Genomic DNA, 164,949 nt, shown 5'->3' on the forward strand with positions numbered 1-164,949 from the left:
AGAAGGGCGCTCGCGCTCGCTTCCAGTTCTCGAAGCGCTAGTACGAGCTCTTCAGCAAAGGCTTTTGCTTTTGTCTGTTCTCTGCTCGGACGTGCCATGCATCTGGAGGAGATCAGGGGGTTCGCCTGATCTCCTCCATCGCAACACCCACGGGGTCATCTCTCGTGGCAAGGAGTCAAATCTCCCGACGCGTCACCGCAAGGGATCAATCCAGACCAGCCGCTTTTGGCCCGGTCTATAAACAGGAGCCTCACCATGGCAAACATTACGATGAAGGAACTGCTCGAAGCCGGCGTACACTTCGGCCACCAGACCAAGCGTTGGAACCCGAAGATGAAGGAGTACATCTTCGGCGAGCGCAACGGTATCTACATCATCGACCTGCAGAAGACCCTCAAGATGTTCAAAGAGGCTTCAAAGTTCGTGACCGATCTGACCTCGACCGGCAAGCTGATCCTCTTCGTCGGCACCAAGCGCCAGGCGCAGGATGCAGTCGCCGAAGAGGCGAACCGCGCCGGCATGCCCTACATCAACAGCCGCTGGCTGGGCGGTCTGCTCACCAACTGGGTGACGGTGCAGAAGTCGGTCAAGCGCCTGCAGGAGCTCGACGACATGTCGACCGATGGCCGCTACGAGCTGCTGACCAAGAAGGAAGTCATCAAGCTGGAGCGCGAGCGCAAGCACCTCTCGACCAACCTGTCGGGTATCAAGAGCATGAAGCGTCTTCCGGATGCGCTCTTCGTCATCGACTCGAACAACGAGGCCATCGCGGTTGCGGAGGCTCGCAAGCTCGGCATCCCGGTCGTCGCCGTGGTCGACACCAACTGCGACCCGACTGTCGTCGATTACGTGATCCCAGGAAATGACGATGCTCTGCGCGCCATCCGCCTCTTCACCATGAAGATGGCCGATTCCGCCGCCGAGGGCGTCCAGATGGTCTCCGAGCGTGCGTTCGCGACCGAGGCTGCCGACGTGCAGGTCATCCCGACCGAGTCGCACTTCATCGGCGAAGAGGGCGAAGAGCTCTCGGCCGAGCCGGTGCAGGAGTCGACCGGAACCGCCGAGGCCTCCATCGAGGATGTCGACGCGAACATCGACCTCGCAGCCGTGCTGGGTGGCAACATCCGCAAGGCGCCAGTCGCCGAGACGGAGCCCGAGCTCGAAGCCGAGCCGGTGCACGCCGAAGCCACCGCCTAAGCTCCACGAAACTCACCAGAGAGCGTGGATGCCGGCGAAACGGCGCCACGCTCTTTCTGCGTCCGAAGGTTTCTTTCCGGCGACACACGAACTGCAACACTAGCCGCGTAAGCTGCACTTGAGAAAAGGACTATTCCAATGTCTACCGAAACCGCTGTGAAGATCGATGCCAAGCTCGTCAAGGAACTCCGCGAAAAGTCCGGCGCCCCGATGGGCGACTGCCTGAAGGCGCTCCAGGAAGCCAAGGGCGACATGGAAGGCGCATTCGTCGTGCTGCGCAAGCGCGGCATGGCGTCGGCCGCCAAGAAGGCCAGCCGCACCACGAACGAGGGCGCGGTCGGCACGTACATCCACGCCGGCGGCAAGATCGGCGTGCTGCTCGAGCTGAACTGCGAGTCCGACTTCGTGGCCCGCACCGAAGACTTCCAGGAGCTGCTCCGCGACATCGCGATGCACATCGCCGCGACCGACCCGCGCTTCGTCACACGTGACGAGGTTCCGCAGTCCGAGCTCGACCGCGAGAAGGACGTCTTCCTCGCGCAGCCCGCGATGAAGGGCAAGCCGGAGGCCGTCGTGAGCAAGATCCTCGAGGGCAAGATGAGCAAGTTCTACGAGGAGACCTGCCTCGTCGACCAGCCGTTCATCAAGGAAGCGACGCAGACAATCTCGCAGCTCATCGCGAGCAAGGTCGCCAAGCTCGGTGAGAATATCTCCGTCCGCCGCTTCGCCCGCTTCAAGGTAGGCGCGAACGACTGGACCGTTGCACAGACCAAGATTGCAGCAGAGGAGCCCGCGGCATAAGCCGAAGGTCAAATCCGCAGCACATCGAGCCTGGGCGACAGCCCAGGCTCTTTCTTTTGCCCCGAACGCGAATCGCGCCGACGAGGCACACAGCCCGGCCGCACGCATGTGTTTGAACCCATTGCTCTTTAAAGGGTGGAAGCATGGGGCTTAAGCCCCATGAACTCCAACCCGGCACGAAAAGGGCTTCAGCCCTGGGGTTCAACCCCGGCATGCCGCCAGAAAGGAACCACGAACATGCAGTACATCGACGAAATCCCGGTATGGGGAACGCACGAAGAGAACACGCTGGCGCAGGCGAAGGTCTGTGCGCGCACGGCAGACTACTTTGCCCTGATGGCCGACGGGCACCTCGGCTACGGCGTGCCGATCGGCGGGGTCATCGCCAGCGAGAACCGCATCAGCCCGACCGCCGTCGGCTTCGACATCGCCTGCGGCAACAAGGCAGTGCGGCTGGATATTCCCGCTGCTGAGGTCCGCGCGAACATCCACAAGATCATGGACGACATCTGGGCGACGCTCTCCTTCGGCGTTGGACGGAAGAACCGTGAGAACAACAGCGACTCGCCCTTCGTTTCGGACGAGCACGAGGGCTGGGCGACCGAAGCCGCCAAGCCGCTGAAGCATAAGGCGAACGCGCAGCTCGGCACGATCGGCAGCGGCAACCACTACGTCGACCTCTTCGCGGACGAGCAGGATCGCGTCTGGGTGGGGGTGCACTTCGGCTCGCGTGGTCTCGGCCACGGCATCGCGACGTGGTTCCTGAAGGCGGCGGGCGCGGCGGACGGGATGATGGTCGATCCGGTCTTCTTTGACACGGCCAGCGACCTCGGCCAGCAGTACATCCACGCCATGCAGCTGGGCGGAACCTATGCCTACGCGGGCCGGGACTGGGTGTGCAGCCGCGTGGCGAAGCTGCTGGGCGCGAGCATCGTCGAGGAGGTGCACAACCACCACAACTACGCGTGGCAGGAGACGCACAACGGCCGGGAGATGTGGGTATGCCGGAAGGGCGCGACGCCGGCCTTCCCCGGCCAGCGGGGCTTCGTCGGCGGCACGATGGGCGAGATCAGCGTGATTCTGGAGGGCGTCGAGACGCCGGAGTCGAAGCTGAGCCTGTACTCGACGGTCCACGGCGCGGGCCGTGTGCTGGGCCGGAAGATGGCCACCGGCACCTTCGACAAGAAGACCGGGGCCGTCAAGCGCGAGGGTCTGGTGAAGCCGGCGATGATGGAGGGCTGGCTGCAGCGGGCCAACGTCGTCCTGCGTGGAGGCGGTCTGGACGAGAGCCCGGACTGCTACAAGCGGCTGCCCGAGGTGCTGGCGGCGCACGGCGACACCATCCGCGTGCTGCACACGCTCACCCCGCTGGGCGTGGCGATGGCGGGCGCGAACGAGTTCGATCCGTACAAGGATTGAGCTGTTCGCAGGACAAAGCCTGGGCGCAAGCCCGGGCTTTTCTCCGTGTACACTGAGCAGGTTCCAACCCATGGATTCTTCTGCCCTCAGACAAGGACAAGCAACCGCAAAGACGCAATGCGGAGGTCTCTCCGCTCCGCTGCGCTCCGGTCGAGATGACGAGCATTTTGTGCGGATGCGAAAGCGCTGAATCGCAGTCGATGACGCATTTCGATCGTTACCCCGGCAAGGAGAGCGCTGCATGAGCCGAAGCCGCACCGCGCCCATCTGGCTGATGGGCATGTCGAATCTCACCTTCGGCCTGTACACCGGCTTCACGACGCTGCCGCTGCCGCAGTTGCTGGCGGCGCAGCATGTGCCGGGCGCGCAGATCGGGGTGATTACGGCGGCGGTGATTGCGCCTGGCTTCTGGACCTTCCTGCTGGGGCCGGTGCTGGATGTGCGCTTCAGCCGGCGGTGGTATGCGACGGTGCTGGCGGCGGTCTCGGCGGTCTGCCTTGCCCTGACGATTTTGAATCGTGGGAACGTCCGGCTGGTGGAGTGGCTGATGATGCTGGGCTACGCCGCGGGCAGCCTGTCGGCGAACGCGCTGGGCGGGTGGCTGGCGACGATCGTCCGGCGGGAGGATGAGGCGCAGTTGAGCTCATGGTCGGTCGTCGCGGGCTTTGGCGGATACGGCCTGATGACGATCCTCGCCGGAGAGCTCGTCCGCGCGCTGCCGCTGGCGGTCGCGGCTTTCACGCTGGGCGCGATCATCTTTCTGCCGACGGCGATCTTCCTGCTGATGCCCGCGCCCGGACCCGACCGGCGGCTGGCCGGCGAGAGCTTCCGCGCCTTCTTCGGCGAGGTCTGGCTGGTCGTGCGGCGGCGCGAGGCGCTGCTGGCGCTGGCGCTCTTCCTGCTGCCGTCGGCGTCCTTCTGCCTGACGAACCTGCTCGGCGGCTGGGGCGCGGACTTCCACGCGGACGAGCGCACCGTGAACCTGATCGGCGGCTCCGCCATGACGGTGGCCGGCATCGTGGGCAGCCTGCTCTTCATCCCGCTGGCGAAGCTGCTGCCGCTGCGTCCGCTGTACCTTGCCATCGGCTGCGCGGGCGCGATCTTCACGGCGAGCCTGCTGCTGCTCGGGCGCAACCCCACGGCCTTCGGCCTGGCGCTGGCGGGGGAGAACGTCTTTCAGGCGCTCGCCTTCACCGGCACGGTCGCCATCTGCTACGAGACGATCGGGCGCAACAATCCGCTGGCCGCAACGCAGTACGGCCTGCTGACCTCGGCCTCGAACCTGCCCATCATCTATATGCAACTGGTCGACGGACGCGGCTACGCGTGGCGCGGCGTCACGGGCGCCTACCTGACCGACGCGGGCGTCAGCCTAGCGGTCTGCGGCGGGCTGGGCGCGATGCTCTATGCGTTCCATCGCCGCGGGGCCGCGCGCGTATCGTCGTAGGCCCGCTCGTGTCATTCTAGGGGAGCCAGCCATAAAAATCTGAGACCCCAAAGGGAGCCGCTCACGCCCATGCTGATCCGGTCCGAGTTCACTATCGAGTTTCAGATACCGCACCCCGCGGCTATCATCGCCATGCTTCGCCTGCACCCTTCGCTCGACCGCGCACGTCTGGGCCCGGAGTATCTGCGCATCGAACACATCGGCTGGGACTTCTCGCGCAACATCATGGGCGAGGAGTTCAACGACGGCTTCGGCAATCGCTGTACGCGGTTCGTCGCGCCGCAGGGCGGGCTGCGGCTTACGGGGTCCAGCACGGTCCACAACAGCGGGGTCGGCGACCTCATCAAGACCGAGGCGATCCAGCACAATATCGAAGACCTGCCAACGGACGTGCTGCCCTACCTGCTGAGCAGCCGCTACTGCCCCGTCGACACGCTGTCGCAGGTCGCGGGCGAGATGTTCGGCCACACCAGCCCCGGTTGGGCGCGCGCCATCTGGATTCGCGACTGGGTCCACAATGCCGTTCAGTTCGACTACGCCAAGGCGCGTCCGACGAAGACCGCGCTGGACGTCTTCACCGAACGCACCGGCGTCTGCCGCGACTTCCAGCACCTGGCGATCACGATGACCCGCGCGATGAACATCCCGGCACGCTATGTCACGGGATATCTGGGCGACATCCGCCGGCCCGGCAACGGCAGCCCCGGCGACTTCAGCGCGTGGTACCAGGTCTTCCTCGACGACCAGTGGTGGGATATGGACGCACGCCACAACGACGGTCGCCTGGGCCGCACCCTGATGGCCACCGGCCGCGACGCCACGGACGTCGCCATCACGACCAGCTTTGGCGCGGCGAACCTGAATTACTTTTATGTGAAGAGCTTCGAGGTGGATGAAGAGGGCGCTCCCGTGCCTCTGCCGGAGATAGGCTCCTAGACTTCCCAGTCCAAATCCGGAGTGTGGCACATCGACCGGAAGAGGAAGATACTGGGTATGACGATGACCGCACAACACCCCGCAAAAAAACTCGAAGTCCCCAGCCACTTTGCCGGCAAAGCCTGGCAGCAGGTGCTGGCGCGCGACGCACGCGCCGACGGCCAGTTCTTCTACGCCGTCAAGACGACCAAGATCTACTGCAAGCCGAGCTGCCCCAGCCGCCGGCCCGAGCGCAAGAACGTCACCTTCTTCCCCACGCCGGAGCTGGCGCAGGCCGCCGGTTACCGGCCCTGTCTGCGCTGCGAGCCGGACTCCGTCGCGAAGAAGGACGACCCGCAGATCAAGGCCATCGAGGCCGTGACGCAGTTCCTCGCCGACCACTCCGACGAGCGGACGCGCCTGAAGGACGTCGCCAAGGCCACCGGCGTCGCGCCCCTGACGATTCTGCGCGGCTTCAAGCGCGTGCTCGGCGTCAGCCCGCGCGAGTACGCCAAGGCGCAGCGCGTCGCGAAGTTCAAGGAAAAGGTCCGCGAACCGAAGACCCGCGTGACCGACGCGATCTATGAGGCTGGCTTCGGCTCGTCGAGCCGCCTGTACGAGGGCGCGTCGCTCGGCATGACGCCCAGCGCGATGAAGGCCGGCGGCCTGGGCGAGACGATTCGCTACACCCTCGCCGACTCGCCGCTCGGGCAGTTGCTGATCGGCGCGACCGACCGCGGCATCTGCTGGATCGCCTTTGGCGACTCCGCGCTCGACCTGATTGGCGGGCTCGAAGGCGCCTTCCCCAAGGCCGAGCTGAAGCAGATGGACCGCGAGCTTTCGTACGCGGTCGACGCCGTGCTGAGCCAGATCGGCGAAAGCCCCAAGGCGCTGGAGCTGCCGATGGACGTGCGCGCCACGGCCTTTCAGCAGCGCGTCTGGCGCGAGTTGCAAAACATCCCGCGCGGCGAGACCCGCACCTACTCGGAGATCGCCAACGCGCTCGGCACACCGACCGCGGTACGCGCCGTGGCTGGCGCCTGCGCGGCGAATCCTGTCGCCGTGGTCGTGCCCTGCCACCGGGTCATCGGTCGCGACGGCTCGCTGACCGGCTATCGCTGGGGCGTGGAACGCAAGCGCGCACTGCTGGCAACCGAGCAGGCCAGCGCATGAGCGATCCCATCGGCAAAGCCTACAAACCCTGGCTGATCGCCAGCCTGACCGTGCTGGTGCTGTCGCTCGTCCTGCTGGCCGGGGATGTCACGGCTGCCTTCATCAACTTCGATACGAAGGCCATGCCGATCTGGGTGACGGTCGTTGGCGTGCTCGCGGCCCTCGGCATCGCGCTGGGATTCGCGGGGTTCCTGGGGATCATGCTGGTGTCCGGCTGGGCCTCGTGGAAGGAAGGCCGCAGGGTGCAGGTGCTGCCGCCGGAGCGACCTGTGGAAGCGGCGAAGGAATAGCTCTTTCGACAAAGAGTCGTGATCGTTTCGAGACAAGAGCATACCCCAGGGGCTAACGCCCGCGTTGTTGCCGGGGTTGAGCGCCAAGGCTGAAGCCTTGGCCTACCTAGAAGCAAAGACAGGCCAACCGTCGCCTCTCTTATTTGTCATTCCCGCAGGGAATCTGCTTTTGCTTCTGGCTGCTGCGACCCCGTTCAGAGCATAACCCCACGATAGCTTCGCCACGGCTCAGCGATCATGGGGCACCTGCGGGTTTCCGCTTCTCCAGCAACTTCCCGGCTCCGGGAAGAATCTCCTCTTCACGGAGGCACGGTTTGAACTGTGTGATGCAGGCGAGCCGAAAGTTCATCGCTGCCCGTTTCGCCGAAGGATCGAGTGCAGGATCGAACTCTACCAAAAGGCCCATCTTGGTTGAGAGCACTCTTCGATGATCGGGTAAAGGCAAGAGAGTCTGTGCACCCTGCGGCGCGTATCCCGCAATCTCCTGCGATCCCGCAAAGATTTCCCGGCTCTGCCCATGGACGGATGACTCGCCCTCCACCCCTTCCCCGAAATAGACCCTCGCGACGACACCATCTTCGATAGCGAACCCTCCACGCACGAGGGACGATCGCAGGCCGAGGTCGACCGCTGCATGTGGAATCAGATTTCTCAAGCCGGATCGTGTCGCATCGTAGCGAGCCCATGAAGGCAGCGTCGTCTCCAGAACGACCGCATAGAAGCAACTCCTCGGCTTGCATTCGGCATTGCCCGCAACCTTCCAACGACCGAGAAAGTGATTCACCGCATCGGCAGGCGGAGTTCCCACCTCCAGCGTCCGCACATCCGCCAGCAGCCGCTGCGCCCGCCAGCGCAGCACCCACTGCGCGCCCACGGCCCACATCCATGCCATGAAAAAAAGGATCATCGTCAGTGCGAGCAGTTGACGTATCCAATGAAGAAGTTGCGTCATGCCCAGCAGTAGAACGCATCCAATGGACGCAAGCCAAGTAAATTACTCCTATGCCGGAAACTGTCCAGGAAAACAGCGTCGACGCAGCCGCCATCTACCGCCGTATCACGTGGCGGCTGATCCCCTACATCTTCATCCTGTACATCCTCGCCTACCTCGACCGGGTCAACGTCGGCTTTGCGGCGCTGGAGATGAAGCGCGACCTGCACCTCTCGGACACGGTCTACGGCACGGGCGCGGGCATCTTCTTCCTCGGGTCGTCGCTCTTCGACCTGCCCAGCAATCTGCTGCTGGGCAAGGTAGGCCCACGCATCTGGATCGCGCGCATCATGATCACCTGGGGCATCATCGCGACCTGCATGATGGCCGTGAAGGGCGCGCATAGCTTCTACCTGCTGCGGTTCCTGCTGGGTGTGTCCGAGGCGGGGTTCTTTCCTGGCATGATCCTCTACCTCACCTACTGGTTCCCTTCGCGCGAGCGGGCGCGGGCGGTGGCGAAGTTCATGACCGCGACCTCGATCGCGGGCGTCGTCGGCGGGCCGCTTTCGAGCGCGCTGCTGAAGCTGGAAGGCCACTCCGGCCTGCATGGCTGGCAGTGGCTGTTTCTCGTCGAAGGCGTGCCGACGATCCTGATGGGCGTCTCGGTTCTCTTCGTCCTCCGCGACCGGCCGGACGACGCGCCGTGGCTCTCCGAACCCGAGAAGAAGTGGCTCGACAACGAGCTGGAGCAGGACCGCAAGGCAGGCGGCGCGAGCGACAAGCACCACCTGCTCGACGCCTTCAAGACGCCGATGGTCTGGGTGCTGGCGGGCATCTTCTTCCTCGATCAGATCGGCGTCTACACGGTGAATCTGTGGATGCCGCTGGTGCTGAACAGCTTCCTGCACGCCTCGAATCCGTCGGGCGCGAGCACCATCGCGAAATACGCGACCGTGCCGTACATTGCCGCCGCGATCTTCACGGTGCTGATCGGCTGGAACTCCGACCGCACGGGCGAGCGGCGCGGCCACATCGCGCTGTGCCTGCTGCTCTCGGCCGCGGGCTTCGGCTGGGCGGCATATGCCGGATCGCTGGCGGCCGCGCTCTGCGCGATGACGCTCGCCGCGATGGGCTACTGGTCGCTGATGGGCCCGTTCTGGACGCTGCCTACCGGCGTGCTCGGTGGACAGGCCGCGGCCGGCGGCGTGGCGATCATCACGATGGTCGGCGGCATCGGCGGCTTCTCCGGCCCGTACGTTACCGGGCGGTTGAAGGATCTGACCCACAACTACACCGCCGGTCTGCTGCTGATCGGCGGGCTGGCCGTGGTGGGCGCGGGATTGTGTTTTGTGCTCAAGAGACCTGTGACGGAAGAGCGTGGAGCCCAGGGCTGAACCCCCGTGAATCCGCCAAAGTGCTGGCGCTAGACAGCCCGTTCACGCACCCGCTGATCCCCTGAGACGGACGCATCTCCCGAAACGGCGTACGCCACTGCCGCGCCCATCAGCGCCGGAACGAGGAATGCGTGGCCGCCCGTTGCCTCCGCCACGAAGACCACCGCCGCCAGCGGCGTCTTATAAGCAGCGGAGAGGAACGACGACATGCCGACCGCCGCGTAGAGCGAGACCGAGGCCGTCCGGACGACGGTCTGGGCGAAGGCGACTCCCAGGCCGCCGCCAGTGAGAAAGAGCGGTACGAACATCGCGCTGACCCCGCCCGCGCCCAGCGTGAACGCAGTCGCCGCCAGCTTCAACCCACCGAATACAACCAGCTCCGACGAGCTGTGATGCGTGTTGAGAATCATCCCCACTGCCCCGTAGTTCGGACCGATCGGGATCAGGTCGCCCGGATAGAGATGCAGGAACGCCACGCCGCAAAGCCCGGTGAGCAGACCGCCCAGCGTCAGCTTCATCCAGTGCGGCGCCCGGCACGCCACCACCGCGCGGCGCAGGCGCCCGAAGGTGATGACGAAGGCCATCGCCAGCAGCCCGATCAGACCACCCAGCAGCGCGCACCACAGCAGGTCGCGCATCGTGTAGCCGGCGGCGCTGGCGAAGTTGAAGAGCGGATCCGTGCCCAGGAACGCGCCCAGCGTGAGGTAGGAGATGACGGACGCGATCAGCGACGGCATCAGCGCCTCGTGCGCCAGGTCGTCCTTGTACGGCATCTCGAGCGCAAAGACGATGCCCGTCAGCGGAGCCCGAAACACCGCCGACATGCCCGCCGCGGCGCCGCAGATCAGCATGATGCGCCGGTCTCTTGCGGTCAGCTCGAACCGGCGCAGCCGCTCAAGCCGTGTCCAGAGCCACGACCCCAGCGCCGCGCCGCCGTAGATGCTCGGCCCTTCGAGCGCCGCGCTGCCGCCCGCGCCCACGGTCGCCACCGCAGCCAGCAGCTTGGCCGGGAACGGCCGCACGTCGATCCGGCCGCCATGCTCGTGGTACGACCGGATGACCTCCTCGGTCGAGTGCTCGTTCGCATCCGGCGTCAGGTACTGCATGATGAGGCCCGCCACCGCGCATCCAGCCGCCACGCCCGGCACAATCGCCCAGTGATGGCCCAGATAGAAACCCAGCACCGCCGGCCAGGTCAGCCGCAGAATCGCCACCGCGACCAGCGTCACCGCAAGCCCCACCGTCACGCCGATGAGAGGCGCGACGAGCAGCCACTTATGCAGGCTCCGGGCATAGGTCGCGGCGAAGTCCGCATGCACCAGCGGCAGGCGGCGCCTCAAAAATGTGGGCTTCGGATCGTCCATTTCCATCTCACCTCACCAGCCTTCCCAGCGCCTCGATCATCTGCGGACCGAGCTCGTGCAGCTCGCGCGTGTGGTCGTCCGAAAGCTCTTCGAGCATCCGCAGGCCCTCCGGCGTCAACCGCAGCAGCACAGCGCGACGGTCGCGCGGGTCCGGCTCGCGCACCAGCAGCCCGGCCTCGACACAGCGGTCGCTCAGCTCGACCACGCTGTGGTGACGCAGGCTCAGCCGCTCGGCCAGGTAGCCGACCGTCGCCGGCTCGCCCGCCGGCCGCCCCGCGACCTGCAGCAGAAGCTGGTGCTGCTGGGGCGCGACGCCAACGCGCGCGGCCGCCTTTTCGCTGAAGTGCAGGAACCGCCGCAGAACGTAGCGGAACTCGGCCAGCGCCTGCAGGCGGTCGGAGTTGGTGGAGGTTTCTCGACGAGTGTTCACATTTGTATCGTATCACGATATAAATTGCGCCTCCGCATATCGCTCCCACCCTCTTCTGGGTCATACTGACCACCATGCGTGTCCTCCTCGTAGAAGACGAACTCCGCCTTGCCGAAAACGTCGCCACCGCCCTGCGCGATGGCCCAGGCTTCGCCGTCGACCATGCGCCAGACGGCGAAACAGGCGCCGATCTTGCCTCGAACCTCTGTTACGACGCCATCGTGCTGGACCTGATGCTGCCGAAGCTGGACGGCCTCGGAGTGGTCACGCGCATCCGCGCCACGGGCGACCGCACGCCGGTGCTGATTCTGACCGCGCGCTCCGAGCCTGCGTCCATCGTCGAGCTGTTGAACGCGGGCGCGGACGACTATCTCGCCAAGCCCTTCGACCTGGGCGAGCTGCTGGCGCGGGTGAAGGCGCTCATCCGTCGCGGCAAAGGCATCGCGCACCCGGTGCTGCGCTTCGCCGATATCGAAATGAACACGCTCGAACAGAGCATTCATCGCGCGGGCGTGGCGATCGATCTGTCGCCCACCGAGTACCGCATCCTGGCATATCTCATGCACCGCCCTCGTGTCGTGGTCCCGCGGCGCGAGCTGCTCGAACACCTCTACGACTACAACTGGGAGCACCACTCGAACGTCATCGAGGTGCATCTTTCGAACCTGCGGCGCAAGCTGGACGCGGGCTCGTCAAGCTCCTGCATCGAGACGATGCGCGGGCGCGGATATCGGCTGGTCTCGGGCGCGTAAGCGATGAGCATGAAGCGACACTCCATCTCGCGCCGCATGATCGCCATCGTCCTGGTGGTGGAGTTTGCCAGCGCGCTGGCGGTGACGGGGCTGGCGCTGGCGCATGAGCGGCGGATCCGCTTTCGCGCGCTCGAGGCCACCATTCGCGGACATGCGGATTCGCTGGTCGGCGCGGTGCAGGACTCCGACGACGTCAGCACCAAAGTGATGCTCGACGGCACCCAGAAGACGCTGCCCAAGGCCGATCTCTACGAGGTGCGCGACGAGCATGGCGCCTTGCTTGGGCGGTCCGAGCGCTGGAGCGACGAAGTGCCGCCGGAGCTGGCGCCTGACCGCTACGCCGAGTTTCAACTGAACCGCCAGACCTACATGGTGTTGCACCACGACGGCGTGCGCGTGGTCGATCCGGGCACGACGGGCGGCGGCCAGACCCACCTGCTGCATGTCACCTATGCCTCGTCCGAAGCGCACATACGGCATGAGATCGCGGAGGCGGTCAGCTTCTACGCGCTCACCAGCCTGGCGCTGCTGCTGGCGACGGGACTGATCCTGTGGTGGCTGCTGACGCGCGAGCTGGCGCCCGTGCACGAGCTGGCGACGCAGGCCACGCGGGTCTCGGTCACGAGCTGGGAGTTCCACCCCTCGGACCGCGTGATGGCGACCGATGAGCTGGCGCCGCTGGCAAAGGCGCTGGGCGCCGCGCTGACCGGGCTGGAGGCATCCTTCACGCAACAGGAGCGCTTCGTCTCGGACGCGGCCCACGAGCTGAAGACCGCGACCGCCGTGGTCAAGAGTTCGCTGCAGTTGCTGAGCATGCGCGAGCGCACGGCCGAGGAGTATCGCGCGGGCCTGCTGCGCAGCGAGCGCGACTGCGAGCGCATGGAGGAGATCGTCGCGCGCATGCTGGCGCTGGCGCGCGTCGGCGCCTCGGCGCAGCCCCTGCCCGCGCTGCGGACGTGCAGCGTCGTGAAGGTGCTGCGCGAGGTCGCGGAACAGTTGCAGCCGATCGCCGAGGTGCGCGAGATCGCGCTGCGCCTGGAGATCGAAGACAGACTCTCGACCGCGCCGCTGGACGCCGACGAGCTGCGGCTGATCTGCTCGAACCTGCTGCTGAATGCGATCCAGTACAGCCCGAACGAGACGACCATCACCGCGACGGTCACGCACTCCGGCCTGCGCATCGCGGACCAGGGCCACGGCATCGCGCCGGAGGCTCTGCCGCACGTCTTCGAACGCTTCTTTCGCGGCGACGCCAGCCGCAGCCGCGAGACGGGCGGCGCGGGCCTGGGACTCGCCATCTGCAAGGCCATCGTGGACCGCGTGCAGGGCGAGATCGCGATCGCGAGTTCGTCCGCCGGAACGACCTTGACGGTGCGCTTTCCCGGATAGCTCCCCGGCCTGGCCGGGCGCGTGGCTTCTTCATCACCGCTTAAGAACGGTTTGCGAGCATAGGAGCTTGTGATAGAACAGGTTACCGCACGCACCGCACACTCCCTGCTTCTGCTGCTTACGCTCGCCGGAGCGCTGCACGCGCAGTCGCCGGCGACGCCGCCCGTCATCACGCTCGACGAGGCCATCAGCCTCGCGCGCGCCAATGAACCGGCCTTTGCCAATGCAGCGGCTGCGGCGCGGGTTGCGCGGCTGGACAAAAGCATCGCCGCGGCCGCGCTGCTGCCATCCGCAACGTACCACAACCAGATCCTCTACACGCAGCCCAATGGCGGCACGAATCAGGCGGGATCGACCGGCTCGCAGTCGGCGCCGCGCTTCATCGCGAACAACGCCGTGCATGAGTACGCGAGCCAGGCCGTCGTCTCCGAGACCTTTGGACTGCGGCAGTTGACCGCCGTCTCCCGCGCGGATGCGGCGGCGGCTGTCACGGCGGCGGAGCTCGAGATCGCACGGCGTGGCCTGACCGCCACGGTCGTCGGGCTCTTCTACGGCTCGGTCGCGGCGGATCGAAAGCTGGTCGTCGCGGAGCGTGCGGCGGATGAGGCGAACGGCTTCACCAGCCTGACGGATAAGCGCGAGGACGCTCGCGAAGCCGCGCACGCCGATGTGGTGAAGGCTCAGTTGCAACAGCAACAGCGCCAGCGCGACCTGGCCGATGCGAAGCTCGCGGCGGACAAGGCGCGGCTGGAGCTGGCCGTGCTGCTGCTGCCCGATCCGCGTTCGCCCTACACGCTGAGCGCGCCCGACACGCCGCCCGCGCTCGCCACACGCGATGAGGTGGAAGCGGCCGCCGGCAAGTTGAACCCGGAGCTGCGGAGCGCGCTCGCCAGCCTGCGCGGCGCCTCGCTCGATGTGCGCGCCGCGAAGGCGGCCTACCTGCCCGATCTGGGTCTGAACTTCACCTACGGTATCGACGCCGAGCAGTTCGCCACCAAGGGACAGGACGGCGTGCGCAACCTCGGCTACTCGGCCGCCGCGACCATCGACATTCCCGTGTGGGACTGGCTTTCGACCGCGCACAAGGTGAAGCAGAGCGAGATTCTGCGCGACGCCGCGAAGGTCACGGTCACCGCCACGCAGCGGCGGCTGATCGCGGAGCTTGACGAGAGCTACGCCGAGGCCGAGGCCGCGCGCGACCAGCTCGCGTCGCTGGACCTGAGCGTCCAGACAGCCGGCGAAAGCCTGCGCCTGACGCGTCTGCGCTACACCGACGGCGAAGCGACCGTGCTCGAGGTGGTCGACGCACAGAACTCGCTGACCGCCGCCGAGCTGGCCCGCCAGGACGGCCGCACCCGCTACCAGACCGCACGCGCCAACCTCCAGCTCCTGACAGGAACTCTCTGATGCCGAACGCCTCTAGCACCCACCACAAATCTGTCATCCAGAGCGAAGGCCATCGCAGCCTCACCGCGATGGCCGCAGTCGAAGGACCTGCTTCTCGCTTGCATCGGCACACTGCCTTGCTCGCAGCCGCGCTCGCCCTGTGCGTCTTTGCGCAAGGCTGCAAAAAAGCCGCCGAAGAGACGCCCAAGCCCGAGGTCTACGTCTCCGCCGCGCACCCCACGCAGGCCGACATCTCCGAAGAGATCACCGCCGACGCGACCCTCGCGCCGCTGGCGCAGGCGGCCATCTCGCCCAAGGTCACCGCGCCGGTCAAGCGTTTCTACGTGCAGCGCGGCAGCAAGGTGAAGGCAGGCCAGCTACTCGCCACGCTTGAGAACAGCGATCTGAGCGCCGCCGCGCTCGACAACAAGGGCAGCTACACCGCCGCGCAGGCCGGCTACGAGACCGCCACCCGCGCGACCGTTCCCGAGGACGCGACCAAGGCGAAGCTCGATCTCGACCAGGCCAAAGCCACGCTCGATCTGAACCAGAGCATCGTCGCCAGCCGCGCGAAGCTCTTCGAGCAAGGCGCCATTCCGGGCCGCGACCTCGACACCGCCAGGGCCACGCTGGTGCAGGCGCAGGCCGCGTACGAGATCGCGAAGCAGCACCTGCAGTCGTTGCAGAACGTGAGCCAGAAGGCCGCGCTCGCGACCGCACAGGGTCAGCTCGAATCGGCGAAGGGCAAGTACCTTGGCGCACAGGCGCAGCTCAGCTACACCGAGATTCGCAGCCCCCTCTCGGGCGTCGTCACCGACCGGCCGCTCTTCGCAGGCGAGACCGCAGCCGCCGGCACGCCCGTCATCACGGTCATGGACGCGTCCGCGCTGCTCGCCAAGCTGCACGTCTCGCAGATGCAGGCGCAGCAGCTCACGGTCGGCGCATCGGCGGAGATCGCCGTCCCCGGCGTCGACGAGCCCGTGCCCGCGAAGGTCTCGCTCATCAGCCCCGCGCTCGACCCCGGCAGCACGACCGTCGAGGTCTGGCTGCGCGTCGAAAACGCCGGCGGCAAGCTGAAGGCCGGCACGCCCGTCCACGCGACCATCACCGGCCGCCCCGTCGCCCATGCGCTGACGCTGCCGGCCGAGGCCATCCAGACCGGGCAGGACGGCGCGAAGACCGTGCTCGTCATCGCAGCCGACGGCACGGCGCACAAGAAGCCCGTCACGCTCGGCATCGAGACGCCGGAGTCCGTGCAGATCCTCACCGGCGTCACCGCGCAGGACTACGTCGTGACCACCGGCGCCTATGGCCTCGACGACAACACCCGCGTGAAGGTCGGCACGGCGCCCGCCGAGGCCGACGACAAGAAGGCCGCTGGAGACGAGAAATGAGCACGGCCAGACAGGACAGCTTCTGGCTGTCGCACGCGGCCAAGCCCATCTTCTTCTTCCTGATGGTGCTCACCGCGGCGGGCATCTATGCGGCGTTTCAGGTGCCGATCTCGGTCTTTCCGGACACCAACTTTCCCCGCGTCGTCATCGGTGTCGACAACGGCGTCATGCCCGTCGAGCAGATGCAGGTGACCATCACCAAGCCGATCGAGGACGCGGTCAACTCCGTGCCCGGACTGAAGACCGTGCGCTCCACCACCAGCCGCGGCTCGGCCGAGGTCAGCCTCTTCTTCGACTGGAACGTGGACATGTTCCACACGCTGCAGCTCGCCGACGCGGCCCTGAGCAAGGTGCGCCAGACGCTGCCCGCCAGCGCCGTCATCACCACCAATCGCCTCACCTTCGCGACCTTCCCCATCCTCGGCTACGCGCTCACCGCGGACGACAAGGGCAAGGACACCGTCAGCCAGACGCGGCTGTGGGAGATCGCAACCTACGACCTGAAGCCGCCGCTGAACCGCGTCGACGGCGTAAGCACCGTGCTGGTGCAGGGCGGACAGACGCCCGAGTATCACATCGTCCCGAACCTCGCGCGGATGCAGACCGCGGGCGTCACGCTGCTCGACATCGTCAACGCCGTGCAGGCCTCGAACATCGTCGACTCGCCCGGCCTGTATGAGGCCAACCACGAGCTCATCCTCGGACTGATCGGCGCGCAGGCGCACGATGCGGCGCAGCTCGGCAACCTCGTCGTCAAGACCACCGCGAACGGAGCGGCGATCCGCGTCGCCGACCTCGCCGAGGTCAAGCCCGCGACGCTGCCCATCTACACCCGCGTGGTCTCGAACGGCAAGCCCTCGGTGCTGCTGAACATCGCGCGCCAGCCTTCGAGCAACACCGTCGCGGTCGCCGACGCGGTCGCCGCGCAGGTCCAGCAGTTGCAATCGAAGTTGCCGGCAGGCGTCCATCTCGTACCGTTCTACGATCAATCGGAGCTCGTGCGCGAGAGCATCTCGAGCGTGCGCGACGCCATCCTGATCGGCCTCGTCATCGCCTGCGCGATCCTCTTCTTCTTCCTCGGCGACTGGTCCAGCTCGCTGATCGCGGGCCTTGTGATCCCTGTAACCGTGGCGGTTACAATTCTCTTTCTCTGGATCATCGGCCAGAGCTTCAACCTGATGACGCTTGGCGGTCTGGCCGCCGCGATCGGCCTCGTCATCGACGACGCCATCGTGGTGGTCGAGAATATCGTCGTGCACCGCGATGCAGGCGAGAGCCGCACGGAGGCCGTGCGCAAGGCACTGCGCGAGATCGCCGTCCCGCTTGTCGGCTCGACCATCACGCCGGTCGTCGTCTTCCTGCCGCTCGTCGCGGTCACGGGCGTCACGGGCAGCTTCTTCCGCGCGCTCGCCATCACCATGACCGCAGCGCTGCTCACCTCGCTGCTGCTGGCCGTCACATGGACGCCCGCGCTGTCACTCTTCCTGCTGCGCAATCAGAACAACGAAGACGCTGTCATCCCGAACCAAGAAGCTGTCATCCTGAGCGATAGCGAAGGACCTGCGTCTCGTACCGCCCATACCGCGGCGCACGAGCCCGGCAAGCTCATGCGCCGCGTCCTCCACGTCCACGAACGCGCACTGACCTTCGCACTCGCTCGCCCAGCCATCCTGGCGCTGGTCTGCGTCGTGCTCGTCGCCGGGGCCTTCCTCACCTACCAGAGCTTAGGCTCCGACCTGCTGCCCGAGATGGACGAGGGCGCCTTCATCCTCGACTACCTCACGCCCGCCGGCACGTCGCTCGCCGAGACCGACCGCATCCTGCAAGATGTCGAACGCATCCTGCAGGAGACGCCAGAAGTTGCCATCACCAGCCGCCGCACCGGTCTGCAGATGGGTCTGGCGGCGGTGACCGAGGCCAACTACGGCGACTTCACCGTGCGCCTGAAGACCAAGCGCGACCGCCCCATCGACGAGGTCATGGCCGACGTTCGGGCGAAGATCAAGCAGCGCGAACCCGCGCTCGACGTCGAGTTCACGCAGGTGCTGCAGGACATGATCGGCGACCTCTCGAACTCGCCCGAGCCCATCCAGATCAAGCTCTTCTCGAACGACGTGAAGCTGCTGCAACAGCTGGCGCCGCGCGTGCAGGCCGCGATCCAGAAGATTCCCGGCGTCACCGATACGCAGAACGGCATCGACAACACGCTCAGCGGACCGGCCACGAACTTCCAGATCGACCCCGTGCTTGCAGGCCGGCTCGGCTTCACCCCGACCGAGGTCGCCGAGGACGCGACCGCGATCCTCGACGGCCTGCCGACCGCCGATCCGCTCATCGTCAACGGCCGCCCGTACACGATCCGCGTGCGTCTGCCGGAGGCCAACCGCGCCTCGCTCGACGCGATCCAGAACACGGTCTTCAACTCGTCCACGGGCCACACCGCGACGCTCGGGTCGCTCGCGCAGGTCGCGCAACTACCGCCGCAGAACGAGATTCGCCGCGAGAACCTGCAGCAGGTCGTGCTGGTCAGCGGGCGCCTGGAAGGCTCGGACCTGGGCGGCGCCATGACGCAGGTGCGGGCGGCGGTCGCCGCGCTGCAACTGCCCGCGTCGGTGCGCGTGGAGTACGGCGGCACCTACCAGGAGCAACAGAAGTCCTTCGCCGACCTGGCGCGCGTGCTGGTGCTCGCGCTGGCGCTGGTCTTCGGCGTGCTGCTGGTGGAGTTCCGCAACTTCTCGGCGCCCATCGCGATCCTGACCAGCTCCGTGCTTTCGATTGCGGGTGTGATCTTCGCGCTCGGCGTCACGCGCACGAACTTCAACGTGGCGAGCTTCATGGGCCTCATCATGGTCATCGGCATCGTGGCGAAGAACGGCATCCTGCTGCTCGACGCCGACGAGAAGCAGCGCCACGAAGGCGGAGACGCGCGTCAGGCCATGCTGCACGCCGCGCAGCGCCGCCTGCGCCCCATCGTCATGACCGCCATCGCGGCCATCGGAGGCATGCTTCCCCTGGCCTTCGCGCTTGGCGCCGGCTCGCAGATGCTGCAGCCGCTGGCCATCGCGGTCATCGGCGGGCTGCTGCTGTCGATTGCGCTCAGCCTGGTCGTGACGCCGGTGATCTACTATCGGCTGACGCGATAGTCCCGATCGTTCTCGTCACAATGCTCGTCATCCTGAGCGCAGCGAAGGACCTCTGTATTTCGTCCCGTACGGCACAGATCTGGGCGCCCCATGTCTCGACTTTGAGACATGGGTTTCCACCGTGACACCGAAGCTCAAATTTTATGTAACAAAGACAAGAACAAATGCAAAGGCCAATACAGGGGTCCTTCACTCCGTTCAGGATGACGAGCATTTGTTGCGTGCTCGTCGAAAAAACTCCGCTCCTGAATGACAAATGAGCTACGCCACAACACCAGCCCCATCGCCAATCTCACAGACATACACATCCGGCTTGATGCCCGTGGCTGCGTGATACTTCTCCGCAAGCGAAGCCGCAAACGCTTCACTCGCAGCGGCCTCGACCAGATTGACCGTACACCCGCCAAACCCGCCACCGGTAAGCCGAGCGCCAAAGCAGCCCGGAAGCGCCAACGCAATGGTCTGCAACAGGTCGCACTCGTCGCAGCTTGCCTCGAAGTCGTCGCGATAGCTCACATGCGCTTCGTTCATGATCTGGCCGAAGAGCCGGACGTCTCCCGCGCGCAAAGCCTCGACGCCATCGAGCACACGCTGCGAGTCCGAGATGACGTGGCGGGCGCGCCGATACACGTTATCCGGCATCTGTGACTGTTTCCGTTGCAAATCCGTGAGCGTCGCATCGCGCAGCATCGGCACGCCCAGCGCGGCGGCGCCGGCCTCGACCTCCGCGCGCCGCGTGCCGTACTCGCCGCCTCCGATCGAGTGCTTCACCATGGAGTTCGAGACGACCAGCCGCACCGTACCGGGCAGCGGCGCCAGCTCGAAGGACAGCGAACGCGTGTCGAGCGCCAGCGCATGATCCTTCTTCCCGTTGGCCGAGATGAACTGGTCCATGATGCCGCAGGGCGCGCCGACGTAGAGGTTCTCCGCCTTCTGGCAGAGCAGCGCGATCTCCGCGCCGGTCAGGGTCACGCCCGCGACATGCAGCAGCGCCGTCGCCGTCGCCACCTCGACCGAGGCCGACGAGCTCAGGCCCGAGCCCAGCGGCACATTGCCCTGAAGCGTCAGGTCCGCGCCCGCGATGGCGACGCCGCGCTGCAGCAGCGCCCACAGCACGCCCACGGGATAGTCCTTCCACTCGCCCGCGCCCTTCGCCGGCAGCGTGGCAATCTCGACCCCGGCGGTCTGGTCGAAGTCCACCGAACGCACCCGCACCACGCCATCCGTACGTGGGCTGACGGCGATTAGCGTATTGAAGCTCAACGCGGCAGGCATGCAGAAGCCGCCGCTGTAGTCGGTGTGCTCGCCAAGCAGGTTGACGCGACCCGGCGCCTGCACGATGGTCGGCTCCACATCCGTGAGCAGCTTGTGTTGCGCGAGGAGAGCTTCAATGCGTGCGTCCATGTCGGTAGTCCTTTTCACTCTTTGTTTGTCATTCCCGAAGGGAATCTGCTGTTGCTTTTGTTTTGCTCTTTGTCAGCTATCGAAAAAATGCTTGTCATCCTGAGCGAAGCGAAGGACCCGCTTTAGCCTTTGCCGTTGCTCGTTCCCGCTTGCGGCCGTCAGTCGATCCACTCTGGCTCTTCGGCGCTCCGAACAAAAAGCGGGTCCTTCGACTCCGCTGCGCTTCGCTCAGGATGACAGGCACGCGGGCGAGGCGTAGAAAAACCTTAAGCCCGTTCCTCGCTGCACGCCCTGAGCATCTCCGCGGCCTTCTCGGGCGTAATATCCCGCTGCGGCATGCCGAGCATCTCGAAGCCGACCATGAACTTCTTCACCTCGGCCGAGCGCAGCAGCGGCGGATAAAAGTGCGCGTGGAACTCCCACTCCGGGTACGGCTGGCCGTCGGTCGGCCGCTGGTGGAAGCCCATCGTATACGGGAAGCTGACCTGGAAGAGGTTGTCGTAGCGCGTGGTGATGCGCTTCAGGATATCGGCCAGCCCGGCTGCCTGCTCGGTTGAGAGATCCGTGAAGCTGCCGACGTGCGTCTTCGCGAGCACCAACGTCTCAAACGGCCACACCGCCCAGAACGGCACGACGACGACGAAGTAATCGTTTTCACAGACCACCCGCTCACCGTTCATCAACTCCTGACGGCGATAGTCGCTCAGCAGCGTGGAGTGGTGTTTGTCGAGGTAGTCCTTCTGCGCGTGGCCTTCGGCCAGCGGCTCGTCCGGCACATGGCCGGTGGACCAGATCTGGCAGTGCGGGTGCGGGTTGCTCGAACCCATCATCGCGCCGCGATTCTCGAAGATCTGCACGGAGTTGATCTCCGGCCGCGCGCCGAGCGTCGCCGTCTCCTCGCGCCACACCTCGATGACCGCCTCGATATCCTTGCGCTCCATCTGCGAGAGCGTCAGCGAGTGATTGGGATGGAAGCAGACCACGCGGCAGACGCCCACCTCCGGCTCCGCGATCAACAGCCCGTCGGAGCTGACCGTCGCGGCGCCGGGTTCGCCCGGCAGCAGCGCGGCATAGTCGTTGTCGAAGGCGAAGACGCCCGTGTACTCCGGGTTCACATGGCCGCCCAGGCGTGTGTTGCCGGGGCAGAGGTAGCAGGCCGGGTCGTAGGCGATCTCCGCCGCGGCCACGGGCTTCGAGACCTCCCCCTGCCAGGGGCGCTGCGTGCGTTGCGGCGAGACCAGAATCCACTGCCGGCGCAGCGGGTTGTAACGACGATGGGGGACGTTGGTACCTTGCAGCATTCCTGGCTCCGCGAGAGGTTCTAAACCTATACACAACAGCGTAACCGGTTTCTCGAAGAACCGCATCCACCCTTCGGCGGAGCGATGCGCTCGCGAACCGGCACATTTTGCAGAGGTCCGACAACCCCAACGGAAAAGCCGTCCTGCGCGCAATGGCGAGGACGGCTTGTACGTTTGCGTTGCAATTGGTCGAACCTGCCGAGCTATAACAATTACTTCGCCTGCGTCGTGAAGGTGAAGATCGTGGTGCTGTGCATGGTCTCGCCCGGCTTCAGCGTCGTCGTCGGGAAGTCGGGATGATTGGGCGAGTCGGGATAGTGCTGCGTCTCCAGGCAGTAACCCGCGTTCTTCTGATAGACCGCTCCGCCCTTGCCGTTCAGCGGCGCCGGAATCGCATTGCCGGTATAGAACTGCACGCCCGGCTCGGTCGTCGTCACGGTCAGCACGCGACCGCTGACGGGGTCGACCATCTTTGCCGCGGTCTTCAACTCGCCGTTGTGCCCGCGCAGCACCCAGTTATGGTCGTATCCGCCGCCGTACTTCAACTGATGATTGTCGTCGCCGATGCGGGCGCCGATGGCCGTCGGCTTGGTGAAGTCGAACGGCGTGCCCGCGACCTTCGCAATGCCGGTCGGGATCAGGCCCGCGTCGACCGGCGTGTACTCATCCGCCGGCAGCGTCGCGATCTCGTTCAGGATCGATCCGCTCGCCTGCCCCGCGAGGTTGAAGTAGGCGTGGTTGGTCACGTTCACGATCGTCGTCTTGTCGGTCGTCGCGTGGTAGTCGATGCGCAGCACCGTCTCCTTGCCGTGCGCGCTGAGGGTGTAGCGCACATGCACGGTCAGCGTGCCGGGAAAGCCCATTTCGCCGTCCTTGCTCACCAGCGTAAGCTCCACGCCATTGGCGATCTCGTGCGCCTGCCACACCTTGGCGTCGAAGCCGATCGGTCCGCCATGCAGCGCGTTTTCGCCGTTGTTCTTCGGAATCTGGTAGCTCTTGCCATCCAGCGTGAACGCGCCGTGCGCGATGCGGTTGCCATAGCGTCCGACGATCGCGCCCACGTAGGTCGACTTGTCCGCCAGATAGCCGCTCATATCGTCGTGCCCCAGCACGATGTCGTCGATCTTGCCATCGCGATCCGGCGTCTTCAACGCCTGCAGACGCGCGCCGTAGGTGATGATGTCCGCCTCGGCCCCGCCGGCGGTGAGGGTGTACTTGTCGACCGGCGTACCGTCGGCGGACTTGCCAAAAGAGGACTTCGTAACGCTGCCATGGGCGATCGCGGTTGTCATGAGAAGAAGAATAACGCCTGCAAGCTTCATTCGGAGTGGAACCTCGTCTTTAGTTCTCTTGCTTCGAGTCTTTGCTCTCTTGCTTCAACTCGCGCCCGCGGACAGGTCGCTGCCGAAGCCAACGTAAATATACGCGATGGAAGCTACCCGTGAAAACGATTACTTGCACACTTTACCGCCATCGCTCTTGCGCCTCGTGGCGCCTTCAGTCGATGATGGTTGCGTGATGACACGCCTGCGCCCCGCCCGCCTCTCCGTCCTGCTTGCCTTCGCCTTCACGCTCACCGGCTCCAGGATCGCAGCCGCCAAGAACGCGCCGGCGCCGCCGCACTGGGTCGGCACCTGGGCGACGGCCGATGTCGAGCGCTCGAACGCCAAGGGCGAGTTTGGCGCGGCGGACATGACCTTCCGCGAGATCGTCCACGTCTCGCTCGGCGGCGGTCTGGTGCGGATCGAGCTGTCGAACGAGTTCGGCACGGAGCCCCTGACCATCGGCGCCGCGCACGTCGCGCTCACCGAAAACAAGACCGACATCGCCCTGCCCACGGCCAACGCCCTTCTCTTCAGCGGGCGCGAGACGGTTACGATTCCACCCGGCGGCATCGTCGTCTCGGACCCCGTCAAGCTCGCGCTGCCGGCCTTCGCCGACCTGACCGTCAGCCTCTTCGTTCCCGCGCAGAAGATCACGCACCTCACCGTCCACGGCTCCGCCTACCAGACCAACTACACCGTCACCGGCAATGCCGTCGGTTCGAAGACCCTGACCGAACCGAAGAAGCAGGGCTCCTGGTTCTTCCTGAAGGCGGTCGACGTGGAGGCCCCGGCGGAGGCTGCCGCGGTCGTCGCCTTCGGCGACAGCATCACGGACGGCACCTACAGCACCTCGGACACCAACCAGCGCTGGCCCGACCTGCTCGCACAGCGCCTGGCCGCGGATAAGAAGACCGCCAACCTCGGCGTGCTCAATGTCGGCATCGGCGGCAACCGCGTGCTGCACGACGTGACCGGTCCGAACGCGCTCTCGCGCTTCGATACGGATGTGCTCGCGCAGTCCGGCGTGAAGTACATGATCGTGCTCGAAAGCATCAACGACATCGGCCACGCCTACGACCCGGCCAAGCCCTACGACGTGGTGACGGCGGAGGACATCATCGCCGGCCTGACCCAGATGATCGAACGCGCGCACATGCACGGCATCAAGGTCTTCGGCGCGACCTGCACGCCGTACGTCGGCGCGAAGTACTCCTCCCCGGCGGGCGAGGCGGTCCGCACCGCCGTCAACACCTGGATTCGCACCAGCAAGAAGCTCGACGGCGTCGTCGACTTCGACAAGGCCACGCAGGATCCCGCCAACCCCACCGCCTTCGCCCCGGCCTACGACCACGGCGACCACCTGCACCCGAACGACGCCGGCATGAAGGCCATGGCCGGGAGCATCGATCTGAAGCTGTTTACGGAGAAGTAGCCGCCTCTTTTTTGTCATTCCCGAAGGGAATCTGCTTTTGTCTTTGCAGCTTCAATTCGCAACGCGCCAAGGCAGAAGAAGGCATGCCCCAGGGGCTAAAGCCCGCTTCGTTGCTGGTTTTGAGTGCCAAGGCTGAAGCCTTGGCCTACCTCGAAGCAAAGGCTGAGACACAGAAACGAAGACGGGCGGAAGGAGAACCACTCCGACCGCCCCGATTCCCTGAACCCGATTCCCTGAGCCCTGGACCCTAAGCCCCACACCCGATCTCCTGCCTTACCAGACCCTGCAAACATTCGCCTTTGCCATCGGCTGCCCCACCTTGCAGCTAAAGGCCTTCCGGAACTCCGGCATATTCGTCACCACGCCGTTGATGCGGGCAAACCCGGGCGAGTGCGGATCGGTCGCGGCATGCACCCGCTGGCTCTCCGGACGCTCCTCCTCGCAGGCCCATTGCGCCATACCGACCCAGAACCGCTGATCCGGCGTGAAGCCGTCCTTCGGCGACAGCGTCATCCCCTCGGTCTGCTTCTTCCACGCGATGTACGCCAGCAGCGTGCCGCCGATATCCGCCACATCCTCGCCACTGGTCAGCTTGGAGTTGATGTGGATGTCGTCGACCACCACGTACCCCGCATACTGATCGCGGATGCAGTTGATCCGGTCCTCGAAGCCCTTCGCATCGGCGGGCGTCCACCAGTCCTTCAGGTTGCCCTCCGCGTCGAACTGCCGGCCCTGATCGTCGAAGGCATGCGTCAGCTCATGGCCGATCGTCGCGCCGGTGTTGCCGTAGTTCGGCGCGTCGTCGCCGGTCGCGTCGTAAAGCGGCGGCTGCAGCACGCCCGCCGGGAAGTTGATGTCGTTCATCTGCGGGTTGAAGTAGGCGTTCACGGTCGGCGGCGTCATGCCCCACTCCGTGCGATCGACCGGATGGCCGAGCTTGTTCCACTCCCGCGCGTCCTCAAACGCCGCCGCCCGCATCACGTCGCCGGCATAGTCGTCCGGCTTGACGGTCAGCGCGGTGTAGTCGCGCCACTTATCCGGATAGCCGATCTTGTTGCGCACCGCGTGCAGCTTGCGCAGCGCCTCCTTCTTGGTCTCCGGACTCATCCAGGTGAGCGACTCGATCTCCTGCCCCATGGCGGCCTCGATCTGCTCCGTCATCTTCTGCGTCGCAGCCTTGGTTTCGGCCGAGAAGGTGCGCCGCACGAACTCCTGCCCCAGCGCCTCGCCCAGCACGCGATCCACCTGACCCGTGCAGGTCTTCCAGCGCGGAGGCATCGCCGGCGTGCCGCGCAGCGTGGTCGAGAAGAAGTCGAACTGCGCCTGACGGAAGGGCTGCGAGAGCGACGAGGCCATCGCCGTCGCCGCATGGAAGCGCAGATAAGCCTGCAGCGACTCGACCGGCTCGGTCGTCAGCTCCGCATGCACGGCCTGCGCAAACGCGGGCTGCGAGACGTTCAGCTTCGGGACCGCCGGAGCCCCGACGGTCTTGAAGTAGACCGGCCAGTCGATCTCCGGTTCGAGCGTCTTCAACTCCGCCAGCGTCATCGGGTGATAGACCTTGTGCGGGTCGCGCCGCTCGACGCGCGTCAACGAAGCAGTCGCGAGCGCGGTCTCGATCTTCATCACGGCCGCGGCGTCCCTCTGCGCCTGATCGGGCGACTCGCCGGTCAGACCCATCAGCTTGACCACGTAGGCGACATACTGCTCGCGCAGCTTCACGCTCTTCTCATCGGCCTTCAGGTAGTAGTCGCGGTCCGGCAGCCCCAGGCCGCCCGCGCCCAGATGCACGATCTCCATGTTCGAATCGACCGCATCCTGACCGACGCCGGCGCCGAAGAAGAAGCTGCCCATCAGGTCGTGCTGGATGCCGGCAATCGCAGCGATCAGCGCCGCACGCGTCTTCAGCGCGTCGATCCGGGCCAGCGCCGGCTTCAGCGGAGCGTCGCCACGCGCGTCGATCGCCGACGTATCCATACACGCGGCGAAGTAGTCGCCGATCTTCTGCTGCACCGGCGTGCGGACCCGCGCGCTGGCCGCGTCCTGCAGAATGCCCCACAGAAACTGCTGGTTGTCGTTGTACAGCTTGCCGTAGACCGACCACGTAGCCTGATCGGCCGGGATCGGATTCTTCTTCTGCCAGCCCCCACAGGCGAACTTGTAGAAGTCCACGCAGGGGTCGACCGAGCGGTCCAGGCTCGTGACATCGAGCACAGGCGAGTAAGGCATCGCCTGCAGAGGCCTGGCCTCGGGCGTGGCAGCCTGTCCAAACGCAAAGGAACCCGAAACCGCAAACAGACCAGCCGCAGCAAGCAGACGAAGACGCATGATTTCTCCCAGTCTTCGCATGCTAACGCAAAACGGCAGGGCACGAAGCCCCGCCGTCTCTAAAACCTGCGCCGAAACTACTTCACTTCGATGCCGGCAAAAAAGTAGCCGATCTCGAATGCAGCCGTCTCTTCCGCGTCCGAACCATGAACCGCATTCTCGCCGATCGAAGACGCGAAGAGCTTCCTGAGAGTCCCCTCCGCCGCATTGGCAGGGTTGGTCGCGCCCATCAGGGTGCGGAAGTCGGCGATGGCGTTGTCCTTCTCGAGCACCATCGGGAAGATGGGGCCGGAGCTCATGAAGTCGGTCAGCTCGCCGAAGAAGCCGCGCTCGGCGTGAACATAGTAGAAGCCCTCGGCCTGCGCCTTCGAGATCGACATGCGCTTGATCGAGACGATCTTGAAGCCGGCCTTCTCAATCTCGGCGAGAATGGCGGCGGTGTAACCCTTGCGGACGGCGTCCGGCTTGATGATGCTGAATGTGCGCTGTGACAACGGAGTTCTCCTTATGAATTCGTCTTGTACCCAGTGTAAAGCACCGATGTGTCGAAACCGATAATTGAAAATATAGACACAGGTATATACTTTGATGCAGAGGTGCATCATGCCCCAGGCGAAGGTTGCGAAGATATTCAAGAACGGTGCAAGCCAGGCTGTCCGCCTACCCTCCGAATTTCGCTTCGACGCCGATGAGGTCTACATCTCGCGCGATGAGAAGACGCAGGACGTCATTCTGTCGATGCGGCCGGGGGCGCATCTATGGAACGAGTTTTTCGCCTTTGTCCGGGGGGTAGAAACTCCAGACGGATGGATGGATGAGCGTCCGATGAACACTGTCTCGAAAGAACGTAATCCGCTCTTCCGCGAGGACGACTGAACGTGCTGTACATGCTCGATACGGATACCTCCAGCTACATCATCAAAGGCGGATATGGCCCTGTAGAGCGCCGATTGCTGTCCGTCGCTCCGTCGCATCTCTGTATCTCCGCCATGACGCGGGCTGAATTGATCTATGGCCTGAAGGCATTGCCCCCGCGCCACCGTCTCCATGAGGCTGTCAGCCGTTTTCTCCAGGTTGTGACGTTGTTGACCTGGGATGCGCAGGCCGCCGATTTTCATGCCGAAATCAAATATCAACTCAAGACCGCCGGCACACCGATCGGCGACATGGATATGATGATCGCCGCACATGCGCTGAGCGCTCATGCGGTTCTGGTCACCAACAACATTCGCCACTTCAAGAAGATCAAACTGCCCCTGATGCTGGAAAACTGGATGGCCTAAAGATCTTCGTCCCTCAATACTTCCAGCTCATATCCGCCCCAGCAGGCGCCGTCTTCGCAATCCGGTCCATGATCTTCGGCAGATACATCGTGTTGTAGTGCAGGCGCGAGTACGCGTTCGGCAGCGTCGGATCGCCGTTCCAGCAGTGCTCCGCGCGCGGGCCGTACAGCACCTCGCCCTCATACGGAACCCCATGCCCAGGCGTGCCCGTGATCTTCAGGAAGTCCTCCATCAGGTACACCGCGTTGTTCAGCATGTAGGTATCGTCCGAGCCGACATACAGGTGCAGCTTGCCCTGCAGCTTCGGCCCCAGCGTCGCCCAGTCGCGCTGCAGAATGGCGTTCAGATCGTAGTGCTCGCGCCAGTAGGCGGCCGTCTCGTGGTCGATCTCGCCCGTCGTCTTGTCGAAGATCGACTTCGGATACCCGTCCGGCCCGACCGGCGAGTACACCGCCTGCCAGATGTCGAACTGGTCGCCTGAACGGCCGTGATCGCCCAGCGCCGCCTCGTACGCCACGTTGTCGCGCACCGAGATCAGCGTCTGGCCCAGGTAGTTGCGCATCGCCGGCTGCTCCACCCGCTTGTTCGCGCCCTGGAGATAGAACATGTTCTTCTGCTCGTACAGATCGACCGTCGAATAGGCGTGAAAGTCCACCGGATCCGGGCACGCGACGAACGCGCCGTTGTAGTGATCGGGGTAGAACATCTGCGCCGCAATCGACTCCCACCCGCCGGTCGAGCCGCCATACAAAAACCGCGCCCAGCCCTGCCCGATGCCGCGAAACTGCTTCTCCACCGCCGGAATCAGCTCCGTCTCGATCGCGTCGCCGTATGGCCCCAGGTTCGCTGAGTTCACCGCATACGAGTCGTCGTAGAAAGGGTTCGCATGTTGAATCTGCAACACCAGCACACGCGGAAAGCCGGGCGAGATCCACTGCTGATACTCCTTATATCCCTCCTCCTGCTGGATGCGGTTATAGCCAGCGAGGTGGAAGCGGTCGGAGTAGTTCGGCTTCAGATTCGGGTCCGGCGGCGTGGTGCGGAAGTCGTCGAACCCCGTGGGGAAATGCCCGTGAAAGACCGCCAGCGGATAGTGCGCGTTCGGGTGCGTGTCGAAGCCCTCCGGCAGCAGCACGATGGCCGTCAGGTAGACAGGCGTGCCCCAGAACTTCGAGAGCAGCTCGCTCTTCACCTTCAGATACTTCACATACTTCGTATCGACAGGCGGCGCGATGGGCGGGATGATCTTGTCCATCGACACAGAAATCGCCGGCGCGCCCGGCCCGACAGGCACCTTCTTCGGCGCCGAATACAGGTTGCCCGGCTTGAGGTTCCAGTGCTGCCCCTCGCCCTTATCGGGCGCGAGCTTCACGACCGCGCCATCGGCCCGGTGAAAAGTCTCGTAGACGTTCAGCACGGCCTGCACGGTATAGTCGCCCGGCGGCACGTCCTTCAACTTGGCAATCGGATACCCCGCCGCCGCATCGCCGATCATCACTGGCGCGCCCGGCTTCAACCCATCGACGGTCACGCCAAAGACGATCTGCGACTTCGGCGTATCGTCGATCTGGTTGCGCGGCTCGTCGCTCGCATCGTTCGACAGCAGAAAGAGCACGCGCCCATCGAGCGGCTTGCTCGAAGCCGAAGCAGGAAAGCTGACCGAAACCGTCTGGGCCGAGATCGAACCCGCGAAGAAGAGCGCCGCACATGCCAGAAAAAGAGATCGCATGGACGGAGTATAGAGCGGGGAAGGTCCAACACATAACCCGCTTCCGCAAAAATGCCCGTCAGCCTGAACGCAGTGAAGGAGCCCTGTATTTGGCTCTTGCCTTTCAGTCTGAGCATGGGAGTCGGGCTGTGCGAGAACACCTTTCCCATGACCACCACGCTAAAATCGCGAGATGAATTCAACGCAGCGTATCGCACTCATTGCATCCGGGGCAATTCTTGGCTTTCAAGCGATTGAAGCGTTGATGTGCTTGGTCCATCCACTCCCAGCAAGCGTCGGATATGCCGTGCCCATACTGATCTTCATGGCCGTTGGATTCTTTCTCGCACGGACGACGCCTGGTCATTCCGTAAAATCCACTCTCGCGCCGGCTGCATTTGTTGGATTGACCTTTGGCTCCATTGGATACGCCGTCTGCGAACTAATCTCGACTGGAAAACTGACGAACAAAGATGGTCTTGGGTTTTGGCTATTCACATGGACCCTCGACATGATCGTTGCGTACCTCTTTGGAATTCTCGGGCTGTTGATCGGTCGCTTTACCATCCCGAAACTTCCATCGGATACCTCGCAATAGCCGGGTATCCGATGAAAGCGTAGAGTCGCATCACCGCTCCGCAGCCCCCGGATTCGCCACGAACTTAGGCGGCGCAGCCTCGGTCCCGAAGTCCCAGGCCGTCAAATAAGCCAGCCTCAAAATCTTCACCATCTTCGGGAAGTCGATCTTGTCCACCGTATCCGTCGTATGGTGGTAGTCCGGGTGGAAGCCCGTGAACCACCACACCGCCGGCACGTTCTTCAGCACGAACGGGAATTGGTCGGAGCGGAAGAAGACGTTCAGCACCGCATCGTGGTCGAAGCGATCATCCAGCACCAGCCCCACGGCCTTGTTGGCCTCTTTCACGGTCCTGTCGTAGTCCGGCGAGTACGGCGCGCCGATCAGGTTCAGCCGGTTCGTCGTATCCGCCGGAATCTCGATCAACCCATCCGTCTGCGGACTCGCCGCCTCGTCCCGGCCGATCATGTCGAAGTTGATCTGCGCCCGCGTCGTCGCCAGCGGACGCACCGGGTGCGCCGCGAGCCAGAAGGCGCCCAGCAGCCCGCGCTCCTCGCTCGCGAAGACCACGAACAGGATCGACCGCTTCGGCCGCGTGGGGTTCAGCGCGAACGCCCGCGCCAGCGCCACGACGCCGACCGTGCCCGAGCCGTTGTCGTCCGCGCCATGCCAGATCTGCGGGCAGGGGTGCGGATCGGCGGGAACCTCGACCGGCGGATGCGCCGGGTCCGGACACTCGGCCATGCCGTCGTGGTCGTGGTGCGCGGAGATCAGAATCGTCTCCGCCTTCAGCGTCGGGTCCGAACCCTCCAGCAGGCCGACGACGTTGTTCGTCACGCCCGTGCGCTCGGAGACGTTCTTCAGATGCAGCGTGACCGAGGTATCCGGCAGCGGCATCGACTGCGGCTTCAGCCCGGCGTCGATCGCCGTCTGCGCCACGCTCGCCGTCACCGGCGCCGAGCCGAAGAGCGCCGCCACCACGCTATCCATCACCGTCGCTGAAGGAATCGCAACCTCGTCTTCGAGGATCGCCTGCCCCGGAATCGGCACGGCGCGGGCGATGCTGCCGCCGATACGCGCCGACCGCTCCGCGTTGGTCAGGTGCTTGCGGTTCGGCTCCGGCGCGATCAGCACCGCGACCGCGCCATGCGCCTGCGCGTTCAGAATCTTTACCCTCGCCGTGGCGTACCGCGTGTTGCCCTTGCCATTGAAGACCGACCGCTCGTCGTCCTCCTGCGGTTCGTGGTCGAAGATCAACACAATCTTGCCCTTCACGTCGACGCCGGCGTAGTCGTCATACCCCAGCTCCGGCGCCGTGATCCCAAAGCCCGCAAAGACCACCGGCGCGGTCAGGTCCACCGCATGCTTGAAGCTCCCAAACGCCGCCGGCGCCTGCCACACGGTACTCTTACCCGCGCGCATCATGGAGATGGTCGTCGCGGCGCGGTCCGGGCGGTACTCCACCAGCGTGAACGGTTCCAGATACGTCCCCGCGCCCGAGGCGTCCTTGAAGACCGTCTTCAACCCGGCGGCGCGAAACTGCTCCGCGACCCACCGCGTCGCCTCTTCATCGCCCGGCTGCAGGCTCATGCGCCCGCCCAGCGCGTCCGAGCTGAGGTAGGTCAGATCCTTCTTCAACGACTCCTGCCCGATCGCCGCAAACCCCACGCGCTCCGCCGGGGGAACCGCGGTCTGCGCCAGTGCGGAGGCGCTCACCGCCAACAAAGCCAATAAAGCCCGCATCCAAGCCTCCAATCAAAGGGAACGAACTTAGTGTAAGCCCTGTCCGGCCCTCTTGCCTCGCCCACAAAGCCCGTCATCTCGACCGGAGCGAAGCGCAGTGGAGAGACCCCGCATTGGCCTTTGCCTTTGCCGTCGCCGTTGCCCCTCTTGTTTGTCATTCCGAAGCGAATCTGCTTTTCGCTTTCGCTGTTGTCTGTTCTCACCCGGTTCCACACCGCCATCTGCATTAGCCTTGAGACCAGATGACCACCACCACCCGCATCCGCTTCGCACTAGCCTTCGTCCTGAGCGCCATAGCCGCACAGGCCCAGCAACCTGTCACCTACACCCCCACCGTCATCCAGAGCGGCTCGCCGATCCTCTTCCGCGCCACGCTGCCCGAGGCTCGCGCGCTCACCGGCACATGGCAGAAGCACCCCGTCACCTTCACCCAGGCGCCGGACAAGAGCTGGTATTTGCTCGCCGGCGTGGACGTCGAACAGACGCCCGGCGTCTACACCCTCGACCTCGTCGAGACCCTCGCCAGCGGCGCGACCAAACACCTGACGCGCGAGATCGCCGTCGGCGCCGCGCACTACCGGACCGGCGCCCTCACCGTCGCGCCCAGCTTCCTCGCTCCCGATCCCGCCACCGTCGCCCGCGCCGCCGAGGAGAAAGCCATCAAGGACAAGGCCTTCGCCACGAACACCCCGCAGGTGCTCTGGTCCGGAGACTTCGCCCGCCCCGTCGCCTCCGCCGGAACCGACTCCTTCGGCACGCGCCGCACCTTCAACGGCAAGCTCGCCAGCATCCACCGCGGAGCCGACTTTCGCGCCGCCATGGGCACGCCCGTCTACGCGTCGAACGAGGGTATCGTATTGATTGCGCAGCAGATGTTCTACGAGGGCGGCTTCGTCGTGCTCGACCACGGCCAGCAGTTCAGCAGTATGTATATGCACTTCTCGCGGATCGACGTAAAGCCCGGCGAGCACATCCACAAAGGCCAGCGGCTCGGCCTGAGCGGCGCCACCGGCCGCGTCACCGGCCCGCACCTGCACTTCGCTATCCGCTGGCAGGGCGCGTACCTGGACCCCAACCTGCTGCTGAAGCTGCCGCTGCCCGCAAACAAGTAAGCCGAAGCCCCGAGGGACTCCGGCTGGAGCACTTGCTGTTGCCCGTTCCTTTGTTTGTCATTCCCGAAGGGAATCTGCTTCTGTACTCGCTTGAGCCAGCACAAAAGCCCGGGTGCCCATCCATTCGCAGTCTCATCGCGAATGGGTGGGACGTATACCGCCCGGAGCCTAAGCCTTCCCCAGCAGCCGAGCCATCGCCTCGCCGATCTCCGCCGGCGACTTGACCACCGTAATCCCCGCCTCGGCCATCGCCTTCATCTTCTCGGCAGCCGTACCCTCGCCACCGGAGATGATCGCACCCGCATGGCCCATGCGGCGTCCCGGAGGCGCCGTCTGACCCGCGATAAAGCCGACCACCGGCTTCTTCACGAACTCCTTGATGTACTTCGCCGCAGCCTCTTCGGCCGAGCCGCCGATCTCGCCGATCATGATGATCGCCTCGGTGTCGGGGTCCTCGTTCAGCAGCTTCAGGGCGTCGATGTGCGTCGTGCCGATGATGGGGTCGCCGCCGATGCCGATCGCCGTCGACTGCCCGATGCCGCGCGTGGTGAGCTGGTAGACCGCCTCGTACGTCAGCGTGCCCGACTTCGACACGATGCCGACCGAGCCCTCCTTGTGAATCCGCCCCGGCATGATGCCGATCTTCGCCTTGCCCGGCGAGATGACGCCCGGGCAGTTCGGCCCGATCAGCACGGTCTTCGTCCGCTTCACGATCTCCCACGCCTTCACCATGTCGAGCGTCGGAATGCCCTCGGTGATGCAGATGACCAGCGGCAGACCCGCAGCCGTCGCTTCGAGAATGCCGTCCGCCGCGAACGGTGGCGGAACGAAGATCACGCTCGCGTTAGCGCCCGTCTCAGCCACAGCCTCTTCGACCGTATTGAAGACCGGAAAGCCCTCATGCGTCGTGCCGCCCTTGCCCGGCGTGACGCCGCCGACGACGAGGTTGACGCCAAATTGCTTCGCATACTCGGCGCAACCCTTGGCGTGGAACGTGCCCTCACGTCCGGTGATGCCCTGCACGATGAGCCGCGTATTTTTATCAACGAGAACGGACATTAGTTGACTCCCTTCGCAGCCGCGACAGCCAGGTCTGCAGCTTCCTTCATCGTGGTTCCAACAGAGAATTTCAGACCGGAGTCGGCAAGAATCTGACGGCCTTCCTCAACGTTCGTACCCTCAAGCCGCAGGATGATCGGAATCTGCACATTCAATTTCCGAGCCGCCGCGACCACTGCCGTGGCCAGCACATCCACGCGCAGGATACCGCCGAAGATGTTGATGAAGATCGCCTTCACGTTCGGGTCCGAGAGCAGGATGCCGAAGGCGTTCTCGATCTGCTCCTGGTTGGCGCCGCCGCCTACGTCGAGGAAGTTCGCCGCCTTGCCGCCCGCGTACTCGATGATGTCCATCGTCGCCATTGCGAGACCCGCGCCGTTCACCATGCAGGCGATGTCGCCGTCCAGCTTGATGTAGTTCAGCGAGAACTTCGACGCCTCGACCTCGAGCGGGTCCTCCTCGGCGATGTCGCGCAGCTCCTTCAGATCCTTGTGGCGGAACATCGCGTTGTCGTCGAAGTTGATCTTGCAGTCGAGCGCCAGCAGCTTGCCGTCCTTGGTCGTGATGAAGGGGTTGATCTCCATCAGGGTCGAGTCGGTCTCGATGAACGCCTTGTAGAGGCCCATCATGAACTTCACCGCGTCGTTGATCTGCGTCGACGCAAGGCCCAGCTTGAACGCCAGCTTGCGCGCCTGGTAGGGCTGCAGGCCGACCGCCGGCTCGATGTACTCCTTATAGATCAGCTCAGGCGTATCGTGCGCCACCTGCTCGATCTCCATGCCGCCCGACTGCGAGGCCATGAAGACGACCTTCGCGCTGGCGCGGTCGAGCACCAGGCCGAGGTACAGCTCGCGGTCGATCAGCGAACCCTCTTCGATCAGCAGCCGCTGAACCTTTTGCCCCTGCGGACCGGTCTGGTGGGTCACCAGCTGCATGCCGAGGATCGCCTTGGAAGCCTCGTTCGCCGCCTCGAGCGTCTTCACGACCTTGACGCCGCCGCCCTTGCCGCGACCGCCGGCGTGAATCTGCGCCTTGACGACCACCACCGGGTTCCCCGCGCTGAACAACGCCTTGGCCGCCTGGTCCGCCTGCTCGAGCGTCGTGGCCATCTCGCCACCCGGAACCGGAACGTTGTATTTCCGCAGAATCTCTTTTGCCTGATACTCGTGAATCTTCATAAAGTCTTCCCCGTCGAGATCGTGTGAGGTGCGGCGACAAGCAATCGTAACCGCAGCAATTCAAGACACGCAACGATGCCAAGCGGTAATCGGCCAGCTCGTGCGAAATTCACGCCATTGATGCGAGTATCCATGCAATGCATACTCCTGCTGTCCGATGCGGCTTAGAGCGTCTGCCACGGCGTTTTATTAAGGGCACGGCTTCAGCCGTGCCACAGAAGCCCGGAGTTCCGTGCGGCTTTAGCCGCTGAGGTACGCTCTGAACTCCGTGCCGCCACGTCCGAAAACCGTACCTCAGCGGCTGAAGCCGCACGGCTCCGGCGACGTTTGCGGCACGTCTGAAGCCGTGCCCTTGGCAAAAGGGGCACATGCCACTCCTCTTAAGGCAAATACGCCTGCTAACCTTGAAACCAGCATGGCAAGTCTCCTCCAGCAAGCCCTCAAGCGCATCCTCGAAGCCCGCGAGACCCTCGCCCGCGCCGAGGCCGCCGCACTCCTCCAGTCCATCCTGACCGAAGAGCCTTCGCACCAAACCGATCTCCAGGTAGCCGCGCTGCTCGGCGCCATGGCCTCGCGCGGCGAGACTCCGCAGGAGATCGCCGGCTTCGTCGACGCCATGCGTGCCGCCGTCATTCCTTTGCCGCTCTCGGAAGCCGAGCGGCGGACCCTCGTCGACTCATGCGGCACCGGCGGCGATAACTCCAATACCTTCAACATCTCGACCGCCGCCGCGCTGGTCGCCGCCGCCGCCGGAGCGACTGTCGCCAAGCACGGCAACCGCGCCGTCACCTCGCGCTCCGGCTCGGCCGATGTGCTCGAAGCCCTCGGCATCCCCGTCAATCTGAACCCAGATCAAGCCGCCGACGCCCTGCGCAGGCATCGCTTCGCCTTCCTGCTGGCGCCCGCGCACCACCCGGCGATGAAGGCCGTCCTGCCCATCCGCCGGGGCATCGGCGTGCGGACGATCTTCAACATCCTCGGCCCCCTGACCAACCCCGCCGGAGCGCAGGCGCAGGTGATGGGCGTCTACGCGGCGCACCTGGTCCCGCTGGTCGCCGAGGCGATGGCGCTGCTCGGCGTCCGCCACGCCTACGTCGTCCACGGGACGAACATAGGTCCCTTCGGACGCGACGGAGCCGCGCTCGCGATGGACGAACTCTCCATCACCGGCCTCAGCGAGGTCGCCGAAGTGCGCGCCGGCGAGGTAAACGCCGGCATGCTCTCCTACTCCGACTTCGGCATCCGCCACGCGCCCATCGACGCGCTGCGCGGCGGCGACGCAGCCGAAAACGCCCAGATTCTCCGCAGCATCTTCGCCGGCGAACAAGGCCCGCGCCGCGACATCGTGCAACTGAACGCCGCCGCTGTCCTGACCGCCGCCGGAGTCGCGCAGCACCTCGGCCATGGCTTCCAGATCGCCGGGGAAACGATCGACTCCGGTTCCGTAACGGAACTCGTCGCGAATCTCTCGACCTGATCGAAGATCCTACAGGGAACATTCCGGCCGGTTGCGGCGTAAGTTAAGGGGAGCAAAGGAGCCATTCCATGCCGATCCCCCTCACCGCCGCCAACGTCACCACCGCCCTCGAACTCCCCGGCCTGCGCATTACGCGCAATTTCGGCGTGGTCCGAGGCATCGTCGTGCGCTCGCGCTCGGTCTTTGGCACCATCGGCGCATCGCTGCAGACGCTGGTCGGCGGCGACATCACCATGTACACCTCGCTCTGCGAGAAGACCCGGCAGGACGCCTTCGACCGCATGATGCAGCACGCCGCGCAACATGGCGCGAACGCGATCGTCAGCTTCCGGTATGATGCAAACGAGGTCATGCAGGGCGTCACCGAGGTGCTCGCCTACGGCACGGCCGTCGTTGTCGAGGAGATCTAAACCATGGCGCGCGTGACGGGCATTGGCGGTATCTTTCTGAAGGCAAAGGATCCGAAGGCGCTCGGCGCCTGGTACGCCGAACACCTCGGCTTCACCGTGAAGCCCGGCGAGGGCGCATGCTTCTTCTGGAAGGACGAGGTTCCCGAGGGCACCGGCATGACCACCTGGTCTACCTTCGCCGAGACCACGAAGTACTTCGGCCCCGGGCCGCAGCGCGCGATGGTGAACTATCGCGTGGACGACCTCGACGCGCTGCTCGAACAGCTTGCAGCCGCCGGGGTCGAGATCGACCCCAAGCGTGACGACTACGACTTCGGACGCTTCGCCTGGATCGTCGATCCCGAGGGCAACCGTATCGAGTTGTGGCAGCCGCTGGCATAAGCGATGCAGCTTCCGATCAACCCGGCCCTGGTCGTCACGACGGATGCGCTCCCCGGCTACCGCATCGTGCGCAGCCTGGGCACGGCCGAAGGCGTCGCCGTGTCGGTTTTTACCGGTATGTTCGCCGGCGGCCAAAGCGCGATTGTCTTCGACAGCATGCGCCAGGCCTTTCTCGACATGCTCGGCCGGGCCGGCGCCCAGGGCGCGAACGCCATCGTCGGCATGCGCTACACGATGCCATCGGGCGATGAGGAGCGCATCGTCATCGCCTATGGAACCGCCGTGGTCGTCGAGCCCGTGCCCGCGTAAAACGTCCGTGAATTCCACCGGCGCGGCGCGGTTACGATAGTGCAGGCATGAATAAACCCGCTCCAGGCCGTATTGAAGTCATCGTCGGACCCATGTTCTCCGGCAAGTCCGAGGAACTCATCCGCCGCCTGAAGCGCGCGCGCATCGCACGCCAGCGCGTCGCCTGCTTCAAGCCGGCGATCGACCTGCGCTATCACCGGACATCGATCGCCTCGCACTCCTCGCAGACGCACGAGGCCCGCACGGTCACGAACACCGAGGACCTGCGCAACAATCTGCATCTGCAGCTCGACGAGGTGGAGGTGGTCGGGATCGATGAGGCGCAGTTCTTCGACGACGCGCTGGTCGGCTATACGATGGACCTCGTCCACCTGGGCAAACGCGTGCTGCTGGCCGGCCTCGACACCACATTCACCAACGAACCCTTCGGCCCGATTCCCGCGCTGATGGCGATCGCCGACGAGGTGACGAAGCTCTCCGCCGTCTGCATGGTCTGCGGCCAGCCCGCCATCCACACCCAGCGTCTGGGCCAGAGCCAGGAGCTCGTGCTGGTCGGCGCCGCCGGCATGTACGAGGCGCGCTGCCGGGCGCACTTCCATCCCTGGAAGGATGAGCACGGAGCGGAGCAGTTGGAGCTGGAAGCGATTCAGAGCGTATAGCGAAAAATGAGCTGAGAGCTTTAAGCGATACGGCTTAAAGCTCTCAGCTCATCGATGGGGCGGCTCCAACCTCAGTGCTTCGCCATCATCTCCTTCACATCCGCGCGCAGCGCCAGCGAGCTGCTCAACCGGCTATAGAACATATGCCCGCCGGGATACATCTTCACCTGCACCCTGCCCGCATCGCCCATCAGCGGCATCTGGTCGACCGTCAGGACCGAGCCCATGAACGGGCACGACAGGTCGTTCCAACCATGCGCGACCGTCACGCGCAGCTTCGGGTCGGCCGCGACGGCCTCGCGCAGATCCTCCACCGCGCCCGCCCGCAGCACCGGTCCGCCGTGATCCCACGCGCGGCTGACGTCGTAGCTCAGCGCCTCGTACCGCGCATCGGTCTTCCAGCCGACGGTCTGGGTGACGAAGTTGACCATCGCGGTCGTCGTCGGCGCGATAATGCTCTCGAGCAGCGGATCGTTCCCGCGCTGATCCGGATCGTTCGGGAAGGGATCGTAGCTGGTCACGTTCGGATCGTACCGGCTGCCCAGCTTGCCCTCGGCCCGGAAGACCTCGCGCAGATACGCCTGCGTCTCCAGCCGGCCGCCGGAGCGCTTCACGAAGACCGGATCAAGCCCAGTAATTTCAGTCACATGCGCGATCATCGCGTCGGTCGCCGCCTGGTCGGACCGGCCCTTCATCAACGCGCTCGCGTACTCCGTGCGGGTGTACGCAATCACCGGCGCCATGGTCGCGTCCGACAGCTTCTTCTCGCGCTCGTAGTGCGCGGCGGTGATCGACGGTAGCGTCACCATCCAGGGAATCGGCGACAGATCGCCCATATCCCCGATTGCCGGGTTGAGATAGGGCGAGACCAGCACCACGCCGTTCAGCGCCACGCCCAACTGCGTCTGCAGATAGTGCGTCACGCGCGGCCCGCGGTACCCACCATAGCTCTCGCCGACGAAGTACTTCTTCGAGCTCAGGCGGCCATTCTTCACCAGCCAGTCGTACACCACGCGCGACAGGTACTCGATATCGGACTGCGCGTTGTAGAAGGTCTTCTTCGTGTCGGCCTCGTTCAGCAGCGAGCGGCTGAAGCCTGTGCCGATGGGATCGATGAAGACGATATCGGTAAAGTCAAGCCACGTGCCCGGATTATCCAGCAGCACCGCCGGGTCCGACGGGCTATCGCCCTCCGAGCCGAACGCCACCTTCTTCGGCCCGATCGCCCCCAGATTCAGATACACCGACGCCGCTCCCGGCCCGCCGTTCATCGCAAACGTCACCGGGCGGTCCTTCCCTTCAACGACATAGGAGGTGAAGACGACCTCGCCCGTAGCTTTTCCCTCGCCGTTCTTCGTCTGGATCGTCCCGACAGTCGCGGTGTAATGCAGCGGCTTGCCGTCAAGCGTGATCGTCTGCGCGACATGCGCATCGGCCGGCAGAGACGGCGCGGCGGGGGCGGCCTTGGCAGGCTTGTCGTCCTCGGCCCGCAGACCCGCAGGCAGACAGACGAAGACCGAGGCCAGTACGACGCCAGAGACCCAGCGAACGACAGGAGCGAAGCGTGAAAGATTCATGGATTAACGATACATCGCGGCGTTGCATCCAGTTTGGAATCGGATGCGGGGGGGGGCTATGCCCGAAAACGCCGCTTCATCGCCGTCACCCGCCGCAGCACGGAGGTCTCCGCGGCGTGCAGCACGGGAAACTCATGCGACGAATGCGTGCGGCGCGGCTTCATCTCCGTCTGGACGCAGTTGCGTCCCTGCTGCTTCGCGCTGTAGAGCGCACGGTCGGCGCGGGCGAGGATCTCCGCGACCAGGTCGGACCGGCTGGCGATCGTCCACCCCATGCTGACGGTGGGGATGGGCTCCGCCACGCCCTCCGCCGGACGCATCGAGACCTCGCGCAGAATCCGGTCGCACACCGCCTGGGCGTCGAACTCCGACGCGCCCGGCAGCAGGATCAGGAACTCGTCGCCGCCCAGCCGTCCGCAGGCGTCGTACGGGCGGAGCTGCCTCGATATCGAAGCGACGACGTGCCGCAGGACCTCGTCCCCGGCGGCGTGCCCGCCCAGGTCGTTGAAGGCCTTGAAGTTATCGACATCCAGCAACGCGATGGCGAAGCTGGTCGCTCCGCGCCGTGCGCGTTCCAGCTCCACGGCCATCAACTCTTCGATGCCCAGCCGGTTCAGCGCGCCGGTCAGGGTGTCGCGCCGGGCATCCTGCTCGATGCCCGCCGTCACCTGCTGACCCACCAGCGCGAGGCACAGAATGCCGAGTCCCAGCGCGCTGAGCAGCGCACTGAGGGTGTAGCCCGCCTGCACCGGGTCGTATTGAAAGATGCTCGCCGAGGGCGCTACCACCAGCGTACCCAGGCTGCGGAGCAGATTAACCAACATGGACGCCGCGACGAAGCCAAGCGTCCAGCGCTGCAGCCTCGACCACGGCCGATGCCGGGCCACACCGATCGCCAGATATAGCTTCAACAAAAAGCTGGTCGCCGAGATGATGCCGATGCGCGTGATGATCTGTGTATCGACCTGTCCATGAATCGCCAGGCTGGCCAGTCCAACCGCCGCGACGGCAACGGGAAAGCCATAGCTGGGGCGCATGCGCAGCGACTCCGCGACGCCCCGGTAGAAGAGGATAAACCCGGTCCAGAGCAGCCCGTTGGCGACCACGAAGCTGGGCGTATCCAGCACCGGACCGCGCAGCAGAAAGATGCCTGCGGCGAAGCTCGAACAGAAGAAACCCTGCGCCATGGCATGCGCCCCGCGAATATGCGGAAAGCGCCGCGCCAGCAGCAGCAACACCACGCCGAAGACCAGGCACAGCAGGCACGCAGCCGCACATTGGGTTCCAATATCGAAATGGAAACTGGTCGTCATCGCCGCTAACGGACATCTTATGGACTCGCACGTATGACAGGCGATGACACTTTCGTTACGTGGAACACGCAACGCCAGCCCCCACGCATCCAAATCGGGACGCTACGCGATATGGCTCATACGCCGTACTATTTGTACAGAAGCTCTGGGAGAAGACAACCGCCATGCGCATGAAGCTCCAGCACCTCGCCATCCCCGCCGCACTCGCCATCACGCTGCTCGCCACGCCCGCCTTTGCCAAGGCCAAGCCCGGCGCAACCGTCATCGCCCTGAAGACCAGCGACGGCAAAGACGCCGGGACCGCCACCTTCAAGGAGACCAAAAAGGGCAAGCTGAAGATCGACCTGAAGCTGATGAACCTGCCCATGGGCGACCACGCCGTCCACATCCACGCCAAGCCCGTCTGCGACGCGCCGGACTTCAAGGGCGCGGGCGGCCACTTCAATCCCGAGACCAAGCAGCACGGTCTGCAGAACCCCCTGGGCCACCACGCCGGCGACCTGCCGCAGAACGTCACCGTCAACGGCGGCGGCACGGCCGAGGTCAGCTTCACAGTCGACTACCTGTCGATCGGCACCGGCACGGCAAACGACATCCTCGCCAACGGCGGTACGGCCATCATGATCCACGAGAAGGCCGACGACATGAAGACCGACCCGACGGGCAATGCGGGAAATCGCATCGCCTGCGGCGTCATCGTCCCACCAGCGATGTAGTTCCCGTGAACGGAAAAGAGCATTCGGGTGCCCCATCCTTCGCGCCTCTGCGAAGGGTGGGACGTAACCAGCTCGGACAGCGTACGTCCCACCCTTTCGAGAATCCGAAAGGATGGGGCGCCCAGGCATTGATCTCACTGAAAACCTACGGAACTACAGAAGACGCCCCTGCGTATAGATGCGCATGGGCGTCTTTCACATGCCGATCTCCTTTATCACCGGCTTTCGCGGGTTGACTCCGCAAACGCAGCCGCCTGCACGTACGCCGCAGGCGGCTGCGCACGCTACACTGCTGCCAGTCCAGAAAACTCCCGAGGCCCGGTTGCAGCGCACGCCCGAAGAACAAGCCGAGCAGGACGCCCTCGCAGCGCTCGTCCGCCAGTGCATGGCCGGCGACCAGCGCGCGTGGCATCAGATGGTGACCGGCCAGCACCGCCGGGTCTACGCCATCTGCTACCGATTCACCGGCTCGCCGACCGAGGCCGAGGACATGACCCAGGATGTCTTCCTGAAGGTCTACCGGAATCTTTCGAGCTTCGACCAGCAGAAGGGCAACTTCCAGACCTGGATCACCACCCTGACCCGCAACCTGCTGGTCGACAACTTCCGCCGCACCCGGCTCGAACGCGCAAGCGAAAGCCTGGACGCGACGTTGTCCGGAGAGCCGGACGGCCCAACCATGGCCGACCGTTTGACCGATTCCGGCATCTCGCAGGAACAGCATGTCGCCGGTCTTGAACTTAAGGCGCGCATTCAATTAGCGTTGCAACAACTGTCGCCCGAGCTGCGCGAGGCGGTCATCCTCCGCGACCTCGAAGATATGGACTACAAAGAGATTGCGCTCGTTCTCCAGGTTCCTGAAGGCACCGTTAAGAGCCGCATCAGCCGCGGTCGCGGGGAACTTGCGAAGCTACTTTCACGTATAGATGGAGGTAGGGCTTGATGATACTCCTTACCGGTTGGTCGATCGCAACTCCGATTCGCATGATAGATGGACAGGTGGTATAAGATGGCGAACTTCCCACAATTCGGCCCCCCCTACAGCATGGACTGCGACCTCTGCGAAGCCAGCATCATGGACGCACTCGACGGCTCACTCAGCGTCCAGGAGCAGGCCGCCTTCGACCGGCATATCGCCTCGTGCGCAACCTGCAGCCAGATGCTGGCCGACGCCCAACGCGGCGCCGCATGGCTGGAGATGCTGCGCACGCCGCGCCCCGAGCCTTCGGCCGCCTTGCTGGAGCGCATCATCCTCCAGACCAGCGGCGCCGAGAGCCAGACCGCGCACCCCACAGAGATTGAACTTGGCCGGACGATTCCGTTCGTACCCGCCAAGATGACCCCGGTATCCAACCCAACCCGCGGGGTCATCCTCCCTTTCCGCAGCCGCGTCGCCGCGCTCGGCCAGACGTACCTGCAGCCGCGCCTGATGATGACGGCCGCCATGGCCTTCTTCTCGATCGCCCTGACCATGAACCTGACCGGCGTCCGGTTGAGCGAACTTCACGCCTCGGACCTGACCCCGTCGGGCATCTCGCGCAATCTGAACGCAGTTCGCGGACACGCCGTGCGCTACTACGACAATCTGCCGGTGGTCTACGAGCTCGAATCCCGCCTGAACAGCCTGAAGAGCGACGACGACGACCGCAATCCCTATCGCCCGGGACGAGACGCCTTCGACGGCAGCCAGTCCGACGGCGACGCCAAGCCGGCCGCGAAGCCCGAGCAGCAACCCGAAAAGCCGGAGCCGAAGCGCCAGCCCGGCCCCGGCACCAGCCGCCGCGAGACCCCGGACTTCGCTCCGGACCGCCAGAACACTTTCCACACCGTCAGCCTCAACAGCTCCCGGAAGATCACCAAAGAAGGAGGACAGGTATGAGCAGCTTCGACAGCACCCGTCCTGAGCCGAACAATCCGGAAGAGCGCGTAGCCTTCTGCCAACACTGCGGCAAGCCCCTGACCGCGGAGACCATCCGCCGCGTAGGCCCCGCCGTCTACTGCGAACCCTGCCTGGAGGCGCGCCTTGGCGGCACGCCCGGCTCGAACCCCGCCGGCGCACCCGGCTACACACCCGTCGACCCCGGCCCCGCGAGTGGTTGGACGGCCCCGGTCAGCACCGGCGTGCCCAATCCCGGCCTCGCCGCGCTGCTCGGCTTCATCCCCGGCGTGGGCGCCATGTACAACGAGCAGTACGCGAAGGGCCTCGTGCATCTGCTGGTCTTCGCCACGCTCGTCATGCTCTCGAACGCCAACGGCATCTTCGGCCTGTTCGTCGCAGGCTGGGTCTTCTACATGGTGATCGAGGCGCACCACACCGCGCGCGCCCGCCGCGACGGTATGCCCCTGCCCAACCCCTTTGGCCTGAACGACATCGGCGAGCGCATGGGCTTTGGACGCAGTTGGCCCATGTATCCTCCGACGCCAAACCCGTACACGCCGCCCACCGATCCCGCCACGGCAGGCGCCTACACCGCGCCGCCCGTTCCCCCGGTCGAACCCGGCCCGTGGAACACGCAGACCGGCCAGCAGACCTACCGCGAGGCGAGCTGGGGCGCGCCCGCAGACACCTACGCACACGTGCCGCCGATCCCTCCCGTGCCGCCGATGCCGCCTTATGGCGCCGCATACGCGGCGGTCGATCCGGGCATACCGCCCTACGCCCCCCCGTACGTGCCGCCGCGCAATCGCTTTCCCGGCGGAGCGATCTGGCTGATCGGCCTGGGCGTGCTCTTCCTCATCGGCGATACGGGACTCTTCAATTTCATCTCCGGCACCGTGTGCATCGGCATCCTCCTCGTCGGCCTTGGCGGCTGGATCTTCTACAACAAGCTGACCGAGACGGGCCACGGCCTGGCCGACGACGGCACTCCGTTCTACCGGCTGCGACTCTACCGCGCGCTGCGCTCGAGCATCTGGCTGTCCGCCATTGGGCTCATGCTGATGTTGAACGGCTTCCGCATCCTGCGCTGGGAGCATAGCTGGCCCTGGTTTCTGATCCTTGCCGGCGCACTGGCCCTGCTGGAACGCATGACCTACAACAATATCGCGACCGCGCCGACGATGCCGCCCGTACCGGAACCCGCATCCTCCGCGGCGCCCACCACCCAGTCGATCGTACCCTTCACCCGGCGCGATGAGGAAGGACGATAATCATGGCCACCTATCCGCCACCGCAACCCGGGACGCCCTACGGCTTCAATGCCAAGGATCAGGCTCGCGCCGCCCGTCAGCAGTTCAAGGCCCAGCTCCGCGCTCAGAAGCAGGCTGCCCAGGCTCAGCGCGACCTTTACCGTCAACAGATGCGCGCCATGCGCCGCACCTCCATCGTTGGACCGCTGCTCCTGGTCGCCATCGGCGTCGGCTTCCTGCTCATCCAGACAGGACGCGTCAGTATGCAGCGCGCCGGAGAGCTTTACTCCCACTGGTGGCCGCTGCTCTTCATCGGCGCCGGCGTCATCGTCCTGATCGAATGGGGCATCGACGCCGTGACGCAGCACGAGGGCGTTCCGGTTGGCCGGCGCGGCATCGGCGCGGGAGTGGTCTTTCTACTCATCCTGCTCTCGCTCGTGGGCGGCGGTTTCCAGATCGCTCGCAATCCAGAACTGATGGAACATGGTTTCGCCATCACGCCGGATAACTGGGAGCAGTTTCTCGGCGAAAAGCGCGAGTCTGATCAGACGATCGATCAGGACTTCAAGCCCGGCACGGCGCTCGCCATCGACAACCCGCACGGCGATACGCACGTCAGCGGCGGCAGCACCGACAACCAGATCCACGTCACCGTCCATCGGACTGTCTTCAGCAGCACGGACTCCGGCGCCGACTCTCGCATGCAGAAGCTCGACCTCAGCTCGGCCACCATCGGCAATGCGCTGACACTCTCCGTTCCCTATGTCGAGGGCGCCACCACCGACATCACCGTCAGCGTGCCGGACTTCGCCGCAACCACGGTCACCACCAACCACGGCGACGTCCACGTCGACTCCATCAAAGGCAACGTCTCGGTCACGGCCAACCATGGCGATGTCGATCTCATGGCCATCACCGGCGACATCTCGACGCACATCAACAGCAACAGCTCCGACTTTTCCGCGCACTCCGTCACCGGCTCGGTCGACCTCCGCGGCCACGCTCAGAACATTACGTTGAGCGAGATCCGCGGCGGCGCCAGCATGCAGGGCGAGTTCTACGGAACGATCCACGTGGAGCACGTCACGGGAGATACGAGCTTCAAGACCAGCCGCACCGACCTCCGCCTCGGTCGCCTGGACGGCGAGCTGGACATCAGCTCCGACTCCAACCTCAGCGTCGATCAAGCGTCCGGGCCGTTCGTCCTCAACACCCGCAATCGCAACATCACGCTGGAACGCGTGGCCGGCGACATCTCGATCGGCAACCGGAACGGAAAGGTCGAAGTGACCGCCGCGCCGCCGACAGGCAACATCAACATCGAAAATCGCAACGACTCCGTCTCGGTCACCGTCCCGGACAACGCCGGTTACACTGTCCAGGCCGACACCCAGAACGGAAATATCCAGAACGAGTTCGATCTCTCCCGGCAAAGCCAGGGCAAGCGCAACTCGGCAACCGGAAAGATCGGCGCGGGCGGTCCAAGCATCCGCATCGTGACGACCGATGGAGACATCACACTGAACAAGGCCTCCGTTCCGCCGCTTCCGCCATCGCCGCCGGCTCCCCCGAAGCTGACGGCGGTCCCCACCCCTCCCAAGCCCCCGGCAGAGCCCGGATCGCCGCGCTCCGAGGCCGAAAAGGCGCTTGCCGAGGCGAAAAAAGCTCAACAGGAGGCCAACAAGGCCGTTCAGGAGGCGGAACGCCAGGCAGCCGAGACCGCCCGGAAAGCCCAGAAAGCCACAAACAACCAGTAAATCTAGCCGTGCGAAAGAGCGAATGCCTGCAGCCCTTCAAGGGTGCAGGCATTTCGATTTGCGGATTATATCGGTTTGCGGCTCGAATTCAGGTCGTCTCGCTCGAGATCTTGTCACCTGGGCGGAGCGAAGCACCTGCTCTTCGCTTTTGTCATTGCCCGTTCTTCTTTATGCCGCAACCCACCCCGCGCTAATCCTTAATATTCACCACGCAGGCCAACGCGCCGCTTCCCTGGCAAGCCAGAATCATGGTCCCGCCCGTTCCCGTGCTCACCGACTGCCCCGCAGTAACAACCTGATAGCCGCCCGACGTCGTATTGATATAGCAGGCCGGCGTTCCCTTGCCCATTGCGGACACACAGGTGATCGTGCCGTTTGCATTGATATCGGCCTTCACTGGATGACGGTTGCCATACGGTTCCGTGGTCGACTTGAAGTCGCGGCTGCGACCCGACGAACCTGGAGAAGCGCTACAGCCAATGACGAGCACAATGCTCGCCGCAGCCGAAAGAAGACGGAGAACTTTCATGGTCATGGAGCCTCATTTCAAACTGGAATGATGAAAACGAGTCCAAACAAAATGTCCCGATGGGCCTGAGTATAGTGCTCACCCACACGCCAGCAGAACTGGTATTCGTTTTCCAAATACGCCACTCTCCTCCGCCGTTATACCCTCTCGCTAGTCGCGCGATTACAAGCCGGGTCGCCACCCCCCACCCATCCGCCCGTCATCTCGACCGAAGCGAAGTGGAGAGAACCCCGTGTTTCGTCTTTGTCGTTGCCTGTTCCTCTCGCCACGCGATTGGCTGACCCGTCTACGTGGCGCAACCGTGCCTTGAACCTACGGCTTAGGACAATGAGCTTACGGCTCTCGATCCAAGCCACTGAGAGCGCCGGGAGAGCTGGCCCCGATCCCTGGCAAGCCCCTATCGATCCTATCTCCCACACTTTGTAACGAGATAGAGCTGACCTATACCCCCTGCTGGAAGTGCGATCCTGAAAGAGAAGAGCATCAGGCGCTGTCATCCTGAGCGGAGCGAAGGACCCTGCGTTTGCTTGTTTTGCCGGACCAAAGGGAGGGAGTAGGGGCAACCCATCTGGAATCTAAATTTTACCCATAACCCCCTGCGGATCTATATTTTGCAGGGAGACCACAGCGTAAGTCGATCAGACGAGGGAACTTCGCGGAATAGGGGGAGCAGACGCAGCAACGCCCCACCTTTTGGGTGGGGCGTTTGCGTGAATTATGCCGGCGATCACCTAATCTCCCACACACTTACGCGTGCAGTACCATCGGCCCAGCGAGGCTTAACTTCCGTGTTCGGGATGGGAACGGGTGTGACCCTCGCGGTAAACTCACCGGCAAACTTGAGAAATTCGTACTGTGACGAGTTTCCACAACTGAATAGATTGGGTAGACGTATTACCTGTTATTTCTTTTTGATCATTTGCAGTATGCCGTCATGACATATAACTACAAAGCTTGTATTGAGTTTTACTTTAGAACAGTGATGTATAGGAAGTCTATGTAAGTCACTGGACAGAGTAAATTCTATGGACAAGCCGAACGGGCGATTAGTACTGGTAAGCTCCATGTGTTGCCACACTTCAACCTCCAGCCTATCAACCAGGTGGTCTTCCTGGGCCCTTCTTAACCCTTTTGGGTTGGGAGATCTCATCTTAGAGCGTGCTTCCCGCTTATATGCATTCAGCGGTTATCACAACCGAACTTCGCTACCCAGCCGTGCCCTTGGCAGGACAACTGGAACACAAGAGGTTCGTCCATCCCGGTCCTCTCGTACTAAGGACAGCCCTCTTCAAATCTCCTACGCCCACAGCAGATAGAGACCGAACTGTCTCGCGACGTTCTGAACCCAGCTCACGTACCACTTTAATAGGCGAACAGCCTAACCCTTGGAACCTTCTACAGCTCCAGGATGTGATGAGCCGACATCGAGGTGCCAAACCGAAGCGTCGATATGAACTCTTGGCTTCGATCAGCCTGTTATCCCCGGCGTACCTTTTATCCGTTGAGCGATGGCCCTTCCATACAGAACCACCGGATCACTAAGGCCTGCTTTCGCATCTGCTCGACTTGTAGGTCTCGCAGTTAACCACACTTATGCCTTTGCACTCGACGGCCGATTTCCAAACGGCCTGAGTGTAGCTTCGCGCGCCTCCGTTACAATTTAGGAGGCGACCGCCCCAGTCAAACTACCCGTCTTACTATGTCCCTCTTCCCGATCAGGGAAGCAGGTTAGAATCACAACAATCGCAGGGTGGTATCTCACCGTTGGCTCCACCGAACCCAAGAGTCCGGCATCAAAGCCTCCCACCTATCCTGCGCAGCAATTGCCGTAACTCATAGTAAAAGTATAGTAAAGGTGCACGGGGTCTTTTCGTCTAGCTGCGGGTAACCGGCATCTTCACCGGTACTACAAGTTCGCCGAGCAACTCGTTAAGACAGTCGAACGATCGTTACTCCATTCGTGCAGGTCGGAACTTACCCGACAAGGAATTTCGCTACCTTAGGACCGTTATAGTTACGGCCGCCGTTCACCGGGGCTTCAATTCAAAGCTTCGCCTTGCGGCTAACCTCTCCTTTTAACCTTCCGGCACCGGGCAGGAGTCAGCCCCTATACGTCGTTTTTGACTTTGCAGAGACCTGTGTTTTTGTTAAACAGTCGCCGTTCGCGTTTCACTGCGGCCCACCTTGCGGTGGGCGACCCTTCTCCCGAAGTTACGGGTCTAATTTGCCGAGTTCCTTAACAAGCTTTCACTCGAGCGCCTTTGGATATTCTCCTCGTCTACCTGTGTCGGTTTGTGGTACGGTTCCCAATCTCTCTCCTTAGAGGTTTTTCTTGGCACCATGAAATCAGCTGCTTTCAGCCATACGGCTTACTGCTTTGCGCCTCACTGTTGGAGACCGACGGATTTGCCTATCGATCACAGCTTCACGCGCATCGAACCCCATAGCCATAGGAGGTCCAGCTTATCCTTATGCGTCACCCCATCGTGATAACGAAAAATCGGGAGTTCCGGAATATTAACCGGACTTCCATCGTCTACGCCTTTCGGCCTCGACTTAGGGACCGACTAACCCTGAGCGGATTAACCTTCCTCAGGAAACCTTAGACTTTCGGCGTGAATGGTTCTCACATTCATTATCGCTACTTATGCCGGCAGGGTCTCTTCTGTAATGTCCACGTATCTTCCCAGTTACGCTTCATCCACGACAGAATGCTCTCCTACCACGTCCTTACGGACATCCGCAGCTTCGGTATACAGTTTTAGCCCCGTTGTATTGTCGGCACCGGACCCCTTGACCAGTGAGCTATTACGCTTTCTTTAAAGGATGGCTGCTTCTAAGCCAACCTCCTGGCTGTCTGAGGGTTCCGACTTCCTTTCCCACTTAACTGTAATTTTGGGACCTTAGCTGGCGGTCTGGACTGTTTTCCTCTCGACTGTGAAGCTTAGCCCCCACAGTCTGACTGCCGTGTATGTTGTGATCGGCATTCGAAGTTTGGTTGGATTCAGTAAGCCGGAAAGCCCCCTAGTCCATCCATGTCTCTACCACCGATCCAATTCGCACGACGCTAGCCCTAAAGCTATTTCGGAGAGAACGAGCTATCACGGAATTTGATTAGCCTTTCACCCCTACCCTCAGCTCATCCGAGCTTTTTTCAACAAACACCGGTTCGGTCCTCCAGTGAGTGTTACCTCACCTTCAACCTGGCCAAGGGTAGATCATCCCGCTTCGCGTCTATTCCTGCCAACTTAACGCCCTATTCAGACTCGCTTTCGCTGCGGCTCGCTCACGCTTAACCTTGCTGACAAGAATAACTAGCCGGCTCATTATGCAATAGGCACGCGGTCAGACATTGCCCGAAGGCCATAGTCCTCCCACTGCTTGTAGGCACACGGTTTCAGGTACTTTTCACTCCCCTCAATGGGGTGCTTTTCGCCTTTCCCTCACGGTACTGGTTCACTATCGGTCAGAAACGAGTATTTAGCCTTACGGGATGGTCCCCGTGGATTCAAGCAGGGTTTCTCGTGCCCCGCCTTACTCAGGTACCTGCTTCGAGTCTGGATCACTTTCGCCTACGCGACTGTCACGCTCTTTGGTTCCCCTTTCCAGAGGACTCAGCTAGCGACCAGATTGGTAACTCTACTGTTGCAGGCCCTACAACCCCCGAATTACCGAAATAATACGGGTTTGGGCTGTTCCGATTTCGCTCGCCACTACTCTCGGAATCGAGGTTTCTTTCTTCTCCTGGGGGTACTGAGATGGTTCACTTCCCCCCGTTCGCTCATGCCAACCTATGTATTCAGTTGGATGTACCTGGGTTTTGCCCAGGTGGGTTTCCCCATTCGGAAATCTCCGGATCAACGCCTGTGTGCGGCTCCCCGAAGCTTATCGCAGCTTGCCACGTCCTTCATCGCCTGTTTCTGCCAAGGCATCCACCGTGCGCCCTTAGTAGCTTGACCATAGAATTTACTCGCATCCAGCGCAGATACTACCCGCACTAGAGTACTGAATAATCTAATCAGTCTCTGTTTGTGTGCATTGCATTTGTTCCATACATCGCCGTGAACTTCCGATATGTCGCGCCTGCCTTGCGGCCTGCCGGTTCATACCGTAGTTCGAATATTCTAAAGACACTCAATAACTGACAACTCATTCAGATACAACCTGAAATGAATTGCTCAGCCTTGTAGTTATATTTACCCAATCTATTCAGTTGTCAAAAATCGTCACGCCAACTACCTGCACGTGCTTCGCGCCCTGAGGCGGCTTGAGCTATGCTCAAGAGTCGATCGCCGCGCGTGCGGAGATCCAATCTCAAGCAGAGTCGATGCTCTACTTACCCTATCGAGAAACTTGGTGGAGCTGACCGGGATCGAACCGATGACATCCTGCTTGCAAAGCAGGCGCTCTCCCAACTGAGCTACAGCCCCATATGGCTCGACAATCACGTCGAAACAAACGGCAAACAAAGGTGGTGGGCCTGGGTAGATTCGAACTACCGACCTCACCCTTATCAGGGGTGCGCTCTAACCAACTGAGCTACAGGCCCGGTACGGCAGCTTTTCGTGCTGGACTCAAGCCGTTAGCTAAAGTGCTAACGGCTTGAAACCAAAGCACTGATATTTCTCGAAAGGTTTCGAGGACACAGTTGAACATGCAACGCGGCTACGCCGCGCTTGACCGTCGACTATCGACAGAGATTGAAAAAGAGAAGGTTTAGTTCAGGCTCATCCTGAGTCAGCCGAAGCCACTCAGAATGGTGTCCGGCCTGATGAAGGTTTCGCCCTTGGAACTTTCATCCCAAGACCTATCTGCATTCGCAGAGGCTTCATGTACCGGAACGTTCTCTCTTAGAAAGGAGGTGATCCAGCCGCAGGTTCTCCTACGGCTACCTTGTTACGACTTCACCCCAATCATGAATTACACCTTGGGCAGCTGCTCCTCTTGCGAGTTAGCGCACCGACTTCTAGTGCAACCCACTTTCGTGATGTGACGGGCGGTGTGTACAAGGCCCGGGAACGTATTCACCGTGGCATGCTGATCCACGATTACTAGCGATTCCAGCTTCATGGAGTCGAGTTGCAGACTCCAATCCGAACTGAGGCCGGCTTTTTCCGATTAGCTCACCCTCGCGGGGTTGCAGCGGTTTGTACCGGCCATTGTAGCACGTGTGTAGCCCTGGACATAAAGGCCATGAGGACTTGACGTCATCCCCACCTTCCTCCCCGTTATCCGAGGCGGTTTCGTCAGAGTGCTCAACTAAATGGTAGCAACTGAAGATAAGGGTTGCGCTCGTTGCGGGACTTAACCCAACATCTCACGACACGAGCTGACGACAGCCATGCAGCACCTATATACTTGTCTCTTGCGAGACGCCGACGTTTCTGCCGGATTCAAGTACATTTCGAGCCCAGGTAAGGTTCTTCGCGTTGCGTCGAATTAAACCACATGCTCCACCGCTTGTGCGGGCCCCCGTCAATTCCTTTGAGTTTCAGCCTTGCGACCGTACTCCCCAGGCGGATCGCTTATCGCGTTAGCTTCGACACGGCAGGATTGGGTACCTGCCACATCAAGCGATCATCGTTTAGGGCTAGGACTACCAGGGTATCTAATCCTGTTTGCTCCCCTAGCTTTCGTGCCTCAGCGTCAGTTAGTGTCCAGTGAGCCGCTTTCGCCACAGGTGTTCCTTCCGATATCTACGCATTTCACCGCTACACCGGAAATTCCACTCACCTCTCCACTACTCAAGCCCGGTAGTTTCTCGTGCAGACGATGGGTTGAGCCCATCGATTTCACACAAGACTTGCCAAACCGCCTACGCACCCTTTACGCCCAATAAATCCGAACAACGCTTGCCCCCCTCGTATTACCGCGGCTGCTGGCACGAAGTTAGCCGGGGCTTCTTCTATGGGTACCGTCATTATCTTCCCCATCGAAAGGAGTTTACGTACCAAGATACTTCATCCTCCACGCGGCGTTGCTGCGTCAGGGTTTCCCCCATTGCGCAAAATTCCCCACTGCTGCCTCCCGTAGGAGTCTGGACCGTGTTTCAGTTCCAGTGTGTCCGTGCGCCCTCTCAGGCCGGATACCGATCATCGTCTTGGTGGGCCATTACCCCGCCAACTAACTAATCGGCCGCGAACTCCTCCTCAAGCGCATTGCTGCTTTGACCCGTGGGTATTATGCGGTATTAGCTAAGATTTCTCTCAGTTATTCCCCACTCGAGGGTAGATCATTCACGTGTTACTCACCCGTGCGCCACTTTACTCAAGACCGAAGTCCCTTTCTCGTGCGACTTGCATGTGTTAGGCACGCCGCCAGCGTTGATTCTGAGCCAGGATCAAACTCTCGTTTAATCTTGGTTTGCATGTCTTCCAGCGACAGGGGTCGGGAAGATTTATACATGCGCCCCCGAGTCTCGAAAAACTCCGGAGGTTTATTACTTGTGAGAATGACTAAACCAGATTTCAATTCATCTCACGACTGGCATGTTCAACTATGTTGTCAAAGATCAAAACTCATCTCGCCTAAGCGGTGAGCTTCAATCAAGGACCAGCGTGACGGGATAATCCCAGACTCACAGCACGTGTCCTCGAAACTTGGAAACTTGGAAAAACTATATTCCTGCTTTGTCTACTTATATGGAGACAGAAACCGTCTTGCTTCAGCATGCTTACCCAGGCATCCGACCCGATCGTTGACTCAGACCAGCCAGACCCGCTCAGCAGCGTTCGACGTTTCAAGCGAACTTTCTAAGAGTATCGAACTTCTTCACTCTCGTCAACTTTTATCTTTCAAACTCGAAAGCGTCGACCTATTCGCACAGCAAACTCAAAACATCCAGACGACCCAAGGGCCGCAGAGCACTCAGCTCTTCCATCCGCAAAACATCTGCGACTACAACTCAATTCATAACAGTGGCTTGGGTTAGTCTCGGATGGCCATCAGGCTCAATGCCGAAGATCAAACACTTGGACTGCGCTCCGTCTTCCCTCTACCCACAACAAACAGGCCAAGGTGCGAAGCTCTTACCGCTCATTCAGAATAACCCGTTCTTACGAACCATGCAACTCTGAACGTTACTCCCTCGCCACCCCAAACCACGCCCGCTCTCGCGAACACAAATCAGTGCGACTCCCTGAATGTAACAGCCGCGTAGCCGGCGCGCAAGCGCCCGTGCAGCTTTTCCTCTTCCAGCTGACGCGGCAAACAATCAAAAGCCCTTTATTTTTACGGATATCCGCACCTATTCCCTTCCACCGAAGATGCGCTTAAACTGAACTCGCCGCACTACGCGGAGGATTGGAGTACCGATGCCGAGGCCCATCTCCTGGCTCCCACGTCTGCACGAAATTCGCAAATCCGTCAGTACGTCGGTTCGCTCGCACTACGAGAGGAAGGATCTGGAGGGCTTGTTCCAACTCCAGCCGCGCGCCGCGCAACTCCTGCTCGAGATCCTTCCGTCTACCTCGATCGGCCGTTCGCGACTGGTCGAACGGCAGGCGCTGGCGCAGTTTCTCGACCGCATGCACGGCGCGGAAGATCCATCCTTCGAACTCGAGCAGGTGCGGCAGAAGCGGCCTGAGTCCTCGCGCCGTCGTATTCGCACCCTCGTACAGCGGGATGTTGAGGTCGCCACGCTCGACACCCTGCCGGCCAATCTCAAACTGAGCCAGGGGCGCATCGAGGCTACCTTCCATACCGTCGAAGAGCTTGCCGCCACCATGCTGGCGCTCGCTCAGGTGATGGAGGGCGAACCCGTCGAACTCGCGCGGCTGATCGAGGTTCGAGCCTTTGCCCCCGAGGATGTGGAGGCTGATGCTGGAGTGCAGCGTATGTTCCAGTCGCTCCGGCAGGAAGAAGCGGCCCGGCGATAGGAAGGGGCGTTTTAGACATACATACGGAAATACGTCTATACATACATCCGACCCAAATCGGACCCCAGGAGCATTCACCGGACGCCAGATCCACGTCGTCGCGCGGCCTGATAGAACGACGGCTATTATCCCGTTACGGATGGATTGCTCTGCGGAATCAAGGTATATACGTATTCCTAGATGTATTGCTGTGTGTAATGCCAACCATACTGCTATACATACTTCATGCCAGTCACGATTGCAGTTGCGAATCAAAAGGGTGGATGCGGCAAGACCACCACCTGCATGAACCTCGCCGGCGGACTCGCCGCGGCAGGCTTCAAGGTGCTGGTCGTCGACGCCGACCCGCAGGGAAGCGCCACCGAGTGGCGAAATCGCTCCGAGGAATCGCTGCTGCACTTCGACGTCATCGCCATGGCGACCTCGTCGATCCATAAAGAACTGCCGCGCATCATCGCCAACTCTACCTACGAGGTCGCGATCATCGACTGTCCGCCAGGGACCGAGACCAAGGGCTTCGGCACAGTGACACGATCGGCGCTCCTCGCCGCCGACTTCGTTCTCATCCCAAGCCGGCCCACCCCGATCGACTTCCTCGCCACCGCGATCATGATTCCCGTGCTGAACGATGTCGCGCTCATCAAGCCGGAGCAGCGCGTCTACCTGCTGCTGAACGCTAAACACTCCAACAATCGCCTGGGCAAGGCCGCCAAAGACGGCGCCATCGCGATGTTCTCGAACCAGGGCGTAGAGATCGGCATCCTTGAAAGCGAGCTGCACGACCGCACGCCCTTCGCCGAGTCGCCCGCCGCTGGCCAGACCGTGGTCGAGTTCGCACCGAGTTCAAAGGCAGCCGAAGAGATCTTGAACCTGACCAGGGAGGTCATCGAAAAATGTCTAACCGCACAGTAGCCCGGCCTGCGAGTACGGCCTTTGCCAACCTTAAGCCCACGATCATCCGTCAGCCGGCGCGCTCGCCGGTCTCGGCTGAGTCCGAGGCTCGTCTGCTCGATTCGCCTCCCCTCGAAACGACGCCGGCAATCCAGGCCGTTGCCGAACAGGGGCCATCGACCGCACTTCCCGGTCAAATGCCGGCTTTGCTCCAGCGCAGGCGCAAACCGGTGTTGATTCCAGTGACCTTTCGCATGCCGCAACCGCTGAAGGACCGGCTGGAGAAGATTGCGGCGATGTACGAGATCAACCAGACGGACCTGATCAACGAAGCGATTGAGCTGAATCTGAAGCGATATCTGGCAGAGTAATGTCATCATCAAGACATATGGCTGGCTGTATGTCTCGCCATATGTCTTCAAGAAATCTCCGTCTCTGCCCCTTGCGCCCTGCGCTGCGGCACAATGGAGATTGCATCTTTTCGTGGTCTTTTTTTCTTTATGAGCAAAGCCGAAGACGCCATCCAGGCGACCAAAAAACGCGACCGTCAAAGCGAGGATGCCGTCTCCAAGGACCGCTTCATCGAGGATCTGGTGCGCATCCGCGAGAAGCGCGACGCCGGCGAACTGGGCTTTCAGATGACGCAGATCGCGCAGGCCATGGTGCTCTGCGGTCTGCCCTACAGCCCCACCAACGAGACGAAGATCGTGCGCCGGGCGCGGCTCGGCGACGGATCGACCGTATCGGTCACGTTTTCGGCCGGACTGGACGGCATCCCCATGCCCTACGGCTCGGACCGCACGCTGCTGCACTGGATGATCGACAAGGCCATCAAAACACAATCGCCGGTGGTGAACTGGGATACAGCGACGGAGTTCCTGCGCGATGTGGGCATGGCCGACTCAGGCAAGAATCGCAAGGACCTGAAGCAGCGCTATCTCCGCCTGACCGGCCTGACCATCGGCGTAGTGCGCAAGGGAAGCACCGAATCGACCGTGCTGGTCCCGTTTATCGAAGAATCGCATCTGCCGACCTCGGTTGACCTGGCGGCGGATCGGAATGGGCACCAGTTACTCAAACTCGACTCCCAGGTCTTCGGATTTCGGCTCGGGGACCGCATCTTCAAAGAGATCCTGCAATACCACGTGCCCGTTCCGTTTGAGTTGCTGCAGGCGACAAAGAAGAAATCGCAACTGCAGGATCTGCTCATTTTTCTATACTGGCGCAGCTTCGCGGCACAGTCCGAGGTCGTGATTCCGTGGGAGAGCCTGCGCGAGCAGTTGTGGCAGGAAGACTCCGTTACCAGCCGCATCCGGACGCGATTCAAAGAGGCGATCCTGATCTTTCGCACCTTCTGGCCAGAACTCAATGCAGAGGCCGAGAAGACCGGTCTGCGGATCGGTCCGCCCCTCAACAATCGGCATCTGGTCGTCCAGGCGGATGAGGCGCGGCGGCTTGAGACGCCGGATCCACTTGAAAAAGGAACCGATTCGCTCGAAAAAAAATGACCGGGAAGTGCGGTTTTACACGACCGCGCCCGGTCCAGTGAGTATTTAAAGCGGTTTTCGAAAGCGGATCTGCAGGCAGAAACCGCACTTCCCGGTCATTTTTGCCAACATAAATTTTGTCCAAACCGCACTTCCCGGTCATTCTTTTCGGTTGCGTCGCGCCCTGTGGAAATCCACCATATCCACAGCTTCTGAAAGTTTTCCCAGCACTTCCCGGTCATGCCCACCGCACTTCCCGGTCAAAAATTAAGCACTTCCCGGTCAAAAATTAAGCACTTCCCGGTCAAAATCTCCGCACTTCCCGGTCATCTATATAGAACAGGAAGTACAAGAAGTAACAAGAGGTTTACAAGATGTTTTTCCAAGATGGATGAACGACTCGAAGCGGGAAATAAATTTTTCTCCAGGACGACCGAACGAACCCGTTTTTACCCTGGCATGATCAGGCCCCCTGTTTTCCCCAAACGTTCGCTTTTCGCTCGACAGCACTTCCCGGTCATTTGCCGCCAGCCGGATAGATTCGGCGTCGAGTTCCTGCCTCTGCCGGAGTCTGCGAAGGTCGTGCAAGTGCATCGGCCGAGCTTCGCGGCTAAGATAAAAAACAGCGACATGACCCCTGAAACCATGATCCTCCCATCGGAAAAGACCCCAGAGCTAGCCCATCGCATCGTCGTGAAGGTCGGCAGCAACGTCGTCGTGCGTCCGGATGGCAAGGTTGCGCTGGGATTGCTTTACAGCGTGGTCGAGGCGATCGCCCAACTGCGGCGTCAGGGGCGTGAGGTGCTTCTCGTCACCTCCGGCGCGGTTGCGCTTGGCGTCGAGCGGATCGGGCTCGCCTCGCGGCCGGTCGAACTCGCCCGCGTCCAGGCCTGCGCGGCCATCGGCCAGAGTCGGCTGATGTCGATCTACGACGACGCGTTTGCAAATCTCGACGTGAAGATCGCGCAGATTCTGCTCACCGAGGACGACTTCCGCGATGAGACGCGGTACGCGAACCTGCGGGCGACGCTTTCGGCGCTCATCGAGATGGGCGTCGTCCCGATCATCAACGAAAACGACACGATCTCGACGATGGAGCTCGAGCGCCCCTCCGGAATGGAGCGCATCTTCAGCGACAACGACAAGCTCTCGGCGTTGGTGATGGCGCACGTGGGAGCCGATCTGCTGATCCTGCTGTCGGACGTGGACGGGCTGTACAACGGCAATCCTGGAGCCGAAGGCTCCGAGCTGATCTCGTCGGTTCAGAAGGTGACCGACCAAATCCGCGGCTTCGCGCAGGGCGGCAACGGTCGCGGCCGCGGCGGCATGGCGAGCAAGATCGAAGCCGCGCATGTTGCGATGGAGGCCGGCGGCTGCGCGGTCATCGCAAACGGCCGCACGCCGGGAATCATCGAGCGCATCTGCGCCGGCGAGGCGATCGGGACGCTCTTTGCCGCCAGCGCCAATGCTCGGAGGTCCGCATGAGCACGCTGGAGCTGGCGCAGGCCGCAAAGGCCGCCTCGCATACCTTGGCCGTGATCCCCGCCGACCGGCGCAACGAGGCGCTCGAGCGCATGGCGCAGATGCTCGAAGAGAACGCCGAGCAGATACTGGCGGCGAACGCGGCCGACGTGGAGGTCGCGCTGGGTCTGCTGGAGCGCGGCGAGCTATCGAGCGCGACCGTGAACCGGCTGCGGCTGTCGCCCCAGAAGCTGGCCGAGATGGCCGCCTCGGTGCGCGCTACGGCGGCGCTGCCCGAGGTCACGGGCAAGGTGCTGGAGCGGGTAGAGCTGGACGAGGGGTTGGAACTCGAAAAGGTGTCGGTGCCGCTGGGCGTCCTGGCGGTCATATTTGAGGCTCGGCCGGACGCGGTGACCCAGATCAGTGCCTTGGCCCTCAAGAGTGGCAACACGGTCATCCTGAAGCCGGGAAAAGAGGTCGAGCAGACGGCGACGGTGCTCGTTGGACTCATCCGGCAGGCTCTCATCGAAAAAACGCTCCCCGAAGGCGCCGTCAGCCTGGTCCTGGGACGCGCCGCGGTCGCCGAACTGCTGGGCATGACCGAGCTCATCGACCTGGTCATTCCACGCGGCTCGAAGCAGCTCGTCCAGTACGTGCAGGCGAATACGCGGATTCCGGTTCTGGGCCATGCCGAGGGCATCTGCCACATCTTCGTCGACGAGGCGGTCGATGCGGAGCTGGCGCTGGCCGTGATCGCCGACGCGAAGACGGATTATCCCTCCGCGTGCAATGCGGTCGAGACGGTGCTGGTGCATCGTGCGGTTGCGGCGGAGTTTCTGCCGAAGCTCGCCGAGCGGATGGCCGCCGCGAAGGTGCTGCTGCTGGGCTCGGACGAGGCTGCAACGCTGGCCGGCCAGGTGGGGCCGGTAGGGGATTGGAATACCGAGTACGGCGACCTCACGCTCGCGGTCCAGGTGGTGGCCGACATGGACGAGGCGATCGTGCACATCCACCGCTACGGCTCCGGCCATACGGAGTCGATCATGACGACCGACGCAAGCCATGCGGAGCGCTTTCTACGGGAGGTGGACGCAGCTGGCGTATATCACAACGTCTCGACGCGGTTTGCCGATGGCTTCCGGTATGGCTTCGGCGCGGAGGTGGGTGTGAGCACAAGCAAGATCCACGCCCGGGGACCGGTGGGCCTCGATGGTCTGACCACTTACAAATATCTGCTGCGTGGAAGCGGGCAGTTGGTGGGAAGCTATCACGGTCGAGATGCGCGGCCGTTTACGCATGTGAAGAAGCCCGTCTAGGGAACCTTTGAACAACTGCTTGTCATCCTGAGCACAGCGAAGATCTGCTTCTGCCTTTGTTGTTGCTTGTTCTTTTGTTTGGACCACGGCGTAATTCGCATGCGCGATCCCACATGAGTGGATCGGTAAGGGAAGGCAGAGGGAGATGCAGAGTCAGTCGCGGCGCTTTACCTTCTTCCTGGCCTCCATCACCTCGTTGACGTCGATCTCGATCGATATGAGCCTGCCTGCCGTGCCGGCGATCGAGCGGGATTTTTCCCTGGTGGCGGGACATGGGTCGCTGACGTTGAGCCTGTTTCTGGCGGGATATGCGCTGACTCCGCTGGCGGGCGGCCCGCTGGCTGACCGGTTTGGCCGGCGGCCGGTGCTGATCGTCTCCCTGGCGCTCTTTGCGGCTGCGGCGCTGGCCTGTACGCTCGCGCAGAGCTTTACGATGCTGCTGGTCTGCCGGCTGCTCCAGGGGTGCGCGTCGGGGGTTTCGGTGGCGCTGCCGCTGGCGATCGTACGCGATCTGGTCGAAGGGCAGGCGGCGCGGCAGCGTATCTCCGAGGTGACGATGGTGAACGCGCTGATGCCGATCCTGGCACCCATCTTCGGCTCATGGGTCATGTTGCTGGGAAGTTGGCGCTGGCTGTTCGGAACACAGGCGGCGTTCGCGGGAATCGTGATTCTTCTGGTCGTCTTCGACTTCAAGGAATCGCTTGCGCCGGAGAGGCGGCAGGGTCTGCATCCGGCAAGGCTGGCGCGAAACTACTGGCTGCTTATAACTCACCGGCAATTTCTCGGATATTCACTGATCTATGCGCTGAATTTCGCGTGTATTTTTTCTTTTATTGCCGTGTCGCCACTCATCCTCATGCAGACGGAGGGCGTCTCTCGCCACCTGTATACGCTGCTGTTCGCGGCCATTGCGATGGGGACGATTCTGGGCTCGTTCGCAAGTGGCGTGCTGAACCGGCGGCGCCTCCCGGTAAAACGCATCATCACCGCCGGCATGCTGCTGATGACGGTCGCGTCGTTTACGGGTGCGGGGCTGCAGTTGGCGGGGCTGCATCGGCCGTGGTTCGTGTTGCCGCCGGTGTTTCTGGCGTTGTTCTGCTTCGGGCTGACGGCGCCTGCGGTCACGCTCGAGGCGCTGGAGCCGGTGCCGCACCTGGCGGGCTCGGGCTCGGGCGCAATCCGGAGTCTGCAGATGATCTTCGGATCGGCGGCAAGCGGCTTGCTGGCGGCCTTCTGCGCGCGGTCGGCGATGCGCCCGGAGATCGCGGCCACGCTGACGATGTCGGTCGCGGTGGCCGCGTCCGCGTCGCTTTATTTTGTGGCGCTACGCGGGCAGGAGACGATGCCGCCCGAGGCCGGATAGCCCTTCGTATACCCGGCGTGGTATCGTCTTCGTCGAAAGTGGTACGACCTCTACCCCCGGTTCCTAAGGCATCTGAAGCTGATGCAAACCGGTAAGAGCCACCGCCCGGAGCGAATCGATGAGATATGCAACCTGCCTTTTTTCGGTGCTTCTGCTCGCGCCTGTACTGGCTGCGCAGGATAGCCGCAATGTGACGGAGCCGGTGATTCCGCCCGCTTGCGCGACGCTCGACGCGTCGCTGACCAGGGCAGGGAAGACCCTCGCGCCGGAGGACGAGCAGCGGCTCGACACGAAGCGCATTCAGGATGCGATGGATCACTGCGGCAAGGGCAAGGGTGTCGTGCTGCGAGCGCACGGAGCGGCAGACGCGTTTCTGAGCGGGCCGCTCGAGCTGCGGGCCGGGGTCGCGCTGGTGGTCGACAAGGGCGTAACGCTGTTCGAGTCGCGCGACGCCGCGCTGTTTGCCGTGTCGCCCGGCAGTTGCGGACTGGCGAACGCGCCGGGCCGCGGCTGCAAGCCGCTGATCTCCGCCCAGCATGTGTCAGGCGCGTCGATCATGGGCGATGGCGTCATCGACGGCCGCGGGGGAGAGAAGCTGCTGGGGCGCGATGTCTCGCCGTGGGATCTGGCCGAGCAGGCGCGGCCGGATGGCCGGCAGCAGGTCTCGCGCATCCTGGTCGCCGACTACGCCGATAACTTCACGCTGTATCGAATTACCCTGCGTAACTCGCCGAATTTCCATGTGACTTACAACCATGGCGATGGATTTACCGTGTGGGGCCTGAAGATCGATACGCCGAAGCGGCTGGCGCGCAATACCGACGGGGTCGATCCGGGCGGCGGATCGAAGAATATTACGATCACCCATAGCTACATCCGCACCGGCGACGATAACGTCGCGATCAAGGGCGGGACCGGTGGACTTACCCAGATGACAGTAAGTCACAACCATTTTTACTGGGGCCACGGCATGTCGATCGGCAGCGAAACCAATGGCGGCGTAAGTAAAATCCGGGTATTCGACTTATCGCTGGACGGCCCGGATAACGGAATTCGGATTAAATCCAACGGCTCGCGCGGCGGACTTACTCACGATGTACTCTACGACGATGTCTGCGTGCGTAACTCGCCAAATCCAATCACGTTCGACACCGGTTATAGCGCTGCTGGAACCTTGAAGGGCGACCTGCCTCCCACGATGAAAGACGTTACCCTGCACGATATAAGAGTGTCGGGCGGAGGCAAATTTTCATTCAACGGATACGCAAAACAGTACCGGATCGAAGCGTATCTCGATGGAGTCTGGGTTACGGACGACGCCGAGTATAAGTACTCGGTGAATCATGCGGATCTGCGGCTCGGTCCTGGAGCGGTAAACCTGAAGCTTCCCGCCGGAGACGACTCCACCAGCTCGCGCTTCGGCGGCGGAACCGGCGCGGCTAAGTCGTGCGCGGATAAGTTTGTGGAGTTTCCGGCAGTGGAGTAAGAACTTTCACCCATCGACCCTTTTCGTTGCAAAGGCCTCGGTGCGGCGGGTACTATGCGTAGGGACTGGATCGCTGGATAAATTGTTTCTCCTGTGAATCTCGACGAGGGTGCCTGGCGATGCGTTTGCGAATGAGGTTGTGCGGTCTTTTGGGGTTGCTCCTGACAGTAGCGAGTGCGGCCGCCGCCGAGGCGCTGCCGCGGCTCGAACGGTCAGGCGACCGGTATACCCTGATGGTCGATGGCCGGCCGTATTTCGTACTCGGCGCGCAGGTGGGCAACTCCAGCGGCTGGCCGGGCAAGCTCGATCAGCTCTGGACGAAGGCTGCCGAGATGCACCTGAACACCCTCGAGGTTCCGGTCTACTGGGAGCAGATGGAGCCGAAGGAAGGCGTCTTCGACGATACGGTCATCGACGCCGTCATTGACCAGGCGCGAGCGCACCACGTGCGTGTCGTGCTGCTCTGGTTCGGCACCTGGAAGAACGGCAAAATGCACTATGTGCCAAGCTGGTTGAAGGGCGACGAGCGCCGCTTTCCGCGGATGATGACCGCAGGCGGTGCGGCCATCGATGTACTCAGCCCCAACAGCCCCGCCAACCTCGAGGCCGATCGCAAGGCGTTTACCCACATGATGCGCCACGTCAAGCAGATCGACGGAGACCGGCATACGGTCATCCTCGTGCAGGTCGAAAACGAGAGCGGCGCGCTCGGCAGTGTGCGCGATTTTTCCCCGTTGGCCCAGAAGCAGTTCGACGCGGCTGTGCCGCCCGCGCTCTTGAAGGCGCTGGGTAAGCCGGCCGGCACATGGTCGCAGGTCTTCGGCGACGACGCCAATGAGACCTTCCAGGCATGGAGCGTGGCCAGCTATATTAACTCCGTCGCGGAGGCCGGCAAGCGCGAGCTCGCGTTGCCCATGTACGTGAACAACTGGCTGAAGAGTCCGCGCGGCTTTCCGATCCTGACAGTTCCCGGCGAGGACTATCCCAGCGGCGGCCCGACGTGGAACATGCACGCGGTCTGGAAGGCGGCCGCGCCGTCGATCGACATCCTTGCGCCCGATATCTACGTGGTAAATACAGAACTTTATCGGTACGTGATGAACCAGTTCCACGCGGCAAACAATCCGCTGCTGGTGCCCGAGACGCAGGGTTTCGGCAGCTTTCCCGGAGCGCAGGGTTCTGCGCGAAATCTGTTCCTTGCGATCGGCGCCGGCGCGATCGGCTGGGCTCCGTTCGGTCTCGACAGCTTCGAGCTGAAGCCTGGAGGAAAGGTCGAACTGGAGGCGGTAGGCCTCGCGGAGAACTTCGCTCTGCTGGCGCCGATGGCGGATGAGCTGGCGCGGCTGCAGTTTGCGGGCAAGGTTCAGACGGTAGTCGAGGAGCCTGGACTCTCGCAGGCCGAGCTGGTCTTCGGCCCGTGGAGCGCGCAGATCTCGTTTCCGCCCTCCTATGCCGATTCGGCCGATGTTTCAGGTCTGTCGTCCACGGCAGCGTTGAAGATGGGGCGTGTCCTGGTGGCGCAGATCGGTCCGAACGAGTTTCTGGTCGCGGGACTCGACGCCAGGGTGAGCTTCCGGCAGACTCCGCCGGCGGGAAAAAAGCCTACGGAGTTTCTACGAGTCGAAGAAGGAACCTATACCGGCACGGATTGGCATGCGGGCCGCATCTGGAACGGGGATGAAACGGATGCGGGAATCAACTTCAAAACCCCGGGGAACGTGGTGCATGTAGTCGTAGGCACGTACTAGGAAATCCCCGAATAAAGCGCCGCTTACGACAGGACTTCAGCTCCGCCATAAGCGCGGTCGGCCACGCAAAATGACTGTCATCCTGGGCGAAGCGAAGGATCTGCTTTGCCTTGGTTGTAGTGTGTTCTTGTCCGGCAAATCACGTCCGATAAGGATCACTCTGTCCCATCGACCCCGGATGAGATGATGGAGTGGCCCGCGTGGGACGAGGCATCGCATGACGGAAAAAATGATTCATCGCTGCAATTGGGTTGGCGACGACCCGCTGATGATCGCCTATCACGATACCGAATGGGGCAAGCCCGAGCGCGACAGCCGCGCGCTCTGGGAGGCTCTGATGCTCGATGGATTCCAGGCCGGCCTCTCCTGGTTGATCATCCTGCGCAAGCGCGAAGGCTTTCGCAAGGCCTTCAAAAACTTCGATCCCCGGAAGGTCGCGCTCTTTACCGAGAAGGACATCGACCGTCTCATGCTCGATCCTGGCATCGTCCGCGCACGCGCCAAGATCGCGGCGACGATCGCTGGCGCGCGGATCTACCTCGCAATGCAGCAGACCGGCGAAGACTTCTCGGATTACGTCTGGAATCTCGCCGGAGGCAAGCCGATCCAGGGCACAGGCACAGTCCCCGCCAGCACTCCTCTGTCGGAGAAGATATCCAAAGATCTCAAGAAACGCGGCTTCAAGTTCGTCGGGCCCACAATCACGTATGCCTGGATGCAAGCCGTCGGAATCGTCAACGATCATGCCGCGATCTGCTTTCGTCACTCCATCCGCTAACGGCTCGGAAGCGGTTGTGTGGAAACGCAGCAACGCCCCACCTTTTGGGTGGGGCGTTTGCGTGAATTATGCCGGCGATCACCTAATCTCCCACACACTTACGCGTGCAGTACCATCGGCCCAGCGAGGCTTAACTTCCGTGTTCGGGATGGGAACGGGTGTGACCCTCGCGGTAAACTCACCGGCAAACTTGAGAAATTCGTACTGTGACGAGTTTCCACAACTGAATAGATTGGGTAGACGTATTACCTGTTATTTCTTTTTGATCATTTGCAGTATGCCGTCATGACATATAACTACAAAGCTTGTATTGAGTTTTACTTTAGAACAGTGATGTATAGGAAGTCTATGTAAGTCACTGGACAGAGTAAATTCTATGGACAAGCCGAACGGGCGATTAGTACTGGTAAGCTCCATGTGTTGCCACACTTCAACCTCCAGCCTATCAACCAGGTGGTCTTCCTGGGCCCTTCTTGACCCTTTTGGGTTGGGAGATCTCATCTTAGAGCGTGCTTCCCGCTTATATGCATTCAGCGGTTATCACAACCGAACTTCGCTACCCAGCCGTGCCCTTGGCAGGACAACTGGAACACAAGAGGTTCGTCCATCCCGGTCCTCTCGTACTAAGGACAGCCCTCTTCAAATCTCCTACGCCCACAGCAGATAGAGACCGAACTGTCTCGCGACGTTCTGAACCCAGCTCACGTACCACTTTAATAGGCGAACAGCCTAACCCTTGGAACCTTCTACAGCTCCAGGATGTGATGAGCCGACATCGAGGTGCCAAACCGAAGCGTCGATATGAACTCTTGGCTTCGATCAGCCTGTTATCCCCGGCGTACCTTTTATCCGTTGAGCGATGGCCCTTCCATACAGAACCACCGGATCACTAAGGCCTGCTTTCGCATCTGCTCGACTTGTAGGTCTCGCAGTTAACCACACTTATGCCTTTGCACTCGACGGCCGATTTCCAAACGGCCTGAGTGTAGCTTCGCGCGCCTCCGTTACAATTTAGGAGGCGACCGCCCCAGTCAAACTACCCGTCTTACTATGTCCCTCTTCCCGATCAGGGAAGCAGGTTAGAATCACAACAATCGCAGGGTGGTATCTCACCGTTGGCTCCACCGAACCCAAGAGTCCGGCATCAAAGCCTCCCACCTATCCTGCGCAGCAATTGCCGTAACTCATAGTAAAAGTATAGTAAAGGTGCACGGGGTCTTTTCGTCTAGCTGCGGGTAACCGGCATCTTCACCGGTACTACAAGTTCGCCGAGCAACTCGTTAAGACAGTCGAACGATCGTTACTCCATTCGTGCAGGTCGGAACTTACCCGACAAGGAATTTCGCTACCTTAGGACCGTTATAGTTACGGCCGCCGTTCACCGGGGCTTCAATTCAAAGCTTCGCCTTGCGGCTAACCTCTCCTTTTAACCTTCCGGCACCGGGCAGGAGTCAGCCCCTATACGTCGTTTTTGACTTTGCAGAGACCTGTGTTTTTGTTAAACAGTCGCCGTTCGCGTTTCACTGCGGCCCACCTTGCGGTGGGCGACCCTTCTCCCGAAGTTACGGGTCTAATTTGCCGAGTTCCTTAACAAGCTTTCACTCGAGCGCCTTTGGATATTCTCCTCGTCTACCTGTGTCGGTTTGTGGTACGGTTCCCAATCTCTCTCCTTAGAGGTTTTTCTTGGCACCATGAAATCAGCTGCTTTCAGCCATACGGCTTACTGCTTTGCGCCTCACTGTTGGAGACCGACGGATTTGCCTATCGATCACAGCTTCACGCGCATCGAACCCCATAGCCATAGGAGGTCCAGCTTATCCTTATGCGTCACCCCATCGTGATAACGAAAAATCGGGAGTTCCGGAATATTAACCGGACTTCCATCGTCTACGCCTTTCGGCCTCGACTTAGGGACCGACTAACCCTGAGCGGATTAACCTTCCTCAGGAAACCTTAGACTTTCGGCGTGAATGGTTCTCACATTCATTATCGCTACTTATGCCGGCAGGGTCTCTTCTGTAATGTCCACGTATCTTCCCAGTTACGCTTCATCCACGACAGAATGCTCTCCTACCACGTCCTTACGGACATCCGCAGCTTCGGTATACAGTTTTAGCCCCGTTGTATTGTCGGCACCGGACCCCTTGACCAGTGAGCTATTACGCTTTCTTTAAAGGATGGCTGCTTCTAAGCCAACCTCCTGGCTGTCTGAGGGTTCCGACTTCCTTTCCCACTTAACTGTAATTTTGGGACCTTAGCTGGCGGTCTGGACTGTTTTCCTCTCGACTGTGAAGCTTAGCCCCCACAGTCTGACTGCCGTGTATGTTGTGATCGGCATTCGAAGTTTGGTTGGATTCAGTAAGCCGGAAAGCCCCCTAGTCCATCCATGTCTCTACCACCGATCCAATTCGCACGACGCTAGCCCTAAAGCTATTTCGGAGAGAACGAGCTATCACGGAATTTGATTAGCCTTTCACCCCTACCCTCAGCTCATCCGAGCTTTTTTCAACAAACACCGGTTCGGTCCTCCAGTGAGTGTTACCTCACCTTCAACCTGGCCAAGGGTAGATCATCCCGCTTCGCGTCTATTCCTGCCAACTTAACGCCCTATTCAGACTCGCTTTCGCTGCGGCTCGCTCACGCTTAACCTTGCTGACAAGAATAACTAGCCGGCTCATTATGCAATAGGCACGCGGTCAGACATTGCCCGAAGGCCATAGTCCTCCCACTGCTTGTAGGCACACGGTTTCAGGTACTTTTCACTCCCCTCAATGGGGTGCTTTTCGCCTTTCCCTCACGGTACTGGTTCACTATCGGTCAGAAACGAGTATTTAGCCTTACGGGATGGTCCCCGTGGATTCAAGCAGGGTTTCTCGTGCCCCGCCTTACTCAGGTACCTGCTTCGAGTCTGGATCACTTTCGCCTACGCGACTGTCACGCTCTTTGGTTCCCCTTTCCAGAGGACTCAGCTAGCGACCAGATTGGTAACTCTACTGTTGCAGGCCCTACAACCCCCGAATTACCGAAATAATACGGGTTTGGGCTGTTCCGATTTCGCTCGCCACTACTCTCGGAATCGAGGTTTCTTTCTTCTCCTGGGGGTACTGAGATGGTTCACTTCCCCCCGTTCGCTCATGCCAACCTATGTATTCAGTTGGATGTACCTGGGTTTTGCCCAGGTGGGTTTCCCCATTCGGAAATCTCCGGATCAACGCCTGTGTGCGGCTCCCCGAAGCTTATCGCAGCTTGCCACGTCCTTCATCGCCTGTTTCTGCCAAGGCATCCACCGTGCGCCCTTAGTAGCTTGACCATAGAATTTACTCGCATCCAGCGCAGATACTACCCGCACTAGAGTACTGAATAATCTAATCAGTCTCTGTTTGTGTGCATTGCATTTGTTCCATACATCGCCGTGAACTTCCGATATGTCGCGCCTGCCTTGCGGCCTGCCGGTTCATACCGTAGTTCGAATATTCTAAAGACACTCAATAACTGACAACTCATTCAGATACAACCTGAAATGAATTGCTCAGCCTTGTAGTTATATTTACCCAATCTATTCAGTTGTCAAAAATCGTCACGCCAACTACCTGCACGTGCTTCGCGCCCTGAGGCGGCTTGAGCTATGCTCAAGAGTCGATCGCCGCGCGTGCGGAGATCCAATCTCAAGCAGAGTCGATGCTCTACTTACCCTATCGAGAAACTTGGTGGAGCTGACCGGGATCGAACCGATGACATCCTGCTTGCAAAGCAGGCGCTCTCCCAACTGAGCTACAGCCCCATATGGCTCGACAATCACGTCGAAACAAACGGCAAACAAAGGTGGTGGGCCTGGGTAGATTCGAACTACCGACCTCACCCTTATCAGGGGTGCGCTCTAACCAACTGAGCTACAGGCCCGGTACGGCAGCTTTTCGTGCTGGACTCAAGCCGTTAGCTAAAGTGCTAACGGCTTGAAACCAAAGCACTGATATTTCTCGAAAGGTTTCGAGGACACAGTTGAACATGCAACGCGGCTACGCCGCGCTTGACCGTCGACTATCGACAGAGATTGAAAAAGAGAAGGTTTAGTTCAGGCTCATCCTGAGTCAGCCGAAGCCACTCAGAATGGTGTCCGGCCTGATGAAGGTTTCGCCCTTGGAACTTTCATCCCAAGACCTATCTGCATTCGCAGAGGCTTCATGTACCGGAACGTTCTCTCTTAGAAAGGAGGTGATCCAGCCGCAGGTTCTCCTACGGCTACCTTGTTACGACTTCACCCCAATCATGAATTACACCTTGGGCAGCTGCTCCTCTTGCGAGTTAGCGCACCGACTTCTAGTGCAACCCACTTTCGTGATGTGACGGGCGGTGTGTACAAGGCCCGGGAACGTATTCACCGTGGCATGCTGATCCACGATTACTAGCGATTCCAGCTTCATGGAGTCGAGTTGCAGACTCCAATCCGAACTGAGGCCGGCTTTTTCCGATTAGCTCACCCTCGCGGGGTTGCAGCGGTTTGTACCGGCCATTGTAGCACGTGTGTAGCCCTGGACATAAAGGCCATGAGGACTTGACGTCATCCCCACCTTCCTCCCCGTTATCCGAGGCGGTTTCGTCAGAGTGCTCAACTAAATGGTAGCAACTGAAGATAAGGGTTGCGCTCGTTGCGGGACTTAACCCAACATCTCACGACACGAGCTGACGACAGCCATGCAGCACCTATATACTTGTCTCTTGCGAGACGCCGACGTTTCTGCCGGATTCAAGTACATTTCGAGCCCAGGTAAGGTTCTTCGCGTTGCGTCGAATTAAACCACATGCTCCACCGCTTGTGCGGGCCCCCGTCAATTCCTTTGAGTTTCAGCCTTGCGACCGTACTCCCCAGGCGGATCGCTTATCGCGTTAGCTTCGACACGGCAGGATTGGGTACCTGCCACATCAAGCGATCATCGTTTAGGGCTAGGACTACCAGGGTATCTAATCCTGTTTGCTCCCCTAGCTTTCGTGCCTCAGCGTCAGTTAGTGTCCAGTGAGCCGCTTTCGCCACAGGTGTTCCTTCCGATATCTACGCATTTCACCGCTACACCGGAAATTCCACTCACCTCTCCACTACTCAAGCCCGGTAGTTTCTCGTGCAGACGATGGGTTGAGCCCATCGATTTCACACAAGACTTGCCAAACCGCCTACGCACCCTTTACGCCCAATAAATCCGAACAACGCTTGCCCCCCTCGTATTACCGCGGCTGCTGGCACGAAGTTAGCCGGGGCTTCTTCTATGGGTACCGTCATTATCTTCCCCATCGAAAGGAGTTTACGTACCAAGATACTTCATCCTCCACGCGGCGTTGCTGCGTCAGGGTTTCCCCCATTGCGCAAAATTCCCCACTGCTGCCTCCCGTAGGAGTCTGGACCGTGTTTCAGTTCCAGTGTGTCCGTGCGCCCTCTCAGGCCGGATACCGATCATCGTCTTGGTGGGCCATTACCCCGCCAACTAACTAATCGGCCGCGAACTCCTCCTCAAGCGCATTGCTGCTTTGACCCGTGGGTATTATGCGGTATTAGCTAAGATTTCTCTCAGTTATTCCCCACTCGAGGGTAGATCATTCACGTGTTACTCACCCGTGCGCCACTTTACTCAAGACCGAAGTCCCTTTCTCGTGCGACTTGCATGTGTTAGGCACGCCGCCAGCGTTGATTCTGAGCCAGGATCAAACTCTCGTTTAATCTTGGTTTGCATGTCTTCCAGCGACAGGGGTCGGGAAGATTTATACATGCGCCCCCGAGTCTCGAAAAACTCCGGAGGTTTATTACTTGTGAGAATGACTAAACCAGATTTCAATTCATCTCACGACTGGCATGTTCAACTATGTTGTCAAAGATCAAAACTCATCTCGCCTAAGCGGTGAGCTTCAATCAAGGACCAGCGTGACGGGATAATCCCAGACTCACAGCACGTGTCCTCGAAACTTGGAAACTTGGAAAAACTATATTCCTGCTTTGTCTACTTATATGGAGACAGAAACCGTCTTGCTTCAGCATGCTTACCCAGGCATCCGACCCGATCGTTGACTCAGACCAGCCAGACCCGCTCAGCAGCGTTCGACGTTTCAAGCGAAATTTCTAAGAGTATCGAACTTCTTCACTCTCGTCAACTTTTATCTTTCAAACTCGAAAGCGTCGACCTATTCGCACAGCAAACTCAAAACATCCAGACGACCCAAGGGCCGCAGAGCACTCAGCTCTTCCATCCGCAAAACATCTGCGACTACAACTCAATTCATAACAGTGGCTTGGGTTAGTCTCGGATGGCCATCAGGCTCAATGCCGAAGATCAAACACTTGGACTGCGCTCCGTCTTCCCTCTACCCACAACAAACAGGCCAAGGTGCGAAGCTCTTACCGCTCATTCAGAATAACCCGTTCTTACGAACCATGCAACCCTGAACGTTACTCCCTCGCCACCCCAAACCACGCCCGCTCTCGCGAACACAAATCAGTGCGACTCCCTGAATGTAACAGCCCCGCTAACTCGACGCAAGTTTTCAATGCTGTGCATAAAGGAAGGTCGCGGTTGAAAACTTCGAAAGCCCGCGCCGGCTCTGCGCCGCAGAGATCGAGCCTGCGGAAAACTCCCGCGAAAGCCTGGCTTCAGGTTGTAATTTAGCGTCTGTTCGTCAGTCGTGAAGTGGACTAGAATCGCCCCCATGGAACCCACCGAGTTTCAGGAATTCTCGAACCAACTCAAAGAGGCGAATGAAGAGGGTGGCGAGTCGCTCACCAGTATCTCGCTCGCCATCTCGATTCTCGCCGTCCTTGTCGCCATGGTCACGGTGCTTGGTCATCGCACTCACACCGAAGCTGTTCTGAATGAAGCTAAGGCGACTGACCAATGGAATCTTTATCAGGCAAAGAAGATTCGCTCCGATAACACATCCGTCGCCGCCGACCTGCTCCGCCTGCAGCCCTCCGCCAACCAGGCCGCAGTCGAGAAGACGCTCGAGGACTATAAGTCGCACATTGAGAAGTGGAAGGATGAGCTAAAGGAAGAGCAGAAGAAAGCTCAGGAGTTCGAAGCTGAGGTCGCCCTTGCAGAGCGCAAGGCCGACCGTTACGACCTGGGTGAAGCGCTGCTCCAGATCGCCGTCGTCATGTCGTCGATCACGCTCTTTACCCGGCGAAGGGCATACTTCTTTTTTGGGCTGAGCCTTGGCGCGGTCGGCGTCCTGGTCGCTTCGATGGCGCTATTCATCCATTGAACAGGGAGAGGGCGAGGCCTGCGAACGAGGCCTTGCCCTGACCAGGGAGGATAAACTCTCTATTCCGCCTGTCCAGTTGCGCGCTTGTACTCTTCCGGATCGCTCAGCCAGCGGTCGTTCAACGCGGTGCGATCCTCGGCCGGAACCAGCACCTTGCCGTTTGCCAGTGAGATGACGGGCACTGGTCCTTGCTCGACCGGTCCTTTCACCCACATCTTCTCTGGATCGACCGTTGCAATCTGTAGTTCACTGGATGGCACAACGCGATTTGAATCGACCGGGAGAAAATTGCCCTGGAAGACGACCGTGCCCTTCTGGTCGGTGACGCGGCACCAGTCTCCGTTCTCGGACAACTCCGGGCGGCAGGCGATCCAGTTTCCTGTCGCTTCATTGCGGTTCAGGTTGAAGCCGGACTGCTCGAACTTGGCGTTCGCCGGCATATCCTGCGGAATGCTGGCGTGCATGGCGCTGTCGGCATGATTGATGACGATAACTGCGGAGAGAACGCCAAAGGTGACAATGGCAAGCTTTTCAATGCGATTCATGTGGCCCCCGTGAATCTTTGTGGTAGCCAGTGAGATGCCACAAAAGTTGCAGGGATGCCCGTCGACAAAACATAAATTACACGTCGCGACAGCTATTTTTCCCAGCCGGAATCCTCACCTCAACCCGGTCCAACTTAGTCCAGCGGCTTCGCGATGACACCCAGATCCACCATGCCGTTGACGAAATACTGCACCGCCAGCGCCACCAGCAGCAGACCCATGATCCGGACGAGGATGCGGATGCCCGTATCTCCCAGCGCGCGGCCCACCCGGTCGGAGTTGCCGAGCACCAGATAGCAGATCGACGCCGTTACGAAGATGGCAGCCAGAATCGCCACCATCTGCCAGTGCGTCTGCGCCTGCCCGACCAAAACCATCACACTGGTGATCGAGCCGGGTCCGGCCAGCATGGGAATTCCGAGCGGCACGATGCCCGCATCTTCTTTAGTTGCAGCGTCTTGCGCGTCGCCACCGGTCTCCTGCGTGGGCGAGCGCTTGGCCTCGAGCATATCCAGGCCGATCAGCAGCAGGATGATTCCACCCGCGATCTCAAACGCCGGCAGCGTGATCCCGAACATGCGAAAGATGTACTGCCCGGCGACGGCGAAGGCAGAAAGTACGACCCACGCTGTGATGCTGGCCTTCCTCGCCATCGCCCGGCGACGGGCTGGATTCGCGCCAGCGGTCACGGCAAGGAAGGTCGGCATCGCGGCGAAGGGGTCCACCAGAAAGAAGATGGAGCTGAGCGCCAGCAGCGAAAAACGCACGTACGCCGAGCTTTGCAGACCGGCCAGCGTCATCCGCTGGGGATCGAACCCAAGCCTTCCCGCCGCAACGACCAATTCGGAACCATGCAACAACATCCCCTATTCTCCCATGTTTTCAGGCATTGCCTGCCCTTGCGCTGCTAGAATCGAGGGCAAGATCAGGAGCGCTTTATGCCTTTACAGACGACCGAAAAGATCTGGCACAACGGCCAGCTCATTCCCTGGGAGCAGGCCAACATCCACGTCATGAGCCACGTAGTCCACTACGGCTCCTCCGTATTCGAGGGCATCCGCGCCTACACGCAGCCCGGCCGTGCCGGCATCTTCCGCCTGCACGAGCACATGCAACGCTTCCGCGACTCCGGCCACATCTACCGGATGCCGCTCGGCTACACGGTCGAACAGTTGACGCAGGCCGTCATCGACGTGGTCGAAGCCAACGGCGTCGCCCCCTGCTACATCCGTCCGGTCGCCTTCCGCGGCTACGGCGAGATCGGCGTCAACCCGCTGAAGTCGCCGGTTGAGGTCTACATCGCGAACTTCCCCTGGGGCAAGTACGTTCCCGGCAATGAGGGCGCGAACGTCTGCATCTCGAGCTGGAATCGTCTGGCGCCGAACACTATGCCCACGCTCGCAAAGGCCGGCTCCAACTACATGAACTCGCAGCTCATCCGCATGGAAGCCGAGGTCAACGGCTACGATGAGGGCATCGGCCTGGATGTGAACGGTCTGGTCTCCGAGGGCTCGGGCGAGAATCTCTTCGTCGTCCGCGGCGGCGTGCTGTACACCCCCGGTCTCGCCAGCTCGGTGCTGAACGGCATCACGCGCAGCTCGATCCTGACGCTCGCCAAGGACCTCGGCATCGAGGTCGTCGAGGCGCCGATTCCGCGCGAGTTCCTCTACATCGCCGACGAGGCGTTCTTTACGGGTACGGCCGCCGAGGTCACCCACCTGCGCTCGATCGACCGCATCCTGGTCGCGGACGGCAAGATGGGCCCGATCACCACGGCCATCCACGACGAGTTCTTCGCGCTCGTCAACGGCACCAAGCCCGACCGCCACAACTGGCTTACGCCGGTGAAGGTGAAGGTAGAAGAGCCGGTTGGAGCGTAACTAAGTCTCATAACTCATGGTAGATAGGCCAGCCCACGCGGGCTGGCCTATCTATTGCGGCAGTCTGGCGGCCTTACACCAGGTGATTCAGCATGGTCAGCTTCAGTTCGCCATGCAGCAGTGTCTCGGCCTTCACCAGCATGCCCTTCGCGCCTTCGAGATGCTTCGCAAGATGCTGCTCGCTCACCCATTCCTCGTAGGTGTAGAAGCTGCCCGGCGCGTGCTTCTCTTCCAACAGGTGATAGGCCTTGCAGCCATCCTCGGCGCGCGAGGTCTCGACCAGCGCGGTCAGCATCTCGCGCACTGCGTTCTCATGTCCGGTCTTTGCCTTGATCTCCGCAATCACGTTGATATGTCCGGAATCGGCCGACGTCTTATCGCTTGTGAACAAACTCATGTGCTCTTCTCCTGAAACCTCTCCGTTAGATGCCGATTCCGTGCGAACATCCTTGGCATGCCTGTGCATGAGCCCGACCACTCCCTGAAGCGTCAACTTACGTTGCGCGACCTCGTTCTCACGCAGATCCTCACCGTCGTCGGCAGCTCGTGGGTCGGCATCGCGGGCGGTCTGGGCGAGGCGCAGGCCGTCGTCTGGATCGTCTCCATGCTGGTCTTCTACTTCCCCATGGCGATCTCGGTCTTCTATCTGAACCGCGAGATGCCTCTTGAAGGAGGACTCTACGTCTGGGCGCGCAACGCCTTCGGCGACATGGGCGGCTTTCTCACCGCGTGGAACATCTGGGCCTACGGACTCACCGTCACCGCGACGATCCTCTTCCAGATTCCGTCGGAGCTGTCCTACATGCTTGGACCGCGCGGCGCATGGCTGCCGGAGAATCACCTCGCCACCTTCGCCGTGCTCGCGCTGCTCGTCGGGGCGCTGACGCTTGCTTCGGTGCGCGGCCTGGCGCTCGGCAAGTGGATCCACAACTTCAGCGGCGCGGCCATGCTCTCCGTCTTCGTCCTGCTCATCCTGCTGCCGCTCTGGGCCATCGCTCATGGCGCGAAGCTGCACTGGGCGCCGCTGGCGATGCACCTGCCCGCGATGAACCTCGTCAACTTCGCGCTCATCGGCCAGATGGTCGGCGCACTCTCGGGGCTCGAATACATCGCCATCCTGGCCGGCGAAAGTCACTCGCCGGAGCGAGACATCGGCCGCTCGGTCGTCATCGCCTCGCCCGTCATCTGCGCGATGTTCATCCTGGGCACCGGCTCGGTGGTGGCTTTCTCGCAGGCGCATCCCGGCACAAGCATCGACTACATCGCGCCCATTCCGCAGACGCTGCGCTGGGCGCTCGGCAACCACGGCGCGGGCAGCTTCCTCGCGCAGTTCGCCATCCTGCTGCTGCAGCTTCGCATCCTCGGCGCAGCCAGTTTTCTGCTCACCGGCGTCACTCGTCTGCCGATGGTCGCCGGCTGGGACCACCTCATCCCCGCATGGTTCACGCGACTTCACCCGCGCTATCGCACGCCGACCAACTCCATCTACATCAGCTCCGCCATCATCGCTTTACTGCTGGTCTGCGGCAGCCTCGGCGTCCACGCGGCGGAGGCCTTCCAGGTGCTGAACAACGCCAGCTCGGAGCTCTACTCGATCGCCTACCTCGCCATGTTCGCCATCCCCATCGTCGGCGCGAAGCTGCTGCGCAAACGCCTGCCGCTCTGGGTTGCGATCAGCTCCGCCATCGGCTTTCTGGCGACGCTCTTCACCTTCCTGCTGACGGCCTATCCATTCGTGGACGTGGTTAATCCGGGCGTCTACGCGGTGAAGATTCTGGGCACGACTGTCTTCGCGAACATCGTTGGCTACCTTTTTTACAGGGTCAGGAACAACAAAGACCAGGCAGATCCTCCGCTACGCGAAGGATGACAAGCTCTTCGGGCGAGTCCGAATGCGGTTGAAAACGAAAAACCCCATGTCTCGGAGGCGAGACATGGGGGGCGCGTCCGTGGCGGGTTATTGTCCTTCGGAGGGTTTGTGCGACCGCACCAGCTTCGGCTCCGTCACCGGCGATAGCGTCTCCACCTGGCTGCTCATCGGGCGGCGCTTGCGGTAGTAAGGCGCCAGCTTCTGAACCGTTCCCGTCAGCAGAGCCTGCTCGATCGCCGCGATCACCCGCACATCGAGCAGCCCCTCTTCGCCATCCGGCTCCGGATGTATGTCGTTCAGAATGCAGTTGGAGAAGTACTTCAGCTCGCCGCCGAAGTGGTCCGTCTTGCGAAAGCTCTCCGAGCTTTTCTTCTTCCTGATCGTCAGCTCATGCTCGATCGCCGAACCCACCTGGTACGCCGGATTGGAGTAGAGATCGCCGGTCGAACCGACCACCCGGAAGTCGTCCACGTCGCCGCCGTTATAGCTCAGCACGAACGACGCCACGCGCTCCGCCTCGAACTTCAACGTCACCGCGACGGTGTCGTCGAAGGGTTTGCCCTCGCTGTCGCGAAAGCGCTCCGGATCGGTGCAGACGCCGGTCGCGAAGACCTCGATCGGCTCGGCGCCGAAGAGGTTGCGCACCGCGTTGACCGGATACGGCCCCATATCCGGCGCCGGGCCCGCCCAGAAACCGTTCTTCGCCCGGTGATTCTGCGCCGACACCGGCTGCGAGAAGGTCGAGTTGAACATCCGCACCGTGCCGATCTCGCCCGCGCGCACCCGCTCGATCGCCCGCAGCGTTCCCGGCTCGAAGTGCAGCCGGTAGGCGACCATCAGCTTTGCGCCGGTCTTCCGGCTCGCCGCGATGATCCGCTCGCACTCGGCGACGCTTACGGCCATGGGCTTTTCGATCAGCAGATGCACCCCGGCCTCGAGCGTCTTCACGGCAAACTCCACGTGGTCGAAGTTCGGCGTCGCCAGATACACCGCGTCGATCTCGCCCGAAGCCAGCAGCGCGTCCAGCTCCTCATATCCGCAACTGCGCGCGATGCCATAGAGTTCGCCGAGCTTTTCGGCCTTCTCCTCGTGCCCCGTGACCAGCGCGACCATCTCGCTGTTGCCCGTATGCGCCACGCCGGGCATGAACTCCGCCTGCGAGATCCAACCCAGCCCCACCACCGCGTACCGGACTTTGCGCCCGCTCACCACCTTCGCCGTCGCCATTGTCTTACCTCCACATTCACCCCCTAAGAAGCAAGGCGCGCGCAAGGGGATGCCAACGAAGTTGGTTGCCTGCGCTAGCTTTCGATCGAGCCCTCAATCTCCGCCGGAAAGAAGAGCGAAAACACCGTCCCCGAGGCGCCCGCACGCTGGGAGCTGCGCACCTGCACCCGCCCCCGATGGTTGCGAATGATCTCCTGGCTGACCCACAGCCCGAGCCCCGTGCCGGTCGACGTCTTCGTCGTATAAAAGGCCTCGAAGATCCGCCGCCGCGTCGCGTCGCTCATCCCGGCGCCGTTATCCGCGACCGTGACCCGCAGGCCGCGCGCGCCCGTGCGCCAGTCGCGTGAGAGCCGCGTCCGCAGCGAGATCGTTCCCGCACCACCCAGCGCGTCCATCGCGTTGCCGATCAGGTTGGCGAAGACCTGCCGCATATCGCCTGCCAGGCAGACCATCGTATCCGCCGGCGCAAACCGCCGGTCCACGCGCACCTGCAAGGTAGCCAGCCGCCCCTGGAAGAGGCTTACCACCGAGTCCAGAATCTCCGACGCCCTCGCCGCCTCCGCCCGCACCGATTGCCGGTGGAACTTCAACGTCTGCGTCACAATGTGGCTCACCCGCGCCAGCTCGCTCGTCGCCAGCTTGGCGTACGTGCGCATCTCGTCGCCCGCGCTCGCGGAGTGCTCGATCAGGTACAGCAGATTGACCACCGACTCCAGCGGGTTGTTGATCTCGTGCGAGATCGAACTCGCCAGGCGGCCCACCACCGCCAGCTTCTCGGACCTCGCCAGCAGCGCCTGCTGCTTATGGCGGTCGGTCACATCGCGGAAGTAGATCGCGATCCCTTCGCCCACCGGCGAGACGTTCACCTCGAACCAGTGCTCGTGCGCCTCGTCCGCCGCCTCGAACGCGAAGGATACCCGGCCGCGCATGGCGGTTTCGAAGCGTTCGCGGAAGGCCGGCGCGGCAAGCCTCGGGTAGAGCCGCTCCAGATCCCCCGCGCCGCCGTCGACGAATGCATCCTGCACCGCAGCGGCCCTGGCTCGCGCGTTGCGGTAGCGGATGATGGAGTGCTCGTCCAGCACCAGCACCGCGTCGCTCGAGGCCTCCATGATCTCGCCGACCATGCGCACCTGCTCCTCGCGCTGCTGCGCCGAGGCCCGCATCGCAGCCAGCGCGCGGTCGGCCCGCTCCACCTGCTCCACCGCCGTGGCCTCGTTCACCCCCAGCAACTGGCGCAGGGTCGCGATTTCGGACAGCAGCCGGCTGCGTTCCAGTCGATCCATCTGCTGGTCTTCGCTCTTCTCAGTTTCCATGAAACACCTGCCGGCCAGCGAACGGCAGGAGCACCAGCTTCACACCCAGAGCCAGCGTGCGGAACAGCGACGCCGTCTCCTGCGTGATGCGGACCTTTGAAAACATGACGACGGCAAATAGCTCGCCCGAGGGCAGAACGCCGCCAAAGCCGATCACCGACCGCACGCCGAACGGCTTCACGAAGCTCTCCTGCGCCGGGACGAAGCTGCTGCCAACCGCGTCCTCCACGTGAAAGACATCGAAGCTGCGCCGTTCGACGCCTCCGGGCAGGCCCTTTGGCTCAACCAGTTCGCCGGCCTCCAGGCCCATCTGGTGCAGCAGCCTGGCGATCATCGGCGCGCGCTCCACCATCTCCACCGTCGCCAGCGGGATGGCGCGATGTCCTTCGGACCCGTCGCATCCGTTCCACTCCGGCCGGTCGCCGCGACTGGCCAGCAGGCAGAGGCAGCGCATCGTCTCAGCGGGCTCTGCCTGATCCGGGTGGCGCAACGAAGCGCGCGCCGCCTCGCGCAGCGGCTGCGGCAGCCGGCCAAAAGGGTGCGTCTTGAAGCAGCGCACCAGCGCGCAGTTCGGCTGTTCGGTCAGAGGATCGACGAATTTGCTATAGAGAAAGCTCGTCACCTCCAGAGCCGCCTGATCCATCGAGGTTGCATCTTCACCCAGTGCGCGGAGATGCCGACCGGATTCGATCATCTGTTTGAGACCGAATTGGTTCAGATCGAACATTTTGCGGAAGACTCGGAGAGGGAGACGGGTACGCTGCGCGCACAATACGACGGGAAACTTTTCTATCGTTCTCTTCTCCGATGCAGACGGTTGGAAAGGTGTTATCTACCTGACCAAAGTAATCCGGCAACCTCGAATCCCGCATGACACGGCTAGCCGCCTGGACAAAAATAGGGGTAGGTTCACAACCCTGTAGAACCAAATGACGTGAATTCACCAGACCATAATCTCTCCCAGAAGGGAGATTCGCATCATATGGTGGCTTGCGTAATATTTCTTATGTTCGAACATCAGTTTCAAGAATGGCGGCAACCGATTCATGTCCGATCCCAAATGTCCCAAATGCGGCTCCCGTGCAAGGCGAGTTGAACGAAAATCCGAACTCCTGAAGGACAAGATCCTCCCTCTCTTCGGCTTTTATCCCTGGATTTGCAGGGAGTGCAAGACCTCCTTCATGGCCAGGAACCGCGGTCCTCGCAAGAAAAAAGACGCGACACAACCGCCGCCACGCGGCGCAGGCTCACCGCCTGAGCCGACGCGTGCGGAGAAGGCAGCTCTTTACGGAAGCTAGTTGGTCTTCGGCGACCCCAGGTCGATGCCGGCCGCAGGGGTCGGCGTCGCAGGCGTCGACCCGCCCCAGCCCGGCAGAGCCTGCGATCCTGTAATCAGCCGCGCGCCGTCGTTCAGCGTCAGGTACGTCCAAGCCCACTGGCGGAAGACGCTGAACCGGTTGCGGAAGCCGATCAGGAAAAAGATGTGTACTGCCAGCCACATCATCCATGCCGGAAAGCCGCTCCAGTGCGCCTTGAACGGCCACTCGATCTTCGCGACCGCCGCCGACCGCCCGATCGTCGCCATGTCGCCCTTGTCCCAGTAGCGGAAGCCCTTGGCCGCCGGCTTACCCGTCAGAATCTCGCCGATGCGCTTCGCTGCATAGTCGCCCATCTGCATCGCCGGCTGCGCCACGCCCGGAACCTGCTTGCCGTCCTGTTCGAAGTGCGCCAGATCGCCGCAGATGAAGACGTTCGGCACGGACTTCGCCGCCTCGCCGCCCGCGGCCAGTATGCGCGGGTTCAGATGTTCGTCCACGAAGACGCAACCCTTCTTGTCCGTCTCAACCCCCAGCAGCTTGCCCAGCGGAGAGGCCTGCACACCCGCCGCCCACAGCGTCACCACCGTCTCGATCTTCTCTTCGCCCACCATCACATAGCCCGGCTGCACATCCGTCACATGCGTTCCCGTGCGCACCTTGACGCCCAGTTTGTTCAACTGCGCCAGCGCGCTGGCCTGCAGATCCTCGGGATAGGCGCCCAGCAGCTTCGGCGAGCCTTCGAGAATCAGCACCTGCGCCTGCGACGGGTCGATATGCCGGAAATCCTTCGCCATGTAGAGCCGCGCAATATCCGAGATGGCGCCGGCCAGCTCCACCCCGGTCGGTCCGCCGCCGATGATGACGAAGTTCAGCGCCGGATGCTCCCCGGTCTCGAGCATCTGGCGCTCGGCCAGCTCGAAGGCCAGCAGCACGCGCCGCCGGATCTCGGTCGCATCTTCGATCGTCTTCAAGCCCGGCGCCAGCTTCGCCCACTCGTCCTTGCCGAAGTAGGAGTGCGTCGAGCCGGTCGCGACGATCAGGTAGTCGTACTCCATCTGCAGGCCGGTCTTCAGGTTCACGCGGCCCTGCGTCGTGTCGAAGCCCACCACCTCGTCCATCAGCACATCAATATTCTTGTGGTCGCGCAGAATCGACCGGATCGGCTGCGCGATATCGGCCGGCGAGAGCACCGCCAGCGCCACCTGGTAGAGCAGAGGCTGAAACACATGATGATTGCGCCGGTCGATCAGCGTAATGTCCACCGGCAGCTTCGCCAGCCCCAGCGCGGCGTGAATCCCGCCAAAACCACCACCGACAATTACCACCCGAGGGCGCACACGCCCATCCGCCGCCATCGCCAACCCAGTCGCCATTGTGCCGTTCTCCTGTCGTGTCCTCTCTTCTGATGCACGACGAGCCCACAAAGCTGAGTTTATTCCCAGAGAACCGGGCGCCCAAATCAAGCCTTCTTACGGTATGGTCGAAAGCTCCAAGGCCACGAATCCCTGCGTCCCGACCGAGGCCGCCATGTGGGTTACGCCGGCGCCGCCGGCCCAGACCAGCGGCGTTACGCTCAGCAGCCCGCCCGTATCCGACACTCCCGAAGACGTCGCCGAAGCCATCACCGGCGCGGCCGGGCAGCGTCCCTGCGCCGGGCACGCCAGCGCCTCGTTCGCCGTCTGGTAGATCGTCACCGCCGCGCCCGCCACCGGGTGTCCGGCCGTATCGATCACCTGCAGCACCACCGGCGTGGGCGACCCGCCCGAAACCACCGAGCCCGTACCGCTTACCACCAGCGCCCGCAGCAGGCTCGCGCTCACGCCCGTGGCCTGAAATCCAACGCACACCGTGCCCCAGGAGCACGCCGCGGCGCTTGCAATCGCATTCGCCGCCAGTGGACCCACCACGGCCGAAGCCTGCGTCGCGCCAACTCCGTTCGTGCCCGTCTGGAACAAGCCGGATTGGCCCGAGCCCAGGCTGAAGCCGGCCGAACCCGTCCACGTGACTACCTGCCCGACGGCCGCCGCGCCGTTCCACTGCAACACCGCGCCCACGGTCCAGTTCACCGTCGCGTCCTCCGCGACATAGAGCGACGGCTGCACCGCTGTCACGCTCGCCTGTCCAGCCGACGCCTGGAAGCTCACCGTCGCCAGCAGCGAGAGCGAACCCACGACCGCCTGCAGATCCACCTCGCCCGCCACCATCGGCTCCACGACCGTCGAAACGGTCCCGTTGGCGTCCGTGCTGAACCAGCAGCTCACCTGCTGCGCGCAGCCCAGCATGAGCGCGTTGCCCGTCTGCCGCGGAAGCAGAGCCACCGGATAGCCCGCCATCGGCGCGCCCGAACCATCGACCAGCTGCACCTTGAACGGCTGCGCCGCAACCGCGCCGATGACCGATCCATTCGCCGGAACGCTCAGCACCTTGAGCTGCGGCATGGGAACCACCGCCGTGAAGCTCGCCGTCCGCACCGTCACGCCATCCGTCACCTGCACCGTGAAGACGCCCGCGACCTGCGGCACGACGCCCGTTCCCGTCGGCGAGTAGCTCGTCGTCAACGCGCACGGCGAAGCCCCGCAAGCGTCCAGCGTCACCCCGGACGGCGCGCTGAAGATCAGGCTGTGGCCCGGCAGCGGCGTTACGCCGTCGCTGGCAAAGAGCTGCGCCGCGAAGAAGAGTCGCGTCCCCACATTCACCGTTCCGCTCGGCGTGCTCGTCACGGTCAGCATATTCACGTTGGGTGTCGCGATGAACGTCGCAGACGCCGTCTGGCCGCCCGAGGTCACCACCAGTTGCACCGGACCAGCGATCAGGGGCGTCACGGTCGTACCGTCCAGACCCGCGCCGTTCGCCACCATCGTGCAGGCCGTCGCCTCGCACGCGCCAAAGCGCACCGCGCCCGCCGGAATCGAGCTGAAGCTCATCGGCACACCGGCCGCGCCGTTGCCGGCAGGCAGCAGAGCCTGCGCCCACATCCACAACCCGGCCGTCTGCACCGGAACACTCCCGCTCGGCGCCTCGGCGATCCGCACCGAAACCACCTGCGCCAACGCCATGAAGCTCGCCGTCTGGCTCATCGAGCCGTCGACTGCCTGCAGCGTCACGCCGCCCGCCGCCAGCGGCAGCACCGTGCTCGAAGCCATGCCATTCGCGTCCGAGACCACCGCGCACGAAGCCGTGCCGCAGCCAAGCTGCGCCGAGCCCGCCGCCACCGACAGTACGACGGACTCTCCCGCCACCGGCGTCACGCCATCGCCGCGCAGCACCTGGACCGCGAAGGGCGTCGCCGCCACGCTGCCGCTGGGCTGATTCCCCACCGGCGCGCCGACCAGCCGCATCGTCTCCGGCAGGGCGCTGGCGTCGTAGCTCAGGGCGCCCGACATGGTGGATGTCGCTCCAGTTGCGCGATCGGTCACGACCACATCGAACGCCACGCCGTACGCAGCATGGACCGCCGACATCGCCGGCACAGCCACCGTCAGCGAGTTCGCCGTCCAACCCGTCACCGTCGCCGCAACGCCGTTCACCGTCACTGCGTTGCCCGCGCGAAAGCCCATGCCCGCGATCGTCACCGTCGCGCCCGTCGACGGCAGCAGCGCCGGAACGACGCTATCCGCGTAGAGAATCCGTCCGTTGTAGCCGAAGTCCGGACGCCCCTCGCCGCGCTGATCGGTCACCATCAACCGCAGCCGTCCAGCCTGGGAGATGGTCAGGCCAAGCCGGCTTGTGCCGACGGCCATCGCGTTGAACGCCGCAGCCGTCTCGCCCAGCGTCGGCAGCGTGCCCAGGGCGTCGGTCGCGTTCCACGCGCCCAGCACCGGCATCGCCTTCACCGTCGAGGGCTGGCCCAGCTCGTCCACCGCCGACACATCGAGCGTCAGCGTGCGCCCTGCCTTCACATCCAGCCCGAACCACGCCGCGTGTCCCACCGCGCAGATCGTACCGCTCCACCAGCCCGTTGCGCTCGCCTGCGCGGGTAGCGCCTCCGTGCCATCCTGTCCAGACGAGGCGCCGCAATCCGCCGTCGCATCCGCGACCGTCTGATTCCAGTCCAGCTCACCGCCCGCCCCCAGATACCGCACCACGCCACTCGGCGCGGTACCCGAAGGCGCGACCGTGCCCGGAGCGTATGGCCCAAGGCTGTACTCGCCGATATAAAGCGGGTTCACCGCCTCGGTCGAGATCACGTGATTCTCATACTGTGCGCCCGTGGGATACGGGATATACGCCATCCGGAAGTATCCCTGCGTGCTCTGATCGCTCGTGCCCTGGCTTGAAAGCGCGTCTGTGCCCTGCGGCGCCAGCGGCGTCGCGCCCACGCGGCGAAACCATGTGCCCGTGACGGCCGAGGTCTCGGCCCAGCCCTCGGCGACGTTCGCGAAGCCCGGCATGCGCGTCACCAGCACGTTCACCCCAGCCATGCCCTGCCCATCGGGAAACGCGATCGTGCCGTTCTGCGCGGTCGCCTGCGCCAGGCTGACCTGCTTGCCGGCCGGAACCGCGTCGTTCGGACCGATGCCGTAAAGCATCACCATGGACGCGATGTCGTCCGGCCGCAGCACGAACGGCTGCGGCATGCACTGGTAGGTATACGGCCCGCACAGAATGTCGATCGGATGCATCACCGGCCAGTGCTGCGCCTGCGCCGGAGTCGCCGCCGGAACGCCGGTAAAGACGTTGTCGTTGGTCTGCGACCACGCGAGGCCAAGCACCCGGCCGAACGCCCGCATCAACTGATACTGCAACTGCGTCTGCGCCGCCGCGGCCGAGCCCGTGCAGCGCCCGTTCACGATCACGACCGCATGCAGGATGTATCCCGCCGGATCGAACAGGTCGACGTCCTCGGTGACGCCCGCCTGACGGCAGTTCGACGGCGCACTGGCGCCGCCGCCCAGCAGCAGGTCCGTCACGGAGCCGTCGCGGTCGTACACCACCGCGATCGGAATCGCCGCCGCGTTGACGCTCGCCACATCCGTCGGCCACACCAGCCCGCTCGCGCCAAGGTAGACGTTCGAACCGCTCACCTGCTCGCCCAGCACGCCAGCCTGAGAGACCGTCAGATTCGCCACCGGCAGATTCCAGACACCCGCCGCAGCCGCCACCAGAGCATCCGCCGCCGCGTGATTCACCGTCGCGCTCAGGTCGCCCGGATCGGTGGAATAGGTCAACGACCCCGGCCGCCAGCCCACCGGCGCACCCTGCGCACCGGTGTAGAACGGAGGCCCGGTGACCCAGCGCGGACCGCTCGCCGAAGCCTCCAGCGCCGCGCCCAGCATGACCACGACCACCAGCCACCACTTAAGCCCAACCCCAAACTTCGTCATCTCGACCGGAGCGGAGCGCAGTGGAGAGAACCCCGTATTTTGTCTTTGCTTGTTTTCGCCGTAGTACGACTTCGCCCCAGGGATACGCCCGCTGCCACAAAAGCGCTTCAGCGCCGGGTCGGCGTCCACGCTATGCAGATGATCCCGCACCACGCCCCCCTTAGCGCCGGCCATGGTTCACCGCCGCCTGCAACACGTTCAACACCGAGCTCAAAGCCGGACCAGCCGAAGCGGTCTCAAACGAAACCACCGGCCCCTGCAACGCCAGCGGCTTCATCCCAACACCGGAGACCGGAACCACCGGAGCCGGAACCACCGGGACCGGAGCAGCCGAGGCAGCCACCCGCGTGCCCACCCAGCGCAGGTCGACCGCGGCGTCCTGCGCGGCGGCGGCATCCTCCACCTTCGCCGCAGCCGGAGCGCCCGCGCCGACGATCGGCATGACGCCCGAAGCCACCGGCGAGCTCAATCCATTCGCGGACTTTTCGCGCAGCATCACCAGCAGTCGCTGCCCAACATGAAACGGCGGCGCGCCCCGCCACAGCCCGGCCCACTCGCGCATCGCGTATGTGCCGCCCGGCCGCACGCCCAGCACAGCGCGTTCCACCTGGAAGCGGATGTCGACATAGCCCAGATCGTCGGCGCGATCGATCGAGATCACGGTTCCGGCAAAGATCACACCCGCCTGACCGGCCATCTCCACCAGCGCGGCGTCGGTCGTCGCAGGAGGCGCCGTCTGCGCCACAACGGACCCACACAAAACCAACCCCAGCGCCAAACCCAGCCCAAACCGTCCGACCATCGCTCCACCTCCGCCTACAAAGACACTTTCGTCATGTGTAAGCAGAGCCAGCGCGCGTGACCCGATTCAGAACACCGGTACAGCGAGTCGGCCTGGAGCGTAAAGCCGGCAGCTTCAAGCTCCAGGCCGACCCGACTCACCTCAAATCTCGGGATAAAAGTCGAAGAACGCCTCGATACTCAGCCGCAACTGCGCTTCGATCCGCTCCCGGTCGCCCTCCAGAACGTGCATCGTCACATGCGCATCCTTGCCGCTCTTCAGCTCGACGCGAGCCTCCCCCACTGAAACCACCTCGTCCGCCGGCAGCAGACGCATTCCGTAAACCAACACCAGATCAGCCATAACCTTCCATTCTTACGCTAAAAGCGCGAACCGCGACGGGACTGGTCAAATACCAGATCAGCCATAACCTTCCATTCTTACGCTAAAAAGCGCGAACTGCGACGGGACTGGTCAATACCAGATCAGCCATAACCTTCCATTCTTACGCTAAAAAGCGCGAACTGCGACGGGACTGGTCAATACCAGATCAGCCATAGCCTTCCATTCTTGCACTGAATCGGCGCGCGGCTCGCGGTTTGAATCGTTTCCGGCCGCCGCGCATTTACACTAGAGAAGCCTATGAACCCGCTAACCGACACCCCGCTCGACGCCGCAGCCACCATTGAAACCCGCGATCTCGTCATCCTTGGCTCCGGCTGCTCTGGGCTGACGGCGGCCATCTACGCCGGCCGCTCGAATCTGAAGCCGCTCGTCCTCGAAGGCCACGAGCCCGGCGGACAGCTCTCCATCACCACCCTGGTCGAAAACTTCCCAGGCTGGCCCGAGGGCATTCAGGGGCCGGAACTCATTGAAAACATGAAGAAGCAGGCCACCCGCTTCGGCGCCGAGCTGCGCATGGCGCACCTCACCGGCGCGGACTTCTCCAGCCGCCCCATCAAGCTGATGGTCGGCAAGGACATCATCCACACCCGTACGCTCATCATTGCGTCGGGCGCGAGCGCGCGCTGGCTGAACCTGCCGTCCGAGCAGGCGTTGATCGGCCACGGCGTCAGCTCCTGCGCGACTTGCGACGGCTTCTTCTTCTCCGGACACGAGATCGCCGTCATCGGCGGTGGCGACTCCGCCATGGAAGAGGCGCTCTTCCTTACGCGCTTCGCCACCAAGGTCACGCTCATCAACCGCAGCGAGAACTTCCGCGCGTCGAAGATCATGCTCGACCGCGCCATCGCGCACCCCAACATCGAGTTCCTGCCCAACACGACGGTCGAAGAGGTGATCGGCGTCGAGGAGAAGGAAGTGAAGGGCCTGCGCGTGAAGAATCGTACGACCGGCGTCGAGACCATCCTGAAGGTTTCGGCCATGTTCCTCGGCATCGGCCACGAGCCCAACGCGAAGGCCTTCAAGGGCATCATCGACCTCGACGAGGACGGGTACATCGTCGCCAAGGACGATGTTTACACCACCCTGAACGGCCAGGTCGTGCCCGGCGTCTTCGCCTGCGGCGACATCAAGGATCGCCGCTACCGCCAGGCCATCACCGCCGCCGGCTCGGGCTGCATGGCCGCGCTCGAAGTCGAAAAGTACCTCGAAGAGCACGGTCGCTAAGGATATACTGCACAGGAGGTTTCCATGGCGACCCTACAAATCTCTGATGAATCCGCACTCCGCATCCATCAGACGGCCGAGCGCCTGGGCCTGAGCGACGAAGGCCTTGTGATGGAAGCGGTCCTCCATATGGAGGAGCAACGCTCCATCGAACCTGAGTTCACGGATGCGCAGATCGCCCGCTTCAAGGAGAGCGTCGCGCAACTCGACCGCGGTGAGGTCGTCACCTCAGAGCAGATCGATGCTCGCTTTGAAGCATTCTTTCAGCGGCAGGCTTCTCGTTGATTCGATACGTTCTTTCGGACTCAGCAAGCAGAGACTTGGACGAGATTCTCTCCTATTTCGACAGCCTTCCGGTGGTGCCAGCCACGCGAGGAGGCGAGTCTATCGTCCAGATGCTCAACAGCATTGCCGAAAATCCCTACCTGGGCACAACTCATGGCTCACTTGCCCGTAGCCTGGGGTTCGAAGTTAGAAGCAGGTTTGCATCCCCGTACCGCTTTTATTATCGTCTCGGCGGAAGGTATCCAGAGATCATTGCTGTCCTTCATGCGTCGCGAGACATCCGTTCTATCCTCGCTCAGCGTTTTCAATAATTCCTTTGTGCCTTTTCGCTGATGCGCAATAGCCGCGACCTACGGACATGCTCAAATCCCTCGCCCTCCTCCGCGACCGCATCGCCGACCCAACGGTCTACCCCTTCACCGTCCCCACGATTGCCGCGCTCGACCGACTCTCCTTCACCTCGCGCGTCACCTTCTTCACGGGCGAGAACGGCTCCGGCAAATCCACTCTGCTCGAAGCCATCGCCGCGCACATCGGCTTCGGACGCGAGGGCGGCAACCGCAACTTCATGTTCGAGACCAGCGCCAGTTCGCGGTCCACCGACCCACTCTCCCGCGCCCTGCGGCTTTCCTTCGACAAGCGAACCGGCGAAGGCTTCTACTTTCGCGCCGAGAGCCTCTTCAACGTTGCCACGTATGTCGACGAGATCGGCGCAACAGACGCCTACGGCGGCATCAGCCTGCACGACCGCTCCCATGGTGAGACCTTCTTCACCGTGCTCGACCACAAGTTCCGCCGCTCTGGCCTCTTCCTGCTCGACGAACCCGAGGCCGCGCTCTCACCCCAGCGCCAGCTCGCGTTCCTCGTCCTCATCCACGACACCCTGCGCGACTACAAGGACGCGCAGTTCATCATCTGCACCCACTCGCCCATCCTGCTCGGCTACCCCGGCGCGCAGATCGTCTCCTTCGACGATCCCAGCCTGCCCGAGATCGCATTCGACCAGACTTCGCCCAACCGGATCGTCCACCGCTTCCTCAACGACCGCGAACGCTTCCTGCGCGAGCTGTTTGAGGGCGATCAGCCGACGCTGTTCGAGTAGTATCTAGCGCATTGCCACCGCAGGCGCCATCTTCGGCGTCAGCACGATCTCATTGCCATCCGGATCGGCGATCGTGATTCCCTTCGCCGTCTTCTCCGCCGGCTTGATGCCGCGCTGACTCAGTACATTCGCCGTGCTCGCGAGGTCCGTCACCTGCAGCATGATCGCCGACCTGAAGCCCTGCGGCAACTTCGGCGCGAACTCAATCTTCTCCTCCGGATTGCCCGGCAGCGCGACAGCGGACTCGCTTCCGGCGACGGCATCGAAGCCCAGCTTCGTCAGGTAGAACGCCTTCGCGCCCGCCGGATCGTCCACCGCCAGCCTCATCCCGGTCATCAGGTCGCCGATGCGCTCCGCGCCCAGGTGCTGGCCGAAGTCCTTCGAGTGGAGCGACCCCGGCATGTACTGCGTGTACTCCATATTCTGCGGCCCCGTCGGCGAGGCAGGCCCCGGCATCGTGAACAGCAGATTGCCCGCGCCGGCCGTGCGCACATCCTTCGGCGTCAGCCCGTGCTGGACGTAGTAGTCATGCACCGCAGGCAGGTCTTTGCCCTCGAAGCAAAGGTGCAGAAAACCGATCTGCGTATTCTTCGCGTCCACCGGATACAGTTCGAGATACTGCCGGTCGTTGATCTTGATGAATGCCTCGTACACCGCGCCGTCGCGCGAGAGCGCAAACGCCTTCACAAACCCCAGCCTCTCGTAGAACGCCACCGACGCATCGAGATTCTTCACCCGCAACGCGACATGCGCGATCCCAGCCAGCTTCGGCGAAGGCACAACGGCCTGCGCAGCCGGAGGCGGAACGGGCGTCTGGGCGACAACCGGGGCGGCAAGCGCGGGCACAAGCGTAAGGCCAAGGACGAAGGAGCCAAGCAGCGTACGGGGCGAGTTCATAGCACCTCTCAGATTCACATCCGAATCTATTCCCCAGCCGACAAGACGCGCAACCCCGTCGCGGCGATAATCGAATGCATGGACGTTCCCGCCTTCACCCAGCTCTTTCCCAAGCTCTACCACCTCACCTTCGCGTCGAACCTGCCGGGGATTCGGCAGCATGGGCTGCTCAGCACGACGGCTCTCGCCAAGCTGCACGGCTTCGACGAGGACGAGCTCCGCGCCACGGTCACCGAGCGCCGCCGCTGCATCCAGCAGCTCCACGGCGTTACCCTGCGCGACCAGATTCCGATGAACGAGAAGAAGATGAAGACCTGCCTGGTCGGCGTAAGCATCCCCGAGTGGATCGCTCTGCTGAATACGAAGATCTTCTTCTTCCTGAGCAAGGAGAAGGCGCTGGAGTTTGCCGGCAAGTATGCGGATTACGAAAATGTCCTGCTCGAAACCGACACCGCCGGGCTGCTGACCACGCACGCAGAAGACGCGACGCTCTGCCGCATCCATCCCGGCGCCTTCCTTTCCAACGCCCGGCCTAGAGGCCGCAACTCGTTCATCCCTATCGCCGAATACCTGTACAAGAAATCCCGCGACACCCCCGCGGAGCTAACACTGGACACAGCCGTGCCGAATATTCTCGACATCTCGCAAATCACGACGCTTGGCTGACGACATTGGGAACACACGTGCTTTGTTGCCTCCAGTCAGGCCAAGGCATCAGCCCTGGGCATGCCTTCTTCGGGGGCCAGGGCCATCATTACAATGATCCTGGGCAACGCACATCCAGTCTTCATGCGAGGCAGACCGTGTTTCTCATCGGCGACAACCTGATCGTCTTTCTTTATCGATGGATCGTGGTCGGCATCGGCGTCTTTCGCAGCCGCCATTGGCCAATCGTTCTCGCGACGGTCGAAAAGTCATGTAAGGACGAATCTGCTTATCCGTTCGTCGACCTCACGTATGCCTATACGAACGGCGAGGAGCGGCACACGGGCACGTATCGAAAAGGGTTTTGGTATCGCAGCTCCGCAAGAGCCTTCGCCAAGAGCTTCTTCCCCGGTATGCCCCTTGCCATCCGATACAACCCAGCCGACCCAGCAGAATCTTTTCTTCGCGAAGGCGATCAACGCCCCGCCCTGCTGCATCAACTGGAAACTGAGTAGTCACTCAATTAAATGATGGCCCATTCATGAAATCTTGCTACCTGCGGGAATCTTCCACCCACACACCGCCGTCCAATGCCTGAAGCCGAAGCCTTCGGCCCAAGGACACAGCACATGCAATACAAGACCCTCGGCAACACCGGCCTGCTCGTCTCCACCCTCTGCTTCGGCGCCATGACCATCGCGGGCGACGATGCCACCGAACTCTCCGAGAACGGCGCCATCTGGAAGCAGATCGGCAAGGTCGGCCAGGCCGGCTCCGACGAGATGGTGAAGGCCTGCACCGACGCGGGCATCAACTTCTTCGACACCGCCGACGTCTACTCCGAGGGCCGCTCCGAGACCGCGCTCGGCCAGTCCTTCAAGAACCTCGGCATCGCCCGCAAGGACGTCGTCATCGCCACCAAGGTCTACGGCCGCACCGGCCTGGGGCGCAACGACGTCGGCGCCTCGCGCGGGCACATTCTGGACGCGGTCGAGGCCTCGCTCACCCGCCTTCAGACCGACTACATCGACCTCTACCAGATCCACGGCAACGACGCCGTCACACCCATCGAGGAGACGCTCCGCGCTCTGGACTCGCTGGTCACTTCAGGAAAAGTCCGCTACATCGGCGTCTCCAACTGGCAGGCCTGGAAGATCGCCAAGGCGCTTGGCATCTCGGAGTTCAAGAACCTCGCGCGATTCGACACCCTGCAGGCCTACTACTCCATCGCGGGCCGCGACCTCGAACGCGAGATCGTGCCTCTGCTCGAAGCCGAAAAGACCGGCCTGCTGGTCTGGAGCCCGCTCGCCGGCGGCCTGCTCTCGGGCAAGTTCAGCCGCGAAAACCAGAAGCCCGAGGACAGCCGCCGCTCCGCCTTTGACTTCCCCATCGTCGATAAGGAGCGCACCTGGAAGATTCTCGACGCGATGAAGCCCATCGCCGAGGCCCACGGCTGCTCGCCCGCGCGCATCTCGCTCGCGTGGCTGCTGGCGAAGCCGGTCGTCACCTCCGTCATCATCGGCGCGAAGCGGCTGGACCAGCTCCACGACAACATCGCCGCCGTCGACGTCACCCTGACGCCAGAAGAGCTGAAGACGCTCGACGAAGCCAGCGCCCTGCCGCCCGAGTACCCCGGCTGGATGCTGCCCTTCCAGGGCGCGAACCGCCTCGACCCGAAGGTGCAACGCCCCACATCTCTACCCAAATAACCACGGGCACAGGCGCCCCGGGTCTCGATTCCGACACCTGGGGCGCCCATCCACTACGACCTCCTGCTAATCCGCGCATAGCTGGGAGGAACGCCCCTCAGCGCGGTCAGGTCGGCCTGCAACTGCGCCATGTCGAACCCTACCGGACTTTTTCCATCGGCGACGAAGTCCTGACTGAGTACGGCGTAGGATTCGTCCGCATAGGTATCGTAAAACTGCCAGCTCATCGCCTTGATCGCGCCCCAGCTCACGACATACAGGTTTCTGCTGTCATAAGCCACAGCCGGAATACAGTGCCCACCCTGCGGATCCGGGGCGGCCTCTCCAACCGGACCGGACGCCGGCACGACCCAGGGCACCTTGGATAAGTCAGGCGCATTCACTGCGAAATACGGTAACGCAACCCCGATATAACAGGAGCCGAAGAGATTCACCGCATCTTTTACCTGAGTATTATTTTTTGGCTCGATCTGCGCGAAGGCGGCAATCTTGTCTCCACCCAGACCGACGCCCTGCCAGTAGTTCAGAACGTCGAGCATGTTACAGCCATTCTCCGGCCCGGGAGTAGTGAAATGCTCATAGAACGCCAGCACATCGTTATCGCTGGGCGAGCGCATCGCCCCTGCATTCGCGGTCCAGGTTTGAATCATGTGCGCGGCGGCGGCGCAGGTGCAATCGCCATACTGGTCGTTGAGATACATGGGCCAGCTTGGCACGGCCTTGCCATAGTCGACGGAATCGGGCGGCGGCGGCAACTGCGGTGTGAGATAAGCTCCAAAGGCAAGGCTGCGGCTATCGTAGAGCGCAGGGCGTTTACCGAGTTTCAGTTTATTGGCGGGCATAAGTCCTCTTTAAGAAAGATATTTCTCGGCAATTCTTTAAGATTAATAAGCTGGCCCAAAATACATGTCGTCGAGAATGCGATAAACATAACACAGTCGATAAGTCCCGGCCTTGCGAAACGACCCGGCGCCCGCACGGAGACCTCCGCGCGATCGCCCACCGGCGGCGGCCCGCGCAAACAGCTAAACTGGACTCGTGGCCAACTCACAGACGCATATCGCAGAAAATCTTGCCCGCATCCACGAAGAGATCCGCCAGGCCTGCCGCGCCGCCAACCGCGACGAAGCCGATGTCGCCCTGATGGCCGTTTCGAAGTTCCACCCCGTCGAGGCGCTCGTCGAGGCCTATGGAGCCGGCCAGCGGCTCTTCGGCGAAAACCGCGTGCAGGAGATGCAGCAGAAGTTCCCCACCGTCGGCGCGCTCGCGGGCATCGACCTGCATCTGATCGGCCCGCTGCAGTCGAACAAGTCCGCCAAGGCCGCGGAGATCTTCCACGCCATCGACACCGTCGACTCGCTGAAGCTGGCCGAGCGGCTCAGCTCCGCCGCCGCCGCGCTTGGCCGGACGCTGCCGATCCTGATCGAGGTGAAGCTCTCGCACGAGGAGTCCAAGCACGGCCTCGCGCCCGAAGAGCTGCCCGCGCTGCTCGACGCCATCGCCCCGCTGCCGAACCTCACCCTCAGCGGTCTGATGACCGTGCCGCCGTGGTCGGAGGACGCCGAGACCGCGCGCCCCTACTTCCAGCATCTGCGCCGCCTGCTCGATGAGTCGCAGAAGACCCACGCGACGATGACCCAGCTCTCCATCGGCATGTCGAACGACTTCCACGTCGCGATCGAAGAGGGCAGCACCTGCATCCGCATCGGCACGGCGATCTTCGGCAAGCGCGTGCCCGCGGCGGTATGAGCTTCTGCGCGGACGCTCCCGGCGGCTGCACCCTTGCGCTTCGCGTCCACCCGGGAGCGAAGCGGAACGCGGTCACCGGTACGCACGACAACGCGCTGAAGATCTCCCTGACTACGCCGCCCACGGATGGCCGCGCCAACGAGGCTCTGCTGCGCTTCCTCGCCGATACGCTTGGCCTGCCGAAGGCGCGCATCTCGCTGCTGACCGGCGCGGCCAGCCGCAGCAAGACAGTGAGGATTACGGGGTTGAATGCGGCTGAGGTGGCGGCGGTTCTCAACCCCGCTGAGGACTGTTAGGACGTCTTTTTGGTTTGTCATTCCCGCAGGGAATCTGCTGTTGCTTTCTGTTCACGACCGCCGCGAGAGCAAAAGCAACGACAAAGACAGAAGCAGATTCCCTGCGGGAATGACAAACAAAAGGGCAAAGCGAAAGGCCCGGCAGAGGTCGCCGGGCCTTGTCATACTCCAAACAGAATCGCTTACTTCTTCGTCAGCGTAGCCGTCGAGTCCACCTTGATCCCCTCGCCCGTCTCGGCCTTCACGGTAAAGTTCTCCGCCGACACCTTCGCGAAGCCGACGATCATCCCTGTCTTCGCCTCGATGTGGACGTTCTTCAGCGACACGCCCAACACCGGCGACTCCGGCAGGCCGATGATCACGCCCGCCGTTCCGCTGCCCGTCGCCGTGACGTTTTCGATCGAGATATCGTGGAACTTCGGCGTCAGCCGCTGCACCGGCGCCGGCTTCGCTCCGCCCTCGGGCGGCAGCATCTTCGGGTAGTATTCGCTGATCAGGATCGCGACCTTCACGCCCTCCATCGTGATGTCCTTGAACGAGAAGTTGCCGATATCGGCGTTGCCGCGGTCGCGGTTCGCCTTCACGCGGATGCCGTTGTCCGTCCCCTTGAAGTGGATGCGTTCGGCGTGCACGTTCTGCACGCCGCCCGCGATCTCGCTGCCGATCGAGAGGCCGTGGCCGTTCTCGAAGGTGCAGTCCGTGATGGTGATGTTCTTGCTCGGATCGTCCGGGCCGGGCGAGTCGATCGCGCCCGACTTGATCGCGATGTTGTCGTCGCCGACGCTCGAAAACACGTGGTCGATGACGATATTGCTCGAGCTGAATGGGTCGATGGCGTCCGTGTTCGGCGAGTGCGGCGCGAGGATGCGGAGGTTGCGAAACACAATGTCGTCCGAGTAGTACGGCACGATCTGCCAGAAGCCCGCATTCTGCACCGTCACGCCGGTCATCGAGATGTGCTTCGAGTGATCGAAGACCACGCCCATCGGCCGGGGATGATCATTGCCCAGCACACCCGCGTCCTTCACGCCCTGCACGTAGTCCCACCAGACCTTGCCGTTGCCGTCGATCGTCCCGCTGCCGGAGATCGCCACATGCTCGGCGTTCACCGCGCTCACCAGCGGCTGCACCGTCGTCTGCCGGGCGAACTTCACCATCGGGTAGTCCGCGCGGTCGGGCGAACCCAGCAGAATCGCGTCCTTCGCCAGATCCAGCGTCGTGTTCGACTTCAGCAGGATCGGCCCGCTCAAAAACGTGCCCCCGGCCAGCTTGATCGTGCCCCCACCCTTGGCCGCGCAGGCGTCGATCGCCTTCTGGATCGCTGCCGTATCCTTGGCGACGCCATCGCCCTTCGCGCCGTACGCGCGCGCATCGCACACCGTGCCGGCCGCCCACGCGCACTGCGCACCCACCATCGCCGCCAGTCCCAAACCCGCCAACCTCATCGTCCGCATCTTGTACCCATCCTCCGCCCGCAGGCGCACGTCTCCGACATCCACGCCCAGATAGTACAGTAGTGGTCCAACCACTGTCAGCATGCCGTCTCTTGCGTGGAAGCGTGGGGCTTCAAAGACGCTCCATTCTTCCGCCTCGCTTAAGGCCACGGCTTCAGCCGTGCCGTATCGGCCCGCTCGCACGGCGGCTTTAGCCGCGGAGGTACGCATTCGTCCTGCGATGGGTCGAATGAAAACTGTAACCCCAGCGACTGAAGCCAGATCGGCGACCGGACGGGGCGGCACGGCTGAAGCCGTGCCCTTAAGCAAGACCGCCTGCCTGAGACGAATGATTCTCAACGCTCAACGTCACCGAAAGCCTGCACGAACGTTGTACTCCGCTGCCCCAACATGGCGATCCCTAAAGCTGCTGCAAAGAATAAACTTGCAACTACCGGCGCCTCGTCGCATGGCTGCCGCCAGGAATCCACAGAGCTCAATGAAGATCCAGTTCGAACTTCCGCAGCTTCCGATACTCCCCATCGCCGCAGGCGTGGTGCTGGCGCTGCACCTTGTCGCCAGCCTGATGCGGCCGTCGGACCCGGCGGTGACGCTGGGCGGCATGGTCGCCTGCTGCGCGGTGGCGATCTACGCCTGCATCCTGCGCGGACAGAACTCCGGCGGCGTGCTGCGCGCGCGCTGGCGGCTCATCGCGCTTTCGTTCGTCTTCAATATCATCGCCAGCCTGCTGCTTTTTTATAAGGTCGACATCGTCGGCGTGCCTGCCTTCCATGTCGGCGTCTTTGAGTTTGCCGCCTTCCTGCGCGGCGTGCCGCTGCTGATGGCGCTGGTCATGCCGGAGTCCAACCGTCAGGCTGGCGCGGACTCGAAGCTCTCGCTGTGGGTCGCCGCCGTCCAGGCCTTCCTCTTTGTCGTGCTGGCCTACTTCACCGTCTTCTTCGCGCTGCCCGACGGCGTCGTCGCCGCCGTGCCGAACACCACCTTCCCCACCACCGCGAACTACATCGCGGAGTACGGCGTGCTGGCGATCGCCTACATGCTGCGCCTGATGGCCCGCTCCTCCGCCCGCTGGACGGTCTTCTACCGTGGCGTCTCCATGTACCTCTGGGCCACCTGCTGCGCTCTCTTCTTCATCGGCGAGATCGCCATCAAGCGCTGGGGCGCGCCCGCCGGCTCGCCGCTCTATCTCGTCTTCGACCTCATCCTGCTTCTGTTCGCCCTCTATACCGGACGCTTCACGCCGGCGGTCAAGCTGCCGCGCTCGGCGCCGCGCGTGCTCTTCGTCAACCTCGCCGGGCCGGTCGTCTTCCCGCTGGTCATCTTCGCGCTCGCCATCGTGCTCGCCAGGACGCAGTTTTACTGGGGCATCGGCGCCATGGGACTCTCGCTCGCGCTCTTCGCCATGCGGACGACGATCCTCCAGTCCGGCTATCGCCGCATTCAACAGCAACTGCTCGAGGACAACCAGCTCACCCTGCTCGAAGCCCGCATCGACCAGTTGACTGGCGTACCCAACCGCCGCAGCTTCGACCGCACCATGGATCGCGAGTGGCGCCGCGCCGAACGCACGCAGTCGCAGCTTGGCCTGCTCATGATCGACGTCGACAAGTTCAAGCACCTGAACGACACCCAGGGCCACCCCGCCGGCGACCGCTGCCTGAAGCGCATCGCCGGCGTCATCGACTCGACGCTCGGCCGCGCCACCGACTTCGTCGCGCGCTACGGCGGCGAGGAGTTCGCCGTCATCCTGACCGACACCTCACCGCAGGATATCCGCGCCATTGCCGAAAGTTTGCGCGCCGCCGTCAACGCAGCCCAGTTCCCCAATCAGACCGAGATCGGCCAGTTCGTCTCCTGCAGCATCGGCGCGGCGATCACCGTGCCCGGCCCGCCGCTTACGCCGTCGAGCCTGCTCACCGGCGCGGACAAGGCGCTCTACGAAGCCAAACGCAACGGCCGCAACCGCGTCGAGTTCACCAACCTGCTTGCCGCGCCCAGTCTGCGCGACCAGACCAACGGCGCCTTGAACACGCTGATGAACGCGTACAAGGAAAGCCTCTACGGCGCCGAACACGACCCGCTCGCCAGCAAGAGCCAGATCAAAGAGGCGAAGAGCAAGTTCGCCGCCGTGGCGACCGACGACAAGTAACAGCCTCGGGAATGACAAACAAAGGGACAACAGCAAGAAGGCAAAGGCCCTCCACCTGAGTCACCGGTGAGGGCCTTTGTCTTTGTGTCTTTTTGTCATTCCCCGGAGGGAATCTGCTTTGGCTCTTACTTCGCCGAAGCTTCAATCTCCGCCCACTCTTCAGCGCTCAGCGAAATGTCGGCGGACTTCACATTCTCCTCCAGATGCTCGATCGACGACGTGCCCGGAATCGGCAGAATGACCGGCGAGCGCTGCAGCAGCCATGCCAGGGAGAGCTGGCTCACGGTCGCGTCATGCTTCTTCGCGGCCTCGTCCAGCTTGCCGCCCGGCTGCGCCAGTTTGCCCGCCGCCACCGGATACCAGGGAATAAAGCCGATATTGTTTTTCGTGCAGTATTCGACCACATCCTCATGCCTGCGATCGCCCAGGTTGTACTGGTTCTGCACGCTGACGATCTTGACGACCTTGCTCGCCTGCTCGATCTCGTGCGGCTTCACCTCGCTCAGGCCGATATGCCGGATCTTGCCCTGCCTCTGCAGCCGGGCGATCGCGCCGAGCGACTCCTCGACCGGCACCTTCGGGTCGATGCGGTGCAACTGCCAGAGGTCGATCGTATCCACCTTCAGATATCGCAGACTCATCTCGACCTGCTGGGTCAGGTACTCGGGACGCCCTACCGGCATCCACTTGTTCGGACCCTGCCGCGTTAGACCGCCTTTGGTCGCGATCACCAGCCCCTTCGCATAGGGCGATAGCGCGTCGCCGATCATCGGTTCACCCACCGCCGGGCCGTAGGCGTCCGCCGTGTCGATGAAGTTGACGCCGAGTTCCACCGCGCGCCGCAGCACAGCCTTTGCGCTTTCGGGGTCTTTGGGCCAGTCCCACACACCCTCACCGGTCAGGCGCATCGCGCCGTAGCCGAGCCGATTGATCTCTAGGTCGCCGCCGAGTTGAAACGTCTTCGCCGCAGTAGTCATACTGCGTTGGATGCAGTCGCCGTTAGAACGTCGCTCTGGATCGCCAGCGTTTCACCCTCGGCAACAACGCGCACGCGGTCTTCGAGCCCACGAAACTGCGCATCGGCCAGCAGACGCTGCAGCGGCTCGTCCATCGGCTCCTTACCCAGCTTGAAGGTGCCGTAGTGCATCGGAATCATCGTCTCGGCGCCGAGGTCGACGAAGCCCTGCAAGGCCTCCTCGGGGTTCGTATGCACGGCGCGGTAGGCATCCGGAAAATAGGCGCCGATGGGCAACAGAGCAATCTGCGGATGCAGCCGCTCGCCGATCTCCTTGAAGCCGGGAAAGTACGCCGTATCGCCGGAGTGATAGATGCTTTGTCCTTCTGCCTCAATCACATAGCCGCCGTAACCCCGGTGCGTGTCGTGGAAGACGCGCGCGCCCCAGTGCTGGCAGGGCGTCATGGTGACGGTCAGGCCTTCGACCTCGATCGTCTGCCACCACTCCATGGTGCGAACCTCGCGGAAGCCCAGCGTCTCGACCAGGTCCTCGACGCCCTTCGGCACGACCGCAATCGGCGCCTTGCCCGTGCGGCGCAGCGTCTGCCGCGCGATTCGCCGCAGCGACGGCCGGTTCAGGTGATCCATATGCGCATGCGTCAGGAAGACGACGTCCACTCCCGGCAGCCGCCGCATCTTCAGACCCGGACGCCGCTGCCGGCGCAACACCACCAGCCGCTTGGCGAAGACCGGATCGACCAGCACATTTTTGCCCGCAATCTGCAGCAGGAACGAAGAGTGCCCGATGAACGTCACACCCAGCTCGCCCGGCTCCACCTCCACCGCGACCTGAGGCTCGCCCTCCATCGGCTGGGCGTGGCTATCCCACACCACCTTCGAGAGCTGGCCCAGCTTCGTGATCCAGAACGGCCTGGTTCCCCACAGCGCGCGTATCTTCATTTTCATTCGTGTACAACCATCACTCCGTTAGATGCAACCTAACATCCGCCGACGCGTTCGTGCAGCCTTTCCGAATGAAAATCTGTCCTCGACGCCCGGATTTTGCATCTGACTGCCCACCAGCCGTTGCAAATTCGTCCCATAATGCGCAAAGACCATACCCTCACCCATATCGATCCGCAGCGCCAGCGCATCTGGGACGCCGTCTCGGCCTTCCCTATCGGCAACCTCTGGGACTTTCAGGGAGTGCCGCCCATGCTGATCGCGCGACGCACCTGGCACTCCATCATCGAGGACAACCTGCTCTCGCGCGCGGCCGAGCTGGGCTACTACTTCCTCTTCGCGCTCTTTCCCGCGCTCATCAGCGCCTCCGCCGTGCTCGGCCTGATGGCGCGTTCGGCGACGGATATCTACGTCAAGCTGCTCAACTACATGGCCGTCGTCGTGCCGCACGACGCGCTCGGCATCGTGCTCGACACCTTCAACCAGACCGCGGCCAACTCCACCAGCGGCAAGGTCACCTTCGGCATCGCCTTCGCGGTCTGGTCCGCCTCGGTCGGCTTCACGGCCATTCAGGACACGCTGAACACGGTCTACAAGGTCAAGGAGACGCGCCCTTACTGGAAGGCGCGCGGCAGCGCCATGCTGGTCACCCTGCTGCTGGGCGTGCTGGTCACGCTGACGCTCTGCTGCCTGCTCGCCGGAACCGCGCTCTCGCACCTGCTGCGCCGGCATATCTACCACTACGACATCGGCATGGCCGGCGGCATCGCCATCCATCTCGTCTTCGATCTGGTCACGCTCGGCATGCTCAACCTGCTCTTCGCCGTCATCTACTACTTCGCGCCGGACGTGAAGAACAAGCGCTGGCGGTTGCTGACGCCGGGCGCCGCGCTCGGCATCCTGGGCTGGATTCTGGCTTCGCTGGCGCTGCGGCTCTACCTCTTCTACTTCAACAGCTACTCGCTCACCTACGGCTCGCTGGGCGCGGTGATCATCCTGCTGACGTGGTTCTATCTCACCGGGTTGATGCTGCTCATCGGCGCGGAGATCAACTCCGAGATCGAGGCCGCCGCAACCGAGCGGCGTTTGAAGGCCGCCGGCGCCATTCCTCCGGCCGTCACCTCCGACCCCGATGCGCCAGTCCCGGCCGCTACTTCTTGACGTCCATGACGGAGAGAACGGTGTCCATCTCGCTCACCTCGGCGCTCACCACCATGCCCCGCGGATCCACCTGAATGCCGACCGTGCGCTCGATCGTACCCGGCGCAGCCACGGGGATCAGCATCGACGAGACGTGGTACTCCTTGTTCGTCAGATCGACGTAGGGGTCCGCCACCAGGGACGACTGGTACGGCCGCATCAATGGCTGCTCGCCGATGACGCCCGCGTAGCACTTCGCCAGACCCGCCCAGGCCGCACCACCCGTCACCAACGCCAGTCCCAGCCAAACCGCTAATCTCAGGCGCTGAGAATATCAGGTAAACGGGTGATGCCCGAGGCCTGCGTTACTCCCAGCGCGCCGTGCGCCAGGCGTTGTCCACAATCTGGTGCGCACGATCGATGTGTCCGAGCGAGCGGTCGCGCAGACCACGCGCCGCCGGCACGTCTTCGGCCTTCGCCAGATCGTTATGCGCGGCCAACAGCAGCTCGTTCGCCCTGCGGAACCGGTCGTGCGGGCTCAGCCGCGTGTCGATCGGCGGATGATCGGTCAGTCTCTTGCCGTCCCAGATCGCCGCCGTCTTGATCTCATTGATTGCCGCGTCGATCTCATGAATCGCCGCCTCATCGTCATGGCGCACCGGCCCCCACTGCCAACCCTCGGACAACTGCGCCCGCGCCGCACGCAGATCGTCCAGTGCATGCAGATAGGACGGATGCGGACCGGGAACCTGCTGCGCCTGCACCACCACCGGCCCCATTGCCACCATCGCCGCGACTGCCAATGCCCAATTCCACTTGCTCTTCATCGAAGTCCTCCTGATTCCGTGCGCGAAAGGAGCATCCCTCCGCCACGCACGCTCATAAAGAACCGCGCCCGATTGAAAAGTTGTTTGAAAAAATGTTGCGGTGAAATCGCAAAACTCCCGAAGAATCTTCAGGTTGAGACTCCTTCAGCGCGCCCTGTCTCGTCTCCGGGACAGGGCGCGCCTTCGGGTCCACGTGCCGCCTACCCCGCGGCCTTCGCCAGCTTCACCTTGGCTGAGATCATATCTACCGCGCGCCGCGCGCTCAGCGCCGCGCCCTCCTGCCAGCCGACGATGTGGCTGATCGTGTCGCCCGCCAGGTAGATCGGCCCATCCGGCTCGATCACCGTGTTGTAGCCGTCCGGCCCGCCGCCGTAGGTCTCGATCCACGAACCCTCGTTCCACTTCACCCGGCCCCAGCCGCAGAAGACCGGGTTCCTCAGCTCCTTGCCATGTCCCGGATGCAGCTTCTCGATCTGCGCCCGCGACGCGGCGAACTTGTTCTCCAGCGAAAGCGCCTGATAGCCCGGGATCTGCCGTTCGTCCATATATCCCGCCACGACGATGCCGGTCGGATGCATCAGCCGCGCGCTCGGGTACCAGACCGGACTCGGCCCCGCCGCCAGGAACGATAGCCCGCCGTAGATGTTGTAGTCCGTCTCCCAGAAGCGCTTGCTCTCCCAAGCCGTCTTCGACGACAGTCCCATGCCCGAGCCCTCGATCACCGCCTTGAACGGCGCCGAAAGGTCGTTCGGAATCTTCTTCAGGATCGAGAACGGCATCGCGCAGACGCAGTACGCCGCCTCGATCGCGGCCGGCTTGCCGCCCTTCAGGTAGCCGATCTTCACGCCGGTCGAGGTCTTGCGGATCTCGGTGACCGGGCAACCGTACTGGATGATCGGTCCAAGCGCCTTGGCGAAGGCGTACGGAATGCGATCCATGCCGCCCACCGGCTGCATCATGGTCGCCTGCCAGTCCCAGTTCTCCTCGTACAGCATGCCGCCCCAGAAGCTCGCGTCCAGCAGCGTGTGCATCGACAGCGGCGTATCGGGAACCTCGACCTGACGCCCGGCGCCCGGCGCCACCTTCAAGCCCGCGCGGTCCGCCCCGATATACTTGCCTGTCTTATCGAGCGGACCGTAGTAGTTCAGGAACTCGATCATCCGCTGCCGGTCTTCCTTGGTCAGATCGCCGTCCAGTCCGCCTCCGGCGATCGCCTTCGACAGCAGCTCCGACACATGGCCGCGCGTATCGTTGATGGCCTGGCGCTGGACGACCGGCTTGCCCCCGTTGGCTGCGTCGTTCTGCAGCAGCGAGGAGCGCGAGGTGTTGATCTCCACCTCCAGCGGCACGCCCAGCTCACGACAATAGCCCAGCATCGTCCAGTGCGTGCTCGGCAGACGCGCCGGGCCGAGGTTCTGATAGTTGCCCTCCTCCCACTGGATCGTCTGCTTCGTGCCGTCGGTGAACTCGACCACCGTGCCGTTGCGTCCGCTCCAGTTGCGCCCGCCGGGCCGCTCCCGAGCCTCCAGCAGCGTGACCTCGTAACCCAGCTTCTTCAGCTCGTACGCGGAGACCAGCCCGCCGATACCGCCGCCCAGCACGACGACCTTCGTCCCCTTGCCCGTGCCCGCCTCGGCCTGGATCGGCTCCGCCAGCGCGCCCTTGATCGGCATGATGCCCAGCATCTGCATACTCGCAAAGGCAGCGCCATAGCCGCCCGCCTGCCCAACACGCGTCAAAAAATCGCGCCGTGAGATCGCCATCGTCGGTAGTCCCCAGTTCCGCTGGTTGAAGGAGATGCAGACCCGCCACGAAGAAAGCGGCAGGAGGAAGTTGTGGAAAGGCCCCGTGAAACGTAGCTTATCCCACAGATTCCACACCGAAAAGCGGGAACGCAAAAACGCATCCGCCGTATGGGCCGCGCGCCTAGCCGCCCGCCACCGAGGCCACAATCAGATACGGCTCCCGCCCGTCGGCTACGGCAGGCGGCAGCGGCGCATCGGGATCCGCGTGCGACAGATCCTGTTCACAGGCGAAGAACCGCAGAAATCCACGGCGTTGGCCTGTCCGATAGTCGCGGATCGTGCCTTGCAACATGGGATAGCGCAGCTCGACCGCATCCAGCAGCGAGCGCTGCGTGGCTGGCGCTTCGAGCTCGAACGCAATCTCGCCCGTCACCCCGGCGAGCAGGCGCAGATGTCCCGGCAACTGAACCCGTATCACGGCAGCGTCTGGACCTCGACCGACAGCACCGCCGGCAGGTCGCGCACGATCGCCTGCCAGTGGTCGCCCGAATCGGCCGAGCAGTAGACCTGCCCGCCCGTCGTGCCGAAGTAGACGCCGCACTCCGGCAGCGTGTCGACCGACATGGCGTCGCGCAGCACGTTCACGTAGCAGTTCTCCTGCGGCAGACCTTCGGTCAGGGCCTCCCACTCGTTGCCGCCCGTACGGCTGCGGTAGATGCGGAGCTGACCGCCCAGCGGAAAGTGCTCCTGATCGCTCTTGATCGGCGCAACATAGATCGTCTCCGGCTCATGCGCATGCACGTCGATGGCGAAGCCGAAGTCGGTCGGCAGGTTGCCGCTCACCTCGCGCCAGTGATCGCCCGCGTCGTCGCTGCGCATCACGTCCCAGTGTTTCTGCATGTAGAGCGCCTCGGGCCGCGCGGGATGTCGGGCGATATGGTGGACGCAGTGCCCCACCTCGGCGTCCGGGTCCGGAATATGCTGCGAGACCAGGCCCTTGTTGATCGGCTTCCAGCTTTCGCCGCCATCGTCCGACCGGAAGGCGCCGGCCGAGGAGATCGCGATGACGATCCGGTCCGGTTTCCGCTCCTCCAGCATGATCGTATGCAGACACATGCCGCCCGCGCCCGGCTGCCAGTGCGGACCGGAGCCATGCCGGCGCAGGCCGGACATCTCCGTCCAGGTCGCGCCCGCGTCGGTCGACCGGAAGAGCGCCGCGTCCTCCACCCCCGCGTAGACCGTGTCGGCGCAGACCGGCGACGGCTCCAGATGCCAGACGCGTTTGAACTCCCACGGATGCGGCGTCCCGTCGTACCACTGGTGCGTGCCGGCCACGCCATCGTAGACGAACTTGTTGCCCACCGGCGCCCAGGTCTTGCCGCCGTCGTCCGACCGCTGAACGATCTGGCCGAACCAGCTATTCAACTGCGAGGCGTAGATGCGGTCCGGGTTCACCGGCGAGGCCTTGACGTGATAGATCTCCCAGCCGGCAAAGTACGGCCCGCAGACCTGCCAGTTCTGCCGCCGCTCGTCGGAGGTCAGCACAAACGCGCCCTTGCGCGTCCCCACCAGAACTCGCACACCGCCCATCGTCGCACCCTCGCGAAGAGCATCAGAAACCGCACAGCCATCATCCACCAGAGCGGGGATTCGGACCAGCTTTTTCTTCCGGCGGCGAGATTATCGCCACCCCAGCGCCGGCGCCACCAGCTTCAGAATCGCCTCCATCACATGCGCGTTGTACGCCACGCCAAGCTGGTTGGGAATCGTCAGCAGAAGCGTATCCGCCTCCGCGATCGCCTCGTCCCTGCGAAGCTGCTCGATCAGCACATCCGGCTCCGCGGCGTAGCCTCGACCGAAGATGGCGCGCGTGCTCGCGTCGAGGAAGCCAATCGTGTCCTTCTCCTCGCCGCCCCGGCCGAAGTACGCGCGGTCGCGGTCGTCGACCAACGCGAAGATGCTGCGGCTGACCGAGACGCGTGGCTCCCACGCATGTCCGGCCTCCTTCCACGCCGCGCGATACGCCCGTATCTGCTGGGCCTGCTGGATATGGAACGGCTCGCCGGTCTCGTCGAACTTCAGCGTCGACGACTGCAGGTTCATGCCCAGCTTCGCCGCCCAGACGGCGGTCGCATTCGTCGCCGCGCCCCACCAGATGCGCTCGCGCAGACCCTCGGAGTAAGGCTCCAGACGCAGCAGCCCCGGAGGATTGGCGAACATGGGACGCGGATTCGGCTGCGCGAAGCCCTTGCCGCTCAGCAGCTCCAGAAACTCCTCCACATGCCGCCGGCCCATCGCCGCGTCGTCCTCGCCTTCGAGCGGCTGGTAGCCGAAATAGCGCCAGCCGTCGATCACCTGCTCGGGCGAGCCGCGGCTGACGCCAAGCTGCAACCGCCCGCCCGAGATCAGGTCCGCCGCCCCGGCGTCCTCCGCCATGTAATGAGGATTCTCGTACCGCATATCGATCACCGCGGTCCCAAGCTCGATCTTCCGCGTCTTCGCGCCACACGCCGCAAGCAGCGGAAACGGCGAAGCCAGCTGCCGCGCAAAGTGATGCACACGGAAGTAGGCGCCATCTATGCCCAGGCGCTCGGCCTCGACGGCCAGGTCGATCGACTGCAACAGCGTGTCGGCCGCCGTCCGCGTCGCCGATTGCGCGGAAGGCGTCCAGTGTCCGAAGGAGAGAAAGCCGATTTTCTTCATACTCGACCAGTTTACGCCTCCGATCGATGTTGCAACACGCTACTCTCGCGTCCGCCCGAAAAACAAGACATACCCGTCCGGATCGGCGATCTCGAAGCCGCGCAGACCGTCATGCGTATCCTGGAGCGGCGAACGGAACGCCACGCCGTTCGCGGCGAACTCAGCCGCCAGCGCATCGGGCTCGGGGACGTACACATAGGCATCCCACCGCATATGCGGATGCCTTGTGGAGTTTGGCGCGGGCAATATCCCAGCCTCAGCCTTGACGAAGATCCGCACCGCATCGCGGGCGAGGATGGCGAAGAACGAGTCGCGCTCCGGCGCTCGATACCGGGCCTCGAAGCCCAACGCATCGCGATAGAAGCCGATCGTGCGCACGACGTTGCTGACGATGAAGAACGGAGAAATCCCTTGCAGAGTCGGTTGTGTCATGGTCATGGATATTCCCAAGTTCAGCCCGACGGAAGGATATCAAGGTAGCCGGCAGAGGGTCTTTGCGGAAGCGCTTACAAGGGACATTCTTCTCTTTCTATGCTCACGAAACGCATCGTCCTGGTCTCGCCAGTCGAAATGGGCATCGGTAAACATAAGCCGACTTATGAGGACTAATCCGGTTGAGAGATTCTTTTCGTCACGGCTAGGAGGCCGTCAGTATGGCGGAAAGAGCGAAAAAGCCCAAGAGTGTCCTCAAGCTCCCCGATCTTGATTATTCGAAATCAGCGGTCCTAAATAGCCTTCCATCCTTGAACTCGCGACGGTCGTACGAACACGCCATCCGCGACTTCATCGAATGGTACTGCTCCGAACCACGCCTCGCGTTCAACAAGACAGTGGTGACTCGCTATCGCATCGCCTTGGAGCAGCGAAGATACGCGCCTTCGACGATCAAACTGAGACTCGCCGCGGTTCGCAGGCTCGCATACGAGGCTTCGGATTGCGGCCTGCTCAGCCCTGACCTTGCCGCTGGCATTCGCAGGGTCAAAGGAGCGAAGCGTCTGGGCGTCCGCATTGGAAATTGGCTGACCGTCGAGCAAGGCAAGAAGTTGCTCGCTGTCCAGTCGGGCAATCAACTCCGAGACCTGCGTAACCATGCCGTCCTAGCTATGCTTCTTGGCTGCGGCTTACGCCGAGCGGAGCTTGTTGCCGTCAAAATCGAGGACTTCGAACTTCGAGAAGAGCACTGGGTGCTTGCTGACCTCATTGGCAAAGGCCGGCACATGCGAACCATTCCTGTGCCTAGGTGGGTGAAGTCAGCCGTCGATGCATGGACGAGCGTAGCGGAGCTAAGAGACGGGGTTCTCTTCCGCGCCATAAGCAAGACCGGGAAAGTTCAAGATCGCGGATTCACGCCAAAGGTGATTTGGTCCATCGTTCGCGAAGCGGCTATGAATTGCGGCATTGGCGTAATCGCCCCGCACGATCTGCGTCGAACGTGTGCCCGTCTTTGCCATCAAGCTGGAGGCGAGCTTGAGCAGATTCAGTTCCTCCTTGGGCATGTTTCGATCCAGACCACCGAACGCTACCTCGGGTGCAAACAGCGCCTTCAGAACGCTGTCAATGACAAGATTGGTTTCGAGGCCGGACCCACCTAGTTCGTTTCGATCCTTATATGGAGATTGATCAGCCGAGGGTCGCTCATCCGAAGGTAGAATCCTCTTGTGAACTTATTGAAGATCATTCTGATGCTTGCCGCTATCTATGGCGCGGTCCAGATCTTCTACGTAGTGCGAACCCGAGCAATGCGGTCTCTCGCGGCCCGGTGGAACTTTCAATACATAGGCCCACCCCCACCAAGATGGTGGTGGCCTGTCACCCATCCGATAGTTCATCCCCCTGTACCGTCCTGGGTATCTCATCTCACTTTGTCAGGTCAGAGAGTCACACGCGTTTGGAATGTAATAGAGGGAGAGCATAACGGTATCAAAATCGTTATCTTCGACATCGTCCTGGGGGAGCATCGGAACAGCCATCCATGCACGCTCATTGCATGTGAAACCGAACAAAGCCTGTTTCGCGCAATCACGTCAGTGGACCGCGTGTTGGAGAGCCACGGCTGGACAGTCCTCCACGGAGTCTGGTTTTTATGGTTTTCTTGGACGATGCGCGTAAGCCGGATTGAGAAGCACCTTCGCAATTTAGGGTGATGGAGTCTCACCATCTCCGTCGATGGTTCCAATCACTCCCGATAAACGCCGTTCTCGTCAGATGTGATCTCGATGAATGCCAAAGCGCCGATGTACTCATCGAGCGCCCCCGCTCTTACACTGCATCGCTACCGCTTCATCGCCTGTTCCGCCGCCATCGTCTTCTCCTTCCAGCTCTCGTACGTCAGCACGTTCTTCTCCCGCTCCCACTCGTCGGCGGGCAGCACCATGAGCTGCTCGCGGGCGATGCCCGGAAGGCCCGTGCCAAGCGCGTTCAGCCCGCCTTCGCGGTTCTCCTTCATGTAGTTCGGCGTGATGTCGACGTCGTTCGCGTGAGCCCAGTCGCTGATGTGCGTCGTGGGCATCCTCTCGATGTCGGCGGCGGTCCAGTTGGCGAAGTGGATCTGCTCGTTCAGCCACGCGACGCCGGGGCGTTCGACCCACGCGGTGCGGTGGCTCATGCCGGGATCGACATGCGTGGTGAACAGGTTGCGGTCCGAGCCGTGCAGCGCCACGGCCTGCGCGCGCATGGCCGCAAACCACTCCGGCCCACGGTGCGGGATGTCCATCACCTCGTCCATCGAGCCGTTCTCGACCAGCATCGGCCCGCGGTCGGCGTTCAGGGTGTAGAGCACCGCGCCGCGCTTGTGGAACTCATCGCCGAGGATGCGCAAAGACCGCCACGGCGGCGCCTGGCACGGCAGCTTGCCCGTGTCGAAGCTCTTGCCGCCGTCGGCCTCGTCGTCGAACGTGCCGCCGCCGCTGAGCAGCACCGCGTGGATCGCCGGGTCGATCGCCCCGGTGATGCCGGTGATGAACGCGCCCATCGAGTACCCCACGGTCGCGATGCGCTTCGGATCGACCTCCGGCCGCTGGCCGAGATACGCGACCGCCTGCATGACATCGACCTGCATCAACCCGGCGAGCCGCTGTCCCCAGTCGTCGGCAGGCACGCCCTCGGGCGTCGCGACGATGGCGTCATGCGAGCCGGCGCGCGACTTGCGGTCGATGTTCCGCTCGCCCTCGCCGATGGGGTCGTACGTGACTACCACCGCGCCGGCGCGCGCGAACATCATGCCCGAATAGAACGCATACCACGCGAACTTGTCGCCGCCGTGTCCGTTCACCACGACGATGCCGGGCAGCTTGCCCTTTCTCTTCTCCGGCCGATAGACGATGGCGGGAACGCGCATGCCGCTGGCCGTCGCATACGTCACACGCTCGGCGATGACGCCCGCGACCGGCGAAAAGCTCGACCAGGTCTTCGCCTCGAGCGGCGGCAGCTCATCCGGCACGTATAGCGTGTGGCGAATCTGCGCCCGCCAGGCCGCGTCGCGCGCGCTGAGCGGCGGTCCGGCCTGCGCGTGGACGGATGGCAAAGAGACAAGAGCAAGAGTGGAAAGCATGAGGAGGCAGGTCTTCATGTCCACCAGCTTACAGTCGCCGAGCGGTCTCTGGCATCGTTGCAAGCGGAAGTTCGCCCCGGCGCCGTTCGTTCCCCACGCGGCTCTTTCCGATCCGCATGGCCGGTCAAGTACACTGACCCCACTCATGAACCTTTACGCGATCGTTCTCGGCCTCATCGTTCTCACCCTTCTGACCGTCTCGCTGACCCGCATGAGCAAGGTCAAGACCAAGGCGGACTACCTCGTCGCGGGTCGCTCGCTGCCGGCGTTCGTGCTGGTCTTCACGCTGCTTTCGTCGTGGATCGGGTCGGGTTCGCTGCTGGGCGGGGCCGAAAACGCTTACCGCCACGGCTTCGCGGCGCTGTGGCAGGGCGGCGGCGGATGGGCCGGGCTGCTGCTCATCTACTTCATCGCGCCGCGCGCCCGCAAGTTCGCGCGCTTCACCATCCCGGACCTGCTGGAGGTCCGCTACAACCAGACCGCGCGGGTGCTGGGCGTCATCGCCATCCTCTTCACCTACACGGCCATCACCTGCTACCAGTTCATCGGCGGCGGCGACATCGTCCACCTGATCTTCCCGTCGGTCTCGGCGATCGCCGGCCGGTACATCATCGCCGGCTTCGTCATCGTCTTCACCGCCATCGCCGGCATGAGCTCGGTTGCGTACATGGACGTCGCCATCGGCCTGCTGACCACCTTCACCATGATCGCCGCGCTGCCCGTGCTGATTCACCAGGCAGGCGGCATCGCCGCGGTCCATCTCGCGCTCCCCGCAACGCACTTCCAGCTCTTCGGCGATCTGAGCGGCATCCAGGCCGCGGAGCTGTTCCTGCCCACCTGCCTGCTGATGCTCGGCAACCAGTCCATGTACCAGAAGTTCTTCTCCGCCAGGAGCGAGAAGGACGCCACCCGCGCGGTGCTGGGCTGGGTGGTCGGCACGGTGATCCTCGAGAGCATCATCGTGGCCATCGCGGTGGTGGGTTCGGCGCTCTTCCCCACCGGCGAGGTCCACGACCACCCGCGCGAGATCCTCGCCTACACCGGCCTGCATGGCCTGACCGGCTCCGGCCCGCTGATGCTGCTGGGCGCGCTGCTGATCGGCGCCATCTTCGCGAAGATCATCTCGACCGCGAACAACTACCTCTTCTCGCCCGCGACCAACCTGGTCAACGACGTCTTCGTGCGCTACATTTCGCCGGATGCGTCGAACACGAAGATTCTTTGGGTCTCGCGCGCGATGGTCGTGCTGCTTGGCGGCTGGGCGCTTTACCAGGGCCTGGGTACGGAGTCGGTGCTGAAGAAGAGCCTTTACGCGTACACGATCTACTCGGCCGCGCTGACGCCGGTGATCCTCGCGGCCTTCTTCTGGAAGCGCGCAACGGCTTCAGCCGCCGTCAGCAGCATCGCCGTCGGCACCTTCGTCACGGTCTTCTGGGATTCGCAACTGGTGCATGACACGCTGCCGAAGATCGTCTCCGACCGCGACGCGATCTTCCCCGCTCTGATCGGCTCGCTCGCCGGCCTGCTGGTGGTCAGCCTGCTGACGCCTCCGCCGACGGCCGCGCAGTTGGAGCCCTTCGCGGAGGCCTAGGGAACCTCTGATTAAGATAGGTCCGGGCTTTAGCCCGGACAATAAGCCCCGCAGAGTCAGTGGGGCTTTAGCCCCTGGGATATGGGTTGCGGACTTAATCAGAGCACCTCTAGAGCGAGGAACCGCGATGTGTCCAGCATCCAGCCACAACGCCTGTCATCCTGAGCGTAGCGAAGGACCTGCATTGGCTTCTGCCGTTGCCTGTTCTTGCGGAGGCCCCATCTCGATTCTGAGTGGGGTACGAAACGGCGCGCCCCGTCCCTGCGCCCGGATACAGAGCTCTCGGCCATCTCAGCTGGCGATGAGCGGACATGCAAAACAAAGACGCCCGGATCTCTCCGGGCGTCTCTGGTTTGCGGCTTGGTTGAGTTAGAAGATGAACTTGCCGATCAACTGGAGCTGACGAGCTCCGTAGATGGTGTTCGTCGTCGTGCTGGGAGTGGCGAACGCAGTTGCCTGCGTGAAGCAACCCAGACCGAGCGGGTTCGCCGCAGCGGTCGGGCAGGCGCCGCTGCCAGGAGCCACGTACGAAGCGAGCGCCGTGTTCACCGAGAGGATGTTGCGGTGGTTCGCTACGTTGAAGAGCTCCGCTGCAACCTCGAAGTGGTACCGATCGCTGACGATGGGGAACGAACGAGAGACGCGAGCGTCGGTGTTATGTACGCCAGGTCCCTTGAAGCCGTTACGGCCGGCGATGGCGTCCGGCACGCGAGCGCCAGGACCTGAAGTGAACAGAGCGTTGGTCACGCCGCTATCCGAGGTCAGGTTGCCAAGTGCTCCACCGCTGAGGGAAGTGATGGTGCCGCTGGTGTAACCGGTGATCGGCTCGCCGGTCTGCGCGGTGACGGTCGCCGAAAGGAGCCAGCCGTTCGCCGCGTACTTGGCGTACTTGTTCGAGATCGGCAGAGCCGACTTGGCCACGATCGTGCCGACGAAACGGCCGCGGATGTCGAGGTCCGAGCGGGCATACTCTGCCGCGCGGCCCTGACGATGACCGAGAGCGAACGGGATGAGCGGAGCATCGGTGCCGTTGAAGGTGCCGTTGCCGCCGTAGGTCTGACCGCCGTCCATGGCGTGAGCCCAGGTGTAGTTGGCCAGAACCTCAACCCCGTGGCTCATCGGCTTGCGGAACGAAGCGACGAACGAGTGGTACCAGGAGTTGACATCCGAGAAGCCGGTCGCAACCGCGCCAACCGTGGTGTTCAGTCGGTTGGTGTAGACCGGAACGCTGAAGGTGCGGGGCGTACCACCCGTCGGGGTGTAGGTGTAGGTGCGGTTGGTGACGACCGAGTTCGGATCGATGTTGGTGTCGACATAGACCGGCAGGCGCAGAGCGCGGTTGCCGACGTACGACAGGGTCAGGCTGGCGTGGTAGGGCAGGGCCTGCTCGACCGCAAGATCGGCCGAATGCGACTGGGGGTTGCGGAAGCTGGGGTCCATACCGCGAATGGTAAGCGTCGCGGTGGGAACGGCAGCGAGACCGGTGGGCGTGATCGGAGCGCCCGTGACGGGGTTGACCGGAGCCGGACCCGGCGGGGTGTAGATCGGCACGCCGCCCTGAGGAGCGTAAGCAGCGTAGCTGGCGGAGTTGTTGTAGCAGACCGTGGCCGGAGCGACCGGAACGCAGGCGACGCCGGTGGTGTTCGGACCCGCGGTGACGGTGCCGGCGGTGACGTAAGGTGTCGGCGCGCCGATGGCGCTGACCGGACCATACTGCTTCTGGTAGACGCCGTTCTCACGACGCAGCGTGTAGTAAGCGGAGTTCGAGACCTGGCCGAAGAAGATGCCGTAGCCGCCGCGAACCACCGTGCCGGGAAGCGGATTCCAGGCGAAGCCGATGCGGGGCTGAACCATCTTGAAGTCAGGGTTGATCTGCGAGGTGGCGTTGTAGGCCACCGGGCTGGTCGCCTGCGGGAACGGCATATCCGGGCCGGGGACGAGCTGTACGTCGTAGCGGACGCCGATGCTCAGGAGCAGGCTCGGCTTCGCCTTCCACGCATCCTCGAGGAAGCCGTCGATGTTCTGGTTCCAGAAGTCGTCGGCTCCGACGCCGGTCAGCTGGTCGACGGTCTGGCTGAAGGAGTTGTAGTGGCGCGTGGAGGCGTTCGTGAAGACAGCCGAGGAACCCGTGCCGACCTGAGTGCGGGTCGCATTGGCGCCGAGCGCATCCTGCGCGAAGTTGATGAAGTTGAACTCGTTGTTCGCGTTGGAGTACGAGAAGCTGCCGTCGCCGCCGAAGAGGTTGGCGATCTGCTCGTGAACGAAGTTCAGATCGAAACCGGCCTTGACGGTGTGGTGGCCGAGCGTCATGGAGTAGACGTCGGTCGCCTGCCAGCGGTGCTCATCCGGGAACTTGCCGCGGGGCAGAGCGGAGGTTTCGCCAAAGGAGACGACGCCAGCGGTCGAGGAGCCGATGCTGTTCGCCGGTCCACCGGTGTTGGTGCCGTCCGTCTCGAGGTCGCGAGCCCACTGGAAGTGAACCACGTTGACCGAACGGCTGGAGAGCTGGGTCTCCGCGCTGGCGATCAGGATGCGCTCGTGGAAGTCTGCCGTGCCGTTCTGCGAGACGCCGCCGTTGTTGACCGTGGTGGCGCCGTTGTAGCCGTTCGGCTGGTGGAAGTTCGCGAAGAGGAACTCCGCCATGAGGTGAGTCTTCGAGGTGAGCTGATAGTCCAGGCGCGGGAAGTAGATGTCCTGCTTCGCGTTGCGCTGGAAGGCGCCGAGCTGACCCTGGATGGCCGTGACGACAGCCGCGCACTGGGTGGCGCTGACGTTCGGAATCGAGGTCGGGTAGGTGATGCCGTTGTCGGTCAGGTTGGTCGTGCCGCCGTCGCAGAGGTGGACGAGGTTGGCCACGTTGGTCGTCGAGGTGTTGTAGGTCGACAGGTACGTGATGGGATTGATCTTGCGGTAGCCGTCGTAGCTGAAGTGATAGAAGAGCTTGTCGTGCAGGATGGCGCCGCCGACGGAGACGCCGAACTGATGCTGCACCTTGATGGGCTGCGTGAGGTTGAAGGGATTGTTGGTCAGGCGGCCGCTGTACTTGTTCTGAGCATCGAGCGCGTTCCAGCCCGGCGTGCGGTAGTACTCGAACACGTCGCCGTGGAAGCTGTTCGAACCGGCCTTGGTGACGGCGTTGATGATACCGCCGGCAGCGCCGCCGAGCTCAGCCGAATATCCGGTGGCCGACGACTCGAACTCGCGGATGGAGTCGACCGGGAAGACGTAGGGCGAACCGATCGAACGGCCACGCGCCTCCGAGAAGAACTGCTGATTGTTGTTCGCGCCGTCCACCAGGTTCTGGTTGTAGACGCCGGAGATGCCGCGGTAGCCGATGAGACCGGTGGTGCCGTCGGGAATAACGTTCGGCGTCAGGAGCACGAAGCTCTCGAAGCGGCGGCTGGCCACCGGAAGATTCGAGACGATCTGCTGGCCGACGACCTGCGAGCCTTCCACCTTGTCCGCATCGATCAGCGGCGCGTCGGACGAGACGGTGACCTCGGTGGTGACGCTGGCGGCGGGAAGCGCGCCATCGACCGTGACGGAGGCGCCGACGGTGACGGCGATGTTCTTGCGATCCACCTTGCCGAACGAGCCGCCGCCGAGAACGACCTCATACGTGCCGGGCTGGAGGAAGCCGGCGGTGTAGTGGCCTTCGGAGTCGGTGGTCACGGTGCGCGTCGCGCCCGTTCCGGAGTTGATGACGGTGACGGAGACGCCGGGAACGACTGCGCCGGTGTTATCGCGGACGACGCCGTCGATGCCTCCGAGCGCCGCGGTCTGGGCAAAGGCTGGCGCCACGGACGAGGCGGCAATGAGACAACATGCCGCGGCGGAAAGTGCGCGTTTCGTGAAGAAACTCATATTGGATCTGGCTCCTGAAGGTTTGCTCTGGGCTTTGATGGCCCATGGCGTGTACGGATGTCCCGGCTTGTCTTAGGTCTCCACGCTGGGAGTGAGGTCTCGCCCCGAGGTTGGGTGCAAGCTTCGAGACAGCCGTCTCTAGTTTTTAGTAATTGCTCTAAGCCTCAATGACCGCAGGGGAGATGTCAAGCGAATTTACCGTCTTCTCATCCGATCGCTGCAACTTTTCCCGCGCGGAAGTCGTCTGTGTACCGCACATAGGAAGCCGGCGCCCTCGGCGCGCAGCGAGCAGCCAGCCTCGAAGACCGGTCTAGTGGAGCTGGTCCGGAATGACCGCGAACTGGATGAGCAGCTCGAACGGCACGATCTTCAGGGTGTTTTCGTGCGTTGCCTCGAGCAGCACCGGGCAGCCGGCGCCGGCCTGCTGCACCTGCAGCCAACGCGCCGCGCAGACGCACCAGCGGTCGCCGGGCTTCAGCCCCGGAAATCCGTACTGCGGCATGGGCGTCGAAAGATCGTTGCCCAGCGCCTTCGACGCGGCCAGAAACTCCGCGTCCACGATGCAGCAGATGGTGTGAACGCCGAGGTCGTCCGGCCCGGTCTCGCAGCAGCCGGTGCGGTAGAAGCCGGTCATGGGGTCGCAACCGCAGGTCGCGAGGGGCTGGCCGAGTACATTTTTTCCGCGGGCTTTGATAGGTTCGGTGGTCGGCATGATCTTCCTTCTGCCCCTAGTATCCCACCTTTGCGACTTCGACGGGCTATGGGGCTGGGACAGTCGCGGCTCGTTTGTCCAGAGCCTGCTCGATCAGCATTACGCAGACCGGACACCGATACTGTTTTGCTCTGCTTAGGGCAGTATCTCCATTCTGCGCAACCGCTGTAGGGTCAGCGCCGAGCATGAGCAAGTCACGGGTGTCCTCCTCGAAGAAGCTTTCATCGATCAGCGCAGTCGTACCGCCTGGACCCGTAGCGTTGACGTCGGCTCCATACTGCATCAGGAGTTGCGCCATTGCGTTGGTCTTTTGCCGTTGCTCCGCAGCTCCGAAGTGGCTGTGGGAGAACAGCCAGGAGATCAACGTTTCGCGGCCGACAATCAGATGAAGATCAGGCTTGTAGTCGGCGAGCAGCCCGCGCACTAGTTCAGGATTGCCCGACTGAATAGCGGAAGGCAACACGTCGTCGCCCGTCTCCTCCCTTGGAAAGCTGGGGCGAACGCCGCGAGCGGTCCAGAACTGCAGCATGGCGACACTACCGCTGCGGGCTGCGGCGCTCATACATTCCGTATCAATTTCCGGGGACAGCGACTCCAGTTGTCGCGACATTTTCTGCACCAGCAGCAGCTCGCCTTTTCCAGTTGCGGCGCAGATAGGGGTATCCTCGCGCAGTGGCCAGAGACTGTCGTGAGCTACCTTGGTCCCGACGGGCGCACCGGCCCTTAAGAAGGCCTCTTTCAGCCCTGCGTTGCCCACCTGGATCGCACGCAGATAGAGCGCGATATGATCCTGGTCGTGCGCGCCAAAGCGCCATCCCTCCTGCGTGAGGGCGCTCGCGGTCTCGTCCGATCCCTTGATCCAAAGCGCGGTATTCGCGGCCTTGTCGATGAGGTCTTCAAGATCGATAATCTCCCGCGGCATCCCAGCCTTCTCGCCCCAGTAATCGACAACGGACTTCTTTCGGGAACCGACGACTACCGTCATACGGTAAGTCGGCAGATCCGTCGCGTTGTACCGGTACACATTGTTGGCGCCGAAGAAGTGCGCCTTGCGAAAGGAGTCGAGAAGCAGCGCGACTGTTTTCGGATCGATATGCGCTGTATGGTCACCCGTAACCAATACAAACGCCTCGCCGCGATAGTGGATCGTTCCGTCTCCAGAGATCGTCACCTCGTAGGAGGGGCATGTACCGAAGCACCCACCACGCGCAAGGGTAATCCGCACCTGCGAGGGTTCGGACACGCTGGGAAATGGCACGAGAAAACGCCGCCCGCGTGCCCAGGCAGCGACAGAGGCGCAGACGAGCAACAGCCCGAATGAGATGCGTCGCATGCGCGTCATCTTCACGCTGCTATCCCCGAGCGACGTGAGCGGCCTAAAAAGAAAATCGTCCCCATGGCCGTAAGACCGTGGGGACGACGGTTTCGTTCCGATTTATTTGCCCGACATCGCCAACTGCTGCTGGTACTCCTCATACGGTCCCTTGTGGTCCGTGATGTGGAAGTTGGTCGGACCACCTTCGAAGTGCCAGATGCGGGTGCCGGCCTCTTCGATCAGATCCTGGTCGTGCGTGACGAGAAACACCGTGCCCTGGTAGCCCTGGATCGCCTGATTCAGCGCGTTGATCGATTCCAGATCCAGATGGTTCGTCGGCTCGTCGAGCACCAGCACGTTCGGCTTCTGCAGCATGATCTTGCAGAAGAGCAGGCGCGCGGCCTCGCCTCCCGAGAGCGCGTCGGTCTTCTTCAGGCCCTCTTCGCCGCGGAAGAGCATCTGCCCCAGAATGCCGCGAATCTCTTCCTTGGTGACCTTCGGGTCGTACTGGTGCAGCCAGTCCGAAGCCGTCATGCCCATCTGGATCGAGCCCTTGTGATCCTGCGCGAAGTAGCCGATCTGCACCTCGTGGCCCCACTTCACCGTGCCCGAGTCGATCGAGACATCCTTCTCCTCGACGCCCGGTCCATTGGCCAGCAGCGCCTTCAGCAGCGTGGTCTTGCCCTGGCCGTTGCGGCCCATCAGGATGACCTTGTCGCCGCGATTGACCAGCGCGGAGAAGTTGTTGATGACGTGCTCGACCTTGCCGTCCTTCTGGGTGTAGCTCTTGTTCACGTTCTCGAACTCGAGCACATTCTTGCCCGACGGGCGAACGAGATCGAAGCGGATGAACGGGCGCGCGATGTTCGAGCGGGCGAGTTCGCTGGTCGCCAGACGCTCCACTTCCTTCTTGCGCGAGTTCACCTGGCTGGAACGCGTACCGGCCGAAAAGCGCGCGATGAAGTCGTTCAACTGCGCGATCTTCTTTTCGCGCTGCTCGTTCTGGCTTTCGATGCGGGTCCGGACGCTGGTCTTCTGCAAGACCATGTCGTCGTAGCCGCCGTTGTAGGTGATGATCGTCTCGTAGTCGATGTCGGCGATGTGCGTGCAGACCGCGTTCAGGAAGTGACGGTCGTGCGAGATGGTGATGACGGTACCGTTGTACCGGATCAGGAAGTCCTGCAGCCAGTGGATCGACTCGAGGTCGAGATAGTTCGTCGGCTCGTCCAGGAACAGGGCGCCGGGATTGCCGAAGAGCGCCTGTGCGAGGAGGACGCGGACCTTCTGGCCGCCCTGCAGCTCGCTCATCTTGCGCTCGTGCAGCTCGTCGGGAATGTCGAGTCCCTGCAGCAGCACGGCGGCGTTGGCCTCGGCCTCGTAGCCGTCTTCGTCGCCGACGATGCCTTCAAGCTCACCCAGACGGGAGCCGTCCTCGTCCGTCATCTCGGGCTTGTTGTAGATGATCTCGCGCTCTTCGAGCGCCGCCCAGAGGGCCTTGTTGCCCATGATGACGGTGTCGATGACGCGGTACGCGTCGAACTCATACTGGTCCTGTTTCAGCACGCCGAACTTGCGCGGGCGGACGACATTGCCCTTCTGCGCGTCGATCTCGCCGGTAAGGACCTTCATGAACGTGGATTTGCCGGCGCCGTTCGGGCCGGTAAGACCGTAGCGGCGGCCGTCGGTAAAGGTGACCGAGACGTCCTCAAAGAGGAGCTTCGAGCCGTAACGCATGGTGATGTTGGATGTCGAGATCATGATTGCTTTCTATGCTGAAATTTTGTGTCCAAGATTGCGGGCGGAGGAATTTGCAATCAAAATGACCGCGTCCTCAATCCCAAAAAAAGAAAGTTCGAGGGAGTCCACCCTGTACGCCGTACCAACCTCACGAATGTCGAACGTGGAGGTAAGGGTCTCCACAAGCAGCTCATTGGTCCGCACGATCCAGGTCCCTTTGTACTGCTTCGCAAATGTCCCCAACTTCTGCCGCGCCGATGCTGTCATCGCCTTGGTGCCATCATGTAGGCCAATCCGATCGAGCCACGCCGCAGACAGGTAAAGATTCCAGGAATCCGTATAGCCACCATTCGCGGGGGTCAACATGGCAAGGGCAATAGGACCCCTCTCCCGTTGGAGATCTCCGAGAAACGTCATGACCTGCTCGAAGAATCCGCTTGTCACCACTGTTGTGTAAGCCATCTTAAAACTCCATCCGGTTCAGACTTGAGAGCCTTCATCAATTCATCGGTATCCGAATCGGTCTTCACTCTCTCGTACCGCTGCTCCGGTCCCCAACGTGTCGCAATCTGCCAGTTTGCCTCGAAGCCCGAATTCCGGTCCTGTATCGCGGTTAACTCGTCTCGCAAGCCCGCTAACAAAATAAGCTCGGAGGCAAGATGTGTCTTGAAGATGCCCTTTAGATCCTTCTCCGGATACTCCGCAAGATTCAGCCTCTTGCATACACATGCCTTCAGTGCAAACTCCATGGCATACCCGCAGAGATAGCATGCAGCATCGTGAAATCCAGCCGCACGAAGAACCTCGGCCTCATCAAGACGAAGCTGCATCAACTCCTGGAGCTTCACTTTTGTGAGAATTGCAGTCATTCATCCCTAGTCGTAACATACCTCATTCTACCTGCTAAGCCTAGAATTCAACTCTGCCCGATCAGTACGCCCGCCGCAAAGACCAGTCCGCCGCCCACGATCACCTGCAGGCACGACAGCGCGAAGCTCGTGCTCATGTACTTGTAGCGAATCCACGCGATCACCAGCAGTTCGACGCCGACGACCAGGTACGCCCACAAGAGCGCGGTGTGAACGTTCGGGATCAGAAACGGCAGCGAGTGCAGGAAGCCGCCGACGAAGGTCATGAAGCCGGTGATGCCGCCGCGCAGGATCGGGCTGCCGCGTCCGGTGATCGCGCCGTCGTCCGACAGGCCCTCCGAGAACGCCATCGAGATGCCGGCGCCCACCGCCGAGGCCGCCCCGATCAGAAAGACCGTGTGCGAGTTGTGCGTCGCAAAGGCGGTCGCGAAGATCGGCGCGAGGGTCGAGACCGAGCCGTCCATCAGGCCCGCGAGGCCGGGCTGCACGACGCGCAGCAGAAAGTTCTTCTCATTTCCCGCGATGGCGGAGAGCTCGGCAAGATTTGGAATCAGATCGGACATGTGCTTTTTAGGATGCCATGAATGGAATCGTGGCAAAGAAAACCCCATGCCTCGAAGAGAGACATGGGGCGTTCCAGACGATTGACGAGTCTTACTGACCGCGACGCGCGGGGCCACGGCTGCTGCCGCCGCTGGCCGGACGCGAGCCGGGACGACCGGAGCTGCGACCACCGCTGAAGCCACCGCCAGGACCACGGCCGCCGGAGAAGCCGCCGCTGCGTCCGCGGTTACCCGCGTAGGGGCTGCGGCCTGCGGGCGCCGGAGCGGCCGAGGCATCGCCCGAGCGCCATGCGCGGGTCTCCATACCCATCAGGTCGTTGGGCGCGTTCGAGCCCAGGTCGAGCGGCTTGTTGCGCTCTTCCTTCTCGAGGTTCTTGTCGGCCTCGCGCCACTCGAACTTGATCTTCAGGTCGCGCTCGAGCTTGCGTGCGTCCGAACGCTCCTGCGGCATGACGAAGGTCGTCGCGACGCCCTTCTTGCCGGCGCGGCCGGTACGGCCAATGCGGTGGACGAAGTCCTCGGTGGCGTTCGGCAGGTCGTAGTTGACGACGTGCGCGATGTCCGAGACGTCGATACCGCGGGCGGCGACGTCGGTCGCGACCAGGATGCGGTGGCGTCCGTTGGCGAAGCCCTTCAGCGCCGCCGTGCGCTGCGACTGCGAGCGGTCGCCGTGGATCACGTCCGCCTGGTGGCCGAGCTTTTCGAGCTTCTTCGAGATGCGGTCCGCGCCATGCTTGGTGCGCGAGAAGACGAGGAACGTGCCCTCTTCTTCGGTCAGCATCTGGTTCAGCAGGCCGAGCTTCTGGTCCTGCATGACCGTGACGACCTTCAGCTCGACGCGATCCGAAGGCTTCGAGGTGGTGCCGATCTCGATCCGGACAGGCTTCTGCACGTAGTCGCGGACGATCTCGGTGATGTTCGCATCGAGCGTCGCGGAGTAGCACATGGTCTGGCGGGTCTTCGGCAGCGCGCCGACGATGCGCTTGATCGCGGGCAGGAAGCCCATGTCGAGCATGCGATCCACTTCGTCCAGAACCAGCATCTCGACCGAGTTCAGGTTGACCGAACGGCGGCGGAGGAAGTCCTCCAGACGGCCGGGTGTGGCGACGACGAGGCGCGGGCCGCGATCGAGCTGATCGAGCTGCGTGTTCTCCGACAGACCGCCGCAGACCAGAACCGAGTCGTTCTTCGCGTGCGGAACGATCTTGCCGTAGGCCTCAAGCACCTGCATGGCGAGCTCGCGCGTCGGCAGCAGAATGAGCGCGCGGATCGGGCCGCGCTTGCCGCGGGTCGACGGAACCGAGGTCGCGTCCATGCGCTCGATCATCGGGATGAGGAAGCTGAGCGTCTTGCCGGTGCCGGTCGAGGCGGTGGCGAGAATGTCCTTGCCTTCGAGCGCGGGCGGAATGGCCTTCGCCTGCACGGGCGTGGGGGTTGCGAAGCCGCCGGCGGCGAGACGCGACTTGAGCGAATCCGAGATGTTGAAGTCGGTGAAGAAGACGCCCTTCAGCATCGGCAGGCCGGTCTTGGGGTCCAGCTCGTTGTTCGAGCCGGTGATGTCGACGGGGATTGCCTGGTGCGAGGCGTTGATGGCCGGGGTTGCGTTGGTTTCGGTGCTGACTTCAGACTGAGGTTCGAGGATTGCAGAGTTCAAGTAGAGGTTCCTGTTCTTTCGTGGCGGCGCAGAGCCGCAAAGAGATACACAGATGCGCGACTGCGCGGAACGCAGAGATGCATCATGAGGTTTGCATAGTCAGCATGCTCGAAGAGTTCACGAAGCCTTGCTGCTGCACGGCGAGGCATGTCCGATGACACGCCTTCCAGCCAGAGCAACCAGCGCCGCATCTTTCCAGTCTTGGTACCGGGCTCAACACAATCGCGTCACGGCGATTCGGTAGCCCATAGAAAGACAGTGCGGTGGAAAGGGATCTCACTTCGGTCTCTGGCCAGATGCCGGACTCATTCTAAAGAACGACATCAGAATGCAGGTCGCGGTATCTTTCCCCGTAGTGCCCTACGCTTACGCGTGATTCCAGAATAGCAGAAGAAGACGGCGCGCGCTAGTGGTCTTTATCGCCCGGCGTATACGGCATACGGTAACCCCGCGCGGCGTACATCCGCAACAACGGACGCAGCAGAGGATTCGGGCACCGGAGACGGGTCACTCGCTCCGTCACCCAGGTCATGGGCTTCAGCAGCCATCCGCGCCAGTGCAGGCCGGCGGCGAGCCAGCTTCGCGGACCGGTCGAAGGCGCCGGCTTCAGCTCCGGCCAGAGCTCATGAAAGACCCGCGCCGAGAGTCCCGCGCCAAAGGCCCGCGCACAGGTCTTCCGGAGCGTCGTCGGGTGAAGATGCTCGGCCAGCGCCTCCGGCAGAAAGCTCAAACGCAGACCGCGCGTATGCTCCAGCCGGTATCCCAGCTCCAGGTCCTCCATCATCCAGCGATCCCGGGTGAAGGCCTCGTGAAAGGGATTCTCCCGCAGGAGCGCTGTCTTCAACGAGAGATTGCTGGTGTAAAAGTGCTCCCAGCCGGGCTGCTTTCCGTCGAGCAGGTCATGGTACGAGAACTGGAAGCCGCCTTCGTCGAGCCACGCCATCAGCGGCGTGACCGTCTGCCCGGTCGTGCTCCAGCGGGTGAGACCCAGCGCGGCGTCCTCGCGCGCCGGATGCTGGCGATGGAACTGAAGATGCGTCTCGATAAACGCCGGGCCGCCGAAGATATCGTCGCCGATCATCAGCACGACCGGCGCCTGCGCCTGCTGGATCGCCCAGTTGCGCGCCCGCGACGGACCGTTGTTCTGCTGCCGCAGACATCGCAGCCGCAAACTCGTCCGGCCAGGATATTCCGCCAGGAAGCGCGGCGTATCGTCCGTACTGCCGTCGTCGACGACGATCACCTCGAAGCCGGTGCAGCTCTGCCGCTCCAGATGCTCCAGGCAGGTTCGCAGAGCGGAGACCCGGTTGAAGGTCGGAATCACGACCGTCAGGGACGGCGTCGATTCCGGCCTATGCCCGGTCGGTTCCGGCGTATGCTCGGTCGATGCGATCGGCTCGTCCACCCTTTCAGTATAAGAGGCTGTTGGCGATTTGTTTCGGATGAGCAGATGCCTGGGCGCCCCATCCTTTCGGATTCTCGAAAGGGTGGGGCGCCCAGACATCCGTGCCGCTTATGCGGATCGTGAACAGGCTCTGGGAGGATCAGCCTTCGCATGAGCCCGAGGCCCGTTGATATGCTGTACAAGTCGACGGGGCAAGATGCATCGACTTTGCGCATCGAAAGAAAAAGACGAGGAGTGGTCCATGCGGTTGTCGGTGCGGCAGATCAGCGGGCTCGGCAATCAGCTTTTCCAATACGCCGCCGCACGCTTCTTCGCCGAGCTCTACCGGGCCGAGGCCGAGATCCTGATCGAACCGCAGGAGAACGCGTTCTCTTACGGACACGCCCGTCCGTTTCTGCTCTCGAAGTTCGCAATCGCGCTGCCCACGCGGCCATTCCGATCAAGCGACCGCTTCCTCGTCAACGAAAATCCGCGACTCAAATCTGTCTTCAACCCGCTGCGCGCCGCGCTGGGCGTTCAGATCGTTCGCGAACAGGCGCAGGAGCAGTACCGCTTCATCCCGCAGCTTCCGCTCGCCGCTGGCGCCCGGATCGCCTACCTCTCCGGCTACTGGCAGGCCGGCGGCTATGTGGCCGAGACGCTGCGGTCGGAGCTTCGCCTGCGAGACGCGGTCTCCGGCAAGACGTCGCAGGTCCAGCAGGAGATCGCCGCGAAGCCGATCCCCGTCTCGGTCCACGTCCGCCGCGGCGACTACACGCTGGACGCCGAAGGCAACCGCGCGCTGCCGCTGGACTTCTACCATCGCGCCATGGCTATTCTGCAGCAGAGGCTCGGCGCGGTTCACTTCTTCGTCTTCTCGGACGACATGGCGTTTGCGCGCGAGAATCTACCCCGCGCCCTGCCAATCACCTTCGTCGATCACAACGATTCTTTCACCGCCCACGAAGACCTTCACCTGATGGCCGCATGCCGCCACCACATCCTCGCCAACAGCTCGTTCTCCTGGTGGGGAGCATGGCTGAACCCGCGGCAGGATAAGATCGTCGTCGCGCCGCGAAACTGGCTGCGAGAACGCGACAGCTACTTTCCGGACCTGATGCTTCCAGGCTGGATCCTGCTGGACTGGTAGACCATGCCCCTTGACCCCAGCCAGACCGTCGAACTGAACGAGGAGAACATCTCCCTCGCCGAGCCGCCCCGCTATGCCGGGACGAGGTGGACGCGCGGCAAGCGAGTCCTCCAGATCGTGACCAACTTCTTCCTCGGTCAGGGCGCCCTGCAGGGTCTCGGCATCCTTGGCGGCCTCATCATGGTGCGACGGCTCAGCGTGGAGGCCTATGCGCAGGTGGGTCTGGCAACCGGCTTCCAGGCGCTGGTCGCCACGTTGATGGATCTGGGCTTCGCCAGCACCATCATCCCGCTGGTCGGCGCACAGCATGGCGACCGAAGGCTGGTGGGCCGGTACGTTCGCGCGGCCAAGCGCCTGCGCGATCGCTCCTTCTTCATCCTCGGTCCTCTTGCGGGCCTGTGCTTTATCGCGATGATGCACAAACACCACTGGGGCTGGCCGATCCAGACGATTCTCGTCGCCTCCGTGCTGGCGTATCTCTACTCCGGCGGCAAGCTGTCGTATCACGCCGCGCCTCTGTTCCTCTACGGCAAACTTCGCGAGTTCTACGTGCCGCAGGTGATCCCCGCACTGCTGCGCGTGGGCGCCTTCCTGGCGCTCGCCACGGCCGGCTGGCTGAACGCCGGCGCCGCAACCGCGCTGACCGCGCTGGCCCTGGTCGCGAGCGCGGAGCTGATCGCAAAGAAGAGCGAGCCCTACCTCGTGTGGCCGGCAAAGGACGATCGCGCGACCGAACGCGAGATCGTCCGCTACGTGATGCCCGCCGCGCCCGCGATGATCTTCTCCGCCTTTCAATCGCAGATCTCGCTCTTTCTCGTCAGCATCTTCGGCAGCACGGTCGACCTCGCGCAGATCGCCGCGCTCGGCCGTATCGGCGGACTCTTCGCGATCTTCACCATCTTCAACGTCACCGTCGTCGAGCCGTACATCGCGCGGCTCGAACGCGGCCGGGTGCTCCGCAACTTCATCGGCCTGTTCTCGATCGCGACGCTGGGAAGCATCCCCGTGGTGGCGCTGGCGTTTCTTCGCCCGCAGTTCTACCTCTGGATTCTCGGCGCCAAGTATCGCGACCTGGGGCCCGATCTGGGCTGGCTCATCTTCGGAGCCTGCATCAATTACCTGGCCGGTCTGTTGTGGATCATGAATCGCGCGCGCAAGTGGCTCTTCTGGAGCGGCACGGCGCTTGAGATCGGCCTTGTCGTCGCCGTGCAAGGCGTCTATCTCGCGTTCTTCGGGGTACGCACGGTGCGCCAGGCCGTGCTCTTCACCTTCTCCTGCAGCTTCTGCTACCTGGTGGCGCACGCCTACGTGACGGTGCTTGGATTCGTGAAGGGCGCGCCGATCGAGGCCGCCGGCAGGGCGCAGGAAGTCGGGTCGTCGCTGTGAGCGCGCACCCGCGGGTTCTGGCTGTCATCGTGCTCTACCGCATGCAGGCAGAGGCCAGCCCGGCCTACCGCTCGTTGCGCGAGGCGTTGAACGCCCTCGCTCCAGAGCTGCGATTCGCCGTCGCCCTTTACGACAACTCGCCGGTTGAGCATGCGCCGCCGGAGGACTTTCCCTGCGTCTATCGGCACGATCCGACGAATCCGGGACTCGCCAAACCCTACAACCGGGCGCTGCAGCTCGCGAAAGACAAGGGCGCGCACTGGCTGCTGCTGCTCGATCAGGATACGGTCGTCACGCCTGACTACCTGGAAGAACTGACAGCCGCCATCGAAGCGGTCGCCGGCAATGCCGAAGTAGCCGCGATCTGTCCCCGCCTCGTGGACGCCGGCTTGGTGTGCTCGCCCATTCACCCGCCAACCTGGGGACCTCCCGGCGCCTTTCCGCTGGAGGTCACCGGCATCGCCCCGGCAGCGGTGCAGCCATTCAACTCCGGCGCGCTGCTCAGGGTGGACGCAGTGGAGGCCATCGGCGGCTTCGACACCCGGTTCCCTCTCGACTATCTCGACCACGCCACCTTCGCCGCGCTGCAGCAGCGTGGCGGACGCATCTATCTGCTGCGTTCGGCGCTTGAACATCATCTTTCGTCGAACGAAGGCGGTCGAACCGATCCGGCCTTCGTCGCACGCAACCTCTCGATGCTCGACGCGGAGTACCGGTTCTATCGCATCCACGGCTCGGCGACGGATCGCTTTCTCCGCCGGCTGCGCCTGCTGCGCGCGGCAGCGGGCCGGATCGTGCGGAGAAAGGAGCCGGGGCAGACCGTGCGGCTGCTCCGGGCGGCGCTGCGGCCATGAACGAACTCCTCCAACCGGAAGCCGAGGTGCTGCTCGCGACCTTCAACGGCGCCCGCTTCCTCCGCGAGCAGATCGACTCCATTCTGTCGCAGACGTACGCGCCCCTGCGGATCGTCGTCTCGGACGACGGCTCCAGCGACGAGACGCCGGCCATCCTCGCCGAGTACGCCAGCCGCCTGCCGGACAGATTCCGCGTGCTTCCTTCCCGCAGGCCGACCGGCCACCCGAAGTGGAACTTCCTGCGGCTGATGCAGGCGTCCACCGCGCCTTACGTCTGCTTCGCCGATCAGGACGACGTCTGGCTGCCGGACAAGATATCCGCCACGATGCGCGCCATGCGGGAGCTGGAGCGAGTTCAACCCGCGGGCACGCCGCTCCTCGTCTTCACCGACCTGCGCGTGGTCGACGCGCAACTGCGCACCCTCCACGAATCCTACTGGGCGCGGAACCGGCTGCGCGTGAGCAACATCCACCGGCTGGCGCGCGTGCTGGGCGAGAATCCCGCCACCGGCTGCACCATGATGCTCAACCGCGCGCTCTGCGAGCTGGCCCGAGAGATGCCGGTCGAGGCTGAGATGCACGATCGCTGGGCCGCTCTGCTGGCCGCCTCGCTTGGGGCGGCGGCGTATGTGTCCGAGCCGACGATGCTCTACCGCCAGCACGACCGCAATGTGATTGGATCGGCTGCGCTCGACGAGTCGCTCGAAGGTCTGGCCGTCAGGGCGCTCAGCGACTCGAGCCGGAGACGAGAACGGCTGAAGAGCGAGCGGCAGGCAGAGGCGCTGCTGCGTCTGCACGGCGCTGCGATGTCCGAAGAGAAGAGGAAGTTGCTGGAGTCGTATCTCGAAAGCGGCCGCAGCGAGAGCAGTCTGCGGCGCGTCGGCCTGACGCTGCGTTACGGCTTCTTTCGCTCGGGGCTGCTCCGCAGTGCGGCGACCATCGCCGACCTCTGGAGAGCCCGCTCAAGCGACTAGCAGCCTCGTATTAGATATGGCAGCTCGCCATGCCGCGCTTTTCGAGATACCGCTGGTGGTACTCCTCAGCCTTCCAGAAGGTCGTGCTGGGTTCGACGGTGGTCACGATCGGCTTGCGGAAGGCGCCGGATGCGGACAGCTCCGAGATCCTGGCCTTCGCCTCGGCGGTCTGCTGGTCGTTGTGGGTGAAGATGGCGCTGCGGTACTGGCTGCCCCAGTCCGGTCCCTGCCGGTTGAGCTGCGTGGGATCGTGCAAGGTGAAAAAGGCGTCCAGCAGCGTCTCGTAGCGTACCCGGGAGTTGTCGAAGGTCACCTGCACCACCTCCGCGTGGCCGGTCCGGTCGGAACAGACCTCTTTATAGGTGGGGTGCTCCAGCTCGCCCCCCTCGTATCCGACTGCCGTATCCAGCACCCCGGAGATCTCGCCGAACTTGACTTCGACGCCCCAAAAGCACCCTGCACCAAATGTCGCCTTTTCAATCGCCACGCGTGTTGCTCCTTTGCACTCTGATTGGATGCGCAGGAGTTCAAATAGTCCCTACGCGAATATGAAAAACGGGAGTATTTTCGGCTTCGTATCCAGAACGGTCAAGCCCTGTGCCGCTCCACGACAGCAGCATCCAAAAGACCAGCAGGATTCGATACCCTGGACTGGAGTCTGGGCACGCCCTGCCTTGGGTGCGCCGGGAGAGCAAACGCAGGTTCTCGACTTCGTTCAGGATGACGGACGTCTTTGCTAGCTGGACCGGCGGCTGGGCGACGACTTCGATGAAAACTGCTTGCGCGCGCCGAACTTCGGCTTCGCCTTTACCGGCGCCTTCAGCTTGGCGAACTCCGGCAGATTCTTCTTCGGGACGACCTTCTTGCCCTTGGCCGCGCGATCCAGCGCCTGCACCTCGCCCGGCGTCAGCTCGCGGAACTCGCCCGGCGGCACATCCAGCCGCAGCGCGCCGTAGCCGATGCGGCGAATCTTTTCGACGTGGTGGCCGATCTCCTCGAACATCTTGCGCAACTGGCGGTTGCGTCCCTCGGTCAAGGTCAGCTCGTACCACGGGTTGTCGCCGCCACGCACCAGCTCTACCTTCGCCGGCGCAGTCAAGATGCGGTCGCGGCGACCCGCGCGCACCTCGTCCAGACGCCCGCGGTCGATCATGATGCCGCGCCGGATCTGGTCGATCATCTCAGGCGTCGGATTGCCCGCGACCTTTACCAGATACGTCTTCTCGACGCCCGCCGCCGCCTTCGAAAGCGAGTTCGCCAGCGCGCCGTCGTTGGTCATCAGCAGCAGACCTTCGGAGAGATAGTCCAGCCGCCCGACCGGGTACAGGCGCACGGAGTCGCCGTGCGGGCCGTGCTTGGGCGTCATCAACTGCATGACCGTGGGGCGCTTCTGCGGATCGTCCAGCGTCGTGACGTAACCGCGCGGCTTGTTCAGCATGTAGTAGCGCTGCTGCTCCGGCCCATGCAGCAGCTTGCCGTCGACGCGGATATGGTCCTTCGTCGCGTCGGCGCGTGTGCCGAGCTCGGTGACGGTCGTGCCGTTGACCTGCACGCGGCCTTCGAGGATGATCTCCTCGGCCTTGCGGCGGCTGGCAATGCCGGCCTGCGCGAGTATCTTCTGGAGACGGTCGCCGGTGGGAGCTTCGGCTGCGGGGACGGATTTCTTGGCGGGGGTCTTGCTCATGGTATTTCCAGCTTTCCGACTGCGGAGTGGCTCATCGCGGTCCTGCACCTGCATAGTGCTCTCTTAGTGTAGCCCCAAACTACCGTCATCTCGACCGGAGCGCAGCGGAGTGGAGAGAGCCCCGCATCTCGCCTTTGCCGTTGCCTGTTCCCTTCCGGATGCTCCAAGCCGCGCGCAACGTCTTCACATCGCGCGTCCAGACCGGCAGCATGATCGACATCGCCAGGTTTTCGAGGTTGCTCGCGATCGCCATGCACAGCGCGACTGGAATCAACACGTTCGGCCTGCCCATCGCGAAGGTCGCCGTCACCCCCACGGCCAGCACCAGCCCGAGCGACTTCGCAAGATACGAGTGGTAGCTGCCGGGCTTGCCGTACTTCCAGAAATCGAAGGCGAAGCGCGAGACCTCCGCCGCCAACAGCCCCGCGAGCAGGCCGCCCCAGGTACGCCAGATCTGCGGCTGGCCGATCCAGAGCGCGATGCCCACGCAGAGGTAAAAGAGCGTGTCGGCCATGGAGTCGAACAGCCGCACGCCGGCCGTGTCGCAGCCCCAGCGCCTCGCCAGCACGCCGTCGTAGATATCCGACACCAGCGCCATCACGATGATGCCCGCCAGTGCGTAGCCGTTCCAGTTCGAACGCTGGCCCGCGATCAGGACGAAGCCCAGCAGCGCCCGTCCGCTCGCCATGCCCCATGGAATCCACTCTTTACGAAAGCTCTTCAACATCGCAACCACCTCCCCGGCAGATGTGCCGATGAGGTGAGCGTAGGCCTGCGGGAGAGGCCATTTCAGGGCGTGTGGGACAGTTTCTTGAGTGTCACAGGAGGAGGTCGCCAGGTTCGATTTCGGCGGATTCGCCCGCGAAGTGCATGTAGGAGTTCCAGTCGCCCATGAAGATGGAATAGCGAAAGACGGCATCCCCGACAGGTGGGAGATGGCTGCTGTCGATCTGCCAGGGACGCGTTTCAATACCGTCGATATAGCTGAGCTTGCTGGTATCTCCAGGGGCGATCGGAGGAGGACCGTCGATGACTAGATATCGCAGGCCTCGGATTAGAACCGTGCCAACGCTGTAATCAGGGTTTCCTTGCGGGTAAGCCGAAACATCCAGCTTCAATTCCAAGCGAAGTTCGCACTTGGTGTAATCGACATTCAGGCCAAGCAAGTAAGCGTCATGGAGACCGTTCGGCAGGCGGTTCGACAACTCTTCCATCGTCATGGATACAACGTATCAGGCGCTGATAGATCAGCAACACTCGATCTGTTAAGGGCATGGCTTCAGCCATGCCGCCCCGTTCGGCCACGGATCGGCTTCAGCCGCTGGGGTACGGCTTCTGTCCGGGCTGCCCAGGAACGAAGGGCGTACCTCAGCGGCTAAAGCCGTAATGCAAATGCGGCGACTGTGGCACGGCTGAAGCCGTGCCCTTAACAAGACACGACTCTTACAGTAGCGGCGTATCCGCGACGCTATACCGCGCCAGTTCGGCCTTCGACGAGTCCGCCAGCAGCGGAAACAGAATCAGGTGCGGGCGCCGCGGCAGGCTCGGCACGGACGCGGTGTACGAGTCGCACAGAATCGCCGTCGCCTGTTCGAGGCCGCGCGTCCACCGGGGCTGGCGGGCGTTGCGGAAGATCAGCACGTCCGCCGGAATGCCCGCCGCGATCAGCATCGTGCGCGCGATCTCCAGAAACTCCGGCCAGTGCGAGACGACCGCCAGTAGATGTCCCTTCGGCGCCGGCATCCAGGGCGTCAGCCAGCTCTGCGCGGAGCGGATCGCCAGCGTCGTCAGCTCGACGCCCGGCGGCAGCAGCGCGCGCACCTGCGCGGTCTTGCTGGGGCGGCAGAGCGGGATCGCCCCGGCGAGAATCCTGCGGTCTTTGCAATCTTCGAACGAGGCCTCGGCGACGGGAAAGGCCGTCGCCTGGCGAATCTCGTGCAGAAGAATCCGCCGCATCTCCGGGTCGGGATCGATCAGCAGCAGATGGTCGGGCGGCGGAGCCTCCAGCCACCGGGCCACCCGCGCCCGCACGGCGGCGGCAGGCAGGTTCAGCTCGCGCACAACCCGAAAAAATCCCGCAATGTGCTGGTCGAGGATCTGCTCCGGCGTGCTGGGCGCATCGGCATTGGCCCGGACGTAGACGCCGCTTCCGTGTCGATTTTCCGTCCATCCGTCCCGCTCGAGCTGCCGGTAGCCCGCGCTGATCGTGTTCGGGTGTAGCGCAAACCGCCGCGCCAGCTCGCGCGTGCTTGGCAGCCGGTCGCCCGGCTTCAGGTCGCCCGAGAGGATCGCCAGCTCCACCTGCGTGGCGAGCTGACGGTAGATCGGAACCTCGCTGCTGGACGAAAACCAAAGGCGCATATCCGCCACTCTATCGCGTTTTCAGCGAGTTGCGTTGCGCGTCCAATGCGTGGGCAATCGCATCTACTTTTGAGACGCACGAAAGATTTCAAGGAGCTTCGCACATGAATGTCACCCTCTACGGCGCAACCGGTAAGACCGGTCAGCGCATCCTGAAGGAGCTGCAAGCGCGCGGCCACCACGTCACCGCCGTCGCACGCGATCCTTCGAAGCTGCCCGCCGGCGTCCCGGCCAAACAGGACGACCTTTCGGATGTCGACCGGATCGCCGCGACCATCGCCGGCGCGGACGCCGTCGTCAGCGCCTACGCGCCGCCGGCGGACGACACCGACCAGGTGCTGGGCGTGACGGAGCGCCAGATCGCGGCGATTGCAAAGGCCGGCCATGCGCGGCTGATCGTGGTGGGCGGCGCCGCTTCGCTCGAGGTCGCGCCGGGCGTGACGCTGCTCGCCTCCGGTCACCTGCCGGCGCCCTGGGTCGCCATCGCGACCTCGCACTCGAAGGTGCTCGACCTGCTGAAGACGTCGTCCATCGACTGGACCTACTTCAGCCCCGCCGCCTTCTTCGAGCCCGGCGAGCGCACCGGCAAGTTCCGCCTGGGTAAGGACCAGCTCGTTGCCGACGCCCAGGGCAACAGCCGCATCTCGCTCGAGGACTACGCGATCGCGCTGGTCGATGAACTCGAAAAGCCGCAGCATCGTCGGGAGCGCTTCACGATCGGCTACTGAACCAAGGCGCCCTCCGCAAGCGATCGCGGAGGGCGTTTTCATGATCTTTACTCGTCCGGATTCGGCCGCACCAGCCCCGTGGCGACGGTGAAGAAGACATTCCCCGCCCGGCTGAGCGCGCGGTGCTTGTGCGAGATCAGCCCCAGGTCGCGAGGCAGCTCGACGCCTTCGATGGTCAGGGCCTTCACCTGTTCTGCGCGCAGCTCCGCCAGCACGTTGATGCGCGGCAGGAAGCCGATGCCGATCTCGGCCAGGATCAGCCGCTTCATCAGCTCGTTCGAGTCGAGTTCCATGCCGATCTTCGGCGTCAGCTTGCGCTCGGCGAAGAGGTTGTCCAGATGCTCGCGGCGCCGGCCCTGCGACGGCACCAGCAGGCTGTAGCGAGCGAGCTTTTCGAGCGTCACCGAGCTTTCGGCCGCCAACGGATGCTTCGCCGGGACGACCAGCACCAGCTCGTCCTTATGGATCGTCTCGACGTGCAGGCGGCTGTCGCGCACCGGCAGCGAGACGACGCCGAAGTCGACCTCGCGGTTCAGCACCGACTCGATCGTCTTCGTCCGCTCTGCGCGCACGATGTTCAGCGCCACGCGTGAGTACTGACGCTTGAACTTGCTGAAAAATATGGGCAGTACGTACAGCGCCGTCGAGTCGTTCGCGCTGACCGTGAGCGTGCCGCGCGGCGAGCGTTCGAGGTCGCCGATGGTCAGCAGAATGTGGTTGAGCCGCGAGAGCGACTCCTCCGCAAACGGCTCGAAGACGCGGCCCGCCGCCGTCAGCGTCACCTTGCCGCCGCCGCGTTCGAGCAGGCGATGACCGAGCGAGGCCTCGAGCGAGCGAATCTGCGCCGAGATAGAGGGTTGAGTCACCAGCAGCTTCTCCGCGGCGCGAGAAAAGCTCTTCTGCCGAGAGACCTCGAGGAACGTCTTGAGATGATCGAAATCCATGTATCCACTCGTCCATCGTCGAAGGAACCCGTGACTACGGTGTCGGGCGGGAACAGAGTCGGCGCAAAGTTTGATTACTACGTCCGGTGAGACGACAGTAGCATGCGCGGAGGTTCAATGCCAAACGCATTCCATGCGCTTCGCAGAACTTATGTGCATATAAACCAGATAAATGACTTGATAGTCAGTCGCGTCGATTGGCGCATCACTCGCCCGGAGGCGGCATATTGGCGAGCCACGCCGAGAGAATCAGCACCGCGACCATCGCCCAGGCTTCGGCCCGCAGCAGCCTCGCGGCGCGCGTCTTCGCCGCCTCCGGCCAGTCGTCCGGCGTTCTCAACCCCAGTCGATTCAGGCCTCCGAGCAGGACCGCCAATGTGACGCAGGCGACCTTCGCGTAGAGAATCCAGGCCCATCCGGCGCCGCGCAGCAGGTGTAGATCGCCGCCAACCTGCCGCCACGCCTTCACCACGCCCGACAGCGCGACGACCGCCACCGCCCAGGTGCTGACGGTCGAAAGCGATGCAACATATTTGCGCGGAGTTGGCAGTGCGACGCCAGCGTTCGCCCGAACCAGGCGCGGAAGAACCAGCAGCCCGGAGACGAGGACGCCGCCGCTCCAAAGCGCCATGGCGGAGAGATGCAGCGCCTGCAGCAGTTCCGCGAGGCTCCAGTCGCCATCGACCGCCGCATGGCCGGTGGCCGAGCGCAGCAGGATGACCACGGCGAGCAGCAGCGCCGAACCGGCGGCCTTCACTTTGGACGTGAGCGGCAGCAGCGTCCAGCCGGCCAGCAGGGAGGTCGCGATCAGGATGTACTCAGTCAGCCGCCCGGCGTGGGTGGAGAGCACGTCCGGCATGGCCGCCATCACGGCATGGGGCGCGCTCGCGCCGGACATGGTCATGACCATGAGAAGAAGCTGCGCCGCAACCGCCAGGAAGAGCAGGATCGCCGGCAGACGCAGCCGATTCGCAGAGAGGAAACCGCCGCGCAGCCAGAGCAGCGCCAGCAAAAGCCCGCAGATCAGGGCGAGGCTCGCGTCCACCACGATGGCCGCGAGAATGCGCGGCAGCAGAAGCTGGTCCAGAACGGCCTCCTGCTACTTGACCGAGAAGGAGTAGTCGCCGTCCATCTTGTGGCCGTCCGGCGCGGTCGAAACCCAGTGTACGAAGTAGGTGCCGGGCGCGAGCGTGGGCAGGGCGAGCGTCAAATGCTTCGGATCGGCCGGGTCGGCCTTCGAGTGCTCGGTGCTCAGCGTTTTGCCGGCGGCGTCGGTCAGAGCCAGCGAGCTGAACTTCGGCTCCAGCGCCTCGGTGAAGACGACCGAGACCTCGGACGGAGCGGCGACGGTCGAGTTCGCCGCCGGAACCATGACCTTCGGACGCGAGTGCGCGAAGGCAGGCAGCGCGGCGAACAGGACGGTTGAGAGAACGAGTGCGGGGCGCTTCAGCATCGTTGTAACTCCTTGTTCGAAGACTGGTAAGAGGGTTGTCATCCTGAGCGCAGCGAAGGACCTGCTTTTTGGGACTACTGGTGAGCTTACCCGCCACCCGAAAAGCAGGTCCTTCGACTCCGCTGCGCTTCGCTCAGGATGACAACTTTACTGTGGGTTTAGATCGCCGTAATCGTGAATTCGGCGACGTAAAGATCCTTGCCCCCGCGGAACTGCAGCCAGAGCTTATACGTGCCGGGCTTCTGCAGCGCGAGGTGCAGCATCATGTCGTTGGGCGAAGGTCCGTTCTCCGGCATGTCGGGCATGGGCTTGCTCATGTCCATCATCTGGTCCATGCCCATGGGGTGCGCGTGCACGTAGGAAAGGTCGTTCGCGTCGAGAAAGACGGCGTGGGCCGGCGCGCCGAGATACGGGTGCAGGTCGGTCGCGGGCTTGCCGTCCTTCTGGATGACAATGTCGATCATGCTGGCCTGTCCGGCGCGCAGGCGGGTGGTGCTCAGGTCGACCTCATACGGTCCCACCTGCGTGCCCATGCCGCTCGACGGCAGATTGCGGACGCCGGGCGTCTTGCCGTCGATATCGACCTCGAAGCGGTAGACCTGGTGATTCAGCGAGCCGGGCAGCGCGTCGGTGTAGACCTGGTACGTTCCCTTGGCCGGAAAGGTCTGGGTCAGCACGAGGTGGCCGGTCGGGCCAAGCACCGGGTGCAGGTGCAGGAAGGTCTTGAAGTCGTTCGAGACGATGATCATGTGCAGCTTCTTCGTCATCTCGGTCTGGTAGCTCTTCACCGGCGCGGGCTTGCCCGGCAGCGTCATCCAGAAGTCGAGCTTTTCGGTCAGCGGCTTGCCGGGGACCGGCGTGACGGTCAGGTGGCCGTCGGCCTGGGGCTTCTGTCCCTGGAAGGCCCACACTGCCTGCGGGGTTTGAACCTGCGCCTGAACGTTCGCGCCCACGACCAGAGTCGCGGCAAACAAAGCCCCTGCAAGACGACAACCGAGACGCGGCAGAACCGGAAAAGACTTCACACGACCTCCAAACGGCGGAACGAGCCGATGAATTTCAGCATAGAAGCGTTGCCGGGAAACGAACAGGATGCGGGCGACCGGCGCATGACGCGGATAGGAGTTGCCTATGGCCGCCTTTGCTTGCAAGCTCCCGCAGCCTGCCGAACGAAAAAGCCGCATATTGTGCTTTCGCACATCGCGCCGGAGTGCTACGCTAGCTTCACTTTGCAAATCTGTATCCGGGGGGCCGCAGCCGTATGCCGCCGCTTCCGGGCTTCGCGTCCCTGTCGACGTGTCCTCGCAAGGGTTGAGTTCACGGCCATCGTTTGGATGGTCCGAGCCGCCCCTCGATAGCGCCCTCCTGCAAGGGAATGTGCTCCACCCAGGATCATCTTCAGACGTCTCGAAAGGACCTACAGTATGCAGTCACGCCTGACAGCCACCGCCATTCTTGCCGGCATCGCCCTGCTTCCGCTCGGTTGCAAGAGCGACAAGCCCGCGGAATCGTCCGCCTCCAAAGCACCGCAGTACAACTTCGCCCACATCAATCCGAATGGAACCGATGGGGTTGCGCCCAAGCTGAACGGCGCGCCGCCGGAGGTCACGAAGGTGTTCGACTACATCGATCAGCACATCGACGATCACGTCCAGAACCTGCAGAAGTGGATCCAGCAGCCGTCGATCTCGAACTCCGGCGAAGGCATTCCGGAGTCGGCCGAGATGGTCAAGGGCTTCATGGACAAGCTGGGCTGCCAGACCACCAAGGTCTACGATCCCGGCATCACCGAGTACGGCACCCCCGGCAACCCCATCGTCTACGGCAAGTGCGACGAAGGCGCGCCCAAGACGGTCGCGTTCTGGTGGCAGCTCGACACCATGCCCGTCACGCAGCCGGACAACTGGGTCTCGCCGCCGTTTGAAGCGCGCATCGTCACCGGCAAGGAGAACGGCGTGCCGCAGTATCCGCGCGTTCTGGTCGGTCGCGGCGCTTCGAACTCCAAGGGCCCTGTGATGACGCAGCTCAACGCCCTGATGGCCTACAAGGCCGTGAACGGCAAGCTGCCCGTCAACCTCATCCTCGTCGGCGAGATGGACGAAGAGCGCATGGACATCGGTCTGCGCCAGTTCATCAAGCAGCACTCCGACCTGCTGGCCGAGGCCGACGCGCTCTACGCCGGCGGCCCGTCCGAAGGCTGCGTCTACGTCGAGCTGACCACCTCCGGCAAGTCCTGGGGCCGCGGTCCCACGGTCTCCGACATCCACGGCGTGAACAAGCGCACGGCGGATAGCCCGGCCTGGCGCCACATCACCATGCTCTCCAAGCTCATCTCCGACGATGGCAACACGCCGAAGATCAAGGGCTGGGAGGACGGCAAGCAGGAGCCGACGCCCGAGCAGGTCGCCGAACTCAAGAAGCGCGCCGAGCACATGGACCTGAAGAAGATGGCCGAGAACACCGGCCTGGCCCGTTACAAGACCGACGATCCCTACAAGGTTGCGTATGACGGCCGCTTCGGCGACAGCTTCAACCTCGACGGTATCTGGGGCGGCAACATGTACGCTGGCGGCGCCGGCGCCATCCTGCCGAACAAGATCACCTCGAAGCACAACTTCCGCTACGTTCCGAACATGGACGGCATGAACATCGTGAAGAAGCTGCGCGAGCAGCTCGACGCGAACGGCTACAAGGACGTCGAGATGAAGCTCGTCGGCGACGTGCCGTGGTCGAAGGGCTCCTCGCCCGACGCCGACATCTCGGTCGCGCACCGCAAGGCTGCCGCCATGCTCGGTCTTGCCGGTCCGGGTCAGGACATGTTCGCCTCGAACGCCGATCACTACGAGAAGGACGGCCGCATCAAGCCGCTCGGCGTCAACGTGACGGACGACAACCCCACCGGCGGTTACTGGCCGAGCTACCTGTTCAGCGATGGTCCGGTCGGCCAGAAGGTCGGCACGGTCTCCATCCCGATGGGTATGGGCGCACGTGGCGGCGCGGGCGGACGTGCTCACGCGGCGAACGAGTACTGGGTCGTCGAGGGCGCGAACTGGCAGCAGGGTATGGCCGGCGCCGAGAAGCTGGTCGTCGCCTCGCTCTGGGAGTACGCGCAGACCACCACCACCACCCCGAAGCCGAAGACCACCGCCAAGTAAACCGACCCACATAACCGACAGCAAACGCGGGCACGTTCCTTACCGGACGTGCCCGCGTCGCAGCTTGGTGTCTGTTATTTTCTCACTCGGAGCGAACCAGATGCTGGGTAAGAGCCTCAAGATCGCCCTCGCGGCCCTGCGCAGGAATCGCCTGCGCACCGGCCTCGCTCTGCTCGGTATGACGATCGGCGTCGCCGCCGTGCTGACCATGTTCGCCCTCGGCACGGGCGCCGAGGAGAGCGTATCCGGCGAGGTGCGCGCCTCCGGCACCACGCTGATCTACGTGCGCGCCGGCAACTTCGCCAACCAGGACATCGAGGCCCGCACACCGGCCGGGCTGGGCTTCGCCTCGACCCTCGTCCCCGCCGACGCCGAGGCCATCCACAAGCTCAAGGGCGTCGACCACGTCTCCCCCGTGCTGCGCGTACGCACCTGGGTCGAGCACACGACACAGCCCGATCCCGACCGCCAGTTCACCGCCGTCATGGGCGTCGACGCGGGCTACGAAAAGATGTTCGACTGGGAACTTGAGAAGGGGCGCTTCTTCAAAAGCTCCGCCGTCAAGGACCAGGAGCAGGTCGTCATCCTCGGCTCGAACCTCCGCGACCAGCTCTTTCCCGGCGAGGATCCCGTAGGCAAACAGGTCGTCATCAAGGGAGCGGTCTTCACCGTGAAGGGCTGTTTCAGCTCGGGTGACGAGGACCAGGCCAGCATGGCCGTCGTCCCCTACACCACGCTGCAGAAGCTCACCGGCTCGCCCGGCCTGACGCAGATCACCCTCACCAGCGAGCGCGCCGGCGACTCCTCCGCCGTCGCGCAACAGCTTGGGCCAATGCTCCGTCAGCGGCATCATCTCGAAGGCGGCACGCCCGACGACTTCACCGTCCGCACGCAGGCGGTCGAGGCGCTCTCGAAGGGCCTGACCAGCTCCGTCGCGGCCTTCATCGCGGCCAACATGCCCCAGATGGACCAGACCAACCTCGAAGAGATGTCCGGCACGCTGAGCCGCGCGGGCCAGACCATGACGGCGCTGCTCGCGGCCATCGCGACCATCTCGCTGATCGTCGGCGGCATCGGCATCATGAATATCATGCTGGTGTCGGTGACCGAGCGCACCCGCGAGATCGGCATCCGCCGCGCGCTCGGCGCACGCTCGCGCGACGTGCTCTCGCAGTTTCTCGTGGAGGCGCTGACGCTCGGCGTTGCCGGCGGCGTCTGCGGCATCGTGCTCGGTTTCGCGGCGTCGCTCGTCATCACCTACGTGCTCGAATGGCCGGCGACGGTCTCGGCCGGAGCGGTCGCGCTCAGCTTCGGCGTGGCTGCGGCGACCGGCGTCTTCTTCGGCTTCTACCCCGCCCGCCGCGCATCGCGGCTCAACCCCATCGACGCTCTGCGATTTGAGTAGGAGCTTCGACGAAGGAGGTCTGTTTGTCCGTACGAACCAGCTACGCCATCGCCCTCACCGCGCTCAGGCGAAACACGCTGCAGACCGGGCTGACCGTCCTCGGCATGACCATCGGCGTCGGCACCGTGCTGGCCATGGTCGCGGTCGGCAGCGGCGCGCAGCGGTCGATCGCCGGCCAGGTGAAGGCGGCGGGGATGAACGTCATCGTCGTCACCGCGGGCAACTACAAGGCCGCGCAGCAATGGACCAGCATCGGCGAAGCTCCCGAAGCGCCCGCCGCCTGGAACCCCACCGACCGCAAAGCCTTGCAAGACGGCGTGCTGCGCAGCGGCGACACGCGCCCCACGCTGCGGCGTATGCAGGAGCTTGAGCCCGACGGAACACCGAAGATCCACTTCGGCGACCCCACGCGGCAGCTCGAGGCCGGCCCAAACAATCTGCAGGGAAAGGGCGGCGCGAAGACGCTGACGCTTGAGGACGCAGCCGCCATCGCCGCGCTTGCAGGCGTGCAGACGGTCTCGGCCGGCGTGCACGACAACGGGCGCATCGGCTTCGGCGCGGACTCCTGGGTCTCCGCCGTTCGCGGCGAGCAGGCGACGCTGCCGGAGATTCGCCGCGCATGGGTGCTCTCGCATGGCAAATTCTTCACTGCGGCCGACGACGCGCAGGCCGCGCCCGTCGTCGTGCTGGGCTCGATCGCCAGCGAGCATCTCTTCGGCAAGACGAATCCCGTCGGCAAGACGGTGAACGTGAAGGGGCTGGACGCCCGCGTGGTCGGCGTCGTCGCGAGCGGAAGCTGGATGACGCCCGCCGCTCCCGGTGACGGGGTATTCGACGCGGTGTATCTGCCGGTCCACACGGCGATGAAGCTGCTCGCGAAGCCGACGCTCGACAACATCACGGTCTCGACCGCGTCGACGGGCGACGTGACGCGGCTGATCAAGGTGATCACCGGGGTGCTGCGCATGCGGCATCGGTTGGATGCCTCTTCGCCGCTGGATTTCACCATCGCCGGACAAGCGCACGCGGCCATGGGCAAGGGCGGCCTGCGGACCGACTTTTCCCGCGCCATGGTGAGCAATACCGCAGGCCTCGACCGCGTGACGCTGGCGCAACTGAGTAAGACGCTCGACCGCGCGAGCCGCACCATGACCATGCTGCTGGGTTCGATCGCGGCGGTGTCGCTGGTCGTTGGCGGCATCGGCATCATGAACATCATGCTGCTCTCGGTGACCGAACGCACCCGCGAGATCGGCATCCGCCGCTCGGTCGGCGCACAAGCAGGAGAGGTGATGCAGCAGTTCCTGATGGAGGCGGTCATCCTCAGCATCGGCGGCGGTCTGCTGGGCATCGCGCTGGGCGCGGGCGCATCCGTCATGGTGGGCCATCTCGTGCGCTGGACGACCGAGCTCTCCTGGGCTTCCGTCGCGGCCTCGTTCACCATCTCGGCGGCCATCGGCATTCTTTTCGGCTACTACCCCGCGCGGCAGGCGTCGCGCGTAACGCCCATTGCGGCGATGCGGCATGAGTAGCCCTTACCGTTTATCCTCTCGCCCCGTTCGCGTGAGGCATCCTGCACCAACGGAGTCCACCATGCGCCGCATTCATCCTCTGCCCATCGCCTGCATCACCGCCGCCACGCTCTTCACCGTCGCGTGTAAAGAGAAGCCCGCCACCGCGCCCGCCGCCGCAACCGGCAAGGCCCCCGCCCTGCACATACGCCCCACCGGCGACGAGACCATCTCCCCCGACCTCGCCACCACGCCGCCCGAACTGAAGAAGGTCTACGACTACATCGACGGCCACATCGACGAGCATGTCGTCGACTTCCAGAAGTGGATTCAGCAGCCCAGCATCTCGAACTCCGGCGAAGGCATACCCGAGTCGGCCGAGATGGTGAAGGGCATGTTCGACAAGCTGGGCTGCCAGACGACGCGCGTCTACGACGTGGGCATCACCGAGTACGGTTCGCCCGGCAACCCGGTCGTCTATGGCAAGTGCGACGAGGGCGCGCCGAAGACGCTCGTCCTCTACTGGATGTACGACACGATGCCCGTCACGCAGCCCGACAACTGGGTGGCTCCGCCGTTCGAAGGTCGCATCGTCGATGGCGCGACGGCAGGCATCGACCCCGCGTTCAAGAAGGTGCTGATCGGCCGCGGCGCGACCAACTCCAAGGGACCGCAGCTCGCGCAGCTCGAGGCGCTGATGTCGTACAAGGCCGTGAACGGCAAGCTGCCCGTGAACATCATCTTCGTGGCCGAAGGCGACGAAGAGCGCATGGACATCGGCCTGCGCAAGTTCATGAAGGATCACGCCGACCTCTTCAAGGGCGCGGACGCGATGCTGCGCTTCGCCGGACAGAGCGGCGCGGGCAGCGCCAGCATCTCGGGCGGCAGCGAGGGCTGCGTCTACGTGGAGCTGACGACCAGCGGCAAGAGCTGGGGCCGTGGCCCGAACGTCTCCGACATTCATGGATCGTGGAAGCGTTCCGTCGACTCGGTCGCGTGGCGGCACATCAAGATGCTCAGCTCGCTCGTCTCGGACGACGGCAACACGCCGAAGATCGACGGCTTCTTCGAAAACCAGCAGCCGCTGAGCCCGACCGAGACCGACAGACTGAAGCGCGCGGCAGCCAACATGAACCCCACCAAGGCTGCGGCCGCGCTCGGCGTGGGCCGCTATATCTCGGACGATCCCTTCACCATCCTGAAGATGTCGCGCTACGGCACCAGCTTCAATCTGGACGGCATCTGGGGCGGCAACATGTACGCCGGCGGCGCGGGCGCGATCCTGCCGAACAAGATCACGTCGAAGCACAACTTCCGCTACATCCCGAACATGAGCGGCACGGACATCGTGAAGAAGCTGCGCGCGCAGATCGACAAGAACGGCTACAAGGACGTGGACGTGAAGCTGATCGGCGACGTGCCGTGGGCGAAGATGGCCTACGACAACGACATCGCCAAGGCGGTCGCTGCGACCTTCGACGACTTCAAGATCAGCCACGACCCAACGACGGCGGAGGAGACGATCCTGGGCGGTTACTGGCCCGCGTATCTCTTCTCGAATGCCGAGGTCGGACAACGCGTGGTCGATGTGAAGATGCCGATCGCCGCCGGCGGCCTGGGCATGGGCGGCCGGGCGCACGCGGCCAACGAATACTTCATCATCGAAGGCGCGGGCAAGACCTACGGCCTGGCCGGCGCGGAGAAGTCGGTGGCGGAGATCCTCTACAACTACGCGCATGGCGTCGCGCCTAAGACGGCTCCCGCAAAGTAGCTTGGGGCTTTGAAAAAGAGGCGGCTCCTTCGAGGAGCCGCCTCTTTCATGCCTGGTCGCACATGAGTGTGCCGGGAAAAGCGAAAGGCCGGAGCATACGCTCCGGCCTTTTCGTTGGATGCTGCGTTGCGGTTAGAACGAGACGTGGATGCTGGCCTGAATCTCGCGCATGTTGTTGGCTGCCGTGATGGTTCCGAACGAACCGGGAGCCGTGCAACCAATAGCGCGACCGTCGTTGGCCACCGTGGTGGTGTTGGTGGTGCAGTACCCGGCCTGGGTCGGGTATGCGAGGCTGGTGAAACCGGTGGAGTACGTATACGCTCCGGTCGTTGCGCTCTTGACCGGATTGTAGCCGGGGGATCCGGCAAACGAAGCGCTGGGGTTCATGAGGTTCGGGTGGTTGGCGATGTTGAAGGCATCGACCTTGAACTGAACCTTCGCCCAGTCGCGGACAGAGAAGGTACGGCCGAAGGTGAGGTCGACTTCGTCCCAGCCCGGACCGATGAGCATGTTCGGAGCAGCCGTTCCGTAGGTTCCGGGCGGGTTGTAAGCGAAGGCGTGGATGTTGAACCACTCCTTGGCATTGTGGATATTGCTTGCGTTGGCGCTGTCGTAGCCGTTGGGGTTCTGTCCGACGATGACATCCGGACGATCGCCGCCGCCAGCCGAGCTGCTCTGGTTGGTGGAATCGGTGATCGGGAAAGGACGGCCGCCGAAGTACTGCCAGATGCCCGAGAGCTGGAATCCGCCGAAGATCGCAGACCCAAGGCCGTTGTTGAGCCAGGGCTGACCCTTACCGAACGGAAGCGGAACGACCGGGCTGACGACGAGACGGTGCTTGACGTTGAAGACCGAAAGGCCCTTGTCGCCGTGCTGGTTGATCGGGTTCTGCGCCGAGGTGAGTTCGTCTTCAGCCTTGGCATAGGTGTAGGAGACCAGGATCGAGGTGCCGTTCTTCGTGCTGGTCTGAACGCGGCTCTGGAGCGAGTGATAGAAGGAGTTGAAACCGGTCTTGTGGATACCGATCGCACCCCACTGGGGGTATACGCGGAGAGCCTGAAGGGCAGCCGCGCCAACCGCAGAGTAGGTGGTGTAACCGGTGGTGGCGGAGGTGGATTGGGTGTAGTTCTGGCCGAGGGTATCAGCGTCGGGGTTGGCGTTCGGGTTCAGAACCGCAGCTGTGCCGTAGGACAGTTTCGATCCCTTGTTGCCGAAGTAGAGCGCCTCGAAGATCGTGTTGCGGGTGAGCTGGCGCTGTACACCAAGAGTCCACTGCTGGACATAGGGTGTGGCGAACTTCGGATCGACCTCCGTGCTGGTGATGACCGGGATGAGACCGCAGGGAGAGGCGCAACCGGCGATCGAGGGATTCGGCGTGGTGCAACCAGTCGATGCGCCGGCAACGCAGTAGGGCGAACCAGGCGTCGGCAGATCGTTCGGGAACGGATTCGCCAGAGTGATCTGGCCGCTTGCGGAGACCGGAGCGGGAGCATAGGTCTTGGCGTAACGGACCGGATAACCAAGGCTGTAGGAGAGGAACTCGTTGAACATCTCAGGCGAGGTGAAGAAGACACCGTAAGCGCCCTTGATAACGGTCTTCTCGTTGTTGAATGGCTGCCACGCGAAGCCGACGCGAGGGGCTACGTTGTTGTAGTCGCCGTGGTAGACGCTGCGGTTGCCTGTCTGCTTTGCGGTGGTAATGGCGCTGTTCGGGTTCGAGAAGCCGACCGTCTGGTTGGAAGCGCCCGGGTAGAGCTGGTTCGGGGACGACGGCGAGAACGTAATCATCGAGCCATTCTTTTCCACGACGGGCGGATCGATTTCCCAACGAAGACCGAGATTGAGGGTCAGGTTCTTGCGAACCTTCCAGTCATCGAGCAGGAAGAGGTCGACGGAGCGGTAGTTGTTATAGATATTCGGAGCGGAGGGCGTCACCGAGGTAGCCGACGGGAAGCCCAGCAGGATATCGCCGATCGGATCGCCGGTAGTACCGCACTTCGGGCAGCTCGAAGAAGCGTTGGTCGACGCGAGCGTAGCGGGGTTGAAGGTCAGAGCGCCACGGCCGTTGCTGACTTCATATTCGGTCGTGTTCGTCCACAGAGTATCGATGCCAGCCTTGAAGGTGTGGCTCTTGTGGCTCCAGGTCAGCGTATCGATGAACTGGAAGTGGTCGTCCCAACGATCCTGAGGAAGGTTGGTCTGGCCGCCGGTCGTGGTGTAGTTGCCCGAGACGGTGATGGAAGGCAGACCGTAGTTGTTCGCGACGGCGGTCTGGCCGAGCTGACCGGAGAAACCGGGCCACTTGGAACCGATGGTCGTGTTGTCTTCCTGAACGCGCGGCTGCACCAGGCGCTGGAAGCCCGCACGGGCGTCGTTAATCAGGTTGCTGCCCGGGAAGATGTGAATCCAACCGATGTTGGCGAGCTGGGAGGTCTGGTTGGTGAAGCAGCCGAAGTTCGGCATGTTGCGCGTCGCGCAGAGCGAGTTCGAAGGCTCGAACGACGGGTCGTGGAAGTAGTTGTAGCTCTCGTAGAACGAGTTGTGGTCGTTCATCTTGTAGTCGACGCGCGAGTTGACCTCGTCCATCGTCTCTTTACGAGTTTCGCTGAAGTTATAGTCCGACGTCGCCGCAGCGAGGAATCCGCCACTGGTGGGGTTGAGCGCGGTTGCGATGTTCGGGTTGGGATAAGCGAGCGATTCCATCAGGCGGCCGAGCTGAGCAGACGCCCCCGTCCACTCCGAGAGAGCGGTAAGGTCGTAGCCCTGACCCGGAGCGCCGGCGCAGGCGCCGGTGTTGCCCCTGGTGAGCGGAGTGCCGGTGAGAGGATCGTAGGCCTGTACCGTGCCAGGAAGGCAACCGGCTGCGGTCCAAGTGGTCGGAACCTGGTTGACAGCGACGGCCTGCTGACGGATACGCTGACCTTCGTAGCCGACGAAGACGAACGCCTTATCCTTGAGGATCGGAGCGCCGAGGGTCGCGCCGAAGGTGTTCTGCTTGAAGGCCGGGGTAACGGTCTGAACGGACGAGCTCCAGGGCTTGGCTTCGATGGCGCCGTTACGGATGAACTCGTAGATCGAGCCATGCAGCTTGTTCGAACCCTGCTTGGTCGTGATCAGAATCTGACCACCCTGAAGGCGGCCATACTCTGCGGAGTAGTTACCCGAGAGCACCTTGAACTCGGCGATGGTGTCGACCGACGGACGGAAGGAGTCCTGGTTGGTGCCCATGTCGATGTTCCACGTACCGTTGACGACGAAGAGGTTCGTCGTTTCGGGTGCGCCGTTGATGTTCATACCGCCGCGGAAGCCCATCGAGGATGCCTGTGCGGGAGGCACGACGCCGGGAGCGACTTCGACGAGGTTGTAGAACTGGCGATTGGCCAGCGGAAGCTCGGCGACGCTCTTCTGGTCCAGGGTCTGACCGTTCGAGGAGGTCTCGGTTTCGGTGCTCAGCGCGGCTGCTTCGACGCTGACCTGATCGCTGGCGCCACCGACCGTGAGGGCGATGTCTTCCTTGAGGGTCTGCGAGATATCGAGCTTGACGCCCGTCAGCGAGGTCGTGCTGAAGTTAGCCGCAACGGCGGAGATCGCATACGAGCCGTTACCGAGAGCGGTGACGGAGTAGCGGCCGGCTGCGTCCGTCTTGACGGTACGCGTGATGCCCGTATCCGTGTTCCGAACGGTGACGGTGGCGCCGCCGACAGCCGCGCCGGTGGCGTCGGTGATGACGCCTTCGATCGAGCTGGAGTTTTGCGCCATGAGGGATGGAGAAAAGGCTAGGACGCCCAATAAAAGCGCAGTACAGAGTGCTGGGAAAGACCGCAATCTTGACGCAGCCTGCATGTGAAACCTCCTGAAAGGGTGAACGGTGGCGCGGCGTCGCCCCCTTATGGGGCACGGCGCCTGAAACCACTCGGCGGTACGCAATGTCAGGCGCACATCTCTACGAACGGTCCTGAGACCGTGAAAGCTACGCGGAAGGTGCGCTACGTTCCGAACTCGTCGACGTTGACGTTTGGGGGTTAGGACTAAAGTATCAGGGGGGGTGAGGGTCAGTAAACGGATTAAACAAAAAATCGAGGTTGCTTATTGGCCGCATAGAGGATCGCAGGTGCGTGCAAGATTCGCGCGCCAAACGCACGTTCCGGCTTGTGTCCCACGCTCGAATCCCTGTATAGCTGAAAGCATGATGCAGAGTCAGGCACGTCCGGACACGGTTATTCGCAGCCTCCGAGCCGGAGCTTCGCTTTGTCTTCTACTCCTTGCCGGAGGCTGCCGGACACGGGAACCGGCGCCGGCGCCAGCCCTTTCGCACGCCCCATGGGAGGCCGCCAGCCGGCCCGACAACGTCGATTCCATCGCCCGCGACTATGTCCGCGTGGCGCTTGCGCTGGGCGAACGCGATCCCGACTCGCTCGACTTTTCGGTCGCGCCGGCCACGGTCGCGGACGAGGTGAAGCGAGCCTACGCGAGCTTCGACGAGATCGACGGCGAGGCCGCGGCGCTCGAGTCCCGCCTCCAGCATCTTGCTTTCATGAAAGAGGACCAGCCGCGGCGGGAGTTCCTGCGCGGGCAGCTTGCCGCCGTGCGGGCGCGGGTCCGCATGGTGCGGGCCGGCGTTTATCTCGACTTCGACAGCGAGGCCGCGGCTCTTTTCGCGACCACCCGCCTGCCCGACACCGACGCCGAGGCGGCGCGGCGCAGGGCTATGCGCACGGAGATCCTGCGCCAGCTCCCAACGACCGCTGCCGGCAAGTCGGAGGCGATTCGCTACGGCGCGTACGATGCGCGTTTTCTGATCCCGCCCGAAAAACTGCGAGCCGTCATGACCGCCGCGCTCGACGCCTGCCGCCAGCGCACGCTCGAACACATCACCCTGCCGGCCGGCGAGTCGGTCGACCTGACCTTCGTCCACCGGCAGCCGTGGAGCGCCTTCAGCCGCTACCGGGGTGACGCGCACAGCACCATCTCGCTGAACCTCGACTACCCCATCACGGTGGACGACGCGCTGGAGCTGGCCTGCCACGAGGGCTATCCCGGGCACCATGTCTTCAACACGTTGCGTGACCGGACGCTGCGCCTGGGACGCGGCTGGCCGGAGCTGGAGGCGCAGCTCACCTTCAGCCCGCAGTCCTACCTCTCGGAGGCGGAGGCGGCGTACGCGCCCCGGCTTGCCTTCTCGACCGCCGAGCGCGCGCAGGTGGAACGCGACATCCTCTTCCCGCTCGCTGGCATGAAACCCGCCGAGGCCGCGCGGTACGTCGCCATCAGCGCGGCGATCCGCGAGCTGAGCTCGGCCGAACCGGCGATCGCACGCGAGTACCTGGACGGGCGGCTGGAGTACGTCCGCGCGGACAACCGGCTCTCGGACGAGGTGCTGATGGCGCAACCTGACGCCTCACTCCTCTATATGAACGAGTACCGCAGCTACATGCTGGCGTACACCGATGGCCCCCGCCGCATCGCAGCCGCTCTGCCCGCCGCATCTTCAACACCAGAGGAGCAAAAAGCCCGCTGGAAGGCGTACGAAGAGCTGATGACCACGCTGCGGACGAAGCTGCCTTAGCAACCCTTGTTAATCGATTCGATTCCACCCTCCGCTTGCGGGCTTTTGCACACCTGTCCACCGCTCCCTGGCCCGTAGAACTGGCCTTGCACCAGGCCTCGGGGGGCTGCGATGAGATCTCTGCTGTTCACTCTTTGTGTCGTATGCGGGTTCGGCCGTCTCACGGCGCAGACCTTTACCTGGCAGCCCACGCCGGGACACACGCAGACGCCGATCTGGCCCGGCAAACCGCCCAGCGCCCAGCCCGTCTCAGCGCCCGAGTACGCCGAGACGGCCGGCGGCAAGGACGCGCTCGTCGCCGGCAAGCCGTGGGTCGCGGTCGAGAACGTCTCCATCCCCACCATGACCGTCTATCCGCCCAAGGGCGCGAATACGGGCGCGGCGGTCGTCGTCTTTCCCGGCGGCGGTTACACCATCCTCGCCATCGATCTCGAAGGCACGGAGGTCTGCGACTGGTTGACCGCGAAGGGCGTCACCTGCGTGCTGCTGAAGTACCGCGTGCCCGGTGAAAAGCTCTACGCGAAGCCCGCGCCGTATCCCCGCTCGGGCGCCTTCCCGGACTCGCCCATCGCGCTCGAGGACGCGCAGCGGACGATCCGGCTGGTGCGTCACCACGCGGCTCAGTGGCATATCGACCCGCACAGGATCGGCGTGCTCGGCTTCTCCGCCGGCGGACACCTGGTCGCGGCGACCAGCATCTACTTCAACGAGCATCTTTACCCGGCGGTCGATGCGGCAGACCAAGAGAGCTGCCGCCCAGACTTCGCCATCGCCATCTACCCCGGACACCTGTCCGCGAACGGCAGCCTCAACCTGAAGCCCGCCGTCGCCGGCCACATCCCGCACGACGCGCCGGCCACCTTCCTGCTGCAGAACGAGGACGACTACGTCGACGGCGTCGCGCAGTCGCTCGCCTACTACGCCGGGTTGAAGAAGGCCGGCGTGCCGGTCGAGATGCACCTCTACGCGCAGGGCGGCCACGCCTTCGGCCTCCGCCGCACGAAGCTGCCTGCGACGAAGTGGCCCGAGCTGGTCGAGACCTGGCTCGCGACTATCGGCGTCCTGACAAGATAAGCAACCTGACCCGCCCTCAGCCTATGTACCGCATCGGATAACCGCTCACCCGAAGGTTGCATGGCCACGGTACGAATGGCATGGGGTAAACTCGACAAAGCGAATGACGACTGGCAACCCGCATTTCAGGTTTCGAGTCCAAGCACCGCGCAAACCTGAACCTGGAGATTTGCCGATTTGTTTTTTACAGCCTCCCTTCGCTCGGCCCTGTTTTCCAAGAAGCTCCCTGCGCTCTGCGCGTTAGCCCTGTTCTGCGTAGCCGCCCCCGCGGCGAATGCCGCAACCCACCATCGGTCGCTCGCACGCCGTCACCCTCGCCTGCGCGCCCTGGCTCATGTCTTCGCCGATGTCACCGTACCCGGCGCCGGCCTGCTGCTCGACGAAGATGAAGAGGCCCCAGCGGACGGCAAGCAGTACGAGCTGAAGCTCGTCCGCGCCCACACCAACGAGATGGTCGACGTCGTCTACCGGATCGGCGATACCTACATTCCCGAGGCGCTCGACAAGCTCAACACCTTCCTGCGCGACAGCCACAACCAGGAGGTCAGCGAGTATGACCCCCGCGAGTTCGACGTGCTCCACACCATGCTCGCCAAGGTGAACAAACCCGGCAGCGTGATCGACATTCTTAGCGGCTACCGGTCGCAGGAGACCAACGACGCCCTGCGCGAGAGCGGCAAAACCAACGCCGCCAAGCACTCCGAACACATTGAGGCCAAGGCGATCGATCTGCGCGTGGACGGCGTTCCCGCCGCAACCCTGCGCGATGCGGCGCTGGAGCTAGGCGTCGGCGGCGTGGGCTACTACCCGAAGGCCCAGTTCGTCCATGTCGACGTTGGCCCGGTGCGGGAGTGGACGTATGCTCCGCACGCGCGCAAGGCGCGTGGTCATGGACGCCGGCGTTCACGCCGGTCGAAACGCAGCTAGCCTGCGGTTAGCCCTATCGAGGCTTGTGCGGAAAGGGGGCGCGTTCGAAGATCCCTGAAGACCGCAATGCGCGATGGGGGTTACCTGTGAACGATTCGATCTCTGTACGCCAGGGAAGCAAGATTATTCCCATCGTCCCGAATGTCCTCCTGCGACATCCGGGGCTTGCTGCGCGCGGCGTGCATGTCGAGCGCCATGCCATCGACCCGATGGAGTTTCCAGAGCGCGAGCCGCAACAACATAACCTCTACCTGCATACCGGTCCGGCTGCGCGGGCAGAGGTGAAAAGCCCCGACTTCTCGGGCATCCGATGGGTGCGGCCGGGCTCGCTCTGGGTCATGCCCCAGGGCAGCCGGCATGGGGTTCGTTTTGAAGGCCCGATGCAGGGCATCGCACTGGCGTTCGATCCAGCCCGCTTCGACGACATGGTGCAGTCCGCCGGCGGCAGGCATTCGACCGCAATCGTTCAATCGCTCGCAGCCAGCCCGCCGAAGGTCGAGCACCTGATGCGGGCGTTGGACCACGAGAGCAGCGAACCCAGCACCCACGACCACTTCGGCCTGGAATGCATCGCCACGGCCATCGCGCTGGCCCTGTGCCAGCATGCCGCGGCCACGCCGCGCCCGTCGAAGGCCTGCGGACGGCTCGCCCCGAAGCAGATTCGCGCGGTGCAGGCCTATGTCGCGGATCATCTCAAGCAGTCGATTACCCTGGCCGAGTTGTCCGCCATCGCCGGACTCAGCGCCTTCCACTTCCTTCGCGCCTTCAAGCAAAGCGTGGGGGTGACGCCAGGCCAGTATGTCCTGAATCGCCGCATGGACCATGCGCGGTTTCTGCTCGAGACCAGCAGCCTCAGCATCGCCGAGGTGGGGGTTCACGTTGGCTTCGCGCATGCGAGCCACTTCACCCGCGCCTTTCGCAAGGCCGCCGGCGTGGCGCCCTCGAACTTTCGAAACTCCCTTTAATCCAGCAATCCATGTCAACTTGCAGCAAGATTCGGTAACTGCGCGTTGCGACAGTTCCATCCAAAGCTATACGAGCGCAGGCGTCGGCGATGACCCTCCGAGCGCCCTTCCCTGGCGGCTGCGATTGAAAACAGAACGGACGCGAGCACTCCGAGCGCTCTCGTCTTTTGGAGAAACCCAATGCGTCCAACGTGGAAGCGGCTTCTACTGCTCCTTGTCCTCAGCGTCCTAGCCACCGGAGAAACTCTCATGTCCCAGACACTTCCCGCCAAAAATATCGTTCTCGTCCACGGCGCATTCGCAGATGGATCGAGCTGGTCCAAAGTGATTCCCCTCCTGCTGGCGAAGGGCTATAAGGTCACCTCTGTCCAGAACCCGCTCACGTCGTTCCAGGAAGATGTCGCGGCAACCAAACGCGCCATCGCCGCGCAGGATGGCCCGGTCATCCTCGTCGGCCACTCTTACGGCGGGGTCGTCATCACGGAGGCCGGCAACGACCCCAAGGTCGTCGGTCTGGTCTACGCGGCGGCCTTCGCGCCGGATGCGGGTCAATCCATCGTCGATATCACCAAGCCCTACCCCAAGCCGATCGGTCTGGACAAGGTCGTACCTCAGGCGGATGGCTTCCTGCTTCTCTCCGCCGATGGCATTGAGACCGGCTTCGCCCAGGATCTGAGCAAAGAAGAAAAAGCTCTACTCACCGCCGTTCAACCGCAGACCTCGGGAGCGATCTTCGTGGCGCAGCCCACGCAGGCCGCGTGGCACACCAAGCCCTCGTGGTACATCGTCGCCTCGAACGACCACATGATCGCACCCGAGCACGAAGCGGCCATGGCCAAGCAGCTCAAGGCCACCACCACCACCCTCCCGTCGAGCCATGTGGTCATGCTGTCGCACCCGAAGGAAGTCGCCAAGGTGATCGAAGACGCTGCCGCCGGCGCGAAGTAGAAAGAACTGCGGGGCGCCGACGACCATCCAGCCACGTCGCTCTGGAGCGGAGGACCCTTCAACCTGAAGTCAACCCAGCATGCTCGTCCACCTGAACCGAGTGAAGGCCCCTTGTATCTGTCTTACCCACGGGGTCTTTGCTTCGCTCAGGTTGACGAGCATCGTTCGTTTGGAGGGGTTACACCTTGAGCGGTATTGGAGATTCAAAGCCCGTCTCGGACTGGAGACTTGCGCGGGCGTATACGCGACTTACCGGACTGCGGCGGCCAACGCCTTGCGCCGCTCGGTCTCGAGGTAGGTATAGCGAATGCGGTGGATGACCGTGATGGTCGAGAAGAAAGCCAGCACCCACAGAGCCGGGGCCATCACGTTCCAGCGGTTGCACAGCGCGCCCAGGATGACGCAGACGATGCGCTCCGGCCGTTCCATGAAGCCGACCTTGCAGCTTCCGATCAGCGCCTCCGCGCGGGCGCGCGTGTAGCTGACCATCAGCGACGCGGTCATGACGAAGGCGACCAGGCCGACGTAAAAAAGCCGGTTGCCGCGTGCGTAGTAGACCAGCAGGCCGAAGAAGATGGCGACATCCGAGTAGCGGTCCATCACCGAATCGAAGAACGCGCCGAAGACCGAGACCTGATTGGTCTGGCGCGCGACGCGGCCGTCCACCATGTCGAAGACGCCCGCGCCGATGATGATCAGCCCGGCGTAGAAGAAGTACCGCACCGCGTGGTCGCCGCGTGCGAAGCCGAAGAAGAACGCCGCCACGATATTGATGAGCAGGCCGATGAAGGTCAGCGCGTTGGGCGAGATCTTCGAGATCGCCAGCCCGTTGACGATCTTCTGCAGCAGCCAGCCGCTGCCTTTGCCGAATGCTCCCGTCCAGGTCATACTTGCTCCACCGCATGGTGCGAGAGGGAAAGCACGTTGCCGTCCAGGTCGTTGAACCACGCGACCTTGCTGCCGCCGGGAGCGGTCCAGACGCCGTCCTCATCCTGCTGAAAGAAGTCGAAGCGCAGGAAGACGATGCCGGCTGCGGCGAGTTCGCGCGCCTTGGCGTTGACGTCCACAACCTCCCAGCCGAAGATGGTGAACGGCTGAGGCTTGAATCCGGGCGTCGCCGCGCAACGCACCATGACTCCGCCGGCGGAGAGCACGAGCGCGAAGCCGTCGTTCCCCACCATGCGCAGCCCCAGCGTGCCGCAGTAAAACTGCGTCGCCGTCTCGATGCTGCTGACCGGGATGAAGCCGATAATCTGAGCGTCTGCGAGCATGCAACTATTCCTTGGCGGTCTCTTCGAGCGCCACATCGTGAATCGTCGAGAGCTTCAACACCTCGAGCTCGCGTTTGCCGTTCGGCGTGACGACGACGGCGACATCGCCGATCACCTTGCCCACCAGCGACCGGCCGATCGGCGAGGTCGTCGAGATCAGCCCCTTCGAGACGTCCGACTCCTCGCTTGTCACCAGCTTGTACTCGATCGTCTCGTCCTTGGTCGAGTCGTAGACGGTCACGGTCGAGCCGAAGCCGACCTTATCGTGCGGAATATTCGCCAGATTGACCATGGCGAGCTCGCCCATGCGCTTCTTCAACTGACCCAGCCGGGCGTTCACGAAGACCTGACGCTGCTTCGCCATGTGGTACTCGGCGTTCTCGGACAGGTCGCCGAGCGCGACGGCCTTCTTGATCTCGGCGGGCAGCTCGGTGGTCAGCTCGTGCTCGAGCGCTTTGATCTCTTCGGCCAGCTTGGACTTGATGTGTTCGGGCATGCGACAACCTTCCAGAAAATACTGCTCGCGATCGAGCGGAGCAAACGGGTGTGAAAAGACGATTATACGACGGTCCCGCGACAGGCCCAAACCGGCCGAAACTTCCCGCTTGTGGCCAGCCTCGCAGCAGGATAGCCTGATCGGGCAATCCCTTTCGAAACACTAGGAGATCGAGATGCGTTCAGTACGTGCAATGAGCCTTGGCGCCGGCCTGATGATGGCCGCCATGACCTGTCAGACAGCATCCGCCCAGGCGCCCGCGCCGCCCGCCGGCCCCAGCGGTCCCGCCGCCGAGGTGCTGCGCTCCTACAACGGCCTGAAGCCGAAAATCCTGAAGGCCGCCGAGAACACCCCCGCCGACCTCTACCAGGTGAAGCCCACGCCCGAGATCCGCACCTTCGCCCGCGTCGTGAACCACATCATCGAGGCGCAGAACCGCACCTGCCTGATCGCCTCGGGCGGCAACGGAGGCGACGCCGTCAAGCCTCCGTCGGACACCGCCGAGAAGGCCGTCATCGTCGACGCGCTCAAGGCCTCCTTCGCGCTCTGCGACAAGGCCTACACCGGCGTGACCGACGCGAACGCGCTCGACATGCTGGCGCTCGGGCCGCAGAAGCGCTCGCGCCTCGGCCTGCTCTGGGGCAACGTCTCGCACGACAACGAGCAGTACGCCACGCTCGCGCTCTACATGCGTTTCAAGGGTCTGGTCCCGCCCAGCAGCGAGAAGTAAGTCCACCGAAGAAAGGCCCCGCCGGAGCAAGCCTACGGCGGGGCAACCGCACCGTCTCCCCAGGCACTCCCATGCGTGAGAGGGAGAGCGCCATGACCCAGGAAAACGATTCCTACCGCCTGCAGCGCTTTGTCGAAGCGCAGGCCGGCGCCTACGACCAGGCCGTCGCCGAGCTACGCAAAGGTCGCAAGCAGAGCCACTGGATGTGGTTCATCTTCCCGCAAATCAAGGGGTTAGGCAGCAGCGTGACGGCGGAGCACTACGCCATCGGCTCGCTCCAGGAGGCCGAGGCTTATCTGGAGCACCAGATTCTCGGCTACCGGCTGCGCGCGTGCGCCGGCGTCCTGCTGCAACACCACGGCCTTACCGCCGAGGGGATCTTCGGCTATCCCGACTACCTGAAGCTGCACTCGTCGATGACGCTCTTCGACCAGGCGTCGCCAGATGAACGGCTCTTCTCCGATGTGCTGGTGAAGTACTTCGGCGGCAAGCTGGATGAGGCGACGCTGGTGAAATTGAAGGGCCACTGAGGCTAGTCATCCACTCAAGCCTGTCATCCTGAACGAAGTGAAGGACCCGCTTTTCCCGGAGCAACCCAGGAGCTTCAGGCAAGAAGCAGATCCTTCGCTGCGCTCAGGATGACAAACATTTTGTGGCCCGATGAAAGGAAGCCGCGTAGCTTACGGCAGCGGCTTCGGCGGCACGCCATGCGTCACGTGCTTCAGCAGAAACTCCTGAAACAGCGTCCCGATCGCGCCCGTCGCCACGCCGATCAGAGTATTGTCGACCGTCACCTGGACGCTGTGCCGCTGGTCGCGCGGATAGTAGGTCGACGAGATGAACGCCGCGCCCAGATTACCCGCCACATTCGAGACATTCGGCTGCCACTTGCCGTTGTCGCCTTTGCAGATCACCGTCGTCGAGATGGCGTAGAGAGCGCGCGTGACGATGCGTCCGTGGCCCCGGTAGAAGTAGCGCGGATCCTGATGCAGCAGCGACGGAAAGAGCGCCGCACCCAGCATGGTCGAGCTGAGCCGGTCGCCATAGGCCGCGCCGTAGCGCTTGAGATAGCCCGGAACGCCCTCGCCGTAGTCGGAGAAACCGCCCTGCGCGGTCTCGATGCCGGCCGTGATGCCGGTGGTCATGAAGGTCAGCGGATCGGTGCTGACGCGCGCCGCCAGTTTGAACTTCTGCTTGCGCGTCAGCGGCGCGGCGTGCGGCTCGTAGATGACGTAGAAGTTCGGCAGCACGCCCAGAATCCGCTGGTGCATCTCGGCCGTGATCTGCTGCTCGGCGAGGTCTTCCTGCGTGATGGCGTTGACCGTGGTGTTGATCTCCTCGACGCCCAGCTCGACGACCGGCATCGCGAAGTTCTCGCCCTCATGCAGGACGATGACGTCGCGAATCTTCCACGGCGCAAAGTTCACCGCGGCGACATGCACGACATACTGCCCCGGCGCGATGGACTCGAACCGGAACGCGCCCGTGGAGTCGGATTCGATGGTGCGGGTGACCTTGGTCGCGACATCCTCCAGCGTCACCTTCGCGCCGGGAATGATCGCCTGCTGCGTGTCCGTAACGGAGCCTGAGATGATCGCCGTGCCCTGCGGCTCCGGCGCTTGCGGCAGACTGGCGGCGGGGGCGCCATTTGGCGATTGGGCCTGCCCAGGACTTGCCGACGCACCGAGAAGCGCAGCCCCGACGACGATCAAACTGAGGAGCTTCGAATGTCTGCGTTGCGAGTCGTCCGAGCCCATGAATACTCCCCTTATGGAGACGATACCGCAATGATTGAAGTTGCTTCTAGCAAGGACAGACTATGATTTGCTGATCCAAACCTTCCTCGATGAGGTCGAAGCACTCCGAAAGGAAAAGCAATGAAGCTGACGATACGCAGCGACGGATTCGAAGGATACAAGGAACGCGCTCTTGCCCGCGCCAGGAAGCTCGATGCGAAGGAGTTGATCGAGCCGGAGATGACGATCAACTTCGAGTCCGCCTACGACATGCTGGAAGTTCTGCAGCCGGAGCGTGTTCGCCTCTGCAAGATGGCGCGGACGAAGCCTTACTCCGTCTCCGGTCTAGCCGCAGCGCTGAACCGCGACCCCAAATCCGTCCGGCGCGACATTGTGAAGCTCGAAAGCTTCGGCGTGCTGAGGACGCGAGAAGAGATCAATCCCGGCCACGGACGCGTGAAGATTGTTGAGCCCGTGGCGATGAAATTCGAGCTGCGGTCCAGCTTTTAGAAATCGCCGACTCTCTTATGGATAGATTCTGTTCAGCGTCCGCGCGAACGGAATCGTCTCACGCACGTGGTCCAGACCGCAGATCCACGCCACCACGCGTTCGATGCCCATGCCGAAGCCGCCGTGCGGGACAGACCCGTACTTGCGCAGGTCGAGATACCACTGGAAGGCGTCGAGCGGCAGGCCGTGCTCTTCGATCCGCGACTTCAGCAAATCGTAGCTGTCCACGCGCTGCGAGCCGCCGATGATCTCGCCATAGCCCTCGGGCGCCAGCACGTCGACGCACAGCGCCTTGGTCGGGTCCTGCGGATCGGGCTGCATATAGAACGCCTTGAACGCCGCCGGGTAGCGATGCACCATCACCGGACGGTCGAACTGGTTCGAGATGTAGGTCTCGTCGGGCGAGCCGAAGTCGTCGCCGTCCTTATGCTCGTTCTCGATCAGCCCCTTGGCGAAGGCGTCGGCCAGCATGGCGTGCGCCTCGTCGTAGCTGATGCGCGGGAAGGGCGCCTTGATCGTCTCCAGCTTCGAGACGTCGCGGCCGATCACCTTCAGGTCCGCCTGGTGCTTCTTCAGCACCTCGGCGACGATGTAGCTCAGATAGTTCTCCGCAAGCTGCAGGATGTCTTCCAGCTCGGCGAAGGCCATCTCCGGCTCGACCATCCAGAACTCCGTCAGGTGGCGGCGCGTCTTCGACTTCTCCGCCCGGAAGGTCGGGCCGAAGCTGTAGACCTTTCCCAAGGCAAGCGCTGTCGCTTCAATATAGAGCTGACCCGACTGCGTCAGGTAAGCCTTGTCGTCGCCGAAGTAGTCCATCTCGAAGAGCTCGCTGGTGCCCTCGCAGGCGTTCGGCGTCAGGATCGGCGGATCGGTGCGGGTGAAGCCGTTGTTGTCGAAGTACTCGGCCGCGGCGCGCATGATGGTCGCACGCACACGCAGAATCGCCGACTGTCGCGGCGTCCGCACCCACAGGTGACGATGCTCCATGAGGAAGTCGACGCCATGCTCCTTGAGCGAGATGGGGAACGGGGTCTCGTCGGCCACGCGCTGGACGACCTCAAGCCCCTGCACGTCGAGCTCGAAGCCGGACGGCGCACGCGAGTCCGCACGGACCTTGCCCGTCACCTTCACGGAGGACTCCAGCGTCAGGTTCTTCAGCGTCTCGAAGAGTTCCTCGCTCACCGCCGCCTTGGGCACGATGCCCTGGATCGTCCCGGTGCCGTCGCGGAAGATGGGAAAGAGCAGCTTGCCCGAGGCGCGCAGGTTGTAGAGCCAGCCGCGCAGCGTGACGGTCTCGCCTTCATGCGCGGCCAGCGTGGCGATGGTGGCGATGGTGCCTGTCGTGGTTACAGAGGTTTCCATGGTTCCGACTCCAGTTCTAAATCTGTTACATCTTCCAATTCGACTTGCGACTCAACACAAAGGCCCGTCATCCTGAGCGGAGCGAAGGACCCCCGTATTTTGCCCGGAGCGGCATGAATCCAAATTCAGCGTCATCCGCCATGTGAACGACGCAAAGAACAAACAATAACCCATGCGGGGGGCCTTCGCTCCGCTCAGGATGACGAGCATTGGTGGAGTTCCAGGACTTTATTGACGCTCCAGAAGCTCCTGCCGTTCCCGCTCTTCCACTTCCTGATTCGTCGGCTCCCGATACTCCAGCAGCCGCCGCTGGTGCGAGAAGACCTCCACCGCGGTCCGCGTGACGTCCTCCGTGGATCCGGCATGATCGTGCTTGATCTCCAGCACTCCCGGGACCGGCAAAGAGGCCAGCAGCCGGTAGGTCTTCGCCCAGTCGATCGTCCCGTTCAGCGTGGCGCTGCCGCGCTCCGTACCCGAGGCCGGCCACAGGTGATCGTCGCGCATGCCATTGTTATCATGCACATGCACCTCGCCGATCCTGGGCGACAACAGTTCGAGCATCGCCGCGAGATCCTGCCCCTTCACATGCGCGTGGCCGACATCCAGACACACGCCGACCGAGTCGAAGTGGCCGATGCGCAGAATCGCCAGCAGCTTTTCGGGCGTCGTAATCTCGTTCCGCAGATTCTCGAGCAGCAGCCGCACGCCGAGCGGCGCGGCGAACGCCTTCAGGTGCTCGATGGCGGTCAGCGAGTGCTCAAGCGCCTGGTCGCTCCACACATCGTTCGACATACCCAGATGCAGCACGCAGGCCGAGATGGGAATCAGCTCGGCCGACTCGATGGCGCGTTTGATCTCGTCCATCGCCTCGATCCGGTGCGTCTTCTCGGGCGCGATGAGGTTGACGTTCGGCCCCGCATGCCGCGACCAGGTCGTCTCGGTGGTCAGCGGCTGGTGTAGCGTGGCGCCCGTGCCGGTGTCGCGGAACCACTGCGCGATCTCCCGGACCTGCGAGCGGTCGGCGTAGTCGAAGTGATGGCGCGCGGCGAAGATCTCGATGACGCCCGCGCCGCCGTGACGCAGCGCGTCCAGCAGACCGGGATGCAGACGATGCGGAAGAAAGACCTGGGTGGAGATTGCGGATTGCATGACGCTCTTAACGGTACAGTAAACAGCCGACTTGTTGCACCAGGAAGAGTCGGCTGCTCGCTGCGCAATTCGGTTCCGGGAATGCAGAAGACAAGAGCAGATCCTCCGCTACGCGAAGGATGACAAATAGAGAGGCAAAGCAGCCACGTTAATACCCCGCAGCCTTGCCGAAGCTCTTGCGCTGGTCGTGTCCGGCGAGCAACTGTCCCGTCTTCGGGTCGACCATGATCAGCTCGCTGTCGCCCCAGACGCCGGGGCTCTTCTCGTCCGCCTCGTTCGAGCGGGAGACCTTATACCCCGCCGCGCGCAGCTCCTCGACGACCTTCAGGTCGAAGCGTTTCTCCACCTGAATCTCGTCCGGCAGATATTGATGGTGGAAGCGTGGCGCATCCGCCGCCTGCTGCACGTTCAGGCCGTTGTCGACGATGCTCAGCAGGTCGTTCGCGACCGTCGTAATGATCGTCGACCCGCCGGGACTGCCGAGCACGAGCGACAGCTTGCCGTCCTTGGTCACGATCGTCGGGGTCATGCTCGACAGCGGCCTGTGCCCCGGCGCAATGGCATTGGCAGGCCCTTGAATCAGGTGGAACATGTTCATCGTGCCGGGCTTGGAGGCGAAGTCGTCCATCTCATTGTTCAGGAGGAAACCCAGCCCTTCGGCGGTTGCGCCGCAGCCAAACGTCCCGTTCAGCGTGTAAGTCGTTGAAACGGCGTTACCCTGCTTGTCGACGACCGAGTACTGCGTCGTCTCCATCGGCTCCTTGCGGGTAAAACCGACGGGAGGAGGCGGCAAAAATCCTTCCGGTCGCTTCAGCGTGTCGGACGGGCTTGGCTTCACCGGGTCGATGCCCTTGCGCCATGCCGCCGCATAGGCCGGGTCGCCCATCTGCTTCAGCGGCAGGTCGGTGTAGTCCGGGTCGCCGAGGTAGTCGGCGCGGTCCATGTAGGCGCGGCGGAAGGCCTCGACGATCAGGTGCGTCTGGGCCTCGGACCGATCCGCACCCAGCTTCGGCAGGTCGTAGCCCGACAAGATATTCAGCGACTCCAGCAGCACGATCCCGCCCGAGGACGGCGGCGGCGAGGTGATGATCTCGTATCCCTTGTAGTGCCCAACCAGCGGCGCGCGGTCCTTGACCTTATAGTCTGCCAGGTCGGCCATGGTAATCAGACCGCCGCCCTTCTGCACGGTCTTCACGATGCCCTGCGCGATCTGCCCGGTGTAGAAGTCCTTCGGATCGACCGCGATGCGGGTCAGCGTCTTCGCGAGGTCCGGCTGCGCGAAGATCTGGCCCTCCTTATACAGGTCGCCTCCGCGCTGGAAGACCCGCGCCGACTCCGGGAACTTCGTCAGGTTCTTGCTGCCGAGCGCCCTGGCCTCCTCCTCGCTCAGTTCGTAGCCATTGGCCGCCAGCCGGATGGCCGGGGCAAGATCCTCCGCCAGCGACAGCTTGCCGTAGTGCGACTGCGCGTAGACCAGTCCGGCGACCGTTCCCGGAACGCCGATCGCCTTATACCCGCTGGTCGAAAGCCCCGGAACGACGTTGCCCTGCTTATCCAGATACATATCGGCGGTCGCGGCCTGCGGGGCGCGCTCGCGGTAGTCGAGAAAATGCGTCTCGACCGCCTTGCCCTTCTCCCCGTTCAGCCGGATGAGCATGAATCCGCCGCCGCCGATGTTGCCTGCCTGCGGATAGACGACGGCCAGCGCGAACCCCACCGCGACGGCCGCGTCCACGGCGTTGCCGCCCTTCTGCAGAATCTCCAGGCCGGCGTCGGTCGCATCGTGTTGAATCGAAACCACCATGGCATGCTTTGCCTTCACCGGCGGAACGACCGGCAGCGGAGGCGGCTGCGTCATCTGCGCGGAAACTGACGCGTACAGAGACAAGACGGCGGCGGAGGCGATCAGGCGGCGGACGGCAGGCGAATCGACAAGCTGGGCGACGGGCATGGGCAGCGTAACTCCAAAGAATTCTTTCGCGCGAATGAGGCCTGCGAACAGACCTGCAACGAACTCCGTACGGCGCGACACGGCGCTGTCTCTGCAGGATACCTGCAACTCCCATCCGGTAGCGAATATGGCTCATGAACCACAAAGACGTCCTTTCACGAAAGAAAAATGAACACTTCCACTGCGCGCCCGGTCATAGTGGTTACGAAGGTCAAAAATGAACCGGCTGAAGGAGCCAATCGTGTACCAGGCGCACTCGAACGATCCACCGGGCAGCAGCGACCGCGGCATCCGGCGGGACGCGGCCTTTTCGCTCCTGGTGCATCGGCAGACGCAGTTCCTGTACCGGATCGCCCTCAGCCTGGTGCGAAACCCGCAGGACGCCGAAGATGTCGTCCAGGAGACGCTGCTCAAACTCTTTCGCGGCGAGGCCTGGCTCCAGATGGAGAACGAGCGCGCCTTCCTTGCCCGAGCCGTCTGGCGGGTGGGGCTCAACCACCTCGCACGCTCCGGCGCCAAAGCCATGCGGCACGCCGAGGATGTGACGGTGATGAACCTGGCCGCGCCGGGCGACTCGCCCGAGGATCGCGCGGTCGACATGTCGCAGCGCAGGCTGCTCCATCGCCTGATCGACGCCCTGCCCGAAGATCTGCGTCAGCCGCTGCTGCTGAGCGCGGTCGAAGGCATCTCCTCCGCCGAGGTCGGCTACACGCTCGACCTGCCGGAGGGCACCGTCCGGACCCGCATCATGCGCGCCCGGAACGAACTGAAACGACGTTTTGCGGCTGGTACGCAAGGAAGCAGCGAGGTGCGCCGATGAATCCTCAGAATGACGAAAAACTCGACCTTCTGATCGACACGGTGCTCCACGAAGCTGTGAACCAGGCTCCGCCGCCCAGCCTCCAGGCCCGCATTCTCCAAACAGCCCATCAGGAAAAGGATCCAGCCATGACGACTCCTCCCACTCAGCCGCCCAGCAATCGCCCCCCTCTGCCGCCGGGACAGAACCGCTCCGGCATGCGCCGGCCGCCTGCGCCGCTGGTCAGCGAGACACCGGTCAAGGATGTCCAGTTCGCCCACTTCGGCGTCCTGAACTCCGGCAAGCAGGATAAGGGTTCGCTCTTCGCCTCGCTCGGCCTGAACGCTGCGCTCGTGGCGATCGCCATCGTCATCGGCGCGGCCACGCACGTGCAGATGCAGAAACAAAAAGAGCAGGTCACGCTGGTGGTTCCGATCAAGGATGAGCCGAAGCCTAAGCCGCCGGAGCCACCGAAGCCGCCACCGAAGCCTCTACCCAAGCCGCCGGTGATCAAGCCGGTTCCGCCGAAGATCGTGCTCGAGAAGGTGAAGATTCCCGATCCGCC

General features: G+C 63.0%; 137 protein-coding genes, 4 tRNA genes, 6 rRNA genes and 1 pseudogene (1 of these 148 only partly in view). 74 read left to right on the forward strand and 74 right to left on the reverse strand.

Going from position 1 to position 164,949, the window contains the following annotated elements; all coding sequences use genetic code 11:
* From rpsI to CHB87_RS16285, 8 genes are all read left to right on the forward strand, one after another.
* A protein-coding gene (gene rpsI, locus CHB87_RS16250; protein ID WP_089409491.1) for a 30S ribosomal protein S9 crosses the window boundary here: on the forward strand, window positions 1–41 show its end. The gene continues 355 nt to the left of window position 1, outside the view; only the last 41 of its 396 coding nucleotides appear in the window; its start codon lies off the left edge, out of view; it ends in the stop codon at window positions 39–41.
* Between the two features lie 214 nt (window positions 42–255).
* Window positions 256–1,197 (forward strand): 30S ribosomal protein S2, encoded by a 942-nt coding sequence (gene rpsB, locus CHB87_RS16255; RefSeq protein ID WP_089409492.1) that lies wholly within the window; start codon window positions 256–258, stop codon window positions 1,195–1,197.
* Between the two features lie 138 nt (window positions 1,198–1,335).
* Window positions 1,336–1,998 (forward strand): translation elongation factor Ts, encoded by a 663-nt coding sequence (locus CHB87_RS16260; protein ID WP_089409493.1) that lies wholly within the window; start codon window positions 1,336–1,338, stop codon window positions 1,996–1,998.
* A gap of 237 nt (window positions 1,999–2,235) precedes the next feature.
* On the forward strand, window positions 2,236–3,417 hold the full coding sequence (locus CHB87_RS16265; protein WP_089409494.1) for an RtcB family protein: 1,182 nt from the start codon (window positions 2,236–2,238) through the stop codon (window positions 3,415–3,417).
* Between the two features lie 241 nt (window positions 3,418–3,658).
* Window positions 3,659–4,864 carry an MFS transporter gene (locus CHB87_RS16270; RefSeq protein WP_089409495.1) on the forward strand — a complete coding sequence of 402 codons (1,206 nt, stop codon included), beginning with the start codon at window positions 3,659–3,661 and terminating at the stop codon, window positions 4,862–4,864.
* A 69-nt stretch (window positions 4,865–4,933) separates the two neighbouring features.
* The gene (locus CHB87_RS16275; RefSeq protein ID WP_089409496.1) at window positions 4,934–5,800 is read left to right on the forward strand and encodes a transglutaminase-like domain-containing protein; all 867 of its coding nucleotides are present in this window, start codon (window positions 4,934–4,936) and stop codon (window positions 5,798–5,800) included.
* Between the two features lie 57 nt (window positions 5,801–5,857).
* On the forward strand, window positions 5,858–6,952 hold the full coding sequence (gene ada, locus CHB87_RS16280; protein WP_089409497.1) for a bifunctional DNA-binding transcriptional regulator/O6-methylguanine-DNA methyltransferase Ada: 1,095 nt from the start codon (window positions 5,858–5,860) through the stop codon (window positions 6,950–6,952).
* The gene (locus tag CHB87_RS16285) at window positions 6,949–7,242 is read left to right on the forward strand and encodes a hypothetical protein (protein ID WP_089409498.1); all 294 of its coding nucleotides are present in this window, start codon (window positions 6,949–6,951) and stop codon (window positions 7,240–7,242) included. The genes ada and CHB87_RS16285 overlap by 4 nt, the downstream gene beginning before the upstream one ends.
* 235 nt (window positions 7,243–7,477) lie before the next feature.
* On the opposite strand, the gene CHB87_RS16290 is transcribed toward CHB87_RS16285, so the two are convergent.
* Window positions 7,478–8,194, reverse strand: coding sequence for a hypothetical protein (locus CHB87_RS16290; RefSeq protein ID WP_089409499.1), 717 nt, complete (start codon window positions 8,192–8,194; stop codon window positions 7,478–7,480).
* Window positions 8,195–8,244: 50 nt separating this feature from the next.
* Between CHB87_RS16290 and CHB87_RS16295 the strand changes: the two genes are divergently transcribed.
* Entirely contained in the window at window positions 8,245–9,567 is a 1,323-nt protein-coding gene (locus CHB87_RS16295) for an MFS transporter (RefSeq protein WP_089409500.1), read from the forward strand.
* Window positions 9,568–9,596: 29 nt separating this feature from the next.
* On the opposite strand, the gene CHB87_RS16300 is transcribed toward CHB87_RS16295, so the two are convergent.
* Both CHB87_RS16300 and CHB87_RS16305 read right to left on the reverse strand, forming a co-directional pair.
* Window positions 9,597–10,931, reverse strand: a complete 1,335-nt coding sequence (locus tag CHB87_RS16300; RefSeq protein WP_089409630.1) for a chloride channel protein — start codon at window positions 10,929–10,931, stop codon at window positions 9,597–9,599.
* A 7-nt stretch (window positions 10,932–10,938) separates the two neighbouring features.
* Entirely contained in the window at window positions 10,939–11,361 is a 423-nt protein-coding gene (locus CHB87_RS16305; RefSeq protein WP_089409501.1) for a MarR family winged helix-turn-helix transcriptional regulator, read from the reverse strand.
* A gap of 74 nt (window positions 11,362–11,435) precedes the next feature.
* On the opposite strand from CHB87_RS16305, the gene CHB87_RS16310 reads away from it, so the two are divergent.
* The 5 genes from CHB87_RS16310 (at window position 11,436) to CHB87_RS16330 (ending at window position 19,425) form a co-directional block, all read left to right on the forward strand.
* On the forward strand, window positions 11,436–12,113 hold the full coding sequence (locus CHB87_RS16310) for a response regulator transcription factor (RefSeq protein ID WP_089409502.1): 678 nt from the start codon (window positions 11,436–11,438) through the stop codon (window positions 12,111–12,113).
* 9 nt (window positions 12,114–12,122) lie between these two features.
* Entirely contained in the window at window positions 12,123–13,502 is a 1,380-nt protein-coding gene (locus CHB87_RS16315) for a sensor histidine kinase (RefSeq protein ID WP_176441810.1), read from the forward strand.
* A 69-nt stretch (window positions 13,503–13,571) separates the two neighbouring features.
* Window positions 13,572–14,909, forward strand: a complete 1,338-nt coding sequence (locus tag CHB87_RS16320) for a TolC family protein (protein WP_089409504.1) — start codon at window positions 13,572–13,574, stop codon at window positions 14,907–14,909.
* Complete coding sequence (locus CHB87_RS16325; RefSeq protein WP_245818043.1) at window positions 14,909–16,282, forward strand: efflux RND transporter periplasmic adaptor subunit; 1,374 nt, start codon at window positions 14,909–14,911, stop codon at window positions 16,280–16,282. The genes CHB87_RS16320 and CHB87_RS16325 overlap by 1 nt, the downstream gene beginning before the upstream one ends.
* Window positions 16,279–19,425, forward strand: coding sequence for an efflux RND transporter permease subunit (locus CHB87_RS16330; RefSeq protein WP_089409505.1), 3,147 nt, complete (start codon window positions 16,279–16,281; stop codon window positions 19,423–19,425). The genes CHB87_RS16325 and CHB87_RS16330 overlap by 4 nt, the downstream gene beginning before the upstream one ends.
* A 261-nt stretch (window positions 19,426–19,686) precedes the next feature.
* Here the strand turns inward: CHB87_RS16330 and galK are convergent, their stop codons facing one another.
* The 3 genes from galK to CHB87_RS16345 all read right to left on the reverse strand — a co-directional run bounded on the left by galK (window position 19,687) and on the right by CHB87_RS16345 (window position 23,422).
* Window positions 19,687–20,829, reverse strand: a complete 1,143-nt coding sequence (gene galK / locus CHB87_RS16335) for a galactokinase (RefSeq protein WP_089409506.1) — start codon at window positions 20,827–20,829, stop codon at window positions 19,687–19,689.
* Between the two features lie 266 nt (window positions 20,830–21,095).
* The gene (locus tag CHB87_RS16340) at window positions 21,096–22,130 is read right to left on the reverse strand and encodes a UDP-glucose--hexose-1-phosphate uridylyltransferase (RefSeq protein ID WP_089409507.1); all 1,035 of its coding nucleotides are present in this window, start codon (window positions 22,128–22,130) and stop codon (window positions 21,096–21,098) included.
* Window positions 22,131–22,342: 212 nt separating this feature from the next.
* Window positions 22,343–23,422, reverse strand: coding sequence for an aldose epimerase family protein (locus CHB87_RS16345; RefSeq protein ID WP_245818044.1), 1,080 nt, complete (start codon window positions 23,420–23,422; stop codon window positions 22,343–22,345).
* Between the two features lie 226 nt (window positions 23,423–23,648).
* Between CHB87_RS16345 and CHB87_RS16350 the strand changes: the two genes are divergently transcribed.
* Entirely contained in the window at window positions 23,649–24,887 is a 1,239-nt protein-coding gene (locus CHB87_RS16350) for an SGNH/GDSL hydrolase family protein (RefSeq protein ID WP_089409509.1), read from the forward strand.
* A gap of 273 nt (window positions 24,888–25,160) precedes the next feature.
* On the opposite strand, the gene CHB87_RS16355 is transcribed toward CHB87_RS16350, so the two are convergent.
* Window positions 25,161–27,215 (reverse strand): M13 family metallopeptidase, encoded by a 2,055-nt coding sequence (locus CHB87_RS16355; RefSeq protein ID WP_089409510.1) that lies wholly within the window; start codon window positions 27,213–27,215, stop codon window positions 25,161–25,163.
* 77 nt (window positions 27,216–27,292) lie between these two features.
* Window positions 27,293–27,709: a nucleoside-diphosphate kinase gene (gene ndk, locus CHB87_RS16360; protein WP_089409511.1), complete on the reverse strand. Its 417-nt coding sequence runs from the start codon at window positions 27,707–27,709 to the stop codon at window positions 27,293–27,295.
* A gap of 109 nt (window positions 27,710–27,818) precedes the next feature.
* Here ndk and CHB87_RS16365 point away from each other — a divergent pair, with 109 nt between their 5' ends.
* Window positions 27,819–28,091: an antitoxin gene (locus tag CHB87_RS16365; RefSeq protein ID WP_089409632.1), complete on the forward strand. Its 273-nt coding sequence runs from the start codon at window positions 27,819–27,821 to the stop codon at window positions 28,089–28,091.
* 11 nt (window positions 28,092–28,102) lie between these two features.
* Window positions 28,103–28,498 carry a type II toxin-antitoxin system VapC family toxin gene (locus CHB87_RS16370; protein WP_245818053.1) on the forward strand — a complete coding sequence of 132 codons (396 nt, stop codon included), beginning with the start codon at window positions 28,103–28,105 and terminating at the stop codon, window positions 28,496–28,498.
* 13 nt (window positions 28,499–28,511) lie between these two features.
* Here CHB87_RS16370 and CHB87_RS16375 read toward each other — a convergent pair whose 3' ends face one another.
* Window positions 28,512–30,227: an alpha/beta hydrolase gene (locus tag CHB87_RS16375; RefSeq protein ID WP_176441811.1), complete on the reverse strand. Its 1,716-nt coding sequence runs from the start codon at window positions 30,225–30,227 to the stop codon at window positions 28,512–28,514.
* A 172-nt stretch (window positions 30,228–30,399) separates the two neighbouring features.
* Here CHB87_RS16375 and CHB87_RS16380 point away from each other — a divergent pair, with 172 nt between their 5' ends.
* Window positions 30,400–30,804: a hypothetical protein gene (locus CHB87_RS16380; protein ID WP_142988387.1), complete on the forward strand. Its 405-nt coding sequence runs from the start codon at window positions 30,400–30,402 to the stop codon at window positions 30,802–30,804.
* Window positions 30,805–30,834: 30 nt separating this feature from the next.
* On the opposite strand, the gene CHB87_RS16385 is transcribed toward CHB87_RS16380, so the two are convergent.
* Complete coding sequence (locus CHB87_RS16385) at window positions 30,835–32,526, reverse strand: M20/M25/M40 family metallo-hydrolase (protein WP_089409514.1); 1,692 nt, start codon at window positions 32,524–32,526, stop codon at window positions 30,835–30,837.
* A gap of 242 nt (window positions 32,527–32,768) precedes the next feature.
* Here CHB87_RS16385 and CHB87_RS16390 point away from each other — a divergent pair, with 242 nt between their 5' ends.
* Window positions 32,769–33,638: a M23 family metallopeptidase gene (locus tag CHB87_RS16390; protein ID WP_089409515.1), complete on the forward strand. Its 870-nt coding sequence runs from the start codon at window positions 32,769–32,771 to the stop codon at window positions 33,636–33,638.
* 168 nt (window positions 33,639–33,806) lie between these two features.
* On the opposite strand, the gene sucD is transcribed toward CHB87_RS16390, so the two are convergent.
* Together sucD and sucC are read right to left on the reverse strand one after the other, a co-directional pair.
* A complete protein-coding gene (sucD, locus tag CHB87_RS16395) occupies window positions 33,807–34,697 on the reverse strand; it encodes a succinate--CoA ligase subunit alpha (RefSeq protein WP_089409516.1) in 891 nt (296 codons plus the stop codon).
* Window positions 34,697–35,875 carry an ADP-forming succinate--CoA ligase subunit beta gene (gene sucC, locus CHB87_RS16400; protein WP_089409517.1) on the reverse strand — a complete coding sequence of 393 codons (1,179 nt, stop codon included), beginning with the start codon at window positions 35,873–35,875 and terminating at the stop codon, window positions 34,697–34,699. Before sucC ends, sucD begins: the two co-directional genes overlap by 1 nt.
* A 415-nt stretch (window positions 35,876–36,290) precedes the next feature.
* On the opposite strand from sucC, the gene trpD reads away from it, so the two are divergent.
* The 5 genes from trpD (at window position 36,291) to CHB87_RS16425 (ending at window position 39,111) form a co-directional block, all read left to right on the forward strand.
* A complete protein-coding gene (gene trpD, locus CHB87_RS16405) occupies window positions 36,291–37,352 on the forward strand; it encodes an anthranilate phosphoribosyltransferase (protein WP_089409518.1) in 1,062 nt (353 codons plus the stop codon).
* Between the two features lie 68 nt (window positions 37,353–37,420).
* Window positions 37,421–37,762: a YbjQ family protein gene (locus CHB87_RS16410; RefSeq protein WP_089409519.1), complete on the forward strand. Its 342-nt coding sequence runs from the start codon at window positions 37,421–37,423 to the stop codon at window positions 37,760–37,762.
* Between the two features lie 3 nt (window positions 37,763–37,765).
* Window positions 37,766–38,143 (forward strand): VOC family protein, encoded by a 378-nt coding sequence (locus CHB87_RS16415; protein WP_089409520.1) that lies wholly within the window; start codon window positions 37,766–37,768, stop codon window positions 38,141–38,143.
* A gap of 3 nt (window positions 38,144–38,146) precedes the next feature.
* The gene (locus CHB87_RS16420; RefSeq protein WP_089409521.1) at window positions 38,147–38,452 is read left to right on the forward strand and encodes a YbjQ family protein; all 306 of its coding nucleotides are present in this window, start codon (window positions 38,147–38,149) and stop codon (window positions 38,450–38,452) included.
* 47 nt (window positions 38,453–38,499) lie between these two features.
* Window positions 38,500–39,111, forward strand: a complete 612-nt coding sequence (locus CHB87_RS16425) for a thymidine kinase (protein ID WP_089409522.1) — start codon at window positions 38,500–38,502, stop codon at window positions 39,109–39,111.
* 71 nt (window positions 39,112–39,182) lie between these two features.
* Here CHB87_RS16425 and CHB87_RS16430 read toward each other — a convergent pair whose 3' ends face one another.
* The gene (locus CHB87_RS16430; RefSeq protein ID WP_089409523.1) at window positions 39,183–40,688 is read right to left on the reverse strand and encodes a S10 family peptidase; all 1,506 of its coding nucleotides are present in this window, start codon (window positions 40,686–40,688) and stop codon (window positions 39,183–39,185) included.
* 56 nt (window positions 40,689–40,744) lie between these two features.
* Complete coding sequence (locus CHB87_RS16435; RefSeq protein WP_089409524.1) at window positions 40,745–42,001, reverse strand: GGDEF domain-containing protein; 1,257 nt, start codon at window positions 41,999–42,001, stop codon at window positions 40,745–40,747.
* A gap of 164 nt (window positions 42,002–42,165) precedes the next feature.
* On the opposite strand from CHB87_RS16435, the gene CHB87_RS16440 reads away from it, so the two are divergent.
* From CHB87_RS16440 to CHB87_RS16460, 5 genes are all read left to right on the forward strand, one after another.
* Window positions 42,166–42,717, forward strand: coding sequence for a superoxide dismutase family protein (locus CHB87_RS16440; RefSeq protein WP_089409525.1), 552 nt, complete (start codon window positions 42,166–42,168; stop codon window positions 42,715–42,717).
* A gap of 199 nt (window positions 42,718–42,916) precedes the next feature.
* Complete coding sequence (locus CHB87_RS16445) at window positions 42,917–43,660, forward strand: RNA polymerase sigma factor (RefSeq protein WP_245818045.1); 744 nt, start codon at window positions 42,917–42,919, stop codon at window positions 43,658–43,660.
* Between the two features lie 66 nt (window positions 43,661–43,726).
* Window positions 43,727–44,596 (forward strand): anti-sigma factor family protein, encoded by an 870-nt coding sequence (locus tag CHB87_RS16450; RefSeq protein WP_176441812.1) that lies wholly within the window; start codon window positions 43,727–43,729, stop codon window positions 44,594–44,596.
* On the forward strand, window positions 44,593–45,867 hold the full coding sequence (locus CHB87_RS16455; RefSeq protein WP_089409528.1) for a hypothetical protein: 1,275 nt from the start codon (window positions 44,593–44,595) through the stop codon (window positions 45,865–45,867). The genes CHB87_RS16450 and CHB87_RS16455 overlap by 4 nt, the downstream gene beginning before the upstream one ends.
* Before the next feature lie 2 nt (window positions 45,868–45,869).
* A complete protein-coding gene (locus CHB87_RS16460; protein WP_089409529.1) occupies window positions 45,870–47,603 on the forward strand; it encodes a DUF4097 family beta strand repeat-containing protein in 1,734 nt (577 codons plus the stop codon).
* Between the two features lie 190 nt (window positions 47,604–47,793).
* On the opposite strand, the gene CHB87_RS16465 is transcribed toward CHB87_RS16460, so the two are convergent.
* The 6 genes from CHB87_RS16465 to CHB87_RS16490 all read right to left on the reverse strand — a co-directional run bounded on the left by CHB87_RS16465 (window position 47,794) and on the right by CHB87_RS16490 (window position 54,488).
* Complete coding sequence (locus CHB87_RS16465; protein WP_089409530.1) at window positions 47,794–48,138, reverse strand: hypothetical protein; 345 nt, start codon at window positions 48,136–48,138, stop codon at window positions 47,794–47,796.
* A gap of 712 nt (window positions 48,139–48,850) precedes the next feature.
* Window positions 48,851–48,967: ribosomal RNA gene (gene rrf / locus CHB87_RS16470) — 5S ribosomal RNA — on the reverse strand.
* A gap of 190 nt (window positions 48,968–49,157) precedes the next feature.
* Window positions 49,158–52,091: ribosomal RNA gene (locus tag CHB87_RS16475) — 23S ribosomal RNA — on the reverse strand.
* A 395-nt stretch (window positions 52,092–52,486) separates the two neighbouring features.
* Window positions 52,487–52,562, reverse strand: a tRNA-Ala gene (locus CHB87_RS16480).
* A 42-nt stretch (window positions 52,563–52,604) separates the two neighbouring features.
* Window positions 52,605–52,681: transfer RNA gene (locus CHB87_RS16485), tRNA-Ile, on the reverse strand.
* A 305-nt stretch (window positions 52,682–52,986) separates the two neighbouring features.
* Window positions 52,987–54,488, reverse strand: a 16S ribosomal RNA gene (locus CHB87_RS16490).
* Together the 16S, 23S and 5S rRNA genes with 2 tRNA genes alongside form the textbook arrangement of a ribosomal RNA operon.
* 1,056 nt (window positions 54,489–55,544) lie before the next feature.
* Between CHB87_RS16490 and CHB87_RS16495 the strand changes: the two genes are divergently transcribed.
* The 10 genes from CHB87_RS16495 to CHB87_RS16535 all read left to right on the forward strand — a co-directional run bounded on the left by CHB87_RS16495 (window position 55,545) and on the right by CHB87_RS16535 (window position 66,539).
* A complete protein-coding gene (locus tag CHB87_RS16495; protein WP_142988389.1) occupies window positions 55,545–56,009 on the forward strand; it encodes a hypothetical protein in 465 nt (154 codons plus the stop codon).
* 225 nt (window positions 56,010–56,234) lie between these two features.
* Window positions 56,235–56,921 (forward strand): ParA family partition ATPase, encoded by a 687-nt coding sequence (gene parA / locus CHB87_RS16500; RefSeq protein WP_089409532.1) that lies wholly within the window; start codon window positions 56,235–56,237, stop codon window positions 56,919–56,921.
* Entirely contained in the window at window positions 56,903–57,271 is a 369-nt protein-coding gene (locus tag CHB87_RS22000) for a ribbon-helix-helix domain-containing protein (protein ID WP_142988390.1), read from the forward strand. Before parA ends, CHB87_RS22000 begins: the two co-directional genes overlap by 19 nt.
* Window positions 57,272–57,400: 129 nt before the next feature.
* Entirely contained in the window at window positions 57,401–58,408 is a 1,008-nt protein-coding gene (locus CHB87_RS16505) for a replication protein RepA (protein ID WP_176441813.1), read from the forward strand.
* A 609-nt stretch (window positions 58,409–59,017) separates the two neighbouring features.
* Entirely contained in the window at window positions 59,018–59,872 is an 855-nt protein-coding gene (gene proB, locus CHB87_RS16510) for a glutamate 5-kinase (RefSeq protein ID WP_245818046.1), read from the forward strand.
* Window positions 59,869–61,164, forward strand: a complete 1,296-nt coding sequence (locus tag CHB87_RS16515) for a glutamate-5-semialdehyde dehydrogenase (protein WP_089409535.1) — start codon at window positions 59,869–59,871, stop codon at window positions 61,162–61,164. The genes proB and CHB87_RS16515 overlap by 4 nt, the downstream gene beginning before the upstream one ends.
* Window positions 61,165–61,309: 145 nt before the next feature.
* Window positions 61,310–62,527: a multidrug effflux MFS transporter gene (locus CHB87_RS16520; protein WP_089409536.1), complete on the forward strand. Its 1,218-nt coding sequence runs from the start codon at window positions 61,310–61,312 to the stop codon at window positions 62,525–62,527.
* Window positions 62,528–62,645: 118 nt separating this feature from the next.
* Complete coding sequence (locus CHB87_RS16525; RefSeq protein WP_089409537.1) at window positions 62,646–64,013, forward strand: glycoside hydrolase family 28 protein; 1,368 nt, start codon at window positions 62,646–62,648, stop codon at window positions 64,011–64,013.
* Window positions 64,014–64,168: 155 nt separating this feature from the next.
* Entirely contained in the window at window positions 64,169–65,761 is a 1,593-nt protein-coding gene (locus CHB87_RS16530) for a DUF5597 domain-containing protein (RefSeq protein WP_245818047.1), read from the forward strand.
* Between the two features lie 217 nt (window positions 65,762–65,978).
* Window positions 65,979–66,539 (forward strand): DNA-3-methyladenine glycosylase I, encoded by a 561-nt coding sequence (locus CHB87_RS16535; protein WP_089409539.1) that lies wholly within the window; start codon window positions 65,979–65,981, stop codon window positions 66,537–66,539.
* 69 nt (window positions 66,540–66,608) lie between these two features.
* Here CHB87_RS16535 and rrf (CHB87_RS16540) read toward each other — a convergent pair.
* From rrf (CHB87_RS16540) to CHB87_RS16560, 5 genes are all read right to left on the reverse strand, one after another.
* Window positions 66,609–66,725, reverse strand: a 5S ribosomal RNA gene (rrf, locus tag CHB87_RS16540).
* Between the two features lie 190 nt (window positions 66,726–66,915).
* Window positions 66,916–69,849, reverse strand: a 23S ribosomal RNA gene (locus tag CHB87_RS16545).
* 395 nt (window positions 69,850–70,244) lie between these two features.
* Window positions 70,245–70,320: transfer RNA gene (locus CHB87_RS16550), tRNA-Ala, on the reverse strand.
* 42 nt (window positions 70,321–70,362) lie between these two features.
* Window positions 70,363–70,439: transfer RNA gene (locus CHB87_RS16555), tRNA-Ile, on the reverse strand.
* 305 nt (window positions 70,440–70,744) lie between these two features.
* Window positions 70,745–72,246 (reverse strand): 16S ribosomal RNA (locus CHB87_RS16560).
* A 980-nt stretch (window positions 72,247–73,226) separates the two neighbouring features.
* Between CHB87_RS16560 and CHB87_RS16565 the strand changes: the two genes are divergently transcribed.
* Window positions 73,227–73,778, forward strand: a complete 552-nt coding sequence (locus tag CHB87_RS16565; RefSeq protein ID WP_089409540.1) for a DUF4337 domain-containing protein — start codon at window positions 73,227–73,229, stop codon at window positions 73,776–73,778.
* A 59-nt stretch (window positions 73,779–73,837) separates the two neighbouring features.
* Here CHB87_RS16565 and CHB87_RS16570 read toward each other — a convergent pair whose 3' ends face one another.
* Window positions 73,838–74,323, reverse strand: coding sequence for a hypothetical protein (locus CHB87_RS16570; protein WP_089409541.1), 486 nt, complete (start codon window positions 74,321–74,323; stop codon window positions 73,838–73,840).
* Window positions 74,324–74,457: 134 nt separating this feature from the next.
* Entirely contained in the window at window positions 74,458–75,186 is a 729-nt protein-coding gene (locus tag CHB87_RS16575) for a MarC family protein (protein ID WP_089409542.1), read from the reverse strand.
* 75 nt (window positions 75,187–75,261) lie between these two features.
* Between CHB87_RS16575 and CHB87_RS16580 the strand changes: the two genes are divergently transcribed.
* Window positions 75,262–76,203 (forward strand): branched-chain amino acid transaminase, encoded by a 942-nt coding sequence (locus CHB87_RS16580; protein ID WP_089409543.1) that lies wholly within the window; start codon window positions 75,262–75,264, stop codon window positions 76,201–76,203.
* A gap of 73 nt (window positions 76,204–76,276) precedes the next feature.
* On the opposite strand, the gene CHB87_RS16585 is transcribed toward CHB87_RS16580, so the two are convergent.
* Entirely contained in the window at window positions 76,277–76,600 is a 324-nt protein-coding gene (locus CHB87_RS16585) for a putative quinol monooxygenase (RefSeq protein WP_176441814.1), read from the reverse strand.
* Window positions 76,601–76,657: 57 nt separating this feature from the next.
* On the opposite strand from CHB87_RS16585, the gene CHB87_RS16590 reads away from it, so the two are divergent.
* Window positions 76,658–78,073: an APC family permease gene (locus CHB87_RS16590; protein WP_089409544.1), complete on the forward strand. Its 1,416-nt coding sequence runs from the start codon at window positions 76,658–76,660 to the stop codon at window positions 78,071–78,073.
* A gap of 87 nt (window positions 78,074–78,160) precedes the next feature.
* Here CHB87_RS16590 and CHB87_RS16595 read toward each other — a convergent pair whose 3' ends face one another.
* The 7 genes from CHB87_RS16595 to CHB87_RS16625 all read right to left on the reverse strand — a co-directional run bounded on the left by CHB87_RS16595 (window position 78,161) and on the right by CHB87_RS16625 (window position 88,400).
* Window positions 78,161–79,300: a Gfo/Idh/MocA family protein gene (locus CHB87_RS16595; protein WP_089409545.1), complete on the reverse strand. Its 1,140-nt coding sequence runs from the start codon at window positions 79,298–79,300 to the stop codon at window positions 78,161–78,163.
* A 74-nt stretch (window positions 79,301–79,374) separates the two neighbouring features.
* A complete protein-coding gene (locus CHB87_RS16600; RefSeq protein WP_089409546.1) occupies window positions 79,375–80,613 on the reverse strand; it encodes a two-component system sensor histidine kinase NtrB in 1,239 nt (412 codons plus the stop codon).
* Complete coding sequence (locus CHB87_RS16605; RefSeq protein WP_142988391.1) at window positions 80,603–81,256, reverse strand: hypothetical protein; 654 nt, start codon at window positions 81,254–81,256, stop codon at window positions 80,603–80,605. Before CHB87_RS16605 ends, CHB87_RS16600 begins: the two co-directional genes overlap by 11 nt.
* A 651-nt stretch (window positions 81,257–81,907) precedes the next feature.
* Window positions 81,908–83,305: an NAD(P)/FAD-dependent oxidoreductase gene (locus tag CHB87_RS16610; RefSeq protein ID WP_089409548.1), complete on the reverse strand. Its 1,398-nt coding sequence runs from the start codon at window positions 83,303–83,305 to the stop codon at window positions 81,908–81,910.
* A 96-nt stretch (window positions 83,306–83,401) separates the two neighbouring features.
* On the reverse strand, window positions 83,402–87,430 hold the full coding sequence (locus tag CHB87_RS16615; RefSeq protein WP_089409549.1) for an IPT/TIG domain-containing protein: 4,029 nt from the start codon (window positions 87,428–87,430) through the stop codon (window positions 83,402–83,404).
* On the reverse strand, window positions 87,417–88,058 hold the full coding sequence (locus tag CHB87_RS16620; RefSeq protein ID WP_142988392.1) for a hypothetical protein: 642 nt from the start codon (window positions 88,056–88,058) through the stop codon (window positions 87,417–87,419). The genes CHB87_RS16615 and CHB87_RS16620 overlap by 14 nt, the downstream gene beginning before the upstream one ends.
* A 141-nt stretch (window positions 88,059–88,199) precedes the next feature.
* Window positions 88,200–88,400 (reverse strand): allantoinase, encoded by a 201-nt coding sequence (locus tag CHB87_RS16625; protein ID WP_089409551.1) that lies wholly within the window; start codon window positions 88,398–88,400, stop codon window positions 88,200–88,202.
* Window positions 88,401–88,679: 279 nt separating this feature from the next.
* Here CHB87_RS16625 and trxB point away from each other — a divergent pair, with 279 nt between their 5' ends.
* The 4 genes from trxB to CHB87_RS16645 are packed head-to-tail and all read left to right on the forward strand — an operon-like array spanning window position 88,680 to window position 91,053.
* Window positions 88,680–89,666, forward strand: a complete 987-nt coding sequence (gene trxB / locus CHB87_RS16630; RefSeq protein WP_089409552.1) for a thioredoxin-disulfide reductase — start codon at window positions 88,680–88,682, stop codon at window positions 89,664–89,666.
* Between the two features lie 24 nt (window positions 89,667–89,690).
* Window positions 89,691–89,951 carry a hypothetical protein gene (locus tag CHB87_RS16635; protein ID WP_089409553.1) on the forward strand — a complete coding sequence of 87 codons (261 nt, stop codon included), beginning with the start codon at window positions 89,691–89,693 and terminating at the stop codon, window positions 89,949–89,951.
* Window positions 89,948–90,262 (forward strand): type II toxin-antitoxin system RelE/ParE family toxin, encoded by a 315-nt coding sequence (locus CHB87_RS22940; RefSeq protein WP_425432490.1) that lies wholly within the window; start codon window positions 89,948–89,950, stop codon window positions 90,260–90,262. The genes CHB87_RS16635 and CHB87_RS22940 overlap by 4 nt, the downstream gene beginning before the upstream one ends.
* 47 nt (window positions 90,263–90,309) lie before the next feature.
* Window positions 90,310–91,053, forward strand: coding sequence for an AAA family ATPase (locus CHB87_RS16645; RefSeq protein ID WP_089409555.1), 744 nt, complete (start codon window positions 90,310–90,312; stop codon window positions 91,051–91,053).
* Between the two features lie 3 nt (window positions 91,054–91,056).
* On the opposite strand, the gene CHB87_RS16650 is transcribed toward CHB87_RS16645, so the two are convergent.
* Entirely contained in the window at window positions 91,057–91,950 is an 894-nt protein-coding gene (locus tag CHB87_RS16650; RefSeq protein ID WP_089409556.1) for a VOC family protein, read from the reverse strand.
* Between the two features lie 78 nt (window positions 91,951–92,028).
* Here CHB87_RS16650 and CHB87_RS16655 point away from each other — a divergent pair, with 78 nt between their 5' ends.
* The 3 genes from CHB87_RS16655 (at window position 92,029) to CHB87_RS16665 (ending at window position 94,304) form a co-directional block, all read left to right on the forward strand.
* Complete coding sequence (locus CHB87_RS16655; RefSeq protein ID WP_089409557.1) at window positions 92,029–92,616, forward strand: DUF7002 family protein; 588 nt, start codon at window positions 92,029–92,031, stop codon at window positions 92,614–92,616.
* A 137-nt stretch (window positions 92,617–92,753) separates the two neighbouring features.
* A complete protein-coding gene (locus CHB87_RS22355) occupies window positions 92,754–93,110 on the forward strand; it encodes a DUF3592 domain-containing protein (RefSeq protein ID WP_176441816.1) in 357 nt (118 codons plus the stop codon).
* Window positions 93,111–93,224: 114 nt separating this feature from the next.
* A complete protein-coding gene (locus CHB87_RS16665; RefSeq protein ID WP_089409559.1) occupies window positions 93,225–94,304 on the forward strand; it encodes an aldo/keto reductase in 1,080 nt (359 codons plus the stop codon).
* A 53-nt stretch (window positions 94,305–94,357) separates the two neighbouring features.
* On the opposite strand, the gene CHB87_RS16670 is transcribed toward CHB87_RS16665, so the two are convergent.
* On the reverse strand, window positions 94,358–95,146 hold the full coding sequence (locus tag CHB87_RS16670; RefSeq protein WP_089409560.1) for a hypothetical protein: 789 nt from the start codon (window positions 95,144–95,146) through the stop codon (window positions 94,358–94,360).
* A gap of 196 nt (window positions 95,147–95,342) precedes the next feature.
* Between CHB87_RS16670 and CHB87_RS16675 the strand changes: the two genes are divergently transcribed.
* Window positions 95,343–96,053 (forward strand): YggS family pyridoxal phosphate-dependent enzyme, encoded by a 711-nt coding sequence (locus tag CHB87_RS16675; protein ID WP_089409561.1) that lies wholly within the window; start codon window positions 95,343–95,345, stop codon window positions 96,051–96,053.
* Window positions 96,050–96,349, forward strand: coding sequence for a DUF167 domain-containing protein (locus CHB87_RS16680; protein ID WP_089409562.1), 300 nt, complete (start codon window positions 96,050–96,052; stop codon window positions 96,347–96,349). Before CHB87_RS16675 ends, CHB87_RS16680 begins: the two co-directional genes overlap by 4 nt.
* A 182-nt stretch (window positions 96,350–96,531) precedes the next feature.
* On the opposite strand, the gene CHB87_RS16685 is transcribed toward CHB87_RS16680, so the two are convergent.
* A complete protein-coding gene (locus CHB87_RS16685) occupies window positions 96,532–97,887 on the reverse strand; it encodes a glycoside hydrolase family 28 protein (protein WP_245818048.1) in 1,356 nt (451 codons plus the stop codon).
* A gap of 394 nt (window positions 97,888–98,281) precedes the next feature.
* Between CHB87_RS16685 and CHB87_RS16690 the strand changes: the two genes are divergently transcribed.
* Window positions 98,282–99,952, forward strand: coding sequence for a GGDEF domain-containing protein (locus CHB87_RS16690; protein WP_176441817.1), 1,671 nt, complete (start codon window positions 98,282–98,284; stop codon window positions 99,950–99,952).
* Window positions 99,953–100,077: 125 nt separating this feature from the next.
* Here the strand turns inward: CHB87_RS16690 and CHB87_RS16695 are convergent, their stop codons facing one another.
* Window positions 100,078–100,929 (reverse strand): aldo/keto reductase, encoded by an 852-nt coding sequence (locus CHB87_RS16695; RefSeq protein ID WP_089409564.1) that lies wholly within the window; start codon window positions 100,927–100,929, stop codon window positions 100,078–100,080.
* Window positions 100,926–101,867 carry an MBL fold metallo-hydrolase gene (locus CHB87_RS16700; RefSeq protein ID WP_089409565.1) on the reverse strand — a complete coding sequence of 314 codons (942 nt, stop codon included), beginning with the start codon at window positions 101,865–101,867 and terminating at the stop codon, window positions 100,926–100,928. Before CHB87_RS16700 ends, CHB87_RS16695 begins: the two co-directional genes overlap by 4 nt.
* Before the next feature lie 144 nt (window positions 101,868–102,011).
* On the opposite strand from CHB87_RS16700, the gene CHB87_RS16705 reads away from it, so the two are divergent.
* A complete protein-coding gene (locus CHB87_RS16705) occupies window positions 102,012–103,031 on the forward strand; it encodes a YihY/virulence factor BrkB family protein (RefSeq protein WP_089409566.1) in 1,020 nt (339 codons plus the stop codon).
* On the opposite strand, the gene CHB87_RS16710 is transcribed toward CHB87_RS16705, so the two are convergent.
* The 7 genes from CHB87_RS16710 to CHB87_RS16740 all read right to left on the reverse strand — a co-directional run bounded on the left by CHB87_RS16710 (window position 103,021) and on the right by CHB87_RS16740 (window position 108,723).
* Window positions 103,021–103,302, reverse strand: coding sequence for a hypothetical protein (locus CHB87_RS16710; protein WP_089409567.1), 282 nt, complete (start codon window positions 103,300–103,302; stop codon window positions 103,021–103,023). The genes CHB87_RS16705 and CHB87_RS16710 overlap by 11 nt on opposite strands.
* A gap of 73 nt (window positions 103,303–103,375) precedes the next feature.
* Window positions 103,376–103,837 carry a hypothetical protein gene (locus tag CHB87_RS16715; RefSeq protein ID WP_142988393.1) on the reverse strand — a complete coding sequence of 154 codons (462 nt, stop codon included), beginning with the start codon at window positions 103,835–103,837 and terminating at the stop codon, window positions 103,376–103,378.
* A 200-nt stretch (window positions 103,838–104,037) separates the two neighbouring features.
* Complete coding sequence (locus CHB87_RS16720) at window positions 104,038–105,600, reverse strand: flavin monoamine oxidase family protein (protein WP_089409569.1); 1,563 nt, start codon at window positions 105,598–105,600, stop codon at window positions 104,038–104,040.
* A 163-nt stretch (window positions 105,601–105,763) separates the two neighbouring features.
* Window positions 105,764–106,060, reverse strand: a complete 297-nt coding sequence (locus CHB87_RS16725) for a MoaD/ThiS family protein (protein WP_089409570.1) — start codon at window positions 106,058–106,060, stop codon at window positions 105,764–105,766.
* Window positions 106,057–107,172 carry a WD40/YVTN/BNR-like repeat-containing protein gene (locus tag CHB87_RS16730; RefSeq protein WP_089409571.1) on the reverse strand — a complete coding sequence of 372 codons (1,116 nt, stop codon included), beginning with the start codon at window positions 107,170–107,172 and terminating at the stop codon, window positions 106,057–106,059. The genes CHB87_RS16725 and CHB87_RS16730 overlap by 4 nt, the downstream gene beginning before the upstream one ends.
* A 90-nt stretch (window positions 107,173–107,262) precedes the next feature.
* Window positions 107,263–108,285 carry an LLM class flavin-dependent oxidoreductase gene (locus CHB87_RS16735; protein WP_089409572.1) on the reverse strand — a complete coding sequence of 341 codons (1,023 nt, stop codon included), beginning with the start codon at window positions 108,283–108,285 and terminating at the stop codon, window positions 107,263–107,265.
* 39 nt (window positions 108,286–108,324) lie between these two features.
* A complete protein-coding gene (locus tag CHB87_RS16740; protein ID WP_089409573.1) occupies window positions 108,325–108,723 on the reverse strand; it encodes a VOC family protein in 399 nt (132 codons plus the stop codon).
* Between the two features lie 215 nt (window positions 108,724–108,938).
* Here CHB87_RS16740 and CHB87_RS16745 point away from each other — a divergent pair, with 215 nt between their 5' ends.
* Window positions 108,939–109,877: a tyrosine-type recombinase/integrase gene (locus CHB87_RS16745; RefSeq protein ID WP_089409574.1), complete on the forward strand. Its 939-nt coding sequence runs from the start codon at window positions 108,939–108,941 to the stop codon at window positions 109,875–109,877.
* A gap of 680 nt (window positions 109,878–110,557) precedes the next feature.
* On the opposite strand, the gene CHB87_RS16750 is transcribed toward CHB87_RS16745, so the two are convergent.
* Window positions 110,558–111,835 carry an alpha/beta hydrolase family protein gene (locus tag CHB87_RS16750; protein ID WP_176441818.1) on the reverse strand — a complete coding sequence of 426 codons (1,278 nt, stop codon included), beginning with the start codon at window positions 111,833–111,835 and terminating at the stop codon, window positions 110,558–110,560.
* Between the two features lie 145 nt (window positions 111,836–111,980).
* On the opposite strand from CHB87_RS16750, the gene CHB87_RS16755 reads away from it, so the two are divergent.
* Window positions 111,981–113,426: a sodium:solute symporter family protein gene (locus CHB87_RS16755; RefSeq protein WP_089409576.1), complete on the forward strand. Its 1,446-nt coding sequence runs from the start codon at window positions 111,981–111,983 to the stop codon at window positions 113,424–113,426.
* Between the two features lie 369 nt (window positions 113,427–113,795).
* Here CHB87_RS16755 and CHB87_RS16760 read toward each other — a convergent pair whose 3' ends face one another.
* The 9 genes from CHB87_RS16760 to CHB87_RS16800 form a co-directional block, all read right to left on the reverse strand.
* The gene (locus CHB87_RS16760) at window positions 113,796–117,290 is read right to left on the reverse strand and encodes a TonB-dependent receptor (RefSeq protein ID WP_089409577.1); all 3,495 of its coding nucleotides are present in this window, start codon (window positions 117,288–117,290) and stop codon (window positions 113,796–113,798) included.
* A gap of 310 nt (window positions 117,291–117,600) precedes the next feature.
* Window positions 117,601–118,002, reverse strand: a complete 402-nt coding sequence (locus CHB87_RS16765) for a DUF2237 family protein (RefSeq protein ID WP_089409578.1) — start codon at window positions 118,000–118,002, stop codon at window positions 117,601–117,603.
* 46 nt (window positions 118,003–118,048) lie between these two features.
* Window positions 118,049–119,344 (reverse strand): DUF6438 domain-containing protein, encoded by a 1,296-nt coding sequence (locus CHB87_RS16770; RefSeq protein WP_089409579.1) that lies wholly within the window; start codon window positions 119,342–119,344, stop codon window positions 118,049–118,051.
* Between the two features lie 93 nt (window positions 119,345–119,437).
* Complete coding sequence (locus tag CHB87_RS16775) at window positions 119,438–121,075, reverse strand: ABC-F family ATP-binding cassette domain-containing protein (RefSeq protein WP_089409580.1); 1,638 nt, start codon at window positions 121,073–121,075, stop codon at window positions 119,438–119,440.
* 9 nt (window positions 121,076–121,084) lie between these two features.
* A complete protein-coding gene (locus tag CHB87_RS16780) occupies window positions 121,085–121,516 on the reverse strand; it encodes a hypothetical protein (protein WP_142988395.1) in 432 nt (143 codons plus the stop codon).
* Window positions 121,495–121,923, reverse strand: coding sequence for a HEPN domain-containing protein (locus CHB87_RS16785; protein WP_089409582.1), 429 nt, complete (start codon window positions 121,921–121,923; stop codon window positions 121,495–121,497). Before CHB87_RS16785 ends, CHB87_RS16780 begins: the two co-directional genes overlap by 22 nt.
* A 47-nt stretch (window positions 121,924–121,970) precedes the next feature.
* A complete protein-coding gene (locus tag CHB87_RS16790; RefSeq protein WP_089409583.1) occupies window positions 121,971–122,486 on the reverse strand; it encodes a VIT1/CCC1 transporter family protein in 516 nt (171 codons plus the stop codon).
* Between the two features lie 91 nt (window positions 122,487–122,577).
* Complete coding sequence (locus CHB87_RS16795; protein ID WP_089409636.1) at window positions 122,578–123,999, reverse strand: DEAD/DEAH box helicase; 1,422 nt, start codon at window positions 123,997–123,999, stop codon at window positions 122,578–122,580.
* A gap of 547 nt (window positions 124,000–124,546) precedes the next feature.
* Window positions 124,547–125,545 (reverse strand): glycosyltransferase family 2 protein, encoded by a 999-nt coding sequence (locus tag CHB87_RS16800; RefSeq protein WP_176441819.1) that lies wholly within the window; start codon window positions 125,543–125,545, stop codon window positions 124,547–124,549.
* A gap of 241 nt (window positions 125,546–125,786) precedes the next feature.
* On the opposite strand from CHB87_RS16800, the gene CHB87_RS16805 reads away from it, so the two are divergent.
* Genes CHB87_RS16805 through CHB87_RS16820 form a run of 4 tightly spaced genes read left to right on the forward strand, consistent with a single transcriptional unit; the run spans window position 125,787 to window position 129,888 of the window.
* A complete protein-coding gene (locus CHB87_RS16805) occupies window positions 125,787–126,674 on the forward strand; it encodes an alpha-1,2-fucosyltransferase (protein ID WP_176441820.1) in 888 nt (295 codons plus the stop codon).
* A 3-nt stretch (window positions 126,675–126,677) separates the two neighbouring features.
* Complete coding sequence (locus CHB87_RS16810) at window positions 126,678–128,060, forward strand: lipopolysaccharide biosynthesis protein (protein ID WP_089409586.1); 1,383 nt, start codon at window positions 126,678–126,680, stop codon at window positions 128,058–128,060.
* Window positions 128,057–128,914, forward strand: coding sequence for a glycosyltransferase (locus CHB87_RS16815; RefSeq protein ID WP_089409587.1), 858 nt, complete (start codon window positions 128,057–128,059; stop codon window positions 128,912–128,914). Before CHB87_RS16810 ends, CHB87_RS16815 begins: the two co-directional genes overlap by 4 nt.
* Window positions 128,911–129,888 (forward strand): glycosyltransferase family 2 protein, encoded by a 978-nt coding sequence (locus tag CHB87_RS16820; protein ID WP_089409588.1) that lies wholly within the window; start codon window positions 128,911–128,913, stop codon window positions 129,886–129,888. The genes CHB87_RS16815 and CHB87_RS16820 overlap by 4 nt, the downstream gene beginning before the upstream one ends.
* A gap of 10 nt (window positions 129,889–129,898) precedes the next feature.
* On the opposite strand, the gene msrA is transcribed toward CHB87_RS16820, so the two are convergent.
* The 5 genes from msrA to CHB87_RS16845 form a co-directional block, all read right to left on the reverse strand.
* Complete coding sequence (gene msrA / locus CHB87_RS16825; protein WP_176441821.1) at window positions 129,899–130,375, reverse strand: peptide-methionine (S)-S-oxide reductase MsrA; 477 nt, start codon at window positions 130,373–130,375, stop codon at window positions 129,899–129,901.
* Window positions 130,376–130,624: 249 nt separating this feature from the next.
* The gene (locus CHB87_RS16830) at window positions 130,625–131,572 is read right to left on the reverse strand and encodes a pseudouridine synthase (protein ID WP_089409589.1); all 948 of its coding nucleotides are present in this window, start codon (window positions 131,570–131,572) and stop codon (window positions 130,625–130,627) included.
* A gap of 85 nt (window positions 131,573–131,657) precedes the next feature.
* On the reverse strand, window positions 131,658–132,299 hold the full coding sequence (locus CHB87_RS16835; RefSeq protein WP_142988396.1) for a CDP-alcohol phosphatidyltransferase family protein: 642 nt from the start codon (window positions 132,297–132,299) through the stop codon (window positions 131,658–131,660).
* Window positions 132,300–132,390: 91 nt separating this feature from the next.
* Window positions 132,391–132,792 carry a hypothetical protein gene (locus CHB87_RS16840; RefSeq protein WP_089409591.1) on the reverse strand — a complete coding sequence of 134 codons (402 nt, stop codon included), beginning with the start codon at window positions 132,790–132,792 and terminating at the stop codon, window positions 132,391–132,393.
* Between the two features lie 223 nt (window positions 132,793–133,015).
* Complete coding sequence (locus CHB87_RS16845) at window positions 133,016–133,933, reverse strand: GntR family transcriptional regulator (protein ID WP_089409592.1); 918 nt, start codon at window positions 133,931–133,933, stop codon at window positions 133,016–133,018.
* A gap of 104 nt (window positions 133,934–134,037) precedes the next feature.
* On the opposite strand from CHB87_RS16845, the gene CHB87_RS16850 reads away from it, so the two are divergent.
* A complete protein-coding gene (locus CHB87_RS16850; protein WP_089409593.1) occupies window positions 134,038–134,661 on the forward strand; it encodes an NAD(P)-dependent oxidoreductase in 624 nt (207 codons plus the stop codon).
* Between the two features lie 47 nt (window positions 134,662–134,708).
* Here CHB87_RS16850 and CHB87_RS16855 read toward each other — a convergent pair whose 3' ends face one another.
* The 4 genes from CHB87_RS16855 to CHB87_RS16870 form a co-directional block, all read right to left on the reverse strand.
* Window positions 134,709–135,605, reverse strand: coding sequence for a LysR family transcriptional regulator (locus CHB87_RS16855; RefSeq protein ID WP_089409594.1), 897 nt, complete (start codon window positions 135,603–135,605; stop codon window positions 134,709–134,711).
* 205 nt (window positions 135,606–135,810) lie between these two features.
* Window positions 135,811–136,653, reverse strand: coding sequence for a CopD family protein (locus tag CHB87_RS16860; protein WP_089409595.1), 843 nt, complete (start codon window positions 136,651–136,653; stop codon window positions 135,811–135,813).
* Window positions 136,654–136,704: 51 nt separating this feature from the next.
* Window positions 136,705–137,058 carry a copper resistance protein CopC gene (locus CHB87_RS16865; protein WP_089409596.1) on the reverse strand — a complete coding sequence of 118 codons (354 nt, stop codon included), beginning with the start codon at window positions 137,056–137,058 and terminating at the stop codon, window positions 136,705–136,707.
* Window positions 137,059–137,216: 158 nt separating this feature from the next.
* Window positions 137,217–138,083 carry a hypothetical protein gene (locus tag CHB87_RS16870; protein ID WP_142988397.1) on the reverse strand — a complete coding sequence of 289 codons (867 nt, stop codon included), beginning with the start codon at window positions 138,081–138,083 and terminating at the stop codon, window positions 137,217–137,219.
* Window positions 138,084–138,482: 399 nt separating this feature from the next.
* On the opposite strand from CHB87_RS16870, the gene CHB87_RS16875 reads away from it, so the two are divergent.
* The 4 genes from CHB87_RS16875 (at window position 138,483) to CHB87_RS16890 (ending at window position 144,900) form a co-directional block, all read left to right on the forward strand.
* Window positions 138,483–140,213, forward strand: a complete 1,731-nt coding sequence (locus tag CHB87_RS16875) for a M20/M25/M40 family metallo-hydrolase (protein ID WP_089409598.1) — start codon at window positions 138,483–138,485, stop codon at window positions 140,211–140,213.
* A gap of 100 nt (window positions 140,214–140,313) precedes the next feature.
* Window positions 140,314–141,618, forward strand: a complete 1,305-nt coding sequence (locus CHB87_RS16880) for an ABC transporter permease (protein ID WP_176441822.1) — start codon at window positions 140,314–140,316, stop codon at window positions 141,616–141,618.
* 23 nt (window positions 141,619–141,641) lie between these two features.
* Complete coding sequence (locus tag CHB87_RS16885) at window positions 141,642–143,150, forward strand: ABC transporter permease (protein WP_089409600.1); 1,509 nt, start codon at window positions 141,642–141,644, stop codon at window positions 143,148–143,150.
* Window positions 143,151–143,211: 61 nt separating this feature from the next.
* Window positions 143,212–144,900 carry a M20/M25/M40 family metallo-hydrolase gene (locus CHB87_RS16890; protein WP_089409601.1) on the forward strand — a complete coding sequence of 563 codons (1,689 nt, stop codon included), beginning with the start codon at window positions 143,212–143,214 and terminating at the stop codon, window positions 144,898–144,900.
* A 132-nt stretch (window positions 144,901–145,032) separates the two neighbouring features.
* Here CHB87_RS16890 and CHB87_RS16895 read toward each other — a convergent pair whose 3' ends face one another.
* Window positions 145,033–148,659: a TonB-dependent receptor gene (locus CHB87_RS16895; protein WP_176441823.1), complete on the reverse strand. Its 3,627-nt coding sequence runs from the start codon at window positions 148,657–148,659 to the stop codon at window positions 145,033–145,035.
* A gap of 427 nt (window positions 148,660–149,086) precedes the next feature.
* Between CHB87_RS16895 and CHB87_RS16900 the strand changes: the two genes are divergently transcribed.
* From CHB87_RS16900 to CHB87_RS16920, 5 genes are all read left to right on the forward strand, one after another.
* A complete protein-coding gene (locus tag CHB87_RS16900) occupies window positions 149,087–150,466 on the forward strand; it encodes a hypothetical protein (protein ID WP_142988398.1) in 1,380 nt (459 codons plus the stop codon).
* 111 nt (window positions 150,467–150,577) lie between these two features.
* Window positions 150,578–151,540 (forward strand): alpha/beta hydrolase, encoded by a 963-nt coding sequence (locus tag CHB87_RS16905; protein WP_089409604.1) that lies wholly within the window; start codon window positions 150,578–150,580, stop codon window positions 151,538–151,540.
* Window positions 151,541–151,717: 177 nt separating this feature from the next.
* Window positions 151,718–152,467, forward strand: a complete 750-nt coding sequence (locus tag CHB87_RS22650; protein WP_245818050.1) for a YcbK family protein — start codon at window positions 151,718–151,720, stop codon at window positions 152,465–152,467.
* Between the two features lie 86 nt (window positions 152,468–152,553).
* Complete coding sequence (locus CHB87_RS16915; protein ID WP_089409605.1) at window positions 152,554–153,432, forward strand: AraC family transcriptional regulator; 879 nt, start codon at window positions 152,554–152,556, stop codon at window positions 153,430–153,432.
* 249 nt (window positions 153,433–153,681) lie between these two features.
* The gene (locus CHB87_RS16920; protein WP_245818051.1) at window positions 153,682–154,380 is read left to right on the forward strand and encodes an alpha/beta hydrolase; all 699 of its coding nucleotides are present in this window, start codon (window positions 153,682–153,684) and stop codon (window positions 154,378–154,380) included.
* A 249-nt stretch (window positions 154,381–154,629) separates the two neighbouring features.
* Here CHB87_RS16920 and CHB87_RS16925 read toward each other — a convergent pair whose 3' ends face one another.
* The 3 genes from CHB87_RS16925 to CHB87_RS16935 are packed head-to-tail and all read right to left on the reverse strand — an operon-like array spanning window position 154,630 to window position 156,147.
* Window positions 154,630–155,268 (reverse strand): CDP-alcohol phosphatidyltransferase family protein, encoded by a 639-nt coding sequence (locus CHB87_RS16925; RefSeq protein ID WP_089409607.1) that lies wholly within the window; start codon window positions 155,266–155,268, stop codon window positions 154,630–154,632.
* Entirely contained in the window at window positions 155,265–155,651 is a 387-nt protein-coding gene (locus tag CHB87_RS16930; protein WP_089409608.1) for a VOC family protein, read from the reverse strand. Before CHB87_RS16930 ends, CHB87_RS16925 begins: the two co-directional genes overlap by 4 nt.
* A 4-nt stretch (window positions 155,652–155,655) precedes the next feature.
* Window positions 155,656–156,147 carry a GreA/GreB family elongation factor gene (locus CHB87_RS16935; RefSeq protein WP_089409609.1) on the reverse strand — a complete coding sequence of 164 codons (492 nt, stop codon included), beginning with the start codon at window positions 156,145–156,147 and terminating at the stop codon, window positions 155,656–155,658.
* A gap of 175 nt (window positions 156,148–156,322) precedes the next feature.
* Between CHB87_RS16935 and CHB87_RS16940 the strand changes: the two genes are divergently transcribed.
* Together CHB87_RS16940 and CHB87_RS16945 are read left to right on the forward strand one after the other, a co-directional pair.
* The gene (locus CHB87_RS16940; RefSeq protein ID WP_089409610.1) at window positions 156,323–156,877 is read left to right on the forward strand and encodes a DinB family protein; all 555 of its coding nucleotides are present in this window, start codon (window positions 156,323–156,325) and stop codon (window positions 156,875–156,877) included.
* A 92-nt stretch (window positions 156,878–156,969) separates the two neighbouring features.
* Window positions 156,970–157,407 (forward strand): DUF1810 domain-containing protein, encoded by a 438-nt coding sequence (locus tag CHB87_RS16945; protein WP_089409611.1) that lies wholly within the window; start codon window positions 156,970–156,972, stop codon window positions 157,405–157,407.
* Between the two features lie 150 nt (window positions 157,408–157,557).
* Here the strand turns inward: CHB87_RS16945 and CHB87_RS16950 are convergent, their stop codons facing one another.
* Window positions 157,558–158,634, reverse strand: a complete 1,077-nt coding sequence (locus CHB87_RS16950) for a carboxypeptidase-like regulatory domain-containing protein (protein WP_089409612.1) — start codon at window positions 158,632–158,634, stop codon at window positions 157,558–157,560.
* Between the two features lie 120 nt (window positions 158,635–158,754).
* On the opposite strand from CHB87_RS16950, the gene CHB87_RS16955 reads away from it, so the two are divergent.
* On the forward strand, window positions 158,755–159,123 hold the full coding sequence (locus CHB87_RS16955) for an HVO_A0114 family putative DNA-binding protein (RefSeq protein WP_089409613.1): 369 nt from the start codon (window positions 158,755–158,757) through the stop codon (window positions 159,121–159,123).
* A 15-nt stretch (window positions 159,124–159,138) separates the two neighbouring features.
* Here the strand turns inward: CHB87_RS16955 and asnS are convergent, their stop codons facing one another.
* The 3 genes from asnS to ggt form a co-directional block, all read right to left on the reverse strand.
* Window positions 159,139–160,485 (reverse strand): asparagine--tRNA ligase, encoded by a 1,347-nt coding sequence (asnS, locus tag CHB87_RS16960; RefSeq protein WP_089409614.1) that lies wholly within the window; start codon window positions 160,483–160,485, stop codon window positions 159,139–159,141.
* A 228-nt stretch (window positions 160,486–160,713) separates the two neighbouring features.
* A complete protein-coding gene (locus CHB87_RS16965; RefSeq protein WP_089409615.1) occupies window positions 160,714–161,634 on the reverse strand; it encodes a sugar phosphate isomerase/epimerase family protein in 921 nt (306 codons plus the stop codon).
* 148 nt (window positions 161,635–161,782) lie between these two features.
* A complete protein-coding gene (gene ggt / locus CHB87_RS16970; RefSeq protein ID WP_342743577.1) occupies window positions 161,783–163,666 on the reverse strand; it encodes a gamma-glutamyltransferase in 1,884 nt (627 codons plus the stop codon).
* Between the two features lie 136 nt (window positions 163,667–163,802).
* Here ggt and CHB87_RS16975 point away from each other — a divergent pair, with 136 nt between their 5' ends.
* Both CHB87_RS16975 and CHB87_RS22360 read left to right on the forward strand, forming a co-directional pair.
* Entirely contained in the window at window positions 163,803–164,405 is a 603-nt protein-coding gene (locus tag CHB87_RS16975) for an RNA polymerase sigma factor (RefSeq protein ID WP_089409616.1), read from the forward strand.
* A pseudogene (locus CHB87_RS22360) lies at window positions 164,402–164,949 on the forward strand (hypothetical protein); the annotation flags it as partial. The gene CHB87_RS16975 and the pseudogene CHB87_RS22360, both read left to right, overlap by 4 nt.

Origin of the sequence: Granulicella rosea (assembly GCF_900188085.1) — a bacterium.
Lineage (GTDB): Bacteria > Acidobacteriota > Terriglobia > Terriglobales > Acidobacteriaceae > Edaphobacter > Edaphobacter rosea.

Coding starts and splice junctions, on each gene's coding strand:
- rpsB (WP_089409492.1), top strand. CDS start 256: ATGGCAAACATTACGATGAAGGAACTGCTCGAAGCCGGCGTACACTTC.
- CHB87_RS16260 (WP_089409493.1), top strand. CDS start 1,336: ATGTCTACCGAAACCGCTGTGAAGATCGATGCCAAGCTCGTCAAGGAA.
- CHB87_RS16265 (WP_089409494.1), top strand. CDS start 2,236: ATGCAGTACATCGACGAAATCCCGGTATGGGGAACGCACGAAGAGAAC.
- CHB87_RS16270 (WP_089409495.1), top strand. CDS start 3,659: ATGAGCCGAAGCCGCACCGCGCCCATCTGGCTGATGGGCATGTCGAAT.
- CHB87_RS16275 (WP_089409496.1), top strand. CDS start 4,934: ATGCTGATCCGGTCCGAGTTCACTATCGAGTTTCAGATACCGCACCCC.
- ada (WP_089409497.1), top strand. CDS start 5,858: ATGACGATGACCGCACAACACCCCGCAAAAAAACTCGAAGTCCCCAGC.
- CHB87_RS16285 (WP_089409498.1), top strand. CDS start 6,949: ATGAGCGATCCCATCGGCAAAGCCTACAAACCCTGGCTGATCGCCAGC.
- CHB87_RS16290 (WP_089409499.1), bottom strand. CDS start 8,194: ATGACGCAACTTCTTCATTGGATACGTCAACTGCTCGCACTGACGATG.
- CHB87_RS16295 (WP_089409500.1), top strand. CDS start 8,245: ATGCCGGAAACTGTCCAGGAAAACAGCGTCGACGCAGCCGCCATCTAC.
- CHB87_RS16300 (WP_089409630.1), bottom strand. CDS start 10,931: ATGGACGATCCGAAGCCCACATTTTTGAGGCGCCGCCTGCCGCTGGTG.
- CHB87_RS16310 (WP_089409502.1), top strand. CDS start 11,436: ATGCGTGTCCTCCTCGTAGAAGACGAACTCCGCCTTGCCGAAAACGTC.
- CHB87_RS16315 (WP_176441810.1), top strand. CDS start 12,123: ATGAAGCGACACTCCATCTCGCGCCGCATGATCGCCATCGTCCTGGTG.
- CHB87_RS16325 (WP_245818043.1), top strand. CDS start 14,909: ATGCCGAACGCCTCTAGCACCCACCACAAATCTGTCATCCAGAGCGAA.
- CHB87_RS16330 (WP_089409505.1), top strand. CDS start 16,279: ATGAGCACGGCCAGACAGGACAGCTTCTGGCTGTCGCACGCGGCCAAG.
- galK (WP_089409506.1), bottom strand. CDS start 20,829: ATGGACGCACGCATTGAAGCTCTCCTCGCGCAACACAAGCTGCTCACG.
- CHB87_RS16340 (WP_089409507.1), bottom strand. CDS start 22,130: ATGCTGCAAGGTACCAACGTCCCCCATCGTCGTTACAACCCGCTGCGC.
- CHB87_RS16345 (WP_245818044.1), bottom strand. CDS start 23,422: ATGACAACCGCGATCGCCCATGGCAGCGTTACGAAGTCCTCTTTTGGC.
- CHB87_RS16350 (WP_089409509.1), top strand. CDS start 23,649: ATGACACGCCTGCGCCCCGCCCGCCTCTCCGTCCTGCTTGCCTTCGCC.
- CHB87_RS16355 (WP_089409510.1), bottom strand. CDS start 27,215: ATGCGTCTTCGTCTGCTTGCTGCGGCTGGTCTGTTTGCGGTTTCGGGT.
- CHB87_RS16365 (WP_089409632.1), top strand. CDS start 27,819: ATGCCCCAGGCGAAGGTTGCGAAGATATTCAAGAACGGTGCAAGCCAG.
- CHB87_RS16370 (WP_245818053.1), top strand. CDS start 28,103: ATGCTCGATACGGATACCTCCAGCTACATCATCAAAGGCGGATATGGC.
- CHB87_RS16375 (WP_176441811.1), bottom strand. CDS start 30,227: ATGCGATCTCTTTTTCTGGCATGTGCGGCGCTCTTCTTCGCGGGTTCG.
- CHB87_RS16380 (WP_142988387.1), top strand. CDS start 30,400: ATGAATTCAACGCAGCGTATCGCACTCATTGCATCCGGGGCAATTCTT.
- CHB87_RS16385 (WP_089409514.1), bottom strand. CDS start 32,526: ATGCGGGCTTTATTGGCTTTGTTGGCGGTGAGCGCCTCCGCACTGGCG.
- CHB87_RS16390 (WP_089409515.1), top strand. CDS start 32,769: ATGACCACCACCACCCGCATCCGCTTCGCACTAGCCTTCGTCCTGAGC.
- sucD (WP_089409516.1), bottom strand. CDS start 34,697: ATGTCCGTTCTCGTTGATAAAAATACGCGGCTCATCGTGCAGGGCATC.
- sucC (WP_089409517.1), bottom strand. CDS start 35,875: ATGAAGATTCACGAGTATCAGGCAAAAGAGATTCTGCGGAAATACAAC.
- trpD (WP_089409518.1), top strand. CDS start 36,291: ATGGCAAGTCTCCTCCAGCAAGCCCTCAAGCGCATCCTCGAAGCCCGC.
- CHB87_RS16410 (WP_089409519.1), top strand. CDS start 37,421: ATGCCGATCCCCCTCACCGCCGCCAACGTCACCACCGCCCTCGAACTC.
- CHB87_RS16415 (WP_089409520.1), top strand. CDS start 37,766: ATGGCGCGCGTGACGGGCATTGGCGGTATCTTTCTGAAGGCAAAGGAT.
- CHB87_RS16420 (WP_089409521.1), top strand. CDS start 38,147: ATGCAGCTTCCGATCAACCCGGCCCTGGTCGTCACGACGGATGCGCTC.
- CHB87_RS16425 (WP_089409522.1), top strand. CDS start 38,500: ATGAATAAACCCGCTCCAGGCCGTATTGAAGTCATCGTCGGACCCATG.
- CHB87_RS16430 (WP_089409523.1), bottom strand. CDS start 40,688: ATGAATCTTTCACGCTTCGCTCCTGTCGTTCGCTGGGTCTCTGGCGTC.
- CHB87_RS16435 (WP_089409524.1), bottom strand. CDS start 42,001: ATGACGACCAGTTTCCATTTCGATATTGGAACCCAATGTGCGGCTGCG.
- CHB87_RS16440 (WP_089409525.1), top strand. CDS start 42,166: ATGCGCATGAAGCTCCAGCACCTCGCCATCCCCGCCGCACTCGCCATC.
- CHB87_RS16445 (WP_245818045.1), top strand. CDS start 42,917: ATGCCGATCTCCTTTATCACCGGCTTTCGCGGGTTGACTCCGCAAACG.
- CHB87_RS16450 (WP_176441812.1), top strand. CDS start 43,727: ATGGCGAACTTCCCACAATTCGGCCCCCCCTACAGCATGGACTGCGAC.
- CHB87_RS16455 (WP_089409528.1), top strand. CDS start 44,593: ATGAGCAGCTTCGACAGCACCCGTCCTGAGCCGAACAATCCGGAAGAG.
- CHB87_RS16460 (WP_089409529.1), top strand. CDS start 45,870: ATGGCCACCTATCCGCCACCGCAACCCGGGACGCCCTACGGCTTCAAT.
- CHB87_RS16465 (WP_089409530.1), bottom strand. CDS start 48,138: ATGACCATGAAAGTTCTCCGTCTTCTTTCGGCTGCGGCGAGCATTGTG.
- parA (WP_089409532.1), top strand. CDS start 56,235: ATGCCAGTCACGATTGCAGTTGCGAATCAAAAGGGTGGATGCGGCAAG.
- CHB87_RS22000 (WP_142988390.1), top strand. CDS start 56,903: ATGTCTAACCGCACAGTAGCCCGGCCTGCGAGTACGGCCTTTGCCAAC.
- CHB87_RS16505 (WP_176441813.1), top strand. CDS start 57,401: ATGAGCAAAGCCGAAGACGCCATCCAGGCGACCAAAAAACGCGACCGT.
- proB (WP_245818046.1), top strand. CDS start 59,018: ATGACCCCTGAAACCATGATCCTCCCATCGGAAAAGACCCCAGAGCTA.
- CHB87_RS16515 (WP_089409535.1), top strand. CDS start 59,869: ATGAGCACGCTGGAGCTGGCGCAGGCCGCAAAGGCCGCCTCGCATACC.
- CHB87_RS16520 (WP_089409536.1), top strand. CDS start 61,310: ATGCAGAGTCAGTCGCGGCGCTTTACCTTCTTCCTGGCCTCCATCACC.
- CHB87_RS16525 (WP_089409537.1), top strand. CDS start 62,646: ATGAGATATGCAACCTGCCTTTTTTCGGTGCTTCTGCTCGCGCCTGTA.
- CHB87_RS16535 (WP_089409539.1), top strand. CDS start 65,979: ATGACGGAAAAAATGATTCATCGCTGCAATTGGGTTGGCGACGACCCG.
- CHB87_RS16565 (WP_089409540.1), top strand. CDS start 73,227: ATGGAACCCACCGAGTTTCAGGAATTCTCGAACCAACTCAAAGAGGCG.
- CHB87_RS16570 (WP_089409541.1), bottom strand. CDS start 74,323: ATGAATCGCATTGAAAAGCTTGCCATTGTCACCTTTGGCGTTCTCTCC.
- CHB87_RS16575 (WP_089409542.1), bottom strand. CDS start 75,186: ATGTTGTTGCATGGTTCCGAATTGGTCGTTGCGGCGGGAAGGCTTGGG.
- CHB87_RS16580 (WP_089409543.1), top strand. CDS start 75,262: ATGCCTTTACAGACGACCGAAAAGATCTGGCACAACGGCCAGCTCATT.
- CHB87_RS16585 (WP_176441814.1), bottom strand. CDS start 76,600: ATGAGTTTGTTCACAAGCGATAAGACGTCGGCCGATTCCGGACATATC.
- CHB87_RS16590 (WP_089409544.1), top strand. CDS start 76,658: ATGCCTGTGCATGAGCCCGACCACTCCCTGAAGCGTCAACTTACGTTG.
- CHB87_RS16595 (WP_089409545.1), bottom strand. CDS start 79,300: ATGGCGACGGCGAAGGTGGTGAGCGGGCGCAAAGTCCGGTACGCGGTG.
- CHB87_RS16600 (WP_089409546.1), bottom strand. CDS start 80,613: ATGGAAACTGAGAAGAGCGAAGACCAGCAGATGGATCGACTGGAACGC.
- CHB87_RS16605 (WP_142988391.1), bottom strand. CDS start 81,256: ATGGATCAGGCGGCTCTGGAGGTGACGAGCTTTCTCTATAGCAAATTC.
- CHB87_RS16610 (WP_089409548.1), bottom strand. CDS start 83,305: ATGGCGACTGGGTTGGCGATGGCGGCGGATGGGCGTGTGCGCCCTCGG.
- CHB87_RS16615 (WP_089409549.1), bottom strand. CDS start 87,430: ATGGCCGGCGCTAAGGGGGGCGTGGTGCGGGATCATCTGCATAGCGTG.
- CHB87_RS16620 (WP_142988392.1), bottom strand. CDS start 88,058: ATGGTCGGACGGTTTGGGCTGGGTTTGGCGCTGGGGTTGGTTTTGTGT.
- CHB87_RS16625 (WP_089409551.1), bottom strand. CDS start 88,400: ATGGCTGATCTGGTGTTGGTTTACGGAATGCGTCTGCTGCCGGCGGAC.
- trxB (WP_089409552.1), top strand. CDS start 88,680: ATGAACCCGCTAACCGACACCCCGCTCGACGCCGCAGCCACCATTGAA.
- CHB87_RS16635 (WP_089409553.1), top strand. CDS start 89,691: ATGGCGACCCTACAAATCTCTGATGAATCCGCACTCCGCATCCATCAG.
- CHB87_RS16645 (WP_089409555.1), top strand. CDS start 90,310: ATGCTCAAATCCCTCGCCCTCCTCCGCGACCGCATCGCCGACCCAACG.
- CHB87_RS16650 (WP_089409556.1), bottom strand. CDS start 91,950: ATGAACTCGCCCCGTACGCTGCTTGGCTCCTTCGTCCTTGGCCTTACG.
- CHB87_RS16655 (WP_089409557.1), top strand. CDS start 92,029: ATGGACGTTCCCGCCTTCACCCAGCTCTTTCCCAAGCTCTACCACCTC.
- CHB87_RS16665 (WP_089409559.1), top strand. CDS start 93,225: ATGCAATACAAGACCCTCGGCAACACCGGCCTGCTCGTCTCCACCCTC.
- CHB87_RS16670 (WP_089409560.1), bottom strand. CDS start 95,146: ATGCCCGCCAATAAACTGAAACTCGGTAAACGCCCTGCGCTCTACGAT.
- CHB87_RS16680 (WP_089409562.1), top strand. CDS start 96,050: ATGAGCTTCTGCGCGGACGCTCCCGGCGGCTGCACCCTTGCGCTTCGC.
- CHB87_RS16685 (WP_245818048.1), bottom strand. CDS start 97,887: ATGCTGACAGTGGTTGGACCACTACTGTACTATCTGGGCGTGGATGTC.
- CHB87_RS16690 (WP_176441817.1), top strand. CDS start 98,282: ATGAAGATCCAGTTCGAACTTCCGCAGCTTCCGATACTCCCCATCGCC.
- CHB87_RS16695 (WP_089409564.1), bottom strand. CDS start 100,929: ATGACTACTGCGGCGAAGACGTTTCAACTCGGCGGCGACCTAGAGATC.
- CHB87_RS16700 (WP_089409565.1), bottom strand. CDS start 101,867: ATGAAGATACGCGCGCTGTGGGGAACCAGGCCGTTCTGGATCACGAAG.
- CHB87_RS16705 (WP_089409566.1), top strand. CDS start 102,012: ATGCGCAAAGACCATACCCTCACCCATATCGATCCGCAGCGCCAGCGC.
- CHB87_RS16715 (WP_142988393.1), bottom strand. CDS start 103,837: ATGAAGAGCAAGTGGAATTGGGCATTGGCAGTCGCGGCGATGGTGGCA.
- CHB87_RS16720 (WP_089409569.1), bottom strand. CDS start 105,600: ATGGCGATCTCACGGCGCGATTTTTTGACGCGTGTTGGGCAGGCGGGC.
- CHB87_RS16730 (WP_089409571.1), bottom strand. CDS start 107,172: ATGGGCGGTGTGCGAGTTCTGGTGGGGACGCGCAAGGGCGCGTTTGTG.
- CHB87_RS16735 (WP_089409572.1), bottom strand. CDS start 108,285: ATGAAGAAAATCGGCTTTCTCTCCTTCGGACACTGGACGCCTTCCGCG.
- CHB87_RS16740 (WP_089409573.1), bottom strand. CDS start 108,723: ATGACCATGACACAACCGACTCTGCAAGGGATTTCTCCGTTCTTCATC.
- CHB87_RS16745 (WP_089409574.1), top strand. CDS start 108,939: ATGGCGGAAAGAGCGAAAAAGCCCAAGAGTGTCCTCAAGCTCCCCGAT.
- CHB87_RS16750 (WP_176441818.1), bottom strand. CDS start 111,835: ATGCTTTCCACTCTTGCTCTTGTCTCTTTGCCATCCGTCCACGCGCAG.
- CHB87_RS16755 (WP_089409576.1), top strand. CDS start 111,981: ATGAACCTTTACGCGATCGTTCTCGGCCTCATCGTTCTCACCCTTCTG.
- CHB87_RS16760 (WP_089409577.1), bottom strand. CDS start 117,290: ATGAGTTTCTTCACGAAACGCGCACTTTCCGCCGCGGCATGTTGTCTC.
- CHB87_RS16765 (WP_089409578.1), bottom strand. CDS start 118,002: ATGCCGACCACCGAACCTATCAAAGCCCGCGGAAAAAATGTACTCGGC.
- CHB87_RS16770 (WP_089409579.1), bottom strand. CDS start 119,344: ATGACGCGCATGCGACGCATCTCATTCGGGCTGTTGCTCGTCTGCGCC.
- CHB87_RS16775 (WP_089409580.1), bottom strand. CDS start 121,075: ATGATCTCGACATCCAACATCACCATGCGTTACGGCTCGAAGCTCCTC.
- CHB87_RS16780 (WP_142988395.1), bottom strand. CDS start 121,516: ATGGCTTACACAACAGTGGTGACAAGCGGATTCTTCGAGCAGGTCATG.
- CHB87_RS16785 (WP_089409582.1), bottom strand. CDS start 121,923: ATGACTGCAATTCTCACAAAAGTGAAGCTCCAGGAGTTGATGCAGCTT.
- CHB87_RS16790 (WP_089409583.1), bottom strand. CDS start 122,486: ATGTCCGATCTGATTCCAAATCTTGCCGAGCTCTCCGCCATCGCGGGA.
- CHB87_RS16795 (WP_089409636.1), bottom strand. CDS start 123,999: ATGCTGAAGGGCGTCTTCTTCACCGACTTCAACATCTCGGATTCGCTC.
- CHB87_RS16805 (WP_176441820.1), top strand. CDS start 125,787: ATGCGGTTGTCGGTGCGGCAGATCAGCGGGCTCGGCAATCAGCTTTTC.
- CHB87_RS16810 (WP_089409586.1), top strand. CDS start 126,678: ATGCCCCTTGACCCCAGCCAGACCGTCGAACTGAACGAGGAGAACATC.
- CHB87_RS16820 (WP_089409588.1), top strand. CDS start 128,911: ATGAACGAACTCCTCCAACCGGAAGCCGAGGTGCTGCTCGCGACCTTC.
- CHB87_RS16830 (WP_089409589.1), bottom strand. CDS start 131,572: ATGAGCAAGACCCCCGCCAAGAAATCCGTCCCCGCAGCCGAAGCTCCC.
- CHB87_RS16835 (WP_142988396.1), bottom strand. CDS start 132,299: ATGTTGAAGAGCTTTCGTAAAGAGTGGATTCCATGGGGCATGGCGAGC.
- CHB87_RS16840 (WP_089409591.1), bottom strand. CDS start 132,792: ATGACGATGGAAGAGTTGTCGAACCGCCTGCCGAACGGTCTCCATGAC.
- CHB87_RS16845 (WP_089409592.1), bottom strand. CDS start 133,933: ATGCGCCTTTGGTTTTCGTCCAGCAGCGAGGTTCCGATCTACCGTCAG.
- CHB87_RS16850 (WP_089409593.1), top strand. CDS start 134,038: ATGAATGTCACCCTCTACGGCGCAACCGGTAAGACCGGTCAGCGCATC.
- CHB87_RS16855 (WP_089409594.1), bottom strand. CDS start 135,605: ATGGATTTCGATCATCTCAAGACGTTCCTCGAGGTCTCTCGGCAGAAG.
- CHB87_RS16865 (WP_089409596.1), bottom strand. CDS start 137,058: ATGCTGAAGCGCCCCGCACTCGTTCTCTCAACCGTCCTGTTCGCCGCG.
- CHB87_RS16875 (WP_089409598.1), top strand. CDS start 138,483: ATGCAGTCACGCCTGACAGCCACCGCCATTCTTGCCGGCATCGCCCTG.
- CHB87_RS16880 (WP_176441822.1), top strand. CDS start 140,314: ATGCTGGGTAAGAGCCTCAAGATCGCCCTCGCGGCCCTGCGCAGGAAT.
- CHB87_RS16890 (WP_089409601.1), top strand. CDS start 143,212: ATGCGCCGCATTCATCCTCTGCCCATCGCCTGCATCACCGCCGCCACG.
- CHB87_RS16895 (WP_176441823.1), bottom strand. CDS start 148,659: ATGGCGCAAAACTCCAGCTCGATCGAAGGCGTCATCACCGACGCCACC.
- CHB87_RS16900 (WP_142988398.1), top strand. CDS start 149,087: ATGATGCAGAGTCAGGCACGTCCGGACACGGTTATTCGCAGCCTCCGA.
- CHB87_RS16905 (WP_089409604.1), top strand. CDS start 150,578: ATGAGATCTCTGCTGTTCACTCTTTGTGTCGTATGCGGGTTCGGCCGT.
- CHB87_RS16920 (WP_245818051.1), top strand. CDS start 153,682: ATGTCCCAGACACTTCCCGCCAAAAATATCGTTCTCGTCCACGGCGCA.
- CHB87_RS16925 (WP_089409607.1), bottom strand. CDS start 155,268: ATGACCTGGACGGGAGCATTCGGCAAAGGCAGCGGCTGGCTGCTGCAG.
- CHB87_RS16930 (WP_089409608.1), bottom strand. CDS start 155,651: ATGCTCGCAGACGCTCAGATTATCGGCTTCATCCCGGTCAGCAGCATC.
- CHB87_RS16935 (WP_089409609.1), bottom strand. CDS start 156,147: ATGCCCGAACACATCAAGTCCAAGCTGGCCGAAGAGATCAAAGCGCTC.
- CHB87_RS16940 (WP_089409610.1), top strand. CDS start 156,323: ATGCGTTCAGTACGTGCAATGAGCCTTGGCGCCGGCCTGATGATGGCC.
- CHB87_RS16945 (WP_089409611.1), top strand. CDS start 156,970: ATGACCCAGGAAAACGATTCCTACCGCCTGCAGCGCTTTGTCGAAGCG.
- CHB87_RS16950 (WP_089409612.1), bottom strand. CDS start 158,634: ATGGGCTCGGACGACTCGCAACGCAGACATTCGAAGCTCCTCAGTTTG.
- CHB87_RS16955 (WP_089409613.1), top strand. CDS start 158,755: ATGAAGCTGACGATACGCAGCGACGGATTCGAAGGATACAAGGAACGC.
- asnS (WP_089409614.1), bottom strand. CDS start 160,485: ATGGAAACCTCTGTAACCACGACAGGCACCATCGCCACCATCGCCACG.
- CHB87_RS16965 (WP_089409615.1), bottom strand. CDS start 161,634: ATGCAATCCGCAATCTCCACCCAGGTCTTTCTTCCGCATCGTCTGCAT.
- CHB87_RS16975 (WP_089409616.1), top strand. CDS start 163,803: ATGAACCGGCTGAAGGAGCCAATCGTGTACCAGGCGCACTCGAACGAT.